The 230,686-nt window shown below is 46.5% G+C and carries 196 protein-coding genes, 3 tRNA genes, 1 pseudogene and 1 riboswitch (1 of these 201 cut by a window edge); of the genes and pseudogenes, 90 read left to right on the forward strand and 110 right to left on the reverse strand.

All coding sequences use genetic code 11. From position 1 onward, the window contains the following. Positions 1-424: 424 nt before the first annotated feature. Positions 425-1,276, reverse strand: coding sequence for a CDP-diacylglycerol--serine O-phosphatidyltransferase (gene pssA, locus Q4Q46_RS02070; RefSeq protein ID WP_012588345.1), 852 nt, complete (start codon positions 1,274-1,276; stop codon positions 425-427). A gap of 94 nt (positions 1,277-1,370) precedes the next feature. On the opposite strand from pssA, the gene Q4Q46_RS02075 reads away from it, so the two are divergent. Next, positions 1,371-1,838, forward strand: a complete 468-nt coding sequence (locus Q4Q46_RS02075; RefSeq protein WP_006080594.1) for a DUF4124 domain-containing protein — start codon at positions 1,371-1,373, stop codon at positions 1,836-1,838. 251 nt (positions 1,839-2,089) lie between these two features. On the opposite strand, the gene clpB is transcribed toward Q4Q46_RS02075, so the two are convergent. From clpB to rluD, 3 genes are all read right to left on the reverse strand, one after another. Next, on the reverse strand, positions 2,090-4,663 hold the full coding sequence (gene clpB / locus Q4Q46_RS02080; RefSeq protein ID WP_006080593.1) for an ATP-dependent chaperone ClpB: 2,574 nt from the start codon (positions 4,661-4,663) through the stop codon (positions 2,090-2,092). Positions 4,664-4,861: 198 nt separating this feature from the next. After that, the gene (gene pgeF, locus Q4Q46_RS02085; RefSeq protein WP_311905095.1) at positions 4,862-5,596 is read right to left on the reverse strand and encodes a peptidoglycan editing factor PgeF; all 735 of its coding nucleotides are present in this window, start codon (positions 5,594-5,596) and stop codon (positions 4,862-4,864) included. Next, positions 5,597-6,571: a 23S rRNA pseudouridine(1911/1915/1917) synthase RluD gene (gene rluD, locus Q4Q46_RS02090; protein WP_006080591.1), complete on the reverse strand. Its 975-nt coding sequence runs from the start codon at positions 6,569-6,571 to the stop codon at positions 5,597-5,599. It lies immediately after the preceding gene. A gap of 122 nt (positions 6,572-6,693) precedes the next feature. Here rluD and Q4Q46_RS02095 point away from each other — a divergent pair, with 122 nt between their 5' ends. The 6 genes from Q4Q46_RS02095 to hmpA all read left to right on the forward strand — a co-directional run bounded on the left by Q4Q46_RS02095 (position 6,694) and on the right by hmpA (position 11,321). Further along, a complete protein-coding gene (locus Q4Q46_RS02095) occupies positions 6,694-7,455 on the forward strand; it encodes an outer membrane protein assembly factor BamD (RefSeq protein WP_006085778.1) in 762 nt (253 codons plus the stop codon). A gap of 229 nt (positions 7,456-7,684) precedes the next feature. Continuing rightward, positions 7,685-7,760, forward strand: a tRNA-Phe gene (locus Q4Q46_RS02100). Between the two features lie 54 nt (positions 7,761-7,814). Further along, positions 7,815-7,901 (forward strand) — tRNA-Leu (locus Q4Q46_RS02105). Positions 7,902-7,987: 86 nt separating this feature from the next. After that, positions 7,988-8,074 (forward strand) — tRNA-Leu (locus tag Q4Q46_RS02110). Between the two features lie 166 nt (positions 8,075-8,240). Next, entirely contained in the window at positions 8,241-9,866 is a 1,626-nt protein-coding gene (locus Q4Q46_RS02115) for a methyl-accepting chemotaxis protein (protein ID WP_311905096.1), read from the forward strand. A gap of 261 nt (positions 9,867-10,127) precedes the next feature. Then, positions 10,128-11,321 (forward strand): NO-inducible flavohemoprotein, encoded by a 1,194-nt coding sequence (gene hmpA / locus Q4Q46_RS02120; protein ID WP_259586386.1) that lies wholly within the window; start codon positions 10,128-10,130, stop codon positions 11,319-11,321. A gap of 126 nt (positions 11,322-11,447) precedes the next feature. Here hmpA and Q4Q46_RS02125 read toward each other — a convergent pair whose 3' ends face one another. Further along, on the reverse strand, positions 11,448-12,155 hold the full coding sequence (locus tag Q4Q46_RS02125; RefSeq protein WP_259578530.1) for a pseudouridine synthase: 708 nt from the start codon (positions 12,153-12,155) through the stop codon (positions 11,448-11,450). Positions 12,156-12,316: 161 nt separating this feature from the next. Here Q4Q46_RS02125 and Q4Q46_RS02130 point away from each other — a divergent pair, with 161 nt between their 5' ends. Then, positions 12,317-13,243, forward strand: a complete 927-nt coding sequence (locus Q4Q46_RS02130; protein WP_107946727.1) for a tetratricopeptide repeat protein — start codon at positions 12,317-12,319, stop codon at positions 13,241-13,243. A 105-nt stretch (positions 13,244-13,348) separates the two neighbouring features. On the opposite strand, the gene Q4Q46_RS02135 is transcribed toward Q4Q46_RS02130, so the two are convergent. Next, complete coding sequence (locus Q4Q46_RS02135) at positions 13,349-13,972, reverse strand: helix-turn-helix transcriptional regulator (protein ID WP_006080584.1); 624 nt, start codon at positions 13,970-13,972, stop codon at positions 13,349-13,351. A 147-nt stretch (positions 13,973-14,119) separates the two neighbouring features. Between Q4Q46_RS02135 and Q4Q46_RS02140 the strand changes: the two genes are divergently transcribed. Together Q4Q46_RS02140 and Q4Q46_RS02145 are read left to right on the forward strand one after the other, a co-directional pair. Next, complete coding sequence (locus Q4Q46_RS02140; protein WP_259541921.1) at positions 14,120-14,734, forward strand: NADPH-dependent FMN reductase; 615 nt, start codon at positions 14,120-14,122, stop codon at positions 14,732-14,734. Between the two features lie 56 nt (positions 14,735-14,790). Next, entirely contained in the window at positions 14,791-15,207 is a 417-nt protein-coding gene (locus tag Q4Q46_RS02145; RefSeq protein ID WP_006080581.1) for a VOC family protein, read from the forward strand. 104 nt (positions 15,208-15,311) lie between these two features. Here the strand turns inward: Q4Q46_RS02145 and Q4Q46_RS02150 are convergent, their stop codons facing one another. Further along, positions 15,312-15,650 (reverse strand): TehB family protein, encoded by a 339-nt coding sequence (locus tag Q4Q46_RS02150; RefSeq protein WP_311905097.1) that lies wholly within the window; start codon positions 15,648-15,650, stop codon positions 15,312-15,314. A 297-nt stretch (positions 15,651-15,947) separates the two neighbouring features. Between Q4Q46_RS02150 and Q4Q46_RS02155 the strand changes: the two genes are divergently transcribed. Further along, on the forward strand, positions 15,948-16,418 hold the full coding sequence (locus Q4Q46_RS02155; RefSeq protein WP_259505018.1) for a YcxB family protein: 471 nt from the start codon (positions 15,948-15,950) through the stop codon (positions 16,416-16,418). Between the two features lie 72 nt (positions 16,419-16,490). On the opposite strand, the gene Q4Q46_RS02160 is transcribed toward Q4Q46_RS02155, so the two are convergent. Further along, positions 16,491-17,054, reverse strand: coding sequence for an acetate uptake transporter (locus Q4Q46_RS02160; RefSeq protein ID WP_006080576.1), 564 nt, complete (start codon positions 17,052-17,054; stop codon positions 16,491-16,493). Between the two features lie 779 nt (positions 17,055-17,833). Between Q4Q46_RS02160 and Q4Q46_RS02165 the strand changes: the two genes are divergently transcribed. The 5 genes from Q4Q46_RS02165 to Q4Q46_RS02185 all read left to right on the forward strand — a co-directional run bounded on the left by Q4Q46_RS02165 (position 17,834) and on the right by Q4Q46_RS02185 (position 21,707). Then, positions 17,834-18,070, forward strand: coding sequence for a hypothetical protein (locus tag Q4Q46_RS02165; protein ID WP_006080575.1), 237 nt, complete (start codon positions 17,834-17,836; stop codon positions 18,068-18,070). Between the two features lie 364 nt (positions 18,071-18,434). Further along, positions 18,435-19,298: a MipA/OmpV family protein gene (locus Q4Q46_RS02170; RefSeq protein WP_259515165.1), complete on the forward strand. Its 864-nt coding sequence runs from the start codon at positions 18,435-18,437 to the stop codon at positions 19,296-19,298. Between the two features lie 5 nt (positions 19,299-19,303). Continuing rightward, positions 19,304-19,714, forward strand: coding sequence for a DUF3019 domain-containing protein (locus tag Q4Q46_RS02175; RefSeq protein ID WP_259515166.1), 411 nt, complete (start codon positions 19,304-19,306; stop codon positions 19,712-19,714). Further along, positions 19,714-20,427 carry a response regulator gene (locus tag Q4Q46_RS02180; protein ID WP_006080570.1) on the forward strand — a complete coding sequence of 238 codons (714 nt, stop codon included), beginning with the start codon at positions 19,714-19,716 and terminating at the stop codon, positions 20,425-20,427. Before Q4Q46_RS02175 ends, Q4Q46_RS02180 begins: the two co-directional genes overlap by 1 nt. An 11-nt stretch (positions 20,428-20,438) precedes the next feature. Next, on the forward strand, positions 20,439-21,707 hold the full coding sequence (locus Q4Q46_RS02185) for an ATP-binding protein (RefSeq protein ID WP_311905098.1): 1,269 nt from the start codon (positions 20,439-20,441) through the stop codon (positions 21,705-21,707). Between the two features lie 124 nt (positions 21,708-21,831). On the opposite strand, the gene Q4Q46_RS02190 is transcribed toward Q4Q46_RS02185, so the two are convergent. After that, positions 21,832-22,137, reverse strand: coding sequence for a DUF1289 domain-containing protein (locus tag Q4Q46_RS02190; protein ID WP_011846045.1), 306 nt, complete (start codon positions 22,135-22,137; stop codon positions 21,832-21,834). Positions 22,138-22,342: 205 nt separating this feature from the next. Between Q4Q46_RS02190 and Q4Q46_RS02195 the strand changes: the two genes are divergently transcribed. Next, positions 22,343-22,879 carry a DUF4136 domain-containing protein gene (locus Q4Q46_RS02195; protein ID WP_226059253.1) on the forward strand — a complete coding sequence of 179 codons (537 nt, stop codon included), beginning with the start codon at positions 22,343-22,345 and terminating at the stop codon, positions 22,877-22,879. Between the two features lie 92 nt (positions 22,880-22,971). Here Q4Q46_RS02195 and cysM read toward each other — a convergent pair whose 3' ends face one another. Further along, positions 22,972-23,850, reverse strand: a complete 879-nt coding sequence (gene cysM, locus Q4Q46_RS02200; RefSeq protein WP_443020122.1) for a cysteine synthase CysM — start codon at positions 23,848-23,850, stop codon at positions 22,972-22,974. A 211-nt stretch (positions 23,851-24,061) separates the two neighbouring features. Here cysM and cysP point away from each other — a divergent pair, with 211 nt between their 5' ends. From cysP to Q4Q46_RS02220, 4 genes are all read left to right on the forward strand, one after another. Next, on the forward strand, positions 24,062-25,069 hold the full coding sequence (gene cysP / locus Q4Q46_RS02205; protein ID WP_311898942.1) for a thiosulfate ABC transporter substrate-binding protein CysP: 1,008 nt from the start codon (positions 24,062-24,064) through the stop codon (positions 25,067-25,069). 195 nt (positions 25,070-25,264) lie between these two features. Continuing rightward, positions 25,265-26,110: a sulfate/thiosulfate ABC transporter permease CysT gene (gene cysT, locus Q4Q46_RS02210; protein ID WP_012088487.1), complete on the forward strand. Its 846-nt coding sequence runs from the start codon at positions 25,265-25,267 to the stop codon at positions 26,108-26,110. Positions 26,111-26,119: 9 nt separating this feature from the next. After that, on the forward strand, positions 26,120-26,986 hold the full coding sequence (gene cysW, locus Q4Q46_RS02215; protein WP_011846041.1) for a sulfate ABC transporter permease subunit CysW: 867 nt from the start codon (positions 26,120-26,122) through the stop codon (positions 26,984-26,986). Further along, the gene (locus tag Q4Q46_RS02220) at positions 26,983-28,113 is read left to right on the forward strand and encodes a sulfate/molybdate ABC transporter ATP-binding protein (protein WP_311905099.1); all 1,131 of its coding nucleotides are present in this window, start codon (positions 26,983-26,985) and stop codon (positions 28,111-28,113) included. The genes cysW and Q4Q46_RS02220 overlap by 4 nt, the downstream gene beginning before the upstream one ends. 352 nt (positions 28,114-28,465) lie before the next feature. Here the strand turns inward: Q4Q46_RS02220 and Q4Q46_RS02225 are convergent, their stop codons facing one another. The 4 genes from Q4Q46_RS02225 to Q4Q46_RS02240 all read right to left on the reverse strand — a co-directional run bounded on the left by Q4Q46_RS02225 (position 28,466) and on the right by Q4Q46_RS02240 (position 32,402). Beyond that, positions 28,466-29,101: a DUF2625 family protein gene (locus Q4Q46_RS02225; protein WP_311889509.1), complete on the reverse strand. Its 636-nt coding sequence runs from the start codon at positions 29,099-29,101 to the stop codon at positions 28,466-28,468. A gap of 135 nt (positions 29,102-29,236) precedes the next feature. Then, positions 29,237-30,748: an AAA family ATPase gene (locus tag Q4Q46_RS02230; RefSeq protein WP_311898945.1), complete on the reverse strand. Its 1,512-nt coding sequence runs from the start codon at positions 30,746-30,748 to the stop codon at positions 29,237-29,239. A gap of 126 nt (positions 30,749-30,874) precedes the next feature. Beyond that, positions 30,875-32,020 (reverse strand): HlyD family secretion protein, encoded by a 1,146-nt coding sequence (locus Q4Q46_RS02235; protein ID WP_311898946.1) that lies wholly within the window; start codon positions 32,018-32,020, stop codon positions 30,875-30,877. 1 nt (position 32,021) lies between these two features. Beyond that, positions 32,022-32,402 carry a DUF3302 domain-containing protein gene (locus Q4Q46_RS02240; RefSeq protein ID WP_106651780.1) on the reverse strand — a complete coding sequence of 127 codons (381 nt, stop codon included), beginning with the start codon at positions 32,400-32,402 and terminating at the stop codon, positions 32,022-32,024. A 266-nt stretch (positions 32,403-32,668) separates the two neighbouring features. On the opposite strand from Q4Q46_RS02240, the gene purT reads away from it, so the two are divergent. The 4 genes from purT to Q4Q46_RS02260 all read left to right on the forward strand — a co-directional run bounded on the left by purT (position 32,669) and on the right by Q4Q46_RS02260 (position 39,743). After that, positions 32,669-33,844 (forward strand): formate-dependent phosphoribosylglycinamide formyltransferase, encoded by a 1,176-nt coding sequence (purT, locus tag Q4Q46_RS02245; protein WP_071940202.1) that lies wholly within the window; start codon positions 32,669-32,671, stop codon positions 33,842-33,844. Positions 33,845-34,147: 303 nt separating this feature from the next. Next, positions 34,148-35,872, forward strand: coding sequence for an RluA family pseudouridine synthase (locus tag Q4Q46_RS02250; protein ID WP_311905100.1), 1,725 nt, complete (start codon positions 34,148-34,150; stop codon positions 35,870-35,872). Positions 35,873-36,013: 141 nt separating this feature from the next. Beyond that, on the forward strand, positions 36,014-37,474 hold the full coding sequence (locus Q4Q46_RS02255) for a DUF3142 domain-containing protein (protein ID WP_311905101.1): 1,461 nt from the start codon (positions 36,014-36,016) through the stop codon (positions 37,472-37,474). After that, positions 37,464-39,743 carry a hypothetical protein gene (locus Q4Q46_RS02260; protein ID WP_311905102.1) on the forward strand — a complete coding sequence of 760 codons (2,280 nt, stop codon included), beginning with the start codon at positions 37,464-37,466 and terminating at the stop codon, positions 39,741-39,743. Before Q4Q46_RS02255 ends, Q4Q46_RS02260 begins: the two co-directional genes overlap by 11 nt. A gap of 65 nt (positions 39,744-39,808) precedes the next feature. Here the strand turns inward: Q4Q46_RS02260 and Q4Q46_RS02265 are convergent, their stop codons facing one another. The 5 genes from Q4Q46_RS02265 to Q4Q46_RS02285 form a co-directional block, all read right to left on the reverse strand. After that, on the reverse strand, positions 39,809-40,762 hold the full coding sequence (locus Q4Q46_RS02265; protein ID WP_311905103.1) for a D-2-hydroxyacid dehydrogenase: 954 nt from the start codon (positions 40,760-40,762) through the stop codon (positions 39,809-39,811). 35 nt (positions 40,763-40,797) lie between these two features. Beyond that, a complete protein-coding gene (locus Q4Q46_RS02270; protein WP_311905104.1) occupies positions 40,798-41,430 on the reverse strand; it encodes an outer membrane beta-barrel protein in 633 nt (210 codons plus the stop codon). Positions 41,431-41,471: 41 nt separating this feature from the next. After that, the gene (djlA, locus tag Q4Q46_RS02275; RefSeq protein ID WP_311905105.1) at positions 41,472-42,260 is read right to left on the reverse strand and encodes a co-chaperone DjlA; all 789 of its coding nucleotides are present in this window, start codon (positions 42,258-42,260) and stop codon (positions 41,472-41,474) included. Positions 42,261-42,329: 69 nt separating this feature from the next. Beyond that, positions 42,330-43,016, reverse strand: coding sequence for an N-acetylmuramate alpha-1-phosphate uridylyltransferase MurU (murU, locus tag Q4Q46_RS02280; protein WP_311905106.1), 687 nt, complete (start codon positions 43,014-43,016; stop codon positions 42,330-42,332). Further along, a complete protein-coding gene (locus Q4Q46_RS02285; protein WP_311905107.1) occupies positions 43,013-44,098 on the reverse strand; it encodes an aminoglycoside phosphotransferase family protein in 1,086 nt (361 codons plus the stop codon). The genes murU and Q4Q46_RS02285 overlap by 4 nt, the downstream gene beginning before the upstream one ends. A 117-nt stretch (positions 44,099-44,215) precedes the next feature. Between Q4Q46_RS02285 and lptD the strand changes: the two genes are divergently transcribed. From lptD to Q4Q46_RS02320, 7 genes are all read left to right on the forward strand, one after another. Next, complete coding sequence (gene lptD, locus Q4Q46_RS02290; RefSeq protein WP_311905108.1) at positions 44,216-46,513, forward strand: LPS assembly protein LptD; 2,298 nt, start codon at positions 44,216-44,218, stop codon at positions 46,511-46,513. A gap of 242 nt (positions 46,514-46,755) precedes the next feature. Next, positions 46,756-48,060, forward strand: a complete 1,305-nt coding sequence (surA, locus tag Q4Q46_RS02295; protein ID WP_106649686.1) for a peptidylprolyl isomerase SurA — start codon at positions 46,756-46,758, stop codon at positions 48,058-48,060. Between the two features lie 6 nt (positions 48,061-48,066). Further along, a complete protein-coding gene (pdxA, locus tag Q4Q46_RS02300; protein ID WP_311905109.1) occupies positions 48,067-49,053 on the forward strand; it encodes a 4-hydroxythreonine-4-phosphate dehydrogenase PdxA in 987 nt (328 codons plus the stop codon). Positions 49,054-49,068: 15 nt separating this feature from the next. Continuing rightward, positions 49,069-49,875 (forward strand): 16S rRNA (adenine(1518)-N(6)/adenine(1519)-N(6))-dimethyltransferase RsmA, encoded by an 807-nt coding sequence (rsmA, locus tag Q4Q46_RS02305; protein WP_212600376.1) that lies wholly within the window; start codon positions 49,069-49,071, stop codon positions 49,873-49,875. Positions 49,876-49,923: 48 nt separating this feature from the next. After that, positions 49,924-50,304: a Co2+/Mg2+ efflux facilitator ApaG/CorD gene (apaG, locus tag Q4Q46_RS02310; protein ID WP_259581772.1), complete on the forward strand. Its 381-nt coding sequence runs from the start codon at positions 49,924-49,926 to the stop codon at positions 50,302-50,304. Between the two features lie 21 nt (positions 50,305-50,325). Beyond that, positions 50,326-51,150 carry a symmetrical bis(5'-nucleosyl)-tetraphosphatase gene (locus Q4Q46_RS02315; protein ID WP_311905110.1) on the forward strand — a complete coding sequence of 275 codons (825 nt, stop codon included), beginning with the start codon at positions 50,326-50,328 and terminating at the stop codon, positions 51,148-51,150. Between the two features lie 96 nt (positions 51,151-51,246). Then, positions 51,247-53,268: a methyl-accepting chemotaxis protein gene (locus tag Q4Q46_RS02320; protein ID WP_311905111.1), complete on the forward strand. Its 2,022-nt coding sequence runs from the start codon at positions 51,247-51,249 to the stop codon at positions 53,266-53,268. 309 nt (positions 53,269-53,577) lie between these two features. Here Q4Q46_RS02320 and Q4Q46_RS02325 read toward each other — a convergent pair whose 3' ends face one another. From Q4Q46_RS02325 to rplU, 7 genes are all read right to left on the reverse strand, one after another. Continuing rightward, the gene (locus Q4Q46_RS02325; protein WP_106649681.1) at positions 53,578-53,991 is read right to left on the reverse strand and encodes a DUF3718 domain-containing protein; all 414 of its coding nucleotides are present in this window, start codon (positions 53,989-53,991) and stop codon (positions 53,578-53,580) included. Positions 53,992-54,212: 221 nt separating this feature from the next. Then, complete coding sequence (gene folA, locus Q4Q46_RS02330) at positions 54,213-54,695, reverse strand: type 3 dihydrofolate reductase (RefSeq protein ID WP_311905112.1); 483 nt, start codon at positions 54,693-54,695, stop codon at positions 54,213-54,215. Between the two features lie 27 nt (positions 54,696-54,722). After that, positions 54,723-55,196: a threonine/serine exporter family protein gene (locus Q4Q46_RS02335; RefSeq protein ID WP_106649679.1), complete on the reverse strand. Its 474-nt coding sequence runs from the start codon at positions 55,194-55,196 to the stop codon at positions 54,723-54,725. Then, a complete protein-coding gene (locus tag Q4Q46_RS02340; RefSeq protein ID WP_220777047.1) occupies positions 55,193-55,954 on the reverse strand; it encodes a threonine/serine exporter family protein in 762 nt (253 codons plus the stop codon). Before Q4Q46_RS02340 ends, Q4Q46_RS02335 begins: the two co-directional genes overlap by 4 nt. Before the next feature lie 27 nt (positions 55,955-55,981). Next, positions 55,982-57,151: an Obg family GTPase CgtA gene (gene cgtA, locus Q4Q46_RS02345; RefSeq protein ID WP_106649677.1), complete on the reverse strand. Its 1,170-nt coding sequence runs from the start codon at positions 57,149-57,151 to the stop codon at positions 55,982-55,984. 214 nt (positions 57,152-57,365) lie between these two features. Further along, positions 57,366-57,620, reverse strand: coding sequence for a 50S ribosomal protein L27 (gene rpmA / locus Q4Q46_RS02350; RefSeq protein ID WP_006080527.1), 255 nt, complete (start codon positions 57,618-57,620; stop codon positions 57,366-57,368). A gap of 14 nt (positions 57,621-57,634) precedes the next feature. Then, positions 57,635-57,946, reverse strand: coding sequence for a 50S ribosomal protein L21 (gene rplU / locus Q4Q46_RS02355; protein WP_006080526.1), 312 nt, complete (start codon positions 57,944-57,946; stop codon positions 57,635-57,637). Between the two features lie 271 nt (positions 57,947-58,217). Between rplU and ispB the strand changes: the two genes are divergently transcribed. Next, a complete protein-coding gene (ispB, locus tag Q4Q46_RS02360) occupies positions 58,218-59,189 on the forward strand; it encodes an octaprenyl diphosphate synthase (protein WP_037391117.1) in 972 nt (323 codons plus the stop codon). Positions 59,190-59,273: 84 nt separating this feature from the next. On the opposite strand, the gene ung is transcribed toward ispB, so the two are convergent. Beyond that, positions 59,274-59,939, reverse strand: coding sequence for a uracil-DNA glycosylase (ung, locus tag Q4Q46_RS02365; RefSeq protein ID WP_311889539.1), 666 nt, complete (start codon positions 59,937-59,939; stop codon positions 59,274-59,276). 188 nt (positions 59,940-60,127) lie between these two features. Here ung and Q4Q46_RS02370 point away from each other — a divergent pair, with 188 nt between their 5' ends. Continuing rightward, on the forward strand, positions 60,128-60,691 hold the full coding sequence (locus tag Q4Q46_RS02370; RefSeq protein WP_012588380.1) for a prepilin-type N-terminal cleavage/methylation domain-containing protein: 564 nt from the start codon (positions 60,128-60,130) through the stop codon (positions 60,689-60,691). Positions 60,692-60,764: 73 nt separating this feature from the next. Continuing rightward, entirely contained in the window at positions 60,765-61,085 is a 321-nt protein-coding gene (locus tag Q4Q46_RS02375; protein ID WP_311905113.1) for a DUF3144 domain-containing protein, read from the forward strand. 89 nt (positions 61,086-61,174) lie between these two features. On the opposite strand, the gene Q4Q46_RS02380 is transcribed toward Q4Q46_RS02375, so the two are convergent. After that, positions 61,175-61,789, reverse strand: coding sequence for a LysE family translocator (locus tag Q4Q46_RS02380; RefSeq protein WP_311905114.1), 615 nt, complete (start codon positions 61,787-61,789; stop codon positions 61,175-61,177). 134 nt (positions 61,790-61,923) lie between these two features. Next, positions 61,924-63,465: a S10 family peptidase gene (locus tag Q4Q46_RS02385; protein WP_311905115.1), complete on the reverse strand. Its 1,542-nt coding sequence runs from the start codon at positions 63,463-63,465 to the stop codon at positions 61,924-61,926. A gap of 235 nt (positions 63,466-63,700) precedes the next feature. Here Q4Q46_RS02385 and Q4Q46_RS02390 point away from each other — a divergent pair, with 235 nt between their 5' ends. Then, positions 63,701-64,252, forward strand: coding sequence for a thioredoxin family protein (locus Q4Q46_RS02390; protein WP_259567396.1), 552 nt, complete (start codon positions 63,701-63,703; stop codon positions 64,250-64,252). A 121-nt stretch (positions 64,253-64,373) separates the two neighbouring features. Here the strand turns inward: Q4Q46_RS02390 and Q4Q46_RS02395 are convergent, their stop codons facing one another. Then, positions 64,374-66,950 (reverse strand): TonB-dependent receptor plug domain-containing protein, encoded by a 2,577-nt coding sequence (locus tag Q4Q46_RS02395; RefSeq protein WP_311905250.1) that lies wholly within the window; start codon positions 66,948-66,950, stop codon positions 64,374-64,376. A 382-nt stretch (positions 66,951-67,332) separates the two neighbouring features. On the opposite strand from Q4Q46_RS02395, the gene Q4Q46_RS02400 reads away from it, so the two are divergent. From Q4Q46_RS02400 to Q4Q46_RS02410, 3 genes are all read left to right on the forward strand, one after another. After that, positions 67,333-68,793, forward strand: coding sequence for a sigma-54 interaction domain-containing protein (locus Q4Q46_RS02400; protein ID WP_311905116.1), 1,461 nt, complete (start codon positions 67,333-67,335; stop codon positions 68,791-68,793). Between the two features lie 172 nt (positions 68,794-68,965). After that, entirely contained in the window at positions 68,966-70,438 is a 1,473-nt protein-coding gene (ccoG, locus tag Q4Q46_RS02405; RefSeq protein WP_311905117.1) for a cytochrome c oxidase accessory protein CcoG, read from the forward strand. Between the two features lie 503 nt (positions 70,439-70,941). Continuing rightward, the gene (locus tag Q4Q46_RS02410; protein WP_259520666.1) at positions 70,942-72,543 is read left to right on the forward strand and encodes an AMP-binding protein; all 1,602 of its coding nucleotides are present in this window, start codon (positions 70,942-70,944) and stop codon (positions 72,541-72,543) included. Positions 72,544-72,695: 152 nt separating this feature from the next. On the opposite strand, the gene Q4Q46_RS02415 is transcribed toward Q4Q46_RS02410, so the two are convergent. The 4 genes from Q4Q46_RS02415 to Q4Q46_RS02430 all read right to left on the reverse strand — a co-directional run bounded on the left by Q4Q46_RS02415 (position 72,696) and on the right by Q4Q46_RS02430 (position 78,232). Beyond that, on the reverse strand, positions 72,696-74,600 hold the full coding sequence (locus Q4Q46_RS02415; protein ID WP_311905118.1) for an ABC transporter transmembrane domain-containing protein: 1,905 nt from the start codon (positions 74,598-74,600) through the stop codon (positions 72,696-72,698). A gap of 220 nt (positions 74,601-74,820) precedes the next feature. Continuing rightward, positions 74,821-75,378, reverse strand: a complete 558-nt coding sequence (hutZ, locus tag Q4Q46_RS02420) for a heme utilization protein HutZ (protein ID WP_115335335.1) — start codon at positions 75,376-75,378, stop codon at positions 74,821-74,823. A gap of 50 nt (positions 75,379-75,428) precedes the next feature. Then, entirely contained in the window at positions 75,429-76,016 is a 588-nt protein-coding gene (hutX, locus tag Q4Q46_RS02425; protein ID WP_371824897.1) for a heme utilization cystosolic carrier protein HutX, read from the reverse strand. A 125-nt stretch (positions 76,017-76,141) separates the two neighbouring features. Further along, entirely contained in the window at positions 76,142-78,232 is a 2,091-nt protein-coding gene (locus Q4Q46_RS02430; protein ID WP_226059282.1) for a TonB-dependent hemoglobin/transferrin/lactoferrin family receptor, read from the reverse strand. 363 nt (positions 78,233-78,595) lie between these two features. On the opposite strand from Q4Q46_RS02430, the gene Q4Q46_RS02435 reads away from it, so the two are divergent. The 7 genes from Q4Q46_RS02435 (at position 78,596) to Q4Q46_RS02465 (ending at position 84,680) form a co-directional block, all read left to right on the forward strand. Further along, complete coding sequence (locus tag Q4Q46_RS02435; protein ID WP_311905119.1) at positions 78,596-79,465, forward strand: energy transducer TonB; 870 nt, start codon at positions 78,596-78,598, stop codon at positions 79,463-79,465. A gap of 164 nt (positions 79,466-79,629) precedes the next feature. Beyond that, positions 79,630-80,385 (forward strand): MotA/TolQ/ExbB proton channel family protein, encoded by a 756-nt coding sequence (locus Q4Q46_RS02440; RefSeq protein WP_311905120.1) that lies wholly within the window; start codon positions 79,630-79,632, stop codon positions 80,383-80,385. Beyond that, positions 80,382-80,819, forward strand: a complete 438-nt coding sequence (locus Q4Q46_RS02445; protein WP_063883735.1) for an ExbD/TolR family protein — start codon at positions 80,382-80,384, stop codon at positions 80,817-80,819. Before Q4Q46_RS02440 ends, Q4Q46_RS02445 begins: the two co-directional genes overlap by 4 nt. Positions 80,820-81,081: 262 nt before the next feature. Continuing rightward, a complete protein-coding gene (locus Q4Q46_RS02450; protein WP_311905121.1) occupies positions 81,082-82,077 on the forward strand; it encodes a hemin ABC transporter substrate-binding protein in 996 nt (331 codons plus the stop codon). 162 nt (positions 82,078-82,239) lie between these two features. After that, a complete protein-coding gene (locus Q4Q46_RS02455; RefSeq protein WP_012588394.1) occupies positions 82,240-83,256 on the forward strand; it encodes a FecCD family ABC transporter permease in 1,017 nt (338 codons plus the stop codon). Between the two features lie 10 nt (positions 83,257-83,266). Further along, positions 83,267-84,133 (forward strand): heme ABC transporter ATP-binding protein, encoded by an 867-nt coding sequence (locus tag Q4Q46_RS02460; protein WP_311898966.1) that lies wholly within the window; start codon positions 83,267-83,269, stop codon positions 84,131-84,133. A 202-nt stretch (positions 84,134-84,335) separates the two neighbouring features. Beyond that, positions 84,336-84,680 carry a DUF2956 domain-containing protein gene (locus Q4Q46_RS02465; protein ID WP_268650328.1) on the forward strand — a complete coding sequence of 115 codons (345 nt, stop codon included), beginning with the start codon at positions 84,336-84,338 and terminating at the stop codon, positions 84,678-84,680. A 24-nt stretch (positions 84,681-84,704) separates the two neighbouring features. Here the strand turns inward: Q4Q46_RS02465 and Q4Q46_RS02470 are convergent, their stop codons facing one another. After that, positions 84,705-85,040: a winged helix-turn-helix domain-containing protein gene (locus Q4Q46_RS02470; protein WP_300477461.1), complete on the reverse strand. Its 336-nt coding sequence runs from the start codon at positions 85,038-85,040 to the stop codon at positions 84,705-84,707. A gap of 206 nt (positions 85,041-85,246) precedes the next feature. Between Q4Q46_RS02470 and Q4Q46_RS02475 the strand changes: the two genes are divergently transcribed. Together Q4Q46_RS02475 and Q4Q46_RS02480 are read left to right on the forward strand one after the other, a co-directional pair. Beyond that, positions 85,247-85,798: a DUF924 family protein gene (locus Q4Q46_RS02475; RefSeq protein WP_106649659.1), complete on the forward strand. Its 552-nt coding sequence runs from the start codon at positions 85,247-85,249 to the stop codon at positions 85,796-85,798. A gap of 141 nt (positions 85,799-85,939) precedes the next feature. Then, positions 85,940-86,797, forward strand: a complete 858-nt coding sequence (locus tag Q4Q46_RS02480; RefSeq protein WP_261272099.1) for a substrate-binding periplasmic protein — start codon at positions 85,940-85,942, stop codon at positions 86,795-86,797. A gap of 16 nt (positions 86,798-86,813) precedes the next feature. Here Q4Q46_RS02480 and Q4Q46_RS02485 read toward each other — a convergent pair whose 3' ends face one another. From Q4Q46_RS02485 to Q4Q46_RS02495, 3 genes are all read right to left on the reverse strand, one after another. Then, positions 86,814-87,251 (reverse strand): universal stress protein, encoded by a 438-nt coding sequence (locus Q4Q46_RS02485; protein WP_106649657.1) that lies wholly within the window; start codon positions 87,249-87,251, stop codon positions 86,814-86,816. A gap of 177 nt (positions 87,252-87,428) precedes the next feature. Then, on the reverse strand, positions 87,429-87,860 hold the full coding sequence (locus Q4Q46_RS02490) for a universal stress protein (protein ID WP_126491301.1): 432 nt from the start codon (positions 87,858-87,860) through the stop codon (positions 87,429-87,431). Between the two features lie 41 nt (positions 87,861-87,901). After that, on the reverse strand, positions 87,902-88,285 hold the full coding sequence (locus Q4Q46_RS02495; protein WP_063883744.1) for a SpoIIAA family protein: 384 nt from the start codon (positions 88,283-88,285) through the stop codon (positions 87,902-87,904). A gap of 226 nt (positions 88,286-88,511) precedes the next feature. Between Q4Q46_RS02495 and Q4Q46_RS02500 the strand changes: the two genes are divergently transcribed. After that, positions 88,512-89,936, forward strand: a complete 1,425-nt coding sequence (locus tag Q4Q46_RS02500) for a coniferyl aldehyde dehydrogenase (protein ID WP_311905122.1) — start codon at positions 88,512-88,514, stop codon at positions 89,934-89,936. A gap of 17 nt (positions 89,937-89,953) precedes the next feature. Next, positions 89,954-90,559 carry a TetR/AcrR family transcriptional regulator gene (locus Q4Q46_RS02505; RefSeq protein ID WP_311905123.1) on the forward strand — a complete coding sequence of 202 codons (606 nt, stop codon included), beginning with the start codon at positions 89,954-89,956 and terminating at the stop codon, positions 90,557-90,559. Positions 90,560-90,729: 170 nt separating this feature from the next. On the opposite strand, the gene Q4Q46_RS02510 is transcribed toward Q4Q46_RS02505, so the two are convergent. The 10 genes from Q4Q46_RS02510 to Q4Q46_RS02555 form a co-directional block, all read right to left on the reverse strand. Then, on the reverse strand, positions 90,730-91,536 hold the full coding sequence (locus Q4Q46_RS02510; RefSeq protein ID WP_311905124.1) for a CsgG/HfaB family protein: 807 nt from the start codon (positions 91,534-91,536) through the stop codon (positions 90,730-90,732). Continuing rightward, entirely contained in the window at positions 91,536-91,931 is a 396-nt protein-coding gene (locus Q4Q46_RS02515; RefSeq protein ID WP_106649655.1) for a curli assembly protein CsgF, read from the reverse strand. The genes Q4Q46_RS02510 and Q4Q46_RS02515 overlap by 1 nt, the downstream gene beginning before the upstream one ends. A gap of 10 nt (positions 91,932-91,941) precedes the next feature. Then, complete coding sequence (locus Q4Q46_RS02520; protein WP_012088448.1) at positions 91,942-92,352, reverse strand: curli production assembly/transport protein CsgE; 411 nt, start codon at positions 92,350-92,352, stop codon at positions 91,942-91,944. Positions 92,353-92,646: 294 nt separating this feature from the next. Beyond that, positions 92,647-94,335: a sensor histidine kinase gene (locus Q4Q46_RS02525; protein ID WP_311905125.1), complete on the reverse strand. Its 1,689-nt coding sequence runs from the start codon at positions 94,333-94,335 to the stop codon at positions 92,647-92,649. A gap of 88 nt (positions 94,336-94,423) precedes the next feature. After that, a complete protein-coding gene (locus tag Q4Q46_RS02530; protein ID WP_311905126.1) occupies positions 94,424-95,902 on the reverse strand; it encodes a sigma-54-dependent transcriptional regulator in 1,479 nt (492 codons plus the stop codon). Between the two features lie 123 nt (positions 95,903-96,025). After that, the gene (locus Q4Q46_RS02535; protein WP_311905127.1) at positions 96,026-97,225 is read right to left on the reverse strand and encodes an FtsX-like permease family protein; all 1,200 of its coding nucleotides are present in this window, start codon (positions 97,223-97,225) and stop codon (positions 96,026-96,028) included. A gap of 10 nt (positions 97,226-97,235) precedes the next feature. Further along, a complete protein-coding gene (locus Q4Q46_RS02540) occupies positions 97,236-98,546 on the reverse strand; it encodes an ABC transporter permease (RefSeq protein WP_311905128.1) in 1,311 nt (436 codons plus the stop codon). 11 nt (positions 98,547-98,557) lie between these two features. Further along, positions 98,558-99,301, reverse strand: a complete 744-nt coding sequence (locus Q4Q46_RS02545) for an ABC transporter ATP-binding protein (RefSeq protein WP_311905129.1) — start codon at positions 99,299-99,301, stop codon at positions 98,558-98,560. A gap of 77 nt (positions 99,302-99,378) precedes the next feature. Continuing rightward, a complete protein-coding gene (locus Q4Q46_RS02550; RefSeq protein ID WP_311905130.1) occupies positions 99,379-99,642 on the reverse strand; it encodes a hypothetical protein in 264 nt (87 codons plus the stop codon). A gap of 109 nt (positions 99,643-99,751) precedes the next feature. Continuing rightward, entirely contained in the window at positions 99,752-101,014 is a 1,263-nt protein-coding gene (locus tag Q4Q46_RS02555; protein ID WP_311905131.1) for an efflux RND transporter periplasmic adaptor subunit, read from the reverse strand. Between the two features lie 376 nt (positions 101,015-101,390). Here Q4Q46_RS02555 and pyrC point away from each other — a divergent pair, with 376 nt between their 5' ends. From pyrC to Q4Q46_RS02570, 3 genes are all read left to right on the forward strand, one after another. After that, positions 101,391-102,422, forward strand: coding sequence for a dihydroorotase (gene pyrC / locus Q4Q46_RS02560; RefSeq protein ID WP_311905132.1), 1,032 nt, complete (start codon positions 101,391-101,393; stop codon positions 102,420-102,422). A 140-nt stretch (positions 102,423-102,562) separates the two neighbouring features. Beyond that, a complete protein-coding gene (locus tag Q4Q46_RS02565) occupies positions 102,563-103,609 on the forward strand; it encodes a hypothetical protein (protein WP_311905133.1) in 1,047 nt (348 codons plus the stop codon). Positions 103,610-103,755: 146 nt separating this feature from the next. Beyond that, positions 103,756-104,118, forward strand: coding sequence for a nuclear transport factor 2 family protein (locus Q4Q46_RS02570; RefSeq protein ID WP_311905134.1), 363 nt, complete (start codon positions 103,756-103,758; stop codon positions 104,116-104,118). Between the two features lie 531 nt (positions 104,119-104,649). Here Q4Q46_RS02570 and eruA read toward each other — a convergent pair. Then, the gene (gene eruA / locus Q4Q46_RS02575) at positions 104,650-108,594 is read right to left on the reverse strand and encodes an NACHT domain-containing antiphage protein EruA (protein ID WP_311905135.1); all 3,945 of its coding nucleotides are present in this window, start codon (positions 108,592-108,594) and stop codon (positions 104,650-104,652) included. Positions 108,595-108,780: 186 nt separating this feature from the next. Here eruA and Q4Q46_RS02580 point away from each other — a divergent pair, with 186 nt between their 5' ends. Next, positions 108,781-108,918: a hypothetical protein gene (locus Q4Q46_RS02580; RefSeq protein WP_259503611.1), complete on the forward strand. Its 138-nt coding sequence runs from the start codon at positions 108,781-108,783 to the stop codon at positions 108,916-108,918. A 271-nt stretch (positions 108,919-109,189) separates the two neighbouring features. On the opposite strand, the gene Q4Q46_RS02585 is transcribed toward Q4Q46_RS02580, so the two are convergent. Then, on the reverse strand, positions 109,190-109,444 hold the full coding sequence (locus tag Q4Q46_RS02585; RefSeq protein WP_311905136.1) for a GNAT family N-acetyltransferase: 255 nt from the start codon (positions 109,442-109,444) through the stop codon (positions 109,190-109,192). Further along, positions 109,401-109,643 carry a hypothetical protein gene (locus Q4Q46_RS02590; protein ID WP_311905137.1) on the reverse strand — a complete coding sequence of 81 codons (243 nt, stop codon included), beginning with the start codon at positions 109,641-109,643 and terminating at the stop codon, positions 109,401-109,403. The genes Q4Q46_RS02585 and Q4Q46_RS02590 overlap by 44 nt, the downstream gene beginning before the upstream one ends. Before the next feature lie 117 nt (positions 109,644-109,760). Between Q4Q46_RS02590 and pdxR the strand changes: the two genes are divergently transcribed. Then, positions 109,761-111,218, forward strand: coding sequence for a MocR-like pyridoxine biosynthesis transcription factor PdxR (gene pdxR, locus Q4Q46_RS02595; protein WP_311905138.1), 1,458 nt, complete (start codon positions 109,761-109,763; stop codon positions 111,216-111,218). A 9-nt stretch (positions 111,219-111,227) separates the two neighbouring features. On the opposite strand, the gene Q4Q46_RS02600 is transcribed toward pdxR, so the two are convergent. The 3 genes from Q4Q46_RS02600 to Q4Q46_RS02610 form a co-directional block, all read right to left on the reverse strand. Further along, on the reverse strand, positions 111,228-111,611 hold the full coding sequence (locus Q4Q46_RS02600) for an MAPEG family protein (protein ID WP_311905139.1): 384 nt from the start codon (positions 111,609-111,611) through the stop codon (positions 111,228-111,230). 200 nt (positions 111,612-111,811) lie between these two features. Further along, positions 111,812-112,207: a GNAT family N-acetyltransferase gene (locus tag Q4Q46_RS02605; RefSeq protein ID WP_311905140.1), complete on the reverse strand. Its 396-nt coding sequence runs from the start codon at positions 112,205-112,207 to the stop codon at positions 111,812-111,814. A 41-nt stretch (positions 112,208-112,248) separates the two neighbouring features. Next, a complete protein-coding gene (locus Q4Q46_RS02610; protein WP_311905141.1) occupies positions 112,249-112,782 on the reverse strand; it encodes a P-loop nucleotide/nucleoside kinase family protein in 534 nt (177 codons plus the stop codon). A gap of 540 nt (positions 112,783-113,322) precedes the next feature. Here Q4Q46_RS02610 and Q4Q46_RS02615 point away from each other — a divergent pair. Both Q4Q46_RS02615 and Q4Q46_RS02620 read left to right on the forward strand, forming a co-directional pair. Then, complete coding sequence (locus Q4Q46_RS02615; RefSeq protein WP_311905142.1) at positions 113,323-114,438, forward strand: glycerol dehydrogenase; 1,116 nt, start codon at positions 113,323-113,325, stop codon at positions 114,436-114,438. A gap of 238 nt (positions 114,439-114,676) precedes the next feature. After that, complete coding sequence (locus tag Q4Q46_RS02620; protein ID WP_311905143.1) at positions 114,677-116,068, forward strand: NAD-dependent succinate-semialdehyde dehydrogenase; 1,392 nt, start codon at positions 114,677-114,679, stop codon at positions 116,066-116,068. Between the two features lie 63 nt (positions 116,069-116,131). Here Q4Q46_RS02620 and Q4Q46_RS02625 read toward each other — a convergent pair whose 3' ends face one another. The 10 genes from Q4Q46_RS02625 to Q4Q46_RS02670 all read right to left on the reverse strand — a co-directional run bounded on the left by Q4Q46_RS02625 (position 116,132) and on the right by Q4Q46_RS02670 (position 126,606). Beyond that, a complete protein-coding gene (locus Q4Q46_RS02625; RefSeq protein ID WP_311905144.1) occupies positions 116,132-116,959 on the reverse strand; it encodes a cobalamin-binding protein in 828 nt (275 codons plus the stop codon). Positions 116,960-116,982: 23 nt separating this feature from the next. Then, on the reverse strand, positions 116,983-118,017 hold the full coding sequence (locus tag Q4Q46_RS02630) for a T6SS phospholipase effector Tle1-like catalytic domain-containing protein (protein WP_311905145.1): 1,035 nt from the start codon (positions 118,015-118,017) through the stop codon (positions 116,983-116,985). 124 nt (positions 118,018-118,141) lie between these two features. Continuing rightward, a complete protein-coding gene (gene cobO, locus Q4Q46_RS02635; RefSeq protein WP_006082831.1) occupies positions 118,142-118,765 on the reverse strand; it encodes a cob(I)yrinic acid a,c-diamide adenosyltransferase in 624 nt (207 codons plus the stop codon). 92 nt (positions 118,766-118,857) lie between these two features. Beyond that, entirely contained in the window at positions 118,858-120,555 is a 1,698-nt protein-coding gene (locus tag Q4Q46_RS02640) for a cobyric acid synthase (RefSeq protein WP_311905146.1), read from the reverse strand. Positions 120,556-120,630: 75 nt separating this feature from the next. Further along, complete coding sequence (cobU, locus tag Q4Q46_RS02645) at positions 120,631-121,251, reverse strand: bifunctional adenosylcobinamide kinase/adenosylcobinamide-phosphate guanylyltransferase (RefSeq protein WP_311905147.1); 621 nt, start codon at positions 121,249-121,251, stop codon at positions 120,631-120,633. After that, entirely contained in the window at positions 121,248-122,036 is a 789-nt protein-coding gene (locus tag Q4Q46_RS02650) for an adenosylcobinamide-GDP ribazoletransferase (RefSeq protein WP_006082834.1), read from the reverse strand. Before Q4Q46_RS02650 ends, cobU begins: the two co-directional genes overlap by 4 nt. Before the next feature lie 106 nt (positions 122,037-122,142). Then, positions 122,143-123,225, reverse strand: a complete 1,083-nt coding sequence (gene cobT, locus Q4Q46_RS02655; protein WP_106649639.1) for a nicotinate-nucleotide--dimethylbenzimidazole phosphoribosyltransferase — start codon at positions 123,223-123,225, stop codon at positions 122,143-122,145. A 165-nt stretch (positions 123,226-123,390) separates the two neighbouring features. Beyond that, a complete protein-coding gene (locus Q4Q46_RS02660) occupies positions 123,391-124,548 on the reverse strand; it encodes a FecCD family ABC transporter permease (protein WP_014615295.1) in 1,158 nt (385 codons plus the stop codon). After that, positions 124,517-125,410, reverse strand: coding sequence for an ABC transporter ATP-binding protein (locus Q4Q46_RS02665; RefSeq protein WP_259484255.1), 894 nt, complete (start codon positions 125,408-125,410; stop codon positions 124,517-124,519). Before Q4Q46_RS02665 ends, Q4Q46_RS02660 begins: the two co-directional genes overlap by 32 nt. A 100-nt stretch (positions 125,411-125,510) precedes the next feature. Beyond that, a riboswitch (cobalamin riboswitch) is annotated at positions 125,511-125,676 on the reverse strand. 204 nt (positions 125,677-125,880) lie between these two features. After that, complete coding sequence (locus Q4Q46_RS02670) at positions 125,881-126,606, reverse strand: histidine phosphatase family protein (RefSeq protein ID WP_311905148.1); 726 nt, start codon at positions 126,604-126,606, stop codon at positions 125,881-125,883. A 454-nt stretch (positions 126,607-127,060) separates the two neighbouring features. On the opposite strand from Q4Q46_RS02670, the gene metH reads away from it, so the two are divergent. Then, positions 127,061-130,795: a methionine synthase gene (gene metH, locus Q4Q46_RS02675; protein WP_311905149.1), complete on the forward strand. Its 3,735-nt coding sequence runs from the start codon at positions 127,061-127,063 to the stop codon at positions 130,793-130,795. 932 nt (positions 130,796-131,727) lie between these two features. On the opposite strand, the gene Q4Q46_RS02680 is transcribed toward metH, so the two are convergent. The 4 genes from Q4Q46_RS02680 to Q4Q46_RS02695 form a co-directional block, all read right to left on the reverse strand. Further along, positions 131,728-132,159, reverse strand: coding sequence for a hypothetical protein (locus Q4Q46_RS02680; RefSeq protein ID WP_311905150.1), 432 nt, complete (start codon positions 132,157-132,159; stop codon positions 131,728-131,730). Positions 132,160-132,534: 375 nt separating this feature from the next. Next, complete coding sequence (locus tag Q4Q46_RS02685; protein WP_311905151.1) at positions 132,535-133,392, reverse strand: DUF4435 domain-containing protein; 858 nt, start codon at positions 133,390-133,392, stop codon at positions 132,535-132,537. Next, positions 133,392-134,777, reverse strand: coding sequence for an AAA family ATPase (locus tag Q4Q46_RS02690; RefSeq protein WP_311905152.1), 1,386 nt, complete (start codon positions 134,775-134,777; stop codon positions 133,392-133,394). Before Q4Q46_RS02690 ends, Q4Q46_RS02685 begins: the two co-directional genes overlap by 1 nt. A 97-nt stretch (positions 134,778-134,874) precedes the next feature. Beyond that, on the reverse strand, positions 134,875-135,297 hold the full coding sequence (locus tag Q4Q46_RS02695) for a hypothetical protein (protein WP_311905153.1): 423 nt from the start codon (positions 135,295-135,297) through the stop codon (positions 134,875-134,877). Between the two features lie 1,097 nt (positions 135,298-136,394). Between Q4Q46_RS02695 and Q4Q46_RS02700 the strand changes: the two genes are divergently transcribed. The 3 genes from Q4Q46_RS02700 to Q4Q46_RS02710 are packed head-to-tail and all read left to right on the forward strand — an operon-like array spanning position 136,395 to position 141,114. Continuing rightward, positions 136,395-139,292: a xanthine dehydrogenase family protein molybdopterin-binding subunit gene (locus Q4Q46_RS02700; protein WP_311905154.1), complete on the forward strand. Its 2,898-nt coding sequence runs from the start codon at positions 136,395-136,397 to the stop codon at positions 139,290-139,292. Beyond that, a complete protein-coding gene (locus tag Q4Q46_RS02705; protein WP_311905155.1) occupies positions 139,289-139,822 on the forward strand; it encodes a (2Fe-2S)-binding protein in 534 nt (177 codons plus the stop codon). Before Q4Q46_RS02700 ends, Q4Q46_RS02705 begins: the two co-directional genes overlap by 4 nt. After that, positions 139,822-141,114 (forward strand): c-type cytochrome, encoded by a 1,293-nt coding sequence (locus Q4Q46_RS02710; RefSeq protein ID WP_311905156.1) that lies wholly within the window; start codon positions 139,822-139,824, stop codon positions 141,112-141,114. The genes Q4Q46_RS02705 and Q4Q46_RS02710 overlap by 1 nt, the downstream gene beginning before the upstream one ends. Positions 141,115-141,218: 104 nt before the next feature. Here Q4Q46_RS02710 and Q4Q46_RS02715 read toward each other — a convergent pair whose 3' ends face one another. Beyond that, complete coding sequence (locus Q4Q46_RS02715) at positions 141,219-142,202, reverse strand: dienelactone hydrolase family protein (protein WP_311905157.1); 984 nt, start codon at positions 142,200-142,202, stop codon at positions 141,219-141,221. 220 nt (positions 142,203-142,422) lie between these two features. Between Q4Q46_RS02715 and Q4Q46_RS02720 the strand changes: the two genes are divergently transcribed. The 6 genes from Q4Q46_RS02720 to Q4Q46_RS02745 all read left to right on the forward strand — a co-directional run bounded on the left by Q4Q46_RS02720 (position 142,423) and on the right by Q4Q46_RS02745 (position 152,919). Next, positions 142,423-143,370: a LysR family transcriptional regulator gene (locus tag Q4Q46_RS02720; protein WP_126491273.1), complete on the forward strand. Its 948-nt coding sequence runs from the start codon at positions 142,423-142,425 to the stop codon at positions 143,368-143,370. Between the two features lie 280 nt (positions 143,371-143,650). Then, a complete protein-coding gene (locus Q4Q46_RS02725; protein ID WP_012088411.1) occupies positions 143,651-144,859 on the forward strand; it encodes a NupC/NupG family nucleoside CNT transporter in 1,209 nt (402 codons plus the stop codon). A 345-nt stretch (positions 144,860-145,204) separates the two neighbouring features. Then, positions 145,205-147,502 (forward strand): hypothetical protein, encoded by a 2,298-nt coding sequence (locus tag Q4Q46_RS02730; RefSeq protein WP_311905158.1) that lies wholly within the window; start codon positions 145,205-145,207, stop codon positions 147,500-147,502. Positions 147,503-147,514: 12 nt separating this feature from the next. After that, positions 147,515-149,242 carry a toxin-antitoxin system YwqK family antitoxin gene (locus Q4Q46_RS02735; protein ID WP_311905159.1) on the forward strand — a complete coding sequence of 576 codons (1,728 nt, stop codon included), beginning with the start codon at positions 147,515-147,517 and terminating at the stop codon, positions 149,240-149,242. Between the two features lie 126 nt (positions 149,243-149,368). After that, positions 149,369-151,681 carry a toxin-antitoxin system YwqK family antitoxin gene (locus Q4Q46_RS02740; protein WP_063883780.1) on the forward strand — a complete coding sequence of 771 codons (2,313 nt, stop codon included), beginning with the start codon at positions 149,369-149,371 and terminating at the stop codon, positions 151,679-151,681. 140 nt (positions 151,682-151,821) lie between these two features. Then, positions 151,822-152,919, forward strand: coding sequence for a calcium:cation antiporter (locus Q4Q46_RS02745; RefSeq protein ID WP_063883781.1), 1,098 nt, complete (start codon positions 151,822-151,824; stop codon positions 152,917-152,919). Between the two features lie 29 nt (positions 152,920-152,948). Here Q4Q46_RS02745 and Q4Q46_RS02750 read toward each other — a convergent pair whose 3' ends face one another. The 5 genes from Q4Q46_RS02750 to Q4Q46_RS02770 form a co-directional block, all read right to left on the reverse strand. Further along, positions 152,949-154,574: a rhomboid family intramembrane serine protease gene (locus tag Q4Q46_RS02750; protein ID WP_311905160.1), complete on the reverse strand. Its 1,626-nt coding sequence runs from the start codon at positions 154,572-154,574 to the stop codon at positions 152,949-152,951. A 192-nt stretch (positions 154,575-154,766) separates the two neighbouring features. Then, positions 154,767-155,732 carry a D-alanyl-D-alanine endopeptidase gene (gene pbpG, locus Q4Q46_RS02755; protein ID WP_259520710.1) on the reverse strand — a complete coding sequence of 322 codons (966 nt, stop codon included), beginning with the start codon at positions 155,730-155,732 and terminating at the stop codon, positions 154,767-154,769. Positions 155,733-156,127: 395 nt separating this feature from the next. Then, positions 156,128-156,619: a GNAT family N-acetyltransferase gene (locus Q4Q46_RS02760; protein WP_311889624.1), complete on the reverse strand. Its 492-nt coding sequence runs from the start codon at positions 156,617-156,619 to the stop codon at positions 156,128-156,130. Positions 156,620-156,797: 178 nt separating this feature from the next. Next, entirely contained in the window at positions 156,798-157,517 is a 720-nt protein-coding gene (locus tag Q4Q46_RS02765; RefSeq protein WP_220592146.1) for an LrgB family protein, read from the reverse strand. Between the two features lie 2 nt (positions 157,518-157,519). Beyond that, the gene (locus tag Q4Q46_RS02770; RefSeq protein WP_006082862.1) at positions 157,520-157,954 is read right to left on the reverse strand and encodes a CidA/LrgA family protein; all 435 of its coding nucleotides are present in this window, start codon (positions 157,952-157,954) and stop codon (positions 157,520-157,522) included. 122 nt (positions 157,955-158,076) lie between these two features. Between Q4Q46_RS02770 and Q4Q46_RS02775 the strand changes: the two genes are divergently transcribed. After that, positions 158,077-158,967 carry a LysR family transcriptional regulator gene (locus tag Q4Q46_RS02775; RefSeq protein WP_311905161.1) on the forward strand — a complete coding sequence of 297 codons (891 nt, stop codon included), beginning with the start codon at positions 158,077-158,079 and terminating at the stop codon, positions 158,965-158,967. 8 nt (positions 158,968-158,975) lie between these two features. Here Q4Q46_RS02775 and Q4Q46_RS02780 read toward each other — a convergent pair whose 3' ends face one another. After that, complete coding sequence (locus tag Q4Q46_RS02780; protein WP_311905162.1) at positions 158,976-159,857, reverse strand: hypothetical protein; 882 nt, start codon at positions 159,855-159,857, stop codon at positions 158,976-158,978. Between the two features lie 369 nt (positions 159,858-160,226). Between Q4Q46_RS02780 and Q4Q46_RS02785 the strand changes: the two genes are divergently transcribed. The 3 genes from Q4Q46_RS02785 to Q4Q46_RS02795 are packed head-to-tail and all read left to right on the forward strand — an operon-like array spanning position 160,227 to position 162,367. After that, positions 160,227-160,961: a basic amino acid ABC transporter substrate-binding protein gene (locus Q4Q46_RS02785; protein ID WP_006085902.1), complete on the forward strand. Its 735-nt coding sequence runs from the start codon at positions 160,227-160,229 to the stop codon at positions 160,959-160,961. 7 nt (positions 160,962-160,968) lie between these two features. Then, on the forward strand, positions 160,969-161,649 hold the full coding sequence (locus Q4Q46_RS02790) for an amino acid ABC transporter permease (RefSeq protein WP_063883787.1): 681 nt from the start codon (positions 160,969-160,971) through the stop codon (positions 161,647-161,649). Beyond that, on the forward strand, positions 161,642-162,367 hold the full coding sequence (locus tag Q4Q46_RS02795; protein WP_028761645.1) for an amino acid ABC transporter ATP-binding protein: 726 nt from the start codon (positions 161,642-161,644) through the stop codon (positions 162,365-162,367). The genes Q4Q46_RS02790 and Q4Q46_RS02795 overlap by 8 nt, the downstream gene beginning before the upstream one ends. Positions 162,368-163,068: 701 nt before the next feature. On the opposite strand, the gene Q4Q46_RS02800 is transcribed toward Q4Q46_RS02795, so the two are convergent. Further along, positions 163,069-163,521 carry an Lrp/AsnC family transcriptional regulator gene (locus tag Q4Q46_RS02800; protein ID WP_006085905.1) on the reverse strand — a complete coding sequence of 151 codons (453 nt, stop codon included), beginning with the start codon at positions 163,519-163,521 and terminating at the stop codon, positions 163,069-163,071. A 110-nt stretch (positions 163,522-163,631) separates the two neighbouring features. On the opposite strand from Q4Q46_RS02800, the gene rarD reads away from it, so the two are divergent. Further along, a complete protein-coding gene (gene rarD, locus Q4Q46_RS02805) occupies positions 163,632-164,537 on the forward strand; it encodes an EamA family transporter RarD (RefSeq protein WP_126493450.1) in 906 nt (301 codons plus the stop codon). A 220-nt stretch (positions 164,538-164,757) separates the two neighbouring features. Here rarD and Q4Q46_RS02810 read toward each other — a convergent pair whose 3' ends face one another. The 3 genes and pseudogenes from Q4Q46_RS02810 to rimJ form a co-directional block, all read right to left on the reverse strand. Then, positions 164,758-165,897 (reverse strand): hypothetical protein, encoded by a 1,140-nt coding sequence (locus tag Q4Q46_RS02810; RefSeq protein ID WP_232005152.1) that lies wholly within the window; start codon positions 165,895-165,897, stop codon positions 164,758-164,760. A 237-nt stretch (positions 165,898-166,134) separates the two neighbouring features. Continuing rightward, a pseudogene (locus tag Q4Q46_RS02815) lies at positions 166,135-166,612 on the reverse strand (transposase); the annotation flags it as partial. Between the two features lie 44 nt (positions 166,613-166,656). Further along, entirely contained in the window at positions 166,657-167,196 is a 540-nt protein-coding gene (gene rimJ, locus Q4Q46_RS02820; protein WP_006085909.1) for a ribosomal protein S5-alanine N-acetyltransferase, read from the reverse strand. Positions 167,197-167,324: 128 nt separating this feature from the next. On the opposite strand from rimJ, the gene nfsB reads away from it, so the two are divergent. From nfsB to Q4Q46_RS02835, 3 genes are all read left to right on the forward strand, one after another. After that, entirely contained in the window at positions 167,325-167,978 is a 654-nt protein-coding gene (nfsB, locus tag Q4Q46_RS02825) for an oxygen-insensitive NAD(P)H nitroreductase (RefSeq protein ID WP_311905163.1), read from the forward strand. A 346-nt stretch (positions 167,979-168,324) separates the two neighbouring features. Continuing rightward, positions 168,325-168,969 (forward strand): DNA-J related domain-containing protein, encoded by a 645-nt coding sequence (locus tag Q4Q46_RS02830; protein ID WP_131524261.1) that lies wholly within the window; start codon positions 168,325-168,327, stop codon positions 168,967-168,969. Between the two features lie 312 nt (positions 168,970-169,281). After that, positions 169,282-170,037: a DsbA family protein gene (locus tag Q4Q46_RS02835; RefSeq protein ID WP_311905164.1), complete on the forward strand. Its 756-nt coding sequence runs from the start codon at positions 169,282-169,284 to the stop codon at positions 170,035-170,037. A gap of 106 nt (positions 170,038-170,143) precedes the next feature. Here Q4Q46_RS02835 and Q4Q46_RS02840 read toward each other — a convergent pair whose 3' ends face one another. From Q4Q46_RS02840 to Q4Q46_RS02860, 5 genes are all read right to left on the reverse strand, one after another. Further along, complete coding sequence (locus Q4Q46_RS02840) at positions 170,144-170,671, reverse strand: cytochrome b/b6 domain-containing protein (RefSeq protein ID WP_311905251.1); 528 nt, start codon at positions 170,669-170,671, stop codon at positions 170,144-170,146. Positions 170,672-170,778: 107 nt separating this feature from the next. Continuing rightward, positions 170,779-171,300 (reverse strand): menaquinone-dependent protoporphyrinogen IX dehydrogenase, encoded by a 522-nt coding sequence (gene hemG, locus Q4Q46_RS02845; RefSeq protein ID WP_028761755.1) that lies wholly within the window; start codon positions 171,298-171,300, stop codon positions 170,779-170,781. Positions 171,301-171,516: 216 nt separating this feature from the next. Then, positions 171,517-173,142: a di-heme oxidoredictase family protein gene (locus Q4Q46_RS02850; protein ID WP_311905165.1), complete on the reverse strand. Its 1,626-nt coding sequence runs from the start codon at positions 173,140-173,142 to the stop codon at positions 171,517-171,519. 155 nt (positions 173,143-173,297) lie between these two features. Further along, entirely contained in the window at positions 173,298-174,458 is a 1,161-nt protein-coding gene (locus Q4Q46_RS02855) for an imelysin family protein (protein WP_006085915.1), read from the reverse strand. 41 nt (positions 174,459-174,499) lie between these two features. Further along, positions 174,500-175,906, reverse strand: a complete 1,407-nt coding sequence (locus Q4Q46_RS02860; RefSeq protein ID WP_311905166.1) for a hypothetical protein — start codon at positions 175,904-175,906, stop codon at positions 174,500-174,502. A gap of 266 nt (positions 175,907-176,172) precedes the next feature. Between Q4Q46_RS02860 and Q4Q46_RS02865 the strand changes: the two genes are divergently transcribed. Both Q4Q46_RS02865 and Q4Q46_RS02870 read left to right on the forward strand, forming a co-directional pair. Further along, a complete protein-coding gene (locus Q4Q46_RS02865) occupies positions 176,173-177,381 on the forward strand; it encodes an MFS transporter (RefSeq protein WP_311905167.1) in 1,209 nt (402 codons plus the stop codon). A 159-nt stretch (positions 177,382-177,540) separates the two neighbouring features. Beyond that, complete coding sequence (locus Q4Q46_RS02870; RefSeq protein ID WP_107946646.1) at positions 177,541-178,380, forward strand: TIGR03899 family protein; 840 nt, start codon at positions 177,541-177,543, stop codon at positions 178,378-178,380. 104 nt (positions 178,381-178,484) lie between these two features. Here the strand turns inward: Q4Q46_RS02870 and cysC are convergent, their stop codons facing one another. The 5 genes from cysC to cobA form a co-directional block, all read right to left on the reverse strand. After that, the gene (gene cysC, locus Q4Q46_RS02875) at positions 178,485-179,102 is read right to left on the reverse strand and encodes an adenylyl-sulfate kinase (RefSeq protein ID WP_263168314.1); all 618 of its coding nucleotides are present in this window, start codon (positions 179,100-179,102) and stop codon (positions 178,485-178,487) included. Positions 179,103-179,166: 64 nt separating this feature from the next. Next, complete coding sequence (locus tag Q4Q46_RS02880; protein WP_311905168.1) at positions 179,167-180,891, reverse strand: SLC13 family permease; 1,725 nt, start codon at positions 180,889-180,891, stop codon at positions 179,167-179,169. 3 nt (positions 180,892-180,894) lie between these two features. Continuing rightward, positions 180,895-182,337, reverse strand: coding sequence for a sulfate adenylyltransferase subunit CysN (gene cysN / locus Q4Q46_RS02885; RefSeq protein WP_311905169.1), 1,443 nt, complete (start codon positions 182,335-182,337; stop codon positions 180,895-180,897). An 83-nt stretch (positions 182,338-182,420) separates the two neighbouring features. Continuing rightward, positions 182,421-183,329, reverse strand: a complete 909-nt coding sequence (cysD, locus tag Q4Q46_RS02890; protein ID WP_220777832.1) for a sulfate adenylyltransferase subunit CysD — start codon at positions 183,327-183,329, stop codon at positions 182,421-182,423. Between the two features lie 123 nt (positions 183,330-183,452). Then, complete coding sequence (cobA, locus tag Q4Q46_RS02895; RefSeq protein WP_311905170.1) at positions 183,453-184,289, reverse strand: uroporphyrinogen-III C-methyltransferase; 837 nt, start codon at positions 184,287-184,289, stop codon at positions 183,453-183,455. 445 nt (positions 184,290-184,734) lie between these two features. On the opposite strand from cobA, the gene Q4Q46_RS02900 reads away from it, so the two are divergent. Together Q4Q46_RS02900 and Q4Q46_RS02905 are read left to right on the forward strand one after the other, a co-directional pair. Further along, a complete protein-coding gene (locus tag Q4Q46_RS02900; RefSeq protein ID WP_311899012.1) occupies positions 184,735-185,619 on the forward strand; it encodes a phospholipase A in 885 nt (294 codons plus the stop codon). A gap of 193 nt (positions 185,620-185,812) precedes the next feature. Beyond that, entirely contained in the window at positions 185,813-187,369 is a 1,557-nt protein-coding gene (locus tag Q4Q46_RS02905) for a S41 family peptidase (RefSeq protein ID WP_311905171.1), read from the forward strand. An 88-nt stretch (positions 187,370-187,457) separates the two neighbouring features. Here the strand turns inward: Q4Q46_RS02905 and Q4Q46_RS02910 are convergent, their stop codons facing one another. From Q4Q46_RS02910 to Q4Q46_RS02930, 5 genes are all read right to left on the reverse strand, one after another. Beyond that, on the reverse strand, positions 187,458-189,194 hold the full coding sequence (locus tag Q4Q46_RS02910) for a hypothetical protein (protein WP_261272046.1): 1,737 nt from the start codon (positions 189,192-189,194) through the stop codon (positions 187,458-187,460). 339 nt (positions 189,195-189,533) lie between these two features. Continuing rightward, positions 189,534-190,319, reverse strand: coding sequence for a monofunctional biosynthetic peptidoglycan transglycosylase (mtgA, locus tag Q4Q46_RS02915; protein ID WP_311899015.1), 786 nt, complete (start codon positions 190,317-190,319; stop codon positions 189,534-189,536). 768 nt (positions 190,320-191,087) lie between these two features. After that, complete coding sequence (locus Q4Q46_RS02920) at positions 191,088-191,870, reverse strand: phosphoadenylyl-sulfate reductase (protein WP_311905252.1); 783 nt, start codon at positions 191,868-191,870, stop codon at positions 191,088-191,090. Then, positions 191,863-193,560, reverse strand: coding sequence for an assimilatory sulfite reductase (NADPH) hemoprotein subunit (gene cysI, locus Q4Q46_RS02925; RefSeq protein ID WP_311905172.1), 1,698 nt, complete (start codon positions 193,558-193,560; stop codon positions 191,863-191,865). The genes Q4Q46_RS02920 and cysI overlap by 8 nt, the downstream gene beginning before the upstream one ends. A gap of 98 nt (positions 193,561-193,658) precedes the next feature. Continuing rightward, on the reverse strand, positions 193,659-195,458 hold the full coding sequence (locus Q4Q46_RS02930) for an assimilatory sulfite reductase (NADPH) flavoprotein subunit (protein ID WP_311905173.1): 1,800 nt from the start codon (positions 195,456-195,458) through the stop codon (positions 193,659-193,661). Positions 195,459-195,876: 418 nt separating this feature from the next. Between Q4Q46_RS02930 and Q4Q46_RS02935 the strand changes: the two genes are divergently transcribed. From Q4Q46_RS02935 to Q4Q46_RS02950, 4 genes are all read left to right on the forward strand, one after another. Next, complete coding sequence (locus Q4Q46_RS02935) at positions 195,877-197,403, forward strand: Re/Si-specific NAD(P)(+) transhydrogenase subunit alpha (protein WP_107402554.1); 1,527 nt, start codon at positions 195,877-195,879, stop codon at positions 197,401-197,403. 11 nt (positions 197,404-197,414) lie between these two features. Continuing rightward, complete coding sequence (pntB, locus tag Q4Q46_RS02940) at positions 197,415-198,899, forward strand: Re/Si-specific NAD(P)(+) transhydrogenase subunit beta (protein WP_311905174.1); 1,485 nt, start codon at positions 197,415-197,417, stop codon at positions 198,897-198,899. A gap of 219 nt (positions 198,900-199,118) precedes the next feature. Further along, positions 199,119-199,499, forward strand: a complete 381-nt coding sequence (locus Q4Q46_RS02945; protein WP_311905175.1) for a hypothetical protein — start codon at positions 199,119-199,121, stop codon at positions 199,497-199,499. Positions 199,500-199,730: 231 nt separating this feature from the next. Next, positions 199,731-201,053: an alpha/beta hydrolase gene (locus Q4Q46_RS02950; RefSeq protein WP_311905176.1), complete on the forward strand. Its 1,323-nt coding sequence runs from the start codon at positions 199,731-199,733 to the stop codon at positions 201,051-201,053. A gap of 87 nt (positions 201,054-201,140) precedes the next feature. On the opposite strand, the gene Q4Q46_RS02955 is transcribed toward Q4Q46_RS02950, so the two are convergent. The 4 genes from Q4Q46_RS02955 to hldE all read right to left on the reverse strand — a co-directional run bounded on the left by Q4Q46_RS02955 (position 201,141) and on the right by hldE (position 204,767). Next, entirely contained in the window at positions 201,141-201,725 is a 585-nt protein-coding gene (locus Q4Q46_RS02955; protein ID WP_311905177.1) for a hypothetical protein, read from the reverse strand. Between the two features lie 156 nt (positions 201,726-201,881). Continuing rightward, a complete protein-coding gene (locus tag Q4Q46_RS02960; protein WP_106649592.1) occupies positions 201,882-202,361 on the reverse strand; it encodes a TetR family transcriptional regulator in 480 nt (159 codons plus the stop codon). A 151-nt stretch (positions 202,362-202,512) separates the two neighbouring features. Beyond that, on the reverse strand, positions 202,513-203,340 hold the full coding sequence (locus Q4Q46_RS02965) for a hypothetical protein (protein ID WP_311905178.1): 828 nt from the start codon (positions 203,338-203,340) through the stop codon (positions 202,513-202,515). After that, complete coding sequence (gene hldE / locus Q4Q46_RS02970; protein WP_311905179.1) at positions 203,337-204,767, reverse strand: bifunctional D-glycero-beta-D-manno-heptose-7-phosphate kinase/D-glycero-beta-D-manno-heptose 1-phosphate adenylyltransferase HldE; 1,431 nt, start codon at positions 204,765-204,767, stop codon at positions 203,337-203,339. Before hldE ends, Q4Q46_RS02965 begins: the two co-directional genes overlap by 4 nt. A 103-nt stretch (positions 204,768-204,870) precedes the next feature. On the opposite strand from hldE, the gene Q4Q46_RS02975 reads away from it, so the two are divergent. Continuing rightward, positions 204,871-205,797, forward strand: coding sequence for an LpxL/LpxP family Kdo(2)-lipid IV(A) lauroyl/palmitoleoyl acyltransferase (locus Q4Q46_RS02975; protein ID WP_311899023.1), 927 nt, complete (start codon positions 204,871-204,873; stop codon positions 205,795-205,797). Positions 205,798-205,888: 91 nt separating this feature from the next. Here Q4Q46_RS02975 and Q4Q46_RS02980 read toward each other — a convergent pair whose 3' ends face one another. After that, entirely contained in the window at positions 205,889-207,619 is a 1,731-nt protein-coding gene (locus Q4Q46_RS02980; protein WP_006082903.1) for a potassium/proton antiporter, read from the reverse strand. A gap of 920 nt (positions 207,620-208,539) precedes the next feature. Between Q4Q46_RS02980 and Q4Q46_RS02985 the strand changes: the two genes are divergently transcribed. Then, positions 208,540-209,454: a L,D-transpeptidase family protein gene (locus Q4Q46_RS02985; protein ID WP_006082904.1), complete on the forward strand. Its 915-nt coding sequence runs from the start codon at positions 208,540-208,542 to the stop codon at positions 209,452-209,454. A gap of 94 nt (positions 209,455-209,548) precedes the next feature. Here the strand turns inward: Q4Q46_RS02985 and Q4Q46_RS02990 are convergent, their stop codons facing one another. Continuing rightward, entirely contained in the window at positions 209,549-210,376 is an 828-nt protein-coding gene (locus Q4Q46_RS02990) for an N-acetyl-ornithine deacetylase (protein ID WP_311905180.1), read from the reverse strand. Between the two features lie 217 nt (positions 210,377-210,593). Here Q4Q46_RS02990 and Q4Q46_RS02995 point away from each other — a divergent pair, with 217 nt between their 5' ends. Together Q4Q46_RS02995 and Q4Q46_RS03000 are read left to right on the forward strand one after the other, a co-directional pair. Then, positions 210,594-212,012 carry a M16 family metallopeptidase gene (locus Q4Q46_RS02995; protein ID WP_311905181.1) on the forward strand — a complete coding sequence of 473 codons (1,419 nt, stop codon included), beginning with the start codon at positions 210,594-210,596 and terminating at the stop codon, positions 212,010-212,012. Next, complete coding sequence (locus Q4Q46_RS03000; protein WP_311905182.1) at positions 212,009-213,667, forward strand: M16 family metallopeptidase; 1,659 nt, start codon at positions 212,009-212,011, stop codon at positions 213,665-213,667. The genes Q4Q46_RS02995 and Q4Q46_RS03000 overlap by 4 nt, the downstream gene beginning before the upstream one ends. Before the next feature lie 30 nt (positions 213,668-213,697). Here Q4Q46_RS03000 and Q4Q46_RS03005 read toward each other — a convergent pair whose 3' ends face one another. From Q4Q46_RS03005 to Q4Q46_RS03035, 7 genes are all read right to left on the reverse strand, one after another. Next, the gene (locus Q4Q46_RS03005) at positions 213,698-214,378 is read right to left on the reverse strand and encodes a response regulator (protein ID WP_310802759.1); all 681 of its coding nucleotides are present in this window, start codon (positions 214,376-214,378) and stop codon (positions 213,698-213,700) included. A gap of 100 nt (positions 214,379-214,478) precedes the next feature. After that, the gene (locus tag Q4Q46_RS03010) at positions 214,479-216,092 is read right to left on the reverse strand and encodes an ATP-binding protein (protein ID WP_311905183.1); all 1,614 of its coding nucleotides are present in this window, start codon (positions 216,090-216,092) and stop codon (positions 214,479-214,481) included. Positions 216,093-216,107: 15 nt separating this feature from the next. Continuing rightward, complete coding sequence (locus Q4Q46_RS03015; protein WP_300476397.1) at positions 216,108-217,628, reverse strand: tripartite tricarboxylate transporter permease; 1,521 nt, start codon at positions 217,626-217,628, stop codon at positions 216,108-216,110. A gap of 2 nt (positions 217,629-217,630) precedes the next feature. Further along, on the reverse strand, positions 217,631-218,098 hold the full coding sequence (locus tag Q4Q46_RS03020; protein WP_006082912.1) for a tripartite tricarboxylate transporter TctB family protein: 468 nt from the start codon (positions 218,096-218,098) through the stop codon (positions 217,631-217,633). A 10-nt stretch (positions 218,099-218,108) separates the two neighbouring features. Beyond that, complete coding sequence (locus Q4Q46_RS03025; RefSeq protein ID WP_006082913.1) at positions 218,109-219,062, reverse strand: tripartite tricarboxylate transporter substrate binding protein; 954 nt, start codon at positions 219,060-219,062, stop codon at positions 218,109-218,111. 12 nt (positions 219,063-219,074) lie between these two features. Further along, positions 219,075-220,355, reverse strand: coding sequence for an OprO/OprP family phosphate-selective porin (locus Q4Q46_RS03030; RefSeq protein WP_311905184.1), 1,281 nt, complete (start codon positions 220,353-220,355; stop codon positions 219,075-219,077). A 607-nt stretch (positions 220,356-220,962) separates the two neighbouring features. Continuing rightward, complete coding sequence (locus Q4Q46_RS03035) at positions 220,963-221,766, reverse strand: bactofilin family protein (RefSeq protein WP_311905185.1); 804 nt, start codon at positions 221,764-221,766, stop codon at positions 220,963-220,965. Between the two features lie 282 nt (positions 221,767-222,048). On the opposite strand from Q4Q46_RS03035, the gene zapE reads away from it, so the two are divergent. Both zapE and Q4Q46_RS03045 read left to right on the forward strand, forming a co-directional pair. Beyond that, positions 222,049-223,368: a cell division protein ZapE gene (zapE, locus tag Q4Q46_RS03040; protein ID WP_311905186.1), complete on the forward strand. Its 1,320-nt coding sequence runs from the start codon at positions 222,049-222,051 to the stop codon at positions 223,366-223,368. 693 nt (positions 223,369-224,061) lie between these two features. After that, positions 224,062-225,687 (forward strand): methyl-accepting chemotaxis protein, encoded by a 1,626-nt coding sequence (locus Q4Q46_RS03045; protein ID WP_311905187.1) that lies wholly within the window; start codon positions 224,062-224,064, stop codon positions 225,685-225,687. A gap of 148 nt (positions 225,688-225,835) precedes the next feature. Here the strand turns inward: Q4Q46_RS03045 and Q4Q46_RS03050 are convergent, their stop codons facing one another. Next, on the reverse strand, positions 225,836-226,834 hold the full coding sequence (locus tag Q4Q46_RS03050) for a LysR family transcriptional regulator (protein WP_311905188.1): 999 nt from the start codon (positions 226,832-226,834) through the stop codon (positions 225,836-225,838). A gap of 138 nt (positions 226,835-226,972) precedes the next feature. On the opposite strand from Q4Q46_RS03050, the gene Q4Q46_RS03055 reads away from it, so the two are divergent. After that, entirely contained in the window at positions 226,973-227,932 is a 960-nt protein-coding gene (locus Q4Q46_RS03055) for a sodium-dependent bicarbonate transport family permease (protein ID WP_012586902.1), read from the forward strand. A 95-nt stretch (positions 227,933-228,027) separates the two neighbouring features. Here Q4Q46_RS03055 and Q4Q46_RS03060 read toward each other — a convergent pair whose 3' ends face one another. Both Q4Q46_RS03060 and lysS read right to left on the reverse strand, forming a co-directional pair. Beyond that, on the reverse strand, positions 228,028-229,500 hold the full coding sequence (locus Q4Q46_RS03060) for a carbon starvation CstA family protein (protein ID WP_311905189.1): 1,473 nt from the start codon (positions 229,498-229,500) through the stop codon (positions 228,028-228,030). Between the two features lie 695 nt (positions 229,501-230,195). Beyond that, on the reverse strand, positions 230,196-230,686 hold the 3' portion of the coding sequence (lysS, locus tag Q4Q46_RS03065) for a lysine--tRNA ligase (RefSeq protein ID WP_259582186.1). The gene runs 1,012 nt beyond the window's last position; 491 of the gene's 1,503 nt are visible here — the last part of the coding sequence; its start codon lies off the right edge, out of view; the stop codon is at positions 230,196-230,198.

The following is a 230,686-nucleotide window of genomic DNA, read 5'->3' on the forward strand; positions in this document are numbered from 1 at the left end:
ATTTCCCGTTTCGCGTCAAGGAGTTTTTGCAAACTTTCTCGACACTCATCAATTAGTAAACTCATTGATGAACTGTCACATCAGGCTGCTTAACGCTGTCTGCCGTGTCAGTGGATGCGCATTATAGGGAGCAGGAGATTTTGTGCAAGGGCTTTTTTAACAATCAGCGCCAAGCGAATGAATAACCACCAAACTGCAGAAATATACTGCAATATTGAGCAATATCGCTGTTTGGGTTGATAAGTCTGGCAGAAGAAATCACCTATTGCAGAGGTTTTAATAGATTGAATGGGCATAAACAGAAGTTGATAGCTATTTTTCGCTATATCTCTATCAGCAAACCTCTAAAAACGTTATGCCTAGTGTGATGCCTTACTCTTGTTTGCACCTAGCTAATGATAAGCAATGCTCAAAAGCACGAACCCTAAGGTTTATGCTCTTCTTGTTTCTCTTTCTCGAGATCTGTAACGACTTGAGTTTGTGCAGCGGCTTGGACTGAGGAGTTAGTTTCGACACTCGCCGCGACATCATCTCCTACAACGTGAGCGACTTTGAGCTTTCTCACGGTTCGAATCGTAATGATCGGGCCTGAAATCGCATATAAGTAGAAGCCGACACATAAAATCAATGCAGGTTGCACCGACACCACCACAAACACACCGACGACCAGTAAGATCACGATAAAGTTGACCTTGCCGCGCCAATCAATTTCTTTAAAGGAGTGATAGCGGAAATTGCTGACCATCAGTAAACCGGTTGCTGCCGTAACAAGGGCCGCAATCCAACTGATGTTTCTTCCATCGAGGCTGTATTGGTTACCAAGCCAAATACTGCCAGCAATAACAGCGGCGGCAGCCGGGCTGGCGAGACCTTGAAAATAACGCTTATCGGCGACGCCAACTTGCGTATTAAATCGAGCAAGCCTGAGTGCTGCACCTGCGCAATAGATAAATGCGGCCAGCCAACCAATTTTACCTAAGTCCGCTAATGCCCAATTGTAGGCGAGTAGTGCTGGCGCCATTCCGAAGGACACCATATCGGCCATACTGTCGTACTCAGCACCAAAATCACTTTGGGTATTAGTCAGTCTTGCCACTCGGCCGTCGAGCCCATCACAAATCATGGCAATAAAAATGGCTATCGCTGCGGCTTCAAAGTTAGCATTCATGGAAGCAATTACGGCATAAAAGCCAGAAAACAAACCCGCTGTGGTAAAAAGGTTCGGTAATAAATAGATACCTTTATTCTTTACTGTTTGATTTGAAGAATTTTGCATACACTTATTACGCTAGTTCGGTGAAGAGAAGTTAGCTTTCAAGATAACATATTTTATTATCATGTCGATGAGAGACCAGTTAGGGATGATTTCGATGTTAAAAGTGAACACGTTCAGCACTATGCTATGCCGCTGGTTTTGGCTCGGCCTTTTCATTGGCCCCGTTTCTGCGGGCGTTATCTATACTTGGGTCGACGAAAATGGGGTGACGCATTACAGCCAACAAGCCCCGCAACAAGAAAACATCAAAGCAGAAAAGCTCTACAGTGAAGATTTAGAGCAGGCGAAAGTGGGTTTTATCGCACCGGTAAAGAAAGCTGAAGCCACTTCTGAAGCCAATGAATTAGAAAAGTCAGCGGCGCTGATCAAAGAGAAAGATGCTAAACAGGCTCAATCCATTTGTGAGAGTGCTAAACACAATTTAGATATTCTCACGACGCACACTAAGCTTATCCGCCAAACTTCCGATTCGGGTGAATCTGTCGCTATGACAGAGGAAGACCGCCAAGCCTCGATTGCCCAGCAACAGGAAAGAATCAAACTCTTCTGTGATAAGAAGTAGCCATTAATGAAGAGCGATTAAGCTGATGCAATAAAAAAGGAGCCGAGTTAAAAACTCGGCTCCTTTCGTTTTAGTACTTGAAGCGGGAGCGATACTGACTAAGAAAGCGCTATCTCTTATTGCAAGATAGTTTATTTCAAGCTCGTTCATTCAAGAACGCTTATTTCAGTTCGCCCATTTCAACCTATCCAACTTCAAGCTTGCTGTTAACGTATCGCATTCAAACAACACACTAAGTGACTAGCGACTGGTTATTGCTCGAACACTAACTCGCCACCCGCACAGCTGACCTTGATCGGTTTACCTGGTAACAAGTCGCCACGCAGTAATTTCTGCGCCAGCGGGTTTTCGACTTCTTGCTGCAATGCCCGTTTCAACGGTCTTGCGCCATACACAGGATCGAAACCAATTTCCGCAATCAGTGATAATGCGTCGTCGGTGATTTCCAATGTATAGTCCTTTTCCGCCAAACGTTGGCGTAAGGAAGCAATCTGTATCGAAGCAATACGCTTGATATTGGCAGCATCCAATGGATGGAACACCACAGATTCATCGATACGGTTTAAAAACTCGGGTCTGAAACTGTGAGTGACCACATTCATTACCGCCGCTTTCATCTCTGCATAGGTCACTTGACCAAATCCTTCTTGGATAATGTCAGAGCCTAAGTTCGAGGTCATGATGATCACTGTATTTCTAAAATCTACAGTACGACCTTGACCATCGGTTAAGCGTCCATCATCAAGCACTTGCAGTAAGATGTTAAACACATCGGGATGCGCTTTCTCGACTTCGTCGAGCAATATCACCGAATACGGTTTACGACGAACGGCTTCCGTTAAGTAACCGCCCTCTTCATAACCCACGTATCCAGGAGGCGCACCCACTAAACGCGATACTGAGTGTTTCTCCATAAACTCAGACATATCAATGCGCACTAAGGCCGACTCGGTATCGAATAAGAACCTCGCCAGTGATTTACACAGCTCAGTTTTACCCACACCCGTTGGGCCTAAGAACAGGAACGAGCCAATCGGGCGATTTGGATCCGCCAGACCCGCGCGGCTACGACGAATCGCATTCGCGACCGCATCGACGGCTTCGTTTTGGCCTATCACCCGCTCGTGCAGCGCCACTTCCATTTGCAGTAATTTTTCGCGCTCGCCTTCAAGCATTTTCGATACGGGAATTCCCGTCGCTTTCGACAAGACTTCGGCGATTTCGAACTCAGTGACCTTGTTACGCAATAACGTCATGTCCTGCATTTCGGCTTGCGATGCCAAATCGAGCTGTTTTTCAAGCTCAGGAATACGACCGTATTGCAACTCAGACATCCGAGTTAAATCACCCGCACGACGCGCCACTTCTAAATCCATTCGAGCCTGTTCGAGATCGGCTTTAATGTGCTGAGTTCCCGCTAATGCGGCTTTTTCAGTACGCCAGATTTCGTTCAACTCTGAAGCTTTAGCTTCAACGTCACGTAATTCCTCTTGCAGATGATCAAGCCTGCGACGACTCGCCTCATCATTTTCTTTGGCTAACGCTTGCTCCTCCAGTTTGAGCTGGATAGCACGACGTTCGAGCCGGTCGAGTGACTCAGGTTTTGAGTCCATCTGCATACGGATGCTCGATGCCGCTTCGTCGATCAAATCGATCGCTTTATCGGGCAATTTACGGTCCGACACATAACGGTGCGACATAGTCGCCGCCGCCACAATCGCCGGATCGGTAATTTCCACATGGTGATGCAGCTCGTAACGTTCTTTCAGGCCACGCAAAATGGCGATGGTGTCTTCAACACTTGGCTCATCCACCAGCACTTTTTGGAAACGACGTTCAAGCGCCGCATCTTTTTCAATGTACTGACGATACTCATCAAGCGTGGTCGCGCCCACACAGTGCAAATCACCACGCGCTAACGCAGGTTTCAGCATGTTACCCGCATCCATTGCGCCTTCACCTTTACCGGCGCCGACCATAGTATGCAGCTCGTCGATGAAGAGGATCACTTGACCTTCTTCCTGCGCTAACTCATTCAATACCGCTTTTAAACGTTCTTCGAACTCACCGCGATATTTAGCGCCCGCAATCAATGAGCCCATATCGAGGGATAAGACGCGCTTATTTTTAATCCCCTCAGGGACTTCACCATTAACGATACGCTGGGCAAGTCCTTCAACAATCGCCGTTTTACCCACACCTGGTTCACCGATAAGGACGGGGTTGTTTTTACTGCGACGTTGTAATACTTGGATCGTGCGGCGAATTTCATCGTCACGGCCGATCACAGGATCTAACTTGCCTTGCTCGGCTCGCTCGGTTAGATCGATAGTAAACTTCTTCAACGCTTGGCGTTGATCTTCAGCGTTCGGATCATCCACTTTTTGGCCGCCGCGCATTTGTTCAATGGTTTGCTCCATCAACTCTTTGGTCGCGCCGGCTTTTTTCAACGCTTGCGCGAGGGCATCGCCTCCTTCTAACGCAGCTAATACAAATAACTCGCTAGAGATATATTTGTCTTTACGCTTTTGCGCCAATTTATCGCACAGGTTTAATAAACGTATTAAACCTTGGGATAATTGCACATCGCCGCCCGTACCTTCGACTTGAGGTAAGCGCTCAAGCTCTTGACTCAAAAGCGAGCGCAGCGCACTCACGCGAATGCCAGCTTGGGTCAATAAGGGATGGATTGAACCTGAATCTTGGTTCAACAATGCCATCATCAAATGCAGCGGTTCAATAAACTGATGATCACGCCCGAGTGCGAGAGACTGGGCATCTGAGATGGCAAGCTGAAATTTATTGGTCATACGATCGAGTCGCATACAGCCTCCTAAAACTCACATAGTAGAGATATGCCAATCCACAAGATATCTTGCCAATTTAGTGGCGTTAAATCAGTACCGCTAATGGAGAGATCTTAATAGGATTGGTATTACATTTCGTTAGTTAAAAGATGGGGGCTATTTAGCCAAATTCAAGCGGATAACGCGGAAATAAATATAAATTGTAGGGGAATTAACTTAAGACTTAAGCCAGATCAATGATGCCATGCGCCCCGTCACCTTATCGCGACGATAAGAGAAGTAATCGGTGTCACTGACAGTGCAGATATCGGCGCTATAAATATGCTTGATGCCGAGTAAACTCAAGCGTAATTTAGCCAAGCCAATAATATCGGCCAGATACTTGTCACCACTGGGAATAAAACACGCTGCCGCCTGTGGATGTAGGCCACAGAATGCGTGCTTCACTTCGACGCCCACTTCAAATTTTTGCGGACCAATCGCCGGGCCGAGGTAGGCAATCAACTCATCCATAGGAGAACTAAACTGCGCCGAGGTGGCCTCAATCACGCCATCACATAAACCGCGCCAACCGGCATGGGCCGCTGCCACTTCGGTTCCCGCTTGATTACACAGCAATACAGGTAAACAATCGGCGGTCATTACAGCGCAAACTTGGCTCGCAGTTCGGCTATAACTGGCATCGGCAATCGGCGTATCCTCAGCCTGAGCTAAGCTTAGCGTGTCTAAATTGAGCACATGGGTACCATGGACTTGCTCAAGCCAGACAGGTTTGGCGGTTAACGCTAATTGTTTGCAGAGTAATTCACGATTAGCCATCACCTGCTGTTCAGCATCACCGACATGCAGTCCAAGATTCAAACTGTCATAGGGATGCACGCTCACACCGCCATGACGATTTGTCATAGCGATGCCAACATTAGCAGGAACAGGCCAATCGTGAGCAAACACTTAGAGATACTCGATCGGATGCTCTACCGTGTCTTGACGCAGTGCTTTAGTCAAAATCACCATGTCTTCAGGAATTGGCGCTTGCCAGCTCATGATTTCACAACTCACTGGGTGAGCTAATTCTAGACGAACTGCGTGCAGCGCTTGGCGCTTGAAGTTTTTCAGGATATCGAAAAACTCAGGGCTCGCGGCTTTAGGCGGTTTTGGACGACCACCATACACAGGATCGCCCACTAACACGTGGCCTATGTATTCCATGTGCACACGGATCTGGTGAGTACGGCCAGATTCTAGACGTAATCTCAAACGCGTGTGGTTACGGAATTTTTCCGCGACACGGTAATGCGTCACCGCAGGTTTACCTGAGTGCAGCACCGCCATGTGAGTACGTTTAGTAAGATGGCGACCAATCGGCTCATCCACAGTTCCGCCACCTGTCATAGTACCCATAACAATCGCTTCGTATTCACGAGTGATTTCACGGGCCTGCAAAGCGGCAACTAAATGCGTTTGCGCTTCAACGGTTTTGGCAACGACCATCAAACCTGTTGTATCTTTGTCCAGACGATGCACAATACCCGCACGTGGCACATGCTCAATATCAGGACAATGGTGCAATAGTGCATTCATCAAAGTGCCATCGGCATTGCCAGCACCTGGGTGAACCACCAATCCAGCTTGCTTGTTGATCACGATAATGTCGTCATCTTCATAGACGATATCCAGATCAATGGCCTGCGCCGCGGCATGGACTTCTTCTTCGAGAGTGGCGTCTATGAGTATCTGTTGCAGCTCATAAACTTTCTCGCGGGGCTTATTAACGACAACGCCGTCAACATGAACTGCATCAGATAGGATCCATTCCTTGATGCGCGTGCGCGAGTAATCTGGGAACAACTCTGCTAGGGCCTGATCTAATCTCAGTCCAGTTTGTGTTGCCGAAATCTCGCTTTTTAGATTAATCTCTTGTGTCATAGGAACCGTATCCCCATTTAGGGGTCAAAAAATGTGTGCTATCTGTTACAATCGGATGTTTTCTATTTTATAGTGAAATGGAAAAATTCTTAACTACAACTTAAAAAGAATTGAATTCAAGTATGTATAAATTTTCCAAAGGCGTTACCTTAGTCCTATTTTCACTAGCGTTATCAGCCTGTAGCAGCAGCCCTGATGATAACGATATTGCCGCCAAAACGTCACCTGATGTGCTTTACACTCAGGCAAGAACCTCTATGGAACTTGGCAATTACTCTAAAGCTGTCCGTTCTTTGGAGGCGTTAGACTCACGCTTCCCCTTCGGACCTCACAAAACTCAAGTCCAGTTAGACCTGATTTATGCTTACTACAAAATGGACGATGTCGCTTCGGGGATTGCGAACATAGACAGATTTATCCGTCTTAATCCTACCCACCCTGATATTGACTATGTGTTCTATATGCGCGGTTTAGTGAACATGCAAGCCGACAACTACTTGTTCCACGATATGCTTAATATCGACCGAACCGATCGTGACCCTAAAAATGCTCAAGATGCTTTCAAAGATTTTGATCGTCTTATCAAAACTTACCCTAACAGCAAATATGCCGCCGATGCGCAAAAACGCATGTTAGCGTTGAAGAATCGCTTAGCAAGATATTCAATCCAAGTTGCCGAATATTATCTCAAGATGAATGCATGGAGCGCCGCAGCAATCCGAGCACAATCTGTAATGGAAACATATCCTGGCACCCCTTCAAATGAACGGGCATTAGAGATAATGATAGAAGCTTATGGCGAATTAGGTCAGAGCAAGCTGAAGCAAAACGTGCTCATGGTAATGCAAGCTAACTATCCAAACAATGAAATCTTATCAAACTAGCCGAGAATGCCCCTTTAATAGGGGCATTTTTTTGCTTTGCTAGCCAAGATAACCCATCACTGGATATTGCTAAGTCCCCAGCGTGGATAGTGGTTTGACTATTTTTAGCTCGCCACTTGCAGCGTAAATGACACTTTCGTGTAAATCTTATCCAACCGAGTCACTTTTTACGTTATTTAGTAAAAATCTATTGACTCAAAACCCGAAAAGCCTTTAAATTGCGCCCGTCGCCCGAATAGCTCAGTCGGTAGAGCAGAGGATTGAAAATCCTCGTGTCCCTGGTTCGATTCCGGGTTCGGGCACCATCTTTAAATTGGTTGCTTCAGCGACTAATGTTAGAGAACTGCAATAGGTACAGTGCAGGTGTGGTGGAATTGGTAGACACGCCAGCTTCAGGTGCTGGTGCTCGCAAGGGCGTGGAGGTTCAAGTCCTCTCACCTGTACCAAATTGCAGTTCAACGAATGAAACAAAGCATTAAGATTGTTTCTTCGGTTTTAAGATTACTCATTCGATGAAATTTCGGATAGCCATGCAGATGTGGTGGAATTGGTAGACACGCCAGCTTCAGGTGCTGGTGCTCGCAAGGGCGTGGAGGTTCAAGTCCTCTCATCTGTACCAACATTTAAACCTCGCTTAGCGAGGTTTTTTTGTATCTGAAACAAAATAAATCCTCTGTTACTCTCCCTTCTTTCCGCTGATTTGCTATACCTAATGTTACAGACTCATCGTAGGGATAGCTCGAGCTCTGCCTAAAGGACTCTTTAGTTCACTGAGGCTATCCCATATGAACGGTCTACAAATAAAACAAAAAATGTTTATCGGCATTTTGGTCCCCCTTGCAATGTTACTGACGATTGGTTTTCTCGCCATTAATATGATGGGCAATATTGAGTCGGGTGTTGAACGCATCTATAACGACAGAGTGGTGCCGCTGGATGATTTAAAAGTGATTGCCGATAAGTATGCGGTCGATGTTATCGATGCGGTCAATAAGGCGAACGCGGGTGGTTTCACCGCCTCGGAAGCGGCTGAAGCGCTAGACAGTGCCAAATCGACTATTACTCAACATTGGCAAAAATACCTATCTACCGAGCTTACCTCAGAAGAATCCCGACTCGTAAAACAAGCCGAAGTGCTGTTCTCCCCCGCGAATCAACAGATTGATACCCTGATATCGCGCTTAAGAGGATTAAACGGCGATGTTTCAAGCCAACTCTCAGCCAATATCCTGCCGCTGTACCAAGCGATCGATCCTATCAGCAACCAAATATCTGAACTGATTGCACTGCAAATCCGCGTGGCGGGCGAAGAAAAAAATCGTGTAAATGCCATTTATCAATCTTCAATCACTATTTTTGTGGCATTAGCCTGTGCCGCCATGATCATCAGTATTGTGATTGGACTCTGGGTCAATCGCAGCGTGATGAATCCCATTAATGACATCCTCGGTAAACTGAAAAGGATCCATCAAGACTCAGATCTCACCGTCAGATTCACCACTTTTAATCACGATGAGCTAGGGCAAATATCCACGAGCCTCACCCAAGTAATTGAACACTTACGGGGCATTCTTCATTCCATTGCCGAGGCGGCAACTACGGTCAACAGTTCGGCAAATGAGTTAAGTAGCTTCACCCAAGCCACCAATAAACGGATGCAACAGCAACAAGCCGAAACGGAGCAGACTGCAACGGCCATGAATGAGATGACGGCCACCGTTGCCGAAGTCGCCCAAAGCGCATCTGCCGCAGCGGATTCAGCCAAAGATGCCGATACCTATGCCGCTAACGGCAATAATATTGTGATGCAATCGATTAGCAGTATGTCGCAGCTTTCTGATCAAATTCAAAAAACGGCGCAGGTCATTGGATTCTTATCTAATGAAAGTCAAAATATCGGCCGCGTACTCGATGTGATTAAGAGCATTGCCGAACAAACCAATTTACTGGCACTCAATGCCGCCATTGAAGCCGCACGGGCGGGAGAGCAAGGTCGCGGTTTTGCGGTCGTGGCCGATGAAGTGCGAACTCTAGCGCAACGCACTCAAAAATCGACTCAAGAAATTGAGGCCATGATTGCTACCCTACAACAAGGAGTTAAAGAAGCCGTCAGCGCCATGGAAATAGGTATCAATCAAGTAGATGATGCCAATGATAAAGCCAATCAGGCGGGTCAAGCGCTGAAAGAAATTGTCACCTCAGTAGACAGCATCACCGAGCTGAATACCCACATTGCGACCGCAGCTGAAGAGCAAAGTAGCGTTGCCGAGAGTATTAATCGCAGCATTATTGCCATCAGCGATATCGCCGAGCATTCCACAGCTTCGGCGGCTGAATTAAGTGAATCTGTGATTAATTTAACTAAGCTCGCCAGCAGCATGCGCAATCAAGTGAGCGCATTTAAGCTCTAATTTTACTCAATCACCCACAAAACGACTGCAACCATTTTTGCTGTTGCAGTCAAACTCCCCTCTATTTACATCATCTGTAACCCATTGAAATAGAATATCCGTTTCATCATTTCTCGATTTAATTTCTCCTTTTATTGAACACTTCAAATGAACTCTGCCTCGTTATCGATAGCACAGATAGCGATAATCCCTATTGATTCAAATCAAATAGATCTTTAAACTCATTAAACACTCATAATATTTGCATGTTAAGGATTTTCTATGTTGGACAGCCGTACTATCCAAGTTATCAAGAGCACTATTCCCTTACTCGAATCTGCAGGCCCTGCGCTGACGACCCATTTCTATCAACGTATGTTCAAACATAATCCTGAACTAAAAGATGTATTTAATTTGGCGCACCAACATTCTGGTGGTCAGCCTGTAGCCCTGTTCAATGCCGTCGCAGCCTATGCAAAAAATATCGAAAACTTAGCGGTACTGAGTTCAACCGTCGAGCGCATTGCCCAAAAACATACGGGGTTTCTGATCAAACCTGAGCAGTATGCGATCGTCGGCAGCCATTTATTGGCAACGCTTAAAGAATTAGGTGGCGATGCGGTAACAGAAGAAGTGTTAGAAGCTTGGGCACAGGCCTATGGATTTTTAGCCAACATTTTTATTCAGCGAGAAGCACAAATTTATCAAGCGCATGCAGAGCAAGATGGTGGCTGGTTAGGTGAGCGTCAGTTTATCATTAGTGCGAAAAATACCGAGTCCGCAGTCATCACCTCCTTCATATTGACGCCCGCAGATGGCAAGCCCGTTAAAGATTTTATCCCTGGTCAGTATTTAAGTTTGAAGCTAACACACCCGAATTTGGCATATGAAGAAATCCGCCAATATTCCTTATCCGATGCACCAAATGGCACCAGCTACCGCATCAGTGTAAAACGCGAACTCGGCGGACAAGTGTCGAACCTGCTGCATGATGCGATACACGTCGGCGACAAAATCGCGGTGATGCCACCCGCGGGAGACTTTACCCTAGAAGTCGCGGCGGACACCCCCGTAGTGCTCATTTCGGCTGGTGTAGGCCAAACACCGATGAAAAGTATGCTCAATCAATTACTCAAGCTGCAGCATCCCAGCACTATCACTTGGCTGCATGCCTGTGAGCAAGGCGCCGTACACGGGTTCAAACAGGCTATCTACGCCAAGCGCCAGCAACATCATAATCTGACGAGTCATGTTTGGTATCGTGAGCCAGCCCCAACCGATAAGTTGGGTGATGATTATGATTTCGAAGGGCAAATGGAGTTAAGTAAAGTCGCCGAACAGTTGCTTCCCCACGCACGTTATTATTTCTGCGGCCCCATTGGATTCATGTCAGCCATCAAGCAACAACTACTCGCTCTGGGTGTCGCGGCTGAAAGCATGCACTATGAAGTGTTCGGCCCTCACGCCGATCTTTAATGGCATGACACGGACTTGAGGGAATTCACGCTCAGGTCCGTTTGAATGCTTAGCTTTCATTGTTAGCATGGCAAACAATAACGACAAGAACGATGAATGCTTGATGCACTTTTCTGTTCATCATTTTTAACGGATAGAAGCAACTTCAGCGGCAGTGAGCGCGCGACTTTCACCCGGTGCCAACTTTTCATCAAGCACAATATCGCCTATCGATAATCGATGCAGGCCAACAACCGGATTGCGGAACCGACCAAACATCCGCTTGATTTGATGATACTTACCTTCATGTAAAGTCACTTCAGCCACGTTATCAGCGAGGATAACCAGCTTAGCGGGTTGGGTTGTAATATCTTCAAAGCCAAAATACATCCCTTCGGCAAATGCAGCGGTGTATTCTTCGGTTATGGGATTCGCTAAGGTAACCCGATACACTTTGTCGACCTTGTGTGTGGGTGACATCAACGCATCAGACCAGCGGCTGTCATTGGTCAATAACAACAAACCCGAAGAGTTTAAATCTAGTCTGCCGGCGATATGCAACTCATCACGGGCTTCGCAATCAAGCAAATCAATCACAGTTTTATGTTGAGTATCTTTGGTGGCACTTACTACACCTATCGGCTTGTGAAGCATCACATAGACGGGCGCATTGGCCTGCAGTATTTGCTCATCGAGTTGGATGTGGGAAAACTCATCCACTTGCCAATCCATATCTTTCACTATCAATCCATCGACGCACACTCTGCCCGATAATAGCAGTTCACGCACCGCTTTACGGTGAGTGTGTAACTGGGTACAAAGATAACGATCGAGTCGGCCGCGCTTAGATTGCATAACACCACAAATGACGAAATATGAATGGGATAGCCATTCTAGCAGGATGCAAGTTCAGCTCATAGCAAGCCGAACTAGAGGGGCATCACAAAGGCTATTCTGGGCTAAATTGGATCGAACGAGGTAAAATTTGTTAAGCTAGGCGCTCAATTCATCTTACTGTGAGTGGTTACCGCATCAAAAACTTATCCGCAAGTCCCGTTTTAATACGTTCGAACCTGCTATTTTTAGCCTTGTTTTTAGTGACACTTGCGAGCTCTTTTTTCGCCCAAGCGAGCGATGCAGTCAATCCTCCTGAAGCGGCTCGCCCCTCCGCTATCCATGATAAACCGCTGGTCGAGCGTTACGTCCTAGATGAACTCAAATCCCTCAGACACGATCAACAGGATCTCGAGCGTCGTCTCACCATCGACATCACCGATCGCGAACTCGCCGTAGCTGACAAATCGATGAATTACGCCAATGTCACTGTGACTTACTTCTTCTACATCATCGCGGGTGTCGCCTCGTTAGTCGCCTTTATCGGTTGGCAATCCCTGCGAGAAATCAAAACGCACACCGCCAAACTGGCTGCTAACCAGCTGCAGAGTATTGCCGAACAATACGAAGAAAAGTTCAAAGTACTTGAGCAAGAACTCAAGCGTAAGAGCCGTACTATCACGGACAATAATCGCGAGATTGAGATCATCAATGAGATCCATAACCTCTGGCTACGGGCGCAAAGTGCGCAAACGCCAGAGCAAAAGATTGAAGTCTATGATGAGATTCTCACAATTCGACCAGGGGATTTAGAAGCCCTGACCTACAAGGCCGACGCCGCAATGGAAATGCGTGAATTTAACTGGGCACAAAGCCTGTGTAATCGCGTTCTGGAAGTTGACCCGACTAACGCCCACGCTTTTTATCAAAGAGCTTGTGCCTTTGCGTGCTTAGGGGTTGAAGATAGAGCGATTTCTGATTTAGAGCGCGCCATTCATAACAGCGCATCCTTCAAGGAACTGGCCTTAGATGAGGCGGATTTCTCACAACTTAAAGGACATGCTCGTTTCGAAACCTTATTGGCCTATCACGAACCTGAAAAGCCCTAAGCGACTAAGTTCTAAGCTCCGCACTAACGCTTGATATATGGCGTTGGCGCTCAGTGGCGTTTTACCCCATAGGTAAAGCGCCATAAATGAGCGGCTTAAGTCCCACTAGTGAGGAATAGCCTCAATCTTATATGCACAGCGGCGTGCACCTTCGATGATATGTTCTTCGCGACTCACCACCGCGATATCAGCGAATAACTGCTGGAAAAGTTGTAACTCTGAGCGGCAAAAGTTTAAACACTTAGTAGCGGCGGCGCAGATAGGACAATGATTTTCGAGTAAAAAATACACGCCATCTACCTGTTCCATCGTCGCCATATAACCTTCGTTCGAACGTAATTTCGCAAGGATGGCCAAACGTGTCGGAATATCTGTCGCCCCTTCCATAGCGGCACGATACTGAACTAACGCACTTTGCTCCCTGTGGTCGATAAGCTTATCTAAGCCTTGGTCACCAAAGATCATTTTCACCGAATCAATTAGCTGTACCGTCAATTCCTCATGACGATCGGCAAAATGACTGCGGCTTTGTTCAGTTAATCTCCAGTAACGCGTTGGGCGACCACGACCTTCAACTCTATCTTCGATGTCCACATCGCCTGCGTCTTCCAATGCCTGAAGATGTTGACGCACGCCCATCGTCGTTAACGCTAATTCCTCCGCTAAGGTTTTAGCAGTAAGCGGGCCATGTAACTTGAGCAATTGAATAATCTTATCAGTGGTTTTCATCTGAACTCTCCGATGGTAGCCAGCGCATTATCTCCGATCCAGTACCGCTTTAACAGATTAAATAAACTTTTTTATTTACTTTATCCTTTACAAGATTAAATAAAGTCATTACCTTATAAATAATTTATAAACAAATAGGTTTACTTAATGAAGTTACTCATCATCAGCACCAGCCAAAGACCCGACTCCCAAAGTGCTAAAGTCGGTCGCTACATTGCAGAAAGCAGTTTCTCATCTCCCCATGCTATGGGTTACGCCAGCATACATCACTTAGAGTTATGCCAATTTAACCTGCCGTTTTGGGATGGAGAGGAAGACAACAAGGGGGAGCACTGGCCAGAAATAGAACGAAGCGTCGATGAAGCCGATGCGCTGGTGCTTATCACCCCTGAATGGGGCGGCATGGCATCGCCACTACTGAAGAACTTTTTATTGATGTGTACTCGCGAAGAAACCGCCCATAAACCAGCACTATTAATCTCAGTATCGAACGGGATTGGCGGTACCTATCCCATCGTTGAAGTGAAGATGAATGCACTCAAAAACAACAAATTAGTGCCCATTCCCGATCACTTGATCATCCGCAATGTCAGCCATGTACTCAATGCCATTCCCGAGGGTGCCCGGGATATCGCACTCAGGGAAAGAGTGCAATACAGCTTGTATATGCTGCATCAATACGCCCAAGCATTAGCGCCCATTCGTCAACAACATGCCGGACAAGCGTACCCAAAGCAGCAGGAATACTGTTACGGTATGTAAGCGGCTTGAGATTTTAACCACCAGCAACAGACTAAAATCATTACAAGGAACGCATTATGATTCATTTAGAGCATATCAACTTAGTCGTAGACGACATCCCCGCAGCACTGCGCTTTTATCAAGCGGCTTTTCCCCACTGGCGTGTACGCGGTGGCGATAAGGGCACTTGGTACGGCAAACCTCGCAATTGGATTCATTTTGGCGATGATTATCAATACATTGCTTTTAGTGATAATGGTGAGGGAGAAAACCGAGATTTAACTGGCCATCAAATTGGACTGGCGCATTTTGCCTTTGTGACCGACAACTTAGATGCTGTGATAGCAAGATTGACCCAAGCAGGCTTCCCTATTGCCAAAGATGGCATGGAAGATCCCTATCGACGCAATATTTACTTCTTTGACGCCCATGGTTTTGAAGTGGAATTTGTCGAGTATTTAACTGATATTCCGGCGGAGCGAAATCGCTATTAGCGTAAGTCGTTATTAAAAAAGTGGCCAACTACAGCCGCGAACCGCGCGAATTGAACGGAGTGTTAGTTGCTAGATGTTAGGTGCTAGATGTTAGGAACTAGACACTATTCACTTCGCCCGGATTGCTGCTGCGCCACTATAGCCGAATCCTTATGTGCATAAAAGTGGAGTCTGAACTGGGTATCTTCAGTCAGTAGCTCCACTTTGTGCCAATACTCGGGATGAGAAATAGCTGTTTCACTGGCGCGAATGATGATTTCTTTATCTAACTCGCCCCTGCTGCCTGTATAGCCATAGAACTTTAAGCTGCCCGTTAGCACTTGGAGCTGCCCATACACACCAGCCTTAGTATTGTGCATGTGCAACAACATTTTAGGGACGTTGTCACGGCTGAAAACCGGCGTTGATTTGTAATTAACAAAATCTTTAGGGACTAAGGCCATTATGCTTTCGCACTCCTTGAGGAACTCATGGGGATCGAATAACGCTGACGACAAGACTAATATAGCCGTTGCAGCATTTCTGTCCAACTCCCAGTGTTAGCTTTATCGAAGAGATCATCCCAACATTGGCCTAGGACGCGACGCCGCACTTACCTATACTCACGCTAGCGACCTTAGCACTTTAGACATTAGCGACTTTATGCATTAGTGGCTTTATGAATTAGTGACTTTAGTTACTTTTATCACTGTAATCGCTACACTAGCCCGCATTAAGCTGCACCTAAAGTAGATGACATTATGCCGACGCCCTATTCTTACTCAACGACCTATATTTTAGATAAAGCCCATTTCGATGAGTGCTATACCCAATCTGTCGTGCCTGATCCCACGCTCAAACCTTACTACAAAGCCATAGGGTTGGCCCTGATAGGTATCGCGCTGATCTTCGCCGACATTAGCCTGTATTTAGCTTACTTCTTCGTTGGACTCGGCGTTATCGAGGCGCTCAATGTGAAGTATCACAAGGCATGGTGGTTGATGCGTCAAATGATGAGTAAAGCGGCTAGCAATGAGGTCACGCTCACCATTGATGAGCAAGGGATTCACACTCAATCTATGTCAGTAACCAGCCAAATTTTATGGACCGACATTTACCGGATTAAAGAAACTGAAAAAGGTTTCTTGATCACCCACAAGGCAGGCACGAGTTATGTATCCTCGCGTAGCTTAGATGATGCGGCTGCGGCCTATATTAAAACTAAAATCTAGTCCCGCTAAAAAACACCCATAAAAAAGGCTGATCTGCATCAGCCTTTTTCACTACTATCCATCGCTGAATCGTTACTTTTTCAATTCACCAACCGGTAAAATCGTGCGGCCATACTCATTATTGAGCACCTGCGCCATCGCAAAATAAATCGCACTCGCACCGCAGATGATCCCTTCAAAGCCAGCAATCGTGCCAATCAAGGCGCTACCCGTAAAATCACGCGCAGCCAGCAGGAAAAATAAGAGCGTCAAAGAAGCAAATACAAACTGCTTAGCTCGTGGATAACGCAAAGAACCAACAAACATAAATGCGGTGAATATGCCCCAAAGCGTTAAATACCAGCCCATAAAATACGTTGGACTCGCCGCAATGCCCGCATTAGGCATTAAGATTAATCCTACTAATGTTAACCAAAACAAACCGTAAGAGGTAAATGCCGTCGTACCGAAAGTATCGCCGCGCATAAAACACATAATACCCACAATCACTTGACCAATGCCGCCGTAAAAAATCCCCATGGCTAAAATCATAGAATCAATAGGGAAATATCCCGCGTTATGAATGTTTAACAAAATCGTTGTCATACCAAAGCCCATTAAACCTAATGGTGCTGGATTAGCCAGTTTTGTAGACACAGAGTTCCCCTAGAGAAAAATCAATAATTCAATAAAAATCAACGGCATTAACCGTCAACCTTATGTTCGCGCACCTGCGAGAGCCGCGCATTCTAGAGGATAGCCACAACCTTGGCAACGAAATCATTAAAAATGAATAAGCAGCAATAAATACCAAATAAAAACATACACTTAAAATAAAAAACATTAAAAATAAATAGAGTCGTAAGTTTGATTGGGAATTAATTCTTTTCAATTCAATCTTCTAGAAATAAAATCGGCTACAACCTGCGTCACATCGCATTTTATGTGAATTTTTATAACTTCCGCATAGATTAGTATTAAGCGCCCTTAAAACCTTAATCAGAATTAGGGCTAAAACAGCAAGAATACTGCACTTAATCGCAAATCAGTGGTTAAGGTGATGTAAGTGGCACTTTTGAAAAAAACAACTCTGGAATGCCAGATTTAGCCTATTTTAGCCTACGAAGCTAATGCAGGAGTTAAGCACGACTCACTCTGCACATAACCTTTGCACAAAGCCCTTCGCGCTAAAGCCAAACTCAACAGGTTCATCTGTTGGGAGAATGGCTAAATCGAAGTCAATGGCTCTGCACTTAGGCTGGTCATTTACTTGAAGCGAATCAAGGGAAAACAAGCTAAAAAACCTTAACCCCAAAAGGTAAAAATTATTTATATCTAAAACAGAATAGCAGTGATAAATTGCAGATGTTGGCGCAGTGGTATTAAGAGAATGCTTCTTAATCTGTAGTTAACAATACATAACTAAAGGAAATAAAATGAATAAGTTATCAGCTGTTTTCACCCTGTTGGCATTAGTAAGCTTCACGACCCTTGCTGACGACTCATCTTTACCGCCTGCGCCCGCAGCCGATATCGCTCAGCTGAAAGAAGTGTGCCAGCAGATGGCCTCTGAAGATCAAGTCGAAAATGCAGAGCTAAAACAATATGTGCTTGATTGTGTAAACGATCAGCTGACAGAAATGGGCTACAAGTCGGTTACTGAGGTTAATTAATCTTCATTCTAATCCCAACGTTAATACCACAAAAGCGCGTTCTTCAGCTTCATTCAATGCCATTCACTTGTGCGAATGGCATTATTATTTTCAAGTAACACAGCTATTCAGCTCACAATTAATATCATTTCAGTTACAGACGAAACGTATCGAATACAAAATTTAACATCCACAATTAACCGTATGAAAGCCACCAAAATAGGCTTTTAGCATGACTATCAAGGTATTGTGCGATCTACAAATTTACTATTTAATTGATAGCTGTATCATTTTGCATCCCTGCGAATGAAACCACTGTTGAATTGGGCATAAAATGCTAATCTATTTTCCTGTATTATTAACCTCAGCCCTTAATCGTTAAATCATGTATCGCATCCTTTTTATCCTCATTACAAGTTTAAGTATTTTGCCTTCTGTCGGAATGGCGAAAGAAATCTGCGCATCAGAAAATCAATGCATTGAGATGAACAACTGGGATCTCGGCGTCGCCATTGGCTGGGGACAAAAAAGCAATCCACTCAAGGATTTTGACGATATTCCACTGTTCTTTATCCCCACAGTGGCCTATTACGGCGAACACTGGTTCTTCGATAATGGTAATTTAGGCTACACCTTAGCCGAGCAAGAAAGCTTCACGTTCAATCTCGTCACCAGTTATAGCTTAGATAGAGCCTATTTCTATCGATGGGACCCATCGAATATCTTTTTAAACCGCGGCACACAAGTCGAAGCCAAAGCCATAACGAGTATGTCTTTGTCGACAGAGCCCGAACGTGAATTTAATTCTTTAGAGACGCGGAACTTCACCCTACTTGGCGGTGCCGAAGCATTCATCTATACCCGACTCGGCATTATTCGATTGGCGTACACCCATGATATGTTTAATGTTCATCAAGGTTCAGAAGCACAAATAAAATGGACCTATGGCTGGGATTACGATCGTTTCATTTTTGAATTCGCACTGGTGTTTGATTGGAAGAGCCAAGCAGTGGTCGATTATTATTATGGCGTTAGACCGAGTGAAAACGCCTATTGGAGTGAACAATATCAAGCAAAATCAGGTTGGGATAAAGGTGCGGAAATGACGGCCCGTTATATATTAACTGACAATTGGGATCTACTCTTGGCAGTTCGTTACACTCTAATTGCCGATGAGATTGCCGCCAGTCCCTTGTTAGACCAAGACTATAGCAGCACCTACTTTATCGGCGCAGCCTATAGGTTCTAACGTTAGTGACGCTGCCTCAGTTAAGCTTGCTTTGCTTTCTTGGTCTAAGCCTCGGCTTGATGGGCCCAAGTACTGCTCAAGCTAAAACTCGCGACTCGTCACTTAAACTCACACCCGAAATTTGTATTACCAGTTCAGAAACTCAGGCCTGCGACGTCTATATTGAACTGCAGTGGGAGCTCGCCAAAGATGAGCTTATCTGTATTTTGTCCGACAATGCCGCCTATCCAAAATGGTGCAGTGATTCAGTTTCAACCCATACGTTAAGCATGAAAATCCACACTATGACGGATATTCAATTTGTCATGGTGAGTAAAGACAGTAACCAAACTTTGGCTGGTGCCAAACTTAAAATCACTTCTGCATCACAACCTCAGGTTCGCAGACGTTACCGCAACCCTTGGAGTTTATTTTAATGACAAGCCCACAATCGAACCACAGAGTATTATTGGTTGAAGACGACGTTCGCCTAGCAAACTTGATTGTAGATTACCTAAAATCCCATGGTATGCATGTTGAAGTTGAACGCCGTGGCGACACAGTATTAACGCGATTAATCAATTACAAGCCAGATATCATACTGTTAGACATTATGCTGCCGGGCATGGATGGCCTCACCCTGTGTGAGAAACTGCCCGACTATTTTGCCGGCCCAATCCTATTGATGAGCGCACTTGGCTCAAGCGAAGATCAAATCAAAGGCTTAGAACTCGGTGCCGATGACTATGTGGTTAAGCCTGTCGATCCAGCCCTGTTAGTCGCGCGGATCAACAACTTACTTCGCCGTCAGAATCAGCCACCACAGGCAGAATCACACTGTCTAACCTTCGGTAAATTGAGTATCGACCCGCATACCCATGCGATTCGTCTTAATGAAACTGAAATCGATCTCACCAGCCATGAATTCGAATTGCTGTGGTTACTGGCCTCGCAAGCGGGCCAAGTGCTCAGCCGTCAGTATATTTATCAGTTGTTACTCAATATTGATTTCGATGGTAAAGATCGAAAAATTGACGTGCGGATCTCTAGATTACGTAAAAAACTCAACGATAATATTGAGACACCGTTCAGAATTAAAACCGTTTGGGGACAAGGTTATCTCTTTGCTCCTGAAGCTTGGAATAACTAAGCACAAATACAGTGAAACGTCTCTTTATCAGTTTATATCTGCTACTCAGTCTCAGCGTGCTTGGGATTGGCTGGACACTCGACAGCCTGTGGCAGAAAAATGTGGATGACAATAACGCCCTCGATGCGCCATTAGTGGCCTTGGCGCAATTGTTAGCGGAACTGCCTCCCGATACCCGCCAAAGGTATCTGGAGGCGATCCCAGCTAATCCTGTGATGCCGTTGCAATTGCTCAGTGCCGATCAAGTCGCGCTGGCTGACAATCAAGCCCTCAGTACCAGAACTGTGTTCACCACCACGACCAATGACGATAACCTGCTGCAATTTATCCGAGTCGGCGATCAAGTCTTAATGGCGGGGCCGCTGGACATAGATCCTAGAGCCAACCTTCGCAGCCTGTTCACCCTGTTCTTCTATTTATCACTCGCCCTGGTCGCGCTGATCTGGGTTGGCCCGCTTTCTCGGGATTTGAGCATACTGCGTAAAGCTACCAAAGAGTTTGGCGAAGCCAAATGGAACACTCGGATTACCCTATCAAATCGCTCTCAAGTTAAACCCTTAGCCAATACCTTTAACGAAATGGCGCGGCATATCAGCGCCTTGATTGAGAACCAGAAACACCTGTCTAATGCGGTCTCCCATGAGATCCGCACGCCGCTGGCAAGACTCAAATTCGCCCTTGCACTCATGCCCATGTATTGTCAGCCCGATTCGGACGAACAAAAGCGCCAAGATTTTCTCGATGAGATGCAGCTCGATATCAAAGAAATGGAAGACTTACTCCAAGAACTGCTGACCTACGCCAGCTTAGAGTCCCAGCGAGAAGGTATCCAGTTGGATGAATACGATCTAATTAATCTCATCAATCAAAGCATTAAGCGCCTAGAAACCTTAAGTCCAACGCCTATTTCCTTAAAGACAGAAGTCGAAAAACTGCCCTTGTTTGGAGAGCCGGCATTGATTGAACGTGCGCTGCAAAATTTACTGACCAACGCCCAACGCTTTGCCCGCACTGAAATCATTATTGAGGTTAAGCAGACGCAGCACAGGGTGAATTTAAGTGTGAGTAACGACGGTGAACCTATCCCTGCGGTGGATTTACCCAAAGTGTTCGAGCCTTTTTATCGCAGCCAATCGGTGCAAAATGGCAATAAAGGGCATGGTTTGGGACTTGCGATCATCAAACGGATTATGCAGCGACACCAGGGGAATGTGAGCGTCACCAGCGATGAGCAACATACCCGATTTAATTTAATCTGGCCGAAGAAGCGCAAGCTGTAATAGGGATAGGGATTAAACGGCTGCGGATCTGTTATTCATCTAACCCGCTAATTCTACAAGCCAGTAAAACTGGTCAGTTAAACAAGACTATTTAACTGGCCCATTTAACTTGCAATTCAAAATATTAGTCTAGCTCGAAGCCACCAAAATCCAGATCGGCTTCGGGCTCAGGCTCAAAATTCAACTGCGGATTTAACGCCGCCCTTTCTTGCTCAATTTGCGCTTGCCTTGCTTTCATCATCGCCAACTGGCGACGGCGTTTTCGTTGAGTGCACAGCCGAATGACATCGTACTTTTGCGCATCTGAAAACGTTAACCAATTGAATCTTTCGTCACGGCTTCGCAGGCAACCATTACAGTAACCACGCGCATCGGTGGCACACACACCGATACAGGGACTGGGGATATCAAAAAAGGCTAACTGTTCCATAACCCGCCGCTATTCCTCTGTCAAAATGAGCCGTTCTCAAATGAAGCATGCTCAGATGAATCATGGTTAAACGACCCGTGCCCAAAACGAAGCTGCCGAATGGCATTTAAAGCGATTCAAATACAACACACTTATCTAAAGTACTTGCAGAAACAACCTTAATCAAGGCACATTGAACAGAGTTTGTACAACTTGGAGCACTATCATGGGATACCGTCACTTTGCCAGTCTACTCGTCGCCGTTGCCTTATTAAGCGCTTGTAGCAGTAAACCGAAAAACGATTACGATCTCAATTACGACTTCAGCACACTGCACAGCTTTACCCAGCTAACACCACAGCCTACGGACGACCCGCTCAGCGCCCAGCGTATTCAAGTAGAAATCAACAACCAGTTGGCTCAAAAAGGCTTTGTCGAAAATACCCAAGCCCCCGACTTTAACGTCGCCTACGCCCTACTGACCCAAGATAAACCTAAGGATTCAGGGCTATCGATTGGATTAGGTACAGGCACATTCGGCCGTTCAGGTGGGATAGGAATAGGTACTAGTGTTGGGGTACCACTGGGCAGTGATACCGCTAAAATTCAAACTATTCAGATAGATATTGTCGACCCAAAAACCAAAGCGCTCATTTGGCGTGGTAGCGACAGTTATGATTTCGATGCAGGCGGCAATGAGAAAGCCCAAGATACCGCCAAAGCCGTCAGTCGGATTTTGGCGCAGTTCCCACCAAAAAAATGATCATGAAGAGTCAATAAAAATGGGCGAATTCCGCCCATTTTTATTAATGAAGAATGCTTGTCGTCAAATAACTTAGGCGAAATATCTTGGACTCAGGAAAAAAGCCCTGATGAAAGGTAACGATCGCCCCTATCACAAACAATCGCCACGACCACTGAATCTGGATATTGTCTCGCTATCTCCAGCGCAGCATACACAGCACCGCCAGAGCTAACGCCGGCACAAATCCCTTCTTCTCGCGCTAAGGCTCTCGCCATGGCTTTTGCATCTTGCTCTTCAACATCCATGACTAAATCTACACGGGATGCATCGAAAATTCCCGGCAAGTAGGCCTGCGGCCAACGGCGGATCCCCGGAATGCTACTGCCATCGGCGGGCTGAAGGCCAACAATCGTGATGTCAGGATTACAGCTTTTAAGGTATTTAGACACGCCCATTATGGTGCCAGTTGTCCCCATGCTAGAGACAAAGTGAGTGATTTTACCTTGACTCTGTTGCCAGATTTCCGGACCTGTGGTGAGGAAGTGCGCATTCGCGTTATCTTGGTTATTAAACTGATCCAGCACCTTGCCTTTACCTTCGGTTTGTAACTGCAGTGCCAAATCCCGCGCCGTCTCCATGTTATCCACCAGCATGAGTTCTGCGCCATAAGCTTGCATCGCATCCTTACGCTCTTGGGTCGAATTTTCGGGCATAATCAGGATCATCTTGTAGCCTTTGATCGCCGCCGCCATCGCTAGCGCAATCCCAGTATTGCCACTTGTCGCCTCGATGAGCGTATCACCCGGGCGGATCTCTTGACGCAGTTCGGCCTGAATGATCATATTGAGTGCTGCACGATCCTTCACTGAACCCGCTGGGTTATTACCTTCCAACTTTAACAGTACAGTGGAGGTGCCACAGTTAAGCCGCTGCAAGCGAACCAGCGGAGTTTGCCCGATACAGGCTTCAATTGTCGGAAAGTCAGACACTATGATTATCCTTTACTTGATAAAACAACTAAGCGTTAGCCTATTCTAAGTGGGTTAGCATGCACAAACACAGTGAAAATGATCTATGGCATACAATAAATCGCTCATACTTATTCAAAAAAGTTCTATTTAACTGACTTCTTATAAATAATTACTTCAACTACTCTATATGTCATAACGCTGACAAAGTTGCCAGTTCAAGGAGTAGCAAATGCAAATAAAAGTGATAAAGGCCCTACTGGGAACGCTCTTTCTGGGAACGTCACTCAATGTGGCTGCCGCAGATCAAACCCTGCTGAATTCTTCTTACGATATCGCGCGGGAATTATTCAGTGCCTACAACCCCGTTTTCGCCAAACATTGGCAAGAGAAAACAGGTAAAACCGTCGAGATTAAACAATCCCATGCTGGATCATCGGCACAGGCACGCTCAATTCTGCAAGGATTGCCAGCAGATGTGGTGACGTTTAACCAAGTGACAGACGTACAGGTACTCCATGACCGCGGTAAATTGATCCCAGAAAATTGGCAACAATTACTGCCTAACGCCAGTTCACCTTACTATTCCACCATCGCATTTTTGGTACGCAAAGGTAACCCAAAACAGATCAGCGACTGGGGCGATTTAGCAAGAGATGACGTTAAACTGGTCTTCCCTAACCCTAAAACCTCTGGTAATGCGCGCTACACCTATTTAGCCGCATTAGGTTATGCCCAAAAAAGCTTTGGTAAAGATAATCAGGCTTCACTGGATCAATTCCTGAAAAAATTCCTCGCCAACGTAGCCGTGTTTGATACTGGCGGTCGTGGTGCAACTACCTCATTTGTAGAACGCGGTATCGGTGATGTGCTGATTACGTTTGAATCGGAAGTGAACAACATCCGCCAGCAGTATGGTGCGGACGATTACCAAGTTATTGTACCAAAAACATCGATTCTGGCTGAGTTTCCCGTCGCAGTGGTAGAGAAAAATGCTAAGCGCAACGGCACACAGGAGCTAGCGACTGAGTATTTGAATTATCTCTACAGCGAAGAATCACAACGACTATTGGCCAGCTTCAACTATCGTGTACACAACGAAAAGGTTCAGGCAGAGTTCGCTAAGCAGTTTCCTACGGTTGACCTACTGACTGTTGAGCAAATCATCGGTGGTTGGGATAATGCCATGAAAACGCAGTTTGCTAACGGTGCAAAACTCGATGAGTTACTCAAGCGCTAATTTCAGCTTGATGCTATAAAAGGTTAACATTGCAACCCGGGCTCAGTCCCGGGTTAAGCAATTTTAGCGCATTGACGAGTGATGATTTTCAAGCAGCGAAGACGAATTCAATAGTCTTTAACTCAGACAGCCGATCGCTGACGGCAAATACAGCGTATTGGATTAACTCAATTAACCTGACCGGGTGATTATTCTGTGATTTTTAATAACGGGCGTTTACGCCATAAGCGGGTTCTTCCAGGTTTTACCATCAGCTTAGGTGTGTCCCTACTGTTTGTCAGCCTGATTTTATTATTGCCAACCACTGGGCTGATTATGCAGACCAGTTCAATGAGCTTGTCCGAATACTGGGGCGTCATCACAGATCCTCGGGTGCTGGCGAGTTACCGAGTCACCATACTATCGGCGCTCGCGGCATCGCTATTTAACTGCCTTTTCGGATTGTTACTCGCATGGGTGCTAGTACGTTATGAATTCCCCGGCAAACGCATCTTAGATGCATTGGTAGATTTGCCCTTTGCGTTGCCGACAGCCGTTGCAGGCATCACCTTAGCGACCCTGTATGCGGAAAACGGCCAAATCGGTAGTGTATTGGCAGAACTGGGTATAAAAGTCGCCTACACCCCGCTGGGCATAGTGGTCGCGATGATTTTCACCAGTATTCCCTTTGTGGTGCGTACCGTACAACCGGTTCTCGAAGAATTATCCCACGATGAAGAAGAAGCGGGCATGACCCTTGGCGCCTCGGATCGCGCGGTATTCTGGCGGATCATTTTGCCGTCATTGTGGCCAGCCTTGATGGTCGGGACGGCACTGTCTTTTACCCGTAGCCTAGGTGAGTTTGGTGCCGTTATATTTATCGCGGGCAACATGCCCTATATCAGTGAAATCACATCGTTAATGATCTTTGTCCGCCTGCAGGAGTTTGATTTTGCCGGCGCCAGTGCCATTGCCTCTGTGGTGCTGATGACCTCACTACTGCTATTACTGCTAATAAACCTGTGGCAGGCGCGTTATCTGCGCCGCATTCATGGACGATAAGGAGCAAACATGAACTCATTTAAGCCCTTAAGAGTCGGTGAAGCACCTCTTATCAAGTGGAGCCTGATTACCCTCGCGGTGTTCTTAGGCTTGCTATTGTTGCTATTGCCGCTGGTGAGTATTTTTCAGCAAGCGTTTGTCGGAGGTTGGGAGCGTTATATTGGTCACTTAACTCAGCCAGATTCGCTGCATGCGATAGGTTTGACGCTGATGGTTGCGGCGCTCACCGTCCCCATCAATTTAGTGTTCGGGATCATGCTGGCGTGGAGCGTAACTCGGTTTGAATACCCCGGTCGCAAGTTATTAATCACGCTAATTGATATTCCGTTTGCGGTATCCCCTGTCGTCGCAGGTTTGCTCTATTTGCTACTCTATGGCAACAGTGGTTGGCTGGGCGAATGGCTCTATGAGCACGATCTGCAGATCATGTTTGCTTGGCCGGGAATACTGTTAGTCACCATTTTTGTCACATGTCCCTTTGTCGCCAGAGAACTCATTCCATTGATGCAACAACAGGGCGCATCGGAAGAAGAAGCCGCAGTGATCCTCGGTGCCTCATGGTGGCAACTCTTCCGCAGAGTGACACTCCCTAATATCAAGTGGGCACTGATTTACGGTGTGATCCTCACCAATGCCAGAGCCGTGGGCGAATTTGGTGCCGTTGCTGTCGTGTCTGGCAACATTCGCGGCGAAACCAATACCTTACCCTTACATGTGCAATTATTGTATGAAGATTATCAGGCCGAAGCCGCCTTTGCGAGCGCGTCATTACTCGCCCTGATTGCACTAGTTACCCTAATGCTAAAAGCCGTCGTTGAATGGCGACAACAACGCAGTTTATCCGCCAATGACAATAAAGAGCAGAGCCAACTATGAGTATTCGTCTTACTAATATTTCCAAGAAATTTGGCAAGTTTCAGGCGCTTTCCCCGCTGGATCTTGATATTCAAGAAGGGGAAATGATTGGTCTGCTGGGACCATCTGGTTCAGGTAAAACCACGTTATTGCGGATTATTGCTGGGCTCGAGGGAGCCGATAGCGGCCAAATTCAATTCGGCAACCGAGATGTCACTCAAGTGCATGTGCGTGAAAGACGCGTGGGTTTTGTGTTTCAAAACTACGCGCTGTTTCGCCATATGACGGTCGCCGATAACGTCGCCTTTGGACTCGAAGTCATGCCGAAAAAACAAAGGCCTTCGGCGGCAGAAATTCATAAGCGAGTGACACAACTGCTAGAAACAGTACAACTAGGCCACCTCGCACAGCGCTATCCTGAACAACTCTCGGGAGGACAAAAACAGCGCATTGCATTGGCCCGCGCACTGGCGACCCAACCAGAAGTCTTGCTACTGGATGAACCCTTTGGCGCCTTAGATGCTAAAGTGCGTAAAGAACTACGCCGCTGGCTACGCAGCCTGCATGATGAATTGAAATTCACCAGCGTGTTTGTGACCCACGATCAGGATGAGGCGCTTGAGCTCTCAGATAGAGTGGTAGTGATGAGCAATGGTCATATAGAGCAGATTAATACACCTGCTGAGCTATACTCACACCCCAATAGTCGCTTTGTGTTTGATTTTCTTGGTAACGTCAATGTCTTTGAAGCCAGTTGGCAACAAAAACGTTGGGAAAATGGTCAAGCATTTTTAACACCTCCAGAACAGCCAGCACTGCAGCAAGATGGTGTTCTCTATGTACGCAGTCACGAATTAGCGCTGTCAAATAAGCCCAATAGTCAGGCCAATTTGCCGTTCAATATTGTCGCCATGACCCCCATTGGCGCCGAAGTAAGACTGGAATTAGCCCCACACGGCTGGCATAGCGAAGAACTGTGGGAAGCCAAATTCACCCACCATAATCTGCAGGAACTCGGGTTGCAAAAAGGCAGTGTAGTTTACGCTACCCCAAGAACAGCTTACTTCTTTGGTGCGCAGGGTGAGAGTTCACCGACGCGTCTAAGTTGGCCATTCCTGACTCCGGGCAGTCTCGCCTTTGATATCTAATCATCAAGGTTGAAATCAGCAATATTAGCGGTATCACTGGGCAGTGATACCGCCAAAATTCAAACCATTCAGAGAGATATTGTCGACACAAAAAGCAAAGCATTCATTTGGTGTGATAGCGACTGCTTTGATTTTTGATGCAAGCGGTAACGAGAAAACCCAAGATACAGCCAAAACCGTCAGCTAGATCTTGGCGCTGTCCCCTCCGAAGTTAATTATGGATGGCATATACAGCCCATCCATGTTGAATCAATAGAGCTGATAAGCAAATTTATATCTAGTAATCAACACATTAGATGTTTATAACAAATAATTGTTGCAAAAGTACTCATAAAATCAGCGGGTAAACGAATTAACTAACCGAGGTTAATAATTCCAATTTCAACCTATACATTTCATCAACTGACACCACTTTCACGCTACTTATTTCAATAGAACCTTCTTTCGCCCATAAAAATGGATAAAAGCTCAGGCATTTATCTGTAGCTATCTGTGAATAGTTTTTTTGAAAGCGCTCTTTACCTAAACTCGCATAAAACTCATTGATTCTCTTTGTAACTGACCATTGAAAAAAATCTGTGAACCCGATTTCTAACCCTTCCCAATGAATTGAATCTGGCGACCAATAGTATATATTTCCAACATCTGCGCCTAACCCGCCGCCGTTGATAGCAAAAAATCCACCAACTACGTCATTCGCCACTAACAGATAATGTGCACTTCTATCCCAATCAGTAAGGTTTCTAGACAATCTTTCATGTCCAGAGCCGAAAAATCGAATCCATCCATTGTCGATCAAAATCCCACCGGTTTCGTAGGCAATAGCCCCTAATACCGAACGAGTCGATATCTGAAGGGATTCAAGTACTTCAACCCGATCCTTTGAAGGCGGCAGTATTTCTACACAATGCTCTGCACCAGCAACCATTTCATTGACTACTTTTATGCCAGAGTCTTCGATATCAATCAGTTCATATACACTTTTCAATCTCTTATCCTTGTATCACTAATATCCATTAAAACGACTCATCATTCATAACAGTACCTTGGGAATGTCGAAAATAACTAAGCCAATATAGCGTTTAAAAATGCTAGTTAGCACCCATGGTACCAAGCAAAAATCTTACTCATGGGCATTCACAGTTCGACCTGCGGCCCATTGCCTAAGCGCATTGATTTTATCGCTCATGACCACAGATAAAGGCCGTGTTTTGCTGAGTTCTTCAAGTAATAGCACTTGATCAACACTGCGCTCAACGCTTCTTGCGGTATACATAGCTGCAATTACAGCTTGTTCGATTTCGGCGCCGGAAAATCCTTGGCTGCGGGCCGATAATTGAGCGAGATCTAAGCTCGCCACATCGATTCCACGGCGCTGACAGTGGATTAAGAAGATGGCTTTGCGTATAGCTTCGTCGGGTAAATCGACAAAGAAGATTTCATCCATCCTGCCCTTTCGCATCAATTCTGGCGGCAGAGCTTGAATGTCATTGGCGGTCGCCACCACAAACACTTCAGATTTACGCTCCGCCATCCAAGTGAGTAAGGTGCCGAGTATCCGCGTCGATGTGCCCTCATCGCTGCTACTGCCGCTTAAGCCTTTTTCAATTTCATCTATCCAAAGCACGCAGGGCGACATCATGTCAGCAAGCTCCAGTGCATGCCGTAGATTCTTCTCAGTTTCACCTATGTATTTGTTATATAGGGCTGCCATATCGAGTCTGAGCAAAGGTCGTTGCCAAACGCCCGCAACCGCCTTAGCCGCGAGGCTCTTACCACTGCCCTGCACACCCAGCAGCAAAATCCCCTTGGGCGCATCGAGCGCCTTAGTGTGTTGAACAGAAGTCGGCTTATCGGCTTGGCGAAGGGTGCTGACAGCCGCGATAGGTACACGTTGCTTGAGCCATTTTTTTAGATTATGCAGCCCGGCGATCTGCGAAAAATCACTGGTGTCGTATTCAAATTGCAGCACACCGTTTAAGTCGAGTAACTGAAACTTGGCTTTATTGATGGCATCGATATCTGACAAGGTAATAGCGCCATCATCGACTATGGCTTTGCGCACCAGACGGCGGGCATCGTCTAAAGTCACGCCCCGTAGATTCTCCGCCAATTTGACCACAGCGGTATCATCGACCAATAACGGCGTGCCTTGGTGACGAATTTTATCGACCTCAAGGTAGATCAGGTTTTGCAATTGCACTGTGCTTGGTAAGGTTAATTGAAAATAGGCGCAATAACGTTTGATTTCGGGTGGGATATCAAAGGCATGGCTCACCAGCACTAATGTGTGTTGCAGTGTCTCGTACTCGAGGGCGATTTCTTTGAGTAAACGGACATTTTTTGGCGCATCAATCACAAAGGGATGAAAGTCGCACAGTACATAAATCCCCTGCTGCGAGGTTGATTTAATTTGCCCAAGCAAATCTGTGGGTTCGCTATTAAACTTTTGCGCCGCCATAGGTTTATCGACCCGTGCTAAACCTTGGGTAATGCTCCAAGTAAACACAGGTTGATAAAGCACACTGGCGACCCGTTTAAGTAACTCGACCACGCGATATTCTTCATAGGTTTCAATCACTACGATTGGCGTATTGGAGCGCAGCACTGAGGTTAAATCGCGAATATCTTGCATGTCGTTCACATCCCTTTTAACTAACCTAAAAATTGCCACAAAAAAGTCCAGCGAACTGGACTTTACATCAACCTTTACACTGAACTGAACAAAGTGCTCAACAAACAAGATTTAACGGTTTAGGCACTAATGTCCATCAAAAAATAAGTAATTCAACCAGCCTTGCATCCTGAGTAATACCTTACGCATTACAGCCACATGGTGAAAGTGTTCAGTGTAAATAGCCACTTGGCCTGACACTCCAGCAGGGAACTCTTTACGAATAGCGTCGTCATCGATATCAATCAAAACAACCACTCGACCATTTTGAAACAGACGACTGGAGGACGCTAATACACCACCCATTTGGATTTCACCTTCAGCCATTGCAGGTAGCACTTTCGCCACTTTGCCTTTAAACACTTTCCCTGGCGCGGCATCGAGAATAATTTCGGCCTCGTCGCCCTCTTTCAGGCGCAGTAGAGAATTCTGCCAAAAGGCTCCGGCAAAATAACGTTGCTCATCAGGGATAAAACTCATCACGGGCCTTAACGGTAAAGGCACAGCCATAGCCCCTGGACGGAGCGCCATTTGGGTGACGATACCATCAGCGGGTGCCCGTACTATGGTCTGTTCTAAATCATAGAGTGCGCTCGCTAAATCTCCCTGCAAGCCAGCCACTTTAGTATTAACGCCATCAATATTAGACTCATAGGCAAGCCTCATCCGTAACTCTTCTGATCTAGCAGCAGTTAACTGCGCTTCAGAAGCAAGATACAGTTGGCGTTTATTATCCAATTCCAATGCGGTAAAGGGAGAATTAGCGCCTCCTTTTCGATGACCGCTTTCATAGCGTTCATAGGCGGATTTATTGCGATCTTTATCAGCATTGACTCGCTCAACATTAGCTTTAGCCGATTCCAATGCGGCGGCGAGCTGTGGCACTTCTAACTCGGCAGCGACTAACGCGGCACGCTTACGCTTTACTACGGCCTCAAAGGGGGTGGGATCAATTCGGAAAAGTACATCTCCTTGTTTAACAGGAGTATTTGGCTGCACTTCAACACGAGTCACTAACCCTTTTACCGCAGGGGTAATAGGAATGGTGACAAAATATTCCCGAGCAAAACGTGAATAAGGATGGTTATAGTTCATTAGCAGTATTAAGGCACCAATGAGCACCACGCCCCCCAAAACGGCAGTAGGCACAGTCCATTTAGTCAGCGGGATTTTAAACACTTTAAAAATAACAATACAGATGGCGGCATAGGTCAGTATCAGCAATAGATCCATTTTAGACCTCGACTTTATTGGTAGTATTCGGCTCTTCAACAGCGGCGCTTGCTTGTTCTAATTGCTCAAGTCTCGCTTGTAACGCTATTACCGTCTGACGTAAAGTGCCCACATCCTCCTCTAACGCCTGTTCTCGTTTCATCACAGTACCAAATCCCCAGCCACGATCTTCTCGATATAAGGTGGCCCAGATCCATAAAAATGGCCAAATAGCATGTAACGTAAATAAACTCACCCACCCAGCAATATGCAGCGCATCTTGCTGTGGGTGATTACGCTTTTTGGCAATTTCGTATGGAATATCATGGATAGCAATCACACCATAAAAAATAACGACAACCACAAAAAATAAAATCCCTAACGCAAAGTAATCTAAAAACATTTGAATCCCCTCAATCATCATGATCACTAATCAAACAAACACAGTTGAATATCTCAAGGCTAAAATTAACAACTAAACAACATTATAGAACAACAAAAAACAATCACTTCCAGCCAAGTCAAATTGAATCGTGTTAACACCAAACCCAGTGATCTAAAGCACACTTGTTTATTTACATCATGCTCTAATGTGCCGTTCGCGTTAAACTCATGGCTAAATTGCGCGCCATGACGCAATCCCTACAACTGCGAATAAAGGAATCACACATGATAGGCACTCCCTACACTGAGGGCGCACGACGCGCCATGTTGCTCGGCTGCGGTGAACTTGGCAAAGAAGTGGCCATTGAACTGCAACGCTTAGGCGTTGAAGTGATTGGCGTTGACCGTTACGCCAACGCCCCCGCCATGCAAGTCGCGCATCGCTCCCATGTGATCAATATGCTCGATGCAAACGCCCTACGTGCGGTTATCGAGTTAGAAAAACCGCACTTAGTCATCCCAGAGATTGAAGCCATCGCCACCCAAACCTTAGTGGACATGGAAGCCGAAGGGGTAAATATCATCCCCACTGCACGGGCAACTAAGCTCACTATGGACAGAGAAGGGATTCGTCGCCTCGCCGCTGAGACCTTAGGTTTACCGACTTCTCCGTATTTTTTCTGTGATACTGAAACCGAATTTAATCAAGCGATTAGTGAAATAGGCGTGCCCTGCGTGGTTAAGCCAGTCATGAGCTCATCAGGCAAAGGTCAGAGCGTTATTCGCGATATCGCCCTCAGCCATAAAGCGTGGCAATACGCCCAAGAAGGTGGCCGCGCCGGCGGCGGGCGCGTGATAGTGGAAGGCTTTATTCCCTTCGATTATGAAATCACCCTGTTAACAATCAGCGCAGTCAATGGCATTCATTTTTGTGCCCCAATTGGCCACAGACAAGAAGATGGCGATTACCGTGAGTCATGGCAGCCACAAGCCATGTCCGATGAAGTCCTAGCAAAATCCCAAGCGATTGCGAGCAAAGTCGTCGAAGCCCTTGGCGGTTATGGATTATTTGGCGTTGAGCTGTTTGTTAAAGGCCATGAAGTGTATTTCTCTGAGGTCTCACCAAGGCCACATGACACAGGCTTAGTCACACTCATTAGCCAAGATTTATCAGAATTTGCCCTACATGTTAGAGCCATTCTGGGTCTGCCAATCCCCAATATCCATCAGCATGGGCCAAGCGCCTCTGCAGTGATTTTGGCAGAAGGCACCTCGAGTAATATCCGCTATCAAGGCATTGCCGCTGCATTAGAGGCGGTCAACACTCAGCTGAGAATATTTGCCAAACCCGATATTGATGGCCGCCGCCGCTTAGGCGTCGCGCTTGCCCGTGATATCGATATCGACAGCGCAGTCAGCAAAGCACTCGATAGCGCCAGTAAAGTGAAGGTCATCTTTTAAACTGTTTTATCGGTTTTAAATTGGCTTCAAGCACCAAACGACAAATCTAAGGGAAATGCGCTCCAACGCCATTTCCCTTTTTCAATGCACACAGTACAACATCAAGAACCTTTACCAATAAAAAGTGACCCACCCAAACCGACAGAGTAAACTAGCGCCCTTGTCTTATGGCCTTACTTTGCAAGCAAAGCAAGTCTTTTGACCTAACTCTTTATTCAGGCTATTGATTTTTAAGTCTGTAACTTAATTCGAACGTCGCCTAAAACTCATCAGTAATAGAAACCAATAGTAGTAGAAATCCATATGCAGCTTCAGCCTTCTTGCTTTACCTCTTTCACACAAGCCATTGATGCCTATGCCCTGCCGCAGCGTTTTACCTTTCCTTTCTATTACGAACCACATCCGCTGTGCGTGCTTGCAGCCAACGAATTACAACACCACCTTGAGACTCAGCATGACTGGCAACATAACTTTGGCCTCACGGGTGAGTTAACTGGCGCCATTGGCAAGATGTTCGGCGTATTGCTGGTGCAAAACCCACAGGGCGAAGTGGGCTATTTATCGGCATTTTCGGGTAAGTTGGCTGAACAAAACCATTGGCCGCGCTTCGTTCCTCCTGTGTTTGATATGCTGGCTAAGGACAATTTTTTCCACGCCGAAAACCTGCAAATCAATCAAATTAACGAGCAGCTACTTACAGTAGAAAACCATCCCGACATTCCGAGGCTATCAACCGAGCTAGAAACTGAACAAGCTCAAGCGCAAGCCAAACTTGCTGCCCACAGACAAGTGATGATCGATGGCCGCCAATCGCGCAAGGCGCAGCGCAATCAACTCGCAGCCCAATTGGCTCCCAATCCGACTGATGAGACCTTGCGTGAAAACGCAATAACTGAAGCCAAGCTCAGCCAAGAAAGCATCAATGAAAAGAATCAGTTAAGAGATATTAAACGCTATTGGGATGAACGTATCCATGCCATCAGCCAAGCGCTAAGCCAACTAACAGATGAGCGCGAGACGTTACGACAACAGCGCAAACGGCTCTCGGCGGCGCTGCAGCAAAAGTTATTTGAACAGTATCGGTTTTTGAATATTAAAGGCACAGAAAAGAGCCTTAACGGTATATTTAATGGCACGGTTGAGTTAACCCCGCCCGCAGGCTCGGGAGAATGTGCTGCCCCTAAGTTGTTACATTACGCCTTTAAACATGACCTTAAGCCATTAGCGATTGCCGAGTTTTGGTGGGGCGCACCGCCAAAATCAGAAATTCGCCAGCATAAGCAGTTTTATCCCGCCTGCCTGCGAAAATGCCAGCCTATTCTAGGACATATGCTCGAAGGACTCGTGGTCGATGAAAACCCTCTGCTGACCAACCCTGCCGAAGGCAAAACCTTAGCCATCCTCTACCAAGACGATGCGATGGCGATTGTGAATAAACCCGCCGAGTTTTTATCCGTGCCCGGCAAAGAAATTGAAGACTCAGTGTATTCGCGTATCCGCCAAACCTTCCCCCATGCCACAGGGCCGCTTATCGTCCACAGGCTCGATATGTCGACCTCGGGATTAATGGTGATCGCGCTGACAAAAGATGCCCATAAACAGCTGCAAAAACAATTTATCCAGCGCACTGTGACTAAACGTTATGTGGCACTTTTGGCGGGAATTCCTGCGGTAATGGCAAATAAGCAGGCGACGGGTCACATCTCTTTACCCTTGCGTGGCGATTTAGACGATAGACCGAGACAACTCGTTTGCCACGAGTTTGGTAAAACTGCCGAAACCCATTGGGAATTGAGCCAACTTGATGAAATGGCGCGTACAGCCCGCGTGTATCTGCATCCAAAAACAGGCAGAACCCATCAACTCAGGGTTCACTGCGCCCACTCAGAGGGGCTAAATACACCGATTGTCGGTGACGACCTCTACGGCACTCGCGCCAATCGCCTGCATCTGCATGCGGATTTATTGATGCTTCAGCATCCCGTTACCCGTGAGCGGATGCGCTTTCAGGTCGATCCTGATTTTTGAGACCTGAGTTCTATATTGATTAGCAAGGCACCCAAGGAAGAACCAAGCTTAGGGGCATTATCAGAAGTTTGACCGCGATGTAAAAGCGAGCTTTTTCGGGCATAGTAATGCCTCACTCAAAACGGAATCGATAGCAGTAGTATGGGCATAGGCAATCTGGTTACAAACATTAGCCGAAATCAAGGGTTCTTATTCGCTTTGCTGAGCGCCGCCCTATTCATGAGCGCCTGTCAGCCCGCATCGGAACCGAGTGAACTCATAGCAAACCTAAATGCCAGTCATATAGCAGAAGTCACCTCCGTAACTGCAATGCCTCGCGAACCACTTTCGCAAGAAGTCTATATCTGGCAGCGCCAATGGCGCCCCGCTAATCAAACGGCATTAGCGCAAAGCCAAGGGGTATTCCAAGGATTGCGCATTCTAGCGCTGCAAGCGCATCCAAAACCCAATGGCGCAGACATTTGGTTTGAAGTCGCGGTCAATCATGCTTGGCTTCAGGCCGATCATAGACCTAAAGTCGCCGTGATCCGCTTAGATGGCCAGCTGAGCCATTTAAATGATGAAGCAGTGATCCATAAAATCAGCCAAGTACTTAACAGTTGGCAAGCAAAAGGCATACACATCACAGGTGTTGAAATCGACCACGACAGCGCTAGCAGCAAACTGCCCGCCTATCGGGATTTTCTTAAGAAGCTTAAAGCGCAGCTACCAGCAGAGCTCAAACTCAGCATTACCGCCCTGCCCGCTTGGCTCAATAGCACCGATTTCCCCGCATTGCTCACTTATATTGATGAACTCGTGCTGCAAATTCACAGCGTAAGCGATCCACGCCTCGGACTATTCGATGCGACTCAAGGTTGGCAGTGGGTGCAGCAACTCTCAAATATCAGCACTGTGCCTTACCTTATTGCGCTCCCCGCTTACGGCTCGGCGGTCATCAGCACAGCTTCAGGTTATAAAGTGGAGAGTGAAACACCGCAACGGGGTCAACTCAATGACTCCCATGCTGTTGAGGAACTGATGGCAGATCCGCAAGTGTTACAAGCTTTTGTGCACAAACTGCAAAGCCGCACTGATGCCAAGCTTAAAGGCATTATCTGGTTCAGGCTGCCGCTGGAAGGAGATAAAAGGGTTTGGCCACTTGATACCTTAATCGCTGTGGCGCAGCAAGGTGAGCTTACCGCCAAGATTGAATTAGTGCTCTCAAGCGATAACGATATTCAAACAACATTGGCCACTGAAAATAAAGCTAAAAGCCAACAAATCCTCAAGCCACAGCTCTTCCAATTGAGCTTAATTAATCGCGGTAATATTGCTGGCGACATTCCTGCGAGTTTGACCCTAGCGGGACAAGCTTGCAGCGGGTATGATGCGCAAAATGGCTATCGCGTGAAACAAAAAAATGGGCTGTTAATCTGGCAGTGGCGAGCTGAAAATATCGCCGCATTGGCGCCGACTGACACAGCTCCAAGCGCGACGAACATGCCAATGCCGCAAGCACACAAACAAACTCAAAAACACATGCTCAACCCTGGCGGCCAGAAAGTGATAGGCTGGGCACGTTGTGAGTCATTATATTTACAGGGAATTTATGCGCCATAAGCCAACATCATCGTCCACAATGGCAAAATCCAATCGGGCTTTTATGCTTAAAAAGACCACGCTTATCTGTTTAAGCCTATTTTCGCCAATGCTATTGGCCTGCGGCCCCGACTTCCCTTTGCAATTGACTCAAGACAGACAGAGTAATCTCAGTTATTTACCGCAAACCTCTTTCAGCCAGCAGCTTACCGCCCTCGCAAAACCTTTGCCTTGGCAGTATCAAGATGCGCCAGCTGCGCAGGAATATCTGTGGGATGAAGTGCATAGCCGTTATCTGTCACAAACTCGTGCTTTTGAAAACAGCGAATTAAGTGAAGCCCATTTGATCTTAGTGAACACACTAAGGGATGCGACAGGCCCAATCGAGGCCGAACAAATGGCCGCCAAGTTAGATAAAGATCTGCCCCAAGCGCTGACCTGGTACACCTTAGGCGCCGTGGCGTTTGAGGCACAAGATTATGATAGAGCAAGTAACTATTTCAGCAAAATCATTAAATTACCAGAAAGCGAACGCGCATCTCGCAGCCTGTGGGCCCTCTATTCGCTGTCGCGTATTGAGCTTATCTTAAGTAAAACCTCGGCGGATCCTGAGCACTTTAATCGTGCCAACGCTTACCTGACTCAATTGCAAACCGAAGTCGCCCAAGGCGCCGCCGATCCCCTGCGCTTGAGCTTAGCAAGCCTAGGTGAGCAGGCTTATATCCTGCTGCACCAAGGCCAGCCGAGCCCACAAGTTACCAATCAAGGTGCAGATGGTACTGAGCTACAAATGATGCTTAACCCTGATGCACTGAATAAGGCTATTGAGCTCTATGCCACCCAATCAGTACAGGGCGATAGCGGCGGTTATGATTCTTTATTGATGTTAAGCCGTACCTTGATGGGGAAAGATATTGCTGAGCTGAAACCGTTGCTGCAACAGACAAGCGTGCAGCAGTTATTGATTGCCTATTGGCAAAGCAGCACCAATGAATTTGCCTACGATGGCCAGCTTTCGGAAATGGGCTCAAAGGTAGCTGAAATCCTCAAAGTGTTCCCAACCGATGGTTTACAGCTCAACCATGGCGATAAATTAGCGGCAATTTATTACCAGCTAGGGGATTACGCTAGTGCTGAGCGCCTATTGACGCTCGCGAAACCCAGCGGCCTCACTTGGTGGCTAACCGCTAAATTAATGCTACAGAAGGGCGATCAAGCAGAGGCGGCCAAGGCCTATGCTCAGGCGGCGCGTCACTTCCCCAAACAATCCGATGAAGCATTAGCTACAGTTGATGCCAAAGAGACTCAGCAGCAAGCCATTAATGCCGATGAAGATAAAGCCACTTACTGCCGTATTCGCGCCGAGCAAGGTGTGTTATCCCTAGAGCGCGGTGAATATGTCGATGCGCTCAATCACTTACTCGCCAGCGGCGACGAATACTGGCAAGACATAGCCTATGTGGCGGAGCGCGTGCTCACCACGGCTGAACTTAAGTTATTTATCGATGAGCATGTGCCGCTTATCGCCTTCGAATATCCTAAAGATAGCGACTGGTACGATAATATAGAGCCGATTAACAATCGCTTACGCTATTTACTGGGCCGCAGATTATTACGTGAAGGCGCAATTGCCGAAGCGCCTGCTTATTTCCCTAATCCTAATCTTAATGCCAGCGCCCTCACCTATGGCACTGAGCTGAACGCGGCGAAAAATGCAACAGGCATAGATAGCGCTAAGGCCTATTGGGCTGCTGCCGAACTTGCCCGCCATCAAGGTATGGAAATTTTAGGGTTTGAATTAGCCCCGGATTACTCTATATACCAAGGGGTATTCGATCTAAGCGATTGGAATGAACCGAGCAAATTGGCCGAAAAAGAACAGTTGCGGTTAAGCGCCAGCCAAGCCGTTCCCGATAAACGCTTTCATTATCGTTACACGGCGGCGGAACTGGCCAACAAGGCATCGGATCATGTACCCCACAACAGCCAAGCCTACGCCGCGCTACTCTGCCAAGCCACGGGTTGGGTATTGTATCGAGATCAAGAACTTGCCCTACGCTACTACAAAAAATACGTCGCCAACGGCCCCTTTGTGCCTTGGGCCGAAAACTTTGGTATGCAGTGTGAAGCACCCGATTTTGACGGTGCAGTAAAACGAGCACAGGCCAATGAAATAGCTGAATGGAACGCTCTGTACCATAAGCTGAAAAAGCCCGTCGTATTTGGCGTATTAGTCATCGCTGGATTGATTGGTGTGTGGTGGATGCGTAGAAGAAAGACACAACAATAACTAACCATTCAGGTCTTTCTCTCTTAACGTCGATATGATGAAAAGGGAGAAAGACGCATACCGCTTTACTTGTTCACACAGTTAATCACGTCACCCTGCAAATAACCGTGCACATTCGCCACGGCAATGTTGAGTAGACTTTGTCTCGCTTCCTTAGTCGCCCACGCATTGTGGGGACTAATGCTGATATTTGGTGCATGCAATAAGGGATTATCCGCGCAGGGCGGCTCGGTCGATAACACATCGACACCGGCAAATAAGCGATTTTGTGAAAGCGCTGCAGCAAGCGCGGCCTCATCAATTAATCCACCGCGCGCCGTATTAATCAGCAGCGCATTAGGCTTCATCAAGGCGAGGGTTTGTTGATTGATAAATTGCTCAGTTTCAGGGGTAAGCGGGCAATGCAGCGAGATAATATCTGATTCGCTCAGCACAGTATCACGCGGTACCCAAGTGGCACCTTGGGGCAAGTCTTTGATAACATAGCGGGTATTGACGAGCACTTTCATCCCGAATGCAAGGGCGAGCGTCCCAACCTGCTGGCCGATATCACCATAACCAATCAAGCCTAAAGTCTTGCCTTTTAAAGATTGCAGCGGCATTAAGGTGAAACAAAAATCTTGGCAGTTCACCCACTGACCATCAACCACCGCTTGATGATGGGCAGCCACAGCTTGGGTGTGATGCAGTATATGGGCAAACACCATCTGCGCTACGGCATCGGGCGCATAGGCGGGCACATTTGTCACCACTATGCCTTGCGCTTTAGCTACCGCGATATCGACAACGTTAGTGCCCGTTGCCAGTACACCTATATATTTAAGTGCGGGAAGTTGCGCCAGAGTCTCGGCATTGAGCGGCGTTTTATTGGTGAGAATGATCTCAGCACCTTGAGCACGTACGACAACATCGGCGCCCGCAGTGCGGGAGAAACACGTAAACTCGCCTAGTTCAGTCAAGGATTGCCAACTGAGATCGCCAGGATTTAAAGTTTCGCCATCGAGTACAACTATCTTCATGCCGCTAAATCTCCTTTTAAAACGATGTGTTAGTGCTAAAAGCTGACTTTGAGCCCAAGGTTAGCCTGCGCCTGCCACATCACATCCGACGTAATGTGCCATAGGCATTCATCTTCATTACAAAACAGTGAGCTGTCGCTGTTGATAAACGTCGCGTAACCGCGAATATCTGCAAACAAACCAAAGTGTTGAGTGACTTGATACTCTACCCCACCGCCAATCCCCATAGAGAAACGCGTTTCACTCGACCAAGCGTCAGGCAGCATGCGGGTGATCCCTGCACTTGCGGTGACGTAGGGTCGAATATCGCCACGGGGAAAATATAAAGTGCCACCTAAGTGGATATAATCTAAGTCTAACGAGGTAAGACGATCGGGCGTAAACAAACCGCCACTTTTGAGTTCAGAGGCTTGGTGGCTGTATAAAAGATAAATATTACCGGGATCATTCGTGCCAATACCCAGCATCAGGCCGTAATGGCTCGATTCCTCGACCTTCACATTTTTCTTGTCGCCCGTTTGATCTGCGTTGATGTCAATTTGATTAACATCAAATTGACCGCCACCCAGACTATAACCGCCAAAAGGTGCGACAAACACCTCGGCCTGCGTGGACATAGTCACAGGTAACAAACTCACCAACAGCAACAGGCTTTGCGTGTGTTTCATAATGAATTCCTTATCTTTTATACAATCCAAAGCAATCAAGACTAACGCATACCGCGCTCAGACTTGACTCTGTCATAGGCCGCTTGAATATCCTGTGCCTTACGATTTGCCAGCTCCATCATTTCCGGCGGCAATCCCTTAGCGACTAACTTATCGGGATGATGTTCGTTCATCAACTTACGGTAAGCTCGCTTAACTTCTTGGTCGCTGGCTTCGTTAGTAATCCCCAGCAAACTGTAAGCATCGGTAATCGATGTTTTGTTGCCACCTGAGGTCTGATGAAAGCGAAACTCCGCCTGCCAGCGCTTCAGTAATTCATCTAACTGTGCTCGACCATAACCTAACTCTTGGGCAATCGTCATCAAGATAGCGTGTTCAGCGGGATCCAGTTCACCGTCGGACAATGCCGTTTGGATCTGAATTTCGATGAACATCTGCACTAACTCTTTGCGGCCCATGGTAATAACACGGAAAGCTTGTAGGCTGCTACGCAGATCAAAATCCACCGATTTCCCCTCGCGAAACGCCTGCTGCGCTTCTTTACGGGCTTCACCAGTTAAGCGCATTTGATCCATTAACAAGGTCGCGATGCGAATATCGGTTTCAGTCACATGTCCCGACGCTTTCGCCACATGCCCCATCACCGCAAAGGTGGTATTAAAAAAGATCGCTTGGCGATTCTTAGCCTGCCCTAGCACTTGTCGAAACCCCACGCCCGAAGCCGCGCGCTTATCGTAAAGATGACCGAGCCACAAACCTAGCAGTGCACCAAAAATACGGCCGAACATAAAGCCAATGACAAATCCAAAAAACTTACCCCAAAGCCGCATCTTATTTCCTGATTTCTATTATGTATTTGATGTGCCAGCGAAATCCTATGGATAAGCCAACACGGATATTTAGGTATTGCTTTGTAATCTGAGTTCGAGCCCTTGCAAGCGTGCTATCGTGCCAACATCGCACCAAAGTCCCTCAAACAGCGCGCCACTGACTCGGCCTTGAGCCATTTGTGCTCTCAACAACGGACCGAGTGCAAACGCCCCCTGCGGCGTCTGATTAAACAACGACGGCCGATAAATACCTATGCCAGAGAAAGTGAACTTAGTCTCACCAAGCTCCTGCACTCGATTACTACTCAAGGCAAAATCGCCATTTGGATGCTGCTCAGGATTAGGCACTAGCCACAAATGAGCGAGCGTATCGGCAGCAAGCTGCGTGATTGGCGGTAAGGTATCAATAAACACATCACCATTAATAACCAAAAAGGGCTCATCACTTTCACCCTTTTCACTCTCACACAACAAAGGCAAAGCCCGTTTAATGCCGCCGCCGGTTTCGAGCGCACTCTCTTCGGCGCTATAGCGAATTTGCACCCCAAAAGCACTACCATCGCCCAGCGCCTCAACTAATTTATGCCCTAGCCAAGCATGGTTGATGACGATATCGACTATGCCTAACGCGGCAAGTTTTTCAATATGGTAAACAATCAACGGTTTACCTAATACTGGCACCATAGGTTTAGGCAAATTGTCCGTTAACGGCCTTAACCTCTCACCTCGTCCGGCGGCCAAGATCATGGCTTTCATTGCTTAACCTCAGATAAAGACTGGCTAGCTGTAAACGCAGGCAACACGCGACGAGTCAACCAGTGTGCAAATGGCACGAGTTCGTGATACTGCATGGCGATGTCGACAATATACGTTAATGTCAGTGGAATATCCGCCATATACGCAGGTTTACTGTCACGATAATTTAACCGTGCAAAAATCCCCACCGCCTTGATGTGACGCTGCAAGCCCATGAGATCAAACCAAGTTTGGTATTGTTCCAAATTAGTCAGTGCGGGAATGAAGCCTAGCGCGAGTGCTTGCTGATAATGGTATTGCATCAAGTCTGCGACTAACGGCTGCGGCCAGCGAATATAACAATCACGCAATAGCGATACCGCGTCGTAGGTCACAGGGCCGACGACGGCATCCTGAAAATCAATTACGCACAATTCGTCTGCTTGCAGCATAAGATTGCGGCTATGGAAATCCCTATGCATCCCCACGCTAGGCTGAGATAGCGCATTGTCGACAAGCAGATCGAAGCTATCGCTTAGCATTTGCAGCTCCGACTCGTCCAATGACAAATTAAGATGAGTGCCGAGTAGCCACTCAGTAAAGATGTGCAATTCACGGCGAACAAAGGCTTCGTCGTACAGCGGTAAGGGCTCAACTAGGCCACTAACAAAATGCTGACTTGCAACCACAGAGGCCACCTGCGGCAATAAATCAAGCGCCTGACGATAATAGTCAGCCACATTATGCGTGTTAAGCACTGATAACAGCTGGGTATCGCCTAAGTCGCTCATCAGCATAAAACCTTGAGCGGCGTCAGCATGGATCACTTTTGGAACTGTCAGTCCCACGGCTGAATAAGCATTCGACAGGGCAATAAAGGGGGCGATAGGCACTAACTGAGGCGGTGAATCAGCGGCGATAAAGGTAGCATCAGGCATCGAAATCCGAAAGTAACGCCTAAAACTTGCGTCTCCGGAAATCAACACAGGCATCACCTCACAGGAAAAATAAGCATTCAGCCACTGATTAAGGGAAAGAAATCTCGGATCGGATAAAGTCATTTCATGGCTCTTAAAGAAAAATTGCTTTATTATAGCTGGCATAGAATTTGGAAACAGCTAAGAAATTGAGAGATTTATTAAGCGATGTTGCGTTTGTCAATTGCAACTTTCCCCATCCATACTTGTCCAGAATAAGAAATCATAATTACTGACCTAAAGATGCAGATCCGATACCTTCTGGCCCTGAGCCTGTTACCGCAATTAGTCCTGGCAGACGACTCTCTAACCGCTTCGGCATCCCAATGCTTAATCGAACCGCCAGTACCCCGTATCGTATCTCAAACCCAAGGGATGAGTGCGGCTGAACTCAACAAAATTCGTATTGCGTCTGATAACACCAATGCCGAAATGGGTAAGCAGGCGATTTTCCGTGGCGATGTGGTTTTTAGCCAAGGCGATAGACACATAGCAGCCGATGAGGCGATTCTAGATCAAGCGACTGAACAGTTTGATGCCAATGGTAATTTAGTTTTTCAAGACAGTAACTTCACTGTTACCGCCGAATCATTGCAAGCTCAAATGCGCTCCAATCGTGCCACCCTTAAAGGGGCACAATATTGGCTGCATGGCCAACAGGTCCATGGCGATGCCGAAAAACTGCAAATCACCATCAATAACAATTTAATTTTAACGAATACTAACTTCACGACTTGTCCTCCCGACAATGTGTCTTGGCTGCTCGAAGCCGAAAAAATTAAGATCAACAGTGAAGAAGAATGGGGCGAAATTTGGAATGCCAAATTAAGAGTCGGCGGTGTGCCGGTATTCTACATTCCCTACATGACAGTGCCGGTTTCTGATAAACGTAAGTCGGGTTTCCTCTACCCCAGCTTTAGCACCAGTACTACCAATGGCGTCGAATTTTCGGCGCCCTATTACTGGAACATTGCCCCTGAATATGATTTAACCTTTACACCTAACTATATGTCTAACCGTGGTTTATTCACTAAGACTGAGTTTGGTTATCTAGCCGGTGATGCCCAGAAAGGCCGAGTCAATTTTGAATACCTTGGCAACGATCAATTGATCAGTGGCAGCCCTAATCGCTACCTGTATAACTGGCAACATCAAGGGGCTATTGACAAAAATTGGCGTGTTCTAGCTAATTTTACTGATGTGTCAGACAACAACTATTTCAATGACTTAAAGTCAGATGTGAACCGTGCTACCGACAACCAATTGTCGCGCATAGGTGAAATCAGCTACTTCGAAAGTAACTGGGATATCAGCACTCGGGTCCAAGACATTAAAGTACTTGGTGAAGATGAAAAACCGTATCAGGTGATGCCTCAGGTCAACTTTAACTATCGTGCCGCTGACTTTTGGAATAATTTAGATTTTGGTTTTAATTCGGAGTTAACTAATTTTGCCCATCAAGACAACAATGTAAATACGGCAACGCGTTTACATATGGCACCGAGCGTGACTCTGCCGATTCACGGACCTTCGGGCTCACTCACCAGCCAAGTGAAGTTAATGCAGACCAATTATTGGCAACATAATGAAGACCCAGATCTTGTTGTCGACGACACAGTAAGCCGAACCATTCCACAGGTACGGATTAATGGTCAGATTAATTTCGAGCGTTTTACTGAGCTTTTCGATGAAAACTATCGCCAAACACTCGAGCCGCAATTCCAATATCTTTATGTCGGCTACGAAGACCAACGTGGTATAGGTATTTATGATACGGCCCAATTGCAGGATGACTATTTTGGTCTATTCCGTGATCGCCGTTTCTCGGGGCTGGATCGGATTTCCGATGCAAATCAAGTCACTCTAGGTGTTACTACACGCCTGTTTGATAGTCACAACCAAGAAGCCACTAAATTCAGCCTAGGACAAATTTTTTACCTGCAAGACAGTAAAGTCGGTTATGAAGACAATATTTTTGAATCAAATCAATCTACATCAGTACTAGCCGCCGAGTTAGATACACGTTTAACGAATAATTGGTACATGGGTGCGGCAATTCAGTACGACACCAACACCAGCGAAAATAAAAAAACGGAAGTCACTTTAGACTTCAGACCCGAAGCGAACAAATTACTGCAATTTAGTTATCGTTACGTTCCTGATTTATTGAACTCCAATACCAATGATACTGTGAACATCTCTCAAGCGGGCGTTCGTGGTGCTTGGCCTATCAGTGACGATCTCTACTTCGTGGGTAATTGGTATTATGACTTAAACGAAAGCCGCGGCATTGAAACCTACACAGGTATTCAATACGAATCATGCTGTTATGCGGTGCGATTTAGTTATCACTACCGCATTAAAACCAATTATGACGACAACATAGGCTCTGCAGCTATCGACTCCCGTGAGCAATTTGAAAGCGGCTTCTACCTGAACTTAGTCATTAAAGGACTCGGTGGTTCTGGCCCATTAGGCGTATCAGATATGCTCAATGACGGCCTGTTTAACTACAGAAAACCGCTTTATCTGAGGAATTAGCAAAGAATTGTGATAGATTGCTGAACCTCAACAAGGACTGAGAGTCCAAACAGGTTAATGAGTGCCTTACCGTTTGCCTTTTGCTAACGCTAATAAAAGCGGACCTAAAGGGTTAACCATGCACTCAAATGCATCGCCAAAAAATTACATTAGGGCAACTCGCTGTAATTTCGATATAAATGGTAAAGTTATTTCAATTAAGCCGTCGAACCTGACCTTAGAACGTGCCAAGGATTTTGTGGATGAAACCCAGTAAACATCTGATTTTTGCTTTATTTGCACTCGCTATCAGCCAACCTACATTGGCCGCACCTCAGCCACTCGACCGTGTTGCGGTCCAAATTAACGACGGCATAGTGCTCGAAAGTGAAATCGCTAACATGATTGACACTGTTAAAGCCAATGCCAAAACGGCAAACCAATCGTTACCTTCCGACAGTGCCCTGCGCACTCAGGTGATCGAACGTTTGATCTTGACCCGTTTACAACTGCAAATGGCAGATCGTATCGGCCTGCATATCGGTGACTTACAATTAGACCAAGCGATTGAAAACATCGCGCGCGAACAAAAAATGTCTGTGGCCCAGATGCAACAGAAAATTGAAAGCGAAGGGTTAAGCTTTAGCCAATACCGCGAGCAATTACGCGAAGAAATCACCTTAGGTGAAATTCAACGTATTCAAGTACAACGCCGTATCCAAGTGTCACCACAGGAAATTACTAGCCTAGTCAAACTCATCCAAGAACAAGGGATGAAAGATGTGGAATATCAAATTGGCCACATCCTGATTGACGTGCCAAGTAATCCAACCAGTGAACAGCTGGAATCCTCGAGTAAACGTGCCAATATCGTTTTGGAGCGTTTGAAGAGTGGTGAAGATTTCCGCCGTACTGCTATAGCGTCTTCTTCGGGCCCTAAAGCACTCGAAGGTGGTATTTGGGACTACATGAACATCAACGAAATGCCAACCCTGTTTGCCGAAGTGATCAACGGCGCGAAAACAGGCGACATTATCGGTCCAATTAAGAGTGGTGCAGGTTTCCATATCATCAAGATCATGGATGCTCGTGGCCTACAAACCAAAGAAATCGAAGAAGTCAGAGCGCGCCACATTTTGCTTAAGCCATCGCCAATTCTGTCGGAAGACCGTGCTAAAGCTATGCTTGAGCAATTCCTGAAACAAATTCGCTCAGGTGAAGCTAAGTTTGAAGACCTAGCGCGTCAATATTCTGAAGATCCTGGTTCAGCCACTAAAGGCGGCGAATTAGGTTGGGCAGAACCAAGCATTTACGTGCCTGAGTTTGCTCAAACTCTTAATAGCTTAAAAACCGACCAGATTAGTGAGCCGTTCCGTACCACCCACGGTTGGCATATCACTCAGTTAGAAGAACGCAGAAAAACCGATGCCACAGATCAATTCAACAGCAACCGTGCGCACCAGTTGATCTTCCGTCGCAAATTTAACGAAGAACTGCAAAACTGGCTAGACGAAATGCGCTCAGACGCATACATTGAAATCTTCCAGCCAGAGACCAATCGAGGTTAATTCTAATTGAGCACTAAACGTATTGCCGTTACCCCAGGTGAACCCGCAGGTATCGGCCCCGATTTAGTCGTACAACTCGCTCAGCAGGCTTGGCCTGCTGAGTTAGTCGTTTGTGCGGATCCAGAATTATTAGCGAGCCGAGCTAAACAACTCGGTTTGCAAGTGACTTTCCGCCCTTACCAGCCAAATCAAGCGCCTAAACCGCAAGAAGCGGGCACATTAACCATTGCCCCCTTCAAGCTAGTGACCGAATCGATTTGCGGTCAGCTCGATGAACAAAACAGCACTTATGTGGTTGAAACCTTGCGTTATGCGGGCGAGAAAAACATGAGCGGCGAGTTTGATGCAGTCGTGACAGGTCCGGTACACAAAGGCATTATCAATCAAGCGGGTATTTCCTTTAGTGGCCATACTGAGTTTTTTGCCCATCAAGCAAATTGCCCCGATGTCGTGATGATGCTGGCAACGCCGGGATTACAAGTGGCACTCGTGACCACACATATCCCGCTGGCCTATGTTGCAAAAGCGATAACGCGTCAACGCCTACAGCATATTATCAAGATTTTACATGCCGATCTGAAAAGTAAATTTGGCATAATTTCGCCGAAAATTTATGTCTGTGGACTCAATCCACACGCAGGTGAAGACGGTCATTTAGGGCGTGAAGAAATCGACGTGATTATTCCGGCACTCAACGAGTTACGAGAAGAGTTTCAAATGAATATTGTCGGCCCCTTACCGGCCGATACCCTGTTCCAACCTAAATATTTACAGGACGCCGATGTCGTCTTGGCCATGTACCATGACCAAGGACTTCCCGTTCTCAAGTCACAAGGATTTGGCAAATCGGTAAACATCACCTTAGGTTTACCTTATATTCGTACCTCGGTTGACCATGGTACGGCGCTCACACTCGCGGGTACAGGCAAAGCCGATATTGGCAGTTTTGTCTGTGCTCTGAATAAAGCCATTGAGTTATCCTCAAAGAACTAAACGATTACATTATTAATGAGCAACAAAGTACATTTAGGCCACACGGCCAGAAAGCGTTTCGGACAAAACTTCCTTACCGACGGCAATGTGATTGACCGCATTGTGGGTGCTATTGCCCCCGATAATCACCATGTGATGGTCGAAATCGGCCCTGGCCTTGGCGCCTTAACCGAACCCGTAGCCGATGCTGTGGATAATCTAACCGTCGTCGAACTCGACCGCGATCTGGTTGAACGCTTACATCAACACCCAGTCCTTAAAGATAAACTGACCATTCACCAAGGTGATGCTCTGCAGTTTGATTTTGGCCAATTGAGTGTGCCTGGCAAAAAGATGAAAGTGTTTGGTAACTTACCTTACAACATTTCAACGCCACTGATGTTCCACCTGTTCGAATTTGCCGAACAGATTGAAACCATGCACTTTATGCTGCAAAAAGAAGTGGTACTGCGTTTATCGGCAAGCCCTGGCTGTAAAGCCTATGGCCGTTTAACGGTAATGGCGCAATACTTCTGCCAAGTGGTTCCGGTTCTTGAAGTGCCGCCCCACAGCTTTACGCCCGCGCCTAAGGTCGACTCAGCAGTCGTACGCTTATTGCCATACGCTGTAAAGCCGTTCCCTTGCAAAGATGTGACCGTACTACGCCACCTTTGTACTACGGCGTTCAACATGCGTCGTAAGACTCTGCGTAATAACTTAAAGCACATGTTATCTGACGATGAGTTTGAGCAATTAGGGATTGACTCAAGTCAACGCCCAGAGCAGATTAGCGTGCAACAGTATGTTGCTATGGCTAACATGGTTTGCGATAAGAAAGCATAAATATGTCTGGGCACTTAGGTGCCCTTTAACCAGAGCCTAGGAACAAGAATGAGCGCATTGGACACCTCCATTCGGGTTGAAGTTAAAACTGAATATATAGAGCAGCAGTCCTCACCCGAGGATGAAAAATACCTCTTCAGCTATACCATCACTATCATCAATTTAGGTGAGCTAGCCGCAAAACTCGAGACCCGTCACTGGATAATCACAGATGCCAATGGCAATACCAGTGAAGTCCAAGGCGCCGGAGTTGTCGGTGAAACGCCCACCATAGCGCCAAATACCGCCTATCAATACACTAGTGGCACTGTGCTCGATACGCCACTTGGCATAATGCATGGCACTTATGGCATGGTCAGCGAATCGGGTGAGCGTTTCCAAGCGACGATCCGTCCCTTCCGTTTAGCGACCCCAGGCTTACTACATTAATATCATTAGGAAAGGGGCACTGTGGCGCATTATTTTGTTGGTGATATTCAAGGCTGTTTCGCTGAATTACAAAAATTACTCGCTAAGGTTGATTTTAATCCCTCCCGTGATGAACTCTGGGCTGTAGGTGATCTTGTTGCTCGCGGACCAGACTCCTTAGCTACACTGCGCTTTTTTCGTTCTTTAGGTGATTCTGCAAAAACGGTTTTAGGCAATCACGATCTCCACTTAATGGCGTTGCACGGCAAGCTCAAACGCGCAAAGCCCAGTGATAATTTAACTGACATTCTTGAATCACCCGATATTTCAGCCTCAATTGACTGGCTGAGACAGCAACCCCTAATGCGTGAATTACCCGAACACCAGCTCATCATGAGTCATGCGGGTGTGCCACCGCAGTGGTCGCTTGAGATATTAAGAGAAGAAACCGCACTCGTCAGCCGTGCACTCAAACAAGATGATTATCTTGAGGCACTGATAGCACAAATGTATTCGGATAGCGCCGAGCAATGGGACCCAAGTGCAATTGGCATAGAACGCTTACGTTACTGCATCAATGCATTAACACGCATGCGCTACCTCTATGTCGATGGCCGACTCGATTTTGATTGTAAACAACCTCCTGAAAACTGTACTAATCCACAACTCAAACCTTGGTTTGAGTTTGCTTCGCCCCTGCGCCAGAGTCACACCTTGGTTTTCGGCCATTGGGCAGCACTGATGGGCAAGGTTGGCGATACTAAATTAAAGGCTTTAGATACAGGTTGTTGTTGGGGTGAACACTTAACACTATGGCATCTTGAAAAAGACCAAAAAATTACCCAAAAAAAGTTAAAAAAGAGTTAAACTAAAACAGCTTAAAGTCGATAACAGACTGAGCCGCCTAACCCTGAAATCGCCCTGTTTTCATTTGGAAAAATATAATAAAAATCGGAGTATCCTATGAAATTTAATGTAGCCACCAGAGTGATTGGCGGTTTTGGTATTGTCACGCTTTTGCTCGTGGTGCTGGGATTTACATCCTACCTCACCAACAACAGCCTAAAAGTCAGCTCGGCGATGATGCAAGAATTAAGCTTACCTGCGCTTAAGTCGACCACTCACCTCAGTGAAACCTTGAGCGAGCAACAAAGACAAATCCTGATTGCTTATCACACGCCTAAATCGGCCAATATTCCCAGTATTCGTAAAGTGTTCGATGATCATGCGACTCAATTTAAAAATGAGATAGCCAATGTCACTCAATTAGTGAAAAGTCAGCCAGCGCTCTCCTCCTTAATCAGTCAATTAAGCGGTAGCTTCTCAACCTTTGAGCAAGACAGCCTTGCCATGATCGCCGAACGTGAAGCTTCATTAAGCAAGCAAGAACAGTTAGTTAATCTAAAGAAAAAACTCGAAAATGCCGCAGATGATGCCTCATCGGAACTGCTCGATATTGTTGATTTAGAAAGCAGTCAAAATCCCGATGAGCAGAGTCTAGCCGCATCAGCCAGCGCGATTGATACTAGCCTCGGGAATATCATCACCACTATCGCAGACTTAGTGACTAATGAAGAAAACAGTAAACACGAACTGATCTCTAAAGAACTGGACTACATTATCAGCGAAACTAAGAATAAGCTTGAATATGTAAATCGTCATGGCCAAGGTATCATCGATGCGGATACTTTAAGCTCAGTCGCTAAAAATATTGAAAAAGTTTTAGCGCTCGTCACCGGTCCGCAATCGATGTTGCAGCTGAAATCGAGCCAGCTTTCCCATACTAAAGAAGCCACAGTCAAGCTCGGTATTATCGAAAAAGATGTGAAAGTTATTAATTCCAACATGGAGGACGTAAGTAATAACATCGAACTTGTTGCCGCCAATATGAGCAACGACACCATAGCTAAGATTGACTCTGCTAGCATACAAACCATGGTTGTAGTGTTAATTGCCATTGTTGTCGCTGTCATTGTGAGTTTTGCTGTAGTGAATCCGCTCAAAAGCTCACTCAGCCAAGTGAACAATGCCCTTAACGTCTTAGCCTCAGGCAACCTTACCCATAAACTGGATGACTCTGGACACGATGAATTTGCCGAGCTAGCGAAAAACTGCAACCGTCTCGTCGATAGCTTACGCAGTTTGATTATCGGTATTTTGGATAGGTCGAACCAACTGGCCGCGGCAGCTGAACAAACGTCAGCAATCACAGCGCAAACCACCTCAGGTATTCAAGAACAAAAAAGCCAAGTTGACCAAGTGGCCACAGCAACCACAGAACTGAGCTCTAGCGCGCAACAGGTGTCGTTAAGTGCCGATCAAGCCCTTGAGCAAATCAAGCAAGCCGACCAAGAAACTCAGCATATGCGCGCCATTGCCGAAGAGAACAAACTGACGATTTTGGCTTTAGCCGATGAAGTGGCAAAGGCAGGCGTTGTGATCAATAAAGTGCAGTCTGATAGCGCCTCAATTGGCTCAATCTTGGATGTGATCCGCGGCATTGCAGAGCAGACTAACCTACTCGCCCTTAACGCCGCCATTGAAGCTGCTAGAGCCGGTGAACAAGGTCGTGGCTTTGCGGTGGTTGCCGATGAAGTCCGTAGCTTAGCCTCACGTACTCAGGTATCGACTCGAGAGATCCAACAGATGATCGAAGTGTTGCAGCAAGGTGCAGAGCAAGCCGTTGCCGCCATGGATATGGGACGTGCTCAGGCAAATGCCTGTGTTGAAAAAACTGAGCAAGCCAACATTGCCCTCGAAACCATTAGCCAGTCTGTGCATAAGGCCTATGACTCAGGCACTCATATCGCCCATGCTGCTCAAGAGCAGAATTTAGTGAGTCAGCAAGTGTCTGAGAAACTGGAGCATATTGCTGCCATTTCGGAAGAAACGGCTATCGGCGCAGATCAAACGGCTCAGTCTAGCCATCAAGTCGCCAAACTAGCCGAAGAGCTTCAAGCCTCAGTCGGCGAATTTAGAGTCTAAATGTTAATTGCTAAAATCTTCTAAACCAAGGGTCGCTTAGCGGCCCTTTTTTTGCGCCAAATTTACTTTCCCTATCATACCAATCACTCGGTCTGACCGACTTAGTGCAAATTAGGGCCATAAAAAATGCCGAACTTAAGTTCGGCATTTTTTCTGATTCAAGGCAAGATGTTTAATGCAAAGCGCTTAATACTAGACTCTTAACGCTAATGGCTTAAACCAATTGCTTAATACTCGTCACTTAATATTACTAAGCTGCAAATAGAGCTAAAGTGCCGCTAGTTCGGTGCAACGAGTCCAGCTCAGCGATTACTCTTCTTCGCCGCCCGCTGCAGCGCCAAGACGCTCTTTCACTGCTGCAGTGATAGGACTATCTGCATGACCGTTTGCTTCGGCCCAAGCTTGGATAGTCATACCATCGGCCTCTGCGACACTCAGTTCCGTCACAGACAAACGTTTAGCAACAAACTCACCAGCGTCATTCGCACTCGCGCCGTAGGCAGTACGCAATAGACTTGCACCATCGCAACTGATGCCACTGTAAATCTGACGTAGCTTAACACGGCTTTCTTTTAATTTTTTACGTAGACGGTTTTTATCGTTAGCTTTTACGTAATCGCAAATACTCGCTACGAGTGGGTCAACACCCGCAACAGCAGGGGTTGGTACAGCAATATAGCTAAATCCAATTAACGCAGCCAAGGCTACAGGCATAAGACGCATCCGATACTCCTTAATACTTTCTTATAGTTTTATTATCAATTTTGTATGGGCTGCATCTCGTCTCTAAATAGTATTGATCTCTTAGCTTTAGCTCTTGTTCGAAATCTAGGATAACGGAATAGGCTATCTCTTCTTTCCGTGAAAACTAAATGTCCGATATGATGCATACGTTAGATAAACTGACGCCCCATACACACAGGGTATACAACAGAGGCTGCAATTTAACATTTTTTTGCCAAGTTGATAAAGCGATATTCCAAACCATCCGCATTTATACTAGACAAAGATTCAATTTCATTCCAAGTTCCATCATCCCAGTGGGGGAAAAATGTATCTCCCTCTACCTCTAGCTTGATTTGTGTCAAATATAAGGTATCTGCGCAGGGCAGCAATTGGGCATAAAGCTGTCCACCACCAATCACCACTAACTCTTCACACTCGCCAGCGGCTTGTTTGGCGGCATCAAAAGAAGTCACACAGGTCACGCCCTCAATGACGAGATCCGTTTGACGCGAAATCACTATATTATGTCGGCCAGGAAGGGGTCTACCAATGGACTCAAAGGTCTTACGGCCCATCACCACGGGCTTACCTAAAGTCATGGCTTTAAAGTGACGTAGATCTTCTGGAAGATGCCATGGCATTTTATTCTCTTTCCCTATGACTCGATTGTTTGCCATCGCGGCTATCATAGCAATGCGCATGCTCACTCCTGTTTTATTGAAATAGAATTATTGAATGACGGGGCGGGTTCTGAAATACAGCAAGCTCGGCATGGCTAGCCCCACAGCTAACGCCCCGAGAATAAAGACGGTTTTGAGGCCATTACTAATCACTTGTGCCGTCAGCTCAGGACTCACCTGCGACTGGGCAGTTAATTGCACTAAGGCAATGACAGTATTAAAAGCATAAGTACCTGGGATCATAGGAATAATGGCGGCGACAGCATACATTAAAGGGGGGGCTAAGTGGCGTTTTCCAAACCCTATGGTAATAATCCCGACGATAGCAGCCGCGGCAAAGGTGGCCCACTCAATTGGTAAACCAAACTGTAGCATTAAGGTGCGCGAGCTATGACCAATGGCTCCCGCTATAGCGCAATAGGGAAGAAATCGTTTAGGAACATTAAACACCATAGCAAATCCTACGGCGGGGATTGCTGAGAAAAAAGCATCGTGCAACAGCGTTATCAGTAATTCCATCATAGGAAAATCCCGCCGATCTGCATCGCGATCGTAATCCCGATGACCGAAGAAACGGTCAACAAGGTCGCATGGCCCCAACGGGAAATGCCGACATTCATATGCCCTTTCACCATATCCGATATCGCATTGATCATCGGAAAACCAGGCACTAGCATTAGCACACTCGCTGCCATTGCTGCCTTAGGGGTTTCACTCAATTCAAACACATAGCCCGTTTGAGCCAACATGCTGGTGACAAAAGCGGTGACGGCAAAGTTAATCAATAAATTAAAATGCCGTTTAGCAATCGCTAAACGTACAGACATACCCACTGCTGCGGCAAAAAAGGTAATCACACACGAGATAAGATCACCATTAAACAGGTGACAAAAACTAGCACAAGACAGGCCAATCATGAAGACAACTAAGCTTGGAGGATAGCTTTTAGGCTCAATCCGCGCTAAACGTTTACGCACTTCATTGGGGCCATACAGCCCTTTTTCAGCTAATAAACAGATGCGTTGCAATTCACAAACTATGGTCATATTAATGCCATGCTCACGGATGCGACGAGTCGTAGTGATGCATCGACCATGAACCAAGCTGGTTAATACGAGGGAATTGGAGGAAATGGAGAGTTCTACACTGGCAAGGCCTAAAGCCTGACCTAGACGCTGGCTGATTTCTTCAACTAAATCAGATTCTGCGCCGTAGGCCAGTAGCAATTGTGCAGCACGCACAACTTGCCGAGTAATATCATTTTGAGTATCTGCGTACACTGAACTCTCAAAATTAGGACGTTAAGATTATCTCTGGTAAATAACTTCTACGTCGTAGTCGTCATCATCAAAGTCGTCGTCATCATCTTCATCAACATAGTCTTCATTTAATGAATCAAGGTTGGCTTGATGATAATTATCCCACTTGAACTCGACTTCACTATCTGGGTCAACCTCATTGTCTTCTGGTGGCAGGCTCGCAATATAATCGAGGAGTTTTAATGCCAACTCATTAGTGCCGTCGCGGTTGTAGGCAGAAATAGTGTAAACGTCACCTTCCCAACCCATTTCTTTAACGATACGGTCAACCTTTTCTTGCAGCTCTTCTTCGAGCAGCAAATCGGTTTTGTTAAAGACTAACCAACGCGGCTTGCTCGCCAACTTTGGAGAATATTTCTCAAGCTCACCAACAATAGCGCGCGCAGACTCAACCGGATCGGTTCCGTCAATCGGCTCAATATCTATGATGTGCAGTAGAATACGACAACGCTCAAGATGCTTTAAGAAGCGAATACCTAAACCCGCACCATCGGCTGCGCCTTCGATAAGACCTGGAATATCCGCGATCACAAAGCTTTGACCAGGACGTGGATTAACCACACCTAAGTTAGGCACTAGTGTTGTAAACGGATAATCAGCCACTTTAGGCGTTGCACGGGAAACCGCACGAATGAATGTCGACTTACCCGCGTTAGGCATGCCAAGCAAACCAACATCAGCCAGCAGTAACAACTCTAATTTAAGGCTACGCACTTCACCCGGTGTTCCTAACGTCTTTTGACGTGGGGCACGGTTAGTACTGCTCTTAAAACGGGTGTTACCTAAACCATGGAAACCACCTTTGGCAACCAAGAGCTTTTGACCGTGGGTCGTTAAATCCCCAAGGACTTCTTCAGTATCATGATCGACCGCGCGAGTACCAACAGGAACTTTTAAGATCAGATCTTTACCGCTGTGACCGGTACAATCACGGCCACGACCATTTTCGCCACGTTCAGCCATGTGAAAACGTTCAAAACGGAACTCGATCAAAGTGTTGAAGTTTTCGTCAGCTTGCAGGAAAACACTGCCGCCGTCGCCACCATCACCACCATCAGGACCACCATCAGGTACATACTTTTCGCGCCTAAAGCTAACACAACCGCTACCGCCGTCGCCTGCTTCGACCCTAATTACTGCCTCATCGACAAACTTCATACTTACTCCTGGCACCACTGAATGAAGCAATTATACCGTCTAACTTCATTGGTCGCCAAAAAACTCGAGATACTTTGCTCCCAATCTTACCTGTCAATGCTCATTCTTGGTAATCATTTACCAACTCAAGCATCTACACGGCGTAAATAGAAGCACAAAAAACAGAAAGCCCCACCAATGGCGGGGCTTTAACAGTATAAGCTAGGTTCGAAAATTAAGCTTCGATGCTAATAAACTTACGGTTATTAGCGCCTTTAACTTCGAATTTCACTTTACCGTCAGTCAGAGCAAACAGAGTATGGTCACGACCAATACCTACGTTTACACCAGCGTGGAATTTAGTACCACGTTGACGAACGATAATGTTACCAGCTAGAACTGATTCACCGCCAAAGCGCTTAACACCTAGACGTTTACTTTCTGAATCGCGGCCGTTACGAGTAGAACCGCCAGCTTTTTTATGTGCCATGAGTTAGACTCCTATTATGCGTTGATAGCAGTAATTTTAACTTCAGTGAACCACTGACGGTGGCCCATTTTCTTGTCGTGATGCTTACGACGACGGAACTTAACGATAGTTACTTTATCGCCACGACCGTGACTTACAACTTCAGCAACGACTTTACCGCCAGCTACTAAAGGAGCACCAACATGCACTGTTTCGCCATCAGCGATCAAAAGAACTTGATCGAATTCGATAGTTTCGCCAGTTGCAACTTCTAACTTTTCTAAACGAACAGTGTGGCCTTCGGCTACACGGTGTTGTTTACCACCACTTTGAAAAACAGCGTACATAGCTATTTTACTCCAATTCCTAACACGCGGGCTCATTCTTGGATGAGGCAGGGTGCTATAAAAACTTTATTGACAATGGGCGCGGAGTTTACGCGAAGAATCTAACTCTGGCAAGCCCTAATTAGGAAAGAATAAAAAAAGACCGGATTAACTCTCACATTAGTTGAGCTAGTGCTGTCATATGTCAGAATTTTAGGTAAAATTCATTTCATTATAACACGTGAGCCTAAACAGGGGCCGGTACGTAATGACCCCACAACCAGAGTCTACTATGGATTTAAACGCTATTCGTCAACTGGCTGACACTGATATGCAAGCAGTCAATCAGCTGATATATAAACAGCTTGAATCAGATGTCGCCCTAATTAATCAATTAGGTTTTTACATTATTAATGGTGGTGGTAAACGTCTTCGTCCTCTGCTGTCGGTATTAGCCGCACGTGCGGTGAGCTACGAAGGCGAAGCGCATCTTAAGCTAGCGGCGATTATAGAGTTTATCCATACGGCCTCATTGCTCCACGATGATGTAGTTGATGAATCGACATTGCGCCGCGGACGAGAAACCGCCAACGCACTGTTCGGCAATAGCGCCAGCGTGCTGGTCGGGGATTTCCTTTATACCCGTTCCTTCCAGATGATGACTGAACTCGACAGCATGAAAGTGCTCAGAGTGTTAGCGGATACCACGAACGTATTGGCCGAGGGCGAAGTCTTACAACTGATGAATTGCAACGATCCTGACACCACAGAAGAAAGCTATATGCGGGTCATTTATTGCAAAACCGCTAAGTTATTTGAAGCGGCTACTCTGCTTGCGGGTGTGTTAGCGGGTGCGACGCCAGAGCAAGAAACCGCCTTAGGTAACTATGGTAAGTATCTTGGTACCGCCTTCCAGCTTACCGACGATTTACTCGACTATACCGCCGACAGTGATGAGCTAGGCAAGAACATAGGTGATGACCTTGCTGAAGGTAAACCAACTCTGCCACTCATCTATGCCATTGCCCATGGCACAGACGAAGAGAAACACCTCATACGTCAAGCAATTGAGCAAGGCGATGGTACACAGGCCATAGATAAAATCGTGGCAGCACTGCACCATTGCGGCGCGTTAAACTACACCCAACAAAAAGCAATTGAAGAATCAGAGAAAGCCATCGAGGCATTATCGATTCTGCCCGACAGCGACTACAAGCAAGCCTTAGTTGCGCTTGCTAAAATTTCGGTCGACCGTAATCATTGATCGCTCGCTAGTTCGTGTTTAGCCCAAAGAAAAGGTCTTACTCAGTAAGACCTTTTTTATTGTCTCAAATCCGCAATCCTAAGATTAAACCTGCCAGCGGATCGGCGCTTCGCCCCGCTCAAGTAATAATTGATTCACTTGAGAAAAATGCCCACAGCCAAAGAAACCCCGATAGGCCGATAAAGGTGAAGGATGCGGCCCAGTGAGCACTTGATGTTGCGGTGCGTTAATCACTTGACCTTTTTTGATGGCATGACTGCCCCAAAGCACGAAAATAATCGGCTGTGTCTGGCGATTTAATAATTCCAGCGCGGCAGTCGTAAACACTTCCCAGCCCGCTTTGGCATGGGAGTGCGCCTTACCTTGCTCAACGGTTAATACCGTATTGAGCATTAAGATCCCCTGCTCCGCCCATGCGGATAAATCCCCGTGGGATGGAATGGTAAAGCCATCAATATCCGTCGCTAATTCCTTGTACATATTGGCTAAGGAAGGCGGCGGTTTAATACCGCGCTTGACCGAAAAGCATAAACCATGGGCTTGATCTGGGCCGTGATAGGGATCTTGACCAATCAATACCACTTTGACCTTTTCAAGCTGAGTCATAGTAAAAGCATTAAAAACATCGGCTTCGGGAGGATAAACCACTTTTCCAGCCCTACGTTCATTGTCTACAAACGCACTTAGTTGCTGAAAATAAGGCAAAGCCCTTTGCTCATCGATAAATGTTTGCCATGTCGCCTGAGTCACGATTTTACTTCCTCAATTCTATTATCGGGTTAGCTTAAAAGTCCTACTGTGGAATGGCAAGTTTGAAGGTTATGCTTGTCGATAATTGATAAGACTATGCTTGCTGTGTTTCGCTTTAAGACTTTCAATTTAAAACATTCGAATTTAAATGCTATAGTGCGCCCATTCTCGCACAGTCTAATTACGCCATGATGATCCAACATTCTGATAAATTGATGCAACGACATCAAACGGGTTTCACCTTAATTGAGCTTGTGGTGGTCATCATAGTGCTCGGTATTTTAGCGGTAGTGGCCCTGCCAAAATTTATCAATGTGCAGCAAGATGCGCAAATCGCCACAGTCAAAGCCGCAGGCGGTGGCTTTAAGTCAGCCATTAATCTGGCCCGCTCCGTTTGGGCGGTAAAAGTGGGCTCAGGTCCAAAAGAAGACTTACCTGTATTTGGCACGGCGCAATCTGAACAAGTGGATTTCAACGCCTTCGGCTGGCCTGCACAGCACTATATCTTTGGTAATGAAGCCTCACCGTCACTTGATAATGTCGAAGACTGTATCTCGGTATGGGAAGTGTTATTCCAAAATACCCAACCGAGTGTCTCGCGCTTAAATGTTGATGCGACAGAAACCGACTACAAAGCCAGTTATACCAATCCTGGCAAGTGCACTTATTTCTATCGAACAAACGACAAACTCTCGATCAGTTATGACTCCCAAACCGGAGTCGTCATTACCGACACAGATCCCAATAGTTAATGCCTGACGATTCCTTCTTACGTCAATTAAGTTAGAATCGAACTTTAATCTGTTACTTTTTAGAGTGAACGCCATGACCGACACGAGCAACACCACCATTTACGAACTTGCCGATCAGTTTATTGCCTTAGCCAATCAGCTAAGCCAACAAGAAGCAGATGTAGGCAAAGTTGGCACGGCACTGCGTTTTGCCGCGGCACGTTTTAACGCCTTCGAAGCCGCGATTAAATCAGCGGATCTCGGCGCCGAGAAAGAAAGCGCATTAGAATGGTTTAGCAGTGAATTCAAAGAAATGCTAAGTGACAACTTAGACGATCACATCGCGAATCCGCCGATTCTCCAAGAAGCGGTGGCAGAAGAGACCGACAATTCAGTGCAAATGTTTAGAGGCTAAGCACGCCTTTCATGCATAGCGAAAACATAAAAAACGCCATCGATTGATGGCGTTTTTGTTTGTTGAAACAGATGACCTGCAATCAATAACTAAAGCGTGTACACCACGCGGAACGCCAGCAGTATCAATACCACGCCGGACAACTTATCAATTAACCCTGCCTTTTCCCGTAGTTTAGGCAACACGGTTGAGTGGGATAACAATAAAGCGATAAGCGTATACCAAAGCCCATCGACCACTAAAGGGGTAAAAACGATTAAAGCTTTAGCCGTCATGCTGTCGGCCACCATCACGAATTGGCTGAATAACGCGAGGAAAAACAGCATGATTTTAGGATTAAATAAGGAAATGGCGATACCATCACGGGCGGCGGTCAAGGTATCTGTCGCCTCCCCTGCGGCCAATTTAGCTTGCATACCGCCCTTGGAACGCAGCGCCTGAACTCCCATCCAAGCCAGATACAAAGCACCGAGAATCGCAATGCCATTAAAGACTAAGGGCGCCTTTTTAAGTACAACCGCTAAGCCGAGTAACGTCACCAACGCATAAATCCCAATGCCTATCGAATGTGCCCACGCACACACTATGCCCTTGCCCCGTCCACCGCCTAAGGTATGGCGCACCACCATAGCTAAACTTGGGCCCGGCGACATAGCCCCCAAACAACAAATAGCCAATAAACCTAACCATGTACTAAAACTCATTGAACACACCTTACGCCGAATAAAAAGGCCCCTTTGATGTAGATAAACTCTGGGGCCTTAAACTTGCTTGCTATTCTAGCATCGCGCCATTAAGGCGTTAACGCTAATCCATCCATTTGTCGATAAATTAACGGCTATTTAGGATGATAAAAAGCACGGATATCCTTCACTAACTGAGTTAATGATTCGGGCTCAACGTACATCATGTGCCCCGCTTTATAGTAATGCATACTCACACGACTATTATCTATGCCGTTATCGGCAAAGGTATTTTCGGTGGCAAAAAATGGCGTCGCAAAGTCAAAGTAACCGTTGCCGACAAAAATCCGCAGATCTTTGTTCTCACGCTGGGCTTGACCAAGATAAGGCGCCACGTTGACATAGTGCATCTGCTTGCCACTGATATTCCAGTTCCAGCCCCGGTTCACATCAACAGAGAGTACGTTGAAAGGACGGGATAAGGTCACGCCCAAATCGTCATAAAGATATTGATGCATGGCAGCCGTATAGGCGCCATCAATCCCATAACCTGATGGATCATCGTCGGTTGAGTCGCCGCCACTGTCGTAGTCTTTACCTGTGTACCGGCTGTCTAAGCGTCCTATCGTCAAATCTTGCTCTCTGAGCAGCTCCTTAGTGTATCGACTGGCGCTCACGCGCAAATTAACACGATCTAAATAGTGCTCACTTAACCCCGTAAAGCGCGCCAAGCTTTGACGTACCGCTTGATAGGCCTCGGGTGTTAAGCGGCTGCCTTGCAACAACGCGAGGGCATAATCTTTAATGGCAAACTTGCGCGCTTCCTCAATAAAAGCCTCTAGCCCTAAAGCTTTATCCGTAGCGCTGACTTTATTATGGTAAAAAGCCGTCGCCGCCATGGTCGGTAAAAAACCAATGTATGGTTGATTATTACCCGGTTGGTAGCGGGCATGACTAAAATCGAGAATAGATGAAATCAGCATAATTCCATTCACCGAAATGTCGGTCCAACCGCCCTGCAATTCATTAACAAGTGCTGCCGCGCGGGTAGTACCATAACTTTCACCCGCCAAATATTTCGGGGAATTCCAACGTTTATGCTCAATCAACCAGCGGCGAATAAACTCGGCAATTGACTGGGCATCTTCTTTCACGCCCCAAAAGTCTGCACCTTTTTTATCACCTAAAGCGCGACTAAAGCCTGTACCTACGGGATCGATGAACACGAGATCGGACTCATCGAGCACAGAGTAATCGTTTGATTCAATATGATAAGGTGCTGCGCCATCGTCCTTTGCATCCGGCACCACCACACGTTTAGGACCGAATAAGCCCATGTGCAACCAGAGCGAGGCCGAACCCGGACCGCCGTTAAAAATAAAGGTTACGGGGCGTTTGTTGCTGTCTTTAACATCGTCACGTAAATAGGTAATAGAGAAAATACTCGCCAGCGGTTCGTCTTTATCATCCTTTAAAATAGTCTCGCCACTTATCGCTTGATAACTGACTTTTTGCCCTTGAATCGTCATCTTATGCTCAGTTTTGACGACTTCAGGGGCAAGCTTGTCGGCTTTATCTTCGGCCTTTTTGGCGGGTTCGGCATAGCTCAGGCTCGAGCAGAATACGATCAACGGCAACAGTAATAATGACCAAAGCGGCCTAGCCGACGAGCGTCGACGCGATAATAAAGGTGTCATCTTATTTCCTTTTATTTTTGTTATAGCGGTAACTATCATCCTGCCCAGCTTACAAAGACTCAACAGCAGGCGCAAAACACAATTGCAACTGAATGCGTCAAAGGACTGCTTAAATGAAATCCCATAAATTCACGCTGATTTAAGCCGTTAACCGCTAAGATAGGCACGAATCTAAGTCTGTATTCCTTAGCCTCTATGGTTAATAAAGGCACGCCATTCTCCAGCAGGAAGTTTTATGAGCACTATTACTCTGATCAGTATTATCATTCTTTGTCTATTAATCGGCGCTATCTTGCTGCTGATTTGGCAAAGACAAAAAGGAAAAACCATACCGCTGGCGGTGATATTTGTACTGGGATTTTTCGCCTTAGGACTTGGCGCTATTATTGGATTTGTGCATAAAGGCGAGGATTATCAAGCCTATCAAAAACTGCAATGGCACACCTTAGCACCCGAGCAAATTGCGCCTCTGGTTGCCCAAGGCTATATCGTATTTGTCGATATTACTTCAGATTGGTGCACCATCTGCCAAACCAATAAAGCCGAAGTCACCCACAGGGAACAAATTGTGAATGCCTTAATGGCAGACAACATTATCCTGATGCAAGGCAACTGGAGTGAAGCCAACAAAACGATTGAAAGCTATATGCGCCATGAAGGTGTACCTGGTACGCCCTACAATAAAATCTACGGTCCAAGCGCACCCAATGGCATTCTTTTGCCGTCAAAACTCAGTATGAGTGATGTGCTAAATGGCCTTGCTGCCGCACAAACGAATCGCAGCTAACGGAAAAATAACCAATAAAAAAGGCTGCACTGCAGCCTTTTTGCTCACTTCACTTCAATCTATAAAAGCCAAATTTCTTGAAAGGTGGGCTAGAAATCGCTTCTATAAATTGGCTTACCCATTAAAAACGGTAATTTACACGGCCATAGTAGAAGCCACCGTTGTAATCGAATGGCCCACTTTCATAGTAAACGCCACCAAGTTCACCTAAGGTTCCGTCTTTCAGCTTTTGCGCTTTTTGGTCGAATAGGTTATTTGCCCCTACTGCCAGGGTTAAGCCATCAAATAACTCATAGCTCACTTCCAGATCTATGGTGACTGCAGCATCGGCCATTTCAGAACCCCAATCAGAGGTATCGTCAGCATGAGTCGCATAGTACTCACCGAAGTAGTTACCACGCAGTGACATGCTTAATTGATCCCATGACTGCGCCCAGCTTAAGGTTGCACGATGCGCTGGAATACCATCTTCTAAACGGCGAACCTTGCCTTCATCAGTGGTTTCGGGGTCGAATTTATCAACGCTGGTATCGGTCCAACCATAGGCAAGACTGAATTTAGCATTACCCGACAGAATTTCCGCATCATAGGAGGCGACGATATCGATACCTTGAGTGGTAGTATCAAAGTCGTTAGTGTAATAACTCACGCCTTGGATCAACTCAGGGAACTCAACGCCCGCTGCACGTAAAGCATCATAGTCTGCTGCTTTAACATCAATCTTACTCGACTGCGCAATACGACCCTCTACACCAATGTTGTAATAATCGACCGTTAAGAAAAAGTTTTCGTATTCATATACAGCACCTAATGCATAGCTTATTGACTCTTCAGGCTTTAACACTTCCCCGCCATAAAATGCCGCAAGCGGATCGGTGGGTGGCGCAATAAACGTCTGGATCAGTTCACCTTCGATAATCGATGTCTGCGTGTTGACGACGTTTTCTTGACCCACGGTTGGCGCACGGAAACCTGTGCTGTGTGACGCGCGGAACGACAACTCATCCGTTGCGGAATACTGCAATGTCAGTTTGTAATTTAACGTATCACCAAAGGTCGAAAAGTCTTCGTAACGCAGTGCTAAACCGACTAACCAGTCATCACTTAAATAAGCTTCTAGATCAGTATAAATACCGATATTGTGGCGAGAGTTTTTACCCGCAGATTCTGGGCCAAAGCCTTTAAATCCGTGCGCACCAATATTGAAACCTTGGTTAGCATAAGGGCCAGCAATCCACGAGGCTTCATCACCTTGAGATATCTCAAACGACTCATTACGCCATTCAAAACCAGAAGCAAAGCTAATGTCTTCGATGCCGCCTATAGTAATGAAACGCGAGAAGTCTAAGTTAACTGTGGTTTCAACTTGCTCATAGGCACCCGTATCGAAATCAGTCGGCGTGTCTAATCCCAATGATGGATTTAAAGAGTTTTTAAGGCCAAAGCTGGCTTTGTTACTGCCCGTACCGGCACTGAAATCATAATTCCACTCGCCGATATCGCCTTTTACACCAGCGAAGAAAGACATATCTTCAATGGTGCCGGTGAACTGCGGCGTATAGCCACCAGGAAATATCTGGTTCATGGCAAAGCAATTTGGATCGGCAACCATCGCCTTGTAAGCATCAGTATCGAGTATGTTGCCGTCACTTCCATCTGCATTTTTAGGGATAGGCACAGCCGCACAAGTCGACTGAACACCATTAACCGCGCCCACGAGTAAATTCTGACCATCGTCATTGGAATACACGTTGCTACGATTTTGCGGGTAACGATAATAAAAACCACCTACGGCATCGCGGGATGACAGGTTACCAAAGGCATAGGCATGCATATTGGCATTAATGTCTAAGCCTGAGTTGATGAACACTGAGTAGTCATCATTGATTTCAGGATTACCCCATACTTGAGCGGGGTCATTAATCGCTGTATTACCCTGCTCTGCTAAGTTAGCCGCATCGGGACGCTGCACACTTCGACTGGTTGCATCCGCATTTTTATACTGGAAGCTTAAGTTAACGAAGCCATTATCTGTCAGCGGTAAACCAACATCGCCTTCGACTGTGGTTGTGGCACCGTCCCCATCGTAATATTCACCTTGGGTCACTGTGATGGAGCCACCATCGGAATTATCTTTTAAGACAAAGTTCATGACCCCTGCAATCGCATCAGAGCCATATTGCGCCGCAGCGCCGTCACGCAGCACTTCGACTTGCTTCAATGCAGAACCAGGAATAACCGAAATATCAGGACCTTGAGCACCATCGTTAATGCCGCCGCCTTGGAACGCAATTACAGCTGCGCGGTGACGACGCTTACCATTGACTAACACTAAGGTACTGTCGGAAGGCAAACCACGTAAGTTAACGGGACGTACTAAGGTTGCCGCATCACTAATGGGTTGAGCGCGCGAGTTAAACGAAGGTACCGATGTCACTAACATATCAATCATGTCAGTCGAACCATTCTTTTTAAGGTCGTCACTACTAATAATATCAATTGGAACGGGGGAATCGCCGATTGAGCGTGGTGCCGCACGTGAACCAACAACCGCAATCTTTTCCACGCCTTCATTTTTAACAGCAGCGTCTTCTTCCTCAGCCATGGCTTGCGGGCTAATGAAGCTACCAGACAAAGCTAATGTAATCGCCAAACTGACTGCACTTAATCCAAACTTCTGCTTCTTTGAGGTCATCATATTCATCCCAACTGCTTATTATTTTTTTAGAATACCTGACCTGCTTTATGCGATTCTCATCCCTAAACCTTGCAACTACGGTCAATACAAAGTTATTTTTTACATAACAAGAACATTTTTATAACATAAATAAGACAATATCCAATGTTAAATCAGACTTTTGAATGAATATTAGTCATTTCTCTTTTAGATCAGTTTGTTATAGGTAAATATTTTTTAAGGTACTGCATTGGGTAAAAATGCATTTTAGAGTGCTAAAAATGTGATCCAAAATGTCACCATAAAGAGGTAAGTACTCAATAGTTCAATCAAAAACACGATATATCGCGCCATACGACTTAAGGTATACTCAGGCAATACCGCCCAAACCTGAGTACCACAGATGACAAATGAGATTTCGGTCAATAATGAAAAATCGGTAGATAAGCATTTCTTACCGGAAAACCAGTTACTGCTTAACGCTGTCGGTGAAGGTATTTATGGATTTGATTTAAGCGGTAATGCGGTGTTTATCAATCCAGCGGCAGAACGCATGACAGGTTGGAAGAATGAAGAGTTACTGGGCAAAAATATCCATAACTGCCATCACCACAGCCATGCGGATGGTAGCCATTATCCCCAAGAAGATTGCCCGATTTACAACACCTTAAAGGATGGTATTACCCGAGAAATCACCCATGATGTGTTCTGGCGTAAAGATGGCAGCAGCTTCCCCGTGTATTACAGTTCCACCCCCGTTTACCGTGATAATGAACTGATTGGCGTAGTCGCGATATTTCGTGACATTAGTATTCAAAAGCAAACAGAGCAGTCACTACGCCAAGCATTGGCGCAAGTGCAGGCGCTCTCGGAGCGACTCGCCTCGGAGAATCATTATCTGCAGGCTGAACTTGCTGACAAAACGGGTGATGTGGATATTTCGGGCGCCAGTAGCGTGATCCGCCACATGATCCAGCAATTGCATATGGTGGCCAATACCGACAGTACTGTGCTCATTTGTGGTGAAAATGGCACAGGAAAAGAGCTCGTTGCCCGTAACTTACATCAACTCAGTCGCCGCAAAGACAAGCCGATGATCAGCGTCAACTGCGCCGCATTTTCGGCATCTTTGTTAGAAAGTGAACTCTTTGGTCACGAGAAAGGCGCATTCACCGGTGCCACCAGTCGCCGTAAAGGCCGCTTCGAACTTGCTCACCAAGGCACACTGTTCCTTGATGAAGTGGCAGAACTCAGTTTAGAAGCCCAATCAAAACTACTGCGGGTCATCCAAGAGCAATCCTTCGAACGCCTCGGAGGCAGCGAAACCATTCACGTGGATATTCGCTTGGTCGCCGCCAGTCACCACGACTTACTCAAGCGGGTCGAGCAGGGATTATTTCGGATGGATCTCTATTACCGCTTGAATGTATTCCCTATTCAAGTGCCACCACTGCGCGCGAGGATCGAAGATATCCCCGAACTCGTCAGCCATATACTGCACAGTTTGAATCGTAAGTTAGGCAAAAAAATCCGCGGTGTGAGCCAAAAAGGGCTGCAAAAGCTCATGGCTTATACATGGCCGGGCAATGTGCGCGAATTGCAAAACATCCTCGAGCGCGAAGCCATTCTATCCCAAGGCGATATTCTGCAGATCCATGCGATGCCGAGCAACAACCCCTTAGCTCAAGCCCAAGGCCAAACCTTAGCAGAAGCGGAAGCCTTGCATATAGAACAGACTCTTAAACGCTTAAACTGGCGAATATCCGGTCCACTCGGCGCGGCGAATGTCTTAGGCGTTCCGGCAAGTACACTGAGATCGCGGATGAAAAAACTGGGGATCCAACGTCAATCGAGTGAAATATAACTCAAACCACACAAGCTAAAAACGCGATATATCGCCAATGTGTGATATATCGTGACTACCACTTAGCTCGCACTATAAAATAACCATATATATCATAAGGTTGAATCAGTTAAAACTTGGCCTAGCGCTTGCTATAGGGAGGCGAATCTTATTTAAGCCGTTAGGACCCTTTATGCCCAAGAGCGAAGTTACCCCCAATTCTCCAAGTGTGAATAAGAGTGTGAACGCGAAACCTTCCTCAGTCGAGCTGCACATTCCGATTAAAATCCTCTCCAACGAAACTGCAACAGGGAGCAATACGCCCTCTGGCAACATCCATTTTCGTGAGCAGAAAGGTGATTTTCAGCGCCTGCGAACCATGATGAATAGCCTGCTGATCGTGTTGTTTTTCGCCCTGCCGTTTATCTCAATCGATGGCCGCCAAGCGATATTGTTAGATATCAGCCAGCAACAGTTTTTCTTCTTTGGCATCACGCTATGGCCGCAGGACTTTACCCTACTCGCATGGATTTTTATCGCCGCCGCCTTCGGTCTGTTCTTTATTACCGTATTCTGGGGCCGCGTTTGGTGCGGTTATCTTTGCCCACAAACAGCGTGGACCTTTATCTATGTGTGGATAGAAACGCGCATCGAAGGCAGCAGCAACAAACGCAAGCAACTCGACAAAGCGTCCTGGTCTGGCAGCAAAATCGGTAAAAGAAGCACCAAGCACTTACTTTGGGGTCTCGCCGCCCTGCTCACCGGCTGTGGTTTTATCAGCTATTTCATTCCCGCCCGCGAACTCTATATCGACATATTGACGGGCAATGCCAGCTTTTGGGTGACAAGCTGGGTCTGGTTTTTCGCCATTTGTACTTATCTGAATGCGGGCTGGATGCGCGAGCAAATGTGTCTACATTGCTGCCCCTATTCACGTTTCCAAGCTGTAATGTTCGATGCCAACACTAAAACCGTGACCTATGATGCACAGCGCGGTGAATCCCGCGGCCCGCGTAAACGTAAGCAAGAAACCAATCTCAGAGGGAGTAATCTTGGTGATTGTGTTGACTGTAATTTATGTGTCGAAGTCTGCCCAACTGGGATAGATATTCGTAACGGCTTGCAATATGAGTGCATCAACTGCGGTGCCTGTGTCGATGCTTGTAATGAAACCATGTTGAAATTCGATTATAAACCGAACCTTATCGGCTACATGAGTGAGAATGATCTTAAGGGAGTCAGCTACTCCTATTGGCGCTCGCCGCGATTTTTAGGCTACGGCGCAGCGGTCGTGATCATGCTGATAGTGATAGGTTTAGATTTGAATAGCCGCAGCGAGATCCAGCTTAACGTGATCCGAGACCGTCAGAGCCTGTACCGCGAAACGGCTGACAATAAGATTGAAAATACCTATCAGTTGAAGATCCGCAACAAAACGCAGGACACTAAGCAGTATCAACTCGCTGTTGACAGTGAAATGCCCTTCAGCTTGATTGCCGATCCTATTATTACCTTGGCAGCGGGCGAACAGGTGGATTATCCCGTCACTGTATTAGCCGATAAGGATGCCATCCCCTCGGGGCGCAAAATGATCCAATTCTCGGTGACGGATGTGAAACAGCCAAGCCAGCAAGTGAGTCAAGAAACTGGATTCTTCAGTCCCTAGGCTTTTAGCGGTTAATATCGGTAACCGTCTACATTAACCGCTAAATCGGCGCTTGGGGAGTCAACCCAAGCGCCGTTCTAAATCAAACACTCATCCCCAAAAGACAGTGTGTTTCTTGCGATATCTTTAGCGCTTCTTCGTTCAATAAAATCCAATCTTAGGCATCTATTAGCAGTGGCTGCAATCCATCTGTTATTCGACGTTACGCAAAATAAGCTTAAGCAAAAGCAAATTGAATTCTTATAAACATACCCATTACAAAATCTCGAATGCTCTCCACTCACGCACTATTAGTGCTTTATCGATGACACGATAATTACGCTATCCTTAACGCCTAAGCTTTAGAGTAAAAATACTATTTGTTACATAAAGATACCGTTATTGGCATAGCGATGTTTTTCGCGATAAGCATTGACCTCTAGTGCTAACACCCTCTAATCTAAACACCTGTTTAACTCCAGAATAATAACAACTAATAAACATCATCTTTGAGGTAGTTCAGCATGGCATACGATCAAGACTCTCAACTCAAACTAGACTACTCATCACTGGTCGATCTGATCGAGAAAACCAGCCTGCGTTATGGCGATAAACCCGCCTATGCCTGCCTTGGTAAAACCAGCAGTTTTAATGAGATAGAACGCGACTCTCGTTACTTTGCCGCCTATTTACAGAATAAGACCACACTCAAACCCGGCGATCGCATCGCCATTCAATTGCCCAATATCACCCAATTTGTCATCGCGGCCTACGGCGCAATCAGGGCAGGGCTAATCCTTGTTAACACGAATCCTTTATATACCGAGCGCGAGCTTATTCATCAGTTCAATGATTCTGGTGCTAAAGCGCTCGTGGTGTTATCCGACCTATTGCCGACCTTGGCCAAAGTCATCGACAGTACTCAAATAGAACTCGTCATCTCCACCCATCCTTTAGATTTGATAGATCCGCATGTGCAACCAAAAACAGGGCTTAAGAATGTCGAGTTTTGTCAGATTTTAAAGCAAGGGGCTGACCTTCCCTTTAGCCGATTTATCTCCAATCTCGACGACCTCTCGGCGTTGCAATACACAGGTGGCACGACAGGATTATCGAAAGGTGCCATGTTGACCCACGGCAATATGCTCGCCAATGCGGCGCAGGTAAAATCCCGCATCGCGAGCGTGATCACCGAAGGGGAAGATATCTTTGTTGCGCCACTGCCGATTTACCACATTTATGCGTTTATGGTGAACTTAGTGCTGTATTTCGAGTGCGGCGGTTGCTCGGTATTAATTCCAAATCCACGGGATATTAGTGGCTTAATTAAGACACTCGCCAAATACCCCTTCACGGGATTTGCAGGCCTCAATACCCTGTTTGTCGCCCTATGCCATCAACCCGAGTTTAAGGCGCTGGACTTTAGCCACTTAAAAATCACTATCTCTGGCGGCACTGCACTCACTGCTGCAGCGGCGAATATTTGGCAACAGACCACAGGCAATATGATCAGCGAAGGTTATGGATTATCTGAAACCTCACCAGTGATTTCACTCAATGCGCCAGGTTATCAAAAGCTTGGCACTATTGGTAAACCTGTGATTGGCACTGAAGTTAAACTCTTAGATGAAAACAACCTTGAAGTTCCCTTAAGTACAGCGGGTGAATTAGCCGCGCGTGGCCCACAAGTGATGCGAGGTTATTGGAATAATCCGCAGGAAACCGCCAACGCTATGACTCCTGAGGGTTTCTTTAAAACCGGTGACATTGCCATAGCAACAGCGGAAGGTTTCCATCAAATTGTTGATCGCAAAAAGGATATGATCATAGTCTCAGGCTTTAACGTTTATCCCAACGAGGTGGAAAACGTGCTGGCGAGCCATCCAAGTGTGATCGAATGCGCCGTGGTGGGAGTAAAAGATGAACACTCGGGCGAAGCGGTTAAAGCCTTTATCGTGCTCAAGGATGATAGCCAAGATCATCAACAGGCTAAAGAGGCCATTCTAACCTATTGCCGAGAGCAATTGACCGCCTATAAATTGCCAAAAGTCATTGAATTTATGACGCAATTACCTAAGAGTACCGTAGGTAAAATTCTGCGCCGCGAGCTAAAAGATAAGGCTTAGAGACCGCACTTAAAGTGCAGTACTTAAAGTGCCGTACTTAAAGTGCCGTACTTAAAGACAAAGCTGATTAACAAAGCTTAGCAACAAAAGCACAATAAAAGACCCAGTGAGCTAGCTTGAGCGTTTCGGCTAGCAACTGGGTTTTATTTTACCTAAATTGTCTCATTCAAGGCGCTGGCATTGGCCTCTTCGGTTAACAATTGCAGACTGGCAAATTCACGATATAAGGCATTGGATTGCATCAACTCTTGGTGGCGTCCGCAGGCAACAATCTCGCCCTTATCGAACACAAAAATCCTATCGGCATTGATTACCGTCGATAAGCGGTGGGCAATAATCAAGGTGGTTTTACCCGCCATCAATACGTCCAGCGCTTGCTTCACTTTCTGCTCGCTTACCGCATCTAAAGCGCTGGTCGCTTCATCGAGTAACAATATCGGTCTGTCGGCTAAAATCGCCCGTGCAATGGCGATCCGCTGTTTTTGCCCACCAGAAAGCCGCACGCCACGCTCACCTAAATAGGTTTGATAACCGTCAGTAAACTCGCTAATAAACTCGTGGGCACGGGCTGCAATACAAGCATCAATCACTTCTTGCTCAGTCGCATCGACTCGGCCATAACGCACGTTTTCAAGTACGCTGGTCGCAAAAATCACTGAGTCCTGCGGCACCAGAGCAAACTGCGCCCGAAGGTCATGTGGCAGAAGCTTAGCAATATCAATTCCTTCCAGTCGAATACTGCCAGCGCTAGGCACATAAAAGCGCTGCAATAACTGGAACAAGGTACTCTTACCCGCGCCACTTGGGCCGACTAAGGCGACCCGCTCACCCGCGGCAATAGCCATATTGAGCTGTTTTAGCACTAAGGCATCATGCTCTGGATAGGCAAAGTTGAGTCCTTCTATGACTAACTCGCCACTGACCTTGGCGGGTAAAACAATAGGATGAGTTGCAACGGGAATATCCACTGGCGTTTCAGCCAGTTCAATTAAACGCTCGGCGGCGCCAGAAGCCCGCTGAATTTCGCCGATTACTTCGCTAATGGTCGCCACAGCGCCTGCAACCATCACAGCGTAAAACATAAAGGCGGATAACTCGCCGCCCGTCATCTTACCCGCCATCACATCGTGGGCACCGACCCAAGTCACCATAGCAATCGCGGCGATACTTAAAAACATCACGGTTGAGATCAGCAAGGCACGGTAACGGATCCGCCCGCTTGCCGCAGACATCACATCTTCGACGCGGGTATTGAATAAGCTACGGTCTTTATCTTCATGACCATAGGCTTGTACCGTATGAATTTCATGAAGTGTTTCATCCACATAAGCGCCGAGATCGGCAACCCTGTCTTGGCTTTCTCGCGCCAGTGTACGCACTTTACGACCGAAAAAAATCACCGGTCCCAACACTAAAGGTACGGCCAACAACACCAGCAATGTCATCTTAACGCTGGTGATCCCCATCATCACCAAACCACCAAGTACCGTCACACTTGAGCGCAATGCCATAGATAAACTCGAGCCCACCACGGTTTGCAGCAAGGTAGAGTCGGCGGTAAAACGGGAGATCACTTCGCCGGTGCGAACCTTAGCGTAAAAGGCGGGCGAAAGTTTAAGCAGTTGATTGTAAACAGTTAGACGAATATCGGCACTGACCCGCTCGCCGAGCCAAGTCATTAAATAGAAGCGGCAAAACACCGCTGTGCCACTGACGGCGGTAATTCCGAGCACTAACAGTATGATTTCATTCAGCCGCTGCGCATTGTCACGCACAAAGCCTTCATCAACCATTAAGCGCACACCTTGGCCCAATGATAGCCAAGCGAGTGACCCAATCATCAAGCAAATAATCGCCGCGACGACTTTCAGTTTGTAGGGTTTAAGAAACCCCATAATCCAAGGCAATACCGATCTTTGCTGCGCCGAGGTTGGTTTAACCTTCGAAGCATCAGCGCTTATTGTAGGCGTGACTGGAATTAACTTTTCAGGCAATGGCTCTGCGCCCGCTTTAATGGGGTTTGGTGATTTGGTTAATTCGACGGTCGGCTCTGTCACGGGTGATATCCTTCGGTAGGGAACGGCAATTCAAGCATAACATTCACCTGAACTGGGTATCAGCAAGCCGTTAACCGCGCAGCTTTGCTTAAAGCATATCAGTGAGATGCTACCTGTTGCGGGTAAATTCAAGGGCAAAGCGTGGTTTTACTCAAAAGAAAAGCATAAAACCAACCCGCAACGAGTGCGGGTTGGTTTTATTGCCATCGCTTAGCGCGACTTAAGCGACTTGCTGATTTTCCGGTGTTTTGGGCGTGCCATGGTGGCCATCACGCTTCCAATCCACATCTAACAACTCTGCGCCGCTCAGGCTAAATGCTTGGCCAAAACCTTTCACGTAAAGACCCTGATGGGGCGCGAGCTTGTATAAGTTAAAATCGGTTAATGCCGCAAGGTTATCGGACATTTCGCCAAAACGGGCCGATAACACACTAACGCCCTTGATAAAGGCGGGCGTATCGCGGGGCACGGCCTCGGCAATCGCATCGAAGGTCAAACGCTTGCGAGCAAAAACCGATTTGGCCGCGGTTTCATCCTCAACTAGCATCACAGAGACCTTAGATGAGTGCTTTAAGTTATGACCATGACGGGCTAAGTCACTCACCAGAATATAAAAACCATCATCGGCCAGTGCGAAGGGTGCATAACTCGCATTAGGCTGGCCATCAGTGCCTAGTGTGGCCAGTTGTAAGGTTTCCCTTTGCTGTTTAAAGGCCTCAATCTCAGGTAAAAGCTTGTCTCTTAAACGTTGTTCTTGTTCGGTCATTTCAGGCTTCATTTGCTGTGTTCCTTAAATATTGTCGTTAATGCTGCAATTTAGAGGTGTGATTACACCGACGCAAAGGCAGTCGCGAGCGCTTTAAATTGGCGAACTTGCTCAGGAAACAGCGCTCTTTGTTTATCACGACCTAAATACACTTTGAACACGACCTCCCCTTCGCTGCCGAAGAAGTTAATCGAATGGCTCTCGCTGCCTCTAAAAGGTCTGCTGATCAAAGCGATGCCGCGCATGGCTTCTAGTTTGAGATGCCCGTGCAAACCGTCGCCCTTGCTGTAGAGGTTGTAATAACCGTGGGCGTATTTTCCCTCGGGAAAATCCCCTTTAAATTCAAATACACTGCCCGACAACATCACAATAGTGGTTAACTTTCCCCATTCGGGTAAGGCTTGCAGTAATGTATCGAGCTGAGTTAACGGCACAAACACCACTTGTTCGGGCGGCAAGGCGGCAACGACTTCGAGCTCGGCAATGCCTAATTCACTGGCGAGCTGCGCTGGCATTAAATCAGCTTGTTGCTCAAATCGTTGTCGCAGTTGCGTTTGTTGCTCACTTGGCTGATTTTGCTCACTTAGCTGACGTTGCTCAGAGCCTAAATCTGGCGCGACATCGAGCTCGCTATCGAGTGTCATCTTCATTTTACTGTCTCCAGCGGTAGTGACTATTGAGTGGCTTGGCATTAAACGCTGACTCCCGTATACCGCTTGCTCAGATTTAACACTAAGCATTTGCCTTAACGGGAGTCAGCACTTTAATGCTGGGCTTAGAACATATAGCGCGCCGATAACTTCATATTACGACCCGGTTGATACAAGGTTTGCCACGCTTGTTGGTACTTCTCATCGCCGATGTTTTCGATGGCAAAATCCACTCTCACACCCGCCATCGCGCCCATAGTCGGCTCCCACGCAACATACACATCCCATAGGGTGTAATCGTCGTATTTCGCCACTTTGAAGCCATCAGGCGTATTCGACTGCGTCGCCACATAAGTGACGCGAGTGCCGAGTTTCATGTCGCCTTCCATAATGCCTTGGGATAAATCAACGTTAAATTTATTGGCGGGTATACCTTCAATATCGCCGCCATTTTTACGATCTTCACCATGGGTTTGGCCATAATTCATCGCTAAGCGAGTTTGGCCAATTCGGTAACGACCGCTAATTTCAAAGCCAGTTAAACGCGCATCTTCGACGTTATTCCATGAGGTCGTTTGCTCGAACCCAGGAATACCATGCCAAGGATTAGACACTTGCTGCACGATGAAATCGTCCACATCGTTACGGAAGATGTTGAACGTCAAAGCTAATTCATCATCACCGGCTAACTCACTGAAACGTAAGTCTGCTTTGATTTCTTTGTTGCGGGCTTTTTCAGACTTTAGATCCGGATTGGTCGCAAAGGTGTTGCATAGACCTTGGGGCAAAAATCCCGGAATAGGTGGAATGCAGTAATGGGTGCCGCTAGAATACATTTCCTCTACCGAAGGTGCGCGGAAGGCTTGATCGTAACGGGCACTTAAGGTCAACCAAGATTGAGTCTGCCAAACTAGCCCTAGTGATGGCGATAACTCATTATCATCGGAGGATAAATTGAGGTTGTTACTGTCATTTTTAAAGCTGTCATAACGCAGACCCGCATCCAGATTTAATGTCTGAGTCAGCTCAATATCTGCCCGCGTAAAAGCGCCCCATACTGTGGTTTCACCATCGATATTTCCCGGACGCTGGCCCACTTGACCCGAATCATCACGCGTCGTTTCTATGGTATCGCGAAAGCCATCAACGCCGTAGGTCAACAAAGTATTGCCCAAGCGCGAACTGTTATTGAGGTTAATGCCCACAGTGCGATACTCAGTGCTGTCTAGCTGGCCCTTAGTAATACGGTCTTCATCGTAGTCGGTACTGTTCCAATACACTTGCATCTTAGTATCTAGATACGGGTTATTGGCTGGATTGAAACTGTAATCTAAAGTGATATTTTGATCGTCTGTCTTGCGACGCACTAAAGGTATTGAATTACTGGCTGCCGCAGAAGGATTACTTGGCACTAATTCATTGATCTTATTGACTCTCGCAGATAACTCTAAGCGTGACGCCTCATCGGCTTGCCAACCGAATTTAGCTAAACCACTGCTGCCATGGGATGAACTGTTGCTTAGGGTTTCGTCATTACCGGTTTTTATATTGTTTGAGTCGGTGTAAGAGCCGTTTAGTAACCAATCGATACTGTCTTGTTGACCATAAATCGCGCCACTGGTTTTAGTGCGCGAGCCATTGGTTTCATAACCTTGTTTGAAATAGCCACCAAAGGTTTCATTGGGCGCTAAGAAATCCTGCGCTGACTTAGTATTTTGCGCGACGACACCACCCAGTGCGCCACTGCCCCACAAACTACTGGCTGGACCGCGCAGCACTTCAATGGATTTCAGTAACTCAGGGTCCATAAAGTAAGTTGCTCTGTGGCCAGAGCCTGTATTTTGTCTTGCTCCGTCAATAGTCTGCAGTACTCGACTGCCACTTAAACCACGGATTTCAACCCCTTGAGATGAAGCTCTTGGGCCATTCGTTAGCGTAATATTCGCCTCGTTTTTAAGGGCATTAGCCACGGATGATGCTTGAGCTACCGCAAGTTGCTCTTCACCCACCACGGCTACGCTGCGGCTGGTTTCGGAGGCTTTCTCGCTGATGCGGGTTGCACTCACTAACACTTCATCAAACTCTGTCGTAACGAGTTTTTTATCCGCATCACCTTGAACAACAGGCTTAACATTTTCTTCTGCCGCTAACGTAAAACTTAGGGCCGTACTGCTCAGTGCTATCGCCATGGCGATCACTAACGGCTTTTTCTTCATCTCTTCATCCTCAAGTGATAATCAGCTGTTCCCGTGCAATTCAATACTGAGCCCAGAGTCTCTTTCCAGACACCAATCCTTTTGAGATTGAGTCTGTTACAGATGCTCCTTTCCAAATTAGGCTCTTTCAAACTTGAGCCCTTTCCAGACAGAGTCCAAGACAATCAGTACCCATAAAGTAGGATGAATTACCGGTTTAGCTGTTTTTTTAAGCGCTCATTCGAGCTATTGCAGGCACTCTACCTGAGATAACAAAATAGATCAAATGCAAATCATTATCATTTGCGATCTTGTTTATATTGAGATATCTTAATTAGCGAAGATAAATGAGCAGAAGTGCTTTATTAGGAAAAAGAGGTTGCTGTGACACCGAAACGATATCTTGCCTTTGGCGCGTTAACTGTTGCCATACAAACGGGGGTTATCGCCTCGCAACCCGCTATCACTATGCAGCAAAGCGCCCAAGCATCGAGTGTAAATCAAGTGGCGAACGCTCCGAGCGCAAATCGTGTCACCCTTAAATTGGCTGCAACAACAAGCTCTGCAAGCAGCAACGTCAGTATTGAGCCCACTCAAACAGACGCCAAAATAGCCACTGTAAACAGCACAGTGCGAAAAGTATCAACAGCAGAATCTGTCGATAAGACGGTTATCGAGGCGATAAAAAAAACCAAAGCTGATCAAAGAATTGGCAGCCAGTTAGCTAAGAAACCTTCAATCGAAAAAACCACGACTCAAAGTCATCCAGATACAACTCCATCAGGGACGAGCGCTTTAGCACACAAGCGGTCCGAACATGTAGAGCAAGAATTAGAGCTAAAAACAGAGCCTAAAACAGCACAAGAACTAACGGATTTAATTGCTAACACTGCCGAACTAGATGCAAAAACGCCCCAAAATGTAGCCAGTGCAGCATCTGACAATCCCCCTGTTAACGACAGCCTCCAAACCAACATAGTGGAATTAGCCAAACCGCTGTTTGCTACAGCGCCACCACAACCGACTTATCCGCGAATAGCGCGTAAGAAAGGATTCGAAGGCACTGCAACCATAGAAGTGATGTTTAACGAACTTGGCGAGCAACTGGCACTGACGTTAGTCACAAGCTCAGGCTTCAGCCTGCTAGATCAAGCAGCAATCGCTGCGGTTGAAAACTGGCAATTTGCGGCGCCGACGCCAAGGCTAGCGAGTCACTACAAGGTCAGAGTGCCTATTCGTTTTGCGCTTAACTAGCGGGCCTCAATCTTATCGCTGAAAAGCTAGCCATAGGAAAACAAGCAACAGGAAAGCCTGCAGTACGAAAGATAAAGCGCTAAATAGTGAGCCATAGTAAAGCTCACTTTTTGATCCACTCACTGACGTATAAAACTGATTTTTTAATCGATTGGAGAGGCTTAATGCCCATAACTGATTTTTCAACCCTACAAACTCAGCTTGGCGTACTGACTTGGCCCTTATTGTTATGTGCATTTTTGGCCTTGATGATCTACCTTGAACGTAGCGCCTTGTTTTTGCATCAAACTCTGCTATCAATCTGGCCGAAAAAACAGGCTTGGGTAACGTCATTGCGTCAATCAAGATCGACGGCGACCACTGAAAACGTCAGCGCGCTGCTAGCGCAAACCAGCGCACAGCAAGATTTACTCGCCCGTGGCGCGACCTTGTTACTCAAACAAGTCCACCAGCCCAAAGTGCTAAGGGAAGAATTACTCAGTCTGTGGCTCAACAAACAGCAACGCGACTTGCAAGCCGGACTCAAGGTTTTACAAGTAATTGGCATTATCAGTCCATTACTCGGCCTACTTGGCACCGTACTAGGCCTCATCGACATGTTTGCCCAGCTTGGGCAATCACAAGGCCCAGTAACCCCAGCTCAACTCAGCGCCGGACTCGGTCTTGCGATGAACACCACAGCTGCCGGACTCATTATCGCCGTGCCCGCCATTACCGCCGCCCATCTATTTGGCATTTGGGCTCAAGGACAATGTCTGCGCGCAGGGCATGTACTCAATCAACTCAATCTGTGGTTAGCGGGTATCGAAGATATTTCAATCGATAGCAATCAATACCAAGCATTCAGCAAAGTCAGCAACAGCAGCACTGCGCAAAAGTCGGCATTCAACTCTCATTCCCAGATTGAGCCACAGACATGATAAGTGCAGATGCATCACCGCGCTCGCAGGCAGGCATTGCTTCGCCTGAGCAACTTCCGAGCCTAGATTTAACCGCGTTAATCGACATTATTTTTATCGTGTTGGTATTTCTACTGCTGACGGCAAACACCCAACTACTCAGCTTGCCGGTAGATGTGCCGCAAAGCCCAAGTTCGGCCATCACTGCAATCGACAATAAGCCAACGATTGCCATCAATATCATGGCGACAGCGCCTTATTGGGCAATCGATAGTGAGACATTTGATGATTTAGCGACTTTTACCGCCGCGTTTACCGCACATTTTAACACTATGCCGGAGGCGACCGTGATTATTGCCGCAGATAAGGCCGCGCCCGTGGAACCTTTGATGCAACTGCTCGCGCTGTTGCAGACGCAATCCATCAGCCAGACCCAAATATTGATGGAGCATTAGCGCGTTGCCAAGCCCGCTATCTGCCCCCAAAAGCCAAATGAGCAAGCTAAATAATGAGCCAGAGACACAGCTAGTACAGCCTCTCTAGCTAAAGACCAAAACCAACACGAAAAGATGCAGGCAGTAAACCACGACTTTTAACTTACTGATTTTAATCTGCTGAGATTAAAATATTGATTTTTAAAGCAACTATTTTAAATGTCTGATGATTAGAAACAGTATCTAAGCCTGTGGCGAACAAGTTTGTATTAGGAGTTCAACCATGTTGTTTCAAGCAACTAAAATGTCATTAAAAATAGATACTAGCGCCCTTGGCCATCCGCATAAGCCTAAGTGCGCATTTAATCCGTTAAGCCGATTTAAGCCATTAAGCAAAGTGGTATTTATCACCTCAGCATTTGCGGCTTTGCTATCGTCCAGCGCCTTTAGTGCTGAAACGCATTCTGAACATGAGATAAGACTCGTGAGTGCGGGCACGGGCGTCACTGAGCTCGTGCTCGCCCTCGATGCGGGTAATGAGCTGATCGCCATAGATTCCACCAGCTATGTACCTGAAGGTTTAGCCCATGTGGCTAAACTTGGCTATCACAGAATGCTCTCCGCCGAAGGCATTATTGCGCTCTCGCCAACACTCGTTGTCGGCTCGGATGTCATGGGGCCTGAGACCACGCTCAATGTATTAAAACAAGCCAATATCCAAGTTGTGCAATTACCCGCAACGAACGATGAGCCGCAGCTAATGAGCAATGTGGATACCTTAGGTCAATTACTCAATCGTCCTGATAACGCTGTTAAGTTAAAGCAGGACTTACATCAACAACTGCAAAGCTTGGCGGATAAAAAACAGCAAATAAGCGATGCTGGCGCTCAGCCAAAAATCCTCTTTATGCTGCTACAAGAAGGCCGTGGCGCACGGGTCGGCGGTAAAGGCACTGCCGCTGATACTATTATCGCGCTATCAGGCGCACAGAATATCGCCGAGTTTGATGGCTACAAAAGTATGTCTCAGGAAGGGATTTTGTCCTTGCAGCCCGACATTATCTTGCTGTCAAAGCGCAGCGATAAACCCGCCGAGCAAACCAACGCGCAAATTGCCCAAGAACTGATAAAAGAGATGCCGCTACTTGCCCATACCCCCGCGGGTAAAAACGGCCATATTCAAACGCTGGCGCCACAAGCGCTTCTCGGCGGCTTAGGCATCAGTGCCATTAGCGCCGCCGATGCGCTCGCCAGCACATTGCTCAAGCAAAATCAGTAGCCTGCATAGAAATTAATACAGTCACTCATCAGGGCGCTCATGTTGATTATATGAGTCACTTATTTGAATGGCTTGTATGAGCCACTAATCGGACTCGCTGATTAGCACAACTGACTCACACAACAGATTAATCACCTGATAAAAATAGAAAGGATAGTTGAGATGTTCCTCAATCGCTGGCTCTGGCCCGGTTTAGTCACACTGTTAGCCCTAAGCTGCTTACTCTCGGTCAGCACAGGGCCTGTCAGTATCAGCCTAGTGGATGCCCTAAGCGCAGTGCTTAATTGGGCGACCCAGCAAAACATCGGCAATATTGCGCCCCACGAACAACTGGTAGTCAACACTGTTCGCTTGCCGCGGACATTATTGGCACTGGCGGTGGGCGCCACGCTCGCTCAATGCGGCGCAGTGATGCAGGGACTGTTTCGTAATCCCTTGGCGGATCCCGGTATTATCGGGGTGTCATCTGGCGCAGCTCTTGGCGCGGCCATCTGTATCGTGCTGTTACCCAATGCAAATCCATTCATGATCCCCATCAGTGCCTTTGTATCGGGTTTAATCACCACCCTTGTTGTCTATCGCCTCGCCAGTAGCCCAACCGGAACATCGGTCGTGTTATTACTACTGTCGGGGGTCGCTATTGCAGCACTGGCAGGCGCAGGAATTGGCATGCTCACGTACCTTGCCAACGACATGGCGCTACGTGACTTAACCTTGTGGCAGATGGGCTCGATAGCAGGTGCGCAGTGGATGTATGTCAGCCTGTGTCTCGTGACTTTAGCATTACTAAGCTGGCTATTTCGCCAAGATGCGGCGGCGCTCAATGCCTTATTGCTTGGCGAATCCGAAGCGCGCCACTTAGGGATAGATGTCGATAGGCTCAAGCTTCGACTTATTTTACTTTGCGCCTTAGGCGTTGGCGTAAGCGTCGCAGCGACCGGAATTATTGGCTTTATCGGCCTAGTGGTACCGCATTTAGTGCGGATGATGTTAGGGCCAGATCATCGCCAACTGCTGCCCATCAGCGCCCTTTTAGGTGCAGCCCTATTAGCCTTAGCCGATATCGGCGCTCGCGCCTTCTTGCCGCCAGCAGAGTTACCGGTTGGGTTAGTGACCGCGCTCATCGGTGCGCCATTCTTCATCTTCTTACTACTGCAACAACGCAGTAAGCTCATCTAAGCGAGGCGTTATGACTGCCACTTCCTATGCCAAATCAGAATCAAGATCAGATTTTGAATTAGCACCTAGAGCACATCTAACTCATTCAGCTAATGCACAGTTTGAGCGCACTGAGCTCTGCATTAGTCAGCTCGATGTCAGCATTGGGCAGAAAACGGTGCTCAGCGATATTAATGTGCAATTTAAACCCGGTGCAGTAACCGCCCTACTCGGCCCCAATGGCGCGGGGAAATCGACGCTACTCAAAGCCCTTTGCCAAGAAATCAGTACGCCAAGGCAATGTATCCGCCTAGGCCATAGCCAACTGGCGGATTGGCCCAGGCGCGAACTGGCAAAATCCTTAGCCGTACTGCCACAACACGCCAGTCTCACGTTTCCCTTCACAGTATCTGAAGTGGTCTCTATGGGTCTTTACCCCTTAACTATTAGTCATAAAGAGGGGGAAACCTTAGTTGCCGAGCAGCTAGCGCAAGTGGGCTTAACCCATCTGGCTAAGCGCAGTTATCCAACCCTCTCCGGCGGCGAAAAACAGCGAGTCCAGCTCGCCCGCGTCTTGACTCAACTCAGTCAATCGCCGTTCCCGCCCATACTATTACTGGATGAGCCAACATCGGCATTAGATCTCGCCCAGCAACACAGAGTGCTTGAGTTAGCCCAACACTTAGCTCATCAACAGGCGTACACTGTGATAGTGGTATTGCATGATCTCAACCAAGCCGCTCGCTATAGCGATCAATTAATCGTATTAAAACAAGGGCGAATCGTAAGCGAAGGCGCGCCAGCTGAGGCCTTGTCGGTCAATACCATTCGGGAAGTATGGGACTATGAACCTGTGTACCTTGCTGCTCCACAGGGTGGACATCCGCTGATTTTTTAATGAAATGAAGATATTGGCTGTAAGTTTTAATGTCTAATGTGGGTATAATCTGGCAATAACATATTGGGCCCGCTTTTGACTAACGAATGAGCGAGCAGCTTCGCGGGCATATTGGCTCTCGTATTCACGAGTATATTTCAGCCGCAGGCGCGTTAACTCAAGCCGCATTAACTCAAACGGCAACAATTTAGGCAACTTCCAGATGAAACCCACTATCTCGACAGAAACTCAGCAAGAAGCACTGGCCGCAGCCAAAGCCACTCAAAAGCCAGGACAAACTAAAGAGCAAACTAAGCTCATTGCCCAAGGGATTGAAAAAGGCATCGCCGAGTATAAAAAACTGCTTAAAGCTAAAGCCCGTGAGCGGGATAAAGCCCGTAAACAACAGTTGAAAGCAAAAACTCGCACAGTGAACGACATAGATAATCTAGACGATGCTGACGAGATCATCGACTCCCAGAGTCAGTTCACCCGAGCCACTTGGGTTGCTATCGCTCTACTCGTGCTAAGTTGGGCAGGATTTGCCGCCTATTATGTTATGACGTGATTGCCGAACTCAGAATTTACCGCTTCATGCTGCCGTTTCGCCACTCTCAACAACACCAATCAGATCGGCGATTTCAGTGAGATGGGTATCAACCCATGCACTACTGATTGGGCCCCATGTCACTATGCGGTAATAACCTGCATTGTTACGACTGCCTTCCTGGACAAACTCGACTCGAATACCTATATCCTCAAATGCGGCGATGGCATCCTGTAAGGTGCGGCGCGGCATTCCAGTTAACTTATTGAGTGATAATAGATTATGGCGGTCATCATCCATCAAATGCGCTAAATAAAGCTTACGCAAAAACGCCTTATGTTGCTTCGTAACTTGTTGCGATACCGGCATTGAAGATGACATAGAAAGACCTGCCTAGAGACTAAAGTAATTATCATCAAAACTACTTTATATTCAGGCAATAAGGCAATAGCCAGCACTAAATACTTACGAAAGATGATCAGTTTTTCTGCTAACCTATCTCTCCTAAATCAAGCAAAACAACTTGTCATTATCCCCCAACAACTGTTATTTCTAACAGCACTCATCACCTATGAAGGGACGCTAAAATGAGCCAGACAATCACAGCCGAACAAGTACTGACATTTTGGTTTGAAGAAATTGAACCAAAGCTTTGGTGGATTAAAGATGTTGAATTTGATGCACAAATCAAACAACGCTTCGGGGATGTATTAGTCCAAGCTAAGCGTGGAGAGCTTTCCCATTGGCGAGTCACGCCCCAAGGCCGATTAGCCGAGATCATAGTGCTCGACCAATTCTCCCGTAATATTTACCGAGATACGCCTGCCGCTTTCGAAGCCGATGCCATCGCTTTAGTGCTCGCTCAGGAAGCTGTTGCCCAACAGGTTGATTTAGCTCTCAAACCTAAACAAGTCCCCTTTCTCTTTATGCCCTATATGCACAGCGAGTCGGCAATGATCCATCAAGTTGCGGTTAAACTGTTTAATCGTGAAGCGGCGGTAGCCAACTTAACATTTGAACTGCAACATAAGGCAATTATCGACAGATTTGGCCGCTATCCACATAGGAACGCCATCTTAGGCAGAGAATCGACAGCAGAGGAAATCGCCTTTCTGCGCGAACCTGGCTCATCTTTTTAATTCGCTCATTGTTTAGCGTATTTGAATAAATAAAACCGTGCTGAGTTCACAGACACACTACACTTACTCAATCGAGTCATGGAAAGACTGGCGAGTAACAAACACAGCTGTAAGTGTGTACCGCGGAGGTATTGGTAACTTATGACGCAAAATCTAAATAAGCCAAATAGCTCAGAGGCTCGTTGTAACCGCTTTAAATTGATGGGGTTTCTCACCTTATGCGGCGCTCAGCTTTGCCAAGCAGCAGAAATTAAGATAGGTGTCAGCCTGTCTATTCCACCTTATGTTATCCAAGAAACCAATAGCGGAATCGAACTCGAATTACTAAACCAAGCCCTCGCTGTTAAAGGCCATACCGCTTCTATCCAATACTTACCACTGGCGCGTACATTCCATGAACTCAGGGAAGGTAAACTCGATGGTATCATCAACATTAAAGATGGCATGCTCGACAACGTCTTTTACTCCAATGTTGCGATAACCTACCAAAACTGCGCTATTAGCCTAGAAGATAATAACTTTACTATCAACAACATAGACGACTTAAATAACAAGCAAGTCGTTTCCTTTCAGCGTGCATCATCGTTATTGGGGGAAGAATTTGCCAAAATGGCTAAGGCTAATAGCGGCTACCAAGAACAAGCAAGGCAAGTGCAGCAGGTTTATATGCTGATGAAACACAGGGCCGATGTCGTAGTGATGGATAAAAACATCTTCAAATATTACTTAAAGCAGGCTTACCTTGAGGGAAAACTCACTGAGAAAGATTTAAAACAACAGGCCATTTGCCACAAAATATTTCCACCAACAGAATACAAGTTTGCCTTTCTCAGTGAACAAATTCGGGATGATTTTAATGTGGGACTCAAACAAATTACCCAAGATGGTAGCTTAGTGGCCTTGCAGGAAAAGTATCGACGCCTGATGTCCTTCGAGACTGAAGCTGAGGCGTCGACCAAATTAACAGAACCTAAAATCATTAAAAACGATTCTTACTAAGTCTTATCTAAGCGCTTTATTTCACCACCAGCACAGGGCACTTAGCATACTTAACAATATCTTGTGTGACATGTGGCTTTAAAAAATCCGCTAAACCGCTGCTACCATGACTAGCAATCACCACCATACCTACATCGACGGCTTCCGCTAAAATCTCATCAATCGCATCACCATGACGCACCACGAGCTTGATATTGAGCCCCTCGGTGAGGCCTTGTTGCATTTCCTGCTGTATGCTTTGCATTTTTGCATCGACAAAAGCTTGCAGCTCATTTTCCAATGTGGCGGGAATATCAACCGCAATACCATAGCAATGGGCGCCACGGGCAGGACTTGTCACATGCAACAATCGAATATCAACATGATAAAGATTAGCCATTTCAACCGCATATTTGAGCGCATGGGCTGCGGTGGATGAAAAATCCGTAGGGCATAACACTTCTTGAGTACGCATAAGCTTATCCATCATTTGAGTTTTAATCAGGCTATCTATTAAAGCCAAAATACCACTAATTTATAGTAGTTAGCTATGCTTCTTGCGTACCCATTTCAATTAAATATTCTTTATCAATCAAAAAGAAAGGACGCAATAAGCGTCCTTCGGGTTTATTGAGTCAAGCTACTAACTCAGTTATTTCACCACCAGCACAGGACAAGCCGCACCGTTAGCGACCGCTTCTGCGACATTAGTATGTAAAAAATGCGAAATCCCAGTTCGGCCATGGCTCGCTATCACCACCATGCCAATATCTTTACTGTTGGCCTCTTCTAAAATTTGATACACAGGATCGCCACGGCGGATCAAGGTCGTGACAGGAAGCTCAGTGTTTAACCCGGCTAACAGCGCCTGCATCTTAATTGCGGCCGCGTCCTCCATGCTCTTAGCCAACTCTTCTGGAGTGATCGATAGAATCATAAAGTTTTCATCACCGATCGGCTGTTCAACTACATGTAAAATTTTGAGTCCTACATGGTATAGATTAGCCATTTCAATGGCATAACTCAGTGCATGGGCCGCAGTTTCCGAAAAATCTGTGGGCCAGAGTATTTGACCTGTACGCATATTCTGTACTCCTTCTATGATGCTAATGGATTACTGAGTAACTAGTCTTTTAACCAAGCAACGGCGTCGCCATTATCAACAAAAAATCTGACCTCAGCAGGCGTAAACCAGTTTGCCAATTTAGCCAACACTTCCTGCAGAGTCGTTTTGCCGACTATGGCTATTTTCTCGAAATGACGAATATGCTTCACCCCAAGTTTCAGATCATCCCAAGCAGCCTGTAATTCCAAGCCATCTAACTCGGTCACATCCACTAAGGCGAAGATATCAGGATCTTTTACGCCCGCCAGTGCCGACTCCAACACTGGCACCATCATTTCGTAGTCTTGATGAGTTAAAGTACCGATGGCCTTAAAGGCAACAAAAAAATCATCATCACCATAGCGTTCAATACCAATCGTAATTCCGTGCTTTAACAATGCCATACATACTCCTTATGCAACAACCCTTGAATTAGTGTAAAAGCTAACGCCTCAATAAGCCGTGATCTTGCTCAAAAATACATCAGATAACTTGCACCATCTCACTAAGCAAGCTAGGATAAACCGACTAATCAGTCGGTACTGATTTAATAAAAGACTCAATCGAGACGATTAGTTAAATAAAGTACCGAATAAGACTCAGCCTACCATTTCCCTTGGAGCGACCACTATGAATATGGCCACCGAACAGCTTAATGCCTCGCCACTGACTCAATTGCTCCAACGCCAACGCAGCAGTTATTTAGCGGCGCCGAATCCAAACTACGCTACGCGAGTGGAGCAATTAACTCGACTTAAAGCGGCCATACTGCAATTTAAAACGCCTTTAGTCGAAGCCTTAAGCCAAGACTATGGCCATAGATCGATTGATGACAGCCTAATATCAGACATTATGCCAGTCATCAACAACATCAATTACAGTTTGAAAAATCTAAAAAAATGGCTCAAACCCAGCGCTCGCCATGCGGGGATCTTGCTCGCCCCAGCCAAAGTCACTGTGCATTATCAGCCTGTGGGCGTTATCGGCATCATAGTGCCGTGGAACTTCCCCGTCATGCTATCAATTGGCCCGCTAGTGACCGCCATCGCGGCGGGTAATCACGCCATGCTAAAAATGTCCGAATTCACCCCTGCGACTAACCAAGTGATCAAACAACTACTGGCACACGTCTTCGATGAGTCCCACGTGGCAGTTGTAGAAGGTGAAGCCGATGTCGCCGCAGCGTTTTCAGCCCTACCCTTTGATCATTTACTCTTTACCGGCTCGACCACAGTTGGCCGTCATGTGATGCGCGCCGCAGCCAATAATCTCACCCCAGTGACACTCGAATTGGGCGGTAAATCGCCAGTCATTATCGCCCCCGATATGCCGCTTGAGATAGCAGTAGAACGAATGATTTATGGTAAGTGTTTGAATGCCGGACAAATCTGCGTCGCACCGGATTATGTTCTATGTCCAAAATCAAAAGCGGATGAATTTATTGCCGCCTACCGAACTAAATTTAATGCCATGTACGGCGCGATAAACCACAACAAAGACTACGGCAGCATCATTAATACCCGTCAGTTTGACCGCTTGATGACAGTGCTCGGCGACGCGAAAGCTAAGGGTGCCCATGTTATTTCGGCGACAGACGAAGCTATCGATAGTCAACATCGTAAACTCGCCACTCAGCTAATCACTCACACCAATGAAGATATGCTATTGATGCAAGAAGAAATTTTTGGCCCATTGTTACCGATTATTAGCTACGACACCTTAGATGAAGCGATTCAGTACATCAACCACAGAGCAAGACCGCTAGCGCTGTATGTGATGAGTTTCGATGAGCCAAATCAGCAAAAAATCCTCCAGCAGACCCATTCTGGCGGCGTGTGCATTAACGAAACAGTGTTCCATGTCGCCGCCGACGATGCGCCCTTTGGCGGAATCGGTCCATCGGGCATGGGGCATTACCATGGCAAGGAAGGATTTTTAACCTTCAGCCACGCTAAAACGGTACTCAGCCGAGGTCGATTCAACACAGGTAAATTTGTGCACCCGCCCTATGGCACTGTTATCCAGCGCATCTTGATGAAGCTATTTTTACGCTAATCATTGGGGGATAAATCTTGAATCAGCCATTAACGCCGCAACCCATTAAAACCATGACAGATAAGCGCCAAGCCATTCTCGACACGGCCTTAGCACTCTTTGTCAGCCAAGGGTTTCATGGCACGTCCACCGCTTCGATAGCTAAGCAAGCAGGTGTAGCAACGGGCACCTTGTTCCATCATTTTCCTTCCAAGGAAGCCTTGATGGAATCTTTATTTCTTACCATAAAACAAGAGTTTGCCGATGCCTTGCTGTTGAACACTCATAATGGCAGCGATCTAAAGCTCAATGCCCTACAACTATGGCAAAGTGCGATTGATTGGTCGCTGGATAACCCTGTCAAACAGCTGTTTTTTCAGCAATATTCAATGTCGCCCATGATTGCCGCTAAGGTGCGCGATCAGGCGATGAACAGCATCTTAGGCTTTATTAGCGAACTGATTAAGCAAGGACAAATAGAAGGATTAATCGCCCACTATCCGCAGGAGCTGATGCTAGAAAACTGCCATGGCCAATATCTGGCGGCAACCCGATTCTTTATCGATAATCCGCACTTAGGCACGAATAAAACGTACCGCGATGCCAGTTTTGAACTGTTTTGGAAGGCCATGCAAGCGGACTAACACCACACAACCCACAACACTGCCAACGTCCACCCACTGCAGAAATTAATCCAATAAAAAACCGAGTCAGTTTAACTGGCTCGGTTTTCTTTTACGTATTCACACATATAGTGACTAAGAGTTAAAGCAGAGGCCTGCTTTCAGCGATATCTAACTCCGACGTCTAGCGCCTAACTCTGACTCAATTCCTGCGCTTTCTCGACTGGCTGGGTGACTTGAGTAGGACTCCAGTAGCCTTGCTTAATGCCCTTATCAATCAGCTCAGCGACCGCTAATTCAATGGCTTGCAACACGCAAAACTGCACTGGCTCATTGGTAGTAAAGCCGATTTCAGCCTCGGCGAGGCGATTTAAACTAGTGTAACGGAATAAACCCGCACGCATTTCTTGGGATAAAACACGTTTGCTAGTCGAGACCGACATCATCACTTTACCTGTGTGCACATCAACGGCGCGCAGATAAATGGTCACCTGATCTTCACGGTACATTTCCGAAGCGCCAATGCCGTAGTATTCGACACCACTACCGCCTGTGCTGGTGTTAGTCTCATAGCTAATGACGCCACCTTCGAGTAACAATCTGGCGGTGGATAATACGGGCACATCATCACCCTTAGTACCGCTCTGTTTATTACTGATCTTGCGCTCAGTCAGCAGGTTTTGTAGCCCTTCACGTTCCACTGGGGTAAACCATTTAGAATCGAGCAAGGTCTGCATCAACATCGAGGTTGCGCCCTGAGTCACGGCGGTCGAAAACGAACTCACGTTCGCCTGTGGTTTATATTGGCCAGTTTGATCGCGAAAGGAATACACGGCTACTGGGATGGGGAACTTAGGTCCAGGTTGAGTTTGCAACCCACGCATCACTTCACTCAAGGGGTTAACCTCGGCAGGCGTGATATTTAAATCGGGTTTTGGGATCAAGCTACAGGCCGACATGCTTAACAGCAATAAACTCACTAACACTAGACGGGCCATTAGTTGACTCCTCCGAATGTTGGCATTTCAATCACAGTGACTTCACCGGTTTCAGTATTAGTAATAGTTAGCATCACGCCATTTCCCGTAGAAGCCACTTCAATCCGAAAATCACCGGTATCGTAAACACCGTCGGTAATTTCACCATCGGCGACGCCACGGGTGATCGAGTTAATGATATTACGCTCTAGGGATTCTTTAAAACGGGTGACAAAGTCCTTCTCGGTAGAGGTAGATTTATTGTCATTCTGCGCTTGGGCTTTATTTAATAGAAAAGCCCCATTTTGTGGATTGCCGCCAAAGCTGGGATTCACTGGCGTATAGATCAATTCAGTGGCTTGGCCACTGCTTGCCACACATAGCGTGACAAGGGCAAGTAACGTCCTGTATGTCATTATTATTATCCTAAAAATCGTCCGATGTTCCTGAAAAATCACCTGTTATTGCATTGGCTCTGACTTGCGCTAAATAATCAATCGTGATCAAAATCGCCTGCTCTGCACTCTCTTTAACCGGATTTGCACGACGACCAAAATGGGTAGTGTAAATCCGTGTTCCGTTGACTTCTAAGCTTAAAACCGTCCCCGCCTGCGGAAACACTGTCTCATACAAGGTCACGTTAAAGCCTTGGGTAAAGGGCAGCTCGCGCCAATAGCTTGAGTAGTAGAAGCCAAAATCCTTACCAAACCGAGTCAAGGTTCTATCTATCACTAAGCCACTAATTTCAATGTCGTTGTCGGCAAGAGTGATAGGGGAAGCCAGCAGCAGGAATGGACATAAAACGTAAGTAAGCAGACGCTGTTTTAACTGTTTCACTTATCCCTCCTTTACCTTTTAATCGAACCTTAAAACCGCGCCAACCTCTGTTTTCACAACGGGAGTTTTAGCGTCAATTTTCGATAAAGCAGGTTAACAGGGTTAAAGATCTCCCGTCATTATGCGAGGGGGCAAATTAGCCCGAAGAGCTAAGGTAAAATGGCAAAAATAGCCCATTTGGCTAATACGCTAAGAGGCGGTTAAGGCAAGAGTCATAGGGTCAACGAACGGATCAAGAGGCAATAAAAATGCGACCCTAAGGTCGCATTGCGGTATTGATACAAGGCATGGGGATTATTGTGGCAACCACAGCCGAACCAACAGGCCACCGTCGCTACGATTATGCATGCTAATACTGCCATCGTGGGCTTCGATAATTTCACGGCACAGAGGTAATCCAAGCCCAGTACCCGATTGTTTCGTCGAGTAAAACGGCAACAGCGCTTGCTCTAAGACTTCGCCAGACATGCCAGTACCGCGATCCTCGATCGCAATGCTAAAACCTGCACCATCCACTAAGGTTTGCTGCCGAATCGACAGGGTGACATCCTCTGGGTTTGAACCCGATTCATGGGCGTTTTTAAGCAAGTTGAGTAGCACTTGCTCCATCTGTCCTTGGTCGAAATAACCATCGTTTTCAGGCAAATCATGCGTAAGTTTAAAGGGATAATGCTGGGTTAACTGAGTCGTAAATTGCCCCCAATTCACCTGACGTCGCTGCGGGAGCGGCAGCTTAGCAAAGCGGGCATAGTTGAAGATAAACTGACTCAGATGGCCAGTGCGATTCTCTATGGTATCGAAAATCAGCTTAAGTTTTGGATTATCCAGATCTTTAGTCAGTAAACGCCCCGAGTTCACCATAGAGGCGATGGGCGCCACTGAGTTATTAAGTTCATGGCTAATAATGCGGATCACTTTCTTCCACACTGCCACCTCTTGACGATTAAGCTCACGGGTCATCTGCTTGAGCAATATCAAGTTATGTTGTTGGTTATTCAATAAAAATTGGCCACGACTCAGATACCAAGTTTCCACATCATCTTCGCCCATAGCAAAGAGGCCGTTCTTTTCATGTTTAAGCGCCAAGGCCAATACCTCGGGCAAGTCCAGCAGCAATTCATCTAGGCTCAAGCCTTCCATTTTGCCCTTTTTATGGAATAGGTGACGCGCCGCATCGTTGGCGTAAATGAGCCGCTGATGGTCGTCGAGCAATAACATCACGTTGGGAGAGCTTTGGATCACCTTATCCAGCAATAACTCACGCTGGTAAATGTATTGCCTTTCTTGGCGCAATTTTGCCGCAGAATGATTAAATAACTGGGCCAAGGTTTTGAGCTGACCTTCACCATACTCTTGAATACTCACGCTAAAGTCATTATCGCTAAAGTTCAGTAGACCTATTTCGAGGGAGTCCAAACTACGACCCAGATGCCGTGTTAACCAAGCGACACTTAGACCACACGCTCCACAAGCGAGCAATAACACCAGCAAACCTTCACCTAAGGTTAAACTCGAGACTCGCTCGTTGTCTGCTATTTCAGTGGGTGCCACAGGGGATGTTGGGGCTTTGGGCGGTAAAATCGAGAGCGGTTCTACTCGTAAAGGCTCTGCAATATGGGCGCTGAAATTAAACTGCCCTTCTTTAAGTTGTTCTAACTTGAAGAGTTTTATTTGTAACTGTTCTTGCTTAAGCTGTTCAAGTTTTTGCAGTTCAGCCTTAATCTGCTCGGTCCTCTGGCGCGCTTGCATTGCTGCCGCTAACTGCAATTGTTCAGTATTTTTAAGGGCAAGCTCAATGGCAGCAGTGGTTTTTTCCAGTTCAGCAAAGTCGAGTTGTACATTCACATCGGGGATTTCGATTGCCTTAGATGTGGCGACAGCCGAAGTTTCAGGTGAGATATATTTCACTAAGGCAAAACTAAGCAAGACGCCAAACGCGCAGCAAACCATTGAATAAATGATTAGTTTAGTTCGAATTAACACTCACATTCCTTAATCGATAGCCTTTCTGTGGCCTAGCATCTGAGACTTAGTATCTGTTTCCTAGAAGCTGGGACCTAGCATCTGTGGCCTATGACTTATCTAAACCAAACTTATCCATGCGCCGATACAGCGCCTGACGACTGAGCCCAAGCGCTTTGGCGACCCGAGCAATCACGCCATGGTGCTGTTTTAGCGCCGCTTCGATATCTTCTCGACTCACTTCTATCGCCTCATTGGCAGACAGTGCTTGACCGCGGTCAGAGTTATCAGCAAAAGTGACATTAGCGGGAATAGAATCAGACGCATAAGCTGGCTGAGGATCAGATTGTCGCTGATCAAAGCGTCGAGGCTCAGAAGCTGCCGAAATATGGGAAGTAGCTCTTACGACACTCACGACAGGTGCTAAACCAAAGTCAGCTTCGGTCAACACATGACTTTGCGCCAACAATACCGCTCGCTTACAGGCATTCTCAAGCTCGCGTACATTTCCCGGCCAGCGATGGTGCAATAACGCCTGCAATGCCGGTTTACTCAAGCTAAAATCGCTGCCGATAAAATGCTGCACTAAAGGTAAGATATCGTCGGTACGTTGATTCAGCGGCGATAGCGCCAGTTCGATAACATTTAAGCGGTAAAACAAATCTTCACGAAAACGCCCTTCGGCAATATCTTGGGCCAGATCCGCATTGGTCGCACTGATCACCCGCACTTTCACTTTTTGGGTTTTATGGCTTCCTAAGCGTTCAAATTCACCGGTTTGCAGCACCCGCAGTAATTTCACTTGGCCAGATAAGGGCAAGTTACCGATTTCATCTAAAAACAGTGTGCCGCCGTCGGCCGCTTCAAAGCGACCAATACGCGCTTTAGTTGCGCCCGTAAAAGCCCCCGCCTCGGCACCAAACAATTCTGCCTCTAATAAATCCATCGGTAAGGCGCCGACATTGACCTTGATAAAGGGTTTGTTTTTTAAGGGAGAATTAGCATGGAGAATATCGGCAAGCTTGTCTTTACCTGCGCCATTGGGGCCAGTGATTAAGACTGACACATCGGATCGCGCCAGTTGCAAGGCTAAATCAATGCAACGCTGCATCGCGCCGCTGCCAAAGACAATCCCGCAGAGGTCCGCATCGGCGATCGCCACTTGGCGTTGATGATTCACCCGCTCGAGACGATGGTTAGCACGGGAGAGTTTATAAAGCGCAATCAAATTGGTGATGCTATTGAGTACCTTAGCGTCATCCCAAGGTTTACCCATATAATCGGCCGCGCCCGCTTTCACTAATTCAACTGCGGTTTCGAGTTGGGTCCACGCCGTCATCAAAATGATCGGCAGATCCCCTTGGCGTTCACGCAGGGCGTAAAACAGCTGCTTGCCTTCCTCACCCGACGTGGTATCCCGAGTAAAGTTCATATCTTGGATCACTAAATCCACATCTTGCGTCGCCAATAACCCAAGGGCGTCCTCCGGGCTATGGCAAGTCAGCACCCGATAATCATTGAGTTCTAGCATCAAACCTAGGGCTTGGCAGATGGCATGATTGTCGTCGACGATGAGGATAGTATCCATAAGTGTGAGTGTTGTCCTATATAAAACTATTAACCGTAAAGTAACAAAAAGTGCAATAACATCCTATTGTTATCGCACTTTTATCGGGCTTTTATCGTACCTTGAGTGACATCAAATATTTCGCTATACGCTGCGGGTTGCCGTTGCTGGCGAAATATTTGCCGCCTTACGCGCCGGTAAGTAAACCGCTAACGTGGTAACAATAAACAAACCTGCCACAGTAAATAATGGGTAGCTTAAGTCCAACATAGGCAAGCTATAGATTTTCATTAACTGTTGGCCTAACTGTATCGCTAACAAGCCGCCCAGCACGCCTCCCGCTAAGCAAATCAAATAGTTCTCCACGAGGAAGTAACTGATAATATCCCGCTTTTTAGCACCTAATGCGCGGCGGGTACCTATCTGCTTAGTGCGGCGCTGGATATTAAACATCACCATACCGGTTAAACCGAGCGAGGTGATCAGCAGCAGCAACACTACCATCATGATCAACACGGTAATCATCAATTTATGATCGCGGTATGAGCTATCTTTTAAGGCCTCAATGGACTTAAAACCATCGAGAACTCGGTTAGGATTCTCGGCCAGCAGCGCTTTTTTTATCGCATCTTTAAGCTCGGTGTGGTGCTCAGGTTTGGCCCGAACCATGTAAGAACTGCTGCCATAATCCACATTTTGAATCACACTGTTTTCAAGGCTAGAACTGTCAATCCACGCGCCTTGCAGTTTATCGACAACCCCTATCACAGTGATCTGTGCATCTTTACCCTCGTACAACACTTTGCCAAGTGGTGATTCATCAGGCCAAATCGCTTTCGCTAACGCGCTGGAGATGATCGCTAATCGGCTCGGGCTATCGAGATTGTCCTTAAGTTCATGGGGGTAAAAGTTACGCCCTTCAATCAGCTTAAGGCCTAAGGTCTCAAGGGTGTGATCTGTCCCTAAGTACATGGCAAATTGCGGTGTCGATTTAGCGCTATCCGGATCGGGCCCCAGATTGAAGGTGCTCGACCAGCCGCCACCGCTTAATGGCAACATATTGGTTGAGGTCGCATCAATCACATTGGGTAGCCCACGTAAAATTTGCTGATCAATTTTGTTTTGCGCGGTTTTATCGATCAATGGATCGAAGTTGAACAAGCTAAAGGTCAAGACTTCAGACTCTTCGACTCCCGAAACGCGCTGCATCAGGGCTAAACGCTCCTGAATAATAAAGCTCGCGTTCGCCACAATTGCCACAGACAAAATAATCTGAATAAGCAGTAAGACAGGACCGCTTTTACTGCGCAACAAACTGCTGAGAATAGGTTTAATATGTAACATAATAAGTCCCTTACTGGCTTTTCAGATAAACGCTAGGTTTAGTCCGGCACACGACCCACGCGGGATACAAGCCAGCCAACAAGGCTGTGCCTACCGCAATACTAGGAGTGATAATCCACATACTCGCCGATAAATGGGTTAACCCCTTCGAGACCTCAAACTGTGCCGATAAGCCGTAAAGTGACGCGTAGGCCCAAGCGAGTCCCAGTAAGCCGCCTAATAAACCTATCATGCCTACTTCCACCATATATTGAGCGAAGATTTGGGCTCGGCTAGCACCGATTGCGCGGCGTACCCCAACTTCAGGCGCTCGCTTGAGGAACTTAGTGAGCATTAAACCTAATATATTGACTAAACAAACACTTAAAAATAGTACGCTCAAGCCAACCAAGATTTTATTGTCTTCGGGCACCACATTATTGTATTCAAGCCAAGTCGCGACATCGGAGACTTTGACTGAGTCAGCGGCAGATTTTTTATCGGTAAAGCGGCCCAATGCTTTTTGCTCTGCGACATAATTACTGAGCCAAGAACGGTAACTGGCTACTGCGTCTTTATTTGGCAACTCAACCCAATACAGCAACCACACTTTTTCAGAGTTAAGGCGATCGCTGTAACTATTCATCGTCTCAAACTTCCAACCCGAAGTATTACCCCATACATCAAACTCTTCGATAGGCGTCAGCGAAAACGGCACAAAAATTTGTTCCGTGTCGTTAAAGGCACCGTTAGTGGGATCATAATATTTAGGCTTAGGGTCCCAGGTTTTAATCACCCCAACCACTTGATAAGGTTTACGATTAAGATAGATAACCTTGCCAACACTGTTTTGACCCGCAAACAACTTTTGATTGAGTTTATCGTTAATCACCACTTGATAAGCAGGTTCAGTGTCAACGGATTTATCCCACACATTGCCATATAAAAATGGCACGTCAAACAGCTTAAAAAAGTCGCTATCTGTCACTCGAATGCTTTCTAAAATAGGCGCGAAATTGACATCCTCAGTTTGCAGCGCCATCCCAGTGCGAAACATCGCCGCTTGGCGTTTAGGTAAGGTATTGTTGCGCAAATTCATCGCATCTTGATAAGTCACTAACGAGTTAAGCTCATCCCAAGAATCGGGACCTTGGCTCCAAAGTTGTACCGCATTTAACTCATCAGAGCGTTCACCCGCGGGATTAAATGACATCATCTTGTACACGTTTAACGTGGTGATTGTGATACCAATACCAATCGAAATCGCCAACACCATCAACAGCGAGAGCGCGGGGGTTTTCTTAATGCTGCGCCAAGCTAAATCAACATAATAAAAAAACATAATGCGTATCCTTAGTCAGCGTTGGCGACAAGTTTGTCTAATGGGTGCTGGGTCGCTGCAGTTTGCACACTGCCATGGGGCTGATACATAGTAAAATCACACACTTGACCATCGACGATTTGAATATTGCGCTGGGCACGGCGAGCGAGTTCAGGGTCGTGCGTCACCATGATAATGGTCGTGCCCGCTTGATTGATATTTTCAAGTAATTCCATCACTTGGCGCGCCATTAAGCTGTCGAGGTTACCCGTTGGTTCATCGGCGAGCAGAAAACGCGGTTCACCGGCTAATGCGCGGGCAATCGCCACCCTTTGTTGCTGTCCGCCCGAAAGCTGAGTGGGAAAATGCTTGAGTCGTGAGGCTAAACCCACTTGTTCTAATGCTTGTTGTACGCGGCGTTGGCGTTCCTTGGCATTAAAACCACGGTAGCGCAGCGGCACTTCAATATTCTCAGCCAAGTTAAGGTCGGGAATTAAGTTAAAACCTTGGAAGATAAAGCCGATTTTCTCGTTACGAATGGCGGCGCTCTTGTTATCGCTCAGGTTAGACACGTTGATGCCATCGAGAAAATAATCACCGTGGGTAAAACCTTCAAGCAAACCCGCGATATTTAAAAACGTGGTTTTACCTGAGCCAGAAGGACCCGTTACCGCAACAAACTCGCCTTCATTCACTTCGAGGTTAAAATCGCGCAGGGCGTGGGTTTCCACTAAATCCGTTTTAAAAACCTTGCTCACACTCTTCATTGATAACATGTTAATTTCCTTAAAATAATCAAATCAATTTTACGCCCTGACGCTGCATCTAAACGACGTGATGCATGGCAGCGTCATCAGCCGAAAAATGGCTTAACGACAGATTCTACAAGCCACACAAAAACGCCCAATATAAGGTCGGCACTTTCGAGTGAAACCTCACCCACTTGGCGAACCTCCTCCAATGGATTGGTCCATTCCAAGATATTCAGTCCAAGGAAAAACCAGCTATTGGCTTCACCGATACTCAACTCCACCGCGACCACCAGTAGCAGTAAGGCCAACACGCCAAACATTTTTGATGACATCAACACACTGAAATCAAATTGTTCATCACGCATATTCGGCTCCTATTCTTGTCCATGTCGCAGCAGGTTTCGTCATTCACCTTGATCGCTGCGCCGTTATATTCATCAGATTGGTTATTTAGTAATTTACGAATATCGGTCATCAATGAATCCTGACCTGTTCTGCTTGATTAAAAGGTTCGACGCTGGATATCACCCACTCATCTCCGGCTTTACCGCCTTCGAGCACTTCGACTTGGCTCATGCTGGTACTGCCGAGTTTTATCTCGCGGCGGCTGGCTAAATCGCCTTCAATTTGGTAAGCCTCATTGCCACCACCGCTAGTCATAAAGGCGCCGCGTTTCACCATTAGTACATCGGGTCTGTGCTCCAGTAAAACTCGGGCAGAGATACGTTGGTTCTGACGCAGTTTCAAGCTGTTATCTTGAACGAACTGCACCCTTGCGGTCACTTCACGGTTACGCACTTCGGGGGAGATGGACGATAACTTGCCCATTAACTTCACGCTGCCGAAACTGAGCTCAACTTCCATCCCTAAACCCAAATCGTCGGCGTAGGACTCTGGCACAGCAAGTTCGGCCTCATAGGCGCTTAAATCCACAACGGTTAGAATCGGTTGGTTAGCGCTAAGACGGGTTTTCTGCTCTGTGATCCAGTTGCCGATAATGCCGCCTACGGGGGCTTTGATATTCAAGGCCTCAACTTGGCGTTCGAGTTCGTGCACGGCTAGGGTTTGGCGCTCGACTTCTAAGGCTTTGTTTTTAACTTCAAAGGTCAGGGTGTCTTTTGTTAACGCCACTTCCTGCTCGGCATGGGTAAACTTGAGTTTAGCCTTGTGCAATTCGTCTTTGCCTTTTTCGTAATCGATTTCGCTGATCAGCTTATTTTTAATTAACAACTCACCACGGCGACGTTCTCTGTTGGCGGCTTCTAGGTCAACCGCGGCCATGTCTAAGGTTTGATTCACTTGCAGTTGACCGCGTCTGGCGTCCAACTTGGCGCGCTCTAACGCACTCTGCATTCCCGCCAAAATCGACTTAGCCTGCTCTAACTGATTGGATAATCTTGGGCTATCGAGTTTGGCAACAACATCGCCTTTATTGACGCTATCGCCAGGGTTACTCAGCAGAGTGACTGTGCCTTCCTCTGTGCTATACAAAATAGGCGCATTCGCCGCCACAATTTTACCTGTGGTCGCCACATCGCGGGTTAACGTTCCAACAAAGAGTGTTGCGGTAGTGATGTCGCTGCGGCTTAAGGATTTACTCACGCTATCTGTGCCCAAGCTCGCCCACACTAAGGCGCTGACTAATAAGGCGCAACCGCCGATCAACAGAGGTAACTTAAGACGTTTAGTGGTCGATGGCACAAGTACGGTATCTTGGCCGCTAGTATCTTTAATCATGGCTTTACTCGCTTCCCTGTCGGAATTATCAGTGCCGGAGCGCAATCAACGGACACTATTCGAAATCTATACCACAGAGATAGCAAAGCCTATGCCAAATCAGTAAACATACTATTATTCATAACGTTAACTTGATTTAATTGATAAAAGTGTCCGCGGACACTGGGGTTTAAATCGAAAAGTGTCCGCTGTAAATTAATCAAAAGTGTCCGATGCTAAAAACAGTGACATAGCGCGGGCCATGTGGCTAAGCGCTTCAATTACATGTCTTAACAGATTTATTGGCCGAAACTACCGAGTTTCCCTTTACAGTAAAATCCTTGCCACATAAGATCCTGCCACCCTCGCAGCAAAAACGATCAAAAGACCAAACCCTATGACCACAATAACAATCACTCGCCCAGACGACTGGCATATTCATTTAAGAGACGGCGCCCAGCTTAAAGATACCGTGCGCGACATCAGCCGCTATATGGGCCGCGCCATCGTGATGCCAAACTTAGTGCCCCCCGCTATCGATACCGAAACCGCACTGACTTATTACGACCGCATTAAAGCGCAGGTGCCAGCGGGCTCACAGTTCGAACCTTTGATGGTCTTGTATTTAACCGACAAAACCAGCCCAGATGAAATCCGCAAAGCCAAAGCTTCGGGTAAAATTGTCGCCGCGAAACTCTACCCTGCGGGCGCGACGACCAACTCGGATTCAGGCGTAACCGATTTGAAGAACATCTACCCTGCCCTCGAAGCTATGCAAGAAGTCGGTATGTTGTTTTTAGTGCACGGTGAAGTCACGGATTCATCGATTGATATTTTCGACCGCGAGCGCGTCTTTATCGAAAATATCCTCAGCAAAATCGTTGCCGATTTCCCAGAACTTAAAATCGTGCTTGAACATATCACCACTAAAGATGCGGTCGATTTTGTCACCCAAGCCTCTGATAATGTGGCTGCGACTATTACAGCCCACCATTTGCTGTATAACCGCAACCATATGCTGGCGGGCGGTATTCGCCCACATTTTTACTGCCTACCGATTTTAAAACGCAATACCCACCAGCAGGCGTTATTGGCCGCTGCAGCAAGCGGTAGCAAGAAGTTCTTCTTAGGCACAGATTCGGCGCCCCACGCTAAAGATAAGAAAGAAGCCGCCTGTGGCTGCGCGGGTTCGTACACGGCCCACGCCGCGATTGAGCTGTATGCCGAAGCCTTCGAATCGGTGAATGCACTGGATAAACTCGAAGCGTTCGCGAGCTTCAATGGCCCAGACTTTTACAATCTGCCACGTAACGCCGACACGATCACGCTAGTGAAAAAACCATGGGATGTCCCTGCGACTTACTCGCTAGGCGACACTAACGTAGTGCCGATTCGTGCAGGCGAAGCCATTGATTGGCAGGTTAAATAAGCCTTAAGTCTTTAACATCAGGTCGCCTACGGGCGACCTTTTTTATGCCCCAGATTCATTTTGATTTTTAGACCACAATCGGCTAGTGTCTCTCGCTTAAAATACAGCCCTAACCTATGACCTTTTAAGAGAAAATCAGTATGCCCACAAGGATGTTATTCTCGGTTTTATCTTCAAGCCTATTGCTTGCTTCTACGCTCCCATTACATTCCTTTGCGGCCAATGAACTGACGGGGATCTGGCAGGGACAATTAGGCAAAAGCAAAGTCAGAGTCTGCTTTAATCAATATGGAACAGGCAGTTATTACTATCAACGCTACTTAACGCCGATAAGGCTCGAGCAGCAAGATGAACTGTGGAAAGAAGAAGGCAACACGGGAAACTGGCAGTTTGATACTGTCACGCCACAAAAACTGAGCGGCCATTGGTTTAAAGATAGCGCGAGTAAATCGTTCCCCGTACAACTTGAGCGAGCAATCAGCCCAGATGATCTAGAAGGTTGCGGCGCCGATGCGTATAACCTGCCACTAGAAACAAGGCCAAAACTCAGCCGAGGGAAATGGCAACCCTATGAAAATATTGAGTATCGCCCGCTGACGTTCGGTACAGAAGTAGGGATCGAATTTAAAGGCCCACAAACGGGGATCTTGGCAATTAATCAATGGCTTGAACATAAGCTCACCGATGAAGCCCAACTAGCACAAACCTTTGACACTCGCCGTAGAATGCTGGCACAAATGGGCAGTTTTGTGACTGACGAAACCTTTGCTGAGCCGATTTTTATTAATCAGCATTGGCTCAGTGTGCGCCTATATCGCTGGGCCGTAGGCTATGGCGCTAATGGCATCAATCAAGAGTTTTTCAGCTTCTCCCTTACCGACGGCAAACCTTTCCATCCGTGGCAGTGGTTTCTCGCCGATACCAAACCGCAAAGCATGCTAGATAGTATGAGCCATCCTTTACCTCAAGCATTAAGGGAAAAATTGTTTGCAGGTAAAGAGTTAGATCCAGAATGTCCCTCATCAGACGGCTCGGGATATTATCAGCTCACCCTTGAGGCAAAGACCATCAAATTCTGGGAAACACCCCGCGGCGATGGATGCGAACAGGAGTTTGTCCTGAGTCCGCAGGAGGCGATGCCTTTCGCCACCCAATGGGGACAAACACAGCTTAAGATATTGGAATAGTGTACTTAACTGAGAAAATACTAGTGGGAAAGAAAGCAGTCATGGCGATGATAGTAGTGCGATGATAGTAGCGCGACGACAAGCGTTCTTTCCCTCCCGACACAGCAATCCATTTCGAGCTAATTTATTTCAGTAAGGAATCATCCTTGAGCAATTTAACCGCAAAAATAGCGACACACGAAGCCTTAGTGCAAGCCCAGCTTGAAGCCTATAACCAGCGCGATCTCGCTACTTTTGTCGCCCAGTTCAGTGACGATGTGTGCATCTATCGTCCACCCGCAACAGCGCCCGTCATCCAAGGTAAAGCCGCTTTTAGTGACTTCTATCAGAATGAACGCTTTAACCTACCCAATCTACATGCCGAAATCGTCAGCCGTATGGTGGTAGGCAATAAAGTCGTCGATCACGAACGCATCAGCGGGATTAGGGATGAACCCTTTGAGGTAATGGTGGTATTTGAAGTCTCTGATGGATTGATTCAAGCCATGTGGAGTTTTGCAACCAATTGATTGGTTGGGTTGGTTGATAATCAAGCTCCGCCTGACCAACGTCGCGGGGCTTCCCCCCTAATTTGTTAATCAAGAGTCGACCAAGAGAGAATTAACAGCAATCCCCTCTTTATGAGTGATTAGTGCTTTATCTTTTATGCATAGAATTAATCATTTTCATTCCAGTGACACGCCATAAACTCGTCCCTGAGGGCTCGACGACGGCATCCATGCCGCCAACGGTCACTTACATGCAAGTGATTAATTTCGCCAACACTTAAGTATGTCTGTAGCTAAATGACTCATATCTCCGTAAACACCTTAGTAACCAGTATTATACGCCCACTAAAAGTCACCTAACGGCTCATATGGCACATCCATGTGCCCCCGAGCCTGCGCCATCATCCATGATGTCGCCACGGCATTTTTATCTCCGTATTTCGATAACTTCCCAGGGTGTAGGTGTATCACCTTAGCTTTGGTGTTGGCTGTTAATCTGAAAAGAGTTACGCCTGACCAACTTATTCTTTACTAGCTAAATAGAAAATGTCTTTACCCATTGATTTCTAGATCTAAAACAACAATTTTCACTCTCCCTTGTTGTGCAGCAAGACAATTAGCCATGAGCATTTCTTGCAATTCTTCCGCTGTTTTAGGTATAGCTTTTCCCCTTCCTTGCGGCTTTAACCTCTTAGTGCCAAGCTGACCCTTACCAAACCAAAGTACTAAATAGATCCCGCGATGCTCTGCGCGCCAGTCTTGCGTATATAGCCTATCTAATTGAGTATCTGCGGCATGCCATAAATCTCTATGCCATTGCCCTTTTACTTCAATTGGAAGCCTAAGCCCGCCAACAGAACAACAGATATCAACTTCTTTATCATTCGATACATGCTGCTCTGGCGTATAATAAACGCCTGCTGCGCCTTGACGAAGTAACCCAATTAACAAACTGCTACAGCGTTCTTCATTGTGTGGAATATTGTCATCGTTATAAAAAACGCGACCACTATCTATGTCATCGCTTTTTATCTTTGCCTGAACAATTTCTAACTCTTCAATTATTAAAGCTTGAAGATCAGCCATTGATTGTGGAGATATATTACAAGTAATAGCCTTAATTGATGCTAATGTCGGTGGCGCATAATTTGATTCAACCACAAGCCGTTGTTGCTCAGCTGCAACCACTTTTATCCACGAGGTATAACTATCCTCTGGAGCTTGCCGCAAACGCCTTAATGCCAAGACAGCATCTTCATCGGAGGATTTCCCTAATCGCGCTATAAATGAATTAATAAATTGACTAGCATCCCAAGCATTATTAGAACCACGAGTTTCTTCATAAAGATCTGTTGCCATTGGCCATAACAATCTAAATGTCTGTACTATCCATTCACATTGAGCAACACTAAGTTCTAAATATGCGTTGTGCCTGTAGTGACCTTGTACTAAGTCACGAATCTGCCAAATAAAATCAGTGGAAATTTTTTTACCGACTTTTTCAGTAATACTTTCAAAATCCACAATAAAACAAATCGCATCCCAAATTAAACGATGACTTTTCTCAATAACATTAAAGTATTCAATAAGTAAAGTTTGTAACGCTTCGAATTTATATGAGTAAATCAGACGTTTAATGCACTCACTTTCAATATTTTCAGGAAGTGATTTATATCGTTGTAACCATTCAAATGCTAATTGGCTACAAACCTCTTTTTTTGAATCATCATGCATTAGCTCATAAAAACCCAAAATAGTATTTTTACCAATAGCTAGTTGTGGTTCATAAAAACGTCTTATGGCAGTTTCCCACAATCCTCGCAGTTCAATCTCTTGTTCTACTGACTGAGTAAGTTGAAGATCACTTATGCCTGCATGCTGCTCGAGATTAGAATGATGACGTAACGATGAAAATACCGAGAATATGACTTCATCTGAAAGGGCTGCTATCCCTATACCATTTCTGATACGTTCGGCAGTAGCTACAATAATAATGTACTCTGCCTCATAGAACTGCCCATCATTTCTAATTTGTTGCATTTGATCAATTGATGGGAATAAAGGTTTTTTAGTTAAGTATGCTTCAACTCCCTCAAAGGCTGCTTGACTTAATTCATCACCCAGCCATTCAGCAATGCGTTGGTATGCTGGAGTATCATGACCAATATCGTTGAATAATTTCAAATATGCCTTTGCAGGGTTAATAATATCTTGATAATTTCCTGTTCGCATTTTATTGATGTGAAGTGAATATTCATGCCTATGGGCTTCATACCTTGCTGTTGTTTCTTTCCTATTTTGGCGCAGTATTTCTTCTTCCTTAATTTTCCACTCAGGCACGAGTGCTACTGCTAGATTAGATAGCCATTCGATATCTACTTGCTTATGTCGTGCAAAACGTTGTGCTGCTTGTCTTAACTGACTTCCAACTTCCCCGTCATGTTGAATAAGCTGAACCAACTCTTTCCAGCGTTGATCATGTTCATCTAATGTATTTAAAATAATAATTAGATCTTTTTCGGAAACAGTTAGTGCAGATAAAGCACTAGCTAGATTATAACCTCTGCCTATAATACTTTTATTAATAGGAGCCTCAAGCAATACCCACTTTTGTATGGCTAGTTTAAAATCACTATTTTCATTGATAAGTTTACTTAGCTCATTTCCATTATTTTGATTATACCCTTGTGAGCCATGATGTGGACTTAACCAAGAAAAAAACCTCTCAACATTTGGATTTTTATTTGATGATTTAATTTCTCTAACAATAATAAAATAGGTTAAATCAGTAATATCGTTATTACCAGCTCGTTCATACCACTCTCCCATTTCTGTAAGTGATTTAGAAAGTAGGTCTAAAAAATTCCCGATTCTACTCTCAGGTAGACTTCTTTCTATGGTATATAACAAATTTTTTGTTACTTGGTCTTTTGCTGCATAAGCAACAACTACATCGACAATAAACTTGTCCTCTACATTTTCATAATTAATGTATTCTAATGTCTCAGCGACTAAACGCAATGAATCTACATCATTATAGATAAAAAGATAATTCAGCAACATAAAAACATCATCTTTGGCTTTACTATTAACAAGTACTTCTATAGCAGCACTTCTAATCGCAAACGTATCTGTCTTGTCTAAAATAATACTTTTTAAATCATCGACTAATCTACTGTTAATGTCACTACCATTAAATGCTTCAAGCAATATCAAACGTAACCCATATATCGTATTTTTTGAAATAATTAATTGTCTTAAATCTTCGATGAGTGGTTCTTGAATTAATCCTCTTATCGAATATTTTTTCCAATCTCTAAATCGGGGATTCTCAATCGCTAATCCTTGCAAAGCCGTAAGCAAGATACTCGCCTCATTTACTGTCAGTACATCTGCATCGCCATATTCAATAAACCCCATAGGATCATTTTTGATGACAATAGACTTAAACGTAGGATCTTGCGCCAGCCAAGCATGAATCCCCCTCAAACTCGCGGGTACTAATCCATCAGAATAAAACAGTGAAAAAAACCGTCTCTTGTTCGTTCCAGAATTTGAGTTTTGAGCCAACCATTTAGCGCCAAGGTATTCACCAATACTACGATGTAGATAACTAAAGCGATCTACTCCAATACTATTAAATAACCTTGTGGTAATGACATCTTTAATATTTTTCGCATTAGGTAATGTGGCAATTTCAGTAAATGATATCTCGCCATCTCCAATATTAGCTGCAGCTTTACGAGTTAAAGCCTCATTTCCGGTGAGTATTAAAGCCGCAAAAGCGGCACCTGCGGCTTGGATTATGGCTTCTTTATCAAGCTGATATTGGGCTTTACTGTCTTTATGCTCACACCACAAAACATCAATCGCACGCTCAAATAGTTCACTACGGCTATTTGGCAACTCACGTTCTTGAGCTACTTTACCAATGAGTTCAAGTGTTTGCGGATTGCCAAGTAACTGATTCAAACCACGAGAATTAAAATGTTGAATAACGACTTCCGCTCTCTCAACTCCAAAGGATAGAGATAAGTACCTCTGAATATCATTATCGCTGAAAGACATTAAGTGCAGTTCTATTGGCTTCTTTGAATAATCCTCCAAAATCGATACCACTGCTGTAGCACCTTGCCAATCAGCAACTCGGCAGGACAAAATAAAAGCTGGACAATTGAGTTGTTGAAGCTTTTTTAAAACAGCATCAACCGCAGTCCCTTCTTTTTGAGAGCTAACTTCATCCAAAGCATCTATAACAAGAACTTGATTACCATCAAAAAGCTTTACTGGATCTTGGCTACGAATAAGCTGCCCTGCTGTGCAATATTTAAAGCCTGACAATTCGCCCAATCGAGCCAGTAAAACTGACTTACCCATTCCAGCTTCGCCCAATATAATTAAAGGCTCGATAAAACTGCTTAGCTCAGTTTCCTTAAGTTCTTTACGGCCATCTTTGTGCTCATACCAAAGAGTCCGCTCAACAATGCCTTTATCCATGTTTGGAAAAACCTTATTCAATACTAATCTTTACCAACTATTTGAACAGCCTAACAAAACTAATTTGGAGATGACAGTACGAAATACAAACATTGAACTGTTAATATGAAAGCCAAAGATAGTCATAAATCCTCTATAAAATCAGCTATCAGACATACACAGGAGTTAACCAAATTAAGCACTATCATGGAAGTGACCGTCCGTGGCATGGATGCCACGTTCGAGCATCCAGGGACGGACTTGCTGCGAGTCACTGGAATGATAGTGCTTAATGGATATGCGGAATTAAAGTTCCCCAATATTTACAAAAGCACGAAGGATTAAGTTGGCATCCCAACAAAACTGTGGGAAAACCTGTTCAAGATAGGCAACGCAGATACGGAGTTTGGCTGAGGTTTCGAAACGAAATACATAAATCACATAGATTTCAGCGGATGATAACGCCCTCCACAACATGGAATTTAAGGCGATAGAAAAGGTATTGAAAGACAACCCAAAGTCATAGATATCTAATCCTAATGCTGAAAGCCTTTAGCATTAGGATTCGGATTCAATTGTTAGCACATCAAGCGGCAGATAATAGATGCCGCGGCAGCTAGAGTGGCATTTGATACTCAATCATGCCGGACTTTTGGCCAATCCAATCATAGAGTTTTTGCGCTGTGTGGTTCGTCTCATGTGTATGCCAATACAAGCGTGCACAGTCTCGCTCATTTGCCGCTTGCTGAACAAACTCAATCAGTTGCTTACCAACAAGCTTGCCCCTTGCCGCTGGTGCGACAAACAGATCTTCAAGGTAGCAATACTCAGTTTCCGCCCAAGTGGAACGATGAAAAGTGCACAAAGCCAAGCAGGTTTTCGCCCTCCCTCGCAACGGCGCAATAAAGCGGTTCTTGACGATCAAAAAACCGATGCCAAGTGGTTTGAGTGATCGCTTCCGAAAGTGCCACTTTGTAAAAGGTCTGGTAATCACGCCAGTGTGGTAACCAGAGTGAAAAGTCTGTTTCTTTAACCTGTTCAATGGTTACAGTGAGTGGTGGGTTGGACATAGGCTCGCTCCTTGGGAATGAATATAGTCATCAGATTTGCTGAAACCGGATTCTAGATTCAATTGCGGTACCACATAAGGTACACTTTTTGTATTTTTTACAGTACCAGTTTGGCTTATGAAAAAATCACAATCCAACTTCCCTCACTTGCAACTCAAAGATGGCATCCTCAAAGACCAGCTTTACCATGCCTTTAGAGAGGCGATTCTCGATGGACGCTTGCATCCTAGAATGAAGCTGCCCTCCAGCAGAGCCTTATCGGAAACCATGCAGATTTCGCGGAACTCAGTACTGCAAGGGTTTGATCGCCTAATTGATGAAGGCTACCTGCTGACTAAGCCAGGTTCGGGCACCTATGTGTCTGATACGATTCCCGACGAACTGATCGATATCCCAAACCATAGTGATGTCAGCATTCAAGCCTTTGATTCTGCATTGGAACTCAATCCACAGTTGCTGGAGATGGCGCGACTGAGGGGCAAGGGAAATACCCGCCACAGCATGTTCAACATAGGTGTGGGATGTGTTGATCTTTTCCCGCACCAACTTTGGGGCCGCCTGTTAGGTAGGGTATGGCGACAATCGCGCAAAACGCAGGGGAAACATAGCCATAGTGCTGGGCATTTACCATTACGCGAAGCGATCAGTGACTATGCCCGTTCAACCCGAGGGCTAAATTGCACGCCCGAGCAAATCATCATAGTCAATGGCACTCAGCAAGCCATTAATCTCACGGCACAGGTACTGCTACAACAGGGAGATGAAGTCTGGCTCGATGAACCCGGATACGACGGCGCCTTAGGCGCTTTTCTCTCGCAAAATCTGCAAGTCCGCCCCGTAAGCCTTGATGATGAAGGCACAAAGATAGCCGAGGCGATACAGCAATGGCCCTCGGTGAAACTGGCTTTTACCGCACCTTCGCATCAGTTCCCCCTCGGCGGAACGCTTAGTCTGCCACGGCGATTAGCCTTACTCGATTGGGCCGCTGAGCAGAATAAGTGGATTTTAGAAGATGACTATAATAGCGAGTTTCGTTATAGCGCCCGCCCGATACAGGCATTGCAGGGACTCGATAAACAACAGCGGGTAATCTACGCTGGCACCTTTTCCAAGATGTTATTACCAGAGCTACGACTCGGCTTTCTCGTCGTTCCGCCTAAACTGGTGGACGCCTTTAACCTTGCCAAACATTACGCCGACTCGCATACGGCTTACCTAGAACAAGCCACATTGGCGCTGTTTATCGCAGAGGGACATTACGCCCGGCATGTACGGCGAGTTCGAAAAGCTTGTTTAGCGCGCCAAACGGCGTTAATCACTGCAATTGAGCAGTATCTGCCAAACAAATTGTCAGTTCAGACCTCAGATTCAGGGATTCACCTCGTGTGTTGGCTAAAAGGCGACTTGACCGAAGACGAAGTGATCAATAAATGCCGCCAACTCAGTTTAGGGGCGCAGCCTTTGTCTCGGTATTGCCAAGCGCCCTATCCAAGGCAAGCGATCTTACTGGGTTATGCAGCTCATACGCCCGATGAGCTGCGGGAAAATATTAAAAAACTCGCCCAGAGCCTTTAATATCAAGCATTAAAAAGCCTGAAAGAAAATCCCGAAGGCGCTGAAGATGGCGACAAACCATGAGAGGGATCGAAGGGTGCCTTTATTGGCAAGGTATAAGATGTGATACACAAAGCGGGCGGCGACATGGGTAATTGCCAGCCACTCAGTGGTGGGATTCACTTTGCCCGTGGCGATAACGACTAATACGGCCAGACCAAACACTAACAGGGACTCGAAGGCATTTTGATGCCCCGCCAAGGCGCGAGCACCAAAACCGGTTAGCTGTGCTTGCTGGGCGCGGGGATGATTATTGTCATAACCGCCCACCTTGGCCATCGCCCAAGCGACGGGGCCTTTCGCCAGATACGGCAATAACATGGCGACAAATAGGCAAATAAGTAAAGTATTCATAGGTTAAGCTTCCTTTGATTGTTGTTCGAGTTCTATTATTCAAGCTCTGCTGTTCGAGTTCTGTTATTCAAGCTCTACTGTTTGAGTTCTGCTGTTTTAGCTCTGCTACTGCGAGTACTGCTGTTTAAGCTCTACAGCGACGAGTCCTGTTACGAGTGCCGCTACGAGAATTTTAGTTAAAAGTGTATGGGTTAACAGCGTTATTTCACTATATACATGCCTTCACTTGCGGGACGACTGAATTTAAAGCCAAACTTTTCATAGAGTTCAGGCACATCGGCCATCAGGGTAATATAGGCGCCTTCAAAAGCCTCACGATCTAGATAGGCCATAATGTGCTGCATAATCAGCCGTCCTAAGCCTTTGCCTTGGTGCTCGGGATCGACCGCAATATCGACAATTTCAAAGTTCAGCGCGCCGTCGCCAACCACACGCCCCATACCCACAGTTTGATCGGCAAGCTTTATCTGCACGCCATATAAACTCCTAGGTAAGGCCTTAATAGCGCCCGCCATTGGCCGAGGACTTAACCCCGAAATCTGCCGTAAACGGATAAAATCATTGGCTGAGGCAACGTCTTCAAGCACTTGATACATGATATTCCCTATTGTTTTTATTCTGTCACTTGCTTCTGTAACTAAGCTTCAGTCACTAAGCTTTCAATCACCTCAAGATCAAAGCCTTCATCCAGAGTCGGCGGCTGAAAATAACCGCTCACATGCCAGAACATCGCCTCGGTATCGAACATAGCGCGCTCAGGGTGACTTTGTCTGCGTTTATCGAGTTGGCTCAAACAAAGCGCATCGCTGTGATTCAGATGCATCAACTTATGGGGGGCGCCGCAATCGGTAAAAATGCTACGAAACCACAGGCGTTGATTCACCGTATTCGCGGGAAAGTCCATCACCACAGATACACCCGAACAGAGCAGTTCCTGCACATGCTTTTTAAGCAAGGGCTTAAGACGAGCGGAATACTTCAGGTAAGTATTAAAATCTTTAATTTCATCGGCATACAGCGCCACCAGCCATTCATCTTCCGAGATTAAAACGCGGTTTTCGGCCTCGGCGAGTTGTCGCGATAAGGTGGATTTACCTGCGCCCATTTTGCCACAGAGGAATATTAATGTGCCTTTACTGACCTCTTGCCCTAACGCATTCTGCTCTGCCATCTTCACTCCTTGATTACTTATCTTTTATCTCAGCTAACGATTGCATCTAGCGAGGACACAAACTAACGACAGTACAGAGCATCACATAAAGCATGAACAGCGAGCAAGGCTTAGGGCGGGTTTGAGGTAATAAATTCCCATTAAATTAATGACTATGCTGTTTTCCACAGCATGCGTTTCCGATATTCACACAATCCAGTTTTAGCTTTCATCACTTTCTTAGATGCCTTACATCGCTTCGCCCACTCAGTCTTAAATCAGCTCGCCCGCTCCGTCTTACATCTCTTCACCAACTGAGTTCACCTCGCTCTCGGAGCCCTCACCCCTGCCTTAAACCAGAAAAAACCAGAAAGAAACACCAAAGCATTTAACTCGACCTATAAAATAATAAACCACATTTTTAATCTAATAATTAAGCACTAAAGTAGTAATTTACGCTGCATAATAAAAATATTACCACCACTCATGCTGTGACGATAAATTAAGCGTATGCTAGGGTAAGCATGAAAGGATAACCTTCATAAGTGCAAAGGAGGCTCTATGAGCACTGTCGTTCCGCGTACCGTCACTTCCCCTAAAAAATTCATTATCGGCAAGGGCTTATTAGCTCAAATGCATGATTATGTTAAGGACTTTGGTGACAATGCTTTTATCATCTGCGATGAATTTATCCTCAGCCGAGTTGAGAATGAAGCGGTCGCAGGGCTGGATCAAAATGGGATCAGCAACCATCTCGAAAAATTCAACTATGAGTGCAGCGAAGCCGAGATAAAGCGCTTAGGTGCGCTGGCAGAGCAACATCATACCAATGTAATTGTTGGAGTTGGCGGGGGAAAAACCTTAGATGCCGCCAAAGCCGTCGCCTTCTATCAAAAACGGCCAGTGTTGCTCTACCCAACCATTGCTTCAACCGATGCACCATGTACGGCACTTGCCGTGATCTACTCCGAAACAGGTGAGTTTGAACGCTATCTGTTTCTGCCACAGAACCCAGATGCTGTCGTTGCCGACACTGCCATTATCGCCGCGGCTCCGGCCCGATTTTTTGCGGCAGGCATAGGCGATGCACTGGCAACCTATTTTGAAGCTCGTGCCTGCTATCAATCGGATGGCGTCAACCTAGTCCTGAAAAAGCCTTCCCGCACAGGGCTAGGATTGGCCCAACTTTGCTATCAGTTACTGACTGAAAATGTTGAAGCTGCTATGGACGCCGTTAAAAACAAAATAGTCACACCTGCGCTAGAGCAAACCATTGAAGCCACTATCTATCTCAGTGGTGTTGGTGCAGAAGCGGGTGGGTTAGCCGCCGCCCATGCCGTAAACAATGGTATGTCAGCGGTAGCTGACCTACATAAAGCCCAGCACGGCGAGAAAGTCGTCTTTGGGCTGCTAACTCAGCTCGTGCTCGAAAATGCCCCCAAAGCCGAAATCGATAACGTTATCCGCATTATCCAAACAGCGGGACTGCCGCTCACTCTCGCAGATTTAGGGCTGAAAACCTTTATCGAGGCCGAGTGGCGCAAAGTGGCTGATATTGCCTGCGCTGAAGGCGACACTATGGGCAATATGCCGATGCAGTTAACTGCCGACGATGTCTACCAAGCCATGATCGCCGCCAATGCCATGGCTGAACGCTATAAAAAGCTTGCGATTTAGAACAATTAAACACGCCTCTGGCAGGCGCCCATCATACCTTTGATATTTTTATCAAAGTTAACGGACGCGGCTAAAACACAGCCTGCCACTGCGCGAGTTTAAAGATCATCAATAACTCCCTTGCCTCACCTCTATGCTAAGCAAGATGGCAAGGGAGATGACAACAGACACGATATTTCCACCCTCGATGCCAAGAGTTGGCATTTACTCTCTATTCGTTGAACGCTTGGAGGAACATATGGCTTATGCAACGATCAATCCCTTTACGGGAGAGCTAGTTAAAGAATTTCCAAATGCAACAGATACCGAAGTCACGCAGGCGATAGAATCCGCCCATCAGGCATTTTTAAGCTGGCGAACCACGCCTTTTGCCGACAAGGCCGCCGTACTCACTAAAGCCGCTCACATCCTCAGAGACAGCAAGCCCGCTTACGCTAAATTGCTGACCTTAGAGATGGGCAAAGTTACCGCAGAAGCTGAGGCAGAAGTCGAACTGTCGGCGCAAATTTTCGAATACTACGCCGAACATGCCGAGCGACTGCTGGCACCGCAAAAACTGCCGGTTGCCGATCCCGCCGAAGGTGAAGCGATACTGGTTAACGAACCGCTGGGCGTATTATTGGCCATCGAACCTTGGAACTTTCCCTACTACCAAATTGCGCGCATCTTAGCGCCGCAGCTTGCCGCCGGAAATACCTTACTACTCAAACATGCATCCAACGTGCCCCAGTGCGCTGCGGCCTTTGAAGGCTTAATGCGCGATGCCGGACTGCCCTCAGGTGCATTCCAAAATCTGTATGCCACCCGAGAGCAGATAGAACAGATCATCAATTCGCCCAAAGTGCATGGGGTCGCTCTCACAGGCTCAGAAGATGCAGGATCGCACATTGCGGCTCTTGCGGGTAAGGCGCTGAAAAAGTCCACCCTCGAACTGGGTGGCGCAGATGCCTTTATCGTGCTGGAAGATGCCGAGCTCCCCAAAACCATCGACTGGGCTGTATTTGGCCGTCATTGGAATGCGGGTCAGGTCTGCACCTCCTCTAAGCGGATGATCTTAGTTGAAGCCATTTACGATGAATTTATGCAGGGCTATATCAAGGGGATCGAAGCCTTAAAAGCGGGCGATCCTATGGATCCCACCACCACATTGGCACCGCTGTCTTCCCAAGGTGCCGCCGATGAGTTGAAGCAGAAAATCCGTGATGCCGTAAAACACGGCGCAACAGCGACCGAAGTGGGGCCAAAAGTGCCGCAGCAAGGCGCCTTTGTGCAGCCAACAATACTGACAAACCTGACGCCAGATAACCCCGCCTACTATTGGGAATTCTTCGGTCCTGTGTCCAGTATCCACAAAGTGAAGGATGAGCAAGCAGCGATTGCCGTTGCCAATGACTCACCCTTTGGACTGGGTGGCTCAGTGTTTACCGCCGATACTAAACGCGGACTTGCAGTCGCGAAACAGGTTTCCACTGGCATGATGTTTGTTAATCATCCGACTATGGTCAAGGCCGATTTACCCTTTGGTGGCGTGCGCCGCTCAGGTTATGGCCGCGAGTTGATTGATTTAGGATTGAAAGAGTTTGTAAACCACAAGCTGATTGATGTGGTCGATATAAACGCACCTTTCTAACTCCTTAAACAATAGCGACATCGGACTAAACGCCTGACGGAATAATCTGTCAGGCGTTTTTATTTAACGCGCTTTATCCAAGGCATCACATAAGGCTTGAACTCCGAGTAAGGCTCTGGGCGTCGCACGGTGTAATAAATCGGCATTAAGCTGATAAATATGCTGATTTTTAACGGCGGGAATTTCGGGCCATTGGCTCCAATCGACACCTTTAACATTGCCTTCCTCTTGGCTTTGCAAAATCACCTCGGGCAAGGTCAGCAACACATTTTCTAAACTCACCTGCGGGTAATCACTGGCGGCATCGTAAAACACATTTTGGCCATGACAGACACTGATGATTTGTTGGATCCAACTGTTTTTAGAAACCGTCATCAAGGGCGTAGACCAGAGTTGATAAAACACTTTAGGCTCTGATTTACTGGCATTATCAGTCCGTAAACGGATAAGTTCGGCGCGATACGCAGCAGCGGCCTTACTCGCCTCTTCAACGTGGCCAGTTAATTTACCTAGCTCTTCCAGTTCCTTGGCAACCCCTTCTAAGGTTTTTGGATCGCTCCCATAAAGGTTAAACCCCAGCGTTCGAAGTTGATTGATATCTTCAGCTTTATTGCCCGTATCCCACACCACAATCAGATCGGGATTAAGCTCCATCACCCGCTCCATTTGAATGCCATAGTAACCGCCAATACGCGGGATTTTTTTGGCCGCCTCGGGATAATCCGCATAATCGGTTGCGGCCACTATGGCATCGCCCGCGCCTATGGCGTAGAGCATTTCTACCGCGTGGGGCGAGAGCGCAATGATGCGTTTAGCGGGATCGGCCAACACGCCGTGGGGAAGAAACAAGCTGAGCCCAAAAACGAGTCCAGCGAAGTGGCGCTTAATCATGATATGCCTTAATTTTTAAAGAGTTAAACTAGCTGCTCTGGCCAGCCATAGTGTTCGATATAGGTTTGTAGATTCTTGGGGCGATACTTAGGATCTTGATCCCAGCGGGCCTTCACCGAATGATGCAAAAGCACTGGGACTAATGCAGGATCGAGTGGCCGTAAATATTCCTGTTTTATCCGATAAAAGCTGCGCCTCGAATCATGCAAAGTGGCTAACGGACTCGGGTGCACACTCGCGGCTAAGTGTGGCTCTAAGCTTAAATCAAATTTCTGCGCCTCGGATATCATCCACTGCAGCGCATTGTCCGACAGCAATGCGCCGTCTTTATCGGGTTTATAACTGCCGCCAATATTGCTATGGGCACCGGCAAACCACACCTGTTGCATGTCCATATTGTCGCGCAGTTGCCAGATGGTCGGCTCAAAATCGCTGCGGTGTTCGTCTATGGCTAAGGCATGGCGGGCAACGCGCACGTTGCGGCCAATTTTAGTGTCGTAAAACTCATCTTTATCTTCGAACAAACCTAAAAACGAGATAGGGATCCCCATGGCGCCAACGGTATCCCACACGCCAACAAACTTGATATCCCGCGATTCATGGCTGTATCTAGCTCTAAATTCGAGGGATTTTTCGCCGTCAGGTGCAAAGGGCGCACTGCTTTTTTTATAATGGTCGAAGGCTTGCTGAATCAATGCCGCATCGGGGCGTTTGAGTATGCCGCAGTTATTAATCAAGCCACACAGGCAACGCACAGTGTAAGCACCACGGCTAAAGCCAAAGAGGTAAATCTCATCGCCGGGGGAATAGTTTTGCACTATGTAGCGATACCCATCCATGATGTTTTTATGCAAACCGCGCCCTGTTGCGCCGCCCATGGCTTCATCGTAATAGGAACCGACACCCCAATCGTAAAACACTTGCTGGGGTTTGCCGTCACTGGCCAAGGGGCTAATCGCCCGCGCGAGGCGCAGCACATTGGTTGGAAAATCGACCTTAAGATCTTTTTCGGGCCGATTCCAAGTCCCATCGGCACAAATCACAATACGCTTATTCATAGGATCATCCTTGAGAACACTTTGAACGTTGAACGGTTAGTGACTAACGGCTAGTAGTGGCTAAAGGCCTAGCTGCCAGCCAATAACAGATAGTCGCTTATGCGCCGACTTTTACCAAGTTCGATTAGTAATCAAAACCTTGCTGTGCCTTGATACCCGCTTCGAATGCGTGTTTCAACGGTTGCACTTCGCTGACCGTATCAGCTAATTCGATAATCGCCCGATGACAAGCACGGCCTGTGATAATCACATGCTGCATGGGTGGACGATTTTTGAGTGCATTGAGCACGCGTTCCACATCCAGATAGTGATAGCTCACCATGTAGGTCAGCTCATCCAGCATCAAGCAGTCAATCGACTCATCTTGCAGCAGCTTTTCAGCGGCTTCCCAAGCAAGTACAGCGGCGGCGGTATCCTTTTCTTTATCTTGGGTTTCCCAGGTAAAACCTGTGCCCATCACATGAAACTCAACCCCTGCACCTTCGAGTAAATTGCGCTCACCGCACTCCCAAGTGCCTTTGATAAATTGCACGACCGCGGCTTTTTTACCGTGACCGACGGCGCGGGCGACCGTGCCAAAACCTGAGGTCGACTTGCCTTTGCCGTTACCGGTTAATACCAGCAAAATGCCCTTTTCTTCTTGGGCGGCGGCAATTTTAGCATCTACACCCGCTTTCACTTTTTGTTGGCGAGCCTTGTGGCGTTCGGCCTTGATTTGCGCTTGTTCATTGTCGTTTTGTGCTGTCATGGTCTTCTCTTCACTCTGCTGCTAAAAATGTATGCTTTTATAAATAGTTAGTTTTTAAATGCCGCTCTCACAATATCCGTTCTTTGCCGAATTCAACGCTGAACTGCAGCATCCAAAATAGTCTGTAATTTTTGCATGTCTAGATGCTCGGCTAGCACATCGGCTAAACGCTCGAGTTGCTGCTCACGTATTTGATTGATATCTATCGCCTTAGCATCGTTTAATCCCGCCCAGCACAGGATCAACTGACAGGCATCAGGGCGATCAAACAGCCCGTGTAAATAAGTACCTAAGATTTGCCCATCATCACTTTGCAGGCCATCGGCAAAACTCATCGCTGGCGCGGTTAATGATGTCGATTTTGGGATTAACTGCAAGGGCGGATTCGTTTGTTCAAGCCTAGGGATAAGATAACGTGATTCGCCGCAGTGGATTTCATAGCCCTTCACTGCAACCTTTTGCCCAAGTAACGTTAGCTCACCGCTCACCCGCCGTAACTGTTTATCGGCTTTCAGTTCTGTGCTCAATGGTAAGTAGCTAAGTCCTGCGGTATCGCCAGCACTGTCTTCAATCCCTAAGGGATCGGCAATGCTTTGACCTAACATTTGATAACCGCCGCAAATGCCGAGCACTTTGCCGCCGTAACGCAGATGTGTAGCGATATCCTTATCCCAACCTTGCTGGCGTAAAAAGGCCAAATCGGCGCGCACATTCTTACTGCCGGGCAAGATCAATAAATCGGCGGCGGGCAAATGAGTGGCGTGACTCGCGGCTTGGGTTTGCAATGACACATAGTCAAAATCGATATCGGGATGCAGCCGCAGCGGATCAAAATCCGTGTGATTACTGATCCTTGGGTACACTAATACCCTCACTTTTAAGCGGCTGTTCACGCCTTTGGTCGGCGAGCTTATCAGCGCATCTTCGGCATCGAGATGCAAATCATGCAGATAAGGCAACACGCCTAAAACAGGCTTGTTCGTATAAGCTTCAAGCCAATCGAGGCCAGATTGCAACAGGCTAATATCGCCACGGAAACGATTGATCACAAAGCCCTTTACCCGCGCCTGTTCGGATTCTGATAATAGCGCCAGCGTCCCGACCAAATGGGCAAATACGCCGCCCTTATCGATATCGGCAATGATGATCACGGGGCAATCTACGGCTTCGGCAAATCCCATGTTGGCAATATCGCCCTCGCGCAGATTGATCTCCGCTGGACTGCCCGCGCCTTCCACCACTATGGTTTGATACTGGGCACTTAATCGCTCGAAGGATTCCAGCACAGCGCCGAGCGCCATTGCCTTGTAATCCTTAGATTTAGGCCCAAAAAATGCAGAGGCTTCCAGCGTCGTCAGGGCTTTGCCATGAACGATAATTTGCGCGCCCGTGTCCGAGCTAGGTTTAAGCAGTATGGGATTAAAATCGGTATGGGGCTCAAGATAACAGGCCGCGGCTTGCAACGCCTGGGCGCGGCCAATCTCGCCGCCATCAATAGTGACTGCACTATTAAGCGCCATATTTTGCGGCTTAAAGGGCGCAACCTTTACGCCCTGACGAGCGAGCAAACGACAAATGCCTGCGACTAAGGTGCTTTTACCTGCATCGGATGTTGTGCCCTGTACCATCAAGACTTTTGCGCGTCGAAGCGAATTAATAGCAGGTCTATTCACCACAGAATTAACCGCAGGCGTATTCACCGCAAGATTAGCAGCAGAATGAATAGCTAAAGCGTCAGCGGTATCGAGTGCAGTTGCACAGCCTGTGTTGTCTGTGTTTGGAGAGGACATAGGGTTAAAAAACTTATTCTAGTTTGCAGGGATAAAGATAAAAGCTCAGTCTCAACATCACTTAACTGATTTAGATTAAAGTGGTTTGAGTGCCAAGGGTAAACCCGCAACCACTAAGGTGACATTGTCAGCTAAGGCGGCAACGGCTTGGTTTAACCAGCCCGCTTCATCAACAAATTGTCGGCTCAATTCACCTAAGGGCACAATACCTGAGCCCACTTCGTTACTGATCAACACCACCACACCTTCTAGCTCAGCAAGCGAATCCACAAAAGCGGTTTTCTCTGCCTGCCAATTCGCCAAAGCTTCATCGTTAGAGATTGAACTGGCAGACGGTATAAAGTCTGTCGCATTCCACTCTGTCGGCGCGGGGTCATCATCGATTTTAACGTTCGATGCAAGTAATTGATTGGTTAACCAAAGGGTTAAACAGTCCACTAAAATCACTCGCCCAGGTTTTGCTAAGCGCTTTAACAGTGCCGTAAGGGCGAGCGACTCTTCAAACAATTGCCATTCGATACCATCGTCCGTTCGTCCCGCTTGATGTTTGGCGATACGGGTCGCCATTTCATCATCCAGCGCCTGCGCCGTGGCCACATAGCAGGCATCGAAGCCGAGCGCTGTGTACTGGCGCACTAAGGCTTCACCGTAGCGACTCTTACCGCTACGGGCGCCGCCTAGGACGAGGTGGATCACAGTATGTTACCTACAACGAGCAATACAAAATAACACACGATTTCAGCTATTTGCTGCGCCGCGCCTAAGGTATCACCCGTGTAACCGCCAATCTGGCGTCTAAAGATCACTATGATCAAACGGCGCAGTCCTATCATCACCAATAGCAATGACAATGCCGCTAACCCCTTGAGGAATAACAGTACTAATACGCCGCTGGCGATCAGGATAAGCAGCTCATTAATGCCTTGATGTTGCGATAGCGGCTTAGACTTACTGGTCTCGTCATCACGGACATATTTTTCACTAAAGATGATACTGGCTGATACCACGCGGCTGACTGTGTGGGCGACGATAAGTGCAGAACCCGCCACCACAGGATCGTACAGCGCCAACTCGACTAACAACTGCCATTTCAGCAGCAGGGCCAACATCAGTGCCAGTGCGCCATAACTGCCAAGGCGCGAGTCTTTCATGATCCGCAGCTTGTCTTCCGCCGTCCAACCACCGCCAAAACCGTCGAAGGTATCGGCTAGGCCATCCTCGTGAAATCCGCCCGTGAGCAAGACGCCGACCAACATAGCTAACAGCACAGATACACCGGCGGGGAGCCAGTTCTGCGTCAGCCAAAACACTATGGCACTTAACAGGCCGACCAAAAGACCGACGAGACCGAAATAACGGCTGGCCTTATTCAACTTATCGCTATCGACTTCGACCCACTTAGGCATAGGAATGCGGGTAAAATAGCCCATGGCAACTAAAAACAAATCTATCTCTTTGTGCCAGCTTTCGCGTTCTGACATAAAGTATCCTTAGTGAATTAACACTTGCTACAAGGTTTAAGATTAAAACGGTTGGCTAAAAAGTTATTATTTTAAATAAGTAAAATAAGCGACTTAGCAGCGCACATCATACAACAGCCTCAATCCCCGCATCACTAAAACTCGCCATTTGATTGTAAAAATTTACTGAGGCTTGAATAAGCGGCAACGCCAAAGCTGCGCCCGTACCTTCGCCTAATCTTAGCCCGAGGGATAATAAAGGTTTCGCCTGCAAAAACTCTAACATCCGCTGATGGCCTTGCTCGTCTGACTGGTGGGCAAAAATCAAATAATCACGCACATTGGGGGCGATTTGCACCGCAACTAATGCCGCAGCTGTAGCGATAAAACCGTCAACAACCACCAGCATTTTGCGCTCGGCAGCCGCTAACATAGCCCCCGTCATCTGCACAATTTCAAAGCCACCTAGGCAAGCTAACACTGATTTTGGCCCATTTAAGGCACTTTGATGCAGCAATAACGCCAGTTCAATCAGCATGAGTTTACGTTCTAAGGTTTCGCTATTAATGCCCGTGCCACGGCCGACACAATCAATCACATCAAGCTGCATGATCGCCGCCATAATAGCCGCAGCAGACGAGGTATTAGCAATCCCCATTTCGCCAAAGGCGACTAAGTTACAACCGGCTTGATGGTGACGCTCAATCAAATCGCGCGCCATCGCAAAGCCTTTATCGACGGTTTCCAGCGCCATCGCGGGCTCTAAATGAATCGCCCCTGTGCCCGCGCCAAGACGTTGATCGATAATGCCTTCAACCCCTTCGACTGGCGTTAAAATGCCGCAATCGATCACTTCGAGCTTAAAGCCCACCTGCCGACAAAAAACGTTAATCGCCGCGCCGCCATGGGCAAAGTTTTGCACCATTTGGCGCGTAACTTCGCTAGGGGCAATTGACACGCCTTCAGCGGCAATACCATGGTCACCCGCAAACACTAACATGGTCGGATGAACGATTTTCAGCACAGTATTTTGTGGCTGATCCGTTTGTTGCAAATCAGTCGCTTGCACGCGGGCAATCTGTAAGGCTAAGGATTCGAGCTGACCTAAGGCGCCGGGCGGCTTAGTCTTAAGATCTATTTTCTGCTGGATCAATGGATCCTGCGCTTTGCTCACTGGGCTGATTTGAAAAGACACGGCTGACTGAGACATCCACACTCCACTTATTATCTTAAATAACCACAACGCATCCTGCGTCTATGACTAACATGTCCAATTTTGCATTTCCAATCGCGGGGCAGATATCAACAGAAATGCTGATTATCTCGCCAGTCTGCGCTTGCTAGATGACTCTAGGATTACGTTCTGACTAAGTGTTTACGCCATAACTCTACGTTTACGCAAAATCAGCAAAAAGAACATGCTACCTATGGCCGCCGTGATAATGCCCACGGGCAACTCTTGATTGCCCAACAAACAGCGCGCCAGCACATCAATCCACACCATAAATAATCCGCCCACCAGCGCCGTTAATAGAATCGGCTGACGACCGGGAAACAGCATGCGCACTGTGTGGGGGATCATCAAACCGACAAACCCAATACCGCCGCAGGTAGCGACTAAAATCGCGGTAATCAAGGAGCAGAGCAGCAGCATATTGAGTCGCAACTTAGGCACATTCACCCCTAAGGTATGCGCCGTTTCATCCCCCGCCTGCAACGCCATGATCTGCCGTTTCATGCCTAAAATAATGAACAAACTCGCGCCAATCACCAGTGTCGGTAGCACTAATAAGGACCAACTGGCCTTGGCGAAACTGCCTAAACTCCAAAACAACACAGAAGCCGTCGCCTGCGGACTGGCGAAATACAGCAGCAGACTCGTTAGCGCGCCGAACATAAAGGAGGTCGCCACGCCTGAGAGCAACATGCGCTCCACTTGGCTATTGAGCCCAAGGCCAGACAAGGCCAGCACTATCAGTACCGACAAACTGGCGCCAATAAAAGCGCCGAAGGGCAAGCTAAACCAAAGCAAACCCGACAAGGCGCCCGAACCACTAAAAATCCCCGAGTTCGCCGCCATACCCGCATTCTCAAAAAATCCAGAGCCCGTGAATAACGTCAACATCACCACAGCGCCAAAGGACGCGCCTGAGCTAATGCCAAACAAATAAGGGTCAGCCAGCGGATTGCGGGTCACGGTTTGCAACACACTACCCGCCAAGGACAAGCCCGCACCCGCCACAAAGGCCAGTAAAATGCGCGGCAGTCTGAGCTCCATCACGATGCGCTCCGTCATGCCATTGGCCTGAGTGAGGTTGGCCATTTTATTGATAAACACTTGGATAACATCCATAAAACTGATGTTCGCCGCGCCAAAACTCGTGGCGGCAATGGGGGTTATCAAAGTGATTATGCCTAATGCGACCAGCATCAGTTGTTGTCTCGTCAAAGGTGTCACGATACGCCCCAAATGTGAGATGAAATGCTGTTTACTCCCTGAATCATCCGCCCTCGCCTCGCTCAGCCAAAGCATCAGCCATGCTGTGCGTCGAATCATGGTAGCCATAAAAATAGCTGATTAAGGGCTTTTTATGTTGTGGATGGGGCGATACCTGAGCGCACACGCCGAACACATCGCCAATTCGCGCCTCGGTTAATACCTCGGTTGGTGTGCCCATAGCGCTAACTTCACCGTTATGGATCAACAACAAACTGTCGCACAGAGCGCTGGCTAAATTAAGATCGTGAATAGAGGCAATCACGCTGATGCCAAGGCTACGCACTAATTCGAGGATTTGGATTTGATAACGCACATCGAGGTGGTTGGTTGGCTCGTCGAGGATCAGCAGTTGCGGCTGCTGCACTATGGCGCGGGCGATCAAGGCACGCTGCTTTTCACCGCCGGATAAGTGCTCGTACTGTTGATGCATTTTATGACTGAGGCCGACTTTCTCTAAGGCTTTGGCAATGCGCTCGCCATCACAGCTCGAATTGGTATCGAACATGCCCTTATGCGGTGTTAAGCCCATGCTGACCAATTGCTCTGTGGTTAAATCAAAATAGTGCGGCGTGTCTTGCTGCACTACAGCGACGCGGCAGGCAAACGCCTTGGGCGATAAACGCTCAATATCTTGATCAAACAGGGTAATTTTGCCCTGAGTCGGGCGAACAAAGCGATACAAACAGCGTAGCAAGCTAGACTTACCCGCACCGTTAGGGCCAATCAAACCCAGCATCTGCCCCGTTGGCAGCGCAAAGTTAATATTGGAAAGAATGGTTTTGCCATCGATACACCAGCTTAACTGGCTGACATCGAGCGCGACCGTCTGGCTCGCTGATGGGCGAGTGTCGCTGTCATTCAAAGCATGGCTCGTTTGGATGGCAGAGAGTTTCACCAACGCGGTGCTCCTAGCGAGTCCAAACCTGAATTAAAAAAGGTTGTGCACATTGTCATCGGCTCCCTCGAGTCACCCGCTCGAGAACTAAGGCTGCACGCAGCGATAACAGAAATAGGCAGGTCTCCTGACTCGTCACTTTTTGTATTGAAAACAATATAAAAAGTCACTCACAGTTGCGGGCACAGTTCGGGCTGACTGACGAGCAGCTCCCCGATTCCCTATTATGCTGAGATTGATTTCAAGCCTTTGCAGCGTGCCTCGGCAATAGTTGCCACAGAACACCCTCGCACGACTAAAAACTCCCAACACCTATTTCTGTGACGTCATCCGGTACACTGCCACCAGCCTTGCAAGGCCGCGTGCGTCAGGGGACGTCAGGAAAAAGCATTATCCTATATTTACCTTAATAGGCAATCGACAATCACGCTGGTAAGATAAGAAAAATCTTCACCTTAGGGCTACGCGGATCACTCGCAGCGCCCGCTCGGCCAATCTAAACGCCAGTAACAAACGCCGTGTTCATCTTGCAGCACATTAATGCTCACCACGGCCGCCACGGGTAAATCGAGTTGACTGTAAAAGCCCACCGCCCGCTCAACCCCAAGGGCGCGCGCCATTAAGTGACGGATCACTCCGCCGTGGGTCACGACCCATACTTTGGCAGCCAGTTCGCCCGCACTCAAGCTCACACCCGCTCCCACAGCCAGCTCGGCGTTATGTGAGTCGACGGTCAATCGTTCAAACTCGGCGGCGAGTATCTGGTCAATGGCGCCATTCACCCGCGACTCGAAGCTTGCCATAGTTTCCCCATTGGGCGGCGGTGTTTGCCAAGGGTTTTGCCAATAGGCCGCTAAGCGTTCGCCCTCTTGCTGATAAAGCTCATCGAGCCGACGACCGTCCCAATCGCCAAAGTCGATTTCCTGTAAACCCGACAAAAACTGCGCCTGCAATGGCCTTGACTCAGATACCAGCACCGCCGTCGAATGCAGCTCGGCGGCAAAGGCTTGGGCAAATTCGCCGCAGCGGCGTGAAGTCGAACTATAAATCGCGCTGCAGGTACTTGCCTGCGCCTCAACAGCAGCCGACATTTGCTGCCAGCCCTTTTCGCTTAAAGGCACATCCACACGGCCGCGTAAAATGGCGCCGCCTTCACACTCGCCGTGGCGTAACAATAACAATCGAACTTGTTTCATCGTATTCCTATGTCTATCACTCATGGCAAATTTTGTTGAAAACCCACATTAGACCCGTCGTCCTATATACTCAATTACGCCCTAGCCCTGCAAATAGCCTAACAACTAGCCCTAAAAAAAGATCCGTTAAACTGGGTGAAAAGTGCTGATAGGACTCAATTGTCGTCAGTCAATTTTGACCTTGCCCTGACAATCATAAGTCGCGTATTATGGACGTCTATACGTTTAAATGTCCAAAAATAAACTCTAACGATAAATAACTAAAACGAGTAGTCAACATGTCGACCGATCAGAATGGAATGCACTTAGCATAACTAAGTTAGCTAATTTAGATCACTAACTAGGGTCGATAACGAGAGCCGATATCTGGACTGCACAACACGCTTTACCCTGCACTTAGCATAACAAGGGTCGATGCTTGGACTTAACTTAGCTGTATTTAAGGTAATTATTTATGACGATACCCTCTACCAAAGCCGGCCAGATATTGGCAGACATTCGTAAACAGCTTGCTGAGCGCATTCTGATCTTAGACGGTGCCATGGGCACTATGATCCAAGGCTACAAACTGGAAGAAGAGGACTATCGCGGCGAACGCTTTAAAGATTGGCACACGGACGTCAAAGGTAACAACGATTTATTGGTGTTGTCGCAACCCCACATCATCAAACAAATTCACACCGACTACTTAAACGCCGGTGCCGACATCATTGAAACCAACACCTTTAATGCTACTACTATCGCCATGGCCGACTACGATATGCAGTCGCTGTCCGCCGAAATTAACTTAGCCGGCGCCCGCCTCGCCCGTGAAGCCTGTGATGAAGTGTTTGCGGCCACAGGCATTCCACGCTACGTCGCCGGTGTGTTAGGCCCCACTAACCGTACGTGTTCAATTAGCCCTGATGTGAACGATCCAGGCTATCGCAACGTCAGCTTCGATGAGTTAGTGACTGCTTACAAAGAATCCACTAAGGCGCTGATTGAAGGCGGCGCGGATATCATTATGGTCGAGACCATATTCGATACCTTAAACGCCAAGGCCGCACTGTTTGCAATTGAATCGGTGTTTGATGACTTATTTGGTCAGCATTCGAGTGACCGCTTACCTATCATGATCTCGGGCACTATTACCGATGCCTCAGGCCGTACCCTTACGGGTCAAACCACCGAAGCCTTTTATAATTCCCTGCGCCATATCAAGCCATTATCTATCGGTCTTAACTGTGCACTCGGACCAAAAGAGCTGCGCCCGTACGTCGAAGAATTATCCCGCATCAGTGAGTGTTATGTATCGGCGCATCCGAATGCTGGCCTGCCGAACGAGTTTGGCGGTTACGATGAAACCCCAGAAGACATGGCAAACGTGATCGAAGATTGGGCGCGCGAAGGCATGCTCAATATTATCGGCGGTTGCTGTGGTAGTACCCCTGAACATATCCGCGTGATCCGCGAAGCGGTGAGCCGTCACGACCCGCGTATTTTGCCAGACATTCCGGTAGCTTGCCGCTTGGCAGGTTTGGAACCACTGACTATCGATGCCAATACACTGTTCGTTAACGTGGGTGAGCGCACCAACGTCACAGGCTCGGCCAAGTTTTTAAAGCTGATCAAAGAAGGCAAGTTTGAGCAAGCGCTCGATGTCGCCCGCGAGCAGGTCGAAAGCGGCGCGCAGATCATCGACATCAACATGGACGAAGGCATGCTCGATGGCGCCGAGATCATGCACAAGTTTTTAAACTTGATTGCCTCTGAGCCCGACATCAGCCGCGTGCCAATTATGATCGACTCCTCTAAGTGGGAAGTCATCGAAGCTGGCCTCAAATGTATTCAAGGCAAGGGCATAGTTAACTCTATTTCCCTCAAAGAAGGCGAAGCCAAGTTTATCGAGCAAGCAACACTGGTGAAACGCTACGGCGCGGCGGCCATTATCATGGCATTCGACGAGCAAGGTCAGGCCGACACTAAGGCGCGTAAAATCGAAATCTGTACCCGCGCTTATCGGGTGCTGGTTGATAAGGTCGGCTTTCCGCCAGAAGACATCATCTTCGACCCGAACATTTTTGCCATCGCCACAGGTATCGATGAACACGACAACTATGCAGTCGATTTTATTGATGCCATCAAAGCGATTAAAGCCACCCTGCCCCATGCAATGATTTCGGGCGGCGTGTCGAACGTGTCGTTCTCGTTTCGCGGTAACAACCCAGTGCGCGAGGCGATTCACGCGGTATTCCTGTACCACGCCATCAAAGTCGGCATGGATATGGGCATAGTCAACGCGGGTCAGTTAGCCATTTACGACGATATCGATCCTGAGCTTAAAGTACGGGTCGAAAACGTGGTGCTTAACTTGCCTTGCCCAGTCGAAGGCTCGAGCAATACCGAGCAGTTACTTGAAATCGCGGAGAAATTCCGCGGTGATGGCGCACAGGTGGGTAAGAAAGAAGATTTAGAATGGCGCAGCTGGCCGGTGAGCCAACGCTTATCCCATGCGCTCGTCAAAGGCATTACCGAATTTATCGATGAAGACACCGAAGCCGCTCGCCAAGAAGCGAAACGTCCGCTGGATGTGATTGAAGGCCCGCTGATGGATGGCATGAACGTAGTCGGCGACTTATTTGGCTCGGGCAAGATGTTCCTGCCACAGGTGGTGAAATCGGCGCGGGTGATGAAAAAAGCCGTGGCTTACTTAAACCCCTATATCGAGCTTGAAAAGGTCGAAGGCCAATCAAATGGCAAGATTTTGATGGTGACAGTAAAAGGCGACGTGCACGATATCGGCAAGAATATCGTCGGCGTAGTGCTCGCCTGTAACGGTTTTGAGGTATTCGATTTAGGCGTGATGGTGTCGGTGGAGCGAATTCTCGACGCAGTGAAAGAACACAATATCGATATCATCGGCATGTCGGGCCTCATCACACCGAGTCTGGACGAAATGGTGCATAACGTGAAAACCTTTCACCGCGAAGGCTTAACCATTCCGGCGATTATCGGCGGCGCCACTTGCTCTAAAATCCACACAGCGGTGAAGATTGCGCCCCATTATCCCCATGGCGCTATCTATATCGCCGATGCGTCCCGCGCCGTGCCTATGGTGAGTAAACTCATCAACAACGAGACTCGCCAAGCGACCATAGACGAAACCTATGCCGAATACGACGACATGCGCACTAAGCGTTTATCCCAAGCCAAGCGCAAAGAAATAGTGTCACTCGAAGCGGCCCGTGAAAACCGCTGCCAACACGATTGGGCCAACTACACCCCGTTCACGCCAAACGTGCTCGGGCGCCAAGTGTTTGATAATTATCCATTAGAAGACTTAGTGGAACGTATTGACTGGACACCGTTTTTCCGCTCGTGGGAACTGCACGGCCATTACCCTGAAATCCTCACCGATAACGTGGTCGGTGAAGAAGCACAAAAGCTGTTCGCCGATGGTCAGGCCATGCTCAAACAAATCATCGAAGAAAAGTGGCTCACGGCGAAAGCCGTTATCGGCTTATTCCCAGCCAATACCGTCAATTACGACGACATTGAGCTGTATACCGATGAGTCGCGCACCACAATTGAAATGACCACACATCACCTGCGGATGCAGCTGGAACGTGTCGGCAACGACAACTTCTGTCTATCTGACTTTGTTGCGCCAAAAGGCTCAGGCGTCGCCGATTACATGGGCGGCTTTGCGGTGACTACAGGCCACGGCATAGACGAACATGTGGCGCGTTTTGAAGCCAACCACGACGACTACAACGCCATCATGCTCAAATGCTTGGCCGACCGTTTAGCCGAAGCCTTTGCCGAGCGGATGCACGAACGCGTGCGTAAAGAGTTTTGGGGTTATGCGGCCGACGAGCAGTTAAGTAACGAAGCCTTAATCCGTGAGAAATACAAAGGTATACGCCCCGCACCGGGTTACCCCGCTTGCCCAGACCACACAGAAAAAGGCTTGTTATGGGACTTGCTCAAGCCCGATGAAACTATCGACTTGAACATCACCGAAAGCTACGCCATGTTCCCCACAGCGGCAGTATCGGGCTGGTATTTCGCTCACCCGAAATCGCGCTACTTTGGCGTGAGTAACATAGGCCGCGATCAAGTGGAAGATTATGCCAAGCGCAAAGGGATGACTGTAGCTGAGACGGAGAAGTGGCTGGCGCCAGTGTTAGATTATGATCCTGAGTGATTGGGATCTGCAATCACCCGCAGGGCTTAAACTTTCAAACTTCGTTTGAATTAAGCGTTAAAGTCGTGGGGCTTCACCCCACACCCGACCAAGGAGGACTGCTCGTCCTATCCTCCTTGGATTCTCCCTTGCCGAACAACGTCCTTGTTTAACTGCCAGTTCGCCATCCCTAGCTCTCGTTCGTAACGCTGCTACGCAGCACTCACCCTAGCGAAGTTACATGCATTGATTAGTGGCTTCGTGCTTATTCGAAAATAGCTAACGCTTCCGATAGGGCGTCCCTTCGCTACGCAGACGTCCTATCTGCGTCACGCTCTATCCTTTTAATAAAAAGTCTTCAACGCCCTTCAGCAACTTCGCAGGGAATCGGTGAACTTCTGTGACATTAGAGTTAACTTTTCGCATTGAAAGAATTATGCCAACGCCACAAGCCTTATTACCCTCAACTTACCAATTTATATAGTAGACTCAAGCTTATTATTGATACTTCTATAAACTAAATATAAGTGAGTCAACTCAACCAAAGCAAAGTTAACTATTACGACGGTGAAACATTGCAGATCACCCATAGACCATAGGTTAAATAAAAAGAAAACTTCTAGATATCGAAATTTAGACCACCTAAAGTAATTTGACGGATAATCTTTGCCTATAAGCATAGGTAACACTTTAAAATTAAAAGTGACTGCAATAACAATATATACACAAAGCATGCTAAGTAACGAAAATAATAATTTAAAGCTAAAAATATTCATCTGCATAAAAATCGATTCAGACTTAAATTCAACTATCAAATCAACTGCAAGGCCGATAACAAGTGTCAAAGCAAGGACTATGCTCATACCCAAAAACTAATTTTTTTCATAAAACTCTTAAATCATCCCTAAAATAAATCAATAAACACAGTCAGCGAAACATCTTGAAAGTAAAAATTAACCAAATAAATTCAACCTATTATACTTTTTCATAAGTATATTAAAAACAAAGAACAAGGTCAGAAACATGAGTGTTTTTACAAAGATATCAATAAAACGTAATGGACTCATCCCGCCAGCTAATAACACATCGAAAACAGGCAGTGATGGCAGCACAACAAATGTAAAAAATGAAGTACCTAACACAGAGTAAATAAAATACCTTGGATACCCAACTCGATTAATAATCAAAGCACATGCTAAAGAAAATATGATCATCAGTGGAAGATGTATCCAAAAGCAAAATACAACCATCGCCAAGTTTTCACTTAACGCTTTTACATTGAAAGATAACAGTAAATCCCACCACCATTTGTTATCGACAGACAACCAACTTCCATGCATAAATATCGACACAGCTATGCCGAAGATAATCACTAAAAACTTCAATTTACCTCCAATAAATCTGCTCTGTTTCGAGTTATTGCAAACCTTATCTTTTGAAATAAATAACAAAATCAAAGTCGTGGAATTCCATTCCACACCAGGGCAAGAAGGGGATCAACAGCAATCCCCCTCTTGCATCTCCCCGTGCCGCCCCTAGCGAAGTTACATGCATTAGTTACCTGTCTCATACTCCAATAAAAATCGCCTAACGGCTCAGATGGCACATCCATGTGCCCCCGAGCCTGCGCCATCATCCATGATGTCGCCACGGCATTTTTATCTGCGTATTTCGACAACTTCGCAGGGGATCGGTGAACTTCTGTGGCATTAGAGTTAACTTTTCGCATTGAAAGAGCTATGTCTACTCCGTATTTTTTGCTAATTATTCGATCGTGGATATAAAAAGCTTAGTACAGGATTTATTACATTAACAAATGAACTAGAACGATTTAGTGAGCTAGCTATTGTTGCAACAAAACTATCTGCTGAATTAAACTGAGAACCACCACTCTTTATTCCCTTGTAATAGTTCAATACAAACTTTTGAAGCAATACCTTTAACATTTTACCTGGCAGGTCATAAGCAACAACACCGGATGATTCGAAATTTTCAGAGAAATAATTGTCCATTTCAATTTCAGTAACATCTTCTGGAATTAGTCGAGATATTAAAGAATCGATACTGGCACAACAAAGCCCCCACGCAGGTGGATGCATGTGAATAATAGCATCACTCCAGGAGTGGCGCTCACCATTTAAGGTCGGGCTTATGACCCTTTGATAATAGAAAAGAGCAATAAGTAATTTTTTTGCTGAGATCTCAACCTCAGCGTAAAATATTGATAAGTCAAAGTTATCCCTAACATCTTGATACTTTAATCTCAATGCGATAGATAAAGCTGCACTTAATGCCTCTTCACAAATTAAATAATTTTCAATTGAATACCTATTTAAACTCACAACTTTTTCAGAACTTAGCTTTCCATCAAAATCTTTATCTGCAATACATATAAAGTTATTAGAATTACACTCAACAATAAGTTCTTTAATATTTGATTTACCACCAACATGAATAACATCCCAATTATCCAAACCTTCTCCAGGTAAAATAGAAAGGATTACAGACTCATATATAGGAACATCATCTACCCCCTCAACAACAACAAACTTTATTTCACTTTCCATCCTAATTCTAAGTACATTTTCATCAGGTGTATAAACTGGAAATGCTGACATCAATTACAAGCCCCTAGATCAATTTTATTAGAGTTTTTAGGGATAATTGCTGGAGAATGTGTAGCAACAATAATTTGTGATTTTGGGGATAACTCTAAAATCGATGGCAACATCATTCTTTGCCAAGATAGATGTAACGATAACTCAGGCTCATCCGCAATAAAGACTGAACCTTTGTCTTTAGAAAGTGCAGCTCGCCCTAATATTGCTAAAATATGTTTTTCCCCAGAAGATAAATCCTTGAGCTTCACAGGTCTAATACCTGAGAAAATTTTAAACTCACCATTTCTTTCCAACTTGAAAAACTTATTATTCAGAAATTTATTTACAATATTCTCATAGTCACCGAACAAATCCCACAAATGATTTCTATCAGCCTGCAGGTTTTCAACATCAATGATAACAGAGGTAAACCTTTGAAATAAAGCTCTAGAGACCAAGACATCAACAACAGAATTACTTAAATCCATATCAGCTTCTGCAATAATATCGATACTAGCTCCTGACTCTTTTAAACTTTCGCGTAACTCATATAACTCCCTAGATTTATCACCAAGTTCAGAAAGTAACTTGAAATTGCTTTCAAGTTTTGATTTTGGCACAGATAAACCTGCAGATTCTAGTTTATCAAGCAACTCTTCATTATAACTTTCCTCATTTGAAAAACGTTCACTTTTAATATTCAAGCTATTTAACCCATCTAAAGACTCCTTATCAATTAGAAACTTCTGAATTATTTTAGATTTAAAACTCTCAAGTTTTTTTGTATCTTCAACTCTGTAGTCATCAGCTAATAGCTTGAATTGCCTTTCAATCTCAAAAAGTACTGATGTACTATGGTCCATAGAACTAAAATCTTCACCATCATTCATAGCAAATTCATGTTCATACATATCAATAGAAGGAGGTGATGTTCTCATTCTTAACAAAGGTACGTGAGTAAGGTTAATTAATCCTCTCAACTTACTCCTTAAAGAATTAAATTTCCTTCCTCGACTCATTTTCCCTGCGTAGTATTCAATGTTATCTAAATCATAATCAAATGAAGTTTCAACTTTATCTACTTCATAAACAATAGTTCTTACTTCCTCATCAAATAAATTGCCTTCATCATTATCAGGCAAGTCTTTCAACACTTTAGATATTGAGATATCAGAGTCTACTCCGGAGTCATTGGATATAGTAATTGACAAATATTCAAAATTAACACCCATTAAAACTAACAGATCGGTTTCTAAACCAGCAACGATTAAGTTTATCAATGTTGTTTTACCAGTACCATTATCTCCAAACAAACAATTGGAGCCTTTTTCAAAGTCAATAATATAATTATTATCATCTTCAAAAAGCCCTACAACCATTACTTTCCTAATAAAACTAATCACAAATACATCCTTAAATTTAAGAAAAAACTAAGTAAGAATAAATACTGCGCAAATAGGGCTATAATACCCGCCTACCAATCACCAGTACTTTCAATATTTATAACTGCCGCACTAATCGTTGTGAATCATACGCCCTATCAAATTCTGCTTTTGCATCGGCTTTGTGGTTGATGCAGTTGACCATGTGTTCGTCGGACTTAAAGTTTTTACAGTCTTCGGGGACAAGATAATACTTGCGCCATGCTTCGGCTTTGCGTATTCGAGCGGCCTCGTTTTGCTTGGCTAGTCTGGATTTTTCAGCCGCATTTTGCTGTAACTCTTGCTGAATCTGATACTCAGCAAGCTGGCGATCTTTCGCAGCCTGCTGGCGAGCAAGTTCCGTTTGCTTTTGTTGCATAGCAAACTCATTAAGCCCCTGTGTCAGGCGGTATTCGACATAACTCAAATAGCCAATTCGCACTAATAAAGTGACCAAACCCGCTAACAAGATACCCAACGTAATTTGTAAAACTGATTTCATCCCTAACTTCCAAAGTCCATTACTATTCTGAATTGTTATTTTTTAATCAGAGAACATAAATGCTAAGGGCTACACCCAAATTGGCATTGTTGCACCAGTGACCTTCTAAAACATGGATGTTTTAGTAGAGCCTACAGGGATGTATTCACGGCGAGTCACTGGTGTAACAGTGCGAAAGCCTGCGGCAAGCAATTAGCTGCACTGATAATTGGCAGAGATATCAATGCCCATTAGCTACCCAGACAAATCAGCACTATCAAAACGTTTCAACTTTGTCGTTCGACAAAGCTTCCCCATTGCTACCGCACTTCGCCAACACCTGTCAGCCAAGCCATCAATTAAAACAAGGTCGCACTAGCTCAAAACGTCAACTGCTGAACATTGGGCAAAATGCCAATAAGCACTATGGCAACAAGCATAAGTGCCAAAGCATATTCACGAATTTGCAGGAGGAGTTGGGTATCTAAGAAAGAGAAAAGACACATCGTCCTGATGCAAGTGACTCGAATCGCGGGTACGCGATTAAAGCTCATCCTTGTTAAAAACCTAAGATAGCGACATAGCGTACACTTGTCTATAACTTTAGCATTACAAATCAAGTAATTAAGCAAGCACTGATTTAACAATGTCGATATGACTGCATGTGACTAAACCTGTCGCCATCAAATAGCACTATCGCTTGATCTTGCAGTGGCATGAATTCTTACCGTGACGGGCGGTTTGGTTTTGGCAAGCGAGCCAATTTCGACATGCAAATAAGCCCCAATTGAGCTCATTGCTCAAGGGCTTAGAGTAAAGGGCTCTGAACAAAATTCCGCCATAACGTAACTGAGTTGAATCACAGTGCGAACATCACTGTAGAAGCCTGATAACACAGGTGCTACACACGGATTTAGCTTGATTAAAACTGCGGCGATTAACCGCCTAAATTTGCATTTTCAGCCCTACATGCTAACGTGGCTAATGTAAATTTACATTCAGTGTTTATCAAAGTTATGTCGCAACAATCAATAAAAAGTCGATCGACAACAAGCCTATATCGGGCGATACCAAGCAGCGCGGCTGATATGACACGGAAGCACAACTGAGGTTGAGATATGGAACCATCTAATACATCACGCCGGACCTTTATTAAGCAATGTGTGATTGGCGGGGTTGCCGTATATTCGGCCCCTTTGTTGTGGGAAATGAGTCGCGCGAATGCGGCGATTGTCTCCACTGAACTGGCAGCCCAATGGCAAACTCAGGTTAATGGTCAATCCAAACCTAAGTTTCGTAATGACGGCATAGCGAAAGTCACAGGCCAAAAGGTCTATGGCCGTGATTACCGCGCTATGGACATGGAGGGCTGGCCCAAGCAGCAAGGTTACGCTTTTATACTTCGCGCCGCCGATGCCTCCCATGTTTATCAAGGCTTTTCCCTCGACCACCTGCCCGCATCGGCTAAGCCCTATAAAGTGATCACTGCGGCCGATCTGGCCCGTGATAAGGTCAAGCTGCCTGATTTTTACGGTGACAACATGTTGCTGGCCGAAGGGCAAACCGCCGACTACTTAGGTCATGCGGTGGCAATATTGTTGTTCGACAGTTTCCCCGCTTTTAAGCAAGCTAAGTCCTTGCTGCAATTTGATCAGACCTTACTGCGCTTTGGTGAGCAAACGCCGTTTGTGTCAGACTCGAAAGACCCTTACGCCAGCTGGCGTTTGATTCGAGTTGAAGGTGAAGATGGCGCAAGGGAAGATAAATATAGCCCGCTCCACGATGGGCTATTTTTCCCCAGCGTAAAAGATCGCAAGCCAGAATGGTTAGGCAATCCGAATGCCAAAGGGACAGTGTCTGAGCGCGGACTTTATTATGCGGGTGAGATAGATAAGCAGATTGCTAGCGCCCAAGCCAATCAACAATGGCAAGTGTTAGAGCGGGAATATCGCACCCAGATCATCGATCCTATGATGATGGAACCCGAAGCCTTTAACGGCTGGTTTGACGCAACTAGCCAAACATTCCATACAGTGATTACCTCGCAGTCGCCGCAGGACTTTCAAGAGATGGCAGTGCACATGCTGTTATCTGGCCCACTGGCAGGCAAGGTAAAACATCTGGTGGTGCACTCGCCCTATATCGGCGGTGGATTTGGCGCGAAAGACCATTCGATATTCCCCTATTACGGCGTGCTCGCGGCCATTTATGCCAAGGGGCCAATCCGACTCGCCAATGACAGATTCGAGCAATTCCAGTCTGGGCTTAAACGTCATCCGTTCATCATGAAAAGCCGCTTAGCGGTGGATAAATCGACCTTAAAAATCCAAGCCTTAACTTCGCAGATGACAGTCGATGGCGGCGGACGAGTCAACTTTACTCCGTCTGTGACCTCGGTTGGCGCAACAGCGATGCAAAGCATTTATTACACGCCGCGCAACGATATTATCGCCACCGCCTATGCGTCGCGTAACCCAGATGCGGGGTCGATGCGTGGTTATGGCACGCTGCAATCGATGACGGCGATGGAATGTATGATCCACGAGATAGCCGACGAGCTAAAGGTTGATCCCTTTAAACTGCGCGCCGCCAACGTGATGGAATCCGGCCAGCGCAATACTCAAGGCGCAATTCCTAACGGTACTTTACGTTACCGCGAAATGCTCGAGATGGCCGAGCAAGCTCCCGTGTGGCAAAACCGCGCGGTGAATAAAAAGGACTATGAGGCCAAACATCCGGGGATGCGTTACGGCGTAGGTTTTGGTATCGCCACCAAAGATTATGGTACGGGTGCAGCAGCGCCAAGTGCGGCGGTTCGCCTAGCTAAAGACGGTAAAATCACCCTAGAAATCGGCTTTATCGAAATGGGCACAGGCACGCAAACCTCCCAAGCCGTTGTGGTCAGCGATGCCCTCGGCAACTTTGCCGATGAGGTAAAACTCGCCGAAGTGGATATTTGGGATGCGATGCAATTAGTGCAAACCGATAATCCTTATATTATTTCGCAGCAACGCCAAGATGAAATGGCGGCCAATCCACGCTGGACGCCCGTTAAAGCCATGGCATCGTCGGCGTCTATGTCGGCCTATTACCAAAGCCATGTCACCCGCATAGCCGCCGATATTATCTATCGCCACGGCCTATGGCCTGCGGCGGTCTCGATTTGGAACGAGTTGTATTTTAATACCCCAATGGGCTCAACTAATTTGCATAACTCACGGGATGGTCGCTGGGTCGATGGCAAGTTAACCGCCTTGGGCTTTCCGCCATTGTCGCTGGATATTCTCGCTAAACGCGCCCACGACATGGGCTTAGTGGTCGGCGTGATGGGCCATGCCTTTAATCGCTGGGCCTGGGCCGAAGCCGATTTCGACATTCTTGGCACTAAAGAGCGTTTAGCCTTGGATGCGCTGGCGCTGCAATACGGCGAAGGTAACGCGACGTTTGCGGCAACTTCTGACACGACTATGAGTATCAAAGCGCGCCAAGCCAGCATGAAGTCTAACGGCTATCACTTGATCGATCGTCAAGCCATGAGTTATCCCAAGGCCGAACTGAACAATGCCATGGTGACTTACTACGCACCCTGCGCCACTTTGGTTGAAGTCGCCGTAAACGAAGGCAATGGCGAAGTCACGCTGCTGAGTTCTCATACTTGGTTAGAAGCGGGCAAAGTGATCGTTAAAGAATTAGTCGAAGGGCAAATTCAAGGTGGTCTGGCGATGGGAATAGGCCATACACTACATGAAGGCTTACCGCCATTTGAAGCAGGTGCAGGCAATGGTACCTGGAACCTCAATCGCTATCAGGTGCCGTTAGCGCGGCATGTGGGCGTATGGGATCAACGCCATACCATATTGCCACAGTTATCTGATAACGATCCCAGCCGAGGTATCGCCGAAGTGGTGATGATCCCTGTGGTCGCGGCACTGATTGAAGCCGTGTATCAAGCGACCCATGTCCGCTTTTACGATTTACCTATGACAGCGAAAAAAATTAAGGAGGCCATGGCATGAGCCAGTCTATTAAACTGACCATTAATAACCAAGCCGTAGGCCCGATTGAAGTCGCCGATGGTGTGATGATGATTGAGTTTCTAAACGAATACTTGAACCTCACAGGTACTAAGTTTGGTTGCGGCGCGGGCGTATGCCACGCCTGTACTGTGATCGTCGACGACGAGCAAGGCATGAGCGAAGTGGTGCGTACCTGCATCAATGGTGTAGAGCGTTTTAATGGTAAACGCGTCCGCACTGTCGAAGGTCATGCTAGACAAAACTCCCTTGGCGAAATCACCGCCCTAAGCCCAGTACAAGAGGCTTTTTTAGAGCATTTTTCGTTTCAATGTGGCTGGTGTACCTCGGGCTTTGTCAACGAATCGACCGCGCTGCTTGAGCGATTAGAGCGACAACCTATCGCTAAAGATCAAGTTGAAAAAGTCGTTGAAGATGCTTTGAGTGAACACGTATGTCGCTGTACTGGCTACGTAAAATACTATGCGGCGGTCAAAGATCTGATCCTCAAAACTAAGGGGCTAACCCTGTGATGACATCAGCCAATCTGCGCCATTTCTCGCGCTATTTCCCGCACATTAGTAGGATAAAAAATCTGTTGAGCCACAATCTACTCCTGAGTTTAGGGCTAGGTTTGCTCGCCTGTTCCAGCAGCGTTGCCGATGAAGGCGGCAATACAACAAATAGTGACATCGAACGCGGCGCGTATCTGATGAAGATAGGCGACTGTGTGGCCTGCCATACTGCGGTAGGCGGGCGCGAACTCGCAGGCGGTTTACCGTTCGAAACGCCCTTTGGCGCTGTGTACTCGACCAATATCACTTCTGATAAAGAAACCGGTATTGGCAAATACAGTTACGAGGACTTTTTTGATGCCATGCACCACGGTGTTGGCGTCAACGGCAACCTCTACCCTGCTATGCCCTACACGTCATACAGCCTGCTGACGGACGACGACACTCAGGCGATTTATGCCTATTTGATGAGTACTAAACCCATCAAGCAAGCTAACCGCGACAATGATGTTTACTTTCCGTTTAACCTGCGTTTTGGCCTAAAAGCTTGGAACTTAGTCGCCCACGATGCTAAGGAATTTACCCCGAGCAAGGAAAAAAGCGAGCATTGGAACCGCGGTAATTACTTAGTCAATGCCCTAGGGCACTGCGGTGAATGCCACACCCCAAGAGACACGATGTTTGCCATGGAGCAGGACAAGCACTTTGAGGGCGCGATTATCGAAGGGCTAGAAGCATCGGACATTCGCCCCGCCGAGCTTAACAGGCAGAACTGGACCCATGAGGATCTTAAGTCGCTGTTTACTGAAGGCTATTCCCGCAAAGGTACAGTCTTTGGCGGCATGTATCCCGTGGTGTATCACAGCTTCAGCCACTTAACCGATGATGATATGCGCGCGGTAAGCAGTTATCTGCTCGATACCGACGAAGATATTAAACCACAAGCGCTCACCTTTAACGGCCATAAACCTGAACTGCCAGGTTATACGCTTTACAAAGGTTACTGCGCCGGTTGCCATGGTCAAAATGGTGAAGGTCGCCCCAACGTCGCCCCCGCGATGGCAGGTAACGCCACCTTAGATAAAGCGAGTCCCCATAATATCGTCGCCGTGATGCTAAAAGGCATTAAGAGCCAGCATTACAACCTCACCACCAGCTTTTATGCCATGCCGGGATATGCTGATGAGTTAAGCGACGAGCAGATTAAAGACTTAGCCAATTACCTAAGACTCACCTGGAGCACACAACCCGGTAATCTCGATGTGAAGACCATCCAAAGCTTGAAAGAAGTGATCCTCGAGCACGAATAACCCGCATGGATATGTGGGAGATTAAAAATAAAAGCCGACGCTAGCGTCGGCTTTTGCTTGATTGATATAGAGCACGAAAATCTGTCAGTCAACGGCGTTTATTCTCAATAACCACGCAGTCGAGTATCGAAGAAGGCTAAGCTGCGCGCCCATGCGAGCACGGCGGTGGCTTTATCGTATCGTCCTGTTGAGTCGTTATGGAAACCGTGATTCACATTCGGGTAAAGATAGGCGACATAATCGGCTTTATTGGTTTTCAGTTGGGTTTCGTACTCGGCCCAAGTGTCGTTCACCCGCTGATCGAGCCCAGCAAACTGCAACATTAGCGGCCCTTTCACGCGGCTACGCAGCTCTGCAGCAGCAGGCGTGCCATAGAAAGGTACACCAGCATTAAGCTCATCGGGAATCGTGGCGGCCAGCATATTGACGATATAGCCGCCAAAGCAAAAACCTACGGCACCGAGTTTGCCATTGCTTTGAGGATGGGCTTTTAAAAACTGCGCAGCGGCAATAAAGTCTTGCTCGATTTTGGCTCTGTCTAAACTGCTTTGCATGGCGCGGCCCGCATCGTCATTGCCCGGATAACCACCGAGGGAATAAAGTGCATCGGGGGCGAAGGCGATATACCCCTGCGCCGCTAATCGGCGAGCAACATCTTCGATATAGGGATTTAGGCCACGGTTCTCGTGCACCACCAATACCACGGCGGCTTTTTTAGTGGGATCTAAAGTCTTGGGCTCACCAGCGGCACTGCCCGCGAGCAATAATTCATTGGGTATCACTAAATAGCCGCGCCCTTCACCGTAACCATTGGGCGAGGGAAATTTAACATAGCTGGCTTGAATACTCGGGTCGTTAAACGACACTTGTTCGGCAAGGGCATAGTTCGGCATGAGTGCGCCCGTGAGCGTTGTCAGGGTAAACCCTAGCGCCACCAGTCCGGCGAGCCGCCCCATAAACTCACGGCGGTCGATAATGCCGTGGGCATATTCGTCATACCAGTCAAAGGCTTCCTGCGGTATCGGCTGCACTTTCTGGGCATGCATCTGACTTGTTTCTGCTACGGCTTGCTTGTCTTGCTGTGTCATCGTTATTCCTCCGTTGAACAAGCTAACCACAGGTCACTTCCCTAGCTTGTGGGTGTTAAGATTTAACTCAAGAGTAAAGGAAGAATCGTACTTAGGGCAACTGACTTTAACGTGTGCTGTTTTGTAAGCTTGGTTTGAAATAACACACGATTGGCACAAACGGCTGTCGGTTAAGGCTAGGCTAGCTTAAAATAGCGATTTAGATTCTAGAGGGCTTGGCGTGATACAACATAGAGCTAGCCAGATGGTGATATTTCACACTCTGGTGACCAGTGGCAGTTTTACCCAAGCGGCAGCTAAGTTAAAAACCTCGACCTCCTATGTCAGCAAACAAATTGGCGCGTTGGAAGCCGAGCTGAACTTACTGTTAGTGCAACGCACTACTCGCACCTTAGTGTTAACTGACGCTGGCCAGCAATTCGCGCGTTATTGTGAGCAAGTGTTTGAAGCAACGCAAAATGCCGATGCCATGATGCTGGATGCCCGCGACGACATTAGCGGCACGATTCGCCTCGGTTCTTCCCAATCCTTTGGCACCTTACACATCATCCCCGCGCTGGAAGTGTTGCAGGAAAAGTATCCCGAATTACGATTTGAGCTGAGCCTGTTCGACCATAAGGCCGACATGCTAGAGGAAGGCCTCGATCTGTGGATCACTAACCATGAACAGCTGAACGAAGGTTATATCGCCCAGCACCTCGCCGAGACTAACTTTGTGGTGGTTGCCTCCCCCGATTATTTGCTCAAGCACGGCATCCCGCACCATCCACGGGAGTTAGCTCAGCACAATTGTGTTATCTATCAAAGTAAAAGCCGTAATTATGATCGCTGGAGTTTTGCTAAGGATGACCTTGAGCAAACCGTCAATGTGGCAGGCAATTACCGTGTCGACTTAGCCGAAGCCGTGCGTAATGCCGTGATTGCAGGGCGAGGCATAGGCTATGTGGCCACGTATTTACTCAGTGATGAATTTCAAAGCGGCAAGCTCATCCAACTCTTACCCGATTGGAAACCGCTGCAACAGATGCCCGTTTATGTGGTTTACCCAAGGCGGCGCCATTTACCGACTAAGTACAAAGTAATTATCGAATGTTTAAAGTCCCATATCGGCCACCCGCCCTACTGGGATAAAAAGCTCAAACCTTGGTTAGGTAAGACTGTCACCTAAGCTACTGCCACTTAAGCTGCATTTCAAACCTGCACTGACTACTGCACCAGCCTAAAGTCGTCTGTGGCGTGATTTCGATTATTGCCGCAGACACAAATATTATTTCCTCTGGGCAACAGTAGCCGAAATTTATTTTATTCTCCTTCATAAACAGCAAGTTAAACTGTTGCTATTTTCAACACTTTTATCGTAACAGCCCAGTAACGCTCTCGACTTGCCCTTACGCTGACTCGGCCTACAATGCGCGACTTCTTCTATCACTCAAAAGAATAAACCCATTATGACCGCGATATTAGGCATGATTAGCATCTTGTTTTTTGCTTGGTTACTGTCAGTGAACCGCAAGAACATTCCCTACCGCACTGTGATTTTAGCCCTAGGCTTACAAATTATATTTGCCCTGTTAGTGCTCTACGTCCCTGCGGGTAAGGCCGTATTGCAATCTGTTACGGCGGGCGTGTCGAGCGTGATAGCCTATGGCAACGAAGGGATTGGTTTCCTGTTTGGCGATCTCGCCACGGGTAAAGTCGGCTTCGTATTTGCGATCAATGTGTTAGGTATCATCATCTTCTTCTCGGCGCTGATTTCAGCTCTATACCATATTGGTCTTATGCCTAAGGTGATCAACATTATTGGTGGTGGTCTGCAGCGTTTATTGGGCACGGGCCGCGCCGAGTCTTTATCTGCCACGGCGAATATCTTCGTCGGCATGATTGAAGCGCCGCTGGTGATCAAACCTTATTTAAAGCACATGAGCGATTCGCAATTCTTCGCGGTAATGAGCTGTGGTTTAGCCTCAGTCGCGGGCGGTACCTTAGTGGGATATGCCGCTTTAGGTGTCGATCTTAACTATCTGATTGCCGCTGCCTTTATGTCGGCCCCCGCGGGTCTGTTGATGGCAAAAATCCTCATGCCACCCAACGAAAATGACAAAAACAATTCAGATGAAATCACCTCAGTCGAATTGCCACGCGCCACCAATGTGGTTGAAGCCTTAGCCGATGGCGCTATGTCTGGCATGCGGATTTCTGTCGGGATTGGTGCCACTCTGCTGGCCTTTGTCAGTGTTATCGCCCTACTGAATGGCATGTTAGGCGCTGTGGGCGAATGGTTCGGTTACCAGTTAAGCTTCGAATTCTTGCTCGGTTATCTGTTCGCCCCTATGGCGTGGCTGCTGGGTATTCCTTGGCATGAAGCCATTACTGCGGGCTCACTGATTGGCCAAAAAATCGTGGTGAATGAGTTCGTGGCCTTCATCCAGTTAATGAAAGTCGAAGACCAACTGAGTGCCCATTCTCAGGCCGTTGTGACTTTTGCCCTGTGTGGTTTTGCGAATATTTCAACCATGGCAATTTTGATCGGTGGACTGGGTAGCATGGTGCCAGAGCGCCGCGAATTTATCGCCCGTAATGGTTTTCGCGCCATTGCCGCTGGCGTATTCGCTAACCTGATGAGTGCGGCAATCGCCAGCGTGATCCTCTCGCTGTAACTTGTTTTCGATAACAGCTTTCTGTCCTCGAGTATCAATCACTGATCTCGAGCATCGAAATAGAAACAGCGGCTCCCAGCGTAAACCCAAATCAAGCACGCCTTGGTTTGGGTTTTGCTTTATCCCCCGCTTAATTATCCGCTTAAGCTCGTCTTTACTGCCGCAAGGCCTAAACCTCGTCGCAAACAAAATAAGCACGGACAGTCTCTTACCTTGCTTACTCGCCTTTATGCTCACATTTTGATGACGTCGTTTTATTGCCTCAGATAGTTTTTGTGTATAATGTCGCCAAACCAAGATTAATACATTTACATTTCAATAACATGCGCAGCCAAGGGAGCACAAATGGCCACAGGGAAATACAAGGCAGTTCACGCCGCAATCGCACTGACAGTGGCAAGTATCACACTCTTGTTAACCGCCTGCGATGACTCAACGACGTCCTCAGAATCGGTTACGACGAATATACCTGCAGATCGCGAGTATCAGATTATTTCTACCATAAGCCTCAACGATGGTTTCGAAACTCGCAAAGTGTTGCAGGCACGATTACTGCTGAATTACCAATTACAAAATCCAGAGGGTAAGGCGGCCAGCTTAAGAGCACCGTTAACCAACAACGCCCGTTTTTTTATCCAACCTAACCTGCTGCAAATTAGCGATTATGGCATGCCGATCCCGGTGAGCAATATTGACCCTAAAGGCAAGTCCAATGAAATCGTTCAGTTGGTTAAAGACGGCTTTAATGTGGAATTTAACAATGGTGAAGTCCGCCAACTGACTCCCATTGCCAAGATAGATCAAAAAGATATCAAGGAGTTATTTGAGCGCTGGCAAAATCTTAATCACTTGTTTAAACAAGCCCCAACCTTGCCTGTAGCGCTTGAGCCTAGCGTTGGTTATAGCATCAACGCCCCCATGGATGGGCGCTTAACTTGGACGGTTGAGCAGGTCAGTGAAGATAAGTTGATCGCCGTATTACAAGGGGAGAAAGACAAGTATAAGGCCTATGGCAAGTTCGAAGTTAACCGCAAAACAGGTTGGTTAGAGAGCATGGCGTTTTTTCAACGGGAAGAGCGCCAAGGGCGTACTTTCACCCACCGAACCGTAATGGCGCCTAAGGATCGCCCTTACATCATGAGCACGCTTTGGCATGCCGATGATAGCTTTGATGCTGAGCGCGATAGGGATGATCGGCAAAAGGAGCTGTACCGCATTAGCGATATACCGCAGGAATATCGCCCCAATAATGAGGCATTTATACAATCCTTATTACCTGATCAACAAGGTATTTTAGATAATCTTGGCCCTTGGGGCACTGATACCCCTGAAGATCTGCAATTGCGCTTTGTCCACAATATGAGTCCGCAATATGTGGAAGCCGATGTGCGTTATGAAGACTTAACCGCCTATGACGCAAACGGCAAACCGATTGACATTCACTTCTGGCAGCACGGTAAAGGTTGGGCGAGGAATTACCATCCCTCGATTGAGTCTTCAACCGATATTATTGCGACTGGGTGGGATAACACAGCGAATAAACTCAAACAGATAGACCATATTACTGCCAAGCTAACACTTATCCCACAGACGAATAAGATAGTCGAAAAGTCGTGGGATGAACTGCTGGCAACACCTTACACGGTTGGCGATGCCAGCCTAACAATCCAAGTGCTCGATGCCGAGGCGAAACTCTTTAAAGTCGTGTCAAAGCAGAGTGAGGATCAGAGTATTAATCTGCCTTTCCAACAATTTAAAGGCATGATGGCTGAGGCCCGTCGCGAAGGTAATTATCCCTCTTGGCTAACGGCGACGGAAAAGGAGCTGCTAGAACAATTGATTGGGGCCGATGAGAGCCATCACCTCACCAGCAACGCACTGTTACTCAAGCTGGATGAAATTCCTAAAACCCTGATGTTAATTGAGCAACAACCCCAGCCGGAGTTGACTCAAACCAAAACGATCCGCTTTGTACAATTTAGCGACTACAACAAAAATCTGGCGAATCCTCCCACCGAGTTTGGTAACGCTGGCCTAGGTAGCTTTATCAATCCGGCGCTAGATGCTGCAAAAAATGAGTTCAGTACGATCCAAGGGATAAAACCTGTAACTGACAATGGTCATAATCTGTATATTCCCATGTCAGCTGCCTTGGCAACCGCCTGCAAACCTGAAATAGATCAAGGTTTTAATGAGGGTAAAAATCCCGTCACTTGGCAGTTTGATCCCAACGCCCCAAACGGGGCAGCCTATAGTTTGATGACCCCAGACCGCGTGCGGCAGTTTTTCTACGATAAACAGATCAAGGGCAAGATCCATTGCCAAGGTGATATTCACTGGCAGCCTTTAGAACTGGCTGTAACCGACCGCCCTTGGTTAATCGATTTAGAGTCTTGGCTGACGCAAACCGGATATGGCAATGAGCCGAGTAGCGATCTTAAAAATTACTTTAAGGTCGAAGATGCCCAAGGCAATCTGTTAAGCATTCGACTCCCCGAAAATACTGAGCAGCGGATAAACGAGGTGCTGGTCGATGGCCGTTATTTGAGTATTGCAGGCCCCGCCGCCAAGGTGAGTTATATGACTATCTCTAAAGACCCCGTCAATATCCCCTATGAATTCACCTTTAAACCTTTGCCATAAAAAGGAGCGGTTATGCGTCTATTTACAGTAAATCGGCTCCTTGGAGCACTCGTACTTATCAGTGCTAATGCCAGTGCAGACAGTGTGCTACTCGATGAACATTGGAATGTCGTCAAAGATAAAAAACAGGCTCAGTACTATTTAAAGCTATCGACTGAAATGATCGATGGCAATTATAAGGCTGAGGTCTATTACAAAAACAAAGATATGCTTTTCTGCGCCAGCGCCCTCGCCGATAACAAGATCGGTAAAAAAATCACCAGCGAACAATTTCGCGGTGCGTATCAATGTTACTTTGAGGATGGCAAACCGTACGAGCAAGGCTTTCGTAACGAGCAAGGCCAACTTCATGGCTTGCTTAAAAAATACATTGCCACCGGTCAACTGTATGTTGAAACGCACTATGAAAATGGCGTGAAACAAGGCCTAGAAACGAATTACTGGGAAGGCGGCAATATCCGTTACAAAGCGAGCTATCAAAATGGCAAAGAAGTAGGCATAAGCGAACTCTATGATGACGAAGGCAAACTTAGAGGCAAAGTCTGTAAAAGTGGCACCTGTGTCACCCAATACTATGACAATGGCAACTTACACCTCGAAATCCCCATGGTGGATGGGCTCAAACATGGCAACGAAACGAGTTGGGGCTTTGGTAAACTGCTTTCGACCCAAGCTTATGTTAAAGATAAAAAACAGGGGGATTATTTTGAATACTTCCCGGATGGCAAGGTCGAGCGCCACTACCAATATCAAGCTGATTATAAGGTCGGTGAGCAGCTGACTTATTATGAAAATGGTCAGATCAAATTAAAGGAAGTCACCAACGATAAGGGTGATGTCCTCCAAGCTATCGAATACGATGAACAAGGGCAAATTAAAAAAACCACAGACAGCAAATACCAAGGTAATAGCTGGGTTTATCGTAAACAGCAGCGCTATCGCGATGACCAATTGATTGAGACTCAAGAAGAAGACAAACTCAAAAACTGGTCACTCTCCGAAACCTTCAAAAAAGGCTTGTTAATCGAGCGCCAGGAGCGACTCAATAAGCAATTGAATGGCTTACAGATAAAATCTTTCGACTACAACGATGTCATCACCCTCTCCCGCGAATATTATCAGGCGGGTAAGCGTGAAGGCGCCTATGAAACGGTAAAAATTGAGCCTGCCACAGGGAAAACTCAGCTAGTAGAGCAAGGTCAATATGCCAAAGATAAACAAGCAGGTACTTGGAAGAAATTTCAAGATGACGCCACCCTCACCTATAGCCACGATGATAATGGTGAGCTCCACGGTGAATACCTCAACAAGACCAACTCTGGCCAGTTGCTTGAATCTATTCACTTTAAACATGGCAAGCCCGATGGTTTAGTCCAGCGTTACGCCAGTAACGGCCAAGTGTATGAAAAAGGCGAATACCGTAATGGTGAACAGGATGGCGATTGGATATTTACCGATGGTGAGTTCGGTTTTCGCCCAATACCCAACCCTGAAAGACGCTATTGGTATGGTCGCTATGACCAAGGCAAACAAGTCGGCTATTGGGAATTGCGCTCATCAGAAGACTATGTGCTCCAAATCGCCAAATATGACGAACTAGGCAGGCTTGATGGTAAACAATACGAGTTTGAGGATCATGGCTGGATACGGGTGATTAATAGCTACCATAATGGCCAGTTTTTAAATCAGGAAATGCCACCCCCCGTGGTCACTTCTGATGATGTTTTCCCTCGGTTTTAGCTTAAGCCTAGACGCTGTGCACTGCATTGAGTGCACAGCGCAATAGATAAACCAAGCAGTTTAAAATTAGGATTCTTATATAGGCCGCACATACCTTGGCCTTAAGACCCAGAACAAGGAATCAGCATGTTCAATACCCCATTTCGCGTGATTAGCCTAGCCATTGCAGGGGCTAGTATAGTGAGTCTCCATGCGCAGGCAGCGCAAAACCTCTCCTCCATGATGGTCGAAATTCGTCAGCAAGACGGAATACCCAGCTATTACAATCTCGCCACTGGCATGCCCTTAAATGGCGATATCGCCATAGTCCGCGATAACCAAGGATATACCTTAGGGCAGTTTTCCGAAGGGATACCTAATGGCAAATGGCAAGTATTTCATACTAATAACAGCAAGCTTATCGAAGGAAACTACCTGCAAGGTTATCAAGATGGCACTTGGCGACTGTTCGATTTAAGCGGTGCAGTCACAGAGGAGCAGCAATTTACCAAAGGCGTGCCCACGGACGAATGGAAGGAATACAACAGCAGCGGCCAACTCACCCAAACAACGCGCTATAAAGACGGTAAAAAAGAGCAGGTAAAACGCTTCTATGCCAGTGGTAAACTGCAAGCCCAAGAAAGCTACCTCGATAACCTGCGCCACGGTAAATGGGAAAGTTTCTATGAAAACGGCACCTTATCCCAAAGCCAAAGCTATGCGAACAACCAACTCTCCGGCCCCTATTTAGAGCAAAATCCCGATGGGCAAGCCTCTGTGACTGGCCGCTTCGATGCCGAAGGTCGCCGCCAAGGATTGTGGGAAACCTTCTTCGACGACGGAACTAAATCGAGTGCCAGCCAGTTCAACCTTAATCAGCTCGATGGTGAAGAACGGACGTTTTACCCCAATGGCGAACTCGCTAGCCTCTGCCAATATAAGGCAGGGCAACGCCAAGGCAAGTGTCAGCAATTTAACGATGCGGGTAAATTACAAGTTGAAGAACAGTATGTTAACGACGCTTTAGATGGGCAGCAGCAATATTTTAATGCCGAAGGAAACCTCACCAGCGATCTCAACTATAAGCAGAACCAACTTGCCGGTACGCAAAAGTATTTCTACGACAACGGCCAACTTAAAGAACTGCGCAGCTATCAAGACTCAAAGCTGGCTGAGAATGGCCAGTATCCGCTTCATGGCCCATCGGAGCGTTATGATGCCGAAGGTAATTTACTCGAAAAAAGCCACTACGACATGGGCATTCGAGATGGGCTATTTGAGCGCTATAGCGCAGGCAAACTGCAATCTTCTGAGCAATGGCAACAGGGGCAGCGACACGGTGAATCACGCCGTTACCATAGCAATGGTCAACTGCGCAGCTTAGATGAATATGTCGAAGGTAAACTGACGGGTAAATCCGAGTCCTACTTTGAGGATGGCACTGTTAATGAGCGGGGCAAACGCATTAATGGTCAATGGGTGGGTCAATATGAATCCTTTTATGACAATGGCAAACCTCGCGAACTCGCCCATTACGCCTCGGAGAAAAAGGAAAATGCCAGTCGTTATCCGCTCGATGGCCATTTTGCCCGTTGGTATGCCAATGGCGATCCTAATGAAGAAGGCGAATATCAAAACGGCAATAAACAAGGCTTATGGATCCAGTACAGCGAAGGCCAGAAACAGCGGGAGCAAACCTTCGCCGATGGCAAACTCAATGGTGACTACATAGAGTATTACCACGGACGTCGCCGTGTGGCAGGGCAATATCTCGATAATCAAAAAACGGGTCTGTGGATTGACTACCGCTACGAAGAAAAAGACCCGACCTATGGCGCTATTCCAGAAGGGAATATCCAACAAAAAAGCCATTGGCAGGAAAACAAGCGTCACGGCGTTAGGGAGTTTTACAGCTTTAAGCAAGTGGTTTTCCGCTCCGAAACCTATGATAAAAATGACAAAACAGGCCCGTATGCCGAATATTATCCCAATAATGGCCAGCTAAAACTCAGCGGCACTATGGATAAAGGCAATCAAACTGGACTATGGGAAAGCTGGTTTGAGGATGGAATACAAGCGGCCAGCACTGAGTTTTTAGACGGGCAAAACCATGGTCAATCGAAGGAATACTACAGTAACGGCCAACTCAAACTAGAGGCCACTTATGCCAAAGGCTCGTTCGATGGTCAGGTTAAACAATATCACCAGAACGGTAAACCACAACTCGTTGAAACTTGGGTAAAAGGCCAAAAAGAAGGCGATACCAGCTATTATCACAATAATGGCAAACTAGCCGAACAAGGGACATATCTGAGGGATCGCAAGGAAGGTCTATGGCAAAGCTTTTGGCCTAATGGCGAAAAACGCACCGAAGGCAGTTACATCAGCGACCGAGAATCAGGGGATTGGAATCACTATGATCAACTCGGTAAGCTGATTAAAACCGAGCACCACGGCTAACGTAGAAATGGGGTTGGGGATTACAGCGATCTAGCTCAAATATTTATCCTTAACCCCAAATCTAAAAGAAGTTTCATGCAAAGTGTGCCATAACAAGTGTCTATACTAACGGCCTTTTTTTCGCTTTGGACAAACTGCCTATGAAGACATTTATGAAAGACGAGTTCGCCCTGCTACTGGGAATACTGACCTTAGTATTCTTTAAAACCGGTGGCGATAGCTTACTCGCCGATGGCACTGCGCTTTCGACCTATATTCCCGTATCACTCGCCCTATTGGGCGTTGTCACTTGGGCTATCTTCTCAGTGGTGCGCCACTCTGATGCGCTAGCGATTAAGCTTGGCGATCCCTATGGCACTTTAATCTTAACCCTGTCGGTAATATCACTCGAAGTGGTGATGATCTCCTCCGTGATGCTGACAGGGGAACCTAACCCTGTGATGGCGCGCGACACTATGTTTGCCGTGGTCATGTTGATTATCAATGGCTTAGTGGGATTCACCTTATTACTTGGCGGCTGGCGTTACCACACCCAGCTTTTTAATTTAGATGGCGTAAAATCCTATTTGGTCGTCATTATCCCCCTCGCCTTACTCTGTTTAGTGTTGCCCAATTTTACCGAAGGCGGCACTATCGGCAGCATGTCTAAAGCCATGTCTTGGATGCTGATCATTATTTCTATTCTGCTCTATGGCGTATTTTTAGTCGTACAAACCAAGAGCCACAGTCATTTCTTTGTCGATGCAGACCATGAAGATCACGAGGAACACCACGGCATATTACGCAGTAATGCCTATCATACCGTGCTATTGATTGGTTACTTGCTAGTGGTGATCTTATTGGCAAAAACCTTAGCCATGCCAATCAATTACAGTGTCGCTACCTTAGGCGCACCCCAGGCATTAGGTGGCTTTATCGTGGCCTGTTTGATCTTGTCACCCGAAGCGGTGGGCGGATTTAAGGCGGCATTAAACAATCAATTACAGCGGGCGATGAATCTGTATTTCGGCTCAGTGCTCGCCACAATTGCCCTTACCGTTCCCGCAGTATTAATTATTGGCGGCGTGATAGGTCAAGAAGTGCATTTAGGCTTGTCACCCGCCGACATGGTGCTGTTAATCACCAGTTTAATGGTCTGCAAGGTCAGCTTCAGCAGCGGTCGCACCAATGCCCTACACGGCGCGACGCATATAGTGTTATTTATCGTTTACTTATTCCTAATGTTTGAACACGCCTAAATCTTCAAAAATCCAAAGCCGAGCACGACTTATTTGCGTCTCGGCTTACGCTTTTTAACTGAGCTATGGCCCTCAATCTTCCGAGTCCCCTGAGCACCTCGAGCCACCTGAGCACCTCGAGCAAAGTCCAGCGAAAGGTAACCCAAGCCTAACCCACTCAGCAATCCGCCAACATGGGCAGCATTGTCCACTCCACCCAATAATCCGGCGACCAGACTTATGGTCACAAAAAATGCCAAATTAATATTCAATATCCAGTTGATATCCTCAGGGAAAATCTTTTTCCAAGCCCAAATCACGAGTATTCCTAATAGCCCCATAATGGCGCCCGATGCACCGACACTCACAGTGGCATCATACCAACAGATACTGGCGATACTCGCCAATACCCCAGTGATCAAATACGCCAAAAATAGTCGCCACTTACCGAGTACAGGTTCAAGAAAGCTACCGACAAAAAACAAGCCGTAAAGATTCAGCGCTAAGTGGGCTAAACCGCCATGGATAAAGGTACTCGTAATTAAGCGCCACCACTCACCAGCAAGCACTTTAGGTCGAAAGTTAGCTCCCCATTCAAGCAGGAAACTCCCCTGTAGACTAATAACATGTTGGCTTGACCATGCCATAAAGATAAACACTAATACATTGAGATACATCAGAATTGGAGTTGCAATAAAACCCGGCTTGGGCCGTATCATTTCAAAAAAATCATTAAGCTCGGCGATTGTGCCCGCATGGTTCAAACGCTTTGTAACTGTTTCAGCCTTAAGCACCTCTTCATCCAGTTTCACCCGCAGCAAGAGCACAAACCAGACTAACGCACCTGCAACAAACCAAATCAGCATCCAAGCGAGTTTATGGCCATTACGGGCTTCAAATGGCTCAAACTTCGGCATAAAAATCGTTGGGTATTCAGCTTGATAAAGCGGACTTTTCTCTGCTGCGCTAAGTAAGTCTCTCTGCAGCGACGAAGGGGCTAATCGTTCAATGTAAACAAACGTTTGCGGGTCAAACTGATCAAACTCACGTTGGGATTGAGTCAAAAAGGCCTTGTATGCTTGTTCCTTTTCATCGGGTTCGAGTCTATTACTGATCTCCTGCTGATAAGTTTTACCATACCAAGCTAAGACAGAAGTTCGGCGACGATCGGCGCCACTCGCAAAAATCGGCATCGCAATATAGAGCGTCATATTCAAGTGACTGTTACCTTTTCCTGTCACCTCAATCTTTCGCTGCACACCAATTTGCGCCTTATCAATATAAGCTTGCTGTAACTGGTAATACTGTGTCTTTTTATGTAGATACAATTCTTGGATCGATGCTAATTGGGTTAACTGACCCGTTGCTGTTTTAAGATATTCCTGCGCAATAATGCAAGGCACAGCCACGAGCTGCACGGCGAAAAGTAGATAGTAAAAGCGTGAATTATCCTTAACAAACTTCAGCAGTTTTAGCCTTGGCCTCAGAAAAACAAGCAACAAGAGCCATGACAATATCAGCGGTAATCCAAAATTGACCAGATCTTCATCTAAGCTAAAAAACTCAAATTTAATCAACAACAGCCAATGGATTAAGCTATAGCCAGAGATAAATAACAGGCTCGTGGATAAGAAGGGAAAATAGATCAGTTGAAGTTTTTTTAGCAGAACAGCCACACGTATTTCTTCCTTGAGTACATCAATCACTATGGTAATAATACCACGGGGAATCTACCAAAAATCATCAAGGACTTACAGTATTAAAAAAGCCAAAGGCCAGATGGATTGCTCATCTGGCCTTTGGTTTTTTAGTCTTTACAAAGCCGTTAAGGCAAGAGATATGCTCCTGTTCGACTTCAAGGTCAAAGCCTAGGTCTCACTCAACTTAGCTAATTGTTGCTGGCTACGCTGTTTCTTATATTGCTTAGCTTCGGCAGGGATCGGAGTGACTTTGCCTGTCTCTAACCAGTTACGTAAACGGTTTGCATCGGCAATATGGGTATATTTACCGTAGGCATCGAGCACCACAAAGGCCACTTGGCGTTTTGCCATTTCAGTGCGCATCACTAAGCAATGCCCCGCTTCGTTAGTAAAACCAGTTTTGGTGAGATGGATATTCCAGTTATCTTTATAAACCAAACGGTTAGTGTTACGAAAATCTAAGCTGTATTTAGGTTTAGCAAAGGTGACCGTCTTTTTCTCGGTCGAACTCAATTGGCCTAGCATAGGATAACCTTCACTGGCCTTAAGCAGCACAATTAGGTCGCTGGCACTAGAGACGTTTTTGTACGACAAACCCGTCGGCTCAACATAACGGGTATTCTTCATGCCCAGTGCTTTAGCTTTGGCATTCATCGCCTTAATAAAGGCTTTATGACCACCGGGATAATGGTGAGCAAGGCTCGCTGCAGCGCGGTTTTCTGATGACATTAAAGTCAGTAATAACATGTCTTTACGGCTAATTTCACTGCCGATACGCACTCTAGAATAGACGCCGCGCATTTCTTTGGTGTCGTTAATATTAACCGCTAACTTTTCGTCCATCGCCAGCTTTGCATCTAAGGTCACCATGGCCGTCATCAGCTTAGTCACTGAGGCGATGGGCACCACGGCATTAGGGTTACTCGAATATAAAACTTCATTGGTTTTAAGGTCGACCACCATAGCGCTACTCGATGCCACTTCTTGCTGTTTTGCAGGTGCTTTTTTAGCGGGTGCATTTTTGCTGGCATGTTTAGTAGTGACAGAGGCCGAATCGGCTGAATGCGCTGTCGCGGCAACAGTGAGACTGCTGCATACAAGGATAAAACTACTGAGCAGAAAACGGATCTTCATTTAGATTTCACTGAATAGATAAGGGATCGATTGTGCTATGGCACAAGGTTTGGCTAAGTATAGGAGTTCTACCGTGAAAGAAATAGAATGCAATTAGACTTTTATCTGCAAGATCAGCAGTTTCTCCTCAATTTTTATTATGTAAAACCAGCTTAACCTGTCACTAATCTTGAATAATCAAGCGGCTAGATCCAGTCTTTTGACTTACTACAGCGACTACGTCTTTAAAAGAGAGTTTTGGCAGTAGAATCATTGGCAATAAAAATAATGAACGACTTTTTACACTTTTAACAAAAGCGACTGCAGTTCAGGGATTTTAAGGATTGGAAGATGTGATTTATGGCGTATAAACGCATTAACATACGCCATAAATACCGAGATTGAGCCGTTATAGGCTAACGTAAAACAAATTCGAGCAATGCTTCAGTATCTTGGCTCTCTTGAATTAATTGACCCGTCAGCACAAACCCGTGTTTTAAGAGGACTCGCTGGGAGGCTAGATTATGCTTAGCCACTTCGGCAAAGAGTGGCCTCGCACTCACTAAAGGCAAAAATTGCGCTAAGGTTTGGGTCGCGATGCCTTTGCCCCAGTAATCACGGTCAATCCAATATCCTATCAGCGCTTGCCCGTCACTATGCCAATGGCCTATGTTGCCCACAAACTTGCCATCGAAATCGATAGCCCTCGCTAGCACATTGACTTGTCCAAGAATATTCCCATGCCAATGCTTAAAAAACGCTTCCCGATCCCTTGGTGGAAACTGTGCAAGCTGGTTAGCAATGGGATCGCTTTGATGGGCAAAAATCGCCTCAAGATCAGTTTCTTCAACCGGACGTAGACTCACGCTTTGTTGTGTTTTTAACGGTTTATCTCGCTCATTAGACATCTGTAATCATCCTGAATACTTTGTATTTCAACTGGGTACAGCATGCCATATTTAGGACGGGTCACAAGCAAAAAAAAAGGCGCATAACTGAGAAGGTGTTAGCGCCCGAAGAGGCAAACTTGCCAAAATTGAGGTGTGTCAATTCAAGCCATAAAACTCACACGATAGAATTCAAAGCCTAGATAAAGATCAAGGCAAACACGGGGGCGCCTAATACCATAGCGATACCAATAAAAATCATAGTCAAACTGGCGATAACGCCTTCTTGCTGACCGATTTCAGTGGCTTTTGCCGCGCCAGCACCGTGGGCCGAGGCGCCGAGTGCCACACCTTTACCTAACGAAGTACGAATCCGCATAAATTTGAATAACGGCTCACACACCAGCATGCCAATCACGCCTGTGATTAACACCATCATGGCCGTCAACTCAGGCACGCCGCCAAAGGCACTAGTGGCCTCCATCGCGAAGGGCGTCGACACCGAACGCACCAGCAAACTCTTAGACAATTCCACCGGCAAGGGCACAAACTTCACCAGCAGCCAAGAAGACAGCATCCCCAGAAATAATCCGGCCGTTACACCTAACCCTATCGTCAGCGGATATTGGCGGATCAAGTTACGCTCACGATAAATCGGCAAAGCAAAGGCGATAGTCGCGGGCGCTAACATGGCCATCAACCAATGAGTGTATTCAAAATAGGTTGGCAGCGGGATCTTAAGGTTAAACACCAATAAGGTAATCACTATCGGCGCTAACACTATGGGCGCTAACCACCAGACTCTGTGGTACTTATAGAGACGCTTAGCGCCGAAGTAACAAAATACCGTCAGCAATAAACTAAATAGGGCTAATCCGGTCTGTGACAATACAAAATCGACCACTCTTGAGTCAGTCATAACTAAGCTGCCTTAGCGTGGCGACGGGCCTGCTTTTTGATGTTCAGTTGGCGCTCAAAACGAAACACTCTGTCGACCACAAAGCCAGTACCAAACATCACACACACACTGCCCATCACTAAAGTGAACAATATATTGGTGCCGTATTGCTCAAATAAACCTTCGTACTTAATGACCGAAATCACAGGCGGGATAAAAAACAGCAATAACTCACCAATCAACCAAGCGGCGCCCAGTTGTACGGCATTTTCGGGAATGAGCTTAAAACCTAATAAAAATAAGAGTATGCCTAAGCCAATCACACTCCCAGGAATAGGCGAATGTGCCCAAGTGGCGAACCAGTGACAAGCGAAGGACAGTAAACAGAAGAGGCCGATTTGGGTTAATAACAAAGCCCAATGTCGACACTGACGTATTGCGGCTTGTGGGAATGACATGATTTTCTCGGTTAGAACAAAGTTTTCTATGGGGCTATTCTAGGCTTGCTTATTTGATAAAAAAAATGAATATTAAGAATGTAATACATGAATTTTAAGAATACATTTAAAGGTGAAGCCCAATGGACCTCAAAGTTATTCGCTATTTTATCGAAATCGTCGATGCCGGAGGCTTTGGTAAAGCCAGCGATAAAGTCCACCTCACCCAACCTGCGTTATCAAAAGCCGTGCGCCAATTAGAACAAGAGCTCGATCTCACCTTGCTTGAGCGGGGTAAACGCGGCACCCAAGTCAAACTCACTCCCGCGGGCGAAGTCGTTTATCGACACGGTAAAGACCTGCTCGCAGGGCGGCAACGCATGCTCGCCGAACTCACGGCGCAGCGCAGCTTAACTGCGGGCGAACTCAATCTGGGATTAGCGCCGCTCGGCAGCGCCGAGATTTTTGCCCCCATTATTGCTAAGTATCGCCAGCAATATCCGCAAATTGACATGCACTTGCTCGTCCGTGGCGGTGTAGAACAAACTTCGGCGATCCAAAAGGGTGAGATTGAATTGGCCACAGGGATTATCGATTTTGATGACGGCTATGACGGCATACGTGTGTTTAACGATCCTATGGTAGTAGTGCTGCCTAAGGAAAATCCGTTATCCACCCGACAGATATTGTCGTTTAGCGATCTCAGCGCCGATCCTCAAGTGATGTTCGAAACCGAATACACTCTCTACCAATTAGTGCTCAATGCCTGCCGACACGCCGGATTTGTCCCTAAAAACATCACCCGCGTTAGCCAAGCCGATTTCGGTATTGCCTTAGTCGCCGCGGGCACAGGGGTTATGGTATTACCGCGCTCCATCGCGCGGCGCTACAGCGTGTCAGGCGTCGTAAATATCCCGCTGGCGAGTGACGAGCTGCGCTGGGAGCTATCGCTCTTTTGGCGCAAAGACCAAGTTTTATCCTTCGCGGCTCAAGCCATGATCGCCTTAGTCGAGAAGCACTTAACCCATAAATAACCCTATTCTTACCAAGGAACCACTAAGCTTAAACGCACTAGCGTATCGCTATCCCATGGCAGAATAGGCAAATACTCAGCCGAGTTAACATCGACTTTGGCATAGTGGTCTAAATTGTATTGCGTGTGTTCGGCGCTCAGCACGAGCAGGCTGTCAGGCCGCCAAAAATCGGTTTGGTAACTCAGCTCAAAGCGATATTGATTCTCTAACCATTGGTCTTCGTCTTGCCAGGTTTGTGCGGCCACTTGCATATGTAGCTTAGGCGTCACATTAGCCCCTACACTTCCCATAAAGGTATAAGCAAACGTACCATTCCCAAAATCGCCACGATCGTAACCTCGGGTTCTAGGCACATCGTCATCGATTTCAAGATAGTAATAACCCGCTCCCGCCTTCAACTGGGCCTGTAATTCTTGTCCATCAAAGTTAGCTGTAAGCCCAGGAAATACCTTAGCTTGTTTCTCCACCGAGCTAACAGTATTACGCTTTCCTTGTAAGTCGAACTGCCAACCCAATGAAAATTCAGGATTAATACGATACAACTCACCACTCGCGGCATAGGTGGACTTAAACCACACTGGGATATGGTCAGGGTCGAGTTTATCGACGTCTATGTCTATATAAGCATCCAGCGCCGCCGTCAGCAAAATATCGCTTTGGGTTTTATGTTCTAACAATAGACTCGCATTCACTCCTAAGGTGTGGGAATCCTCGACCACAAAATCATGGCTGCCTAAGCTGTAATGCCACTGAGTTTGCTCTTCGGCCTGCAGTGCACTCGATAAGCACAGGGCTAAACACACTAATGCAGAGTTGAAATAGTTCACTTTTGACTCCTGAAACATCGTTTCTAGTTTGATAATCAAATCAACCAGAGGGTTAAACTGCATAAAATAGGAATAACACCAACTAAGGTTGCCGTTAAAGAGCGGCTAAACTAGCCAATTTAATCGAAGAATAATAGGCGATAGTTCAAATTATGACACTCTCATTGAGATGCTGCTAATAAACACCACAAAAGTACAGATAGCCAAAAACCTAACAGTAACAATAGATATAGACCAAGGCACAAGAATTCAACCCAGAAAAAACAACTTATACACAAATTTGTACGGGAAAGCAGTGGCCCTCAATCTTGCGACTGAAAACCGTAAAAATAAAATGAATTTTTAATCAAATTAAAAGCATAATTATTGACACAACATGCTCATCTGCCTATAGTCGCCACACTGATAGTGAAATCGATAAGAGAGTCTTAAATGAAAAAATCCATGTTATTAGGCGGCCTGACCTTAACTGCCACCTTGTTGTTAGCTGGATGCGGAAAAAGCGATGACGTGTTAGTCGTTGGCACTAATGCCGCCTTCCCTCCTTTTGAATATGTTGGCGGCCAAAGTGGCGATGAAATCAAAGGCTTTGATATCGATCTGGCCAAGCAAATCGCTAAAGATGCCGGCAAGACGCTCAAAGTCGAAAACATGAAATTCGATTCACTGATCGTCGCGCTTAACTCGGGCAAGATTGATTTTATCGCCTCAGGCATGACGATTACCGCTGAACGTCAGGCCAACGTAAACTTCTCAGAGCCTTACTACGAAGCGACCCAAGTGGTACTGGTTAACAAAGATAACGATAGCATTCATACGCTTGAAGATATTAAAGGCAAACACTTTGCGGTGCAGTTAGGCACAACCGCTGACATCATGTCGAAAAAATATACCCAAAATATCACCGCCTTTAATACGGGTTTCGAAGCCATTATGGAGCTTAAAAATGCCAAGGTAGATTTAGTGTTATTCGACAGCGAACCTGCCGCTAACTATCTGGCTAAAAATCCTGAATTAAAGATGATTAAGCTGGATTTTCCTGCTGAGTTTTATGGCTTCGCCGTATCAAAAGAGCAACCTGAACTGCTGGCGAGCATCAATAAAACACTGGCTAACATGAAAGCCGACGGCCAATATCAGACGCTCGTTTCTGCCCATATAAAGTGATATCAGCATGATAGACGCAATTAATAACTCGCTGTTTAGCCCAATTGGCGAAGACGGCATGATAGGTATACTGCTGATATTAAATGGTTTGAAGGTGACGTTAATCGTCACTTTCTTCGCCATGTTATTAGGCGCAGTGTTAGGCATTGGCACCACTTTTATGAAGATGTCGTCTAAGTGGTATATCCGCTTTCCCGCCAATCTTTATGTCGGTGTTATCCGTGGCACGCCTGTGGTTGTGCAATTAGTGATCCTTTACTTCATCGTGCTTTCAGCCTTAGATGTCGATAAAATCACCGCCGCCATTATCGCCTTTGGTCTCAATAGCGGCGCGTATATTTCTGAGATAATCCGCGCGGGGATTCAAGCCGTTGATAAAGGTCAAACCGAAGCGGCACGTTCACTTGGCTTGTCCCAAGCAATGACCATGAAATCGATTATTCTGCCCCAAGCGATTAAGAATATTCTGCCCGCACTTGGTAATGAATTTATCGTGCTCCTCAAAGAAACCGCCGTTATTGGCTTTATCGGTGGCGTCGACCTTATGCGCGCCGGTGAAATCATCCGTAGCCGCACCTTCGAGGACAGTGTGCCGTTATTTACCTGCGCACTCATCTACCTATTCCTGACCTACAGCTTCACATTTGTGCTGTCGAAATTTGAAAAGAGGTTGAAACAAAGTGATTAAAATAACCAACCTGCATAAAAACTTCGGCGATAACCAAGTGCTCAAGGGCATTAGCGAGCATATTCGTCAGGGCGAAGTGGTGAGCGTGATCGGTCCAAGCGGCAGTGGTAAGAGTACCTTTTTGCGCTGTATCAATCTGTTAGAGCAGCCAAGCCAAGGCGATATCGAGATTGAAGGTCAATTGATCACAGCGCCAAACGCCTGCGTAGATAAACTGCGGCAAAAAGTGGGCATGGTGTTTCAAAACTTTAACCTGTTCCCCCATAAAACTGTCATCCAAAACATCACCTTAGCGCCCATTAGTCTAAAACTGATGACGCCAGCTCAGGCCGAGACCAAAGCCCTCGACCTACTGGCACAGGTTGGCTTGAGTGACAAAGCCAATGCCTACCCCGCCAGTTTATCGGGCGGCCAAAAGCAAAGAGTCGCCATTGCCCGTGCATTAGCGATGGAACCAGACTTGATGCTGTTCGATGAGCCAACATCGGCACTCGATCCTGAAATGGTCGGCGATGTGCTAGACGTGATGAAAGACTTAGCGCTAAAGGGCATGACCATGGTGATTGTCACCCACGAAATGGGTTTCGCACGGGATGTATCCGATCGCGTGATCTTTATGGACGGCGGTTATGTAGTCGAATCTAGTCCGCCAGATGAGCTATTTAGCCACCCCAAAGAAGCCCGTACCCAAGCGTTTTTAAGCAAGGTATTGCGCTAGCTTAAGCGGCTTTAGTCCTGTCCCTCATGCTCACTGCAGTGAATTTAATAAATGCCTGCAGTGAGTAAATGATTCAATTTAGTATCCCTACATTCAACGTTTATGACAAAGTCGAAATTAGACGAGTCAGGATACAATCATCTTTCACTACACCATAAGAACTATGCCTTGAATTAACAGGAATTGAACAAAAGCTAAATAGCTGTTTATCTGTTCAGGGAGTTTATTGTCATTGTTCTCCAGAGACACGCCGTGAATATGTCCTTATAGGCTCGACGGCGACATTCATGTCGCCAACGGTCACTGGTACCCAAAGCCAATTTTAACTACCAGTTTTGCTATATGTACGTAAAAAGCTAGTGGACATTTCCGAGTTAGACCCAAGCATAGTCGGAGGTTAACAACTGTGCTATTAAGGCTGGATGTCTCTGTATTCATTCGTCAGTTTTCGATTCATTAAACGAGTGCTAGCAAGCTTCGGGCATATACGTGATAGATCCCTTGCTTTCATCTGTAGATTTCGAATGACTAAAAGCATGGTGAAAAATTCGTGTTCAATTGCTTAGAACAGGGATTGTGGCAGAGGGGTCAACCCAGAATCTAGGCTAACTTACAGGAGCAATTAATGCTATCACAAGTGGATTAAAATTAGCTTCACGACTGGTAACTAACAGAAAATGCTATATATCTGTTCTGCGATATTACAACACATCCAAAGTCACCTTAACTCTATCCAGCACCACAATTGTTCTGAACCATTTTACGTTAGCATTATTGTGGAACATTTGATCACACAACTCTTGGAATCGTTGCATATGAGAAACTAGCAGCACCAACATAAAGTCGGCATCCCCTGTCACGTAGTAACATTGCTGAACTTCTGGACCAGAAAAGTCCTTTTTTAATTGCCGAAGCGAATTCATATCGTTTTTTTCAACCTGAACTTCAACAAAAATGGTGATGACTTTATTTAGCTTATCAGGATCTAAAATGGCGGTCGTAGATTGAATGTAACCGCTGTCTTTCAGCTTTTGAATACGACGCTGAACCGACGCCGTAGATAAATGAACGGCTTCCGCCAACTCCCGTAGAGGGGTTTGGCAGTTCAGTTGGAGTAACGCGAGAAGAGCGTGGTCGTATTTATCGAGCGACATATTGGCAGCCAAGTGAGAAATTTTATTGAAAATAGCATCAATTTAGAGAACTTATTTTAAAGGTAACATAATAAAATACAGCTAAATTACCTTTTTGCGTTATGGATGCTATGAAATCAATCTCCAATACCTCGCTCGGCATAAGTCTGAATGTGGCCGCATCGGCACTTTTTGCGTTAATGTTTGCGTATACAGCCCTATTGGACACTCTCAGTGGTGAGGAAATCTATGGTTGGCGCATACTATTCACGCTACCACTTTTAACCGTTTTTATCGGCGTGCAGGGGTACTGGTCGCAAGTCATCGTTATTTATCAGCGAATAATCCGTGAAAAGCACTTTTGGTTAACTCGAATAGCATCAAGCTTTTTAATCGCCATTCAGCTTTGGTTATTCATGTGGGCTCCCAGCAATGGATATGGCTTAGCGGTGTCACTTGGCTATTTTATTATGCCCATCACTATGGTGGTCGTTGGCCGATTCGCATTTAAAGACAAATTGTCACGAATGCAATTGATAGCTTGCCTGTTTGCATTAATAGGTGTGTTAAATCAACTAGTCATTTCCCAAACATTAGCTTGGCCAACACTTGCCATTTGCCTAGGATACCCAATCTATTTCTGGTTAAGACAAAAAACTGATACGAATAACATTGGCGGAGTATGGTTTGATATGATGCTCAGTGTGCCAGTGAGTATCTACTTTATCTTGAGTGGTGGCTATGTGATTGAAAGCTTAAGTCATAGCAGCTCACCACTATGGTTAGCCATTGGCTTAGGTGCAATAAGTGCATTAGCGCTCGGGTTACAATCCTTATCTGCACCATACCTAAATCTAAGTCTTTTCGGGCTACTTATCTATGTCGAACCTTTACTATTATTGGTCGTTGCAATAATGCTTGGCGAAACCATCACCCCAGATGAATGGCCTACCTATATAGGAATTTGGCTTGCCGTTATTGTGCTGATACTAGAAGGGGGGCTTAGAGTGTTTAAATCGAAAAGCAGCCAAGTATGAAGCATAACAAGATTTGGCCTATAGCTGATTACGAATCAGTACTTGGCTGATACCGCTAAATTGAAATGGGGCAGAACCAAGTTAGGGCAATCTGTCAGATATTGTCACATCAAGGAAACGAAACTGACAGATTGAAAGCAAAAAATCTGGCCATCCATTTTAGATCAACATAATGCACTTTTGGTTTATCTACAACTTGTACGAGCTAAAATTGCTTAAATTAGAGCGTCACTACAAAACCACATTTAGCATCACTCAGAATTTTTGCAGCGTGAAGATTATGATCTCCTTCAGAATAAACCTTACCTTGCTCAACAAATGTTAGCAATAAAGAACCATCACTCAACCTATGTGGCGATACTTTTGCAATGTTGCCAACGCTTCTATTTACGACTAACTCTTCATTCCCTAATTTTCCTGAAGATGAAACACATCTTCTCCATAACGTAAAAGAATCATGTTCTTTGCTATCAATGGATGAATAATATACATCTACATTACCATCTTTACGTTGAATAGGACTTGCATCATGAACCTCTTCAACTCGCGTTGTGATTGGAATTGACTTTCCCCAATCATCTCCATTATTTGTAGAAAGTCTAAAATGAGTTCTCATTCCAGATTTCCCTTGCTCATCTGAATCATCAGCTTTACTAGTAAATTGAGTTTGGAATGTATAAATAAGCTCGTTTGATGAAAACATTGCTAACGCAGGCATTGCTCCACCACTTCCTATTTCTACAGGCTTATCAAAATTAATTCCATCATTACTTAAGCTGAATAATAATTGACAACATCCTGAATAGGGCTTTGAACGGTAAACTAACGCAACTTTACCGTTGTTAAGTAAATACCATTTGGGTGCACTTCCTGCTGCAATGGCTGTAGGTAGGGAAAGTAATTGTCTATTGACTAGTTTGTTATTACTTCCCCACTGAGCTCTATAGAGTGATGCAGGTTTATGATAAGTTGTTTCAGACTCAACAAAATATAACCATTCAACATTATTTATTTTAATGCTACTAACACCTGTTCTAAAATTAACTTGTTTATTATTTTCAAACTCAAGAGTCATGGGCTTTGATGACAAGATAGAAGTTGGAGTCAATTTCAGCTTACTATACCTGAGCTCACCAGCTTTCATATCATAATTATAAAAGTGTTCGTAAATAAGAGTTAAAGATTCATTGGGTGTGATAATGGCACTCATAATTTGCATCCCTTCTGGATGCTCTACTCGATAAATATCATCATTAGTTAATGGTAAATTACTAGAGTAAGAATTAACTGACAATAAAATAGCTACTATATAAAGTACATTTTTTAAAATTTTTAATTGATACGTTTTATCGATACACATGCCGAATCCTTGACAAAAAATCTGGCCATCCATTTTAGATCAACAACATAATGCACTTTTGGTTTGTCTACAACTTGTACGAGCTAAAATTGCTTAAAGTAGAGTCATAAAAAGTTGAAGGGCTAAAGCTGAGGCATAAAAATGAGCTAACTCATTAAAAATTGGTGTATTTAAGACATGCTAACCCACCCAATAAAACAAATAAGCAGTGATTAGTTTGGTTAAGCAGGATTACAGTTAGTTGCTGTGAAAGTGCTGACAGCTTGCCGCAAAGTGCTGTCGTCGTTTTTCTAAATGTTCGCAGTAATCGGTCAGTTCTTGCAGCGTACCCACTGGCCATGAAATAGCTTGCCAAACTCAGTAGTGAGCTTGAGCCAATTGTCATAGGGGATATTTAATCTTGTCAGTAACTTGGCGCTATTTTCACTGATAGCACCTCGTTTGTCGCTTCGAATAATTCGGCCAGTATCTTCCACCAATTCGAGGTAGTCCGTTAAGGAAAACGCAATGCCATTGGGCTGGTTATCACATTCATTACCGATAAAAGGCAGTAGATTTTTGGGCTGCTCACCTTTTAATGCGGCCCGAATGCGCAGCTGGATACTGGTATAGTCGAATTGTTCTGGCGTATCAGCCAGCTGGACTCTGATGGGACTTCTTTTAATAAAGAGTAATCAGCATAGGCCATACAGGCTAAAAGCTTTGCCTTAATCAACCTAAGCCCTATATCTAAAGCCAGATCATAACTTAGCACTAAGCTCATCCATTGATCTTTGCTGTCAATACGTGATCCCGCCATTGCCCTGCAATCATCAAGTAATCTCGAGCAAAACCTTCCTTTTCAAATCCTAGTTGCGCCAAAACCGCAGCACTGCGCTTATTTTCAGGCATATAATTTGCCATGATCCGATGAAGCCCAACTTCCTTGAACATGTAATCTATTCCTGCAGATAAGATCTCAGTCATCAACCCCTGCCCCTCAAATCTTTGCGAAATAGAATAGCCAAGGAAACAGGCTTGAAAAGCTCCGCGGGTAACGCCTGTAAAATTACAGATGCCTATGACTTCCTGCCTGTTTTTTGTCAGTGCGACAAACTTAAACTCACTACCATTGCTAAAAGCTTGCTCCGACGCAGTTAACGACTCTTGCCAATATTCAAGTGTTAAATAATGACTTCCACGAATAGGTTCCCAAGGCGCTAAATGTTGTTGATTATCTTGATAGTAGTTCAACAACAAATGCGCAGAATCCCTATCTAGCACTTCAATTAAGCTTCTTTGTGTTTCAATCATTTTCATCACTTATCCTAAATCCAGTTTCAAAAATTTTTTGAAACTAATACCTGTCTTGATCACATTGTTTTTTACTTGAACCTGCTTAAAATGCTGCCATTGAATTTGTATTCCTGATGATTTGGAGCTGTTACATGAGTGATTTAAGTTTCTTCGCCAAAAAACGTTACACCACTAAAGTCTTTGATCCAACAAAGACGATTCCAGCGGAAAAAATTGCAGACATCAAAACCCTACTGCAATTCAGCCCCTCGTCAGTAAACTCACAGCCTTGGCATTTTGTACTAGCAAGCACGGCCGAAGGAAAAGCGTTAATCGCCCAAGCAACCGAGAATTATGCCTTTAATACCCAAAAAATCCTCAATGCTTCCCATGTGGTGGTGCTCTGCACTCGCACTCAATTAGATGAAGCGTATTTGCTGCAAATCCTTGAACAAGAGGAAAAAGATGGCCGCTTAGCTAATGAGGAAGCAAAACAAGCCCAGCATAATGGCCGTTCTTTCTTCGCCAACATGCATAAATTTGAGATGAAAGATGCCCAACATTGGATGGAGAAACAGGTCTATTTAGCGCTCGGCACTTTAATGCTCGGCGCAAGCGTATTAGATATCGATACTTGTCCGATTGAAGGTTTTGATGCCACTAAAATGAATCAAGTCTTAGGCTTAAGAGAGCAAGGTCTATGCGCCTGCGTAGTTGTCGCTATGGGTTATCACGCAGAGGATGATTTCAACGCTAAATTGCCTAAATCTCGCTTAGATCAAGAGGTGATTTTTACTGAAATCTAGTCCTCATCTTAAGTGAATAATAAACATGCCCTTGATTTAATGTGATATAAACAAGGGCATAATTTTTTGCACCCTAGCGCTCTTCGCCGACAATATCCTAAAACCTGCCTGCTATTAACGGCTTATTTGCACAAGAAGCCATCTAAAGTAGGAGTAAACCACCACTGTATTGCTCTAAAATTCATCTTTGCCTACACTTTGCCTCTATGGCATGATTTGCTGCACAGTTCAGGACGGCATAGCTTAGCAGATCATCGTTTATCGTCGTTTCGAGTCATCTTTTTTGCAGCCCAGCGGTTTTATCGGCGCATTGGTCACACTCACAATTTAGGATGGGACAGTCAGTATGTTATTTGCCAAACCCTCACTCACTGAAGAATCTCAATCGATTCGAGTTGCAAACACTAAGGGCGATAACCCACTGATTTGGCCGTTGCTTACGGTTTTACAAGCTTCAAATCAAAGTTGGAAAATCCATCACTTAGCCACTGAATTACAAACCCAAGGGCTGATCCACCAGCTTGATGAAAATCCGGGTAACGATTTATTCAAACGTAACTTCCTGCTGATGAACGCCCTGTTTGAGCTGCAAGAAATATTACTGCCCAAGCAATGGCTGCAAGTCAAAGCCATGGAAATTCAAATCTTCCGCTTAGTACCATCAAACGTTAACCTGCTGATAATGCAAGATACTTCCCTGCGTGAGTATTACCTCGATTGGAATAACTACGACACCAGCGAAAACGTAGTACGAGAATTACTTGAGGCATTCTGGAGCAATTATAAGAGCTATATTGGCTTAAATATCAATCTGATGAACAAAGGTAACGCGCTGCGAGTTTTCGAATTAGACGAGAGTGCTACCGCCCGTGATATCCGCAAGCAATGGCGTCGTTTAGCACTCAAATGGCACCCAGACAGGCCCGATGGCGATGCGGCGCGTTTTCGCGAGGTGTGCGAAGCTTGGCAGTCGCTTAGGGATATTGCGTAAGAATTTAGCCAGTGATGATGCAGAACGGGGCTTTAATCAACATGCACCGACTTAGCGATGCGATCCTGTCTGCAGTCCTGCCAAATCTAAGGTAAAACTTCCATTGAGATCACAGATTTAGCCTACTAGCTTCATGCCAATTCAGTCATAATTAAGCCTTTCCATTTAACCTGAACCTATGTGTCAACGCTGCCATTTGGGCTAGCTTAACTCCTAGGTTGAAGCTCACTCTATCTCTAATGTTGACCGTTGAATGTCAACGATAACAACGACTGACATTGTGAATTCAATCCCACCGAATTTGAGGAAACTATGATTAAACAATTAGCCTTGGCTGTAACCTTAGCGATTGCACCATTGAGCACCTTTGCCGCCAATTTTGTTGAAGGCACACATTACACTCAAATCTCGACCAAAGCGCCTAGTAGCGAACCAAAACTCACTGAATTCTATTCATTTTATTGCCATAACTGCTTCAATATGGAAACCAACTATTTGCCTGATATCAAGGCGAACCTCAACAAACAGATAAGTTTCGACAATAAGCATGTCGACTTTATGAATAGCGACATTGGCACCGAAGTGATGCGTTCATTAGCCGTGATCCAAAGCGTTGATAACAAAGACGCCTTAACCCATGCCATGTTTACCGCAATCCAAGGTGCAGAGGGCGCAAACGGCCACGATCACAGTGCACCAGACCATAAACACGAGCCGCAAATTAACAGCCGTGATGACATCAAAAAAGTCTTCGCCCAATTTGGTGTCGATGCTGCTAAATACGATGAATTAGCCGATAGCAAAGGCACTAATGAAAAGCTTTCCCTGTGGCGCACCCAGCAGAATGAATTCAAAATCGACAGCGTACCCGCCTTTATCGTGAACGATAAATATGCGGTAAATTTAAACAGCATCAAAACCTTAGATGAGTTAATTGGGTTAATTAACTACCTTGCTGTTGAGAAAGATGCCGCCCCCGCTAAAACCTCATCGGGTGGCAGTCTAGGCTGGTTATTTCTAGTCTTCGCCGCCGCAATTGGTGTGACCCGTCAGCAACGTCTTAGCTAATTCAAAACAATTGTTGAAATAAAAAATGGCCTCCAAATTAGGAGGCCATTTTTATGCGTGTTCAATCCAAGTGATTGGTATAAGCGCTCAATATGGGTTCTGAAGTTTATTGCCGAATAAAATCAAGAATATGGCTCGCAGCCAAGACGAGATGTAGGATCAAGAAACCAATAAAAGCCTGCGCAAAGACTTGGTGATAACCACGCCATGTCAGTGCCGTTGGCGTCCCTTGAACAATAAACCAAACGAGTCCCGTAACACCTGTAGCCACCAGCAACAGCATGCCAATACCTTCTATGGCACTAAACAGCCCTTTGCCACCAGCGACGGGGAATTTGCCTTTAGCAAGTCCAACAATATCTTGCTTTAACTGTGTCCAATCGCCCGCCAACCAGCCAAAGTATTGGTGCCACTTGCCACGCAAGGTATTGCTGAGTAAAAAAAGAATCCCAAGCACAGTGCACGCTAAACCTAAATATACATGCAAATAATCCCAAAAACTGGCGTTATCGGGTATCCGTCGGCCCATAAAAATCCACGGACTGGAACACACGAGTAAGATAGTCGACACGACAATCCACACATGCAGTTGCGCCATAATGACTCGGCATAAGGAGCGAAGTTTAGTCATCATACTGATCATATTTAATGCTCCTTTGCCCTTGTGACTAAGGCATGCACACAGCTTTAAGGGCGCGAATAGAATAGGGCTAAATGAAGCACCGAAATTTGATATCAAGCTTAAGCGCTGTGGATCTGCTCACCAAACTCAGTCACTTTCTGCCAATCCGTGTATTCAACATTGGTAACAGGGTCCGTAGGTCCTTTTGTTAACCACATGATGAAACGGATAATATTTCTATCTAAAGCGTTATAGCCTTGGTAATTCAAGTTACCCCCAAAAACGCGCAGCAATTGTGGCCGCCAAGTGGTTTTACTTAAAAATGCCTGCATGTAAGGATTGGTCTCTGGGGTGTTTTTCTCGGGTTTACGTGCCACTAAGCTGACAGAGAAAAAACCACTGACCTTATCCGTCAATACGGCTTGATGCTTTTCAATAAACTCGTACAAACTTGGGTTATGTTTACCATGGCGAATACTGGCGCCTATGATGATTTTGTCGAACTCAGTGAGCACTGGAGCTGCCTTGATATCGGCAGTAACCACTTCATTACCCAAAGCCATTAACTGCTGTGCGAGCTTTTTAGCAATCTTTTGGGTTTGGCCGTGAACACTAGAGTAAATGATAAGAATTCTTTTCAATTTAGCCTCGATTAATCCCAAGTAAAATAACCATTAAGATATTTCATATTAGGTGATTTACCCTGCAATTTACATGAAATAGATCACGGGCTTAGCCCCAAAACACTCAGGTATATGCGGTAGTTTTAGCAAGCTCACAAAAAAAGGCAAACCCTGAGGTTTGCCCATACTGAAATACAGTAAACAGGATGAATCGACAAATCATCCTGTCACGCTTTACAAAGACATTAAAAATGCAATGACTTGCTCACGTTCATTTTTAGATAAACTCATAAAGGCAATTTGACTCTTTTCAGCTTCACCACCATGCCACAATATCGCTTCTTCTAGGGTTGCGGCTCGTCCGTCATGTAAGAAACCGGCTTGAGGATTAACCGTCTGAGTTAAACCTATACCCCATAGTGGCCTTGTACGCCATTCGCTTCCCGAGGCTAAAAAGTCTGGGCGGCCATCGGCGAGCCCTTCGCCCATGTCGTGCAATAATAGATCAGTGAAGGGATAAATCTTCTGTCCTTTTAAGCTATCACTCATGGCTCTCCCACCAATTTCACCACTCGTCTTAGTGGTATAAGAGGGCACATGACACGCAGTACAATTAAGTTGAGTGAATAATCTCGCCCCCTCTCTAACATTCGGTTGAGCAACATTCCGCCTTGCAGGAACAGCCAAGGTTTCAGCATAAAAAACAACAGCATCACTGAACTCAGCTCCGACTTCAGGCGCACCATTTTCATCTGCCCCTGTATCAATAAAACCAGTTCGAGTGAGATAAGCATCGTGTAGCGACGTACCTTTGATACTTTCATCGGGGAATAGAGGATTAGTTATGCCAATATCGCCACGCAGTGCACCTAGGGATTGCACCCGCACACTCGGGGTATTCGCCTTCCAGCCAAAACGGCCTAAAGACACAGGTTCTGGCTCGCCCGTTTGTGCCTTCACAGCATCAAACACATAGTTCGCGCGGCCAGAAATACCGTCATGATTGGCATCATTTTCATCAACATGTTGCAAAATATCCGCTGCCGCAATTGCTTCGAGTAAACCTAAGCCAAAGACTGGCATGCCATTACGCCATCCCATTAACACATCGTCTTGCAAAAGATTTGAGGTCAAATTGGGGCTTTGCTTAGTTTCGCCGGGCGCATCATAGGGGTTTTCCACTTCAAATAGCGGCTTCTTCAATAAGACTTCAGTACCGTCTGGGTAAGTCACTGATTTTGTATCATAGGATAAGTAAACATCCGCTTGCCCAATAAACTGATTCTGTTGCCAATCACCACGTGCTTGCAGTACACCTCGATGAAACAGTTGTCCGCCGAAATCAGGTACTGGAATGGGTGCACAATAATCATTACTCACATCGCCTTTAATACAGACGTCATTGGCAGCCTTACTTATCCGCAAAAAGATGCCCGCATCTGATCCCAGTTTGACTCGTGCCTGACCTGCGCTGACTTGTGGAGTCGAGTTACGTCCATCACGTTGATGGCATGCATTGCAGTTAGCGTTATTAAATACGGGGCCTAAACCATCTAACTCAGGGTGTTCAGCGTTTGGCGCCGTGGTAAAAGAAGTCTCAAAAAACTTATCGCCCGCCATGTGCAGCGCAAGTTCTGTCGCTGTTAGATTTACCGATGGTGTAGAGAAACCATGTCCTGAATTGCCTACATCAAAGGTTGTCGTTGCGCCGCCGCTGGCAGTGATATCCGTATATTCAGGATAAACAATGGGTTCAGGTATGGGTGTATCAACATCTTGTGCATCGCCACTGCCACCACAGGCGCTCAGCTGTAAACAGCCAATGAAAAATGCAGGTAATAAAACGTGTCTGTTATTCATCAAAAATCTCACACAAATAAAATGACAAAGCAGCAACTATGCAATTGCATCCTTGCTGCTTAAGACATAACTCACCAAACGGGTTCCGTCGTTTAGCGTCATTTCATGACAATGCCAAGAACCTCTATCGCCTTAGCATTGCTCTGAATATGAAATTAAGATTTCCAACGAGAAAGTAATGGTATGACATCAGACTCAAGTGTGGTTTTCAGCTTGGTCAAGGCATCCACAGCCACTTGAATTCGCGCCCTTCCCGCATCATCTTTAATCGCTTGGCGGAAAGGCTGTTGATTGCTGCCAGCAATAGCGCGGATCTTGATAATGGCATCATCGATTTCACTGCTAACACGTGTCGCTAAGTTCGCATCGGCAGCTGCTACGAAGTTAATGATGCCTTGACGATCACTGTTACCGGTGAACTCTCCTTGATATACATTTCGTACCCCAATGATGTTATTGGCAAAGTCATCTAATGAGTTCCAAGAATATTGCGACTCCACCTTTGAAGTATCAGCAGTGGCAAGGGAATCACCAAAGGGATCAGCAATCTTACCGTTACCGACCTCATCGACAATCGCGATCATGCCATTGATCAACTCTTCAACTACAGCCAATTGCGATGAGTAAATAGTATTGCCTGCTACACCGGGATTCTTCAGCAACTCAGCGTAAGGTTTAGCGGCAGCATCTTGCGGATTGTGGTTTATCTGCCAAGCGTCGTCGAGCTGCTTAGTGTAATCGCGGAACACTTCGGCCAATGCAATGAGATACTCACGTTCTTTTGCTGTTAACTGACTGATAGGTTTAGTATTACCATTCACACCATCGCCGAATAATAAAAATTCAATGGTATGAAAACCTTGTACATCATCGTTCCAGCCCTTAATCGTCTCAGCATCAAAACCTGAGTTAGTATTTAGCTGTGTTTGTAGATCGGTCGTATTGAGTGGCCAGCTATCAAGATGTGGATCGATGCTAAGTGAGTCAACTGGGCCAAAAATATGTGATTCACCTTGTTCCCAAGGTAAACGTGCCGCTTTCCACGCAGCTTGAGCTGCGTCTAAATCCGCTTGTGCTGTTGAGTTAGTTAGCTTCTGAGTCGCCAGTAAAAGTGCTTCCGCTTTCGCGGCTAAGTCCGCATAACCAGCCACGATAACGTCATCGGTCAAGTTAATGATCATCTCAGTGGCGGCGTAACTAAAGCGATTATCCGGTGTAGTTGGTGTTGTGGGCGTTGAATCATCCGATCCAGAACCACCACAGGCAGCTAAGGTACTCATAAGGGCGATGGCTATTGCCGTTTTACGTAATGTCATAGTGCTTAATGTCCTATTTGTTCCATCAAAAGTGAATGTGACTAGAGCGAAAATTGATAACCCACGCCAAGGGCGAAGAAATTAGTATCTGGAATGCTCGCGACAGCCACTTGTTGTAAGCCTGCTTCCGCTTTAATGACTATCTGTGGGATAGGGAAATAGTTAATACCAACACTGGTCCAAGTATTTTCAAAACGCTGAGTCGCTGTGCCAGTTTCGACTTCCATCAAAGGATTGGAATAATCTATGTTGGCAAATACGGTTAACGGAAGAGAGGTGAAATGATTCAAATCGATGCCAGCTTCAACAAAGAAAGCCTGTGACTGCGATCCTAACTGTGCGAAGTTACCGGGCCTTAAGCCTGGCGTTGTTTTATTTGCTTGAGTAATGGCATCGCTGTCGCTCAAGGTACCGTAGAGATACTGACCGCGTAAGATCCAAGGACCTTCAACATAAGCCGCTGCGACGGACACTATGCTAACTGTGCCATCCACATTGATTTTATTACTCTTGTGACGATTACCACTGGTATTGCCATAGTAGTAAGCGACACCAACGGCGGAACCTTTCTTAAAGTTGCCGTAATCTAAACGTCCTGCAAATGCTAAATCGTCGCCATTAACATGCTCGAATCGTTTTTGATGACCCGACGCTGCCCAATCATAGGTTCTAAAATATTCTGAATTGAGACCACTGATAATTTGGGCCTGATAGTGGAAATCAGCCATTTCACCATATATACCGATACCGTTTTCATTCCAAACGGCGGGGATCATGGCGGCTTCGCTTCGATGACGCATCACGGTAAGATATTGATTTGGTTTGTGCAGCATACTGGTCAAGCCAATAGGAACATGGATATTACCAAATTTAATACCAAAGGCTTTAGACGGACGATAACGCAGCTCGGCCTTTTCGATCATCACCTCTCCTCCAGCTTCGACTTCTGTTTCGAATTCACCGAACTCATCAAAACCATCGTATTCTAAAGCGACGCCTGTGCCACCATGCTCATACTCTATCTCGACTTCCATGCTCCAAGCATCGGTAAACTGATAGCCGAACTCAGTTACAACACGTTCTAAATCGAAACGATTACGGCGCTCTGGTGTGGTGTCTTGGACGTTATCAAAGTACTCATCACTGGTATAAACGGCGGTACCGTAGGATTGAAATGAAAACTTGCTAAGTTTATCGGCGGCGGTTTCAACACGATCTACCGCGACACTGGTCTTAGTTTGATAGTCTGTCTGCTGAACTTGCTGCTGTTTCTGTTGCGCAGCTAATTCTGATAACTGCTGCTTTAATTCTTGTAATTGAGCCTCTTGTCTTGCGATAGCCTGCTCTAAAATCGCAGGGTCCGTCGCTGCCTGTGCAGTGCAATTAACACTACCTATGAACGCAGTGACCATGATGGCCAATGAACTCAACTTTAACTCTGCTCTCATTTCTTTCTCCGCGCTGTGTAACAGCTTCCCCGTAAATGCGCGAACAAAATAGATCAATTGAGAATGATTTGCATTAGAATTTACAATTAAATTTACAAACAAATTACATTAGTATCTGATTGTATAGCGGATCTGACGGCCGTATTTTTATTCAAAGAAATCGCTATATTGATTCATAAACCACACACTCTTTAAGCGTTAAGTGATCTAGCCTATTAGCCAAAAAAGCATTAGCATTTGCACACTTATCGCCTGAGTCCATATCCATGAAATCCATTCAAACCAAAGATCCTAAAGCACTCTTGCTGTGGATGACCTTTGTGATGTCGCTTGTGTTTGCCGTTTGGCAGGCACTGCTCAATAACTTCGTGATTGAAAAAGCCCAGTTCACCGGTGCTGAAATCGGCATGTTACAAAGCCTGCGCGAGATCCCAGGTTTCTTGGCTTTCACCGCCATTTTTGTGCTTTTACTCATTCGAGAACAAGCCTTCGCCCTGCTTTCTCTGGCCTTGTTATGCATTGGCGTGGCAGTGACAGGTTTCTTTCCTCAAGTCATCGGCTTGTATCTGACGACTGTGTTGATGTCCGTCGGGTTTCACTATTTTGAAACCATCAACCAATCACTGACGCTGCAGTGGGTCGATAAAAAAGATGCGGCGGGTTTTATGGGTAAAGCACTGGCGTGGCGCTCGGCCGCAGCCTTAGTGGGTTATGCCAGTATTTGGCTAGTGATGACCTGGTTGAAGTTAGACTATCAACACATGTATTTAATTATTGGTGCGTTAGGTCTGGTCATGATGCTGACCATGACTTGGTATTACCCTAAATTTGAGACCACGGAAGTACAACATAAGAAAATCATTTTGCGTAAGCGCTATTGGCTCTATTACCTGCTGACCTTTTTCTCGGGTGCGAGACGGCAAATTTTTATGGTGTTTGCGGGCTTTATGATGGTCGAAAAGTTTGGTTATAGCGTGAGTGAAATTACCGCGCTGTTCTTAATAAACTATGTCGTCAATCTGCTGTTTGCGCCTGCAATTGGGCGATTCATTGGTCGGATTGGCGAGCGTAATGCGCTGACAGTGGAATACATTGGACTCATCATAGTCTTCATCAGTTACGCCTTAGTCGAGCAAGCACATATGGCGGCAGCGCTGTATGTTATCGATCATTTGTTGTTTGCGATGGCGATTGCGATGAAAACCTATTTTCAAAAAATCGCCGACAGCAAAGATATTGCCGCCACTATGTCGGTCAGTTTTACTATTAATCACATTGCCGCTGTGATTATTCCTGTGCTTTTGGGCTTATTATGGTTAACCGATCCCGCCTTGGTATTTTACATAGGCGCAGGCTTTGCCGTATGTTCGTTAATTCTGGCGCTCAATGTACCGCGCCACCCTGAAGCGGGTAATGAAACCTTATGGTCTTGGACAAGCAAAAAAGCCAAATCCATCGCTAAAGCGGTCGAATAAAGCGGCATAATAACGAGCCAAGGAATCAGCTTAGCTCAATGTTGAGTCTAGAACGAACGCTAAAGCGATCGCCATCTAAGCTAGGCAAATAAGTTCGACAGATAAAGGTGAGCGCTATGCCCTCACTTCACCCCTAATGCAGGCTCAAGGATTAACGCGATGAAGGATTCAGATATTTTAATGTTGGCAGAAGATGGCGAGTCAACATCCGAGGCATCTGCTCGCAAAAAAGCCCTGCTGCTCGGCCGTCAATTAGGTTTAGCCAGTGAGCAAGAATATCGCCCCGCGAATGCTTCCATCGCCGAACGCGCCCAACATAGATCCCGCAAGTTATCGAGCCAGTATCAAGCTAATGTGGAAACCATTTTTGCCTTAGCCCTCAGCTATACGCCGTCGGATGTGACTGGAGTCGATCTCGATCCCGACTGGAGTCATCAATTCTTTTTAATGGCGGAGCAAATCCATAACCGTAGAATGCAAGACTTGTGGGCACGGATATTATCGAGCGAGATAGTTAATCCCGGTAACTTCAGTCTGCGCACCTTAGCGCTACTTAAGCAACTGACCCACAGGGAAGCACAAATTCTTGAAAAGGCCCTTGGCATGGCAGCTAAGGTCAATAGCGAACAGCGTCTAAAACTCATCAGTGGCTATCGTTTATCGGGTGGGATTGGCCAATATTTTCGTAAAACAACCTCAGTCAATTTAGGTTTATCCCAGTTTGGCTTACCCTACTCCAGCATTCTGACCTTAGTCGATGCGGGAATACTGCACAGCAGCGAGTTCGAAACTGGTTTACTCAACAATAAAACCCCCATTCAATTTGCCCTGCAAGGCATACAAATGAAGCTTACGCCCAAGAGCGGTAATCTGCTTTTTAGTTATTATCGCTTAACACCGATTGGTGATGAACTCGCCCAACTCGTGCAACCTAAACCGGATCAAGAATACCTCAAGGCACTGCAACTCTTGTTCGCTAAGGATTTTAAAATAGAATAATTACCCGCCATAAAAATAAATTATAAATCAATAGCATAACCAGTAAAACTCAGAAATAACAAAGGAGCCTAAAGGCTCCTTTAAAGTAAGATAAGGGCTAAATGTTAAGCTAGCGCTTTAGCCTTATCGGTATTGATAACATTGATTGCCGTCAGATAATCGATTAAGGCGCGCACTTGAGTCGCTAAATCGCCTTTACTGGTATCTATGGTTAACTCAGCGGCTAATGGCGCTTCATAGGGTGATGAAATACCAGTGAAATTGCTAATTTCGCCACTGCGCGCTTTCACATACAACCCCTTAGGGTCACGCTGCTCGCACACACTCAAAGGCGTCGCTACATGCACTTCAATAAACTGCCCCGCAGGAAAACGGGCACGAATACCATCACGTTCTTCACGGGTCGGGGAAATAAAGGCCGATAACACCACAAGCCCCGCATCCACCATCAATTTAGCCACTTCACCCACACGACGCAGGTTCTCATCACGGTCTTCAACCGTAAACCCTAAATCTTTACACAGGCCATGGCGCACATTATCGCCATCGAGCAAATAAGTGTGGAATCCCGCCTCAAATAACGCCCGCTCTAGTGCACCCGCCAATGTTGACTTGCCCGCGCCAGAAAGTCCGGTAAACCAAAGTAGTACTGGGTTTTGGCCTTTCTGCTCGGCTCTGGCGGCTTGGTCTACAGGATGTTGATGCCACACGATATTTGTCATAAAAACTCCTCAATCCCCATGTTGACTAACCGCTAACATAAGGGCAATAAACTCAAGCTAATCACTAAAATGGAAAGATGATCGGCACCATAAATATCACTATCAGGGAATACAGCACAGATAACGGCAATCCAAGGCGGACAAAGTCACTGAAGCGATAATTACCCGCATTAAATACCATCAAATTGGTCTGATAGCCGTAGGGTGAAATAAAGCTCGCGCTGGCACCAAAGACAACGGCCATAATAAAGGGCCTTGCATCGACACCGTAATTAAGCGCGATCGCGTAAGCGATAGGGAACGCCAGCGCCGCCGCTGCGTTATTGGTCACCAGTTCAGTCAGCAATAAGGTCATTAAATACACGCCGACAAAAGCGCCAAATACCCCATAACCGTTAATAACTGAGAGTAATCCTTGGGCTAAACTGTTCGCAAGGCCTGTACTCATCATCAAGTTGGCAAGCCCTAATGCACTCCCCACGATCACCACTAATTCCAATGGGAAACGGCGTTTAAGCTCAGCCAGTGTGACTGCGCCTATGGCAAAATAACTGAGCAGCAATATCACTAAACCTTTAGCCAAGGGTAATATGCCAGTGACACTCAGGACGATCGTTGCCGCAAAGCCCAGCAATACCCAACGACCACGGCGACTGTCTAGACGCACATTCAAATCTAAGCCACTGATCGCTGCAAACTCTGAACTCAGCTTTGCGCTATTGCTAAAACCATCACCTGGCGTCAATAACAACACATCACCGGGTTGCAGAATAATGTCACCGAGTCCGCCCTTCAGCGGATGATTTCCGCGGCGAATGGCCATCACAGCCGCATCAAATTGCTCACGAAAACGCGATGCTTTCAACGAACTGCCCACTAAACTGGATGACGGTGCGAGTACAGCTTCAACTAAATTTTGTCCTTTGGCTTGATGTTTACCAAACCAATCTAAACCATCGAATTGGTGCAATAACTCAACCGATTCCACCGCGCCACTAAAGCGCAGCACATCGTCCGCTTGCAACACTAACTGGGGCGGCACAGGGCAAATACAAATGCCACTGCGTTCTAATTCAACCAGATATAACTTTTTTAGTGCCCTAAGTTTATTATCCATCACACTGCGACCGACCAAGGACGAACCTTTCGCCACATGGGCTTCGAGCAAATATGGCAGCGCTTCTTCACCTGATTCTTCCCGTCTGTCGGGCAGAATGTTCGCCAGTAAGGTCAGTAACAAGATGCCTGCGACGACGATCACCACTGCAACTGGCGTAAACTCGAAGAAGCCTAAGGCGGGTAAGCCGGCGTTTTCTACAAAGGAGTTCACAATCAAGTTGGTCGAGGTACCAATCAGGGTCAGTGTGCCACCTAAAATTGCCGCATAATTTAACGGCAATAATAACTTAGCCGGCGCGTGTGCCTGATTGCGACGCACAACCCCGATAAGCGACGCCACCACCGCAGTGTTATTGGTAAAGGACGACAGCAAGGCGGTCGATAGCCCAAGCTTTGCCATTGTCATAGGCAAAGAACTATTGCCTATGACTTGACTCAACTTCCCCAGCAGGGAGGTTTTTTCTAACGCCGTCGCGGCCAACACCAACAGGACGAGTGTGACTAAGCCAATATTTGTAAAGCTTGTTAATGCGGTATCGAGCGCAACCATGCCAAGCAAATAACAGAGCAAAAATGCAAATAAAAACAATACCGCTGGATTGATACGGCCACTAATTAAGCCAGCCACAAGACCTAACAAAATAATCGCTAACAGCCACAAGTCACTCACAAATTAAGCTCCAAGCTTAGAAATATCTATCGCTTGCCAATGGGGGAAGTGTTTACGCACTAAAGCATTAAACTCGACTTCAAAAGCACTAAATTGCGATGCTGTTTGCTTGTTAACATGCTGACCCGACACCACCATCACTGCGGCAACCGTCGCATTGCTCAGGCGGTCGATTAGGATCATTCCGCCCGTATCACGCACTAACGAATAGGCATCAAACACTATGTCTTCGGTCAGCTCTAAGGTCACGCGAGCAATGGCGTTTAACCCAAGCGTATCCGTCGCGCTGCGCGCTAAGGTATTAACATCAACCACATAATCGATGCCAGTCACAGAGGCTTGCGTCTTCTTACCGGCCACTTTGATGTCGTATAACTGGCCGAGTTGCAATGGCTTTTCATCCATCCACACTATGTCAGCGCTGATCACGTTAGCGACGGCAGGTGCAGAATCCGGTCTTGCCAGTAAATCGCCACGGGAAATATCAATTTCATCTTCCAGCGTGATAGTCACAGCTTGGCCAGCAACCGCTTCTTGTATGTCACCATCGAAGGTAACAATGCGTTCAACCTTGCTGCGTTTGCCCGATGGCAAAGCGACTAACTCGTCACCGACATTGATAATGCCAGAGGCTAACGTGCCCGCAAAACCGCGAAAATCTAAGTTAGGACGCGACACATATTGCACAGGGAAACGCACTGGCAATGAGCTGAGTTCACGTTGCGTATCAATGGTTTCTAGCAGTTCCAGCAGAGTACCACCTTGATACCAGTCGCTTTGAGTACTACGCTCAACCACGTTGTCACCATTAAGCGCCGATAACGGCACAAAGTGGATATCGAGGTTACCGAAATCTTTCACGAAATCCGTAAAGTCAGCACGAATGCGATTGAATACTTGCTCGTCAAACCCAATCAAATCCATCTTATTCACGGCAACAACGAAGTGACGGATCCCCAGTAATGACGCGATAAACGCATGGCGCTTAGTCTGAGTCTGCACGCCGTAGCGGGCATCGACTAAGATCACCGCCAAATCACAGGTCGATGCACCCGTTGCCATGTTACGCGTGTACTGCTCATGCCCTGGCGTATCGGCGATGATGAACTTACGCTTATCACTTGAAAAGTAACGGTAAGCAACATCGATAGTGATGCCCTGCTCGCGCTCTGCTTGCAGACCATCCACCAGCAAGGCTAAGTCGATAGCTTCACCTGTGGTGCCCATCTTAGCGCTGTCGCTCTTTAGGCTCGCCAATTGATCTTCATAGATCTGCGCGCTGTCGTGTAACAGGCGGCCGATTAAGGTACTTTTGCCGTCATCCACACTGCCACAGGTTAAAAAGCGCAATAAGCCTTTGTTCTGCTGCTGAGCTAGATATTCTTTCACACCATGGAGGGTAATCTCTGCCGCCATGAGATTGGTTTTATTGACCGCTTTGTCCATCTTATTCTCACTCTTGATCTGCTTGGCTACAGGTCGCGCTTTACCAACGCCACCTTCGCGAAATAGGGTTAACCTTGCCGAGATTAGAAGTAGCCTTGACGCTTCTTCTGCTCCATCGAGGCACTTTGATCTGAGTCGATCAATCGCCCCTGACGTTCGCTTGAACGGGTTAACAGCATCTCTTCAATAATCTTCTCTAGGCTGTCGGCCTCAGAATGCATGGCGGCCGTAAGTGGGTAACAACCTAAGGTTCTAAAACGCACCACTTCTTCTTTAAACTGCTCGCCCTCGGCTAACTTCATCCGCTCATCATCGGCCATGATTAACTGACCGCCGCGCTCAACCACTTGACGTTTAGCCGCAAAATACAAAGGCACTAACTCAATGTTTTCTTGATAGATATATTGCCAAATATCCAGCTCAGTCCAGTTAGATAACGGGAATACGCGAATACTTTCGCCCTTGTTCACTGCGCCATTATAGGTGCGCCACAGTTCTGGACGTTGGTTTTTAGGGTCCCATCTGTGGTGACGGTCGCGGAACGAATACACACGCTCTTTGGCACGAGATTTCTCTTCATCGCGGCGAGCCCCACCGAAAGCGGCATCAAAACCGTATTGGTTAAGTGCTTGCTTTAAACCTTGGGTTTTCATGATGTCAGTGTGTTTCGCACTGCCATGGTCGAAAGGGTTAATCCCCTGCGCCACCCCTTCTGGGTTAATGTGCGTCAGTAACTCGAAGCCAAATTTCTTTGCCTGCGCATCACGGAACGCGATCATCTCTTTGAATTTCCAACCCGTGTCGACATGCAGCAACGGGAATGGGATCTTGCCCGGATAAAAGGCTTTACGCGCTAAGTGCAACATAACGGAAGAATCTTTCCCGATGGAATACAACATCACAGGATTATCGAATTCGGCTGCAACTTCACGAATGATCTGGATGCTCTCGGCTTCCAGTTGTTGTAAGTGGCTTAATTCACGCCCGGCCATACTATTCTCCGTTTACCTTAAATTCGCCGTGTTGCCACAGCATGGGTTAGCTTAATGTTCTTAATATCTTTAACTACTTAGTTTCTTTAACTGCTAAGCATCTTTAACTGTTTGCGGCTTAGCTTATCGACGCGGCGACACGCTAACCGATTGAGTGTGCTCATCACTGGCTTGAGTCGATTCAATCGCTTCAGGGTTGAACCAGTGCAAGGTGTCACTCAGCGCAACCACTTCACCTATGATCATCAAAGCTGGCATTTGTAATTCAGGATCGGCAGCAAGCTGTTCAAGCTCACCTAAACGGCCGATAAAACGACGTTGCTCTTTAGTGGTCGCCTTTGACACTATCGCCACGGGGGTGTCAGGGCTTCGGCCCGCATCGACTAAACCTTGGCGAATAATGCCAGCGTTTAGAATTCCCATATACACGACTAAGGTATTGTTAGGATTAGCATAACCTTGCCAGTCCATAGGGCGACTCTCTAACTGACAATGGCCAGTGATAAAAGTGACACCTTGGGCATGGTCTCTGTGGGTCAGGGGAATTCCCGCATAGGCCGATGTGCCGCTGGCGGCGGTAATACCGGGGACGACCTCAAACTCAACCCCCGCTTCGACTAAGGTTTGCAACTCTTCGCCACCGCGACCGAAAATAAAAGGATCGCCGCCCTTAAGACGCACCACATTTTTACGGGTGTAGGCTTTAGTAACGAGTAACTGATTAATCTCGTCCTGTGCGGCGCTATGCTTACCCGCACGTTTACCTACGGCAATCTTTTCAGCGTCTTTAGGAATAAGAGCTAGGATATCTTGACTGACTAAAGCGTCGTATAGCACAGCATCTGCAGTTTTAAGGATGCGCCATGCCTTTAACGTCAATAACTCAACGTCACCAGGACCTGCACCCACCAGCCAGACTTTGCCTTTGGCCGCTTGGCCCGGTAAAGATAAAATTTCCATCAGTATCCCCAAGATCACTTTAGTCAGTAGAAATATAGCGCGTCTTATATTCCATAATAAATAGATAATTATTAGTTTTTATATCTTTTAGATATAAAAGAAATCACTGACGTCGATTTAAAATGGAAAAATATTGAGTTTCAAAATAAAAAATGCCCCAACACACTAATAACCAGTTGAATTTAAATAACTTAATATGGATTCATCTGTTATATAAAACGAACACCGCTCAGCTAAGTGTGTGATTTTGGCACTATGTTATTGCCAAAAATTCTACCTAAACCTGCCCCAACAGGGCGAAAACCTCACTTACAAGATAAATTGTCACCAAATGACGCAGAATTTTTACATAACCATAAATTCACTTTCTAATGGTAAGCTGGGCATAACTATCTTTGTTGAGTACGACTGACAAATACACAAATAAGCACATCAAGGAGGGCCGATGAAACGACTTTATTCAGGTATTGCAATGGCTGGGCTATTAGCTTGTACGAGTATAAATGCCGAAGAATCATTAGTAGAAGGAAGAGTCAAAGATGAACTTGCCACGGCAGAACTGCCTTTTGTGATTACACCCCATAAAGTGAATTACATTTTACCTGCGACCTATAGCCCAGATCCCAACATGGCACCGTTCGCTGAAGATGCCCTCATCAATCCCTACACTTTGGATGAGTTCGAGGCTAAGTTTCAAATCAGTTTCAAATTCCCTATTTGGTACAATGTCTTTGGTGATAATGGTCATTTATTCTTTGCCTATACCAATCAATCCTATTGGCAGGTTTATAACAAAGACACCTCATCTCCGTTCCGTGAAACCAATCACGAGCCAGAAGTCTTTATGCTGTTTAATAACGATTGGAAAATCGGCAGTGTGACCAATTCCTTTTGGGGCGTTGGTGCTGTGCATCAATCAAATGGTAAATCAGGACCGCTTTCTCGCAGCTGGAATCGACTCTATGCCACTATGATTTTTGATGCCGGTCCACTCGCCTTTTCAACCAAAGTCTGGTGGCGTATTCCTGAGGATGAAAAAACCGATCCGCATCAAGCTCGCGGTGACGATAATCCCAATATTGATGACTACATAGGCAGAGCTGAGTTTATTGGTGTCTATGGTATCGATGAACATAGATTCACCTTAACCCTTAAAACAAACCTAGAAGATATCGACAGAGGTTCAGCAGAAGTAACCTGGAGTTATCCTATCGTCGGCAACTTACGCCTTTATACTCAATACTTTAATGGCTATGGCGAGAGCCTAATCGATTACAACTATCACAACCAACGTATTGGTATCGGGATTTCGCTCAACGATATTCTGTAGCAAATATAAAAGTGACAGAGTACAAAAATCAGCCATAATTTGCTGCTAATCTACAAAACCTGCTGCTAAATTGCTCAGATGGACCTGAGTTTATGACTCAGCGGGACGATTTACATTGATCCGAATGGCATTTAAGCCGATAGTCGCACACCTTTTTGTGCCCTGAAGCCGCGCCTTAACATCATGGAGGAATATGAGTTTTAGCTACCGCAGCATAGTCATGCTACTCAGTGTCATTATTTTCGCGAGCTTACTTAAGCTCGCGTTTTTTGCTGTGCCAAAAGATAACACTGCACCTATGCTTAATGCGCAAGAGGTACGCCAAGATCTCTATGCCTTATTAGATCAAATCGAGCAACACTCAGCGTTTTATGCGTTAACGCCCGATAAAGCCAGTCCGCAACTCAAGTATATGGCGAGCCTGATTGTCGAGCAGTATCAAGATATGACGCCCAATGACCGCTTTGCCGCTGAAATCACTAAACTGCTCAATAGCCTCAAAGATCCCGGCGCTCAAGTGTATGACTTCGATGATCAAAGCGGCGATCTCCCGTTAACCTTACGGCCACTCAACGACCAGTGGTTAGCCTTAGATAGCAGTAACAGTCCAATCAACAACGACTTTCCCTTTGTGACTCATATCGACGGTTTGCCCATGAGTAAATGGGTGGCGGCCAGCCAAGCCTATTTACCAGAGCCTGCAAAACAGAGCCAAGAAATGCAGTTACCTTGGCTGAAAAAACTGAACCTGCTGCGTGAAGACTTAGGGCTCAGCATCAAGCCCTATGTGCTCATTACGCTGATTAATGATGATCTGCAAACCCAGCAGGTGACTCTCGCCCTGCCAAGCCACGAACCGCAAGCGCAATTAACGACAAACAATCAAGATGTTAAGACACAAGATATGAGTGTTTTGGAATTCATTAATCAGTTGTCTCAATTTGAGCGCTCCGAATTTCAAGACGTTCCACATCAATTAGAGACGGTTAATAATACTACGGTCAAACTGAAGATCAGCGATCTGTACGCCTTTGAATTAGAGAGAGAGCTACAGCAAGAACTGCTCAAGGGCATGACGCATCCCCTACTGATCATCGACTTACGTGACGCTAGTGGTTTTAGCCCAAAGTTATTGACCCTATTATCGCGATATCAAGATGCTGATTTAAATAATACTTTAGCGCCGAACGTGATGGGATTTGCACACTATCGCCGCTCACCGGAACTGAGAAATGACTATCTGCAGCCACTCAACTTTAAGCCTTTAGATGCGCTCGAATACAGTGTGCCTCGACTAAAATCTCTCACCCGCGACTTACCCTCAGTCGATGAAGATAAATTCAGCCCTTGGTACGTTCGCACTAAACCTACGGTGACTCCTGAAGGGCGAAATCGCTTAGCGCTGCTCGTGAGCCCCAAATGCCGCCAAGAATGTGAGTGGATTGCCTATCGCACTAAATCTTGGTCTAGGGCGAATTTGATTGGTGAAAAAACCTCGGGCGACTTTGCTCGACAGTACCATTTTAAACTGCCAAACAGTGGATTAGACATAAGATTCAGTAGTTCATTGACCTATGACGCACAGGGAAAACTCTTGTCAGGTGCTGGGACTGAGCCCGATATTTGGCTTCCCCAAAACAGTGATATTCAATGGCAAGGATTAGTGAGTTTAGTGCGTTCCGCTAAGCCAAAAACTCAGATCATTCAAACATCACAACCCACTAAGCTAGCTCAAGCTAAGCTGAATTGAACCAAAAAAAAGAGCCAGCAATCTGCTGGCTCATTTCAAACATTGATTAGCTAACTGATATCAGTTAGCTAAAGAATGGATTCTAAAATTATTTCTTTTCAGTCGCTTTAGAATTGGCGACTGAGCCTATAACCAACCCTTGCTTATTCACATCGAAGCTCATTTGAACTCGCATGTTGTAATCTTTAAGCATTTTCATTTCTTCAGGGATTGGCTCGCCGCTCATTTCTAACAACGTCAGCATTGGAGTGAACATCTTACCGTAATCGGCAGATAAGCTATACATGCCATTCGCAGACAGTTTCTCGCCCGCTAATTTGTTCGCCAAAGCCAAACCTTTGTCACCACTATACACCACTAAATGCTGACCTTTAATCGCGAGCATAGGCTTAATACCTAACTCAGGTGGCAACATCAATAGTGGTGATAAATCAGTGGCATCGCCGTTATCGGCTAATTGCACTTCGGCCAACATAGGCGCGAAAGGTTTCACCATATTGAACAACATAGATGGATTTTCGGCGCTGAGGCTGACTAACGCATCTAAGCTTTCTAACTTAGGCTCTTGATCTTGTGTGCTCATTTTAAAGTCGAGCAATGAAACGCTCATGCCTTTCACACCGTTCGCCATACCAGTGAACATGCCTAGCATAGCTGGGCTCTGTTGGCTCAACTCAGCTTGCAACTCGGCCAGTGGCGCACAGGTCAATTGCGGCTTTTGCAGATCATCCCAAATAGCCGTTAATGAAGGTGCAACTTCGTTGACATCTAAGCCTATGCCCATAGAGAAGATAGTGCTGTCGATATCCGCCAGATGTGCAGGAATAAAGCCACGCATCTTTTGCATGGCCGCAAGAATAGGTTGATTCTTAGTTTCAACCACAAATGAGGCCGCCATATGGCTTTCTTTTTCTGTCACAGAAAACGCGGTTAAACCCGCAACCGTGCGCGGCCAATTAGCAGCAATGGCGGTTAATTCGGTGCGACATTCTGGTGTTCTAATTTGAGCTAATGGATCTTCACCGACGCTTTCATTAGCAAAAAACTTCGTCAATTGCTTGGATAACATATTGCTATCGGCTGAAGTCAACGCCTTCACGATTTCAACATGGTTGATAAAGCTGATGCTGTCATCTTTAAAACCATGGGTCTTAATAATATCGGCTAATATGCCAGAAGCGGCTAATGACTGCGGCGCCTTCTTAATACCGAATGCCATTTCTAATAATTCAGGCTCGGTAATAGAAGTGCTGAAAGTAATCGTTAATATGCCATCTTTTTGGGCAAATAACAGATCAGCTTTCTCAGTTGAAGTCTCATCCGATAATGCATAAGCGCGATAATCAACATCACCCACTTTACGCATTTCGTGGGTCACACCACTGTCTTTTTCGGCTTTATCTAATACAGCCCAAAAAGCATCGACTTGATTAACGTCAATCTTTAATACAGGCAAAGCGCCTAACGTGTAGATATAAGGCTTAACTTCATCTGGAAAACCAAAGGTTTTCAACAGTAAGGCTGGCTCTTTAATGCCATCCATATACTGCTGATAAATGCTGACGAAGAACTTACCCATAGGGCTATCCAGCTCACCAAATTCGGCAAGCGCGTTACTTGGATATTGCTGATAATTTCCAGAAATAGACTGTAAATACGCTTTCAACGGGAAGGGTTTTAGCTGACCCGAAAATATCGGCGTATCAGCAGGCACATAGTCGAGCAAAGGATTTGCAGAGGCACTAGAGCCAGCACCATTCTGCGTATACCAATAACCACCCGCACCAGCTGCAATAATTGCCGCGGCAATCACAATCTTTTTCATTTAAGAAACTCCATTTAATGACAATTCAATTTTATGAAATCAATACCTAAAGTAATCCCTAGGTATTTGAATATTTATCCGCTCTTACATATCCCTTACGCAGATAATGCAAAATCAGAAAACTAAGGTATAAATTTTGCCCGATAATTTAACATTAAACCGATACAGAAGCGAACAGGATAGGGAATCAAACCGTTAAAACGCATCAGCGTTAACCTTAATTCAACAGGTTTCCAATCTTATTTCAATTCAGTAATAAAAGATCTTTAAGTCGTCGACGATTAACAAAGTGCCCAATGACACATAAATGCATCTGGGCCAAACTCACACGTCAGACCTTCATCCCGCTTCGTGGACTTTTTTAAGCGTGACGTCACCTAACTGGCGCATTTGTTTGCGGATCCAAGCGGAACGCTGCTGCACATAGGACGACGGAGGTGACACTTTATAACGCCAAGGATTGGGTAAGATAGCTGCGAGTAATGAAGCCTCATATTGGGTTAGTTTTGCCGCAGACTTTCCAAAATAATGCTTTGATGCCGCTTCGGCGCCGTAAATACCTGGACCAAATTCGACGATATTTAAATACACTTCAAGGATGCGCGACTTATCCCAAGTCAGTTCCATCATTAAGGTAAACCAAGCTTCTAATCCCTTACGAAAAAAACTGCGGCTAGACCACATAAACAGGTTTTTCGCCGCCTGCTGACTTAAGGTGCTGGCTCCGCGAACTTTAGTGCCTTTCTGATTGTATTTCAGCGCCGAGCTTATCGCGGCTAAATCGAATCCCGTATGCTCGGCAAAACGTTGATCTTCTGCGGCGATCACCGCCAATTGTAACTCAGGAGAAATGTGCGCTAAATCGCGCCACTGATGCATAACTTCCCCCATAGGTGCAGGTGGAAATAAGGCGCGTTCAATCCGCCAAGTCCACATGGGTGGATTAACGAATCTGAGTAGAATAACCAATAAGATTGAGCCAATTAATGCCCATACTAATCCCTTGAATAGCCAAGACAATAAACGACGAAAGCCACGCTTACGCCTCTGAGGAGCAGGACTACTCGACTTATTGGCACTAGGACGCCTGACATGATCTCGCATCGCATATAAAGGAGCCGTCATTTACACCATCTCATCCGCGCACTCTCATCTCTCATTTATGATATCCAGTCAAGCCAAGCCATTAGGCATTCTTTGCAACACCCAAGGCTTATTAGAAAACCGCCTAAAGCGTTAAGGGAGTTGCGGGTCGATCATGCTACGACAATAGAGGAAACACCAAGGATATCTTACTCGATAATCAAAGATAGGCAGAGAAATAACCACAATAACAAATCACTACTGAATATGGCGAGGGCTTAACTTGACTTGACCTCGGCAGCTTTGACGACAGCTGACCGAGGTTGCAATGGCTGATTAACGAGTGCTAGCAAGTCAATCAAACAGCTTGTTACTCGCAGCTGCGAGTCAGGTTTTCAACGCTTTCACTGCATCCAGTCGAATGATATCAATACACAGCAAACTCAGCCCATAAATACTGATATACAACCACTTAACCTCGGAAAAGACATGAGTCATGTCTATTTCACAGTAAAACCCTTCAAAACCATCTACGGGAACTTCAAAATATAGCTCAGGCTCAACCAATGTGCATAACCCTGTGAGTAAAAATGTACAACATTTTTGCTCTTGAAAAAGCCAGCAAGACTAACTCTATGAATATCAATATATCCCATTGAAATGACGCTTAAATGACATCGCTTCACTTTCTCGTCAACCCAGAGTATTAAATTCAACCAAAGTCTTATCTAACTGCAATAAAAACGCCCAACGGTAATTGAGGCGTTTAATATTTTAAATCAATAAGATGACTAAACTTCAATGGGGAAACTAAATTTCGTAGTGCAGACCACACTCACGTTTCAGCCCATTAAAGCGCGTTTCTTCCTCTGTCATGCCTAATTCGAGTGGTTTACTCGAATGGGTATCCCCCACAGAAACATAGCCTTGGTCCCAAAGTGGGTGGTACGGCAAGTCAAATTGAGTCAGATAGAGGTGCACATCTTTATTCGACCACTCGATAATCGGCAGTAACTTAAAGCGAGTGCCATGAATCGCCAGTATCGGCAGCGCCTCACGGGTGCTGGCTTGGCTACGTCTCAGCCCTGCAAACCAAGTACCGACGTCAAGCTCGGCTAAGGCGCGTTGCATAGGCTCAACTTTGTTTAAACGGTTGTATTGCTCTAGCCCGTCTAACCCTTGCTCCCACAACTTACCAAAGCGTGCCTCTTGCCATGCAGCTGTCATCACTGCTTGATATACTTTTACATTCAGTGATAAACGCTGTGTCAGCTCATCGATAAACTGATAGGTTTCAGGGAACAAATACCCTGTATCCGTGAGGATAACCGGAATATTCGCCTGTGCCTGGCTCACCATATGCAGCATCACTGCGGCTTGAATACCAAAACTTGACGACAGCGCATGATTACCGGGCAAATAAGTTAAGCCCCACAACACTCGCTCTTGTGCGCTTAATCCAGCTAAGAACTGATTTATGCGCTCAAGCTCTATCGTTTGCTCGGCCTTGGGCGCACTCAATAGCGCCGTTAACTCGGCCGTGCTGACCACAGTCAGCACTGTATCACTGGTTTTTTGCTCAAGATCAACCATGAAAATCCTTAGCGGCATCAATCACCGCCTTCACAACGCCCACGCGGACGGTGAAGTTACCAAAGGTTTCGCCTGCATCACGCTCAACGGCGTAGCGGCCAAACAGGGTATCCAATTCGGCGAGAATTTCCGCCTCTTGGATATTTTCTCTGTGCATCTTGTTCAGACGAGTCCCTTCAAAGCTTGCGCCTAAGTACAAGTTGTAACGGCCTGGTGCTTTACCCACAAGGCCAATTTCAGCGGCAAATGGACGTGCACAACCGTTTGGACAACCTGTCATCCGCACCACAATCGCTTGCTCACTGATGCCGTGCTTTGCCTGTAGCGCATCGATATGATCGATAAACTCAGGAAAGTAACGCTCAGCTTCCGCCATCGCTAATGGACACGTCGGCAACGCCACACAGGCAATCGAATGACCGCGGGTTTGCGTCAACACTTGGCCCAGTAGTCCGTGTTTACGGGCTAAGCCTTCAATGGTGGCTTTATCTTCTGCCGCCACACCTGCGATGATCATGTTTTGATTCGAGGTCATGCGGAAATCGCCTTTGTGGATCTTGGCTATTTCACGCAGTCCCGTTTGCAGGGTTTGGCCCGGTAAATCTTTAATGCGGCCGCTTTCGATAAATAAGGTTAAATGCCATTTACCGTCAACGCCTTCGACCCAACCATAACGGTCGCCGCGGTCGCCAATCACAACATCACGCTTAGGCTCAAACTTCACCCCAGCGCGCAGTTCGACTTCGGCTTTAAACTGCTCATAGCCATGGTCGACGATAGTGTATTTAAGGCGTGAACGTTTACGGTTAACACGATTACCCCAGTCGCGTTGCACTGTCATGACAGCTTCGGCAAACTTCATCACGTCTGCAGTTTTGATAAAACCAAAGTCGTCAGCCAGACGTGGGAAAGTCTCCACCTCGCCATGGGTCGAGCCCATGCCGCCGCCCGCGGTTAAGTTAAAGCCAACCAACTCACCGTTTTCAGCAACGGCGATAAAGCCTAAATCGTTAGTGTAAACGTCAACATCGTTATCGGGAGGAACCGCAACCGCCATTTTGAACTTACGTGGCAGATAAGTTTTGCCATATACAGGTTCAACGGTTTCATCTTCGGTCGAAAGTAGCTTTTCTTCATCTAACCAAATTTCGGCGTAGGCGCGCGTATGGGGCAACAGATGATCTGACAGTTGTTTCGCCACCGCATAGGCTTGCTCGTGCAGTTTCGATTCCACCGGATTAGGATTACACATCACGTTACGGTTAACGTCACCACACGCGGCAATCGAATCCAGCGCTTCACGATCTAAGTCTTGAATAATGGTCTTCAAGTTACGCTTAGGAATACCGTGGTATTGGAAGGTTTGACGGGTCGTCAAACGAATGCTGTTCGAGCTGGTGAGCGTCGAGGCAATCTTGTCCACGCCTAACCATTGCTGCGGAGAACAAATACCGCCAGGTACACGGGCACGCAACATAAAGCTGTATAAAGGTTCGAGTTTTTGCTCTTTACGTTCGTTACGTAAATCGCGGTCATCCTGCTGATAGAAGCCGTGGAATTTGATCAACTGCTGATCGCCGTCACTGAAACTGCCGGTTACCGCAGAATCTAAGCCTTCTCTGATGGTCCCGCGCAGGTAATCACTGTCGGTCTTTAGGTATTCGTTTAACGCTAACTTTTGCTCACTCATGGCAACTGCCTCTTAAATTCGGTTCGCTGACTGCACGGGTCATCACGTGTGCAGCTTTGGCTATTCTTATGCGTTTCTTATCTGCGCAACGGTTGAGATTAATACACGTCTTTTTGGTAACGCTTATCGCTGCGCAGGGTTTCAAAATAGGCTTCAGCAGCTTCGGTATTCAAACCACCGACTTCGACAGCCACCTCAATCAAGGCTTGGTGAACATCTTTCGCCATACGTTCAGCATCACCACAAATGTACAGATGCGCACCGTTTTGCAACCATTGCCACAGGGCTTGGCCTTGCTCTTTAATACGGTGCTGCACATATATTTTATGGGCTTGATCGCGCGAGAATGCCACGTCGATACGGCTTAAATCGCCATTTTTCAAATACTGTTGCCACTCAGTTTGATACAAGAAATCCTGCTCAAAGTGAGGATTGCCGAAGAATAACCAGCTATCGCTTTGAATCCCTTGTGCTACGCGCTCCTGCATAAAGGCACGAAACGGCGCAACACCTGTGCCAGGGCCAACCATGATCACTGGTGTTTCTGGATTTTCAGGTAAACGGAAATGCTTATTAGGCTCAACATAAACCTTAACCTGAGTGCCTTCCTGCGCAGAGGCTAAGAAGTGTGACGCGCCGCCAAAACGGGCCGCGCCGTGACGCTCATCTTCCACTAACGCCACGGTTAAATGCACTTCAGTTTCGACTTCGCTTTGGCTTGAGGCAATTGAATAAAGCCTTGGCGTTAATGGACGCAGTAATTCAAGTAGTTTTGCCGCGCTTAAGGCCACAGCACCATTGGATAACGGATACTGAGTGACTAAATCGGCAAATTGATGCTTAAGGATAAACTGACGTACTTGTTCTTTATCTTCGCTCAATGCCAGCAGTTCAGCGCTGCCGCTCAGTTCGGCCCAGGCTTTGACTAATCCAGGGTATAACTGAGTCAGCTCTTTCTTATCGACCAAGGCTTGCTTAAGGGTCAAGGATTCTGTGCCTAGAGTCACTAACTCATCGGCGGCCAATGACAGACCCGCTAAGACTTCATCGACTAACACTTCGTTATTACTAAACCACACACCGAGGGCATCGCCCGCTTGATAGCTTAGGCCTGACTCGCCAAGGTCAATTTCTACATGGCGCACGTCTCGGTCCGAACCGCGACCGGTAATTTTTTGGCTCACAAGCACTTCAGCGCTATAGGGATTTTGCTTAGTAAATTCGCTTTCGCCAATCGCTTTAGCGGTGCCGATAGATACCACACTGGCGGACGAGGTTTCGATCAGCGGCTTAACGGCCTCTAACACATCGGCGTGCCACTGACCCGCAGCAGCTTCATAGTCCACATCGCATTCAATTAAAGGTAACAGTGATTTAGCACCGAGTGCTGCTAGGCGGGCATCGAAGTCTTTACCGGTTTGGCAGAAAAATTCATAGCTTGAATCCCCCAATGCCAGCACTGAGTAATGTAAATTGTCTAACTTAGGCGCGCGTTTAGAGGCTAAAAACTTATGTAATTCAATCGCATCATCCGGCGCTTCACCTTCACCATGGGTGCTGACCACCAGCAAGAGCACAGTTTCTTGCTTCAATTGGCGAACATTGTATTCGCCCATTGAAGCCAGATTGACCGCATAACCATGCGCCTGCGCCTTATCGGCGAGCGCTTTAGCGACACCACGGCCATTACCCGTTTGGCTGCCATAGAGAATCGTCACTGTTTGAGCGGTTTGCGCCTCTGCGGCGGGAGCTAGTTGGCCAGCATTGGCGGTGGCAGCAAGATAGCCACTCACCCAAGCCCGTTGCACAACACTTAACTCAGAAGTGAGTTGTTTTAGCTTCTCGACTTGTCCTTGAGACAATGGCGAAGCCAGCGATGAAAGTTCTTTTAACAACATGAGACGGCCCTATGACAGTGTAATGTCCACAAGCTTATCGCGGTTTAAGAAAAGCAAAAAAGAATAAAATCGGATTTTTAATTCCATTTTGGAATATACAAAGTGCAAAATTTAAGCTACAAAAGTGTGCACTGGTTAAAAGTTTTTGATCCGACCAGTGCAGAAACGGCCTGCTTGAGAAATATGCACTTGTGCCAAGCTAAAGTATTGCCACAATGGTCATGAGCCTGTCGAACAGAAATTTCTGTTGCCCACAGAATAGTTTGTTTTTAAAACAAAAGTGTCCATCCTAGATTGAATGCCCCAACTGGCTCGAATCACCAGCCGAGTAAATGCTGGCGATGACAGATTGTGCAGTTGAGTACGATGAAGGAAGCACAGCAGGCACAACGATTATATAAACCATCAGGGAGTAGTCATGCAGATTGGAATACCGAGAGAAAGTCTCGCCGGTGAAACTAGGGTCGCCGCGACCCCAGCCACCGTTGAGCAGCTTAAAAAACTCGGCTTTGAAGTTGTTATTGAGGCCAATGCGGGTCAACTGTCAAGCTTCGATGATGCAGCCTTTGAGGCTGCAGGCGCGAAAGTGACAACTGACGTTTGGCAAGCCGATCTGATTTTTAAGGTCAATGCGCCAAGCGACGCCGAAATCGAACAAATCAAAGACGGAGCAACTGTCGTCAGCTTTATTTGGCCCGCACAAAACCCTGAGCTGGTTGAGAAGTTATCTAAACGCAAAATCAACGTGATGGCGATGGACATGGTGCCTCGTATCTCCCGTGCCCAGTCACTCGATGCCCTCTCCTCTATGGCCAACATTGGCGGTTATCGCGCCGTTGTTGAAGCCGCGCATCAATTTGGCCGTTTCTTTACCGGTCAAATTACCGCTGCCGGTAAAGTGCCTCCCGCTAAAGTGCTAGTGATTGGTGCTGGTGTTGCTGGTCTTGCCGCTATTGGTACTGCTGGCTCACTGGGCGCCATAGTGCGCGCCTTCGATACCCGCTTAGAAGTGGCCGAGCAAATCGAATCCATGGGCGGCCAGTTCCTTAAACTGGATTTTGGTAACGAAGAAGGTGGCTCATCTGATGGTTATGCTAAAACCATGTCGGATGAATTTATTGCCGCCGAAATGGCGCTGTTTGCTGAGCAAGCCAAAGAAGTCGATATCATCATCACTACGGCGCTGATCCCCGGCCGTCCTGCGCCTAAGCTCATCACCAAAGCCATGGTCGATAGCATGAAGCCAGGTTCAGTGATCGTCGATTTAGCCGCTGCAACGGGCGGTAACTGCGAATACACGCAATCGGGCGAGCTGTTTGTCACCCCGAACGGCGTAAAAGTGATTGGTTATACCGATCTACCCGGTCGTCTGCCCGCGCAATCGTCACAGCTTTACGGCACTAACTTAGTCAACCTGATGAAGTTAATGTGTAAAGAAAAAGACGGCACTGCCAGCATCAACTTCGATGATGTGGTCATGCGCAACATGACTGTGATTAAAGAAGGTGAAGTGACCTTCCCGCCTCCACCGATTTCGGTTTCTGCGGCGCCAGCAAAACCTGCTGCGAAAATAGAACCTAAAGACACTACCCCGAAAGCGCCATCTAAGCTCAAATTCGTACTCGCCGCCTTAGGCATCGCCGGATTTGCAGCAGTGGCATCGGTTGCACCGCCAGAGTTCCTGTCCCATTTCACGGTATTCTTGCTGTCCTGCGTCGTCGGCTATTATGTGGTGTGGAACGTATCCCACTCACTGCATACGCCTTTGATGTCAGTCACTAACGCGATTTCGGGCATTATCGTGGTCGGCGCCCTACTGCAAATCGGTCAGGGTTCAACTTTGGTCACTGTACTGGCGTTTATCGCCGTGCTGATCGCCAGTATTAACATCTTCGGTGGCTTTACCGTCACTCAGCGCATGCTGAAGATGTTCCGTAAGGATTAAGGGGGTTTAACGTGTCTCAAGGACTGGTAACAGCAGCTTACATTATTGCCGCCATTCTCTTCATCTTCAGTCTCGCGGGACTGTCGAAGCAAGAGACGGCAAAACACGGCAATTTATTCGGTATCTTAGGTATGGCAATCGCCCTACTGGCTACCATTTTCAACCCTGATACTAACGGTATTGCGTGGATCTTAATCGCCATGGTGATTGGCGGCGCGATTGGTATCCGTTTAGCATTAAAAGTCGAAATGACTGAAATGCCTGAACTGGTTGCCATCTTGCACAGTTTTGTTGGTATGGCCGCGGTATTGGTGGGCTTTAACAGCTTTATCGACTTGCATCCACAGGAAGTATCGCAAGTCGTCGTGGCTGTCGGTGGCGATATCAATACGACGCTCGCCGCAGTGCACGATGCCCTAAGTGAAGCAGCAAAAGCTGCCAGCAAAGAGCATCTCACTGGCGCCATGCTTAACATTCACTTGGTCGAAGTCTTCCTCGGGATCTTCATCGGTGCGGTCACCTTCACAGGTTCTATCGTGGCCTTTTGTAAGTTACGTGGGCTGATGTCATCAAAACCTTTGATGCTGCCACATCGCCACAAGTTAAACCTAGTGGCAGTACTCGTGGCCTTCGCCCTGCTGGTTTACTTCGTCCAAACGGGCGGCACTATGCCAGCTCTGCTGTTGATGACGCTGATCGCCTTCGCCTTTGGCTGGCATTTAGTCGCATCCATTGGCGGCGCGGATATGCCAGTGGTGGTGTCTATGCTGAACTCCTACTCAGGTTGGGCAGCGGCGGCAGCGGGCTTTATGTTGTCGAACGACCTCTTGATTGTCGTTGGCGCATTAGTGGGTTCATCGGGTGCAATTCTGTCTTACATCATGTGTAAGGCGATGAATCGCTCGTTTATTTCTGTTATCGCAGGTGGCTTTGGCACAGATGGTGTAGCCTCGACTGCCGATGAAGAAATGGGCGAATACCGTGAAACCAACGCCGAAGATGTGGCGGATATGCTGAAAAATGCCACCTCTGTCATTATCACCCCAGGTTACGGCATGGCAGTGGCACAGGCGCAATATCCAGTGGCTGAAATCACTCAAAAGCTACGCGATCGCGGCGTAAAAGTCCGTTTTGGTATCCACCCAGTTGCTGGCCGTCTACCCGGCCATATGAACGTACTGCTGGCGGAAGCGAAAGTCCCCTACGATATCGTGCTGGAAATGGACGAAATCAACGAAGACTTTAACGACACCGACGTAGTACTCGTCATTGGTGCCAACGACACGGTTAACCCTGCGGCAATGGAAGATCCAGGTAGCCCAATCGCAGGCATGCCTGTGCTCGAAGTATGGAAAGCACAAAACGTCATCGGCTTTAAGCGCTCGATGAACACAGGTTATGCCGGCGTGCAAAACCCACTGTTCTTCAAAGAAAATACCCAAATGCTGTTTGGGGATGCAAAAGCCAGTGTCGAAGCGATTTTAAAAGCACTTTGAGTCTGATGTAATTTCAGCAGAGTGGCAATCGCTTAGGCGAAACACCCTGTTTCAATGATAAAAGGGAGCTTAGGCTCCCTTTTCATTTCACATTTCTTTAAGCCTTTTAAGCTAGTCTCCGCGCCCATAGGATGTGAGGCTTTACATGCCCACAATCCACATCGTTTTCACAGGTCAAAATGCGAAGTAGAATCTAACGCTATTTAAAGGAAAGAATGAATGTTGCTTGGACTGTTTATCCTGTCTGGCGTATTAATCAAAACCTCATTACTCGGGCTTGGCTGGATATCGATTGCCATCGGCCTCAGTGGGTATCTGTTTTGTCGCTGGTTTCATTTCAATTTGGATATCAAACTGATTGGGAAATTTAGACGCCTTTTCATCACAGCTGCGGCTCTGCATCTTCTGGTCTATATCGGCTTAATCACTAAGCTTTTCCTTATCGACAGCTTAGAAGACTTGCCCACATTTCTGATAAGTCACTTAGTGTTTCACCACATCATCAGCGCCACAATTGCTGCCGTATTAACTTTTATGGCTATTGGTATTTATCTACTGCAACAAAAAATAAAAACGCCTTACCCGCAGCAACTTAGGTAAGGCGCTAAATGACCTAAGTGCCATTTAAGCCACAGTTAACCCGTTCACTCTGTTCTATTTTTACTTACAATTTATGCTGCCTGTGCACGCAGACTTATCTTTTCTATTTACGCTGGATCAGTTAAAACCATTCAGGGGAATCGATAATTTTCCTGCAAGTCTCTAAACATCCCCTAAACCATAACGTAGAAGATTCTCGATAGGCACCTCAGAATCACAAGGATCACCTCAATGGACTGCAAACTGAGATTATATTTAGCCCTTAGACACCAGATTAATCGCATCGCCTTGTTAGCGTGCATTTTCCTTATCTCACCAGTTCAGGCTGAGAATAGTCCGACTCACACAATGCCAGTATCCGAGAGAAGCAGCTTAGTTTATGGTCAAAGTTTTACCCATAACTCCAATCTATATAACGCCGAACGTCGCTATATGGTGGCGCTGCCTGAACGCTATCACGCGACCCAACGTCAGTATCCGGTGTTCTATATCATCGATGGAGATTTTCAATTTCGCCACGTATCAGCAGCGGTCAACAATCTCGCCCGCGTCGGTAAAATCCCACCAATGATAGTGGTCGGAATTGCATTACAAGGCCAAGCAGATTATATAAAAAGCACCACGTGGGCGGCAGAGGATAATCCAGAATATGGTGGTGCAGCTTTGTTGCAGAGTTATTTAGCTCAGGAGCTCATTCCTTTAATCAATCAGCAATTTCGCACTTCAGGTAACAATGCCTTGGCAGGATATTCTCTTGGGGGCTTATTCACCTTGTATAGCATGATGCAGCAGAATACGCCCTTTAACGCCTATCTTGCCATGAGCCCAAGCGTTTGGTTCGACAACTACAGCAGCAACGCCCTGTTCACTCAATATCTCAAACAAAAACAGCAGGACAAATCTAAGCTGCCGCCCTTGTTTTTATCTGTAGCCAACGAACAAGGTATGGGCGTGGTGGAGATGGTCGATGCGATTAACCCCATAGCAAGCGAGTTAGTTGCAAATCAACAGTGGCGTTGGCGGTTCCAACAGTTTCCGGATGAAAACCACTACACTACAGCGATGCCTGCACTATTAGATGCTCTGGCTTTTCTTTCACCTCAGTATTTTATCGACCTTGATGAGCTAGTGAAATTGCCAAAGTACGCCGATGTATTCGATTTATTTGCCGCTAAACAACAAACTTGGGCAGGATTTCAACTCGAATGGTTACAGGCTTATACCTTCGCTAAATATGTGTTTATTTCAAAACAAGAAGGGCAAATTGATCAACTCCTAAAAGATGCCAAACAGCAATTACCAGCATCTTATACCGAATTATGTATTGGGCTCGCGAAAGTCTTTATTTATAAACAACAGGCTGATAAAGCGCAGCAAATATTACTCAGTGCAAAAACAGAAGGTGAGCTAAGCGCCGATTGGCAGCAACAGATGAGCCTAAGCTATGTCGCACTCGGTAATAAAGATGCTGCTCTAAAAGCACATCAACGCGCACTCTTCCTCGCGAAATCACAAGGTTTAGAAAGTTGGGAATGGTGGGAACTGGCACCTTAGCGCATGCAAATACTTCAAGCACTGTTAAAGGGCAAACGTGTCCTTTAACAGTGCTTAGCTAAGGCCAACATCGACTTTATAAATGGATTAATCTACAGCAATGTCGTTATCGTTAAGCTCTTTTGACAGGGTTTCATAATTCGTTTTAAGCTTCGGCAAGGTATCTTCTTGGATCTTACTCAGTAAACTTTGCAGTAGGCCCTTGCCGTAGGAAACACTGTAGTGGCGGGTTTCAATATTACTGATGATCTGCTCAGACTCTAAATAAAAACGACGAATATCGGACAAGATATGACTCGGCGTCTCTAGGGCATTGGCTGAATAGCGCATATTATCCCAAACAAACAGCCCCATTTGCGGGCGCATTTTCACTAAGCTATTACCGCTCACCGTTTCAACCGTGTCGACATAACGGCTCAAAGTGGCCACGTTGTCACTCACTTCATCATAGAGCGCGTGGCGCAGATGATAGTTGTTTTGCATATTACTTAAGTTATCGAACTTAATCGCCTGCGATAAACCTTCCTGCGCGGCTAAATACACACCGACAACCGTCGCAATGATCATAAAGACCTGACTCACCCAAAAACTGGTTTTGATGAGCTCTGTATTATCGAGCTTGATGTTACGTTTGGGAGCATCGGCGGCATTAGGGCTAGGGTTCATGTCCATATGTGTATCCTGTCAAATCAAGAGTAAAAAGCGGTATAACGCAATAAAGGGCCTATCTTACATGACAAAAGGATGAGTTTCCTCAGTAAAAATCACGATTTCCCCCCATAAAAAAGGAGCCATCGGGCTCCATTTTTATATTTGTTGGTCAGTCTTTTATGCTGCTTTTGCCACATCAAAATTGGACAACAACATCATAGCAGTACGGCCTATTAAATGGTTGATCGTGCGATCACCCGCTAAGCCTAACTCAGCAATCGCTTGTTGACGTGCTGTGCTCACAGCTCTAAAGAGAGTGATTTCATTGTTGGCACCACCGCAAAGACTAAAGAACAGTCTCAATACTGCGCGGTAATGCTCTTCCTGCATAGCCTGCATCCATGATGTTTCTAATGCCTCTTGGCTAGAAAAATCCAGAGCCGCAACAAATAGATTACCAATACGGCTATCTAAGCGAACGAGAAAATCGCTCTTGCGTGGAAAATGGTGGCTAATACCTGTGCGGCTAATCCCCGTTGCTTCAGATAACGTGGTATAAGACATAGTCTCAAAGCCGATAGTCAAAATTTGTCTTAACGCTTCATCCATAATCTGATTTATGGTTTGCTCAGTTTGTACTCGCGAGCGCTTAGCCATAGTAAAGTCTCCCCTCTTATTTTTAGGGGGAAAGCTTACCAAAGCCGCTCAGGGATTACTGCTGTTCACTCGGCTGCAACCAGCGTATTTCGCTTTTGTTCAGCTAGGGTTCAGTTTAAAACAGGCTTAAACATAGAATTCATTAACACCTTCATAACATTGAATTTTGTACCAACCAGTTATGCGCTTTTTCCTCGCCCATGAGTAAAACGAAGGTGGGTTGTAGATAATGTCCAAGTTCGGCTTTTCGCCAAAATAGATATTCAGGAAGGGGTTGCAACACACTCGCGCCAAAAGTGCGTTGCATTAAGCTCGAATACTCGCCTAATAACCTCGGCGCTAATTGCTCGGCTTTAGGATAAAAATCCGCCAAAAAATCCCGATAATCGGCAAAACTCGCCACGTGAGCCACCTTATAGCGGCGCAACACTTGTATCATCATAGGCGAACTCCAGTGCGACAAGTATTGCGGACTTGTTAACGCATCGAGATTGCGTCTATGGTATTGCTGCCATGCCAAGGTAAAATCACCTCGCTCCCGCGCGACACGCCAAACCAGATAGATATCGGCTAGCCATTCATGCTGATATGCGCTCAATTGAATCGGTAACACTGTCCCTTGCAGGGCGAGGTTCTCCAAATGACCGAGCTCATGCCATAGGGTTAATTGCGGCTGTTCGAGCAAAGGTAATTGATAGGTCACTAGATCGACACTGGCTAACTGCACTTGCGGCGACTGCAACTCGTTGACTAAGACTAGGCCCGCTATCTGATTGTCATCGACGGGCATGACCATAGCACTTCTGCGGCCTAAATCGCGCCTAAATTGATCTAACGTAGCGGGCAGCTGCGCCAACACTTGCTTAGGCAATAATGCCAAGCAAGCGCCAAGCTCTGGTAAAGGGCAAATCAAAGCCTGCTTATCGGCGATGGGCGTCCAAGACAGGCTAGATGCGAATACCAGAGCAACTAAGCTCACTGATTCGCCATGATATTTTGAATAATAGCCGTGGTCGAAATGCCATCCTCAAATCCCAGCACTTGCACTTGACCGCCAGCGGCAATCACTTCATCGCCGCCTGCGATATCTTCAAGCTTATAGTCGCCGCCTTTAACCAGTAGATTTGGCAGCAATCGAGTAATGATGCGCTGCGGCGTATCTTCACTAAAAGGCACCACCCAATCGACAGAAGCTAAGCCAGCGAGCACGGCCATACGACGATCCACCTGATTGACCGGACGCCCCTCACCCTTAAGACGTTTAACCGAGGCATCATCGTTTACTGCAACAATCAAACGATCGCCCAAAGCTTTCGCCTGTTTGAGGTAACTCACGTGGCCCGCATGCAAAATATCAAAGCAACCATTGGTCATCACCACACGCTCACCGCGCAGTTTGGCTTGCTCTAATGCATAGGCGAGCTGATCTTCACTCACCACCCCAAAACCCGATTCTCCATGATGCAAAGCCAAAGCTTCAATAAGCTCAATGCGGCTCACGGTAGAAGTGCCAAGCTTACCAACCACTACGCCAGCGGCGGTGTTCGCAATTGCGCAAGCCTGCGGTAAATCGGCGCCCGCGGCCAATGAGGTTGCTAAGGCCGAAATCACAGTATCGCCAGCGCCGGTCACGTCATAGACTTCACGGGCAACGGTAGGAATGTGCAGCTCGGGCGCATTAGCGGTCACTAAGGTCATGCCCTTTTCAGAGCGGGTGACTAAGATGGCATCGAAATGATGTTGCTTAAGTAAGCCACGGGCTTTTTCCAGCAGATCCGCTTCTGAGGTCACAGTGCCAACAACGGCTTCAAACTCGCTCATATTTGGGGTAATTAATGACGCGCCATGATAACGACCAAAGTCACTGCCCTTAGGATCGACTAATACCATCACACCTTTCGAACGCGCTAAAGCAATAAAATCTCGCGGCTGATCGATAGCGCCCTTTGCATAGTCAGATAGCACCACGACATCGACAGAATCGAGTAAGGCCTCGGATTGTTTCAGTAAACGCACGCTATCGGCCTTGTCGAAGGCTTCTTCGAAATCGAGGCGGATAAGCTGCTGATTACGTGATAACACCCGCAGCTTAGTGATGGTTGGTTTATCAGCAATACTTAACCATTGGGGTTCAACCCCTAAGGTTTGCACGCCAAGCGTTAAGGCATGGGCGGTATCGTCTTGACCGACGAGCCCAGCAAGTTGGACTTGCCCCCCTAAGGTCGCGATATTGAGCGCCACGTTGGCCGCGCCGCCGGGTCTGTCTTCGACTTGATTAATCTTCACCACAGGTACGGGGGCTTCAGGGGAGATACGTCCCGTAGGGCCAACCCAATAGCGGTCTAACATCACATCGCCGACGACTAACACTCTGGCTTTTTCAAATGCTGGCAGAGAAACCTTCATAGTGCTCTTATCTTTATGCAGAAATTAAACCGTGATTGTACCTAATTTTCAGTAAAAATTGAGTTAGAATAAGCAGTAATTTTCAAAAGTAGTGAGTATTTTTGTGGTCGAGAAAGCCGAGTTTTCATCTTCTTTATATCATCCTAAGCATTGGCCCATGTGGTTTGGCGTATTTTTAATGCGCTTAACTCAGCTTCTACCGCTCTCTTGGCAGATGAAACTGGGTAAAGGTTTAGGGCGCTTAGTGATGAAATTTGCTGGCAGTCGCACTCATACGGCGCGCCGTAACTTGGCCCTATGTTTCCCTGAAATGTCAGAAGCACAGCGAGAAGCACTACTCACGCGTAACTTTGAAGAAACGGGCAAAGCCATTTTCGATACCATCAATGCATGGTGGTGGTCCGATGAAAAAGTGCAGCAGCACATGAGCATCACAGGCAAAGAACACGTGAAAGACACCCTCGATGCTGGCCACGGTGTTATCCTGTTTGCAGTGCATTGTTTACCGCTGGAAATGGGCGCACGTATCTTCGGCCAATTCCAACCCGGCGTGGGGGTTTATCGCCCACACAACAATCCTGTGATGGAATACCTCCAAGTTAAAGGCCGTTTACGCTCGAATAAAGGGCTTGTTTCAAAACGCGACTTGCGCCAAATGGTGCGCTGCCTGCGTAATCCCGATGTGATTTGGTACACGGCCGATCAAGACTTTGGCCGATCAAGCGCGGTATTTATCCCGTTTTATGCTATGCCAGATGCGGCAACGATTACGGGTGCCACCACGTTAGCCAAACTCGGCAAAGCCAAAGTCTTACCCTTTTTTGTAGAACGTACCGAAGGTGATGAGGGCTATCGAATTGAAGTGATGCCACCGCTGGATAATTTCCCCGGCGAAGATGAATTAGCCGATGCCATTCGCGGTAACAAGATTATCGAATCCATCATAGATAAAAACCGCGCCCAATATATGTGGTTGCATCGCCGCTTTAAAACCCGTCCAGATCCAACGGACAAGTCGTTATATCAATAAACTCAATTAGCTTTGAGTACAAAAATGCCAGCAAATAAGCTGGCATTTTTTATGGTGACTTTCGATGGCAAGAAGCATCTAGCGCATGGGATTACAGCGAATGCTCGGTCGGTAAACGAATACCCACGTTAGTAACTTTGCCTTCATACAGCCCCGCCACCACCCAATGCAACGACTGCCATTGGAACTGATCGCCCAGCACTGGATTTGCACCAAGCTGTGACACCACCAGATCGGCGACTGTCATATCGTCGGCGAGATTATCTAAACTCAAGCCATAAATTGGTGCGAGATCCGCAAGCTTAACATCTGTTTCAATAAAGAAATCACCGAAGAAACGTTGCACTTCTTTATTTTCAGGCGCTTGGCTAAAGAGGTTACTCAAGGCTTCTAAACTTTTCTCCTGACCCAGCACACAGAGTATATCTCCCGCTTCGAGGCGAGTACTGCCCGACGGATGCAGTAAAGTGTCATTCCTAAATACCGCCGCAATCCGTGTTCCATCAGGCATAGCTAAGCGTTTTAGCGGCTCACCAATGCACCACTTACTTTCACTCAAACGATAGACAAACACTTCCCATTCGCTGCTCGGGTAAATTTCAACTCCCGAACGCGAAACGGGCAACGGCTTTGGGGGCAGTTCCACCTTAGCTAAACGCGCCGCAGTGGTCAAAGACGCACCTTGAACCAGTAACGATACTAGTACAACGAAGAAGGCTAAGTTGAAGTACAACTGAGCACCCGGCAAGCCCGCCATCATAGGGAATACCGCTAAGATGATAGGTACAGCACCGCGTAGTCCTACCCACGAAATAAACCAGCGGTCGCGACTGCTGAAGCTCTTAAAGGGTAATAGACTGATCCACACAGCGACAGGACGGGCGAATAGAATCATCCCGAATGCCAGTGCAAAACCTGGGATCAGGATATCGACTAAATCAGAAGGGGTAAGCAATAAGCCTAATACCAAGAACATGCCGATTTGGCTGACCCAAGTCATGCCATCCAGTACGTTTAAAATCGCATGGCGACCACGGGTCGGCTTATTGCCGAGGAAAAGCCCGACTAAGTAAATCGATAAAATGCCACTGCCGCCGAGTTTGTTAGACGCAGCATAAATAATCAGACCACCGCTTAAGACTAAAATAGAGTACAGGCCGTCGGCTAATTTGCTCAAATTAACCAGCTTCCACAGCATCCAGCCGCCGCCTAAACCTAAGCAAATACCCAGACCAAATTGCTTAATAAAGCTGATAAACATAAAGCTGAAGGACATCTCAGTGTCCACATTGGCGAGAATCGCAATCAGCGTCACGGTTAAAAACACCGCCATAGGGTCGTTACTACCGGACTCGATTTCTAAGGTTGCCCCAACCCGCTCGTTGAGACTGCGCCCTTTCAATAAGGAGAATACCGCGGCGGCATCGGTCGAGCCCACAATCGCGCCCACCAGCAAACCTTGCAACCAATGCAAGTCAAACAGCCATGCGGCCATCATGCCAGTGATACTGGTTGTAATAGCAACGCCAAAGGTCGCTAGCGATAATGCAGGCCACAGTGCCACCCTAAAACTGGCGACACGGGTACGCATACCACCATCGAGTAAGATGATAGCAAGCGCTAAGTTACTGACTAAATAAGCGGTGGAATAATCATCAAACAGTATGCCGCCAGGGCCATCTTCACCGGCCAAAATACCCACGGCGAGGAAGATTAAAAGAATCGGGATACCCAAACGGGAAGACATGGGACTGAGTAAAACACTCACTGCAGTTAGCAAGGCGCCAATCAGAAAAAAACTATTGATGGAATTTGCATCCACAAACGCCTCCTTATACAGGTTGTTTAGTTAAACGATAGACAAATCACCGAGGTTAAAAATGACTCAACTTACAATTTTATGATTTTATATTAGCACAAAAATAGCGAATTATTGGAGCGTTAAATATTAAATTTCAATCATCTACATAGAAAACGCCATAAATGTAACTTTGCATTAACCTTGAGATAAAGGCTAACGTAAAACCTAAAGAACCGCAGAACATTTTCACACGACTTATAAAAATTAAAATAAATAAATATCAGACAGTTAAAAATAACAAACTAAACGTAAACTTAAATCATTCAAGCAAAATTAAGCTCATAAACCTGTATAAACTAGGGTTATCATAGTGAATTCAGTACCAGACAAAACAATGTCGACTGAAACGGCGAATATTCGAACATCACCCTCAAGCCGATTGTTTTCACTCCATTTATCCGACAATCGGCTCAGCTAGGCGGACTTTGTCAGGTTGAGCATCACCCCGTTAGAAAAGTACTTTAAAAAATCTCGCAAACGCTGTTTTCGCAAAACCAATCAATTCAGCCACCCTTAATTCGCCATCAAAGAAGACACTATGCATAACGCCAACATTTTAGACTGAGCGATCACCATAGAAGCGTTGCAACACAGCAGCTTAGATCAGGGATTTGCAGCACATAGGGCAATTGTACAGACACAGGTTTTAACGATAAGCCGAAATACTGACAATCTTAGTCGCCGATGAAAACCGTTAAAACAAAAATTAAGCGATAAATACGCTGTACGGATCATATTTCAGTTGAAATAATGTCCAAAATAAGGAAGGATGCGAGCTTCGCGCGCCAGTGCATTTTGCTCGTCAAATTGCCGCTCTCGTTTTAAGAGAGAAAGCTGCGTTAAACACGCTTTTTTATTAACAGGAATCGTAGTATCCGCTTATGAGTATGCTTCGCACCACAGCTTTATTATTGACTTTGGTTTTCCCTAGTCTGTCCGCTTTAGCAACGGAATATCCTTTACCAGCCGCCCAAAGCAGGCTAATTGGCGAGAACCAGTATTATACGGTTCCAGAGGGTAAACACACTCTCGAAGATATTGCTGCCAAATACCAGCTCGGTCTCAGTAACTTACTCGAAGCTAACCCAGGTGTAGATCCATTTCTGCCAAAGCCAGGTAGCCAACTGTTAATTCCATTACAACTGATCCTGCCTAACGCTCCCCGTGAAGGCATAGTGATCAACGTGGCCGAAATGCGTTTGTACTACTATCCAAAAGGCAAAAAGACAGTTGAAGTCCTGCCTATTGGTATTGGCCAGATTGGTAAAGACACGCCAGAAAACTGGGTGACCTCAGTACAACGTAAGCGTGCCAATCCAACTTGGACACCGACGCCACGCATTCGTAAAGAATATGCTGCTAAGGGTGAAATCCTGCCAGCAGTATGGCCAGCGGGTCCAGACAACCCTATGGGACTGTATGCACTGTATATCGGCAACTTGTATGCGATTCACGGTACTAACGCGAGTTTCGGTATCGGTTTACGTGTGAGCCAAGGTTGTGTGCGTTTACGCCATGAAGATATCGAGCACTTGTTCAAGAATGTCCCAGTGGGCACCCGCGTACAATTCGTGAACCAGCCGATTAAAGCAACCGAAGAGCCAGACGGTAAGCGCTACTTAGCCGTGCATCAACCTCTGTCTCGCACTGTGGCTGAGTTTGAATCCAATGAGCCAGTCGCGATTTCATTACCTAGAGATATCGCCAAGTTTATCGCTAAAGCTGACACTAATTCTTCTGTGATCAAAAAGCTGCTCGATGAACGTACTGGTGTGCCGATGCGAATTAATCAATAATTCACTGGCAAATATCACCTAAAAAAATACCCGCTATCAGCGGGTATTTTTTTGTCATTTATTAGATGATTAAACACCTAATAGAATAACAAGATCAATCACATAAAGGTGCACATAGGGCCAAGAAGTGAGTCATAGCAGCACTGTTTGCCAATACGCGTTGGTCGAAGTTTTGCAGCGCAGGCGTTTCAGTACAAGCACCGACACGGGCACCGCTTCGCACTAAACACGCTTCAAACGACGTATCGAAGTGATTGAAGATCAAGCCATCCTTCACAGGACACGCATCAATCTCGCCATCCACAGCAATCGGGAAATAACCGCCTAAGGTATCGCGCAAATCGAGGCTAAAGCGTCCTGGCACTTGGCTTGGCTCAAAAGAATACACATAGGCTTCACGGCTCAAGACATCTTCGTGGCAAGTTAAAATACCGTCACGGCAAGCGGCAATCAGTAACTGCGCATTATCTAACAACAACTTACCTTCCACCGACGTATATTCGTTGGCTTTAGGTTTACCATTCTCAAATACAAAACCGCGATTTGGATTTTCACCGTATTTGTTAAATCTATGGCCGCGGCTGAATCCGGTTGGATTAACGAGGGGCAATAAACTCAAGTTCACCCGTTCAAATAGGTCTGCTGAAGCTTCACTCAAAAAATGTAGCAAACCCCAAGGACCTGCAGATTCTTCGCCATGAAATCCTGCGCTGATCAATAAAGAAGGTAAGCCTGACTTAGCAGCGGGAGACTGATACAAGCTAACCTTGTATTTACCGACTTCACCCAAATTCTTCTCAACCATGCCCAAACGGGTCATTTCCTGCTCAAGCAGCAGATAAAAATTATCAATATCAGTGCTTTCACAGTTAAAAATATCGCTTTTCCACTGAAAGGATTCGAACGGGGATCTGCTTACCATATCTTGTACTTATGCCAGAAAAAGAACTGTGCCATCATAGCAGTTCTTTTTAAAAACTGAATGCTATTCAACTGATTTCGATGAAATCCGAGCAGTCGCTAACCACATCGCAATCGGTATCGATACCTGTTGGTGGGTTAATCGCCACTTGGTAACGGCATTCAGCTTCGATGAGTTATTTAACGAATTCAAAAAATATGCTCGGCAGGATGCACTTATGAGAACTCACATCGCCTTTTTTATCGCCCTTGCGACCAGTGCTTTTAGCAATTCGCTGCTGGCACAATGTCGCGCCGAGCATGATGCACAAGCCTTATACGCGCTCGAAGCGAACCTAAAAACCTACACCCTCGAAAATGGCCTGACGGTGCGGTTACTGCCCATGGCTGATAAACAGACAGTTACAATCGCCAGCCAATTTAATTTAGGTGCCCGCAACGAAGCCCAAGGTCAGAGCGGTTATGCCCATCTGTTTGAGCACATGTTATTTAAGGGCAGCGAAAATGCCCCCGGCGATACCTATGCCCAGCAGCTCAGTGCCTTAGGTGCACGTTTTAATGCCAGCACACATTTTGACTACACCAATTACTATGTGACGCTGCCAAGCCCAGCATTAGAACTGGGGCTGTATCTCGAAGCCGACCGCTTTATCCGTCCAAGCCTTAATGCCACTACCGTTAAAAATCAGCAGGAAACCGTACTGCAGGAAATGGCGCAAACCATAGATAATCAGCCCTATGTCCGCAGCGCGATGGCGTTCTTACTCGACCAAGTGAAAGGCACGCCCTACGGCCACGGTATTATTGGTAGTCGTGAAGATATCTTGCAAGCCACACCTGAAAGCCTAACCGCCTTTCACCGTGCTTATTATCGCCCCGACGCGATGCAGCTTTCCCTTGTCGGCAAGTTAAGTCCACAAACCCTGCAATGGATTGAGCAAGATTTTGCGACTTGGCCTAAACCAGCGACGACTGAACCTAGATTCACTGAGTTGAACATCCAGCCTAAACAAGTGCATGCTGAGTTAGTTGATGAACGCGGACCTTGGCCTGGATTACTGCTCGCTTGGCATACCGTAGGTAAAGATCATCCCGATGCGGCAGCGATTCAACTGCTCGAAGGCTATTTATTTCAAAATACCGCCAGTGCAATTACTAAAATGAGCCAGCATAATCCCGCGCAGATGCTCAGTTATTCCCTGCCCTTTGAATTAGAAAATCATGGGATTGCCAATATTGTCTTGGTTCCTCGCGCTCGCACTTCACTCGATGCCTTAGTGGAAAAAGTACTCGGACTTGTCGCACAAACACAGCAAGAGACTCTGGATGAAACCAGCCTGTGCGCACTTAAACAAGTGTGGTTAAACAATCGATTACAACAACTCAGTGATACTCAAACATTAGCCACGCAGCTTTCGGCGACCTCAGTTCAAGATAAAGACCATCCCTTTAGCGCGCAGTGGCAGCGGATCAATGCTGTCACGGCAGGCGATATCCAAAGAGTCGCAAAACAGTATTTTACTCAAAACTATGTACGGGTCGACCTATTGCCACCTTGGTATATTCGCTGGGGAAAAACGCTGCTGGAATGGCTGCCTGGTGATATGAGCGACAGCCTAGAGGATGCGGTATTATGATTAATCTAACTGCGACTCACGGACGACCTAAGCAACTACAAGGCTTAATGTGCGGCGTTGTGGCGTTATTACTGAGTGCCTGTCAGCAAACGCAAATCGTCTTTACACCGACTGAACCACCGAGCTTAGCGAGCTTCAACACGCCCTATCCTTTAGACAATCATTTACCAGAAAGCGGCATCATCATCCCCGCAACGGATCCAATGTTTAGCGATGAAGTTCATACCGAGTTGGATTTACCCTATCAGTTACATAGACTTGCTTCAGTGCAAAGCAATCATGATCTAAACAGCAATTGTCTAAGCACTCATGCTCTAAGCAGTAACAGTCTAAGCAACAGGATCAGTTTAGCGGCGATAAGTCCGCAGGCTCCCTTCAATAATCCCGATATTTTACAGATTGCCTTACAAGAGAAAGCCCGCGCACTGGCGATTAGCCTCGCAGATCCCTGCCTTGAGACCTTCAGTATTCGCGTTAGCTTACACAGCATAAATCTAAGCCTCACCTGCCCCGACGATGTTAATCATATCTTCGGCTTGCTAGTGCAATTTTGGCAGCCAAATACCTTTGTTGATGCGACAACCGCCCCCGTCGATATTGACAATATTCGCCGTCAACTCAAGCTCAATAAGCACTTGAATGCCTTTAGTGGCGCAGAGATAGATAAACTGTGGCGCGAGAAATTGCTCGGGCCTGAACATCCCTACAATAAAGTACTCAATAATGATGCACTGTTCGATTCACTTAACCTAAAGCAGCTGCAACAGATCCAGCAGCAGGCGGCATCGCAAGCACAGTGGCATCTGTTTCTACCCAACTCGCAGGCTAAAAACGTCGAGTTTGATCTTCAAGCCAGCATCAAACTGTGGCCTCTGTTGACGACATCCTTTCCTAAATCCTTGTCTAAATCGTCACCGCAAGCAGATAAGCGAGAAACAACCACACCTAAGCAAACCCAAAAGATTTTCCTTATCGATGCGCCGGGCAGTGTGCAAACTCAAGTCCGCCTAGGCTATCGCATAGACTATCGCATAGACCATTCCATAAATCATGCCATAGGTCATACCGTAGATAGTGAATTAGGCGATATGTCCGAGACGAGTCAACTCAGTTCACAGGAAATAGCCTTAAGCTGCCGCAGTTTATCCGCGCTGATGGGACGCAGTTTTTCGGGCAGACTCTATTATGATTTGCGGGAAAAGCGCGGCCTCACCTATGGCATTTACGGCCAGTGCGCCAATGCACCGCTGTCCAGCAGCATCAAGTTCTATGGCAGTACAGCCGTAGAACATACGGGCGCGTTTGTGGTGGGCATACTTGATCACCTCGCGCTCGTTAAAACCCAAAGTGCCAGCCAAGGCGAAATCAATGCACTTAAAACCTATTTGATAGGTGAGGATTTACTCAGCCAAGACAACAGCATTCAGCGTGAAAACCAATATCTCCAACAACTTGCGACAGGATTAACTCAAGTTGATGTGCAAAAGCTGAATGCAGAGTTGCAGGCGCTAACGCCAAAAAGGCTGCAGCAGTTAGCCAACGGGGCGTTTAGCGGTGAGCCATTGATTATCTTGCGGGGCGATATCGATCGAATAATCCCAGACTTAACCTCTAAGCTGCCAGAGTGGCAGCTTGAAAGGGTCAAGGTGGACTAAATTATGAAAGCTAAAAGCTGAATAGTAAGACTAGCGCACTCTGTGGTAGCAACGTTCGGGGCGACCGATGGAACCATAACTCTGATCCGCCGCTAACTCGTTACATTCCAACAAAAACTCTAAATAACGCCGCGCGGTAGAACGGCTAACGCCTAGCTTCTCACCCACCATTTGCGCTGTGAGTTTATCTTGTGGCTTAGTATCAAACACTTCACGGATTTTCTGTAGGGTCAATTGATCGACCCCCTTTGGCAAACGAGCGGCAGCCTTGGTCGTCCCTGTCGGCACTTCCATAAAGGCATCGACCACGGATTGAGTCAGCTCTTCTGTGGCAGAAAGTTTGAGCTGGCGGCTCTCGAATCGACTCAAGGCTTGGTCTAACCTGCTCAAGAGTACAGGTTTCACCAGAAAATCGAACACCCCTAACTGCATGGCTTTTTCTAAAATCTGCACTTCTTTGGCCGCAGTGAGCAATACCACTTCGCTGCGTATCCCTTGGCTGCGTAATTCTGCTAGTAAATTCAAACCATTACCATCTGGTAAATACACGTCTAACAGTAAGAGGTCAGGCGTGATAGCGCCCAGTAAAGACCGCGCCGTGCAGATATCGCTCGCCATGCCAATCACTTTATAACGATTGGTCGAGAACAAATATTGCGCAACCAAATGGGCGACTTCGACTTCATCCTCGACGATGATCACTGTATGCATTAAACAATACCTACTTCAGGCAGAAGTTCAGGAAACAAATACGGTGCGGTTAACTCAGCAACACGCGCAACTTGGTCCGCAACAATCATGACGGTATGCATTAAACGGTACCTACTTCAGGTAAAGGTTTAGTGGGAATATACACAGAAAAACGCGCGCCACCTAAATCTGAGTCGGCAAACTCTAAGCTGCCATGGCAGGCACACAGGTAAGTATTAACGATATACATGCCCACACCGTGCTGCGCCCCCTGCTTAGAGCTGTAATCTGGATCGAATATCGTACTGTACTCGGTTTTAGAAATCCCATCGCCACTGTCTTCCACATCAAAAATCAGGTTAGAGGCGGTTTCATCTAAGGTCACGACCACGCGGCGGGGCTTATGATTGTTCGCCCTGTGCACGGCCTCAATGGCATTATCGATAAGATTGCCCATAATCGACACCATCCGCTCTAGCATAATGGCGTCTTGAACATCGCTGAGTTGACTATCTGGGCTGATTTGAAACTCAATATTGAGCTCTTTCGCCTTGTGATACTTACCCAAGAGTAATCCCGCGATCGTCGGCTCATGGATTTGCGACAGTAATAAATGGATTTGAGCCTGCCAACCTTGGCTTTCTTGACCGATAAATTCGACCGCTTTGTCGTAGGCTTTGAGCTGTAATAATGCGCCTAGGGTATGGAGTTTATTCGAGTAATCATGGGTTTGCACTCTGAGCATTTCGGCAAACTCTTGTACTTTTGCCAGTTGTTGGCTCAAGCGCTCAATTTCATCGGCGGGGCGCATCGTCAGCAGCAAGCCATCATTTTGATCCCGTACCTGAAACGGCACCCGCGACATCACCAGCCATTGCTCGTTGGCAAATAACTCGAATCCCCTGATGGTTTTGTTTTGATTCGTCAATAGAAAATCGGCGTGCTGCGGCAATAAATCACTCAACATCAGAGTATTAGGTTGGCAGGTCGGAGATAAGGCTAAGATCTCCCGCGCCCTTTGATTCAACTTGCGGATACGGCCATCGGCATCCAATGCCACCACGCCCATTCGCACTGTGTTAAGAATCGCGTCCTGCTCGACGAATAAACGGCCAATTTCAGCAGGTTGCAAGCCGAACAACATTTCCCGCACTTGCCGTCCCATCCAAAAAGCCACCAGCACGCCCATCAATAACACCCCTAGGACTGTCATGATGATTTCAGGAATACGTTTATCGATTAACGCGCCCACGGACTGGCTCAAAAAGCCCACGGAAACCAAGCCGATAATTTGGCCTTGCTCGTCAAGCACTGGCACTTTACCGCGAATAGAGCGACCTAAACTGCCCTGCGCCTCGGAGATATAAGACTCCCCTTCTAATGCCGCTTGGCTGTCACCGCCCTCCATCTTCTTGCCAATTTTATTTGAATCTGGGTGCACGATACGGTATTTATGGGTATCGCCCACCACGATAAAATCGGCCTTAGATGCTAGACGTATTCCTTCTATCGCGGCCAGCAATTGGGGGCTCGAATGCCCAGTCTGCAAAGCCGTAATCACATCGGCCCGTGTCGCGACCGCATGGGCCAGCCCTAATGCCTTAGCGCCCGATTGCTCAGTAATACTGCGACTCAAAATTTGATAGCTGATGCCGCCAAATAAGGCGCACAGCAACAAACTCAGGCAAGTCACCCCACTGATTAACCACGTTTCTAAGCGCTTAGGGCGTCTCATTAGTGTACCTTTACATTAAGAGGCTTTCGCCAATTTATCACTACGATGACTACGAATAAAACCGAACAATGGCACAGCTAGCATAGCAATTGCCACAATCAAGATAGTCAGTGTTAGCGGGCGTTCCCACAGGAAGCTCAAAGAACCATCGGAAGCGATCATAGCACGGCGGAAGTTACGCTCAATCATATCACCGAGGATGAAGCCCAGTAGCAGCGGCGCCATTGGGAATGCCAGCAAACGTAGCACCACAGCGACAATCGCAAAACCTATCATCAAGAACAGATCGAAAGTGTTAAACGAGACCAAATACACCCCAATCAAACTGAAGAACAAAATCATCACAGTCAGAATCGACTTAGGCAAAGCCAGCACTTTGGCAAAATAAGGGATCAGCGGTAAATTCAGCACCAGCAGAATAATATTGCCGAAATACATAGAGATAATCACAGACCAAAACACGTCTGGACGCTCTTGCATCAACATAGGGCCAGGTTGAATACCATAAGCAATCAATGCACCGAGCATGATGGCCGTGGTACCCGACCCCGGAATACCTAAGGTCAATAAGGGTACAAATGAGCCAGTACAGGCCGCATTGTTAGCCGACTCAGGCGCCGCAACACCGCGAATCGAGCCCTTACCAAACTCATCGCGTTTCGCGCCGCGGGATAAATTACGCTCAGTGCCGTAGGCCATAAAGCTGGCAATCGTTGCGCCTGCGCCCGGTAATACCCCAATCAAAAAACCAAAAATCGACGAGCGACCAATCACAGGCGCTATCTCTTTCACTTCCTCTTTGGTTAAGCGAGTGCTACCAATAGGCTGCGCTGAAAAGTTGATGTTTTCTGTCGACTTCGGCGGCTTAATCACATTCATTAACGCTTCCGACAGGGCAAAAGTTGCCATAGCGATTAACAGAAAACTGATGCCATCGAGTAAATCTGGCTGACCGAAGGTGAAGCGTTCCATCCCCGAGAAAGGATCGATCCCCACTGACGAGAGCAACAAACCTAAGTGAGTCATCATCATGGCCTTGAGGAAATCGCCACGATTCGAAAACGCTGCAATGGCCGTCAAACCGAGGAACATCAAGACCACATAATCGCCCGATTGAAAGCTCAGAGATACTTGCGCTAATAATGGCGCCGCGACCATCAACATGATGGCGCCGATAGTGCCGCCGGTAAACGAAGCATAGGCCGCAATCGCTAATGCTTTGCCCGCCATACCTTTTTGCGCCATCGGATAACCATCGAATGAGGTCGCAACCGTTCCTGCTACGCCCGGTGCGTTGATCAGAATTGATGATGTCGACCCACCAAAAATAGCGCCGTAGTACACGCCCGCCATTAAAATCATGCCTGAGCTGGGGCCAATGCTGTAAGTCACAGGGATCATCAGAGCGATCGCTGTGATCGGCCCTAATCCCGGCAGCATACCGATCACTGTGCCGACCAAGCAGCCTAAGACCACATACATGAGGTTTTGCAATTCAAACGCGGTCGATAGACCAATAAACATTGCATCGAACATAGTTAACTCCAAAGAGAACCTGAGGCCAAGTAGATACCTAAGACTTGCGTCATCAACACCCAGAACACCAACACCACGGGCACAGAGGCGAGCAGCAAAATCTTAAAGCGGCGCTCTCCCATCAACCAAAATCCAGCGACCAAAAACAATAAGGTAGCGACAACAAACCCCAACGGTTCGAGTCCGGCGGCATACAAGACCATCAGCACAATCAGCGCCGCGGTTTGTTGTAAGGCGGCTTTTGTCAGCAGCGCCCCCCGCTGTTGAACCGTGTTTCCTTTCAGCAAGACGGCAACCAGAGAAAACAGACTAAACATCAATCCCATGGCAGCATAAATCTTCGGCATAGTGGAAGATGTCACGACTTCAAATTCTTCAAACGGCAATAAGGGAATTTGCCATGCCAGCACGCCATATCCGGTAAACACGGCGACAAATAGCAAGGAACCAATCAGATCACGATTCAACATCTGTCACTCCTTACTTAATAAAGCCCAGTTGCAACATAGTGGCTTTAAGCTGTTGCTCCTGTGCTTCCAATGACTTAATGAATTCGGCTTGGGGTTCAAACAAATTGATCCAACCATTACGGGCACGCACTTGTTCCCATTCTGGCGTCTTAATCAGCGCCGCAAACTTGGCCACATACTCATCAACTTTGGCTTTAGGCGTATCGGGTGCCGCAAAAAAGCCGCGCCAGTTAGTAAACGTCATGTCATAACCGAGAGATTTAATCGTCGGAACCTCTGGATGCTCGGCAACGATTTCAGGTGCCGTCATAGCAAGGATCCGCCCTTGACCACTGCCTGCAATTTCTAACGCTTCACTGAATCCCGTCGACAATAAATCGACTTCGCCCGAGAGTAAGCCAGCCTTAGCTTGACCACCCGCATCGTAGGGAACATAACGTAAACGACCGCCATCTAAGCCCGCCGCCGCAATCGCTTGCGCCGCAACTAAGTGATCCATACTGCCGCGCGCCGAGCCGCCAGCGATATTGAATCTTTGTGGATCCGCCTTAAAGGCCGCCAACACATCGTCCCAGGTTTTCAACGGTGAATCGTTACGTACCACAAAGGCACCGTAATCGGCGACTATGCCTGCAACCGGCGTTAAATCACGATAACTAAACGGGATTTGTCCTGAAAGTGCACGGAGCACAATCGGAGTCGAGTTAACCAGTAAAATATCGCCCTGTTTGTTTTTCGATTTGATCATAGAGGCAATCGCACGACCGCCACCGCCACCCGAGAGGTTCTCAAAAGAGGCATTACCATCGATTTTCGACTTCACTAAAGCTTCACCGACGCCGCGCGCTGTGGTATCCCAACCACCGCCTGGACCGCCAGGAATGATAAAGTGGATATCAGCACTCGCCATGCCAGAGGCACCGAGTAACAGCGCACTCATGACTAAAGATTTCATTTTCAACATGATTCATTACTCCTAAAACACGTATTGCAAACGGGCAGCGAAGGCATCGCCCACATCTTCATTGCCGACTAAGGCAATCGTGCCTGCGCCATCGACGGAAGAATGGATGTAGTTAGCCATCACTTTGATTTTTGGATTGAAGTAGTAAGACACGCCTAAGGTGTAGGTCTGAGCTTTAGTGCCTTGGAAGTCGGAGCTCGCATCCACGCTAGAAAAACGTGCCGCCAATTCCCATGCATCGGTTACGCCCTTAGGCTGGGAAAACACCGCGCTGCCCTTGGAATAGCTGCGCTGTTCACCCGTTAAGAAATAACTCGCCTGCAGGTAATACGCCTGATAACGCTCACCATCGAGCACTGACTGAGGATCTTGAGTCGTTAAATTACGCTGAGCGTATTCGCCTTGTAGTAACAAAGCCTTATGTTGAAATGCCAGCTCTAAACCCGCTTGGTTTAGATTATCAATCGCTGTGGTTTCACCACCGGCGACATAGTTAATCAGGCGAGTATTAGTCTCGCGCAGTTCGCCGCGAGCAAAGCTGGCTGACAAGTCATCGCCGCCCATTTGACGCGCTGAGTACCACAAGCCAGCATGCAGCACTTGGCCCGGTTCTTTGGCCTGTGACCAAGTCACTCGCGAGCTCAGGGCATAGTTCAAATCATCGATTTCATCTTTGCCATCGCTACCAAAGGCATCGTTTTTATAAACACCCAAGGCGTAACGTAAACCTGTGCTGGGGAAATATTGATAGGCAGAAACACCCCAGCGGAAGTACGGTGACATAGTATCGGCGAGGCTAGAACGTTCGATCAGCGCAATGTGATTACTGCTGGTGAGCGCATCAAGGCTGATATCCTCACGCAACTTACCAAATTGCAGTTTAGGGCCATTCTCAAAACCCGAATAACGCATCCGAGCCATGACGATTTCAGCGGTATTTTCAGCAAACTCAAGCAGTAGCTTGTAATCCCAATCCTGTAATTCGCCTTCAACAAAGGTACGGACTCTGCGGGGGAAAATATCCTGCGCGCTACTGCCGTTATGTTCGGCGTTATAGGCACCATTGAAGAGGTTGTAATCGAGTTGAATGCGACCACCTATCTCAAAAGCTGACGCGCTAGGCTTAGATGAAGTCGCAGTGGCATTCGCTGCCTGCTGTTGTTTTAGCTGGTTAACTTCTTGAGTCAATTGGGTGAGTTGTGCTTGAAGCTCTTGTGGCGTTAAGTCTTGCGCATTCGCAAAACCAGTAAAGGCCACAGCGGTTGCCGCGGCAAGTAAGGTCAATCTAGGCATCAATGCCTCCTGTATTGCAGTCTGCCATTCCCTGTGGGAATGCCTGTGTTATTAGAATTGTGTCAGGTCTGTGACGGACTACTTCCTCGCCCAGAGGATGAAATGTATCGTTAACATTTCGTTAAAGATATTTAACGCACTTAATCTTCATTAAGGGACTTAAGGTGACTAAAAATCATAAAGTTCATGAACAAAATGAACTTAACTCAAGGGAAATGGCTTGAAGTGCACAAAACGGGTAAGAATGAGAGATAACTCAATGAAAATATGACAGGAATATTAGCGGACGCTGAATGTTAACAGATGAGTGAAATAGCATAAAAATAGGATGAATTTACCCTTAAAACGTTAAACCAAGCATAGAAACCATCAATAAAAGCAAAGCGCCGTTAAGCGCCTCAGAGGGAACTAGCATCAATACTTGAAGGGATATTGAGTAGGATTGAGCTGGATTTCGGCGATAAGCATTAGCAACGATGAGCAAATAAGAATAGTCGAACAAAAAACACTAAATGCTCGACCCAACGATGCGAGTACCTATTTATTCGAGCTAATTGATTCAAGCTAATAAATTCAAGCTTATTGATTCGAGCTTATCGCTTAGCAATCAGAGCTTATTGCCTGCATTCTCGCTGGCGGGCGCGGTGCCATTATCACCCTGCGCCATCTGTGCATGGCCTTGTTCCATTTGCTGTAAATCTTCCATCGCCGAATCCTGCGATAAAGCCAGCGGATCGGGATCTGCGGATACCGCCGCTGTATTGTCGGCATGCGCGGTATCTGGCGCAGTCATTTGTTCTGTGAGTAATGGATTGAAACCCTTTTCAACATCCAGCTCCTGAGTCACGGGAGACACTTCAGTATTGAGTGGGCTATCACTCACATTCGGTAACCACTCACGCAATTGCTCGGGTCCAAAACTAAAACCCAAGGCGATGACGACCGTTGCCGCAGCAACATACAACCAAGGACGAATCGCCCGATTATCGCCTCTTAATGAACCGCTCTCACTGGCATATAGGTGCGCATCCGAACGTTGAGCCGCTGGCGCAAGCGCTTTTAGCATGTCAGGCAAGGCATCAAGCTCAGGACCTTTAATGCGCTGGCCAATAAACTGGCCGCCTTCGTAAATCTCCATCTGATGGCTAGCAACTTCACCGTCAACCACACCAGAACTGGTAATAATCAACTTATTACAACAGACTCGACCACTAAATATGCCGCACACCCGCAACTCATCACAGCTGACTTCACCGGAGATCTCGCCGCCAAGTTCGATCTTAATTTGTCCCGCTGAACCAATCTTGCCCTGCAATTTACCCGCAATTAATGCCGTGCTCTCTAACTGGATGTCACCCTCAATCGAGGTTTGTGCACTGATAAAAGTAATGCCATTGCCTTTGCTAGCCATAGGATTCATTCCATATCATTATTTTTGTGACAAAGATGTTAAGGTAAAAGTCCCCGAGAATAAAGCACTGGTTTCGTTTAGTATTTGACCTAAGCCTCAGAGCGGGATTTAAGTCACGCCAGCGACTATGTTACCCTGAGCATCTTGCAATATGGCTCCCGAGTACCTAAGTATGAGTAGCATGATGCCTCAAAAGGCGAGTACTGATATCGCACTTAATCAAAGCTAAAGCACACACTGACTGCAGCAAACACCTAAAACAACCGCCAACGAGACCCCGACATGGCTCATTCAAACTCCGCTAGCTCGCAATCGATAACGCCAATGATGACGCCACTGGAAGTGTATCGCGCCAAAGTGAGCGAAAATCTAGTTGACGATCCAGCGCAACAACAGGCGGTGTTGGCGCTCGATATGTTATTTAAACACTTGATGCCACAGCCCTATTCAGCACGCCTCTCCCATTCACAATCCATCAAAGGCTTGTATCTGTGGGGCGATGTCGGTCGCGGTAAAACCTTTCTGATGGATTTGTTTTTCGATTGTTTGCCAAGTGAAGGCAAGTTAAGACTGCATTTCCACCGCTTTATGGCACGGATACACAATGCACTGCGTGAGCATTCGGGTAAACGCGATCCGTTAACGCTTATAGCAAAAAATCTAGCGAAAGAATGTAGGGTGCTGTGTTTCGATGAGTTTTTTGTCTCAGACATTGGCGATGCCATGATACTCGCAGGGCTATTTGAGTGCCTATTCGAACAAGGTGTGGTGCTGATCGCGACCTCAAATATTCCTATTGAGCGCTTGTATGAGAACGGCTTAGCCAGACACAGATTTTTACCTTGTATCCAATTGCTGCAAACGCGCACGCAAATGCTGCATCTCGCTGGCAACCAAGACCACAGGATGCACGCCATCAATACTTTATTAAACAACGAGATTGGCATTGAAAGCGCTGAAATGAGTGCCTCGATTTCCCGCAATATCGGCATTACCGGAACACTCGATTTTGAGCAGATTTTTGACAAGCTAGTGAATGGGTTAACGCCAAATGCACTCAGTATGAGCGCTGTTGGCATTAGCGATACTGGTATTTGCGATTCTAACGTTAGTGATAGCAGAATGAGCAATGCTAGCCTCACCATCTGCAACCGTGAAATCCCAGTGATCCGCGCAGCTTTAGAGCCCACAGACAACGCTGTTGCTTGGTTCGACTTTTATGCCCTGTGTGACGGCCCGAGATCCCAACTCGATTACATCGAAATCGCCAGTCGATTTAAGATCTTAATGGTGAGCGGTGTTCCCAAACTGGGCGGCGAAGTGAAAGGCTGGATCCGTGCCCGCGGCACGGAGGACGGCACAGGTGAAAACCAAGCCGCTGCCACGGGCGAGCGCAAACTCTCCTACGCCGCCAACGATGACCCAGCGCGACGTTTTATCAGCTTAATTGATGAGTTGTACGATCAAAATGTCAGTCTCTATCTCAGCTGCGACGTGCCACTTAGCGAACTCTACCAAGGTGGTGCACTCAGTTTTGAATTTCGTCGCGCCTACAGCCGATTAATAGAAATGAGCCGGCATGAATTACCGCAAAACAATTGATTATTTATCGCTTCGCATAAATAAGAAAAGAGATAAGAAAAGAGACAAGAAATAAGCACCAATCGTTTACGTCTCATTTATCCATTTATTATCGAACAATCCTGATCACAAGAAATAAAAACGCTTAAAGGAACAGTCGATTACAAAGGTTTTATACAAAAAGAATACTAACGGTTTGAATACTCTCTTTAAATGCAGATATTAAACATAAAGCTAACGACCTAAATTGCTTTATTAGAGCCTGATTAAACCAGCAAAAATTCACTTTAACTATCTAAAATTAAAATAGTAATCACGTTCATACCTTTATTCAAACTGACCTGACTCTAATCGACAGTCGAAATAAAACCACAGACATCATCACACTCAATTGGGCAATACAGTTTGCTAACGCCAATATTTAAGGTACGGTACAACTTAGTTTAAGCCTTACTAATTTACAGCCAGTCGCTTTTAATCAGCTAAATTTACAATCCAAAACGAAAAAGTTAGAAAATATAATCTATAGTGTATTAAACCAAAAACTCACAGTTCCGACTCGGCGCGATAACAGTTAGTTTAACGTTAGCAAGCATGAGTTCAGCCATTTGGCTCAAGCTTCATGGCTCGACAGCAGTGATTAAAAAGTATTAGCTCAAAAGCAGTAAGAACGACCTTAGACGGAACTCATTTAAATACAGGGACGATTCGCTTATGTGGTTACGACAAATTAAGATTGGCTCACGACTCATTACTGCGTTTGGCTTACTCGGTCTAGTATTGTTACTTCAGGGACTGATGTCATTACAAACTATGTCATCCATGCGAGTCTCCTCAGAAGAAATTGAAAAAAATACCCTACCAACGCTCGTCACGCTGTCGAGCATCAATCTTAACGTGATGCGCGCTAGGGTATTTACATTTCGTCTATTACTCGCCGATTCGGCGGCTGAGCGTGACAAAGGGCTCGAAACCTTAAGGCAAATTCGCGAGAACATTAAAACGGATCAAAAGGCCTACGAGCCTTTAATTAGTTTGCCTGGTGAGCAAGCCCTCTATCAGGATTTTAGTCATAATTTAGAGCTGTATTTACAGAATCAAGATCAAATGATCAGTAAGCTGCAGGCCAATGACACGACTGAAGCTAAACGGATAATGGATGAAGTGATGACGTTACAAGCTGATAAAATAACTAAAACGCTTATCGGCATTGGCGACTTAAATACCGAATATGCAAGCAAACAAGGCGAACTCACCGCACAAGCCTACGAAGAAAGTAAGCTACTCAACAGCGTAGTGATAATAGCCTCCTTGATTGCCGCATTTATCGTGGCCACATTATTAACCCGTAGCATTGTGCAGCCAATGAAAGAAGCGGTAGACATTTCAGTGACAGTCGCAAGCGGTGATTTAACACAGAAAATTAGTGCCGATGGCGAAGATGAAACCAGTCAACTGATGCAAGCACTAGCAAAAATGCAGCAGAACCTGCGCGATACCCTATCCCACATCGCAAACTCCTCTAACCAGCTCGCCTCCGCCGCCGAAGAACTCAATTCAGTAACTGAAGATGCGTCCCGCGGCATACAGCAACAAAATGATGAAATACAACAGGCTGCAACCGCAATTACCGAGATGAGTTCGGCGGTGGATGAAGTTGCCAATACCGCAGCACTCGCTTCAGAGGCCTCAGAAGAAACTGCCCGCAATACCGAATTAGGCAAAAAACAGGTAGATCAAACCGTCGCAGCCATTATCGACATGAATCAGGATGTGACGCAAAGTTCACAAATTGTCCAAACCTTAGCCATGCAAGCTATCGATATTGGTAAAGTTTTAGATGTGATCCGCGCGATTGCAGAACAAACGAATTTACTGGCCCTCAACGCAGCTATTGAAGCGGCGCGAGCAGGCGATACTGGCCGTGGTTTTGCGGTCGTTGCCGATGAAGTGCGTGCGCTAGCCCACCGCACTCAGTCGTCGACCCGCGAGATTGAAGACATGATCAACAAGATCCAGCACGGCACTGAAACCGCTGTGCTATCGATGCAGCACAGTGGTCAAAAGGCAGAGCAAGCACTCGCTGTCGCAAGGCTCGCTGGGGATGCATTAAACACGATCAACACTCAAATCAGTACGATGAATAACAGCAATATGGTCATCGCAAGCGCCGCAGAAGAACAAGCGAAAGTCGCCCGTGAAGTCGATAAAAACATAGTGAACATTAGCGATCTCGCCAGCCAAAGCGCCGCGGGAGCGCAGCAGACTAGTGCATCGGCGCATGAACTATCCAGGTTAGCGGTTGAACTGAACAACCTACTGACGCGCTTTAAGGTGTAAAGTCGCCTCGTACAGTCGTCTGATTTAAGGCCAAATCTCGTTTTACAAGGGGACCTGAGGGTAACTGCACAAGGTGTGCAGTTACCCAGAATCTATGACCACATCTCTAACTTAATAAAATTATTCAGAATTAAAAACATGCACTCAGTTAAGACCGAGTTTGCGGCGCCTGATTAAAGTGCATAGCCAGTTCACTGATATCGGCAGCAACCCATTCTGGCTCGATACACTCGGCCAAATGCGCCGCCATAAAGTCCACCAGCTGCATGGCAGCATAGGGCAAGCGGCGATCTTTGCGGCCCACCAGATACCAGTTACTTTCGAGCGGAAAACCCGTTACCGGCAAAGTAGCCGGTTTTTCACGGCCCTCTTGCAGCGTATGCGCCGAAATCACCGACAAGCCTAAGCCAGACGCGACGCTTAGGCGTATCGCCTCATTGCTCTCGATTTGCATAGTGTCACCGAGCGTGATGCCTTGACCGCTGCACCAAGACTCGAACATCAAGCGGGTGGCTGAACCTGGCTCGCGCACGATAAAACGCTCATTTTTGAGATCGTTAAAACTTACTTGTTCACGGCCCACCGCCCAATGATCCTTTGGCGCAATCAACTGTAACGGGTTTTTAATGATCCGCGCAGATAGCACATTATCGCCACTAGGTGGATGACTAAACAGATATAAATCATCTTCTTGGCGCTCAAATCGACCTAACACATGGGCACGGTTACCTATATTTAAGGTCACTTTAACCTGCGGAAACTGCCGATAAAAAGCCCCTAAAATCCGGGGTAACACGTATTTGGCAGTAGTGACGATACCGATATTAATATGCCCGACGCTGCCACCTTTGGCCTGCTGCATAAAGGCATCGAAATCCTCAAAACGACTCAAGGTATCGCAGGCGGCGCGGTAAAGTTCATTGCCAATCAAGGTCGGTAGCATGCGGCCTTCACGACTCTCGAGTAACGGCTCACCCAATACATCGGCCAGCTTTTTAAGCTGTAATGACACTGTGGGTTGGGTTAAATGCAAGGCCCTCGCCGCTGCGGAAATATTGCCTAACCGCACCACTTGCACATACACCTGCAGCAAACGGAAACTCAAGTGCCGCAATTTAAGCTGAGTCGATGACGAACGCTTATCCATAGACAATTATCTATACCTAAGTGGTAAACAATTTATTTTTCAATATAACCAATTAGGTCCAAAATCACCAGCCATCAGGATCACCCGACAATTAAGCCTGTTTTACACGGCTTAAAAATCAAACTTAATGAGATACTTATGCCCGATATTGTCATTGCCTTTTTTGCCTTAGGCTTGTTAGCTGGCCTAGTGAAGTCAGATCTTAAAGTCCCCCCCGCGATCTACGAAACCCTATCTATACTGTTAATGCTCACTTTGGGCTTAAAGGGCGGAATGGCGCTCCACGGTCACACCCAAAACTTAGTGATCACTGAGCTGTTAGCGGTTGTTGCTTTAGGCTTCATTATCCCCTTGGCCCTATACCCAGTGTTAACTCGGCTGGTTCGAATTGGTCACACAGATGCTATTAGCATTGCCGCACATTACGGCTCAGTTAGCGCGGGAACCTTTGCGGTGGTGATGGCTATGGTGGAAAAATCTGGGTTGATATTAAGACCCGAAACCACCCTGTATCTTGTGCTGCTAGAACTGCCGGCGATCGTCGTGATGCTCTGGCTACACAGGTACTTAAGCGCCAAAAAAGCAATTGAAACATCACCCAAGAATGAAACTCAATCGAGCGTATTGCACGAAGCGTTAACTAGCCGCGGCGTTGTCTTACTTGTTGGTGGCGTAGTGATAGGTTGGCTTTACGGCCCAACTGGGCTTGCGCCGCTCACTCCTGTGTTACTCGGTGGGTTCAAAACTTTACTGGCATTATTTTTACTGGAAATGGGCTTAGTGACGGCTAAAGTGTGTTTGCCGCTACCACTGAAACAATGGCGCTTATTGGTGTTCGCCGCCGTTACGCCCTTTGTATTGGCTTGGTGCGGTATTGCCGTAGGATTATGGTTGGACTTACCTTCTGGCAGCATTTTAGTGCTAGCGGCATTAAGTGCCAGTGCATCTTATATCGCAGCGCCTGCGGCCATTCGAGCCGCAATACCCGAGGCCAATATCGGACTGGCTATGCTGGCCTCACTCGGCATTACGTTTCCGGTTAATGTGTTAATTGGCTTACCTTTATATCAACACTGGGTGATGCTCATTACAGCTTAATGGCGTAGCTTAGTACTTCTTCGCCGACAATCATAAAAAACAAGGGCTGCAAAATGCAGCCCTTGTGTCTAAATGGTCAAACTTGGTGTAACGGACTAGTTGACGTCTGCCACCGGTTTGCGTCGGTTGTGCGCAATAATCAGCACGACTAAACAGATAACCCCGACTGCGATACCCACAGGCTGGCTCAAAGGTTGTGGTAAACCCAGACCAATACCCGCTGTCATAATGTAAGAAACTGTGACGCTAGTACCACCAATCGCTGGCAAGCTCACAATCCAATGGAAAGTCCCGCGGTCGAACAAATACTTAGTCGCTAACCACAATACACTGGTTGATAGCAGCATATTTGAGAAGGCAAAATAGCGCCAAATCAAGGAAAAATCGATCTTCGTCATAAAGTACGCAATCGTTAGGATAGGTACAGCAACCAATAAACGATTACGCATGCTTTGTGGAATATGGAAGGCGTCGATAATCGTCAGTCGCAGCGAACGGAACGCAGTATCACCAGAGGTGATCGGGAAGATAGCCACGGCCACAATCGCCATAATGCCGCCCATCACACCGAGATACGTCGTCGCCACTTGGTTAACTACTAAACCTGGACCACCTTGGTCGAGTAAACTCTTAAGCTCAACATAACCACCAGGGAAAGCCGCGATACCCGCAGTAGCCCATACACAAGCAACAATACCTTCAGCAACCATAGCGCCATAATACACAGGACGCACATACTTCTCGTTGGTCAAACAACGGGCCATGATGGGCGCTTGCGTCGAGTGGAAACCACTGATCGCACCACAGGTAATAGTCACAAACAACAGTGGCCATACCGGCAATCCGTCTGGATTTGGCTCAAGTAACTCGTTGTTGTAATGGCTGTGATCGAAATAGGCAAACACATCACCCATTTCAGGTAACTGCGGCGCATTGAGCATCAGGGCAACTGCGATAGAAACCGTCATCACTATCATCAACAAACCAAATGCGGGATACAATTTAGTGATAATTTTATCGATCGGCAGCATAGTCGCCAAAAAGTAATAGGCTAAAATCACTAACACCCAGAAGGTGTTATTGCCAAAGATGGTGTCTTTGAAATAATCGAGATTACTCAGCAAACCTGCTGGGCTCATGATAAAGACCACGCCCACAAAAAACAGTAGCATGGCGGTAAACAGCAACATCACGCCTTTAAAGTAGATATTAAAGTAGTGGCCAGCGATCTCAGGCAAACTCTTACCGTCTTCTTTAATGCTGAGCACGCCAGAAAAATAATCGTGCACCGCACCGCCAATAATGTTCCCCAACACAATCCATACTAAGGCAATGGGACCGTACAAGGCACCGAGGATCGGACCAAATATCGGTCCCACACCTGCGACATTGAGGAATTGGATCAGAAACGCTTTAGCCGGATGAACCGGCACATAATCGACGCCATCTTCGAATTTCGCCTGTGGCGTCTTGGCTTTAGGATCTATACCCGCTTGACGTTCCACAAAGGGGCTATAGAACTTGTACGCAAGCACTAAGAGTGCGATACAAATAAAGAAAATTAACATTATTTAATTATCCATACTTTAGTAGGAGGTGATTTAATGGAGAGTTTCATTGAGTTAGCTACTGAGGTCAAGCAACACCCTATTAGACTAATGTCGGGTTGATTATCTGAAACAGCCACGGGAGTGGGTATAGCTGAATAAATGCGTTTAAAAATAGTTCATCGTACTGTTTATAACGTCAGTGATGTAGCCTGCTATTTTGGTATTCACTGATTGCCGCGTCTTAACCCCTTCACCCTAGGTCTTCCCGTAAATCTTCTCTACCAATAATGAAATGAACACAGCCAATATCGTGTGTAACTGGCGACTGGATGCCTGCAGCGTGGCGAGTTTTTCCTGACATCCCAATATGAAACCCCAAGTTAAAGCCACAATCGACACTCACAAACTAAACCCGCAATCTACACTACAATCGATAGCCACAACCTGAAACTCACATGCCACTTGATGATGTTCATCTAACCTATTTTTAGGTCACTAATAGCTCGACTCTAGCACGCATCATTTTTAGCTATTTTAGAAAACAAAAAACCAGCCAAATGGCTGGTTCTTTTAGGGGGCATTCATCACTGTGATGGTTTGGTTATACCTAAATCAATCACTGCAAACTTAACCTGTTACGACTTACTAAAAGTCGCGTGGCTAAGAGCTAATGCAACAAAATGTACAACGACGAAATGCCTTATTCGACAGCATTACGCCTGTGGGCGCATCGCTGGGAACAGGATCACGTCACGGATAGTATGAGTATTAGTGAACAACATCACTAATCGGTCGATACCAATACCTTGACCTGCCGTTGGTGGTAAACCGTGTTCCAGTGCAGTGATATAGTCTGCATCGTAGAACATAGCTTCATCGTCGCCAGCATCTTTCGCGTCAACCTGCGCTTTAAAGCGGTTGTCTTGATCTTCAGCATCGTTCAGCTCGCTAAAGCCGTTAGCCACTTCGCGGCCACCGATGAAGAATTCGAAACGGTCAGTGATGAAATGGTTGTCATCGTTACGACGTGCCAGTGGTGAAATGTCCGCAGGGTAGCCAGTGATGAACGTCGGTTGCATCAATTGCCATTCAGCAGTTTCACCGAAGATTTCTTCAAGCAGCTGACCACAAGTCCAGAATTTCTCAATCTTCATACCTAAGCTTTTCGCTAGATCGCGCATGAATTCAACATCTTTCACTTGCT

The sequence above is a fragment of the Shewanella vaxholmensis genome (genome assembly GCF_031932135.1).
Lineage (GTDB): Bacteria > Pseudomonadota > Gammaproteobacteria > Enterobacterales > Shewanellaceae > Shewanella > Shewanella hafniensis.

Bases quoted from the DNA above. Each gene is read 5' to 3' on its own strand.
- Q4Q46_RS02930 (WP_311905173.1), bottom strand. From the start codon at position 195,458: ATGTTGTTAAAAGAACTTTCATCGCTGGCTTCGCCATTGTCTCAAGGA.
- Q4Q46_RS02430 (WP_226059282.1), bottom strand. From the start codon at position 78,232: ATGAAGAAAAAGCCGTTAGTGATCGCCATGGCGATAGCACTGAGCAGT.
- Q4Q46_RS02370 (WP_012588380.1), top strand. From the start codon at position 60,128: ATGATGATCCAACATTCTGATAAATTGATGCAACGACATCAAACGGGT.
- Q4Q46_RS02765 (WP_220592146.1), bottom strand. From the start codon at position 157,517: ATGACTGACTCAAGAGTGGTCGATTTTGTATTGTCACAGACCGGATTA.
- Q4Q46_RS02155 (WP_259505018.1), top strand. From the start codon at position 15,948: ATGCCGACGCCCTATTCTTACTCAACGACCTATATTTTAGATAAAGCC.
- Q4Q46_RS02495 (WP_063883744.1), bottom strand. From the start codon at position 88,285: ATGGCATTGTTAAAGCACGGAATTACGATTGGTATTGAACGCTATGGT.
- Q4Q46_RS02545 (WP_311905129.1), bottom strand. From the start codon at position 99,301: ATGTTATCAATGAAGAGTGTGAGCAAGGTTTTTAAAACGGATTTAGTG.
- Q4Q46_RS02550 (WP_311905130.1), bottom strand. From the start codon at position 99,642: ATGCGTGATGAACAATTTGATTTCAGTGTGTTGATGTCATCAAAAATG.
- Q4Q46_RS02485 (WP_106649657.1), bottom strand. From the start codon at position 87,251: ATGCGTACTCAAGAAGTGTTATGCCCTACGGATTTTTCATCCACCGCA.
- Q4Q46_RS02650 (WP_006082834.1), bottom strand. From the start codon at position 122,036: ATGTCAGAACGCGAAAGCTGGCACAAAGAGATAGATTTGTTTTTAGTT.
- Q4Q46_RS02260 (WP_311905102.1), top strand. From the start codon at position 37,464: ATGCGCCATAAGCCAACATCATCGTCCACAATGGCAAAATCCAATCGG.
- Q4Q46_RS02375 (WP_311905113.1), top strand. From the start codon at position 60,765: ATGACCGACACGAGCAACACCACCATTTACGAACTTGCCGATCAGTTT.
- Q4Q46_RS02605 (WP_311905140.1), bottom strand. From the start codon at position 112,207: ATGTATCAAGTGCTTGAAGACGTTGCCTCAGCCAATGATTTTATCCGT.
- Q4Q46_RS02830 (WP_131524261.1), top strand. From the start codon at position 168,325: ATGTTATTTGCCAAACCCTCACTCACTGAAGAATCTCAATCGATTCGA.
- Q4Q46_RS02075 (WP_006080594.1), top strand. From the start codon at position 1,371: ATGTTAAAAGTGAACACGTTCAGCACTATGCTATGCCGCTGGTTTTGG.
- Q4Q46_RS02810 (WP_232005152.1), bottom strand. From the start codon at position 165,897: ATGTGTATCGATAAAACGTATCAATTAAAAATTTTAAAAAATGTACTT.
- Q4Q46_RS02800 (WP_006085905.1), bottom strand. From the start codon at position 163,521: ATGTCGCTCGATAAATACGACCACGCTCTTCTCGCGTTACTCCAACTG.
- Q4Q46_RS02615 (WP_311905142.1), top strand. From the start codon at position 113,323: ATGAGCACTGTCGTTCCGCGTACCGTCACTTCCCCTAAAAAATTCATT.
- Q4Q46_RS02230 (WP_311898945.1), bottom strand. From the start codon at position 30,748: ATGCAAGATATTCGCGATTTAACCTCAGTGCTGCGCTCCAATACGCCA.
- Q4Q46_RS02770 (WP_006082862.1), bottom strand. From the start codon at position 157,954: ATGTCATTCCCACAAGCCGCAATACGTCAGTGTCGACATTGGGCTTTG.
- Q4Q46_RS02385 (WP_311905115.1), bottom strand. From the start codon at position 63,465: ATGACACCTTTATTATCGCGTCGACGCTCGTCGGCTAGGCCGCTTTGG.
- Q4Q46_RS02440 (WP_311905120.1), top strand. From the start codon at position 79,630: ATGCCCATAACTGATTTTTCAACCCTACAAACTCAGCTTGGCGTACTG.
- Q4Q46_RS02695 (WP_311905153.1), bottom strand. From the start codon at position 135,297: ATGAAATCAGTTTTACAAATTACGTTGGGTATCTTGTTAGCGGGTTTG.
- Q4Q46_RS02410 (WP_259520666.1), top strand. From the start codon at position 70,942: ATGGCATACGATCAAGACTCTCAACTCAAACTAGACTACTCATCACTG.
- Q4Q46_RS03045 (WP_311905187.1), top strand. From the start codon at position 224,062: ATGTGGTTACGACAAATTAAGATTGGCTCACGACTCATTACTGCGTTT.
- Q4Q46_RS02855 (WP_006085915.1), bottom strand. From the start codon at position 174,458: ATGACATTACGTAAAACGGCAATAGCCATCGCCCTTATGAGTACCTTA.
- Q4Q46_RS02180 (WP_006080570.1), top strand. From the start codon at position 19,714: ATGACAAGCCCACAATCGAACCACAGAGTATTATTGGTTGAAGACGAC.
- Q4Q46_RS02910 (WP_261272046.1), bottom strand. From the start codon at position 189,194: ATGAAAAAGATTGTGATTGCCGCGGCAATTATTGCAGCTGGTGCGGGT.
- Q4Q46_RS02775 (WP_311905161.1), top strand. From the start codon at position 158,077: ATGGACCTCAAAGTTATTCGCTATTTTATCGAAATCGTCGATGCCGGA.
- cysI (WP_311905172.1), bottom strand. From the start codon at position 193,560: ATGAGTGAGCAAAAGTTAGCGTTAAACGAATACCTAAAGACCGACAGT.
- rplU (WP_006080526.1), bottom strand. From the start codon at position 57,946: ATGTACGCTGTTTTTCAAAGTGGTGGTAAACAACACCGTGTAGCCGAA.
- cgtA (WP_106649677.1), bottom strand. From the start codon at position 57,151: ATGAAGTTTGTCGATGAGGCAGTAATTAGGGTCGAAGCAGGCGACGGC.
- Q4Q46_RS02445 (WP_063883735.1), top strand. From the start codon at position 80,382: ATGATAAGTGCAGATGCATCACCGCGCTCGCAGGCAGGCATTGCTTCG.
- Q4Q46_RS02905 (WP_311905171.1), top strand. From the start codon at position 185,813: ATGAGTTTTAGCTACCGCAGCATAGTCATGCTACTCAGTGTCATTATT.
- Q4Q46_RS02490 (WP_126491301.1), bottom strand. From the start codon at position 87,860: ATGCGTACAGGTCAAATACTCTGGCCCACAGATTTTTCGGAAACTGCG.
- Q4Q46_RS02715 (WP_311905157.1), bottom strand. From the start codon at position 142,202: ATGACACAGCAAGACAAGCAAGCCGTAGCAGAAACAAGTCAGATGCAT.
- Q4Q46_RS02265 (WP_311905103.1), bottom strand. From the start codon at position 40,762: ATGAAGATAGTTGTACTCGATGGCGAAACTTTAAATCCTGGCGATCTC.
- Q4Q46_RS02555 (WP_311905131.1), bottom strand. From the start codon at position 101,014: ATGATTAAAGATACTAGCGGCCAAGATACCGTACTTGTGCCATCGACC.
- Q4Q46_RS02735 (WP_311905159.1), top strand. From the start codon at position 147,515: ATGCGTCTATTTACAGTAAATCGGCTCCTTGGAGCACTCGTACTTATC.
- Q4Q46_RS03025 (WP_006082913.1), bottom strand. From the start codon at position 219,062: ATGTTGAAAATGAAATCTTTAGTCATGAGTGCGCTGTTACTCGGTGCC.
- Q4Q46_RS02685 (WP_311905151.1), bottom strand. From the start codon at position 133,392: ATGTCAGCATTTCCAGTTTATACACCTGATGAAAATGTACTTAGAATT.
- Q4Q46_RS02790 (WP_063883787.1), top strand. From the start codon at position 160,969: ATGATAGACGCAATTAATAACTCGCTGTTTAGCCCAATTGGCGAAGAC.
- Q4Q46_RS02835 (WP_311905164.1), top strand. From the start codon at position 169,282: ATGATTAAACAATTAGCCTTGGCTGTAACCTTAGCGATTGCACCATTG.
- Q4Q46_RS02530 (WP_311905126.1), bottom strand. From the start codon at position 95,902: ATGGATACTATCCTCATCGTCGACGACAATCATGCCATCTGCCAAGCC.
- Q4Q46_RS02510 (WP_311905124.1), bottom strand. From the start codon at position 91,536: ATGGCCCGTCTAGTGTTAGTGAGTTTATTGCTGTTAAGCATGTCGGCC.
- Q4Q46_RS02640 (WP_311905146.1), bottom strand. From the start codon at position 120,555: ATGTCCTCTCCAAACACAGACAACACAGGCTGTGCAACTGCACTCGAT.
- cysD (WP_220777832.1), bottom strand. From the start codon at position 183,329: ATGGCCGGGCGTGAATTAAGCCACTTACAACAACTGGAAGCCGAGAGC.
- Q4Q46_RS02950 (WP_311905176.1), top strand. From the start codon at position 199,731: ATGGACTGCAAACTGAGATTATATTTAGCCCTTAGACACCAGATTAAT.
- surA (WP_106649686.1), top strand. From the start codon at position 46,756: ATGAAACCCAGTAAACATCTGATTTTTGCTTTATTTGCACTCGCTATC.
- Q4Q46_RS02125 (WP_259578530.1), bottom strand. From the start codon at position 12,155: ATGCAATCTAAGCGCGGCCGACTCGATCGTTATCTTTGTACCCAGTTA.
- Q4Q46_RS02325 (WP_106649681.1), bottom strand. From the start codon at position 53,991: ATGCGTCTTATGCCTGTAGCCTTGGCTGCGTTAATTGGATTTAGCTAT.
- Q4Q46_RS02960 (WP_106649592.1), bottom strand. From the start codon at position 202,361: ATGGCTAAGCGCTCGCGAGTACAAACTGAGCAAACCATAAATCAGATT.
- Q4Q46_RS02935 (WP_107402554.1), top strand. From the start codon at position 195,877: ATGCAGATTGGAATACCGAGAGAAAGTCTCGCCGGTGAAACTAGGGTC.
- Q4Q46_RS02540 (WP_311905128.1), bottom strand. From the start codon at position 98,546: ATGTTTTTTTATTATGTTGATTTAGCTTGGCGCAGCATTAAGAAAACC.
- apaG (WP_259581772.1), top strand. From the start codon at position 49,924: ATGAGCGCATTGGACACCTCCATTCGGGTTGAAGTTAAAACTGAATAT.
- Q4Q46_RS02390 (WP_259567396.1), top strand. From the start codon at position 63,701: ATGAGCACTATTACTCTGATCAGTATTATCATTCTTTGTCTATTAATC.
- clpB (WP_006080593.1), bottom strand. From the start codon at position 4,663: ATGCGACTCGATCGTATGACCAATAAATTTCAGCTTGCCATCTCAGAT.
- Q4Q46_RS02320 (WP_311905111.1), top strand. From the start codon at position 51,247: ATGAAATTTAATGTAGCCACCAGAGTGATTGGCGGTTTTGGTATTGTC.
- hmpA (WP_259586386.1), top strand. From the start codon at position 10,128: ATGTTGGACAGCCGTACTATCCAAGTTATCAAGAGCACTATTCCCTTA.
- pssA (WP_012588345.1), bottom strand. From the start codon at position 1,276: ATGCAAAATTCTTCAAATCAAACAGTAAAGAATAAAGGTATCTATTTA.
- Q4Q46_RS02840 (WP_311905251.1), bottom strand. From the start codon at position 170,671: ATGATGACTAAACTTCGCTCCTTATGCCGAGTCATTATGGCGCAACTG.
- rsmA (WP_212600376.1), top strand. From the start codon at position 49,069: ATGAGCAACAAAGTACATTTAGGCCACACGGCCAGAAAGCGTTTCGGA.
- Q4Q46_RS02600 (WP_311905139.1), bottom strand. From the start codon at position 111,611: ATGAATACTTTACTTATTTGCCTATTTGTCGCCATGTTATTGCCGTAT.
- Q4Q46_RS02285 (WP_311905107.1), bottom strand. From the start codon at position 44,098: ATGCCAGCTATAATAAAGCAATTTTTCTTTAAGAGCCATGAAATGACT.
- cobA (WP_311905170.1), bottom strand. From the start codon at position 184,289: ATGGAAATTTTATCTTTACCGGGCCAAGCGGCCAAAGGCAAAGTCTGG.
- Q4Q46_RS02995 (WP_311905181.1), top strand. From the start codon at position 210,594: ATGAGAACTCACATCGCCTTTTTTATCGCCCTTGCGACCAGTGCTTTT.
- Q4Q46_RS02620 (WP_311905143.1), top strand. From the start codon at position 114,677: ATGGCTTATGCAACGATCAATCCCTTTACGGGAGAGCTAGTTAAAGAA.
- Q4Q46_RS03005 (WP_310802759.1), bottom strand. From the start codon at position 214,378: ATGCATACAGTGATCATCGTCGAGGATGAAGTCGAAGTCGCCCATTTG.
- purT (WP_071940202.1), top strand. From the start codon at position 32,669: ATGATAGGCACTCCCTACACTGAGGGCGCACGACGCGCCATGTTGCTC.
- pdxR (WP_311905138.1), top strand. From the start codon at position 109,761: ATGAAAAAATCACAATCCAACTTCCCTCACTTGCAACTCAAAGATGGC.
- djlA (WP_311905105.1), bottom strand. From the start codon at position 42,260: ATGCGGCTTTGGGGTAAGTTTTTTGGATTTGTCATTGGCTTTATGTTC.
- Q4Q46_RS02465 (WP_268650328.1), top strand. From the start codon at position 84,336: ATGAAACCCACTATCTCGACAGAAACTCAGCAAGAAGCACTGGCCGCA.
- Q4Q46_RS03015 (WP_300476397.1), bottom strand. From the start codon at position 217,628: ATGTTCGATGCAATGTTTATTGGTCTATCGACCGCGTTTGAATTGCAA.
- Q4Q46_RS02165 (WP_006080575.1), top strand. From the start codon at position 17,834: ATGAATAAGTTATCAGCTGTTTTCACCCTGTTGGCATTAGTAAGCTTC.
- Q4Q46_RS03050 (WP_311905188.1), bottom strand. From the start codon at position 226,834: ATGGATAAGCGTTCGTCATCGACTCAGCTTAAATTGCGGCACTTGAGT.
- Q4Q46_RS02170 (WP_259515165.1), top strand. From the start codon at position 18,435: ATGTATCGCATCCTTTTTATCCTCATTACAAGTTTAAGTATTTTGCCT.
- Q4Q46_RS02500 (WP_311905122.1), top strand. From the start codon at position 88,512: ATGAATATGGCCACCGAACAGCTTAATGCCTCGCCACTGACTCAATTG.
- Q4Q46_RS02860 (WP_311905166.1), bottom strand. From the start codon at position 175,906: ATGAGAGCAGAGTTAAAGTTGAGTTCATTGGCCATCATGGTCACTGCG.
- ccoG (WP_311905117.1), top strand. From the start codon at position 68,966: ATGCCCAAGAGCGAAGTTACCCCCAATTCTCCAAGTGTGAATAAGAGT.
- eruA (WP_311905135.1), bottom strand. From the start codon at position 108,594: ATGGATAAAGGCATTGTTGAGCGGACTCTTTGGTATGAGCACAAAGAT.
- Q4Q46_RS02945 (WP_311905175.1), top strand. From the start codon at position 199,119: ATGTTGCTTGGACTGTTTATCCTGTCTGGCGTATTAATCAAAACCTCA.
- Q4Q46_RS02870 (WP_107946646.1), top strand. From the start codon at position 177,541: ATGAAGGATTCAGATATTTTAATGTTGGCAGAAGATGGCGAGTCAACA.
- Q4Q46_RS02730 (WP_311905158.1), top strand. From the start codon at position 145,205: ATGGCCACAGGGAAATACAAGGCAGTTCACGCCGCAATCGCACTGACA.
- Q4Q46_RS02240 (WP_106651780.1), bottom strand. From the start codon at position 32,402: ATGTTTTTAGATTACTTTGCGTTAGGGATTTTATTTTTTGTGGTTGTC.
- Q4Q46_RS02985 (WP_006082904.1), top strand. From the start codon at position 208,540: ATGAGTATGCTTCGCACCACAGCTTTATTATTGACTTTGGTTTTCCCT.
- zapE (WP_311905186.1), top strand. From the start codon at position 222,049: ATGGCTCATTCAAACTCCGCTAGCTCGCAATCGATAACGCCAATGATG.
- pbpG (WP_259520710.1), bottom strand. From the start codon at position 155,732: ATGAAGATCCGTTTTCTGCTCAGTAGTTTTATCCTTGTATGCAGCAGT.
- Q4Q46_RS02095 (WP_006085778.1), top strand. From the start codon at position 6,694: ATGTATAAATTTTCCAAAGGCGTTACCTTAGTCCTATTTTCACTAGCG.
- Q4Q46_RS02780 (WP_311905162.1), bottom strand. From the start codon at position 159,857: ATGCAGTTTAACCCTCTGGTTGATTTGATTATCAAACTAGAAACGATG.
- cysC (WP_263168314.1), bottom strand. From the start codon at position 179,102: ATGACAAATATCGTGTGGCATCAACATCCTGTAGACCAAGCCGCCAGA.
- Q4Q46_RS02535 (WP_311905127.1), bottom strand. From the start codon at position 97,225: ATGTTACATATTAAACCTATTCTCAGCAGTTTGTTGCGCAGTAAAAGC.
- Q4Q46_RS02220 (WP_311905099.1), top strand. From the start codon at position 26,983: ATGAGTATTCGTCTTACTAATATTTCCAAGAAATTTGGCAAGTTTCAG.
- cysW (WP_011846041.1), top strand. From the start codon at position 26,120: ATGAACTCATTTAAGCCCTTAAGAGTCGGTGAAGCACCTCTTATCAAG.
- Q4Q46_RS02400 (WP_311905116.1), top strand. From the start codon at position 67,333: ATGACAAATGAGATTTCGGTCAATAATGAAAAATCGGTAGATAAGCAT.
- Q4Q46_RS02145 (WP_006080581.1), top strand. From the start codon at position 14,791: ATGATTCATTTAGAGCATATCAACTTAGTCGTAGACGACATCCCCGCA.
- nfsB (WP_311905163.1), top strand. From the start codon at position 167,325: ATGAGTGATTTAAGTTTCTTCGCCAAAAAACGTTACACCACTAAAGTC.
- Q4Q46_RS02455 (WP_012588394.1), top strand. From the start codon at position 82,240: ATGTTCCTCAATCGCTGGCTCTGGCCCGGTTTAGTCACACTGTTAGCC.
- Q4Q46_RS02480 (WP_261272099.1), top strand. From the start codon at position 85,940: ATGACGCAAAATCTAAATAAGCCAAATAGCTCAGAGGCTCGTTGTAAC.
- Q4Q46_RS02140 (WP_259541921.1), top strand. From the start codon at position 14,120: ATGAAGTTACTCATCATCAGCACCAGCCAAAGACCCGACTCCCAAAGT.
- ispB (WP_037391117.1), top strand. From the start codon at position 58,218: ATGGATTTAAACGCTATTCGTCAACTGGCTGACACTGATATGCAAGCA.
- Q4Q46_RS02850 (WP_311905165.1), bottom strand. From the start codon at position 173,142: ATGAATAACAGACACGTTTTATTACCTGCATTTTTCATTGGCTGTTTA.
- Q4Q46_RS02630 (WP_311905145.1), bottom strand. From the start codon at position 118,017: ATGAATAAGCGTATTGTGATTTGTGCCGATGGGACTTGGAATCGGCCC.
- Q4Q46_RS03055 (WP_012586902.1), top strand. From the start codon at position 226,973: ATGCCCGATATTGTCATTGCCTTTTTTGCCTTAGGCTTGTTAGCTGGC.
- Q4Q46_RS02115 (WP_311905096.1), top strand. From the start codon at position 8,241: ATGAACGGTCTACAAATAAAACAAAAAATGTTTATCGGCATTTTGGTC.
- Q4Q46_RS03010 (WP_311905183.1), bottom strand. From the start codon at position 216,092: ATGAGACGCCCTAAGCGCTTAGAAACGTGGTTAATCAGTGGGGTGACT.
- Q4Q46_RS02785 (WP_006085902.1), top strand. From the start codon at position 160,227: ATGAAAAAATCCATGTTATTAGGCGGCCTGACCTTAACTGCCACCTTG.
- Q4Q46_RS03035 (WP_311905185.1), bottom strand. From the start codon at position 221,766: ATGGCTAGCAAAGGCAATGGCATTACTTTTATCAGTGCACAAACCTCG.
- Q4Q46_RS02705 (WP_311905155.1), top strand. From the start codon at position 139,289: ATGAGCCAGTCTATTAAACTGACCATTAATAACCAAGCCGTAGGCCCG.
- Q4Q46_RS02610 (WP_311905141.1), bottom strand. From the start codon at position 112,782: ATGGCAGAGCAGAATGCGTTAGGGCAAGAGGTCAGTAAAGGCACATTA.
- Q4Q46_RS02270 (WP_311905104.1), bottom strand. From the start codon at position 41,430: ATGAAACACACGCAAAGCCTGTTGCTGTTGGTGAGTTTGTTACCTGTG.
- mtgA (WP_311899015.1), bottom strand. From the start codon at position 190,319: ATGACGGCTCCTTTATATGCGATGCGAGATCATGTCAGGCGTCCTAGT.
- rimJ (WP_006085909.1), bottom strand. From the start codon at position 167,196: ATGAAAATGATTGAAACACAAAGAAGCTTAATTGAAGTGCTAGATAGG.
- Q4Q46_RS03030 (WP_311905184.1), bottom strand. From the start codon at position 220,355: ATGCCTAGATTGACCTTACTTGCCGCGGCAACCGCTGTGGCCTTTACT.
- Q4Q46_RS03020 (WP_006082912.1), bottom strand. From the start codon at position 218,098: ATGTTGAATCGTGATCTGATTGGTTCCTTGCTATTTGTCGCCGTGTTT.
- Q4Q46_RS02865 (WP_311905167.1), top strand. From the start codon at position 176,173: ATGAAATCCATTCAAACCAAAGATCCTAAAGCACTCTTGCTGTGGATG.
- Q4Q46_RS02590 (WP_311905137.1), bottom strand. From the start codon at position 109,643: ATGTCCAACCCACCACTCACTGTAACCATTGAACAGGTTAAAGAAACA.
- Q4Q46_RS02150 (WP_311905097.1), bottom strand. From the start codon at position 15,650: ATGGCCTTAGTCCCTAAAGATTTTGTTAATTACAAATCAACGCCGGTT.
- lptD (WP_311905108.1), top strand. From the start codon at position 44,216: ATGCAGATCCGATACCTTCTGGCCCTGAGCCTGTTACCGCAATTAGTC.
- Q4Q46_RS02670 (WP_311905148.1), bottom strand. From the start codon at position 126,606: ATGAAACAAGTTCGATTGTTATTGTTACGCCACGGCGAGTGTGAAGGC.
- Q4Q46_RS02380 (WP_311905114.1), bottom strand. From the start codon at position 61,789: ATGAGTTTTAGTACATGGTTAGGTTTATTGGCTATTTGTTGTTTGGGG.
- Q4Q46_RS02660 (WP_014615295.1), bottom strand. From the start codon at position 124,548: ATGCTTTGGCTGAGCGAGGCGAGGGCGGATGATTCAGGGAGTAAACAG.
- pyrC (WP_311905132.1), top strand. From the start codon at position 101,391: ATGACCACAATAACAATCACTCGCCCAGACGACTGGCATATTCATTTA.
- hutZ (WP_115335335.1), bottom strand. From the start codon at position 75,378: ATGAAGCCTGAAATGACCGAACAAGAACAACGTTTAAGAGACAAGCTT.
- rarD (WP_126493450.1), top strand. From the start codon at position 163,632: ATGAAATCAATCTCCAATACCTCGCTCGGCATAAGTCTGAATGTGGCC.
- Q4Q46_RS02235 (WP_311898946.1), bottom strand. From the start codon at position 32,020: ATGGATCTATTGCTGATACTGACCTATGCCGCCATCTGTATTGTTATT.
- cobO (WP_006082831.1), bottom strand. From the start codon at position 118,765: ATGACAGCACAAAACGACAATGAACAAGCGCAAATCAAGGCCGAACGC.
- Q4Q46_RS02255 (WP_311905101.1), top strand. From the start codon at position 36,014: ATGGGCATAGGCAATCTGGTTACAAACATTAGCCGAAATCAAGGGTTC.
- Q4Q46_RS03000 (WP_311905182.1), top strand. From the start codon at position 212,009: ATGATTAATCTAACTGCGACTCACGGACGACCTAAGCAACTACAAGGC.
- Q4Q46_RS02760 (WP_311889624.1), bottom strand. From the start codon at position 156,619: ATGTCTAATGAGCGAGATAAACCGTTAAAAACACAACAAAGCGTGAGT.
- Q4Q46_RS02195 (WP_226059253.1), top strand. From the start codon at position 22,343: ATGGGATACCGTCACTTTGCCAGTCTACTCGTCGCCGTTGCCTTATTA.
- Q4Q46_RS02250 (WP_311905100.1), top strand. From the start codon at position 34,148: ATGCAGCTTCAGCCTTCTTGCTTTACCTCTTTCACACAAGCCATTGAT.
- cysN (WP_311905169.1), bottom strand. From the start codon at position 182,337: ATGGACAAAGCGGTCAATAAAACCAATCTCATGGCGGCAGAGATTACC.
- Q4Q46_RS02920 (WP_311905252.1), bottom strand. From the start codon at position 191,870: ATGGTTGATCTTGAGCAAAAAACCAGTGATACAGTGCTGACTGTGGTC.
- Q4Q46_RS02745 (WP_063883781.1), top strand. From the start codon at position 151,822: ATGAAGACATTTATGAAAGACGAGTTCGCCCTGCTACTGGGAATACTG.
- hldE (WP_311905179.1), bottom strand. From the start codon at position 204,767: ATGAAGGTTTCTCTGCCAGCATTTGAAAAAGCCAGAGTGTTAGTCGTC.
- Q4Q46_RS02460 (WP_311898966.1), top strand. From the start codon at position 83,267: ATGACTGCCACTTCCTATGCCAAATCAGAATCAAGATCAGATTTTGAA.
- Q4Q46_RS02475 (WP_106649659.1), top strand. From the start codon at position 85,247: ATGAGCCAGACAATCACAGCCGAACAAGTACTGACATTTTGGTTTGAA.
- cobT (WP_106649639.1), bottom strand. From the start codon at position 123,225: ATGTCTCAGTCAGCCGTGTCTTTTCAAATCAGCCCAGTGAGCAAAGCG.
- Q4Q46_RS02190 (WP_011846045.1), bottom strand. From the start codon at position 22,137: ATGGAACAGTTAGCCTTTTTTGATATCCCCAGTCCCTGTATCGGTGTG.
- Q4Q46_RS02470 (WP_300477461.1), bottom strand. From the start codon at position 85,040: ATGTCATCTTCAATGCCGGTATCGCAACAAGTTACGAAGCAACATAAG.
- Q4Q46_RS02990 (WP_311905180.1), bottom strand. From the start codon at position 210,376: ATGGTAAGCAGATCCCCGTTCGAATCCTTTCAGTGGAAAAGCGATATT.
- folA (WP_311905112.1), bottom strand. From the start codon at position 54,695: ATGCGCATTGCTATGATAGCCGCGATGGCAAACAATCGAGTCATAGGG.
- Q4Q46_RS02710 (WP_311905156.1), top strand. From the start codon at position 139,822: ATGACATCAGCCAATCTGCGCCATTTCTCGCGCTATTTCCCGCACATT.
- Q4Q46_RS02565 (WP_311905133.1), top strand. From the start codon at position 102,563: ATGCCCACAAGGATGTTATTCTCGGTTTTATCTTCAAGCCTATTGCTT.
- Q4Q46_RS02580 (WP_259503611.1), top strand. From the start codon at position 108,781: ATGGAAGTGACCGTCCGTGGCATGGATGCCACGTTCGAGCATCCAGGG.
- murU (WP_311905106.1), bottom strand. From the start codon at position 43,016: ATGAAAGCCATGATCTTGGCCGCCGGACGAGGTGAGAGGTTAAGGCCG.
- Q4Q46_RS02955 (WP_311905177.1), bottom strand. From the start codon at position 201,725: ATGGACATGAACCCTAGCCCTAATGCCGCCGATGCTCCCAAACGTAAC.
- Q4Q46_RS02135 (WP_006080584.1), bottom strand. From the start codon at position 13,972: ATGAAAACCACTGATAAGATTATTCAATTGCTCAAGTTACATGGCCCG.
- Q4Q46_RS02515 (WP_106649655.1), bottom strand. From the start codon at position 91,931: ATGACATACAGGACGTTACTTGCCCTTGTCACGCTATGTGTGGCAAGC.
- cysP (WP_311898942.1), top strand. From the start codon at position 24,062: ATGCAAATAAAAGTGATAAAGGCCCTACTGGGAACGCTCTTTCTGGGA.
- metH (WP_311905149.1), top strand. From the start codon at position 127,061: ATGACGATACCCTCTACCAAAGCCGGCCAGATATTGGCAGACATTCGT.
- Q4Q46_RS02335 (WP_106649679.1), bottom strand. From the start codon at position 55,196: ATGATGGAATTACTGATAACGCTGTTGCACGATGCTTTTTTCTCAGCA.
- rpmA (WP_006080527.1), bottom strand. From the start codon at position 57,620: ATGGCACATAAAAAAGCTGGCGGTTCTACTCGTAACGGCCGCGATTCA.
- Q4Q46_RS03060 (WP_311905189.1), bottom strand. From the start codon at position 229,500: ATGTTAATTTTCTTTATTTGTATCGCACTCTTAGTGCTTGCGTACAAG.
- Q4Q46_RS02450 (WP_311905121.1), top strand. From the start codon at position 81,082: ATGTTGTTTCAAGCAACTAAAATGTCATTAAAAATAGATACTAGCGCC.
- Q4Q46_RS02725 (WP_012088411.1), top strand. From the start codon at position 143,651: ATGACCGCGATATTAGGCATGATTAGCATCTTGTTTTTTGCTTGGTTA.
- rluD (WP_006080591.1), bottom strand. From the start codon at position 6,571: ATGACACAAGAGATTAATCTAAAAAGCGAGATTTCGGCAACACAAACT.
- Q4Q46_RS02700 (WP_311905154.1), top strand. From the start codon at position 136,395: ATGGAACCATCTAATACATCACGCCGGACCTTTATTAAGCAATGTGTG.
- hutX (WP_371824897.1), bottom strand. From the start codon at position 76,016: ATGAAGATGACACTCGATAGCGAGCTCGATGTCGCGCCAGATTTAGGC.
- Q4Q46_RS02625 (WP_311905144.1), bottom strand. From the start codon at position 116,959: ATGATTAAGCGCCACTTCGCTGGACTCGTTTTTGGGCTCAGCTTGTTT.
- Q4Q46_RS02395 (WP_311905250.1), bottom strand. From the start codon at position 66,950: ATGATGACCTCAAAGAAGCAGAAGTTTGGATTAAGTGCAGTCAGTTTG.
- Q4Q46_RS02900 (WP_311899012.1), top strand. From the start codon at position 184,735: ATGAAACGACTTTATTCAGGTATTGCAATGGCTGGGCTATTAGCTTGT.
- Q4Q46_RS02740 (WP_063883780.1), top strand. From the start codon at position 149,369: ATGTTCAATACCCCATTTCGCGTGATTAGCCTAGCCATTGCAGGGGCT.